Genomic DNA, 229,037 nt, shown 5'->3' with positions numbered 1-229,037 from the left:
CCAGCGCCATCCTGGTCCGCCACGGCGCCACCCTGGGGCATGTCACCTACTACGCGGACTACCTCAACCCCGAAAGCGCCGCCAGGGCCGACATACCCAACCAGGTGGACAAGAGCATCCAGACCACCCGCCGCTTCGACGCGCTCAAGCTCTGGCTGACGCTGCGCACCATGGGCGCCGAGGGCATCGGCGCCCTGCTGGACGAGGTCATCGATCTGGCCGCGCGGGCCGGCGGCCTGCTGGCGGCGGACGAGGACTTTGAGCTCGCTGCGGACCCGGCGCTGAGCACCCTGGTGTTCCGCTACAAGCCCGCCTGCATGGACGACGACGAGGCCGATGACATCAACCCGCGCATCCGCGCCGCGGTGTTTGCCTCCGGCGAGGCGGTGGTGGCCGGCACCAAGGTGGACGGCCGGCACTACCTGAAGTTCACCCTGCTCAATGCCAACACAACCCTGGGCGACCTGCGGGCGATCATCGATCTGCTGCGGCGCACCGGCGCCTCGCTCCGCGCCGCCACAGCGCTTTCAGGCTCTGCCGTTTCCACCTCGGCTGTCTCCGGCGGTGCGGCATGAGCGCCGGCACGGCAGGCGGCGAGCGCATCTTTGACATTGCCGGCATCGGCGTGGGGCCCTTCAACCTCGGACTGGCCGCGCTGACGGCGCCATTGGAGGAGCTTGACGCCGTCTTCCTGGAACGGCGGGACGGCTTTGACTGGCACCCGGGCATGATGCTCGAATCGGCGCACCTGCAGGTGCCGTTCATGGCCGATCTGGTGACCATGGCGGACCCCACCTCGCCGTACTCCTTCCTGAACTTCCTCAAGGAAACCGGCCGCCTGTACCCGTTCTACATCCGGGAAAACTTCTACCCGCTGCGAGCGGAGTACAACGCCTACTGCCAGTGGGTGGCCGGCCAGCTGCCGCAGGTGCACTTCGGCATGGAGGTGCGGTCCATTGACTACCACGACGGCGTCTACACCGTCCACAGCCAGGGGCCGGAAGGTCCCCGGCGTGTGAGGGCCCGCAATCTGGTCCTCGGAACCGGCACGGCCCCCTACGTTCCCGCCGCTGCGGCGGGCGTGCTGGCGGCCGGCGGCGTGGTGCTGCACAACGCCGACTATCTGGCCCGCAAGGCCGAGCTCCAGCGCCAGCCCAGCATCACCATTGTGGGCAGCGGCCAAAGCGCCGCGGAGATCTACTACGATCTGCTGTCCGAGATCGACGTCCACGGCTACCAGCTCAACTGGGTGACGCGCTCCGGCCGTTTCTTCCCGTTGGAGTACACCAAACTGACGCTGGAGATGACCTCGCCCGAATACGTCGACTATTTCCATGCCCTGCCGGCGCAGACCCGGGACCGGTTGAACGCGGGCCAGAAGAATCTGTACAAGGGCATCGACGAGGCCCTGATCAACGACATCTACGATCTGCTCTATGCCAAGAGCCTGGCCGGTCCGGTGCCCACCACCCTGTTGACCCATGCGGCCCTCACCGGCGCCGAGTACAGCCCGGCCGAGGGGATGCACCGGCTCTCGCTGCGCCACGCGGAGCTGGCGGAGGATTTCACCCTGGACAGCGCCGCCGTCGTGCTGGCCACCGGGTACACCTACCGGGAGCCGGCCTTCCTGGCCGGCATTGCGGACCGCATCCGCCGCGATGCCCAGGGCAGGTTCGACGTCGATCGGAACTATGGCATCGGCACGGCCGGGGACATTTTTGTCCAGAACGCCGAGCTGCACACCCACGGCTTTGCCACACCGGATCTGGGCATGGCCGCCTACCGCAACTCGGCCATCATCAGAGCGGTCGGCGGCGCGGAGGTCTACCCCGTGGAGCGCAGCATCGCCTTTCAGCAGTTCGGCGTACCGGCCCGGGTGGAGGTGATGGCATGAGCTTCACCTTCCGGGCCGTCGATCCCGCCGGCGACGCAGGGCTGCTGCACAGCTGGGTGGTCCAGGATTATGCACGGTTCTGGGGCATGGGCTCCGCCACCGTGGCCGACGTCGAACGCGAATATGCACAAATCCAGGCCAGCGGCCACCACCAGGCACGGCTGGGCCTTGACGAGGGGACGCCGGCGTTCCTGATGGAACGCTACGACCCTGCCCAGTCACCGTTGGCCGGGCTTTATGACGGGCGTCCGTCGGATGTCGGCATGCACCTGCTGGTCTCCCCTCCGGATGTGCCCCGCCCTGGATACACCACCGCCGTCATGGCGGCAGTGCTGGCGGAGCTCTTCACCGACCCGGGCGTCGACCGCGTGGTGGTGGAACCGGACTCCGCCAACCTGAAGATCCATGCGCTCAATGAACGACTGGGCTTCCGCAAACACTCCCTCATCCAGCTGCCGGACAAGGAGGCCAGGCTGAGCCTGTGCACCCGGGGGCAGTTCGACGGCGCCCGCCGCCTGCTGGCCGGACACCGGTTGGCCGCAATCCCCACCGCCGCACCACTGGAAGGATCTCCCGCATGAGCGCCACCACCATCGACTCCCCCGCCGCCGTGGCAACCGCCCCGGCCGGAGCCGTCGCCCACCTCACCCCCGCCCGCTGGGCCGCCGCCAACCGGCACCTGGTGCGCAAGGCACTTGCCGAGTTCTCGCACGAGCGCCTGCTCACCCCGCAGCGGGTGGGCGCACCTGCCCCCGCCGGCCAGGCTCTCCCCAGCGGCGGGCCTGCGGAGTACCGGCTGGCGGACGACGGCGGCACCGTCGAGTACCGTTTCAGCGCACGGCTGCTGCAGCTTGACCACTGGGCCATCGACCCGGAGTCGATCCGCAAGATGGATCTCGGCGGCCGGGACCTTCCCGTGGATGCACTGGACTTCATTGCCGAGTTCCGTGGGTCGCTGGGCATTGACGCCGCCATGCTGCCCGTCTACCTGGAGGAGGTCTCCAGCACCCTGGCGAGCCATGCCTACAAGCAGGCCGCCGGCGCCCCGGATTCGGAGCTGCTGGCCGCCGGCCCGAGCGGCGGGGCGGATCCTGCCGCAGACTTCCAGCTGGTGGAACGGTCCATGACGGAGGGCCACCCGTGCTTTGTCGCCAACAACGGCCGGCTCGGGTTCGGCATCCACGACTATCGGGCCTTCGCCCCGGAGACGGGTGCACCCGTCCAGATCCAGTGGCTGGCGGTGCACAGCAGCAAGGCCGTCTTCACCGCGAGCGCCGGTCTGGGCTACCGGGCCCATCTTGAGGCGGAGCTGGGCGCCGCCGTCCTGGCATCCTTCGATGCCCTGCTGTGTTCCCGGGGTCTGGCCCCGGCGGACTACCTGCTGATGCCTGTGCATCCCTGGCAGTGGGAGAACAAGATCGCCGTCACCTTCGCCGCCGAGATCGCCGCCCGCCACATCGTCCATCTGGGGGCCGGGCAGGACCTCTACCAGGCACAGCAGTCCATCCGGACCTTTTTCAACAACTCGGCCCCGGCCAAGTGCTACGTCAAGACGGCCATGTCTGTGCTGAACATGGGGTTCATGCGGGGTCTCTCGCCCCAATACATGAAGGCCACCCCGGCCATCAACGATTGGCTCTACGAGCTGATCAATGCCGACAGCACCCTGGGGCACCACGGACTGGCCATGCTGCGCGAAAGCGCCGCCATTGGCTACCACAACGCCTACTACGAGAACGCCTCGGAGCATGGCTCCCCCTACCGCAAGATGCTCTCCGCCCTGTGGCGGGAAAGCCCACTGCCGCTGCTCAAGGAGGGGCAGCAGCTGGCCACCATGGCCTCCCTGCTGCATGTGGACGCCGACGGCGTTCCGTTGGCCTCGGCGCTCATCCGCCGCTCGCGGCTGGGCGCGGCCGAGTGGCTGCGCCGCTACCTGCACGCCTACCTGGTGCCGGTGGTCCACTGCCTCTACCGCTACGAACTGGCCTTCATGCCCCATGGGGAGAACGTCATCCTGGTGCTGGAGGACGGTGTGCCGGTGCGGGCCATCATGAAGGACATCGGCGAGGAGATCGTCCTGATGGGAGATCTCGTGGCGGTGCCTCAGGAGATCGCCCGGATCAAGGCGGAGATCCCCGAGTCCGAGATGGTGCTGGCCATCTTCACAGATGTCTTCGACTGCATCTTCCGGTTCCTGGCCGCGATTCTGGTGGAGGACGGACAGCTGGACGAGGACACCTTCTGGGCCACCGTGGCAGCCGCCATCCACGGCTACCAGCAGGACCATCCGGAATTGGCCGATGCCTTCGACAGGCATGATCTCTTTGCCGCCGATTTCGATCTGTCCTGCCTGAACCGCCTGCAGCTGCGCAACAACGCGAACATGCTGGATCTGGCGGACCCCTCCGGCGGGCTGGCCATGGCGGGCAAGCTGGCCAACCCGCTGGCCGCGTTCCGCTGACGGATCGTCCCCATCCCTTCCGCGGCGGTGTCTGGGGCAGCCGCCACCGGGCGGCTGTTCCGAACACCCCCGGCGCGGTTAGCATGGCCCCATGACGGGACAGCAGGGGACGGCACCGGCCATGGCGGGGCGGGCGGCATCGGCATTGCAAGGACGGCGCTACACAGTGCTCGACCACACCTTCTTCGTCGTCGGCGGGGCCTCGGCCATCTGGCTCGCCTATGTGCTGGCGCGGGCCAGCTTCAGCTGGGGCTGGGGGCAGCTGCTGTTCCTGGTACTGTTCTGGGCTCTGGTGGCCTATCTGGTGCTGCCGCGGATCCACCGGATCCTCACCCAGATCTACGTTCCCGCCTACTTCATTGGCCGCACGCGCACCAGCGATGGATTGCTCGGAGACCCCGTCAATCTTGCCTTCCGCGGCAGTGAGGACAGGCTCCGGGCGGCCATGGCCCGGGCCGGGTGGACCCTGGCCGACCAGCTGACCTTTGCCACGGGGTTGAAGATCGTCACCTCCACCTTGCGCAGGCAAAGCTACCTTGAGGCTCCCGTCAGCCCCCTGCTGCTCTTTGGCCGCCAACAGGATTTCGCCTTCCAGCAGGAGGTTGACGGCAGCCCGGGCAAGCGGCACCACATCCGCTTCTGGCGCTGCCCCGACGGCTGGCTGCTCCCCGGCGGCATTCCCGTGGACTGGCTCGCCGCCGGCACCTATGACCGCAGCGTGGGCCTGTCCCTGTTCACGCTGCAGATCACGCACAAGATCGAGGCGGACATCGACGTCGAGCGGGACTATGTGCTGGCCACACTGGCAGCCGGGCCCGAGCCGGTCAGCGTCGAGGTGATCCGCGATTTCTCCACCGGGTACCACTCGCGCAATGGCGGCGGAGACCAGATCGCCACCGACGGCGATCTGCCCATCGTCGACGTCGGAGGCGTCCGTGCCCCGGCGGCCGAACCCGCTGCGGCCAGTCCCAAGCGCCCGCCGTCGACGGTGGCCGGAACCCTGTTCCTGCTGGCCGGCGCCCTTGAGGGTGCCCTGGTGGCGCTGGCGCTGCTGGTGGATCCAGCGGACTTCGCCACCGAGGGCACCGAACCCGCCGAAGCACTGTGGGTTGCGGCCGCGTTTGGACTGCTGACGGTGCTGGAACTCGGCCTGGCTGCTGCGGTGTTCGCCGGCCGGCGGTGGGCCCGGACGCTGGCGATGGCGCTGACCACCCTCACCATCCTCACCCAGGCCGCCCAGACGATGTGGGGCGACCCCGTGACCCCGTTCGAGGTCAACGTCGTGGGCCTCACGCTGGACATCCTGCTGCTGTTGGCCCTGTCCTCGGACAGGTCCCGGCTCTTCGCCAACCGCCGCACCCCAACTAGGTGACAGCTATGACACATTCCGTGGCCCGGAACGTGCGATAACTGTCACTCAGTTGGGGCGGGGCACAGAACGGGACCTGCCGCAGCGGTGGTCCGATGTATACATAAAAGCGATGTTTTGATGAACATTTGGCTTTTTCTCCCATGATGCGCGTTCTATGTATACACTGAAGCTATCCCGCGCATCACGAGGACGCACCTGCAACCCCAGCGATGTGCACCCTGCCCACAACGCAAGGAGACCGCCATGCGTGCCAGCGACAAGGCCTATGCGGCCCTGCGCAGCGACATCATCGAATGGCGCCTGCCGCCGGGATCCGTGCTGGCCGAGGTGGAGCTTTCCGAGCGGCTGGGAGTCTCCCGCACCCCCGTCCGTGAAGCCTTGGCACGGCTCAGCGCCGAGGGGCTGGCCGAGCCGCAGAGCGGCCGCGGCGTGGTGGTCACGGACATTTCCATGGACCATGTGCGTGAGCTCTTTGAGCTGCGGCTGGCCCTGGAATGCCGGGCCGCCGAGCTGGCCTGCGAGCGCGGTGACAGCGACATCTTCCGAGCTCTGCATGACCGGCTGAGCAACGTCGATGCGCTGCTCTCGGAGCAGGATCCGGACCGCCGCGGGTACTACGAGCTCGTGGGCGCCCTGGACAGCGCCATCGACGCCGCCGTGGGCAATGCCTATCTGGCCCAGGCGCTGAAGGGCCTGCGCGTCCACTTGGTGCGCATCCGCCGGCTCTCCCACGACAACACCACCCGGCTGGCCGAGGCCGCCCGGGAGCACGCCACCATTGCCCTGGCCATCGCCAACGGCAGCCCCGCCGTCGCCAGTGCCGCCACCACCGTCCACCTGGACAACAGCCTGCGCCACTTGTTGGCCGCCAACCACTCCTAGACCCACCGCTCCGAGCGAGCAACCCCGAGAGGATCCCCCATGGTTATCCAACACCACGTCCGTGTGTACAAGAGCGAAGAGAACCTGGCCCGCGAGGACCAGCTGGCGCACAAGATCGCCGTCGTCGCCGCCGACCCCGTGGCCGTGGCCGACGACGTCGCCGACATGGTCATCAACCGCGTCATCGACAACGCCTCCGTCGCGATTGCCTCGCTGAACCGCGGCCCCATCGTGGCCGCCCGCGCCCAGGCCCTCAGCCACGCCCCCTCCACCGGCGGCAGCGGCGCCTCCGTCTTCGGCATCGCCGAGAAGGTCTCCCCCGAGTGGGCCGCCTGGGCCAACGGCGTCGCCGTCCGCGAGCTGGACTACCACGACACCTTCCTCTCGGCGGAGTACTCGCACCCGGGCGACAACATCCCCCCGATCCTGGCCGTCGCCCAGCACGTGGGCGCCTCGGGCGCGGACCTGCTGCGCGGCATCACCACCGGCTATGAGATCCAGGTGGATCTGGTGAAGTCCATCTGCCTGCACAAGCACAAGATCGACCACGTCGCCCACCTCGGCCCCTCCGCTGCAGCCGGCATCGGCACCCTGCTGGGCCTGGATGTGGAGACCATCTTCCAGGCCGTCGGCCAGGGGCTGCACACCACCACCGCCACCCGCCAGTCCCGCAAGGGTGAGATCTCCACCTGGAAGGCGCACGCCCCGGCGTTCGCGGGCAAGATGGCCGTGGAGGCCGCCGACCGCGCCATGCGCGGCCAGACCTCCCCCGTGCCGATCTACGAGGGCGAGGACGGTGTCATCGCCTGGATGCTGGACGGCCCCGACGCCGCCTACGAGGTGCCGCTGCCGGCCCCGGGCGAGGCCAAGCGCGCCATCCTGGACACCTACACCAAGGAGCACTCGGCCGAGTACCAGGCGCAGGCCCTGATCGATCTGGCCCGCAAGCTGCACAACGAGCACCCGGAACTGGCCGATGCGGCCACCATTGCTTCGGTGCTGATCAAGACCAGCCACCACACGCACAACGTCATCGGCTCCGGCGCCAATGATCCGCAGAAGTACGATCCCACAGCCTCGCGGGAGACGCTGGACCACTCCATCCCGTACATCTTCACCGTCGCCCTGCAGGACGGCTCCTGGCACCACGTGGATTCCTACACCCCCGAGCGCGCCGGCCGGCCGGACACCGTTGAGCTGTGGCACAAGGTCACCACGGCGGAGGATCCCGAGTGGACCCGCCGGTACCACACCAACGACATCGCCGAGAAGGCCTTCGGCGGCTCCGTGGTCATCACCCTGGCCGACGGCACCGTCATCACCGACGAGATCGCCGTTGCCGACGCCCACCCGCTCGGCGCCCGGCCCTTTGCCCGCGCGCAGTACATCGCCAAGTTCCGCACCCTGGCCGAAGGCCTGGTGGAGCCGGCGGAGATCGAGCGCTTCCTCGCCGCAGCGCAGCGCCTCCCGCAGCTGGCCGCCGGTGAGCTGGACCAGCTGAACATCCAGGCCGCCCCCGGCGTCATCGATCTGGCGGCGGCACCGAAGGGGCTGTTCTAGATGCTGTACTCGCACAAGACGGCCGAGCAGAAGCGCGCGGACCTGCGCGCCATGCTCACCCCCGGCGCCGCCCGCCAATTCCCGGGCGCATTCAACCCGCTCTCGGCTCGGCTGATCGGTGAGAAGGGCTTCGACGGCGTCTACATCTCCGGCGCCGTCCTCGCCAACGACCTGGGCCTGCCCGACATCGGCCTGACCACCCTCACCGAGGTCGCCACCCGCGGCGGACAGATCGCCCGCATGACCGACCTGCCCTGCCTGATCGACGCCGACACCGGCTTCGGCGAGCCCATGAACGTGGCGCGCACCATCCAGGAGCTGGAGACGGCAGGCCTGGCCGGGGCGCACATCGAGGACCAGTTCAACCCCAAACGCTGCGGCCACCTGGACGGGAAGAACATGGTGGACCTGGACACCGCCGTCAAACGCATCGCCGCAGCCGCCGACGCCCGCCGGGACCCGAACTTCCTCATCATGGCCCGCACCGACATCCGCGCCGTCGAGGGCCTCGCCACCGCGATCGAGCGGGCCAAGGCCCTCGTCGACGCCGGCGCGGACGCGATCTTCCCGGAAGCCATGAAGGACCTGGGAGAGTTTGAGGCGGTCTGTGACGCCGTCGACGTGCCGGTGCTGGCCAACATGACAGAGTTTGGCAAGAGCGCCCTGTTCACCCGCGCCCAGCTGGCCAGCGCCGGCGTGGCGATGGTGATCTACCCCGTGACACTGCTGCGCAGCGCCATGGGGGCCGCCGAACGGGTGCTGGACGCCATCTCGGCCGACGGCACGCAGGAATCACAGGTCGGGGCGATGCTCACCCGGGCCCGGCTCTACGACCTGGTGGACTACGAGGCCTACAACCGCTTCGACACCGGCATCTTCAACTTCCAAATCCCCGGTCTGGACACCGCCCAGAACAGCTCCACCCGCTAACCACCCACCGTTCCCGCAGCCTTTTGCATCACTAGAAGGAGAATCCCCATGAGCTCCCCCGAGATCAAGAAGGGACTGGCCGGCGTCGTCGTCGACTACACGGCCGTGTCCAAGGTCAACGCCGAGACCAATTCGCTGCTGTACCGCGGCTATCCGGTCCAGGAACTGGCGGCGCAGAAGAGCTTTGAGGAGGTGGCGCTGCTGCTGTGGACGGGCGAGCTCCCCACCACCGCGGAGCTGGCGGTCTTCACGGCCTTTGAGCGGGCCAACCGCGCCCTGGATCCGGTGGCGAAGGCCACCATCGATCTGCTGCCGCTGGACTGCCACCCGATGGATGTGGGCCGCACCGCCGTCTCCGTTCTGGGCGCCAGGCATCCGTTGGCGGAGGATTCCTCCCCGGTGGCGGAGCTGGCCAAGGCCCAGAGCCTGTTTGCGGCCTTCCCGGCCATCGTCGCCTACGACCAGCGCCGCCGCCGCGGCCTGGACGTTGTGGAGCCGCGGGCGGACCTGGACTACGCGCAGAACTTCCTGTGGATGACCTTCGGCGAGGAGGCGGCCCCGCCGGTGGTGGATGCCTTCCGCGTCTCGATGGTGCTGTACGCCGAGCATTCCTTCAATGCCTCGACCTTCACCGCCCGTGTCATCACCTCCACGCTGTCGGACCTGCATTCGGCCGTCACAGGTGCCATCGGCGCGCTGAAGGGTCCGCTGCACGGCGGCGCCAACGAGGCCGTCATGCACACCTTCACCGAGATCGGCATCCGCAGCACTGAGTCCCGCGAGGACGCCGCTGCCCGGGCCAAGGTCTGGATGGAGGAGGCACTGGCCGCCAAGAAGAAGGTGATGGGCTTCGGCCACCGCGTCTACAAGCACGGCGATTCCCGCGTGCCCACCATGAAGGCGGCCCTGGATTCGATGATCGAGCACTTCGGCCGGTCGGAGATGCTGGGCCTCTACGACGGGCTGGAGCAGGCGATGGACGAGGCCAAGGGCATCAAGCCCAACCTCGACTACCCCGCCGGACCCACCTACCACCTGATGGGCTTTGACACCGAGATGTTCACGCCGATCTTCATCGCCTCCCGGATCACCGGCTGGACGGCGCACATCATGGAACAGCGCGCCGCCAACTCGCTGATCCGCCCGCTGAGCGAGTACAACGGCCCCGACGAGCGGCACCTCGCCTAGCGTTTGGACGCACCGCTGGAGTACGACGGCGGGCCGGCCACCTTTTCCGGGTGGCCGGCCCGCCGTTTCTCTAAACAGGGGTCCGCTAGTCGATGGGTGCCGCGGCCGTTGCTGCCGCAGTGGCTTCGGATCCACCCGGACCATGGGGCTGCACGCGCTGGGGCGCCGGGGTGTGGGGGCGAAGCTGCGCGCCGAAGGGGTTGAACTGGCTTTGGTTCAGCCCGCCAAATTCATAGGCGGTCTCGGCGTGCTCGGTCACGTCCACACCCGCCACCTCGTCCTCGTGGCTGACCCGGAACCCGAGGTACCGGCGGATGGCCAGGCCAATGACGGCCGTGCCCAGACCCGACACCACGATGGTGACCAGCACTGCCGCCGTCTGGGCCATCAACTGCCCAAACCCGCCGCCGTAGAACAATCCGCCGCCGTGCCCATCCACCGGCAGGGCGATGAATCCCAGAGCCAGGGTGCCCACCAGGCCCGCCACGAGGTGGACGCCGACGACGTCGAGCGAGTCGTCAAAGCCCAGCTTGAACTTCAACCCGACCGCGAGGGCAGCGACCACGCCGGCCACCAGTCCCAGTCCGAGCGCGGCCACGGGGCTTATGTTGGCGCAGGCCGGGGTGATCGCGACGAGACCGGCGACAACACCGGAGGCCGCACCCAGCGAGGTCGGGTGGCCATCGCAGATCTTTTCGGTGGCAATCCACCCGATCATGGCGGCGGCCGGGGCGGCCATCGTGTTGATGATGATCAGCGCTGCCTGCTCACCTGTGGCGGCCGCGCCGGCGTTGAAGCCGAACCAGCCGAACCAGAGGATGCCCGCGCCGAGCATGACCAGCGGGATGTTGTGGGGGCGGTGGCTGGAGTCGGAACCGAAGCCGTGGCGCTTGCCCAGGAGAAGGGCCAGGACCAGCGCGGCAACGCCTGCACTGATTTCCACCACCGTGCCGCCGGCAAAGTCGATGACCTGCCCGAAGACAGCGCCGATGGCACCGTCGTGGCTGAGCAGGCCGCCGCCCCAGACCATGAAGGCCAACGGGCAGTACACCACCGTGACCCAGATCGGAACGAAGACCACCCAGGAGGTGAACTTGGCCCGGTCGGCAATGGCGCCGCTGATGAGGGCCACCGTCACCATGGCAAATGTGGCTCCATAGGCGGCCTTGATGAGCTCGGTGGAGCCCAGAAGATTCTCCAGACCAAAGTGGGCAAACGGATTGCCGAACAGGCCGGCGAGGCCCGCTCCCGTGGTCATGGAATAGCCCCACAGCACCCAGACCACACCGACGATGCCGGCGGAGACGAAGCTCATCATGATCATGTTCAGGGCGGCCTTGGCGCGCGTCATGCCGCCGTAGAAAATGGCCAGGCCGGGGGTCATCAAGAGCACCAGTGCCACCGATACCATCAACCAAACGTCGCCCGCAGTGATTTGCACCCGGTGGTCCCTTCTCAAGAAATCTGCCTACCGGGCCTTGGGCGCCGGCCCCCCGCCGTCAATAGTTCAATCTTGGGTGATGTTTGTTTCAGCCCGTGGCCGGCAGATTGCGGGGAGGTTACAGAAAATCCACAGAGGTAAAGTTCCGGTGACGGGATTGTTTCAGCGGTGTTACCGATCTGGATGGACGACGGCGGGCCGGCACCTGGACAAGGTGGCCGGCCCGCCGTCGTCGCGCATCCAATTGGAAATGGCCAGCTAGGGAATTTCCTGCAGGCTCACGATCATTTCCTTAAGTTTCGAATACTCGGAGCTTGCCATGTAGGCCCTGGCCTCCTGCATGGTCGCGAACACCGGCTCCGCCCCACCTGCAGCTGGCAGGCCCGTGAACGACAGCGACCCGCGCGGTGCACCCGTGACAAGGGTGTAGAAAGTGTTGGAGCAATTGGCGCCGAGCCCGCCCGAGTCCTTGTCCACCAGACCCAGCCCATAGAGCAGCCCCTTGCCGCTGAAGGTTTGGTCAAGAACCCGGTAGGAGAACCTGACACCCCGTTCCAATGCCCAGGATGAGTATGGGCCGGCGAAGGACGTGTCCAGTTCAGTCACCGGGTACGTCTGTCCGCAGGCGCCTCCGAGGCCGCCACCGCTGCCGTAGGCCAGTCTCGCCACGGTCTTCCCCCGTTCATCCGCGACATCGATTCCCGATGCCGGGACATTGCTGTTGCCCATGGGAACATCTGACGTTGTCCAACCGGTCGGGAGGCTGAAACGGACCTTTGCTGCCTGGCTGGTGAATACCGTGGACGTTTGAACCTTGCTCGGCTTCAGCGACAGTGACACCATCATCCGCTTCAGGTCCTGGTACTCCTGCGTCTGCATGTACGTGCGGGCGTCCGCCACCGAATCGAACATCAGCGGTGCATCGGTGCCATCGGCGTACAGGTCGATCGTGTCGGCGAAGGACGTAAACGGGACATTCTCGGGCGCCGTGATCATGTTGCGGAATGTACACCCCGGCGTGCCTTGCACCTGAGTGGCCTCGGACAGGCCGATGCTCGCATAGACCTTGTCCGCTTCGACAACGGTAAAGGTGAAGCGCGACAGCCCGAGGGGCGCTCCCTTGATGGCGGAGAATTCCTTCACCTTGTCGGGTTTCTGGGCTATGTCCAGTTCCACTGCGTCAAGGGTGTCAAAGGGCCGGGGCGTGGTGCAGCTGCCGCCGGCCAAATCGTAGTGGAACTCCAGCGCGGCTACCTGCTTGTTCTCGGCGTTGCGGACGCTGACCTTGTTGAACGGCATGCCGGCAATCATCCTTGGCGACTCTACGGTGGACCAGTTGGCTGGCAGCTCGAATGTCCCTTGCTGGGTGGAATCGGTGAATGTCTTCCATGCCACCAGCGCTGCCTGGCTTGCCGTTGCCGTTGCCGTGGGAGTTGCACTCGCTGTCGCCGTGGGTTCCACAGTCACCACCGCGGTGTCCGCCGGAGCCGGCGCCACTGTCAGGGAGCCCAGGTTGGACACCACCAGCACACCCGCTGCAACGGCGGCCACGGCAATGGTCGCCAGCCCGGCAATGCGCGCCGCACGCCGCCGCCGGACGTCGGCCAGGGAGATGACAGTCGGCGGCATCCTGTCCACGGTCTCGGAATTGTCGGTGACGATGCCGCGGAGCACGGTTTCGGCATCCGGGACCACGATGGGGTCCCCTGACTTCAACGGATCGCTGGCGGAGATCAGATTCTTGATGGGATCCATCTCATGCCCCCATTTTCTGTGAAAGGGAATTGGTGGGGGCCGGCATCCTCTTGCGGAACGCCTCCCGGGCTCGGTGCAACCGCACCTTCGCAGCGGATTCGCTGCAACGCAGGACGCCGGCAATCTCGGCAATGGTGAGGTCGTCCCAGTAGGCCAGCTGCAGGATGTCGCGGTCCTTCTCGCGCAGGCCGGCCATCGCCTCATCCACGAGGGCATTGTCCGCGTCGGGCCCGGACTCCGTGGCAGCTGATTCGCGCAGACGGACCTGCAGTGCCTGCTGGCGTTCATGGCTGCGGTAGGCATTTCCCAGCAGATTCCTGGCCACCGTGAACAGCCAGAACGGCTCCACCACGGGCGCCTCGTCCCATTTCTGCCACGCCACACGGAACACATCCGCGGCCAACTCCTGTGCCACCTCCGCATCGTTCACGCGGCGCCGGACAAACCGAAAAATGCGTGGATAGCAATCCTTGTGCAGCGCAATGAACGCCAGCTCTCGTTCCGAAAGCAATGTCCCCCCTGGAAGTATCGTGAGCCCTGCTTGTTTGGCTACACCAGCTATGTTTCCGGATGGCGCGGCAAGGTTACAGAGCCACGGGAACTTCTTCAGAAAGTTTTGCCGGCGTCTAGCCCACGGCTCCCGGCTCCGGCCAGTCCGAGGTGTGCACACGTGCCACGCTCTCGTTGTCGTCCGCCAGCACCACCGTCACGGCAATCCGCTGGCCGGAGATCATCGCGGGCAGCCAGTGCTCGGCGTCGGCCCACATCTGCTGAACCGGCAGCGCATCCACCCGGTGCCACTGCGGGGCAATCTCATCGCTCTCGGCGGGCTCGCCGGTCCACCGCTCCGTCAGGTAGACGGTGGTGGACATATTCCACTCACCCCGGGCAGGGAAGACGAACTCGACGGTGCCGGCGGGAATGAGGTGCCGTTCCTCCACCACCACGTGGACCTCCTCGGCCACCTCGCGGCAGGCGGCCTCCGCCGTCGTCTCCCCCGGCTCCACATGGCCCCCGACGCCAACGATCTTGCCGGATCCAAAACCTGTCTTCTTCAGCCCCAGCAGCACCTCCTGCCCGGAGCCATTGGCGCGGAGCAGAAAGCACAGGGTTACGGCGGCAGCATTCACGCCTCCACCCTATGCCCGCCCGGTGCGGGCGGCCCAACCCGTTGACTCTTCCCAATGCCGCAGGATAGCTTGGCAGACACCTCGCCATCTGCCTCCAGGAGTGCCGCATGCCGTTGTACGAGTTCCGCTGCCCCAGGGGCACAGTCTTTGAAGCCAGCTTCGCCATGGCGGATGCGCCGCAGCAGCTTGACTGCCCCGATTGCAGCGCACCGGCCCGCCGTCGGATCTCAGCGCCACGGCTCTCCATCGCCGGGACGGCGGCATTCGGGCTGATTGATGCGGCCAAGCGCAGCGCCCACGAACCCGCCGTCGTCTCCTCCCCCGCGCCGGGCGGCGGCAGCCGCGGCCCGCGCTACACCGCCAACCCGCTCCACCAAAAGCTGCCCCGGCCCTAGCCTCCCAAGCCTCCCCCGGGGATCTTCTTGTCTTTGACCACCGAAGTTCATTGAACAACCGAGATCGCAAGGAGAACCACATGCCCGAAGTACTGTTCCCGCTCGATTCCGCCAGGAAGTTCGAAGACCAGGCCAAACTCGGCCACAACCGCTGGCATCCCGAAATCCCGCCGGTGGCCACGGTGAAGCCCGGGGACTCCTTCCGGGTGGACTGCCGCGAATGGTTTGATGGGGCCATCGTCAATGATGACTCGGCCGAGGATATCCTCAATGCCCCCTTGCTGACCGTCCACAAGCTCTCCGGCCCCTTCGCCGTCGAGGGTGCCAAACCGGGCGACCTGCTGGTGGTGGACATCTTGGACGTCGGCCCCATCCCCCAGGAGGATTCGGGTCCATTGGCCGGCCAGGGCTGGGGCTACACGGGCATCTTCTCCAGGAACAACGGCGGCGGCTTCCTCACGGAACAGTTCCCCGATGCCTACAAGGCCATCTGGGACTTCACGGGGCAGGTGGCCACGTCACGGCATGTGCCGGAGGTCCGTTTTGAGGGGCTCATCCACCCCGGGCTGATGGGCACGGCCCCGTCGGCCAAGCTGCTGGCCACGTGGAACAAGCGCGAGGGCGATCTCATTGCCACGGATCCGCACCGGGTCCCGCCGCTGGCGCTGCCGCCGGAGGCAGAACACGCCGTCCTTGGCGGGCTCCCCCGTGCGGAGTGGGGGCGGGTGGGCGCGGAGGCGGCCCGCACCGCTCCGCCGCGTGAAAACGGTGGAAACCAGGACATTAAGAACCTCTCCAAGGGCTCGCGCATCTTCTACCCGGTGTTCGTGGACGGCGCCAACCTCTCGGTCGGTGACCTGCACTTCTCCCAGGGCGACGGCGAGATCACCTTCTGCGGCGCGATCGAGATGGGCGGGTTCATCGATCTGCGCGTGGACCTCATCAAGGGTGGCATGGAGACCTACGGCGTCAGTGAGAACGCGATCTTCATGCCGGGACGCGCGATCCGCAGTTCAGTGAGTGGCTGGCGTTCTCGGGCACCTCAGTCACCCTCGACGGCGAACAGCGCTACCTCGACTCGCATCTGTCCTACCAGCGGGCCTGCCTCCACGCCATCGACTACCTCGTCAAGTTCGGCTACAGCCCGGAGCAGGCCTATCTGCTGCTCGGAGCCGCCCCCATCGAGGGCAGGCTCTCCGGCGTCGTCGACATTCCCAACTCCTGCTCAACCGTCTACCTGCCCACGGCCATGTTTGATTTCGACGTGCGTCCCTCGGCCTCGGGGCCGCACCAGGTCGCACAGGGCATCGGCGCTCCGCGGGCCGCCAACCGGTAGCGCCGCCCAGCCGGCACGCTGCGCCGTCAGCCCAGGGCGCGGGGGTGTGCCGCGGCGTAGACCTCGCGCAGGGTGTCGGCCGTGACCAGCGTGTACACCTGCGTGGTGGTGACGGAGGCGTGGCCCAGAAGCTCCTGCACCACGCGGACGTCGGCGCCGCCCTCCAGCAGGTGGGTGGCGAAGGAATGCCGCAGCGTGTGCGGGGAGACAACTGCCTCGATCGAAGCCCGCTCGGCGGCGGTCTTCAGAATGGTCCAGGCGCTCTGCCGGCTGATCCGTCCACCGCGGGCGTTCAGGAACAGGGCCGGGGTGCCCTTGCCCTTGGCGGCGAGCTGCCCGCGGCCGCGCACCAGATACGCCTCCAGTGCCCTAACGCCGTAGGAGCCCAGCGGCACCATCCGCTCCTTCGAGCCCTTGCCAAGCAGCCGCACCACGGCCGGTCCCGCGTCTTCGCCGGCGGCATCGACGTCACCGGGGCCCAGGGCCAAATCATCCACGTCCAGGCCAACCGCCTCGGAGATGCGGGCACCGGTGGAATAGAGGAATTCGAGCAGCGCGCGGTCCCGCAGGCCGGTGGCGGTGTCGGAGCCTGCGGCCTCCAGAATGGCTGTCACCGCCGCGACGCTGATGGCCTTGGGCAGGCGCCGGCCGGCCATCGGCGGGTGGATGTCCGCGGCGGGGTCGGCCAGGGTGGTGCCCTCAAGAGCCCAGAACTTGTGCAGCCCACGCACGGAGACGATGGTCCGTGCAGCACTTCGCACGCCCAGCGCGCTGCCGCCGTCGGCGCCGTCGGAGAGGGCACGGGCAAAGGCGCCCACGTGGGCGCGGGTGATGTCCCCAGGACTGTCGATCCCGGCGTCGGCCAGGAAGGCCAGGTAGCGGGTGAGGTCACGGCGGTACGCGGCCAGCGTATTGGCGGCAAGCCCCCGCTCAACTGCCACATGCTGCAGATAGTCGGCCAGGGCGCGGTCCAGCTGGGTGGGTGGGGCATCGGCCGGCTGTGGAGCCTGCTGGCCGGACGGGCCTGTCACTGGCTGCGCTGGCTGGGGTGCGCGGGCCAGGGGGCATTGGCCGGGCGCAGGGAGGAGAAACCGGTGGACTGGGCTGCGGCAGCGGCCAGAATGCCGACGACGGCGGAGGGGTTGTGCAGCGATCCGTCCAGCACGGCGGCCACGGCGTCGGGCAGGTCCACCCAGCGGAACTGGATTTCGGCCTCTTCGTCGGTGCGGATGTGGCGGTCCTCCAGCGGAACCTCGCTGAGCCCGCGGGCCAGGTACAGCCTGATGGCCTCCGAGGAGGAGCCTGGGGAATTGAAGAAGTCTGTCAGCACGTGCCATTCGGCGGCCACCAGATCCGCCTCTTCGGCGAGTTCGCGGGCGGCGCCGACCACGAAGTCCTCGCCCTCGACATCGAGCAGGCCGGCCGGGATCTCCCACAGGGTCATGCCCACGGGGTGGCGGTACTGGTTCAGGAGCAGGATCTGGTCCAGCTCATTCATCACCACGACGGCAACGGCGCCGGGGTGGGCAATGTAGTCGCGGGTCAACGGCGTGGAGCCGTCGGCCAGCTCAAAGGTGTCTGAAACGACGTTCCAGATCCGGCCCTGGTACACCGTGTGGGAGGACAGCAGCGTGCGCGGGCTGAGCTCGTCGGCCGGGGCCGCCCCGCCGTCCAGCAAAGGCTGGACGGCGGGCGCGGCGGCCTGCGGTGTGGGTGCACCAGGACCGGTCATGGATCAGCCTTCCAGCAGGCGTGCGGAGCTCTGGCGGTCCAGGGCTGCACCGATCAGGCCGGCAAAGAGCGGGTGCGGCTTGGTGGGCCGCGAGCTCAGTTCCGGGTGGGCCTGGGTGGAGACGTAGTACGGGTGGACGTCCTTGGGCAGTTCCACGAACTCCACCAGCTTGCCGTCCGGAGACGTGCCGGAGAACACCAGGCCCGCAGCAGCAATCTCGTCGCGGTACTTGTTGTTCACCTCGTAGCGGTGGCGGTGGCGTTCGCTGACATCGGTGCGGCCGTAGGTCTCCGCAATGACGGAGCCCTCCAGCAGCGTCGCGTCGTACAGGCCCAGGCGCATGGTGCCGCCAAGGTCGCCCTTGCCGCCCACGATGTCCAGCTGCTCTTCCATAGTGGCAATGACCGGGAACTTGGAATCGGGCTCGAACTCCGAAGAGGACGCCCCTTCCAGGCCCACAACGTTGCGGGCGTACTCAATCACCATGCACTGCAGCCCCAGGCACAGGCCCAGGACCGGGAGCTGGGTTTCGCGGGCGAACTTCAGCGCGCCCAGCTTGCCCTCGAGGCCGCGGATGCCGAAGCCGCCGGGCACGCAGATGGCGTCGACGCCCTCAAGCGCCTTGGCAGCGCCCTCATCGGTGGCGCACTCGTCCGAAGGGACCCAGCGGATCTTGACCTTGGCACGGTTGGCGAAGCCACCGGCGCGCAGGGCCTCGGTGACGGACAGATAGGCGTCCGGCAGGTCGATGTACTTGCCAACCAGTGCCACCTCAACGTGGTGCAGCGGGTTGTGGACGGCGTCGAGCAGCTTGTCCCACTTGGTCCAGTCAACGTCCTTGAACGCCAGATCCAGCGAGCGGACGATGTAGGAGTCCAGGCCCTGGGCGTGGAGCGTCTTGGGGATGTCGTAGATGCTGGGGGCATCCGGGCATCCAATGACGGCCTCGACGTCGACGTCGCAGGCGCGGCCGATCTTTTCGCGCATGGAGTCGGGCAGGTCCCGGTCCGAACGCAGGATCAGCGCATCGGGGGCGATGCCCAGCGAACGCAGTGCAGCCACGGAGTGCTGCGTGGGCTTGGTCTTCAGCTCCTGGGACGGGCCGATGTACGGCACCAGGGACACGTGGAGGAAGAAGACGTTGTTGCGGCCGATGTCCTGGCGGACCTGGCGCGCGGACTCGAGGAAGGGCTGGGACTCGATGTCGCCAACCGTGCCGCCGATTTCCGTGATGATGACATCCGGTGCGTTCTTGCCCTCGGCGGGCAGACGCATGCGGCGCTTGATCTCATCGGTGATGTGCGGGATGACCTGCACGGTGTCGCCGAGGTACTCGCCGCGGCGCTCCTTGGCGATCACGGTGGAGTACACCTGGCCGGTGGTCACGTTGGCCGAGCCTTCCAGATTTTCATCCAGGAAGCGCTCGTAGTGTCCAATGTCCAGATCGGTCTCGGCGCCGTCGTCGGTGACGAAGACTTCGCCGTGCTGGAAGGGATTCATTGTGCCGGGATCCACATTGAGATAGGGATCCAGCTTTTGCATGGTCACGGAGAGGCCGCGGGCCCGCAGGAGGTGTCCGAGGCTGGAAGCCGTCAGACCCTTCCCAAGCGAGGACGCCACGCCACCGGTGACGAAGATGTGTTTGGTCGTCTGAGACTGACCACTGAACCGGGAATTTGATCGATGCACCACGGAATTCGAGCCTATCATCTTTGAGGGGCGTTGGGAGGAGGGGGCTCCCCTGTCTATCGTCGCTGTGCCGGTCCGCCGGCCTGCGGATCAGCGCGCGCCGTGGCGGGCATCCTCCAGCAATTCCTGCGCGTGGGCCTGTGCTGTGGCGGAATCCTCCTGCCCAGCGAGCATTCTGGCCAGCTCCTTGACCCGCCCGGCGTCGTCCAGCAGCAGCACATCGCTGGAGGTGAAACCCGCTCCTGAGGTTTTTCTCACACGGATGTGCTGGTCGGCAAAGGCGGCCACCTGTGGGAGGTGCGTCACCACCAAAACCTGCACGTGCTGGGCCAGCATGGCCAGCCGGCGGCCGATTTCGACGGCGGCCTTGCCGCCCACCCCCGAATCAACCTCATCGAACACGAAGGTGGGGACCGGGTCGACGGCGGCCAGGACAACCTCGATGGCCAGCATGACGCGCGAGAGCTCACCGCCGGAGGCGCCCTTGCCCAACGGCCGCGGCGAGGCACCGGCGTGGGGCATGAGCAGGAACGCTATCTCATCGGCGCCGTGGACGCCGCGGGCGGCCGGAGCCATCTCGATGACAAGCTTGGCGTCGGGCATGGCCAGTGCCGTCAGCTCCGCCGAGACGCGCTCGGCCAGCGTCGCCGCTGACTTTTTGCGGATGCCCGTCAGTTTGGCGGCCAGCTTGTCCAGCGCCTTTTCGGCGGTGGCCACCTGTTCCTGCAGCTTTTCAATCCGGCCGGAGTCGTCACTGAGCTCGGCCAGCCGCTCGCGCGCGGCGTCTGCCCAGGCCAGCACATCGTCAATGGAGGGGGCGTATTTGCGCACCAGCACGGCGAGGGCGCCGCGGCGGTCCTCGATTTCCGCCAGGCGGGCCGGGACGTCCGTATCCAGGCCGGCGGTGTAGCCCGCCAGATCCCTGGCGATGTCGGCCAGCAGGTAGCCCACCTCGGCCAGCCGGACGGCGGCAGCGGCCAGTTCCTCATCGGAATCGGCCACGTTTTCCAACAGGCGCTTCGCGGTGTCCACCAGCGTGGTGGCGTCACCGGATTCGGCGTAGTCCTCGGCGATCAGGGCCTCGTGGGCCTGCTGGGACGCCGTCCTCAGTGCCTCAAGGTTGGAGAGCTTGATGGACTCCGCCTTCAGGGCGTCGTCCTCCCCCGGCGCCGGCTCCACGGCATCGATCTCCGCCAGGGACAGGGAGAGGGCCTCCGCCTCGCGCAGCCGTTCACGGCTGGTGGTGCGCAGCTCCTCCAGGGTTGCAGCATCGGCCAGCCAGCCCCGGTGCATCTGCTGGTACTCCCCCAGCAGCCCGGGGAAGGATGGATCCGCCTCGCCGGCAAATTTGTCCAGGGCCTCGCGCTGGGCGGCGGCGCTCTTGAGCCTGATCTGGTCCGACTGTCCGTGCACCACCACCAGCTGCTCGCCCAGTTCCGCCAGCACGCCCACAGGGGCCGTACGGCCGCCCACATGGGCACGGCTGCGTCCGTCGCTGCCCACGGTTCGGGCCAGGATCAGCTCCACGCCGCCGTCGAACTCGTCAACGGTGGCCCCGGCCTCAATGGCCCGCAGCAGGGCAGGATGCCCCGCGGGCAGGCGGACGGTGGCCTCGGCCATGGCGGATTTCGCGCCGTTGCGCACCGCCCCGGCGTCGGACCGGTTGCCCAGCAGCAGGCCGACGGCGGTGACCACCATGGTCTTGCCCGCGCCGGTCTCACCGCTGACGATGCTCAGGCCGGGGCCGAGCGGCAGCGTGGATTCGGCGATGACGCCGAGGTCGCGGATGCGGATTTCCTCGATCATGGTGTGGTCTTGGCCCTCCTGAAAGACTGGTTCTCCTGCGCCGCCGGTTCCGGCACGGGTGATTTGGGTTTGGGGTTGGGAACCAGCGGAATGGGCTGGGTGGCCGTGGTTACCACGTCGACAACCGGGCCGCGCCAGCCCTGGATGGGAAGCTCGAACTTGTTCACCAGCCGGGCGGAGAACGGCGTCTGGTGGGTGCGTGCCAGGCGGACCGGCTGGTTGGAGCGGGTGACCTCGATGCGGGAGCCCGGCGGCAGGTCAACCGTGCGGCGGCCATCGCACCACATCACGCCGTGGGCGCCGGTGCGGGTCAACACCTCCACGGCCAGCTTCGACGTGGGTGCGACCACCAGCGGCTTGGCGAAGAGTGCGTGGGCACTGATCGGCACCATCAGCAGGGCCTCAACTTCAGGCCACACCACGGGTCCACCCGCGGAAAAGGCGTAGGCCGTGGAACCGGTGGGGGTGGCCATGACCACGCCATCGCAGCCAAAGGAACTCAACGGGCGGCCATCGACCTCCGTGACGACTTCGATCATGCGCTCCCGGTTGCCCTTCTCCAGGGCCACCTCGTTCAACGCCCAGGTGTGGGCCACCTTCGTGCCCTGTGCCCAGACGGTGACATCGAGGGTCATGCGCTCTTCGACGGTGTATTCGCGCCGGACGACCCAGTCCACGGTCTGCGCCAGATCGGCGCGTTCGCTCTCGGCCAGGAAACCTACGTGGCCCAGATTGACGCCCAGCAGCGGGAGGTCGTACTCGCGCACCAGCTCGGCGGCGCGGAGGATGGTGCCATCGCCGCCGAGGACCATCACCAGTTCGATGTCCTGCAATTCGACGTCCACGCCCAGGATCTGCATGGGCACGTCCACCAGGCCCAGGAAGCCCGTCATATCGGCGAGCTCGTCCTGGTACATCACAGGGATGAGCGAGGAGGAGTGGAGTTGGACGCAAACCTCCAGCGCGGCGACCATGGATTCCTCACGCCCGGTGTGGGCCAGGATCAATACGCGCCTGCTCATGGAGTCTGCCTTCTTCTCTCGCGCTGCTCGGAACGGCGCTGGTGTTCGCAGCGTTGGGCCTGCCTAGGGCCAGACGCCGGAAAGCAGCTCCTCGACACTGGTTGGGTGCTCTTCGATCTTATGTGCATCATCGGACAACGCCCGCCCTGCCCAGAGAAAATACTCCACATTTCCGTCCTGGCCGGGCAGCGTGCTGATGCCCAGCCCGCGCAGCAGCAGGCCAGAGTCCAGCACCGACTGGGCCACCTGGCCCACGGCACGGCGCCGCTCGTTCTCGGAGGAGACGACGCCGGTGCGGCTGAGCCGTTCGCGGCCCACCTCGAACTGCGGCTTGACCATGAGCAGAAGGTCTCCGCCCGGGCGTGTCGCCAGGGCCAGCGGGCCCATGACCAGCGTCAGGGAAATAAAGGACAGGTCGCAGACTGTCAGATCCGCCGCTCCCCCGATGTCCTCGGCGTGCATATAGCGGATGTTGAGACCCTCGTACACCTGCACGCGGGCGTCCTCGCGCAGGTGCGGAACCAACTGGCCATGTCCGACGTCGACGGCCAGCACCGTGGCGGCACCGCGGCGCAGCAGCACATCGGTGAATCCTCCGGTGGAGGCACCGGCGTCAAGGCAGCGGCGGCCGGCCACAGCAACCTGCGGGAAGTGGTCAAGGGCGCCGGCCAGTTTGTGGCCGGCCCGGGAAACGTACTCCTCGCCGCCGTCGTCCACCACGCTGACAAGCGCGCCGTCGGCCACAGCAAAGGCGGCCTTGGACTGCACGGCGCCGTCCACGCTGACACGCCCGGCGGCGATCAGTGTTGCCGCCTGCGTGCGGGAGCGGGCCAGTGCGCGGCGCACCAGCTCTTGGTCAAGTCGTGCCACGGCCTAGCTCTCCGCAATCCGGGCGGCAGGATCGGCATCCAGCTCCGCCGCCAGTGCCTGCTGCAGTCCGGCGTACAACGCCGTGTGCCCAGCCACCGGTGTCCCGGCCAGCGCCGAGGCGCCGGCCAGAACGGCGTCGACACCGGCGTCGCCGGTCCCAGCCGCATCGACGGGGAACACTGCTGCAACCGCCTCGTTGCCCGGAATGTCAGCCGGATCAGCCACGACCGGTCTCCGGCTCCGCCGCCAACCAGGTGATCGACGGCGCGGCCGCCACGGCGGCGTCGGGCACAAAGGCCCACCACGCGGCGCAGGCAGCACGCCAAGCGTCCAAATCGTCGGGCGAACCGGTGACACGGAGCCCGGCGTCGTCGGCAGCGGCAAACGCGCCGCCACAGCCAAAGCCGGCGCCACGCCGCTCCACCACCGGGTAGGGCAGGTAGAGCTCGTCCAGGGTGCGCAGCACAAAATCGGGGCGTTCCGCCGTGCGGGCGGCCAGAATCGATTGGATGGTGTCCACACCCGTCAGCACGGCAGCGGTGGCCATGCCAGCGTTGTTGCCGCCCAGAATGTCAGTGTCCAGACGGTCGCCCACCACCAGCGGTGTGGTGGAGTTGAGCCGCTCGGCCGCCCGGTGGAAGAGCAGAGCCTCCGGCTTGCCGGCCACCAGCGGCTCGCGCCCGGTGGCCGCCCTGACGGCAGCCACCAGCGTGCCATTGCCCGGCGCGATGCCGCGAGCCTGCGGAATGGACATGTCCGTGTTGGTCGCAATCCACTCGGCCCCGCCGGCAATGGCGTAGGCGGCCTCGGCCAGATCCCGCCAGCCGAGCGAGGGGTCGAAGCCCTGGATCACGACGACGGCGCCGTCGTCGGCGGAGCGGACGGGCACCATGCCCACCATTTCCACCTCACGCGCCAGCGCCGCGCTGCCCGTCACCAACACCTTGGACCCGGCGGGGAACCGCCCGGCCAGCAGCGATGCGCCGGCCTGGGCGGAACTCACCACCTGGTGCTCCGTGGCGGGGGCACCCAGCTCGCGCAGGTGCTCGGCAACCTGGGCAGGCGTCCGCGAGGCGTTGTTGGTGACATAGCCCAGCGCTACGTTGACCTCGGCCAACCGCTGCAGGGCCTCCACGGCACCATCAATCGCATGCGGCCCGGCGTACACCACGCCGTCAAGATCGGAGAGCACCGCGTCAAAACCGGCGATCAGTGCACCGCCGGGCCGTGGATTAGTCATTCAGCGTGGATCCTTCTTCGTTCTCGGATGCCTCGGCAGCGTCCACGGACTCGTCGCCGCCGTCGTTGTCCTCGGCGCCATCGGCCTCGGCGCTGTCCTCGTCGGACTCGGCATCGTCGGACTCGAAGTAATCCGACTCGGCGTCGTCCAACTCAACCTCATCCAGCTCGACCTTGCGGGCCGGGGCCTTCTTCTCGGCCTCCGGCTCTTCCTTGACGACGATGGCCTCGCCATTCTCATCGAAGCGCGGGTCGTGGAGCGGCTTGCGGGGCTTGCGCTCCGGCTCGTCCTCTTCGCCCAGGTCGAAGATGAAGGGATCAGCGTCTTCGCCCAGGCCCAGGGCGTCCTCGGCCACAACGGCCTGGCGCTCGTAAGTGGCCGATTCGTCATTGCGTCCGACGGCGGCCAGAGCGGCTGCGTAGGCGCGGAACAGGCGGGGGCTGTAGGAGAACGCACGGTTCAGATCCAGCTGCGGGATTTCCAACGCGGCAACGGCTGCATCCAGCTCGCCCAGGTCGGTGCGGGCACCGGAGGCGACGATGGCGGCTTCAACCTTGCCGGCGGCGTCGAGGGTCTCGGCCTCTTCCGAACGCAGCAGGTCCAGGGCGCGGTCCGGACGGCCCAGACCGCGTTCGCAGTCGGCCATCACGGGCAGGTGCTCGTTGGAACCGCTGATGCGGCGGAAGGTGCGGAACTCGCGCAGGGCCTCGCCGTAGTGGCCGGCGGCGTAGGCTGTCAGGCCCACTGCCTCGCGGACGGCGGCCATGCGGCCACCGCGGCGGCTGGCGGCCAGCGCGTGCTGGAAGGCCAGCTCTGCGTCGACATCCATCAAGCGGCCGGCCATGACCAGGTGCCGGGAGACCCACTCGGCGTTCTTCTCTTCCAGCGTGCGCAGCTGTGCCCGGGTCACCTTGTCCAGCTCGGCGCCCGTAACGTCCTCGTCGATCTCGGGGGAACGCTCACGGTCGGGACGGTTTGCGCTGCGCAGATCCTTGGCATTACGCACCGGTGCCGGGCGGTCCTCGCGCGGGCCGCGGTCGTTGAACGACTTGCGCTCTCCACCGAAGCTGCGGTCGCCGGCGCCACGGTCGTCACGACGCGCTCCCCCACCGAACGACGGGCGGTCGCCAGCGGGGCGTCCACCAGCGGGGCGGCGGTCTCCGCCGCTGAAGGAGGGGCGGTCGCCCGAGGGGCGGCGGTCGCCGCCACCGAAGGACGGGCGGTCGCCACGGGGCGCGCCGCCTTCGCGGGGCTGCCATTCACGACGCTCGCCACCTTCACGCGGGGCACGGTCACCATAGGACGGACGGTCGCCCGAGGGACGGCGGTCTCCACCACCGAAGGAGGGACGGTCGTTGCGGTCGTTGAAGGGCTTGCGCTCTCCGCCACCAAAGGACGGACGGTCGTTGCGGTCGTTGAAGGGCTTGCGCTCTCCGCCACCAAAGGACGGACGATCGTTGCGCGGTGCGCGGTCTCCATAGGACGGACGGTCGCCCGAGGGGCGACGGTCGCCGCCGCCGAAAGACGGACGGTCGCCACGGGGCGCGCCACCTTCGCGGGGCTGCCACTCACGACGCTCGCCACCTTCACGCGGAGCGCGGTCACCGTAGGACGGACGGTCGCCGGACGGACGTCCACCAGCCGGGCGACGGTCGCCGCCACCGAAAGCGGGACGGTCATTGCGCGGGGCGCGGTCACCATAGGACGGGCGGTCGCCCGAGGGACGGCGGTCTCCGCCACCGAAGGACGGACGATCGTTGCGGGGCGCGCCGCCTTCGCGGGGCTGCCACTCACGACGCTCGCCACCCTCACGGGGGGCACGGTCATTGAACGGACGGTCGCCCGACGGGCGGCGGTCTCCGCCGCCGAAGGACGGACGATCGTTGCGCTGGCCGCCACCAAAGGACGGACGGTCACCACGCGGAGCTCCGCCGCCGAAGGACGGGCGATCGCCACGGGGCGCGCCGCCTTCGCGGGGCTGCCACTCGCGACGCTCGCCACCTTCACGCGGGGCGCGGTCACCATAGGACGGGCGGTCGCCCGACGGACGTCCACCGGACGGGCGGCGGTCGCCGCCACCAAAGGACGGGCGATCGCCACGGGGCGCGCCGCCTTCGCGGGGCTGCCACTCGCGACGCTCGCCACCTCCGCCGCCGGAGGAGGCACGATCGCCACGGTCGTTGAACGGACGGTCGCCCGAAGGGCGTCCACCGGACGGGCGGCGGTCTCCGCCACCGAAGGACGGGCGGTCGCCACGGTCGGTGGAGGGTTTCCGCTCCCCACCGAAGCTGCGGTTGCCGGCGCCACGGTCATCGCGGCGGGGGCCGCCATATGCGGGACGGTCGCCTGCGGGGCGGCGGTCGTTTGTCGGAGGACGCTCGCCGCGGGGTGCACCGCCGAAGCCGTTGCCTCCGTCGCGCTGGGGGCGGTCGTTGCCGCGTCCCTCGAATGAATTTCCTCCGCGATTACCGCTGTGATGCTCAGCCATGCCGACTCCTAAAACTATGAGCGCACTAACTGGCACAGTAACAGCCGCTCTTCACTATGGATGTAAATCTTGTCTTCAAAAATCCATGGGCGCTTGGGCCCAAGCTACCATTCTAGTCGAGGCTTGGCGCTGCTCCCATGAAACGGGCGTACCTGGCCAAGATGAGGGGCCAATCACAGTACTGCGCGTACTGGTCGATGCCGGCCTGTCCACTCTTCCAGCCATCCTGGACAAGCTCGACGGCGGTGCCGCCACCCTCGGCGGGGTCGAAGGAAACCTTTACCAAAGTCGGATTCAGCGGATCGCCCTCCAGCTGCCAGGCAAGTTCGATCCATTGGGCCGATTCCCAGCCCTTGACCATGGCCCACAAGTGTTCCTGGCCGCGGTCCGATTCCTCCACCAGCTGGCCGTTCTCAAACCCAACATGCGAGCCGTGGCCGGTGACGCTGATTTCCTCCATCGGCCACCACAGATGGATGTTCTCTGTAAAACCCTCAAAGGCATCGGCGGCATCGCAGGGAACCGCTACTGCCGCCCGGCGTGGGGCCGGGACCGGCCCATTCTCTTCTGGGGCAGGCACTGCATGTGAAAACAAGGAAGACATGCATCTAGCGTAGAGGGCAGCACCTGCCGCCGGAACCTGCGCACTCGCCCAGAGAGCATGCGCGCAACCATGATTTTCCACACACCCGCCGGGCCTTCCCATGCCCAGGATTCCCCTTAAACGCAAAATCGCGCCTGTTCGTCATTTTCGCACCCGGTGATCCGGCGCGAAAATGACGAACAGGCGCGATTTTCAATGAAATGGGTGCGGCCCGTGCCCCGGGCCGTGCCGGGTGCGTATCAACAGCGGAAGGGCCCCGCACCAGTGGTGCGGGGCCCCCCCTTTAATGGTTGTCCGGCGGTGTCCTACTCTCCCACACCCTCACGAGTGCAGTACCATCGGCGCTGTGGGCCTTAGCTTCCGGGTTCGGAATGGGACCGGGCGTTTCCCCCACGCTATGACCGCCGTAACTCTACCTCCACACACCAGGACGGACCCGGCGGGGAAAACTAGGGAAACGATGACGTTTCATTCAATTATCCCACACCCCGACCCGGGACCCGAACAGGATCCCACGATCAACGTGTGGCGTTCGTCCCCTGCCAACAACGACAAGTTGTTGGTCGGGAACCACATAGTGGACGCAAGCATGCAGTGACCTTCCCACCCCTTAAGAATGGTGGACCCCTTTTGAAGAACGGGTCCACCCAGGGAGGGTGTGGTGTAAGTTATCGGCTTATTAGTACCGGTCAGCTTCACGAGTCGTTAGTCCTCGCTTCCACATCCGGCCTATCAACCCAGTGGTCTGGCTGGGAGCCTCTCGGACACAAGGTCCATGGAAATCTCATCTCGAAGCGAGCTTCCCGCTTAGATGCTTTCAGCGGTTATCCCATCCGAACGTAGCTAATCAGCGGTGCACTTGGCAGTACAACTGACACACCAGAGGTTCGTCCGTCCCGGTCCTCTCGTACTAAGGACAGCCCTTCTCAAATTTCCTGCGCGCGCAGCGGATAGGGACCGAACTGTCTCACGACGTTCTAAACCCAGCTCGCGTACCGCTTTAATGGGCGAACAGCCCAACCCTTGGGACCTACTCCAGCCCCAGGATGCGACGAGCCGACATCGAGGTGCCAAACCATGCCGTCGATATGGACTCTTGGGCAAGATCAGCCTGTTATCCCCGAGGTACCTTTTATCCGTTGAGCGACGGCCATTCCACAATGTGCCGCCGGATCACTAGTCCCGACTTTCGTCCCTGCTCGAGATGTCTCTCTCACAGTCAAGCTCCCTTGTGCACTTACACTCGACACCTGATTGCCAACCAGGCTGAGGGAACCTTTGGGCGCCTCCGTTACTCTTTAGGAGGCAACCGCCCCAGTTAAACTACCCATCAGGCACTGTCCCTGACCCGGATTACGGGCCGAAGTTAGATGTCCAAAGTGACCAGAGTGGTATTTCAACGATGACTCCACCACAACTAGCGTTGCAGCTTCACAGTCTCCCACCTATCCTACACAAGCCACTCCGAACACCAATACCAAACTATAGTAAAGGTCTCGGGGTCTTTCCGTCCTGCTGCGCGTAACGAGCATCTTTACTCGTACTGCAATTTCGCCGAGTTTATGGTTGAGACAGCGGGGAAGTCGTTACTCCATTCGTGCAGGTCGGAACTTACCCGACAAGGAATTTCGCTACCTTAGGATGGTTATAGTTACCACCGCCGTTTACTGGGGCTTAAATTCTCAGCTTCGCCTTGCGGCTAACCGGTCCTCTTAACCTTCCAGCACCGGGCAGGAGTCAGTCCGTATACATCGTCTTGCGACTTCGCACGGACCTGTGTTTTTAGTAAACAGTCGCTTCCCCCTGGTCTCTGCGGCCCTGAACCGCTCCGGAACGAAAAGTTCCATCACGGGTGGGGCCCCCCTTCTCCCGAAGTTACGGGGGCATTTTGCCGAGTTCCTTAACCATAATTCTCTCGATCGCCTTAGTATTCTCTACCTGATCACCTGTGTCGGTTTGGGGTACGGGCGGCTAAAACCTCGCGCCGATGCTTTTCTAGGCAGCATAGGATCACCGAATCCCCCCTTTACGGGAGTCCCATCAGATCTCAGGCATTTAAGGGCCGCGGATTTGCCTACGGCCCGCCCTACATCCTTAGACCGGGACAACCATCGCCCGGCTCGGCTACCTTCCTGCGTCACACCTGTTAATACGCTTACCTCCCAGGATCAGGTCCCGCGCTCCACCAAAACCCTTCCACCACAAGGGCGGTCGGGCAGGTCTCGGGCGGTTAGTGTCCCCTGCTTGGTATTGGCGGTTTTTCGCCGGTACGGGAATATCAACCCGTTGTCCATCGACTACGCCTGTCGGCCTCGCCTTAGGTCCCGACTTACCCAGGGCAGATTAGCTTGACCCTGGAACCCTTGATCATTCGGCGGACGGGTTTCTCACCCGTCTTTCGCTACTCATGCCTGCATTCTCACTCGTGTGGGCTCCACCGCTGGTTTACACCGCGACTTCACTGCCCACACGACGCTCCCCTACCACTCCGTACGACTGAACCACGAAGGCTTGTCTACTATACGAAATCCACAACTTCGGCGGTGTACTTGAGCCCCGCTACATTGTCGGCGCGGAATCACTTGACCAGTGAGCTATTACGCACTCTTTTAAGGGTGGCTGCTTCTAAGCCAACCTCCTGGTTGTCTTCGCAATCCCACATCCTTTCCCACTTAGCACACGCTTAGGGGCCTTAGTTGGTGGTCTGGGCTGTTTCCCTCTCGACTATGAAGCTTATCCCCCACAGTCTCACTGCTGCGCTCTCACTTGCCGGCATTCGGAGTTTGGCTGACGTCAGTAACCTTGTAGGGCCCATCGGCCATCCAGTAGCTCTACCTCCGGCAAGAAACACGCAACGCTGCACCTAAATGCATTTCGGGGAGAACCAGCTATCACGAAGTTTGATTGGCCTTTCACCCCTACCCACAGCTCATCCCCTCCATTTTCAACTGAAGTGGGTTCGGTCCTCCACGACGTCTTACCGTCGCTTCAACCTGGCCATGGGTAGATCACTTCGCTTCGGGTCTAGATCACGCCACTCACTCGCCCTATTCAGACTCGCTTTCGCTACGGCTTCCCCACACGGGTTAACCTCGCGACGTAACACTAACTCGCAGGCTCATTCTTCAAAAGGCACGCCATCACAGGAACCAAGCCTGCTCTGACGGTTTGTAAGCACACGGTTTCAGGTACTATTTCACTCCCCTCCCGGGGTACTTTTCACCTTTCCCTCACGGTACTTGTCCGCTATCGGTCATTAGGTAGTATTTAGGCTTATCAGGTGGTCCTGACAGATTCGCACGGGATTTCTCGGGCCCCGTGCTACTTGGGATACTCTCCAGGCGGTGTAACAAGCATTTCGGTTACGGGACTTGCACCCTCTCCGGTCGGCCTTTCAAGACCGTTCACCTATGCCTACACTCTCACCTCACCAGTCCGGCAGAACTGGAATGGAAAGTCCCACAACCCCGACCATGCAACGCCCGCCGGCTATCACACATGGACCGGTTTAGCCTCGTCCGCGTTCGCTCGCCACTACTGACGGAATCACTATTGTTTTCTCTTCCTGTGGGTACTGAGATGTTTCACTTCCCCACGTTCCCTCCACATGCCCTATGTGTTCAGGCATGGGTCACCACGTCACCTTGCAGCGCGTGGCGGGGTTTCCCCATTCGGACATCCTCGGATCACCGTTCGGTTATCAACTCCCCGAGGCTTATCGCAGATTCCTACGTCCTTCTTCGGCTCCTAATGCCAAGGCATCCACCGTGTGCTCTTAAAAACTTGACCACTAAAGATCACAGAATTCAAAATAATTATTCGAGAGAACCATGAAAACAAGCACACACACGTGTGTGCCAGATCCAGGTTCATCAACTCATAAGAAATTGCTTCCTTTATAAGATGCTCGCGTCCACTATGTAGTTCTCAACCAACAACCCCGTCACACACCACCACCCGGAACCGGCACACCCCTGAAGGTGTGCGGTGCGACCCGGGAAGGGGTCGTGCGCAGGAAACCAAGCCAACAACCAACCAGCCGTGCCTTTCAGCGCGGCGGGTTCCTGTTGCCTCAGGACCCAACAGTGTGCCAAACGATTCCCATCAGGGAGCCACCGGTCGATGTCTCTTCCAGAACCCTGCGCAAGCGCAGCATTCGTACTGGGACGACCGGTGCCACCCACCAGGGGTCTGCTTCATTGATATTCCACCCTTGAGCACCCACCGAGAAACTTGCGTTCTCGCAATGGGCTTTGCTTCCTCACACCACCACCACCAACATGCGTCGGGGCGTGGGTGCTTGGTGCTCCTTAGAAAGGAGGTGATCCAGCCGCACCTTCCGGTACGGCTACCTTGTTACGACTTAGTCCCAATCGCCAGTCCCACCTTCGACAGCTCCCTCCCACAAGGGGTTAGGCCACCGGCTTCGGGTGTTACCAACTTTCGTGACTTGACGGGCGGTGTGTACAAGGCCCGGGAACGTATTCACCGCAGCGTTGCTGATCTGCGATTACTAGCGACTCCGACTTCATGGGGTCGAGTTGCAGACCCCAATCCGAACTGAGACCGGCTTTTTGGGATTAGCTCCACCTCACAGTATCGCAACCCTTTGTACCGGCCATTGTAGCATGCGTGAAGCCCAAGACATAAGGGGCATGATGATTTGACGTCGTCCCCACCTTCCTCCGAGTTGACCCCGGCAGTCTCCCATGAGTCCCCGGCATAACCCGCTGGCAACATGGAACGAGGGTTGCGCTCGTTGCGGGACTTAACCCAACATCTCACGACACGAGCTGACGACAACCATGCACCACCTGTAAACCGACCACAAGTGGGGCGCCTGTTTCCAGGCGTTTCCGGTTCATGTCAAGCCTTGGTAAGGTTCTTCGCGTTGCATCGAATTAATCCGCATGCTCCGCCGCTTGTGCGGGCCCCCGTCAATTCCTTTGAGTTTTAGCCTTGCGGCCGTACTCCCCAGGCGGGGCACTTAATGCGTTAGCTACGGCGCGGAAAACGTGGAATGTCCCCCACACCTAGTGCCCAACGTTTACGGCATGGACTACCAGGGTATCTAATCCTGTTCGCTCCCCATGCTTTCGCTCCTCAGCGTCAGTTAATGCCCAGAGACCTGCCTTCGCCATCGGTGTTCCTCCTGATATCTGCGCATTTCACCGCTACACCAGGAATTCCAGTCTCCCCTACATCACTCTAGTCTGCCCGTACCCACCGCAGATCCGGGGTTGAGCCCCGGACTTTCACGGCAGACGCGACAAACCGCCTACGAGCTCTTTACGCCCAATAATTCCGGATAACGCTTGCGCCCTACGTATTACCGCGGCTGCTGGCACGTAGTTAGCCGGCGCTTCTTCTGCAGGTACCGTCACTTTCGCTTCTTCCCTACTGAAAGAGGTTTACAACCCGAAGGCCGTCATCCCTCACGCGGCGTCGCTGCATCAGGCTTTCGCCCATTGTGCAATATTCCCCACTGCTGCCTCCCGTAGGAGTCTGGGCCGTGTCTCAGTCCCAGTGTGGCCGGTCACCCTCTCAGGCCGGCTACCCGTCGTCGCCTTGGTGAGCCATTACCTCACCAACAAGCTGATAGGCCGCGAGTCCATCCAAAACCGCACAAGGCTTTCCACCCCCACACCATGCGGTGGAGGGTAAATATCCGGTATTAGACCCGGTTTCCCAGGCTTATCCCAGAGTTAAGGGCAGGTTACTCACGTGTTACTCACCCGTTCGCCACTAATCACCCCAGCAAGCTGGGGGTCATCGTTCGACTTGCATGTGTTAAGCACGCCGCCAGCGTTCATCCTGAGCCAGGATCAAACTCTCCATAAATGTTTATTACAGACACACCCCCACCGCCCGGAAAAGGAGCAGGTGGTGGTGCACTAAATTTGAAACCAGCTAAACGGACCGCCGCCACCACGGGGGTGGGGCCAACGGTCCAGATAACCAATTAATAAATGATTGGTATCAATAAAACTTGGCACACTATTGAGTTCTCAAACAACAGACACATACGAGTTACTTCACTAAGCTTTTGTTTCGCTTTAGCTTTTCCGTCGCTGCGATGTTTACAGCTTATTTCATTTGAATTCATATGTCTAATCGGCAGTTCGTGCCGCTCGTCACATCGAATTCATTTGAAACCAATCCATCCTGCCGTTCAAGCGGTTTGTCAGACGACAAATCCGCTAGAATTCGGGGATTTTTTGGAAGATTGTCACCGCCGCATTCGGCGCCCGATCTTTGGATCCGGCGGCCAGCCCTGCAGGCGACTCAGAAAACAATACACCGATGCCCGGGTCGGCGCAAATCGCGCCGCCCGGGCATCGGTGCACTCCCCCAGTGGAGGGTTGCCGGCCTCGAAGGACCGGCCAATACAGCCAGCTGGCTGGTCAGCCGTTGGCTACCTCCACCATGGCCAGCGTCCGCTTTCCGCGGCGCATCAACAAGTACTTCTCGGCCAACAGTTCACTGCCGGCAATCACGGCGTCGGGGTCGGTGATCTTGACGTTGTTCACGTAGGCGCCGCCTTCGCCAATGGTGCGGCGGGCGGCGGAGTTGCTTGCCGACAGACCCGAGGCCACCAACAGCTCCACGATCCCCAGGGCATCGGCAGCCACGGTGGCCCGCGGAAGCTCCTTGGTGGCGGATTCCAGCGTGGCGGCATCCAGCACTGCCAGATCGCCCTGGCCGAACAGTGCGGCCGAGGCATCGATGACCTTCTGGGTGGCGTCTTCACCGTGGACCAGCGAGGTGACAAGGAAGGCGAGGGTGCGCTGGGCCTGGCGTGCCTGCGGGCGCTCGGCCACGGCCGCTGCCTGCTCCTCGATCTCGGCACGGCTGAGGAAGGTGAAGACCTTCAGCCGGTCCACCACATCGGCATCGGTGGTGTTGAGCCAGAACTGGTACATCTCAAACGGGCTGCACATGGCGGCGTCGAGCCAGATGGCGTTGCCCTCGCTCTTGCCGAACTTGGTGCCGTCGGAGTTGGTGATCAGCGGCGTACCCAGGGCGTGGACGCTCTTGCCCTCCACCTTGCGGATCAGGTCGGTGCCACTGGTCAGGTTGCCCCACTGGTCCGAGCCGCCCTGCTGCAGCACGCAGTTGTAGCTGCGGAACAGTTCCAGGTAGTCCATGCCCTGCAGGATCTGGTAGCTGAACTCGGCGTAGCTGATGCCCTCGTCCGAGTTCAGGCGCGAGGCGACGATGTCCTTCTTGATCATGGTGCCCACGCGGTAGTACTTGCCAATGTCGCGCAGGAAGTCGATGGCGCTCATCGGAGCTGTCCAGTCGAGGTTGTTCACCATGCGTGCGGCGTTGTCGCCCTCAAAGGAGAGGAAGCGCTGGACCTGGCTCTGAAGGTAGCCCACCCACTCGCCCACCGTCTCCTTGGTGTTCATGGTGCGCTCGGCCGTGGGGCGCGGATCCCCCACCAGACCGGTGGATCCGCCGACGAGGCCCAGCGGCTTGTGGCCGGCCAGCTGGAGGCGGCGCATGGTCAGCAGCTGGACCAGGTTGCCCAGGTGCAGGCTCGGCGCCGTCGGATCAAAGCCGCAGTAATAGGTGATCGGCTCGCCGGCAAGCAGTTTTTCCAACTCGGCTTCATCGGTGGAGACCTGGACCAGGCCGCGCCACTTCAGTTCCTGCCAGATGTTGGCGAAGCTGGGATCGTTCGTTTGGGCTGTGGTTTCTGTATGCGCTGACACACCGTCAAAACTACCAGCCCGCGGCACCAAATCCCTTACGACGACGGCGCCCGCAACCTTTTGCGTAGGGTGCGGGCGCCGTCGTCGTTCAGAGCAGGCGGAGGTGCCGGGAGGCTAGGCCTCGATCCCTGCCGGCAGTGCGGTGGAGGTGATCAGGCGCAGGCGCTGGGTGGGGCGGGTCATGGAGACGTACAGGTCCCCCACCCGGCCCGAGGCGGCGTGCAGCAGGGCGGACGGCTCGATGATGACGACGCCGTCGAACTCCAGACCCTTGGCCTCGTGCGGGTCCATCACCACAATGTCCTGTTCCAGCGACCCGGCACCATGGCCGACGCGCCGGCCGTAGACGGCCTTCACCGCGGCGGCCGTTGCAGCCACCTGGGAGTGCGTGGTGATGATGGCCAGCAGACCACCCTCCAGTGCCGCCAGTTCCTGCGGCAGCACGTCGACAAGAGTCGAGAGCAGCTCGTCGCCACCCACGCGGTCGATGATCGGCCCCCAGCGGCCCTCGCGGACAGCCTTGGGGGCGGACACCACGGCGCCTGCAGCATTGGCCATGCGCACGGCGGCCTCGGCAATCTGCGAGGGCGTGCGGTAGTTCACCGTCAGCTCCTCCAATGCCCAGCGGTCCCCCATGAACGGGCCCAGGGCCTGCTGCCAGGAGTTGGCGCCGGAGGCGGAGCTGGTCTGGGCGATGTCGCCGACGATGGTGAAGGACTTCACCGGGCAGCGGCGCACCAGCAGGCGCCACTGCATGGGCGAAAGCTCCTGGGCCTCGTCCACCACAATGTGGCCGTAGGCCCAATTGCGGTCGCCCATGGCGCGCTCGGCGCTGGTCATCGAGTTGTCGCGAACCTCGTTGTGGTCCACCAGTTCCTCGGCGGTCAGCACGCCGTCGACGCCGGAATCGGCCATCAACGCTGTCATATTGTCGATGGCGCGCTTGGCGTTCTCGACGTCGCGCTTGTGCTGGGCATCGTGGGCGGCTTCGTCGCGCCCACCCGTGGCATCCAGCTCGCCCAACAGCTCGGCGGCCTCATCCAGCAGCGGCACGTCGCCCTCGGTCCACGGTGAACCGAGCGGGCGCTTGAGCAGTGCCTTGTCCGCGTCGGAGAGCATGGGGGCCGAGTAGTTCAGGATGGCGTCCTTGGCGAAGAGCTCGGACACCAGCTTCTTGGCCGACAGCGGCATCCAGCACAGGTTCAGGGCCACACGGACGTCGCGGGCCTGGCGCACATCCTCGGAGAGGTAGGAACGGTCGGCCGTGTTGCCGGCGCCGGATGCCTCGATGTGCTCGCGGAGCTGGTCCGTCAGCTCGCGCAGCAGAATCTTCACAAAGGTGGTGCGGGCCTCGTTGTGCTGCTTGCCGGTGGCACGTGCCTTGTCCCGGGCGCGGCGGACCTGCCGCTGCGTCAGGACCAGGGTGGTGCCCTCGACGTTCAGCCTCATGTCCGCGGCGGGGATCCGCTGGCGGTTGGTGACGGCATTGCGGATGACGTCGGCCATCACCAGACGGCCCTTGACCTCGGCCACGGCAGGATCCTCATCAGCCGTCGCCGCGATGCCCGGCATCAGCCGGCCCATGCTGGCCATGACCACGCCGGTCTCACCCAGGGAGGGCAGCACGCGTTCGATGTACTTCATGAAGGCGCTGGAGGGGCCCACCAGCAGCACGCCGGCGCTCTTGAGCCGATCGCGGTGCGTGTAGAGCAGGTAGGCGGCGCGATGCAGGGCAACGGCCGTCTTACCGGTGCCGGGTCCACCCTGGACCACCAGTGCACCGGACAGGGGCGAGCGGATGATGCGGTCCTGCTCAGCCTGGATGGTGCCCACGATGTCGCTCATGCGGCCGGTGCGCTTGGAGTTCAACGCCGCCAGCAGGGCGCCCTCACCCTGGAGGGATTCGGATTCGGCCAGCATCGAGGAATCCAGAACGTCGTCCTCGATCGCCTTGACGTTGCGGCCCTGCAGGATCAGGTGCCGGCGGCGGCGCACACCCTGGCGCTCAAACGCGGTGGCCTGGTAGAAGGTGCCGGCCTCGGGCGCGCGCCAGTCCACCATCAACTGGCGCAGATCATCGGTGGAGAGCCCAATGCGGCCGATGTAGCGCTGTTCACCTGAGTCCAGGTCAAGGCGGCCAAAGACCAGCCGGTCGTCAACGGCATTCAACTGCGCCAGCCGGTCCTCATAGAGCGTGGCAAAGGCGTCACGCTCGGAGCGGTTCTGGTGGGAGCCCATGGACGTGGTGCGGCGCACCTGTTCCAGCTGGACCGTTTTCTCGGTGCGCAGCTCATCTAGGCGGTGGTACAGGCCCGCAACGTAGTCACGTTCGTGGGCGAGTTCAGCATCATGCATTACTTACGATCCCTTCGCAAAAGGCGGACCGTCCATTCTATAGCCATTCAGATGAATTTATGCCTACCCGTGGCTACGCTGGCGGCGGAACGCCGGCTAAACCTTCTGCAACGAGTGGATGGCCGTCCCGGGAAGTGCCTCCCGGCCGTCGAGTGCCTCAAGTTCCAGGACGACGCCGACGCCGGCCACCGTGACGCCGGAGCGCTCGAACAGGCGGCGCGCGGCGGCCAGGGTGCCGCCGGTGGCGAGCACGTCGTCGAGGATCAGCACGCGGCTGCCCGGCGGAACATCGCCCTGGTGCAGCTCCAGCGCCGCCTCGCCGTATTCCAGCGCGTACTTCTCGGTGAAGACGGCGCGGGGCAGCTTGCCCGCCTTGCGGACGGTGATGACACCCTTGCCGGTGGCGTAGGCCGCGGCGGCGGCGAGCAGGAACCCGCGCGCCTCCACCCCGGCCACGGCGTCGAACTGTCCGGCAAAGGGCTCCAGGAGTGCGTCGACGACGGCCTTCAGGGCCGGTCCGTCGGCAAACACCGGCGTCAGGTCCTTGAAGGAAATGCCGGGCTCCGGGTAGTCCGGGACGATCTCGCACAGGCGGGTGATGGCGGCCTCGACGCTCTCGTTGGACACGGCGTTCTGGGCTGCAGTTTCTGAATTCACACCCTCAAGGGTACCGGGCCGTTCTGGGTGCCATTTCCGCGTCATTTCGGGCCTCGACGGCGGCATCCGCGGCCCCGCGCGGAGCCATGGTTTGGCGCGGATCCGGGGCGGTGGGGCACGTCACCAAAAATTCATGTTCTGCAGGAGTAAAAAATGGTTTCAGAAGGGCTCCGGAGGTGCTTAGATATCTCAGTGCAACACAACATCTCCCTCTCCGGACACGGTGTCCGGCTTGTGCCCCTGCGGCGCCGCCATGCAGGCGAACTCTTTGGATTCATCGACTCCGAGCTGTGGGCCGGCATGGCCTCCGAACAGCCGGTGAGCAAACGCGCATTGGAGCGCCTGTTTGCCGCCCGGATCGCTAATCCCACCACCTTGTCCTTCGCCGTGATCGAAGAAGAAACCGGCGTTCTGATGGGTACCACCAGCTTCTACGACTACTCGGCCGAACAAAGCCGCGTGGAAATCGGCATGACGTTCTTTGGCCGGCAGTTCTGGGGCACGCGCGTCAACGCCGCCTCGAAACACCTGCTGATGAACTTCGCCTTCGAGCAGCTGCGCGTCCACCGGATCACCATGCGCTGCGATGCCCGCAACGTCCGCAGCGCTGCGGCGATCCTCAAGCTCGGAGCCACCCCGGAGGGCGTGCTGCGCGGCTACCGGGTGGCACCGGATGGAACGCGTGCCGACACCAGCATTTTCTCGATCCTCACGGACGAGTGGCCGCTGGTGCACACACGCCTGCTGGACCGCCTCGCCGGCGGCCTCGGCACTGCCGCTGGTCTGGAAGCCCAGCACACCAAGCCCGCGCTGGTCTAGCGCACCGGATTCCGGGCCGCCCCGGACGCTCCTGTGGATCTGGGACGCTGGTCCCCGCCTGGGACGCAGCTATAGCTGCGTCCCAGGCGGGGACCAGCGTCGTGGGTGCGGAACGGCATTCATCTCCTCGCCGCAGCGGGCTTGTACCGGGACACGGTGGGATCGCCGTCGAGCCAGAAGCGCCACGGATAGCCGCTGGATCCGCCGGGGCCGCTCACGCCCACGCGCGGGCCGTTCAGCACAGCCTCAACCGGAGGCTGGGACGGCAGCGCCAGGGTGAACTCGCCCTCGAGCGCCCACGCCCCGTTGTGGCTGCCGTCGATGCCCAGCGCCGTGGCCAGCCGGGCCGGGCCCTGGGCCAGGTCCGCGTCCTTGCGCGAGGCTGGCCTGCGCTCCCTGGCCAGTCCGACGCCGTCGAGCACCTCGCCGCCGCGCATCAGGACGGCGGTGGAGGTCCCCTCCTCACCGCAGACGATGTTGGCGCACCAGTGCATGCCGTAGGTGAAGTACACATACAGGTGCCCGGGCGGGCCGAACATGACGGTGTTGCGGGGCGTGCGTCCGCGGTAGCTGTGCGAGCCGGGATCGGGCGAGGGCGAATCGGCCGGGCCGAGGTACGCCTCCAGTTCCGTCAACCGGACCGCCACGGTGCCCTCGGCGGTGTTGTGCGACAAAGTGGCACCCAGCAGCGCCGGCGCCACAGCTGTGGAGGGCTGGGCGAGGAGCTCCAGAAGGCGGGGATCGGGGGCCATGGCACCACGCTACGCCGTCGCGCGCCGGGCGCGTGGCACCATGGCAGGATGGACGAATCCCTGGACTACCGCGGCCGCTTCGACCCCGGAATCTTTGCGTTTCTGGCGGCCCGTGCCGTGGACGGCGTGGAGGCCGCCGGACCGGATTCCTATGCCCGGGCACTGGTGCTGCCGGGCGGGCACGGCTGGTTCACCGTGGACCGGACGCCCGACGGCGGCGGGCGCGGTGGCGGGCGCCTGCGGCTGCGCACCGGGGTGCAGGACGACGCCGATCTGCCGGAGCTCATCCGCCGGGTGCGGCACTTGTTCAACCTCGACGCGGATCTGGCGGCCATCGACGCCGCCCTGGGCGCCGATGCGCTGCTCGCCCCCGGAATTGCGGCGGCACCGGGCATCCGGCTGCCGGGCTGCGTTGACCCCGGCGAAATCCTGATCCGGGCCATGATCGGCCAACAAATTACGGTTGCTGCGGCCCGGAACACCCTGCACAAACTTGCGGTGCTGGGCACGCCGTCAAACCTCCCCCACGGCGGTCTGGTCCGAATGTTCCCCACCGCTGCCCAACTGGCCGCCGGTGGGCGGGCGATCCTGCGCGGGCCGGCACGGCGGATCGACTCCGTCATCGCTGTGGCCGGCATGCTGGCCGACGGATCGCTGGAGCTATCGGCGGCGGACACCGTGGACTCGCTGGCGGCCAAGCTGCTGCCGGTTCCGGGGATCGGTCCGTGGACGGTGGGCTACGTCGCCATGCGCGTGCTGGGCTCCCCCGATGTCTTCCTGCCCACCGATGCCGCGGTGCGCAACGGCTACGCGGCGCTCTCCGGGGATGGTGTGAAGCCCACGCCGAAGGAACTGGCTGCGGCATCGGCGGCGTGGGCGCCGTGGCGCTCCTACGCCACTCTCCACCTCTGGCGCGCCGCCGCCGGGAACTGAGCCCCACCGGGAACGAGGTTTATGGGGTGGGCCTGGGGGTGGCGGCATCAAAACGCAGGCCGGAGGAGGCCTCCCCCTTCCAGGCCTGCTTGGTGCGGCCGCGCCAGATGTAGCTGGATCCGTCGCAGCCGCGGGCCAACTGGTCCAGAAGGCGGACGTTGATGCCGGAGCGCGTGATCTCCTCGTCGCAGATGTCGTGCACACCGCCCATGAGGACACCCTGCGCCGATCGCACGTCACCTGTTTCGGTTTCCAGCAGTCGGGCCCGGCGCAGCATGGGTTGGGTGCCGTCGCCGCCATTGACGGCCACCAGCGGCGTCCATGGCTGCGCCACGGGGGTGGCCAGGCGCCAGACGAGGTCATAGGCTTCAGCAGTGGTGGCCGCTTCCAGGGCGAACTCGCTGCGGAGCCAGGGGCGGTCCACCCCGCGGCCTGCAGGCCCAAGGATCCGCGACTCAATGGCCCACGCCAGATTGGCAGCCTCATCGCGTTGCAGGGCCACATCCTCCAGGGGTTCCGAGTTGGCGGCACCCAGCGCCGAGGGCAGCACCACCAGCAGGGGAACGTCCGCCACCCCAGCGCCGCCGATGATGTCGGGCTGGAACATCCGGCCGGCACCATCTCCGGCCTGGTGGCCCGCGGTGCCAACCACCGTTGCCACGCCAAAGGAATCCCTGACAATGACCCAGTCCACCCGGGCGACGCAGCCCACGGGCAGCTCCACCGGCACGAGGAACCAGTCCGGGCTGTACACCACGGCAAAGTCGATGGCCAGCAGCCGTGCCAGGTCCGTGGGGCCGGCGCTGGCATTGCCCAGCGACACCGTGGCATCCTCAAACTCCCAGTACCGCTGGGCCGGCATGCCGGGGTAGCTCAGCGGGGCCGCGAGCATGGACCTCACCTGCCGACCCGTGGGACCCGCGCCGAAGGAGTCGCCGGCATGCGGACCGTCCCCATCGGCGGCAGCCCCCAGCACCGCGCCGGGGTCCCTGTCCAGGTCCAGGGAATGCCAGGCGACTCCCGTGCCGTCGTATTCTGCGGCCCGCAGCACAATCTCCTCCCCCGCGCCCTCGGCCGGCAGTGCGGCAAAGTCATCGGGCGGAAGGGGCGGGGCACCAATGCTGAAGGCATACTCAAGCCTGTCGGAGACCCACGACGACGACGCGGGGGCACCCCATTCTTCGGCAAGATCCGTCCGCCACAGCAGCACCGCCGCCTCCACCTGGGCCGGGTAGTCAGCACCGATGGCCTCCACCGGCAGCCCCGGCCCGTCCAAAAGCTCCAGCACCCGGGCGCCGTCGAGCACTTTGCCGGCCAGCAGCGCCGTGAAACGGGCCTCGTGGGGTCCTGACACGGCACCGTCCGGCACAGCCGCGCTGAAGATGGTCTGCGGTGCCGCGGCCATCAGCCGATCGGCCACGGCGCCCACTCCATGCTCCTGAAGCCGCCTGCGGAAGGCGCGGCCGGCCTGCACCGCGGCAGCCCATGGCACTCCCTGCGGCGCGCCGGTGAGCACCGCCTCCCGCTCCACCATCCGTTCCAACGGGCCGTCGCCCTCGCCCAGCGGCATGCCCTCTCCGGATCCGCCCTGGCCCGGGGACCCGGAGCCTTCGGGCCGGAACCTGGTGAATCTGGACCAGCTGCTGGCAACATCCACCGCCACGGGTGTGCCGCCGTCGTCGCCCGTGAGCTCACCCAGCTGCCATTGGCGCAGCAGCAGCCACAGCGGATCCGCAATGCCGGCGCTGAGCCCGGGCGTCAGATCCATGGACCTGGCGTGGGGTTCGATCCTCTTCCAGCGTGTGAAACCAACCATCACCAGGGCCCCTCAATCATCCGGTTTGCCATCAATTGGTGCAGCAGCCACAGGCTGTCCTCCGTCAGCTTGTCCAGCGGCACCAGGCCGTCTCCGCCGTCGTGGACGTACGACAGGGGGAGGAATTCGGTGATGCCTGTGGGCACCAGATCGTCCAGGTCCACCCCGCGCAGCCGCACCAGGTCCATGGTGTCCGCCAGGGTGCGCAGCAGCAATGGCCAATCCCATCCGGCCTCGGGGTTGGGGTGGACGGCCAGCAGTACGCTTTGCGGGGCGCGGGCGTTGGGGGCGTTGTAGTGGACGGCGAGTCCGGTGGCCGCCGTGGGTGCGGGCAGGACTTCGGCCAGCTCGTCGAGCACCAGCAGATGGCGGGGCTCCTGGGGAGCTCCCGCGGCGCCGGCCAGCACGAGGTGCGTGTGCGGTTGCCCGGGGCGGATCCAGCGCCGCAGCGGATTCCCACCTTCCCCCTTCTCCGCCAGCGGTCCACCGAGCCAGGCCAGGCCTGGTGTGGGCGGCAGGTGGAAGGCCGCCACATCCGGCGGCGTCCTGCCGGAGGCTTCGCGGAACAGGCACAAGTCATCGAAACGGGCCATGGCCGGCCGGATCCTGGCCATCCGCGCCAGCCAGCGCTGGAGGTCGCCGGCGGCCACGCCGCCCACGGCGGGTCCGGCCAGTGCCAGCGGCAGGGTGGGCACGACGACGTCGCCGCCCAGCCGGCGGGTGAGCCTGGCGAGGGTGGCCAGGGCCGTCGTGGACAGGGACACGTTCTCCAGCGCCGCTTCCCAGGTCTCCTCGTTGACGGTGGACACGGCGGTGAAATCCTGGACGGTGGCGGTGGCAGTGGTGGGCTGGCCCTGCTGGATCAGCCGGAAGGCATCCGCCAGCAGGGTTTCGGCGGCGCTGGCGGCAGCGATGGCCTCCGCTGCCCCGACCTCCCCAGGCGGAGCGCCGGCGGGCGGAGCGGCGGCTGCCGGCGCCGCGGTGGTGCCAACGATGCCCAGCTCCGCCAGAGGGCCCAGCAGGGCCGCATCCACCGTCCGGCCCGCCGCTTCCGGGGGCACTGCACCTGGGGCCAGTCCGCCCGGTCCACCGACGGCGTCATGGATCGCGTCGGCGGCTCCCTTGAGGCGGCGCAGCTGGGCGGCAATGGGCCCGGCGATGGTGGCGAGCGCTGCCGGATCCGGCGACGGCGGTGCCGGCACTACGCCGACGTCGGCCCCCTGGTCCGTCTCCGGCGGCCACCACACATCGCCCGGCTCGGCGGGACGGCTGGCGGAGAGCACCTCCGCCGCAGCCCGGGCCAGCTCAAGCAAGTCCGCGGGGGCGGTGCACCGGGCCGCAAGCGCTGGGGATCCTCCGGGCAGCACCACCGATTCGGCCACCACGTCCAGGGCGCACAGGGCCAGGGCATCCAGGGAAACGGGCTGCGGCGCGCCTCCCGCCGGCGCAGGCAGCTCGACGGTGTGGGATGTTGCCGCCCCCAGGATGGACTGGGCCCACCGCTCCGCGGCCGGTGCCAGCAGCGCCCGCGGAGCTGAGGCTTTCCAGCCCTGGGCATCGCTGCCGCCGGCATCGCCCGGCGCCGATTCCAGCGCCACCATCAGCCTGTGGGTGATGGTGATGCCGCTGCGGGGCTCGGCGGCCACGCTCACCTGGGGCGGAATGCGGCCCTCGGCGATGGCCGTGAACGTGGCCCCCGCACTCTCGGTGCGGCCCGTGGCGATCTGGTGTACGCCGTCGGCCACCATCACGTCAGCAACGGCCTCGACCGTCGCGTCCAGCTCCGCCAGGAATGGGGCCAGGTCCGCCCCGCCGGGGGATGCCAGCAGCTCCGCCCTGGCGTTCCACACCTGCAGGCCGTCCACCACCTCGGCCGGGACCACGCCGTCGTCCCCCGCCTCCGGGTCTCCGGCGGGCCCGTCGGCACGGCGCTGGGGGAACCGCTCGCGCAATGTCGCAACGAGGGTGTGGCGGCCGCTGTGGTGCAGGGATCGTTCGAGCCGGTAGCCCAGCAGCGCGCCCAGCGGCTGCCCATGGGACATGGCGGCCAGGACGTCCAGCGCCGTGCGCACCCGGTGGGAGGTCAGATCGATGGACGCCACGGAGCTTCCATCCCCCTTGTGCGCCAGTTCGCCGGCACGCAGGATGCCCGCCGTGACGGCCTGGGACAGGGAGGGCGCGTGGACATAGCCCACGTAGTCGCGCGGGTGGCGCAGTTCCGGTGCCTGGGTCAGCCCGTGGTCCGCCAGGTGCTCGCGCCACCGCTGGGGTCCGCCGTCCGCCGCCTCCGGTGCGCTCTGCGGACGGACGTCCACCAGCACACCCCAGGCCCCCACATGGATCCCCAAGCGCCTGTTCGTCCGCAAGCCGTCCAGCCTGGCGGTGGCCAACGAGGTGGCCCAGGCGTCCAGCCGTGTGCCGGCGCAGGACAGGGTCTCGGACACCAGACGGGTGTAGCCGTCGTCGTCGAGGCCGCTCCTCCCGGCATCAGCCAGCACCCGCACGGCATCCCGGGTGCCGGCCAGGGTGTTGATGGTGCCAAACGCACCCAGGTCCGGTGCCAGCTCCTGCAGGTACCCCTCAAGGCTGTCCGTGGCAGTGAAGGCCAGCTCCGTGGCGGTCCGGTCCATCAGATGCTCCGGGAACTGGACGGCCTCGGTGGCCAGCTGGGAGACCGGCAGGGTGCGGGCCAGGGTCCACGGCTCTTCGATGCGAAGGGCCGACCCCACCAGTTCCGGCGGAACCTGGACCATGGACTGCACCAGTGCCGGGCTGACGGCATCCAGCAGCCACCCGCCATCCAGTTCGCCGGCCAGGGCCAGGGACCGTTCGGCGAGGATGTAGAGCAGGTCCGTGGGCCGGTCGTGCGGCACCTGCAGCTCCCAATGCAGCAGCTGGGACTGCTCCAAGAGGCCATACAGATAGGTCGACGGCGATTCCCAGCCGGTCCGGTGGGGGTCGGTATGGGCCACCCAGGAGCGCATGGTGTTGGCATTGTGGAGTGACAGGTCCTCGAAATTGGTCCGCTTGAGCGTCTCGCCAAAGCTCAGGGCCACCAGCCGGCGGAGGGCCGCGCGTCCGAGCCCGCGGTCCAGTGCACCGCCCGCTTCGACGAGGGCCCGCAGATCCGGTTCCGGACTGTTGGGGCCGAAATTGATGTTGACGGTGTTGACGTAGCTCAGGAGCAGTCCCGCCACGTCCCGGACCTGGTAGGAGCCCTCGTGTGGCACGGGGGCCCTGCTGAGGATGTTGTGCAGCACCGTGTCCGGGCTGGCGCTGCCATTGAGGCGGGGCACCGTGCGGGCGGCCCTGTCGAAGTACCAGCGCACAGCATCAAGAAGCCCCACCAGCGAGGCGGTCATGGGCGCATCGCCGTACTGCGGCACCCAGCCCTCGCGGGCCATGACCGGCAGGAATCCATAGGGATTGCGGCCCACCCGCAGCCCTGTAATGGGGCCACCGGCCCGCACATAGGAACTGATGTGCTCGCGGGCGAAGATCATGGCCTCCTGCTGCCTGCGGCGCACCGCCCGGGCGGCCGGGCTGTCCTCGGCGCCCGTATCCGTCCGTGTCGACAGGGTGCCGATGGCCTCTCCGAAGGCGACGGGGAACAGCGCCCTGCCCATGTTCCGTGCCAGCCACTGCTGCGTCCCGCCTGATCCCGGCATGGCCGAGGTGGCGCCGTCGGCAAGGCCCAGCGCCGTCTCAAGAACCACCCCGTCCGTTGCCCCGCCCTGCAGCGCGCTCGCAGTGTCCGAGAGGTACGCAGGGACCGCGGCCGGTTCGGTGAGCCACCGGTATCCGGCGTAGGGATCCGCGGCGGGTGGGCGCTTGGCGCCGGCGCCGGCCACGACGTTGGTGGGCATGCCCTGCTGCAGGAACGACGCCGCCGATTCGCCGGCATGGGCGCTGAGCAGTCCACTGAGCTGCGCCGCCGTGTCCTCGGCCGATCCACCCAGCACACCCAGCACGTACAGCGCATCCAGCCCGCCGAAGACGACGGCGGGATGGCCGCCGGACGCTGCCTGCTCCGCCGTCTCAAGGTCGATTTCCGCCGCCATGCCGATCCGCAGCGCGGCGTCGAAATCGCTCAGCCAGCGCAGCCCGTCCTCCGGGGCAATGAGCAGGGCATCGCTGGGGTCGAACGACGGCGACGAACGCGTGGGTCCGGTCTGCAGGTCCCCGGCTGCACGCTGGAGGTAGTGGGTGAACACCGTCCGCCCGCCAGCCTGGCCCACCAGCACCCAGGCGTCCGGCAGCAGCCGGGCGTGGGGTGCGGGCTCCGCCGCGCCTCCGGCCTCCTGCGGCAGTGCACCGTCCCGGACGGCCAGCGCCGCCGGGACGGCCCGCGGGGCCCCCACATGCTGGACCAACACCTCCCAGGCACCCATGCGCCGGTGGTCAAACGCCTCCTGGCCCTCGCCGTCGAGCTGCTGTTGGGCGGCCCAGAACGCCCGGGCCGCCGACGCTTCGGCTGGGCTGGTGCCAACGTCCGTACCGGTGATGGAGATGTCATCCGGGTAGATGCGCACGCGCAGGGTGGCAACAGCGGTGGCCGTCCCGTCGTCAGTGGCTGCGGGGCGCGTGCCGAACCGTGTTTCCAGCCGCAGAGGCAGCAGGGCGATGGGGATATCGCCGGCCAGATCGGCGAAGAGTCCGGCTGGTGGTTCCATCGGCTCCATGGCGTCCCCTCTTTCCTGGTGCATATCTGCTGCCGATTCACCCGGCAGCCTGTGGTGGTGCTGTGGTGCTGTGGCCAAGCTGGGTCTAGATGTAGTCCGTCGCCCGCAGGAGGAGCCGGAACGGGCGCTGGAAAAGGTTGGCCGCCAGTGCCGCGCTGTCTGCCGCCATGGCCTGGCCCGGCACCAGGTGCAGTCGGGTTCCGGGTGCCGGGGCGGGACCGGGCAGGCCCTGCCACGACCAGGCGTCGCTGTTCTCGTACCCGCCGAGCGGGTTTTCCTTGTTGCTTCCCGGGGCATCGCTGGGCTGTTCATCCAGCCCAAAGCGCGGTTCATTATGTGGCTCCAGCAGTTGGATGTACCAGCTGTGCCGGGCATCGGCCGGATCATTGAAGGCAAGGTCCGCCGGGGAGAGGTCCAGCCCAATGTAGCTGACGTCGCGGGAGAGGAACCCGTGGAACAGCTCCCGTCTGGATTCCGTGGTGGTGAAGGCATCACCGGGCTTGTGGGGCGTGGGGAACCCCCTGACGGCGCTGATGACGGTGTTGGGGTAGCGGCGCAGGAGGTCCCCCTTGAGCACCAGCACCATCAGCTCCCCGCGGCCGGCCGGTGCGCCGCCCTGCTGCGCCGCTGCGTGGGTGCCCAGCGGGCCGGCCCACCGGTCCATCGAGGCAATGTCCTCCCCGGCGCCGGCCCAGAACTGGCGGAAACAGCTCCCGCGCAGATCCGTGGGATAGCGGCGCCAGAGCAGCTCCCGGGCCATCTCGTGGTTGCTGCCGGCCAGGAACGATTCCACGAACTTCCAGTTGACCTGCAGCACAGACACCGAATTTTCCGGCAACAGGCCCACGCCGCCCAGAATCCATCCCTCGTCGAGCCTTTTCAGGCGTTCCACGGCGGGCGTCGGGAACACCGGCGCGGCCATGGCCGGACTGAAGGCGTCGCCGGCGCGGCGGCGGACCAGTGTTGGGTCAAAGGTTGCGGCGTAGGCCAGCATCCGCGTGTAGCTGGCCATCGGCTCCACCGCGGCAAGCATTCCTGCGGCGGTGTCCGGATCCAATGCCTTCAGCACCGGCAGGGCCACCCGGGCGTCCACGTCCGCAAGATCGTTCCCTACACCGCCCAGCGCCGCGGTGAGGAGGGCGCTGGACTGCGGGTCTTCGGTAAAGACGGCCCCCAGGTCCAGACGCGCGACGCCGAGGGAGTCCTGGGCCGCCGTCTGGATCCCCAGCATGGCGGCGGCCTGGCTGGACCGGGACTCGGTGATGTCCAGCGTCCGGGCCAGCGTCACGGCCTCGAGTGCGAAGCCGGCCCCCAGATCCAGCTTTTCCGTGACAATGTCCGGGTTGAAGACCAGCCCCATCTGGTCCGGGGTGAAGTCACTGATGCGGACAAGTTCCAGGCCGGCCACCGGGATGTTCTCTTGCTCCGCTGGGACGAACAGACCGGTATCCACGTGCCCCGCATCCACGTGGACCTCGTGTCCGAGTTCATGCACGTCAAAGGGGGAATGCGGCGTGTGCGCTGCCTCAAAGGGATGCAGGCCATCCTGCTCCAACAGGCCGCCGTGGACGTCCAGACCGGGGGCATGGTGCCGGCGCACGGGGTGGTGGGGCACCTCGCCGTGCGCAGGGATTTCCGGTGCCTGAACCACCACCTTCGACGCCAGCGAGCCCAGCAGGGCGGGGATCTGGGAGGCGCGCTCCAGGTAGCCGGCCGCCGATTCGCCCAGCGACTCGGAGATCCGGGGGCCAAACCCGGCATCGTTGACCAGCTCCCGCAGGATGCCCGGGTCCACGGAATGAACGCCGCCAAACCGTGGCGGTCTCAACTCGGCCGCTCCAGCCTCCATGGCCCTGACCAGGGACCCGACGAGGGTGGTGGTGGAGAACTGCACGCCCTCGGCGTGTGGAGCACGCTGTGCGTCGCGGACGGCAAATCGTGCGGTCCGCACGAAGGCGGGCGAGAGCACCACCGGCGCCACCACCGAGGCATCGAGGGTTGCCTTGAAGGTCTGGGCGGGCGTTTGGAGGTCGCGCAGCCGCCCGGCCGCGGGTGCCAGGAAGCGCAATGCCGCCTGATCGTTCTGGCCCGCGATTTTGACGTGGAGCACCGTGGACATGGTGGCAAACAGCGCCGACCAGCGCAGGCGGTGGTTGGCGGCTTCGACGTCCTCGAGCTGGAGCCAGGCCTCCTTCATCAGGGGCTCCTGGTCGATCTGCACCGTCCGTGCGCCCAGCCCCGCCGCGATCCGCTGGGCGGGATCCGCATTGAGCTGCTCGATCCAGCCCTGCCGGCTTCCCGGCGCGCCGTCGACGTCGGCGAGCGCCACCTCGGCCACGTGGTCTTCGCCGTCGACCGTGCGCACCTTGGCCGGCCATTGGCCGTAGAGTGGCGGCCCCACCAGGGGATCTGCGTCGTCGGCCTGTCCCACCTGGTCCAAAAGGGACTTGAGCACATTGTGCAGTGCGGCCGGCCTCTCGGCCGCCGGGAGGAGATCCGGGGCCAGCTCCCCTGGTCCGGCAAGGTGGGCCACCCGCGCAATGGCGGTGGGCACCGCAAAGACTCCTCCTTGGACGGCGGCTCCAAGGGCGTCCACGGCCGGCAGCGCCGCGGACCGCGGCTCGACCGCCACCGTCCGTGCGCCCAGCTTCTCCATCACGTCCGCTGGGGCGCGGCGCAGCTTTCTGGCCAGCGTCTCGAAGTCCCCCGCCGCAGCGGTGTGAAACGTCCATGAATCGTAGACCGGCAGGGCGAGCCCCGCGGCGGGGGTCCAGGTGCGGGTCCCCACCGGCGCGGCACCTGGGGTAAGGCCCAGCCCGGCGAGCCTGCCCAGCTCATAGGTGGGCACCAGTGCCGCAACGTAGGAGCGGCCTGGCTCCAGCCGCGTGGGGCAGAGCAGCCGGGAGCGGACGGTGGTTTCGAAGCCGGCCAGCGAGGCCACCCAGTCCCGGGCCGTGTCCGCATCCTCGGCGCCGAAAACCTGCACATGGGCAAAGGCCCAGGCATTCCCCGGGTCCGGAACGTCGTCCGCCTGCCCCAGGGTGATCACGGGGCATGGGCTTCCGGGCTGTCTGCCCACCGCGGGCACACCCCCGGTTGACGCCGGCAGCACTACCAACATCAGCCACGGCTGCGCCCGGACTTCGTTGTCCGGCTCGGGGCTGAACATCCACGGCAGGTCGGGATGGGCAAACTCGATGCCGGCCAGATAGTTCGGCTCAAGGTTGGCATCTCCGTGGACCGGGTGGCGGCGGACGATCTGGGAGGCATCGACACCCACCACGTCCCCGGGCCCGAAGACCGCCAGAGGTGCCGACAGGACCGGGACCGGGGCTGGCACGGCGCCGGTCCCGGATGCCTCGGTGGTGACGGTGAGCGTCTGGCGCACGTGCAGGCGGCCGTCCGGGCCGGCAGCCGCGGTGCCGGCGGCCAATCCCCGGCGGGAGAACGGAAGAAAGTGCAGCGGTTGTCCCATCAGAATCCCAACTCCCACACATTGGAGACCTGCAGGCCCTCGGCGGCGCCGCCCAGGAGGCTGTGCAGCAGCGACGCGTTGGACTGCACACCGGCTGCCAGGGACACTCCACCGGCCAGGACTCCAACGGCCAGCGAATCCAGATCGGTGGCTACCACATCCCCCGGGTTGCCCACAGCCGTCACAAACACCGGCCGCGGCGGCAGCCGAAGGTCGGGCAGGGAGCCCAAAGCGCCGTCGTCGAGGACGGTGCGCAGCCGGGAGAGGAAGCTGTCCGCATCCAGGATGCTGGTTTCGGGCACGTTCGGATCCCGGGCGGTGGTGGCCAGCCCCAGCCTCACCCCGGACGGCACCGTGATGCCCGCATCGGCGTCGGCATAGCCGGAGGTGGAGAGCTTGGCGTTGGCGTCGAGTTCACGGAACTGCGACGGCGGGAACGGCGCCCGGGTGAACGCCGGTTCCGGCCCGGCCGGATCCCCGGCCAGCCGCAGCGTCAGCGGCTGCGGCAAGGGCCGCCCATCCATCCGCTGCAGCTCCAGATTGATCGGCACCGCGTTCTGCGTGAAGGTCAGCTGGGACAGCGGGTGCACCGCCGCCGTACCGGCTGTGGTGCGCGGGTTCAGGTGTGCCACCGGGGGCACGGCACGGGACGCCGTGCTCCAGTTGGCGGGCTCGGCCAGGGCCTGCGCCAGGACCGACGACGGCGCGCGGCCGGGTGGAAGCTCCGGCGCGGACCGTGGCCCCCAGGTGATCTCCGGGATGTCGACGTCCACGTCCAGGAAGAGGATGGAAATGCTGGCATGCCCCCGGATGCGCCAGGGGGCCGGGCCGGAAAGGTGGCCCGCCAGGGTGATGCTGGCGATGGAAAAGTCGTCGCAGTCAACGCTGACGTGGGCGGAGAAATCGGCCAGGAACCCGAAGGGATCAAGAATGACCAGGGCGTCAAAGGCGAAACCGCCGCTGATGCCAAAGCCGGCAATCTTGGCCTCCAGCTCCGCTGCGGCGCCGAACTGCACCGAATTGGTGGTGACGGCAAGGTAGGCGCCCAGCCGGGCCCTGAGCATCGCCCCCGGAGAAATCTCCGTACCGATGCGCCGCAGCCCGGACATCCCGGCCGGTGGTTGGAACGCCGGATGGAATCCACCGGCCGAGAAGGCGAACATCGGGTTCGAGCCGCCCCGCGTCTTGAGCATCATGTCCCCGGTGATCGGCAGCCCGGCGATCACCGAATCCACCAGCGATGCCCCCACGGTGAGGCCTTCGCCGTCGATGGTGCCCAGGACCATCGCCTCGAGCCGGATCAGGGCGGCGTCCTCGAAGGGCAGGGCGATGACCACCCGTCCCACGATGACCACGCCCTCGTCGCTGACGAGGAAGCCGATGGTTGCCGCGGCCAGGGTGGGGGTCCCCCACCCGAGTTTCATCATCGGACCCACCACAAACCCGCCGTCCTTGGCCGGGAATGCCTGCTCCAGGGCGGGAAGCAGCCGCGGGGCGTCGCTGACGGCATTGCGGGGGAACAGCAGGGCCGACAACTCCCCCGAGCGCAGCGCCGCTTGGAGGGCCTGCGGATCCGGCCGCCGGTTGATGCCCACCAGGCCGCCAATGCCCACCAGGGTGAAGCCGAAGGAGAGCTGGATGGGTGGGGTGAATTCGGCCGCGAGGAGCACCAGCAGGGAGAATTTGTCCGTGTCCAGGATGGCAAAACCGCTCACGGCCACCGGGCCCATCCGGGCCTCGACAGCACCGCTCCACACGCTGCCATGGCGGCTGAGGTAGCCGCCGCCCGTGAATCCGGGCAGGCTCAATTCCGCCCGGGCCCCGTCCGGGCCCGCTGCAGCGGGAGGCTGCAGCCGCAGGCCAAGCCGCCCGTCCTTGCTGCTCATGGCCAGCGACGTCGACAACCGGATCTTCTCGACGGACAGGCTGAGCCCGGGCAGTTCGACGGCGCCGCAGACCCAGACCTCCAAGGCAACAGAGCTATTCTTGCCATCCGGATGCCCGGCAACGTCGATTCCGGTTTCCAGTTCCGAGCTCATCTCGTCCCCCGATCTGTATCCAGTGGTGCGGCGGTCGTGCAGGTCAGGCAGTTCCCAGGCTGAACCGCGGTGCCGCCCCGGATTGAAGGGACAGCCCCGGCGAGTAGTCGATGGTGGGCAGGTCCAGGGCGGCGATGCCGCCAAGGCCCTGCAGCAGTTCCTCGATCCGGGCCTGGACGGTGATGCCATGCCGACCGGGGGTGGACCTGTCCCCCAGACCCAGATCGACGCGGTACAGGGGCACTCCCGGCTCCTTGGACAGCTCCGCGTCAAGAGCCACGGGCCCCAGGGAGAAATCGACAAAGTCATTGCCGATCCGTGGGACGGGCAGCGTCCAGAACGCCTTGGCAGAGAGCGCGCCGGATTCCGCCGGCGCGCCGGGGCTTTGCCCGAACTCCCAGTCCCAGGCGCAGGCGGCAGTGGCACCAATATTGATCAAGAGCGCGTCAGCACTGCCCAGTGACACATCCAGGGGGCCGGTGGCCCGCAGATGCAGTCCATGCCTGGTCCCCGGGACGCCGATGGCCACGGCAAGCAGCAGTGTCTGGTTGGAATCCGTGGTGTACGACAAGGCCACGGCCGGGGACCAGCCGGGCACCTGCAGCGCCCCGACGGCCAGATGCTCGCGGTCGAGGTCGCGGATGCGCAGGAAGGCAAAGACCAACAGCGTGGGCCAGTCGGGGTTCTTAGCGAAGTCCTCCAGACGCTGGAGCAGGTCCGCCGGCAGCTGTGCCGCCTGCTCTGCCAGCCCACCGGCGCGTTCAGCTGCCTCGCCCAGGATGCCGCCCAGTTGGCTGGCCGCGCCCGAGGCCTCCTCGGCGGCTTCCTGCAGGATCTGCCCGGCCACCGTTCCGAGGGTGTCCGGCGACGCCGTGGCCACGGGCCCCGCCTGCCCTAGACGAGCCCCGCGGCGGCCAGAGCGGCCGCCAGCGCGGCCCTGGTCATCGGACCGACAATGCCGTCCGCCGCCAGCCCGTTGTCTGATTGGAAGGCACGGACGGCGGCGGTGGTCTTGGGCCCGCTGATGCCATCCTGCACCCCGGGATTGTAGCCCAGGGCGATCAACGCCCCCTGGATCTCATAGACGGAGGACAGCGTTCCAAAGGCACCCAATCCTCCACCACCCCCTCCTCCCCCGCCGCCACCGGTGGACGGCGCCGTGGCGCCGTCCTGGTGGAACGTCACGGTGAAGACGTCCGCGGTGTTGGCCGTCGAGAGGAACGTGCTGTACAGGTCCACGCCCCGGTACACGCCATTGGTGATCTCCACCAGCGCCAGATGGAGATGGGGCGACCCCGGGGCAGCGACAACGCGCCCCAGCACCTGACCGCGCATGACCTGGGCCCCCGGAGCCAAGCCGGCCGCAACGTCGTAGAAGTGCGTATAGAAGGCACCCATGCCGTCATTGTTGGAGCGCATGAACAACTGGGCGCCGTAGACCTTGCCGGTGGAAAGGCCCACATTGGTGGTGTCCAATTTGGTGACGTGTCCGTCAAAGGCGGCATGGATCTCGGTGCCGCCGACGGCGCCCAGGTCCATCCCGTACTGGATGTACCACTCGGGTGGGACGTGGCCGCCCTGGTTGGGGCCGCCATAGGTTTGGGTGTATCCGGATGGGAAGGGGTTGCTCATGTCCAGATCGAAGGCAGGCATGTGATCATCCTCCAGCGGTGGTTTGGATGCCAATCTGTCCCAGCGCGGCGGCCAGGGCCGCCCGGGTCAAGGGGCCGGCAATGCCGTCGGCGGACAGTCCCTGGTCCGCCTGGAACTGCCGGATGGCCGCCGTGGTCCTGGGACCACTGAGGCCGTCAACGGGCCCGGGCGAGTAGCCAAGCGCCGTCAGCGCGGCCTGGATGCCGGCCACCTGCGCCAGGTCCAGCACCGGTCCCGCGGGCGGATCCACCGGGCCCACGGGCGTGGGGGCACCGCCGGCGATCAGCAGCACCTCCGGGTCCAGCCCCTCGGCGTCGACCCTGGCGGCGTTGAGGAAGCACTGCTGGTCCAGATTGTTGCGCTTGACGATGGTGCCGATTTCGGGGTTGAAACGGCACTCGGACGACGCCGACGTCCAGTCACGCTGGGCCGCGAAGCCCTGGAACTTGGGGAATTTGAAGGCCGGCCCCATCCCCCAGGACATGCTCAACAGGCCCAGCTGGGCATCGGCGGGCCAGTTGTCAAAGTCCGCGAACGGAGGCCTGCCCCGTAGATAGGACTCCATCGCATCCAGCCGCTGGAAGACGATCCTGTCGATCTCTTCATCGGTGATGCAAAGGCTTGTCACGGGCGGGGCGAAATGTCCGCCGCCCAGATGGGCCAGATCCATCCGCGACTTCACGGTGTCCCACTCGGCGGCGATCTCATCCTGGACCGCGCCGGCGCCGTCGTCGTTGCGGGCCCAGGCGATGGCCCATGCCATGGCAAGGGAGGCGCTGCGCTCGGCTGGCGTCGGTGCGGTGAGTGGTTGTTTGGTGGCGTCGATCAAATTGCCGACACCTGTGCTGACGTATCCCTTGACATCCAGGTACATGAAGTGGACCCGGCCCTCAAGGGGACTGTTGAATTCCAGCCAATAGTTTCTGACACTGCTGCGCATGCTTCCCCCAGTATGGAAGGTTGCCCTGCGGCAGCCATTAAGGCCGCCGGTTGGGGGCTGCCATGGCACCAGCCGGTGTCCGTGCAGCGTCCCAGAAGCGTGCAAACAAATGTCCCCGGGTCAGCACCACTGACTGCGGCAGAAAAGCGGTGGAGCAGCCGGATCGGGTGAAGCGGGAATGATAGGTGCCATTATCCGCCGCCCCAAAAATGCCTGTCAACAACCACGTAGATGCGGCGGGGCCCGGCGGGCTTGGCTACTTGGCAGCGGGCGAGGGCCAGGGGCCCAGGACGGGGAGGGGAACGGAGTCGGCGGCGGCTTCGGCGCGGAGCGTGCCCATGGTGGGCGTCCGGCCGGCCAGCCAGGCTGCTATGTCGGTGATCATGCCCGAGACGGAGACGGATTTCTCGCCTGCACCCAGTGTCAGCGGGGCCATTCCCAGGGGCAGGAGCTTCAGGCGAGTGTCGGCCGGTACCCGCGGGGTGAGGAAGTCGAAGAGGTACAGGCAGAACTCCTTGGACCAGGTCTCCGGTCCGCGACCGACGCCCAGATCCGCAAGGTGGATCACGAGTTCGCGCCACAGGGCCAGGGCGCCGTCGTAGGCCACGCCGCCGCGGTAGGCGATGGGCAGCTGCCAGCCGTCGTCGTCGAGCGAGCCGAAGGCCTTCAGGAGGCGCTCCAGCGCGGCATCCAGATCGGCGCTGTGCTCGGCAGCCGTGTGGCCGGCCGCCATTTCGATGGCCTGGTTGCGGCCCGAGGGGCCGCCGTCGTAGAGCTCGATGCTCTCCCCGCGCTGGGCGTACTCCACCTGGCGGGTGAAGCCGTTCGCCACACCGCACAGATGTGCCAGCACGTGGCCGCGGGTCCAGCCCGGCAGCTCGGTGGCGGTGCGGATGTCCGCATCGGACAGGGCCTTGGCCTTGGCGCTCAGGGTGTCTGCAGCAGCGGCGAGGCGGTCCAGTAGATCGGCCGGTTCGATGGGCCGCGCAGAAGTGGGGGCAGATGAACCGGTGGAGGATGAACCGGCAGCGGCGGAACCAGGGGTGGTGAGCTCAGTCATGCCTCCACATTAGTAGCCGCGTCAAGATGTCCCGCCTCTAGTATTGGACCGGGGGCGTTTGCATTTTCCGGTGGCATGGACCGGACCTCCATTGTTTTCTTTGAGACACACTCATCAGGAGGTTTTATGTCCCCCGACGCACAGGTCCAGTCCAAGAAGCGGTTTGGGCGACTCATCGAACGCAACGATGGCCGCGATTTTCCGTACTACGACGGTGAACCCGTCGAGGTGGCGGCCTGGAAATGGGGCGTGGTCATCCTCGCCTGCGTCGCCGGCTTTTCGGCCCTCATTTTCTACCCGGCGGCCAACGACCTTCAGGCCCTCGTCCCGAGGATTCTGTTCCCCGCCATTCCGCTGGCCGTGTTCATCGGATTCACCGGGCGCTATTGGAAGGCTCTCTTCAAGAAGCTGACCGGCGTCGACTACCTGAACATGGTGGTCTTTTGGCTGCTGAATCTGGCCGTCTCGGCCATCGTGGGCATCATCGTCATGAACGTCTTCGGTGCGAACGCCAACCCGGCAACCGATGGCACAGCCGCCGGCGGACCATTTGACATTGCCGCCTTCTACGTGGGCACCGGCATCCAACTCCTCGGTGAGGAAATCTTCACCCTCCTGCCGTTCCTCGCCGTGATGTACTTGCTGTTCACCAAGGCAAAGCTGTCTCGGAACACCTCCGTGATCCTGGCCTGGCTGGTCACAGCAGTGTGGTTCGGCGCAGCGCACCTCCCGACCTACGGCTGGAACGTCGCACAGGCGCTGCTGATCATCGGATCCGCCCGACTCGTCCTGACCCTGGCGTACATCCGGACCAAGAACATCCTCGTATCCACGGGGGCCCACATCCTCAACGACTGGGTCATCTTCACCTTCACCCTCGTTGCAGCCGGTGCCGGTGCCGGTGCCAGCGCCGTCTAACCCTGAAGTACAACGGCAATGGCCGGTGCCCCACCCACAGTCCGTGGGATGGAGCACCGGCCATTCTCGCAGGCACACATGGTGCGCGGTGCGTCAGCGGTGTGCTGGAGGCGCCGTCGTCAGCCCGCGAATCCGCGCACTGCCGCCAGCTCGCCCTGCAGGGCCTCAAGCTGGGCAAGCACGGCCGACGGCGCGGTGCCGCCCTGCGCGCTGCGGCTGTTCAGCGATCCCTCGGTGCTGAGCACCGTGCGGACCTCGGGCGTGAGGTGGTCCGAGATGGACGCGTATTCGGCGTCCGTCAGGTCCCACAGCTCCACGCCACGGCCCTCGGCCAGCTTGACGGCGGATCCGGAGAGTTCGTGCGCCTCGCGGAACGGAACCCCTTGGCGGACCAGCCACTCGGCAATGTCCGTGGCCAGGGCGAAGCCCTGCGGTGCCAGCGATTCCATCCGCTCGGTGTTGAACACCAGCGTGGCCATCATGCCGGAGACGGCCGGAAGCAGCAGTTCGAGGGTGTCGGCGGCGTCAAAGACGGGCTCCTTGTCCTCCTGCAGGTCCCGGTTGTACGCCAGCGGCAGTCCCTTCAGGGTGGCCAGCAGCCCGGTGAGGTCGCCAATCAGGCGCCCCGCCTTGCCGCGGGCCAGCTCGGCCACATCCGGGTTCTTCTTCTGCGGCATGATCGAGGAACCGGTGGAGTACGAATCGTCCAGGGTCACGAAGGAGAATTCCTTGGTGGCCCAGAGGATCACTTCCTCGCTGATCCGGGACAGGTCCACGCCGATCATGGCGGCGATCCAGGCGAACTCGGCAAAGACATCGCGGGAGGCGGTGCCATCGATCGAGTTCCACACGGCGGAGTCGAAGCCCAGATCGGCGGCGACGGCGTTGGGGTCCAGCCCCAGCGACGAGCCGGCCAGCGCACCGGAACCGTACGGCGAAACCGCCGCACGCTTGTCCCAGTCCTGCAGACGCTGCACATCACGCAGCAGTGCCCAGGCATGGGCCAGCAGGTGGTGGCTGAGCAGCACCGGCTGGGCATGCTGGAGGTGCGTGCGGCCGGGCATGGCCACGCCGTGGTGCGTCTGCGCCTGCGCCACGAGGGCGTCGACGACGGACAGCACGCCGCGGGCAATGATCCGCGCGTGGTCGCGCAGATACATCCGGCCCAGCGTGGCGATCTGGTCGTTGCGGGACCGGCCGGCGCGCAGCTTGCCGCCCAGGGCGGTGCCGGCACGCTCAATGAGCCCGCGTTCCAGTGAACCGTGCACGTCCTCGTCGGACTCCGCGGCCACGTAGGCGCCGGACTTTACGTCCGCTGCCAGTGCGTCCAGGGCCGACAGCATGCCGGCCAGCTCGGCGTCGTCGAGCAGGCCCGCCTTGTGCAGCACCCGGGTGTGGGCCTGGGAACCGGCGATGTCGTACAGCGCCAGCCGCCAGTCGAAGTGCGTGGACTTGCTCAGCGCGGCCAGGGCGTCGGCGGGGCCGCCGGCGAACCGGCCGCCCCAGAGGGCGCCCTCGTTCGTCCCCGAACGCTCCCCAACCCCGCTCCGCTCGGCCGGGGACCCCGGCGTCCGTGGTCCCATGTGGGTGTCGGCCACGGTTACTTCCCTGCGGCGCGCTGGTCGCGCGTGGAGGCAACCTTGGAGGACATGCCCCACAGCTCGATGAAGCCCTTGGCCTGCGACTGGTCGAAGGTGTCGCCGGTGTCGTAGGTGGCCAGATCGAAGTCGTACAGGGACGTGTCCGAGCGGCGGCCGTTGACGATGGCCTGGCCACCGTGCAGGGTCATGCGGATGTCGCCGGAAACGTACTTCTGGGTGTCCTCGATGAAGGCATCCAGCGAACGCTTCAGCGGGGAGAACCACTGTCCGTCGTAGACCAGCTCGGCCCAGCGCTGGCCAACGGTGGCCTTGAAGCGGGCCTGCTCGCGCTCGATGGTGATGTCCTCGAGGTGCTTGTGGGCGGTGATCAGGGCCATGGCGCCCGGAGCCTCGTAGATTTCCCGGCTCTTGATGCCCACCAGGCGGTCCTCGACGACGTCGATGCGGCCCACACCCTGGGCGCCGGCGCGGCGGTTGAGCTCCTGGATGGCCTGCAGCGGGGAGACCTTGACGCCGTCGATGGCGACCGGGACACCCTGCACGAAGGAGATGATGACCTCATCCGGTGCCGGCGGGAACTCCGGGGTGGCGGTGTAGTCGTAGATGTCCTTGGTGGGGGCGTTCCAGATGTCCTCGAGGTAGCCCGTTTCCACGGCGCGGCCCCAGACGTTCTGGTCGATGGAGTACGGGTTCTTCTTGGTGGTCTCGATCGGCAGACCCTTTTCCTCGGCGAAGGCAATGGCCTTGTCGCGGGTCAGGGCCAGGTCGCGGACGGGGGCGATGCACTTCAGGTCCGGGCCCAGGGTCTGGATGCCGACCTCGAAGCGGACCTGGTCGTTGCCCTTGCCGGTGCAGCCGTGGGCCACGGTGGTGGCGCCGAACTCGCGGGCGGCCTTGACCAGGTGCTTGACGATCACCGGGCGGGAGATGGCCGAGACCAGCGGGTAGTGGCCCTGGTAGAGGGCGTTCGCCTTCAGCGTCGGCATGGCGTACTCGTTGGCGAACTCGTCGCGGGCGTCGGCCACGTAGGCCTCGACGGCGCCGCAGCCCAGGGCGCGCTGGCGGATGGTCTCCAGGGACTCGCCGCCCTGTCCAACGTCGACGGCGACGGCGATGACCTCGGCGCCGGTGGCTTCACCGATCCAGCCGATGGCTACGGAAGTATCAAGGCCACCGGAGTAGGCCAGAACAATGCGCTCAGTCACGAGAGGGCTCCTTATTTCAGTCTTTGTGCGTTGTTATCGAGGATAGTGCATGAATATGCATATCTACTAAAAAGTATTCAGTTGCCGGCTGCGGACTCGGCCGCGAACTGCAGGAACCGCTCGGCGACGGCGGCGCCGCCGTCGGGTTCCCGTGTGACAAGCATGACAGTATCGTCCCCCGCGATGGTGCCCAAGACCGCAGGCATCACGGAATGGTCGATGGCCAGGGCCAGGAAGTTGGCGGCCCCCGGCGGGGTGCGCAGCACCACGATGTTGCCCGAGGATTCCGCCGTCACCAGCAGTTCACCGCAGAGTCGGATCAGCCGGGTGTCCAGCAGTTCCTGCGAGACGGCCGAATGCGGGGTTCTGTCCCCACCCTCCCCCGGCACGGCGTACACCAGGCCGCCGTCCTCGCCGCGCACGCGCACGGCGCGCAGCTCGACGAGGTCCCGGGACAGCGTCGCCTGGCCCACGTGCAGGCCATCGGCGGCCAGCAGATTGGCCAGCTCGGCCTGCGACCGCACCTCACGGGAGGTCAGCAGCGCCGTGATGCGGGCCAGCCGCGCCGTTTTGGTGGCGGGCATGCCCGCACCGGGCGGCGGGGTTGCGCTGGGGGTGGCGTTCATCGACCGGCGGCGGGTTCTGCTGCGGACTGCACTGCGCTCTGCTCTACGAGCCAGACCATCAGGGCCTTCTGGGCGTGCAGGCGGTTCTCGGCCTCATCCCAGACCACGGACTGCGGGCCGTCGATGACGGAGGCGGAAATCTCGTAGCCGCGGTAGGCCGGCAGGCAGTGCAGCACAATGGCGCCGTCGGCGGCCTTGGCGAGGGCGTCGTCGTCGAGCGAGTAGGCGCGGAACAGCTCCATCCGCGCCGCCTTCTCGTCCTCCTGGCCCATCGACACCCAGGTGTCGGTGGCCAGCACATCGGCGCCGGCGGCGGCCGCAGCGGCATCGGTGGTGATGAGCACGGAGCCACCGGTCTCGGCGGCGCGGGCCTCGGCGGCGGCAACCACGTCGGCCGCGGGCAGGTAGCCCTCGGGGCCGGCGATGCGCACGTGCATGCCTGCGGTGACGCCGGCCAGCAGATAGGAGTTGGCCATGTTGTTGGCGGCATCCCCCAGGTAGGTCATGGTCAGACCGGCCAGCGTGCCCTTGTGCTCGCGGATGGTCAGCAGGTCCGCCAGCAGCTGGCAGGGGTGGTAGTCATCGGAGAGCGCGTTGATGACCGGGACGGCGGAGTTGGCCGCCATTTCCTCCAGGCCTGCCTGGCTGTAGGTGCGCCACACGATGGTGGAGACCATGCGCTCAAGCACCTTGGCGGTGTCCGCCACGGATTCCTTGTGGCCGATCTGCGCCTCGCCCGGGTTGATGATCAGGGCGTTGCCGCCCAGATCCGCGATGCCTGCGGCGAAGGAGACGCGGGTGCGGGTGGAGGTCTTGTCGAAGATGACGGCGACCGTCTTGCGGCCCGCACCGGTGCCGGCGAAGGTGCCCTTGGCATAGGGATCCTTCTTCAGGGCCGCGGCGAGGTCCAGGACCTCGGTCTGCTCGGCCTGGCTGAGGTCCGTGTCGATGAGGAAGTGACGGGTCATGATGCTGCTCCTTCGGCCGCCGCGACGGCACTGGTGATGAGGGCCGGCAGGGCGGCCAGGAAGGTGTCCGCCTGCTCCGCCGTCAGGATCAGCGGTGGGGCCAGGCGGACGGTGTTGGGCTTGGGTGCGTTGACAATGAAGCCCGCATCCAAAGCGGCGGTGACCAGCTGGGTTGCCACCGGCTGGGCCAGATCGAAGCCGATCAGCAGCCCGTGGGCGCGGACCTCGACGACGCCGGGCGTGGCGGCCAGGCCCTTGGCCAGCCGGTCGCTGACGCGGCGCACATTGCCCAGGACATCCTGGCTCTCGATGACGTGCAGCGTGGCCAGGGCCGCGGCCGTGGCCACCGGGTTTCCACCGAAGGTGGTGCCATGCTGGCCCGCCGTGAGCAGCGAGGACGACTCCTGGCCGAAGGTGACCAGGGCACCGATGGGGAATCCGCCGCCCAGGCCCTTGGCCAGGGTCATGGCGTCCGGCACCACGCCGTCCTCGCCCAGTCCGGCAAACCACTCGCCGGTGCGGCCCACGCCGGTCTGGACCTCGTCCAGGATCAGCAGGGCGCCGGCCTCGCGGGTGATTTCGCGGGCCGCCTTCAGGTACTCGGCGGAGAGCGGGCGCACACCGGCCTCGCCCTGGATGGGTTCCAGGATGACGGCGGCAACGCTGGAGTCGACGGCGGCACGCAGGGCTTCGACGTCGTTGAAGGGCACATGGATGACACCGGCGGGCATCGGCTCAAACGGCTCGCGGTACGCCTGCTTGGCGGTCATGGCCAGGGCGCCCATGGTGCGGCCGTGGAAGCCGCCCTCCAAGGCCACGATGGTCCCCCGGGCCGGGCCGTCCGCGGGGCTGTTCGCCTTGCCGTGGGCGCGGGCCAGCTTGAAGGCTGCCTCATTGGCCTCGGTGCCGGAGTTGGCGAAGAACACCTTGGAGCCGGCCGGTGCACCGGCAAGGTCCAGCAGCTTCTCGGCCAGGGCAATCTGGGTGGGGCTGGTGAAGAAGTTGGAGACGTGGCCCAGCGTGGAGAGCTGGCTGGCGATCACGGAGCTGACGAAGGGGTGGGCGTGGCCCAGCGCGTTGACGGCGATGCCGCCGAGCAGGTCCAGGTATTCCTTGCCGTCGGCGTCCCAGACCAGGGCGCCGGCGCCGCGGACCAGCACCCGCTGCGGATTGCCAAAGACACCCATGAGCGAGTCGGAGTAGCGGGCCAGCCACTGCTCCCCCGTGCCGGTGCCGGTGATGGCCTCGGCGCGGACGGCGGGCGTGGAAGCGCCGGCGTTGGCCGGCGTGGTGGCCGGGGTGTTCTCGGGGGTGTTCTCAGTCATTAGTTGTCCTCGTCATCGGGAAAGACCTGGGTTCCATTGCCCTCGGTGGTGATCAGTTCGAGCAGCATGGAGTGGGCGCTGCGCCCGTCCACGACGGCGGCGCGGGCCACTCCGCCGGCGACCGCTTTCAGGCAGGCACCCATCTTGGGGATCATGCCCGATTCCAGCGACGGCAGCATGGCGCGCAGCTCGGCGGCGCTCAGGGCGGAGATCAGCGAGGACTTGTCCGGCCAGTTGGCGTAGAGGCCCTCGACGTCGGTCAGGATCACCAGACGGGAGGCCTGCAGGGAAACGGCCAATGCGGCCGCGGCGGTGTCGGCATTGACGTTGAGCACGGTGCCGGTGTTGCCCACTTCCGGGGCCACGGTGGAGATGACCGGGATGCGGCCGGCCTCCAGCAGATCCAGGATGGAGCTGGGGTTCACGCCCACCACCTCGCCCACCAGACCGAGGTCCACCAGTTCGCCGTCGACGACGGTGCCGGTGCGCTCGGCCTGGAGCAGGGCGCCGTCCTCGCCGGAGAGCCCGACGGCGTAGGGGCCGTGGGAGTTGATCAGGCCCACCAGTTCGCGGCCCACCTGGCCGGTGAGGACCATGCGGACCACGTCCATCGCCTCGGGCGTGGTGACGCGCAGGCCGCCCTTGAACTCGGACTCGATGCCGAGGCGGCCGAGCATGGCGTTGATCTGCGGACCTCCGCCATGGACCACCACGGGCCGGATGCCGACGTGGTGCAGGAAGACGATGTCCTCGGCGAAGGCGCGGCGGAGGTCGTCATTGATCATGGCGTTGCCGCCGTACTTGACCACCACCACGGTCCCGGCAAACTGCTGGATCCACGGCAGTGCCTCGATCAGAATGGCGGCCTTGTCCTGCGCCGCAGCAACGGTGTTCATGTCCAATTCCTTAGGTTCAGATTCATATGTCGAGACCCCGGTGGCTGGGTCCGGCGGACGTCCGTTGTGGCTGGGTCCGGCGGACGTCCGTTGTGGCTGGGTCCGGCGGACGTCCGGCATTTTTCCGGCGACTGTGCCGCGACGGCCGCTGAGCGGCCTGCGGCCCTTGACGTCGCCTACGAAAAACGCCGGCCCGGCCGCCTTGTCGAGCGCCGCGGCCGGCGCTATCGCGCCGGCCGCGCAGGTTGCCGGGGTATGGGGCCCAAACCCCGGACTGCCGGCGCCTCCGCACTAGGAGGAGTAGGCGCTGTTTTCTTCGACGTAGGCGTGGGTGAGGTCGTTGGTCCAGATGGTGGCGCGGGCGTCGCCGGACTTGAGGTCGATCTCGACGGTGACCTCGCGGGGCTTCAGATCCACCAGGTCTCGGGAATCGCCGATGCCGCCGTTGCGGCAGATCTGCACGCCGTTGATGGAGACGTTGATCTGGTCCGGATCGAACACGGCATCTGTGGTGCCGACGGAGGCCAGCACGCGGCCCCAGTTCGGGTCGTTGCCGAAGATGGCAGTCTTGAACAGGTTGGAGCGGGCCACGGAGCGGCTGACTTCCTCGGCGTCCTGCTCGCTCGCGGCGTTCAAGGTGGTGATCGCGATGTCGTGGTTGGCGCCCTCGGCGTCGGCAATCAGGCCGCGGGCCAGGGTGTTGCAGACCTCGGTAAGGCCGGCGGTGAACTCGGCCATGTCCGGGTAGACCTCGGAGGCACCGGAGGCCAGCAGAATCACCGTGTCGTTGGTGGACATGCAGCCATCGGAGTCAGCCCGGTTGAAGCTGACCCGCACGGCGTCGCGGAGCGCGGCGTCGAGCCCTTCCGGGGCCACCACGGCGTCGGTGGTGATGACCACCAGCATCGTGGCCAGGCCCGGGGCCAGCATGCCGGCACCCTTGGCCATGCCGCCAATGGAATATCCTGCACCGTCGGCCGACGGCGTAGAGGTCCAGGCCGCCTGCTTGGAGACGGTGTCGGTGGTCATGATCGCGGAGGCTGCGGCAGCACCGCCGTCGGCCCCCAGCGCCGAAGCGGCAGCTTCGATGCCCGGCAGGATCTTGTCCATGGGCAGCTGCTCGCCGATCAGGCCGGTGGAGCAGACGGCGACGTCGGTGGCGGAGATGCCCAGGACGTCGGCCGTCTTCTCGGCCGAGGTGTGGGTGTTCTGGAAGCCCTCGGGCCCGGTGCAGGCATTGGCGCCACCCGAGTTGAGCAGCACGGCATCCACGCGGCCGTCGCTGAGGACCTGGCGGGACCAGTGGACGGGGGCCGCGGCGACGCGGTTGGAGGTGAACACGGCGGCGGCGTTCTTCACCGGGCCGTCATTGACCACGAGGGCCAGGTCCGGGTTGCCGGATTTCTTCAGTCCTGCGGTGATGCCGGCGGCACGGAAGCCCTTGGCAGTGGTGACGCTCATGGTGCAACTCCTTGGATGGTCAAACCTGCGGTCTCGTCGAGGCCCAGGGCAATGTTCATGGACTGCACGGCACCGCCGGCGGTTCCCTTGGTGAGGTTGTCGATGGCGCAGCAGACAATCACGCGGCCAACGTGGGCGTCATAGGCCAGCTGGATGGCCACGTGGTTGGAGCCCTGCACGGACTTGGTGGTGGGCCACTGGCCCTCGGGCAGCACGTGGATGAACGGCTCGTTCTCATAGGCGTCCACCCAGATTGCCCGGATGTCCTCGGCGGCGGTGGGGCTGTTGCGCAGTTCCGCGGACACCTTGGCGGTGGCCGTGGCGAGGATGCCGCGGCTCATCGGGGCCAGCGTCGGAGTAAAGGAAACGGTGACATTCTGGCCGGAGACCTTGGACAGGCCCTGCTCGATCTCGGGGGTGTGGCGGTGGCCGCCACCCACGCCGTACGGGCTCATGGAACCCATCACCTCGGAGCCGATCAGGTTGACCTTGGCGGCCTTGCCCGCGCCGGAGGTGCCGGAGGCGGCGACGATCACGACGTCGTCGGGCAGCAGGGCGCCGGCGGCAAAGCCGGGCGTCAGGGCCAGCAGGGAGCTGGTCGGGTAGCAGCCCGGGACGGCGATCCGCTTGGCGCCGTGCAGGCCCTCGCGGGCGCCGGGGAGTTCCGGCAGGCCGTAGGGCCAGGTGCCGGCGTGCGGGGAACCGTAGAACTTCTCCCAGGCCGCGGAATCCTCCAGCCGGTGGTCGGCTCCGGCATCGATGACCAGCGTTGACGCCGGCAGCTGGCTGGCGATCTCGGCCGAGGCGCCGTGCGGCAGGGCCAGGAAGACGACGTCGTGGCCCAAGAGGTTTTCGACGGTGGTTTCCACCAGCAGGCGGTCCGCCAGCGAGTGCAGGTGCGGCTGGAGCGCGCCCAATCGTGAACCGGCATTGCTGTGGGCCGTGATGGCCCCTATGCTGACACCGGGATGGCTGGCCAGAAGGCGGAGGACCTCGCCGCCGGCGTAGCCGCTGGCGCCGGAAACCGCTACAGAAATCGTCATGGGACCACTGTACAGCAGAAATATCCATGACGTCCGATATTTATTCATCCATGTTTCCGCGCCCGGCGGCCGGTTCTAGGATGGTTTCAACCACCGTCGACCCTCCGGAGCCTGCCATGACCCAGCACCATCTCGCCATCGTTGCCGACGCACCCGGAGGGCCCGAGGTCCTGCAGACGGCCCAGGTGCCCACTCCGGAGCCCGGCCCCGGACAGCTGCTCATCAAGGTGGCGGCGGCCGGCGTGAACTTCATCGAAACCTACGAACGCACGGGCATCTACAACGTCCCGTTCCCCTTCACCCCGGGCGCCGAGGCCTCCGGAACCATCACCGCCGTCGGCGAGGGCGTGGTGGACTTCGCCGTTGGCCAGCGCGTGGCCACTGCCGAGGGCCGCGCCACGTACGCCGAATACGCGCTGCTTGACGCGCACACGGCGCTCCCCGTGCCGGACGGCGTCTCCGACGAGGCCGCGGCCGCACTCCCCCTGCAGGGCATGACGGCGCACTATCTGATCAATTCCACCTACCGCGTGGCCCCGGGCCAGACGGTCCTCACCCATGCCGGGGCCGGTGGCGTGGGGCTGCTGCTGATCCAGCTGCTCAAGGAGCGCGGTGCCCGCGTTCTCACGACTGTTTCCAGCCCGGAGAAGGCGGCGCTCGCCCGCGCCGCGGGTGCCGATGAAGTGCTCTCCTACGACGGCGTGGCCGAGGCGGTGCGCGAACTCACCGATGGCACGGGCGTGGACGTGGTCTACGACGGCGTTGGCAAGGACACCTTCGAGGGCTCGCTGGCCTCGCTTCGGACGCGCGGCATGCTGGTCCTCTTTGGCGGCGCCTCGGGCCAGGTTCCCCCGTTCGATCTGCAGCGGCTCAACGCCGGCGGCTCGCTCTTCGTCACCCGGCCCAAGCTCCGGGACTACCTGCTCAATGCCACTGAACGCCGCTGGCGCTCGGGTGAACTCTTTGCCGCCGTCGCCGCCGGAACGCTGGACGTGCGGATCGGCGCCCGGTACCCACTGGCCGAGGCAGCCACCGCGCACGCGGACCTCCAGGCCCGCAAGACCACCGGCAAACTCCTCCTCATCCCCTAACCCGCCGCCCCAACTGGGTGACAGTTATCCCACATTTTCGACGCGAAAACGTGCGATAACTGTCACCCAGTTGGGGCGGCGAGGGAGTCGAAGCGGGCGCGGGTCAGGAAGGCCAGCTGGGCCTCCTTTTCGGCCAGCGTGATGACGGGGCCCAGCTCGAAGCAGGTCGCCTCCAAGCGGCGCACCGCCTTGAGGTTGCGGGCATCGGGCTCGACGACGATCCGGTCCTTGGCCGGGTCGGCAAAGAGGAAGTGGATCAGCACCGTGGCCAGGCGCGGGGTGAAATGCGGCATCGGCCGGGTGGCCGGGGCCAGCAGCAGGTGCATGCCGATGTCCCCCTCAAGGGCCGGGTAGGCCTCCCCCACCGGATCGTGCAGCGGCTCATATGTCTGGAACAGGGCCACACACTCGCCGTTCAGCAGCACCAGGAAGGCATGGTGCGTGTCCAGGGAATCCAGGAACTGGTAGATGTCCAGCACCTCGGCCCGTGTCATCTCGGCCATGCCCCAGAACCTGGCACGTTCCTGGACGACCCAGCTGTGCACCAGGTCCACATCCTCCACCGGGACCAGCGGCACAATGGCCACGCTCCCCCAGCCGGACAGGTCCTCGGTGTGGACGGCGGGCCGGTGTTCGGGACGGTGTTCGGGACGGCGTTCGGGGACGGCGGCGGGCGGCGTGGTGGTCATGGTGTCTCCTTGGTGAGCTGGGCCCAGTCGGTCACAACAGGCACGAGATGTCCAGCGGCCCAAAGCGGCAGCTGGTCGGAAAAATGGGGGCTGTCCGGGCTCCCGGCGGCGCCGAACGGGACAATCCAGCGGCTGTTCGATCGGTCCGCCAGATCCCAGACGTAGCGGGCCACCGGCCCGCGGAAGCTGCCATCCTGCACACCCGGCGTGCTCTCGGTGGAGAGCACGCAGCCGGTGTCACCCGACAGTTGGACCGGGGGAACGACGTCGGCCAGTCTGCCGGGCAGCAGATGCACCGGCAGCAGCATGTGGCGGCCTCCCCACGGCTGGGGCAGGACACCATTGCCGGAGGTTTCGGCCACCTCGGCCAACGCGGCGGCGGCCTCGACCTCTACATCGATCCCCAGTTCGGCGCCACGCTCCAGCAACGTCTCCAGCGCAAAGCCCACGCGGGAGGCGACATCCAGCCAGGGGCCAAAGAGCGGTGCAAAGCCGGTCTTCCGCGTCAACGGCCGCAGCGCGCGGTGCCGCACCAGCCTGAGCACCAGGGCCGAGCGCCACGCGGCAAACTGGCCCGCGCCGGAGGAGTCCGCATCCATGCGGCCGTTCCAGCCCAGGATGACGTCCCGTACGGTCGCGGCTCCGGGGTCCATGGCCTCGGGGTCCAGCTCCCGCAGCAGCGCATGGAACACCGGGAGCGGTCCAAGGAGGGTGTCGCTGTGGATGGCCGCCATGTCCGCCACGGTGTGTCCACCGGCTGCGGGTTCTTCGAGGAGTTCTCGGATCCGCCGCGCCCGGTGCGCCGGTGCAAACTCGAGCCCGACGGCGTCGGCGCCGGTGCCGCCGTCGGAACCCGCACAGGCCGCGGCCCTGTCGTTGGCACTGACGGCCAGATCTGCCACAAGAGTCGAGGGCAGGTCGATGTACGTGCCATCCCACTCGTGGTGCACCGAGGATGCGGGAACCGGAAGCCGGCGGTTCCCGGGGCACCGCTTCGGCACCAGCCCGGCCAGGAAATGCCGGACGTCGCCGTCGGCGTCGGCGGCCAGTACGCTGTTCACCGGCTCCACCCACCGGCCCATCGCATGCTCCACCTCGGCGGCGCTGCGGCTTCGCAGCAACGGCAGCAGGGCCTCAAAGCCCAGCCGGCCCTCCACCCGGGCGGGGAAGCGCAGGCTCAGCGCGCCGGCGTCGAGCCCGCCGGCCACCACTGGACCGCGCGCCGTTTCGAAGGCCATCAAGCGCACCGGCTCCCCACCCCGGACCAGCAGAATCTCCTCGCGGGCGTGGGCGGGCTCCCAACCCTGGATGCCGCGGGCCCACAGCCCCTGGTCGTCGATCCGCAGCTCCTCTTCGAAGAGGTCCTGGTAGTCGGCCATCGCGTTGGTGATGGCCCAGGCCGCCTGGCCCGTGTACGCGAAATGCGGCAGCCCGGGCACGCCCGGGAAGGCGAGCCCGACGGCGTCGAACTCGGGGCAGGCCAGCCGGACCTGTTGGTAGACGCCCGGCAGCTCCAGCAGCCGGTGCGGGTCCCCCGCCAGCAGCGGCAGACCGGAAGCCGTCCCTGATCCGTGCACGGCCCAGGCATTGCTGCCCGAGTAGACGGGCGCTTCGATGCTGAACAGATCCACCGCCGCCGGACCCAGCCTGCGGGCCACATGGGCGCGGAAGAGTTTGTTGGGGAAGGTCGAAAAAAGGATGTGGGCGGTGAGGAAGACGCCCAGCGGCGTCCACGGCTGCCACGGCGCCGGGGCCGTGGCGCTACGCTCAAACTCGACCCCGCCGCGCAGCCCGGCGGCCAGGGCATCGTTGATGCCATCCACATAGGCGCCGCACCAGCGCCGCGTGTCGTCGTCGAGATTGTCGTAGCAGCGGCGGGCAGTGTCCTCCAGCCTGGACTGGCGGGAAAACCTGTCCCACTCGACATGGTCCTCGCCAAGCATTTCGGCCAGCCGGCCCTCCATGCGCCAGCGCTCCAGCTCGATCTGCCACGACCTGTCGCACGCCGCGTTGAACCCCTGGAGCCGGACAAGCTCATCGGCCGACTCCGCCCACAGGTGCGGAATCCCCCAGTCATCGCGGTGGACGCCGGCCTGCGGCCCGGCGGCGGTGGAGGGTGCGCTCGGGTCAGTCGTCATGTGTGGCGGACCTCCGGAAAAGTAGGTTAGGTTAGGCTTGGTTTAGTCAAAGATATGGGACCCCTGCTGGATTGCAAAACCGGGCCCGCAATGAAGGAGCACGGATGAAACGCAGCTGGGAAGGCGTAGTCCTGAAGGTCATGGGCGCCAAGGATTTCTCCCTCGAGGTCACGGGACGCGAGCAGATCACGCCGAATTTCCTCCGGCTGCACCTGTCCGACGGCGGCATGTTGGCGGCCACCAAGATCCACCCGACGATGTGGATCAGGCTGTGGTTCACCGACGCCGGCCGCCCACACCAGCGCGCCTACACCCTGGTGGATCCGGACCCGGTGGCCGGAACGTTCAGCATTGATTTCGCGATGCACGACGGCGCAGCGGCGAACTGGGCCCGGACCGTCCAGGCCGGGGACACCATCGAGGCCACGGTCCAGGGCAGCAGCTTTGAGCCACCGGCCGCCGCGCCCCGTCGGCTCTGGGTGGTGGGCGACCCGGCTTCCGTGCCGGCCATCAATTCCCTGCTCGACGCCGTCGCCGCCTCGGAGGACTCTCCGCCGGCCACGCTGTGGCTGGAGCACCAGCACGACGGCGACACCGCACTGGCCCTGCACACCCGCCCCGGGGACGCCGTCGTCTGGCTGCCGCGCGAGCGGGGCGGCGCGCACCTGGTGGAGACGGTCTGTGCTGCCTTGGCCCCCGGGGCTGTCGACATCGAACGGGATTGGTTCTGGATCGCCTGCGAGGCGGCCGGCACGCGCGCCATCACCAAGCACCTGCGCCGGACGCTGGGCGTGGACAAGCGGCGCATCTCGGCCCTGGGCTACTGGCGCGCCTGACCACCGCCGCCCCAACTGGGTGACACTTATGGCACACTTTTCCCGAGAAAATGTGCGATAAGTGTCACCCAGTTGGGGCGGTGGGAGGGGTGCCGGATGACGCCGCATTCCGGCCAACCCCAATTGTTAACCTTGTTAAGGCAGACTTTGGCGGTGACTGCGTTTGACCCGGAATACCCCGGACCTGCTGCCCCTGGAGCCCTCACGTTGGATACTTTGACTGTGCCGCTCCATCTCCCCCAGCTTCCCGGTTCCGCGGACGCACCGCCGCCCCGGACGCTCGTCGACATCCTGCTCTCCACGGCCGAGGCCTTTCCGGACGCCACGGCCCTTGACGACGGCGTCCGCTCGCTGAGCTATGCCGATCTGGTGGAGGCGGTGCGCGCCAAGGGGCGCTTGCTGCACCAGGCGGGTCTGGGCGCGGGCGACCGCATCGGCGTGCGCATCCCTTCCGGCACCTCCGGGCTGTACATCTCGATCCTCGCCATCCTGCTGATTGGCGCCGCCTATGTGCCCGTCGACGCCGACGATCCCCAGGAACGCGCCGATCTGGTGTTTGGCGAGGCAAAGGTGGCGGGCATCATCTCCGGCACCGACGCCGCCGTCACCCTCACGGCCGAGCGCAGCGGTCCGTTCTCCGCTCCCCGCCCGCCGAAAACCAGCGACGACGCCTGGATCATCTTCACCTCCGGCTCCACCGGCACGCCCAAGGGCGTGGCCGTCGCGCACCTCTCCGCCGCGGCCTTTGTCGACGCCGAGGCCAGGATCTTCCTGCAGCAGGAGCCCCTGGGTCCGAACGACCGGGTGCTGGCCGGCCTGTCCGTGGCCTTCGATGCCTCCTGCGAGGAAATGTGGCTGGCCTGGCGCCACGGCGCAGCCCTGGTTCCGGCGCCGCGGGCACTGGTGCGCACCGGCATGGACCTGGGCCCGTGGCTGATCTCCCACGGCATCACTGTGGTCTCCACCGTCCCCACGCTGGCCTCCCTGTGGCCCGTGGAGGCCCTGGAAGCGGTCCGTCTGCTCATCTTTGGCGGCGAGGCCTGCCCGCCCGAGCTGGCCGAGCGACTGGCCGTTGCCGACCGCGAGGTGTGGAACACCTACGGCCCCACCGAGGCCACAGTGGTGGCCTGCGCGGCACCGCTCGGCGGGCCCGGACCCGTGCGCATTGGACTTCCGCTGGATGGCTGGGATCTGGCAGTGGTGGATGCCAACGGGGTTCCCGTGCGCAAGGGGGAAACCGGTGAGCTGATCATTGGCGGCGTCGGGCTGGCCCGCTACCTGGATCCGGCCAAGGACGCCGAAAAGTATGCCCCCATGCCGGACTTCGGCTGGGAGCGCGCCTACCGCAGCGGTGACCTGGTGGTCTTGGAGGCTGCAGGACTGATCTTCGCCGGCCGGGCGGACGACCAGGTCAAGCTGGGCGGGCGCCGCATCGAACTGGGCGAGATCGACGCCGCACTCCAGGGCCTGCCCGGCGTTGCCGGTGCCGCCTCTGCAGTGCAGACGACGGCGGCCGGCAACCAGATCCTGGTGGGCTACCTTGTCCCCGGCTCCGACGGGGAGCCCGATCTGGCCGCGTTCCGTGCCCTGCTTGGCGAAAGCCTGCCGGCGCCCCTCATCCCCCTGCTGGCGCTCACCGATTCCCTGCCCACCAAGACCAGCGGCAAGGTGGACAGGCATGCGCTGCCCTGGCCGCTCCCCTCGGCTGGAGGCGGCGACGACGCCGGCCCCCTGCTGCTGGGCCCGGACGCCCAGTGGATTGTGGACCAGTGGAATGCGGTGCTGGGCGGCAATGCCACCTCCCTCGACGCCGATTTCTTCGCCCAGGGTGGCGGCAGCCTGGCCGCGGCCCAATTGGTCTCCGCACTGCGCCAGCGCTACCCCACCATCACGGTGGCCGACATCTACTCGCACCCCCGCGTGGGTGCCCTGGTGGATCTGGCCGGCGAGTCTGGCGACACCGCCCCCGCCGTCGTCCGCGACGTCCGCCGCACCTCGCGCAAGTCTCAGGTGTTCCAAACGCTCATGGGCATCCCGCTGCACATCCTGGTCGGCATGCGCTGGCTGACGTACTTGATGGTGCTGAACAATGTCCTGGCCCTTTGGAATGTGCTGCCCGGCGCGCCCACCCTTTCCTGGTGGTGGGTGCTTGCCTCCTGGGCGGTGTTCGTCTCGCCGCTGGGCCGGATGGCCATCTCCGTGGTGGCTGCCAGGATTCTGCTGCGCGGTGTGGAGCCCGGCACCTACCCGCGCTCGGGCCGCGTGCACTTGAAGCTGTGGCTGGTGGAAAAGATTGCGGACATGGCCTCGGCCGTGTCCCTGGCCAGCGCCCCCTGGGTGCCGTACTACGCCCGGGCACTGGGTGCCAAGATCGGCCGCAACGTGGACCTGCACTCCGTGCCGCCCGTGACCGGCATGCTGCGGCTGGGCAGCGGCAGCTCCATTGAGCCGGAGGTGGACCTCTCCGGCTGGTGGATCGACGGCGACAACGTCCACATCGGGTCCATCTCCGTGGGGGCCAACGCCGTCGTCGGCGCCCGCAGCACCCTGATGCCGGGCACACGCATCGGCGCCGGCGCGCAGGTGGCTGCCGGCTCGGCCGTGCTGGGCAAGGTCAAGCCCGGGCAACAGGTCTCCGGCTCCCCCGCCGAGCGCGTGGGCAAGGCCCGCCACGAATGGCCGGACACCACCGGCACCGGCAGCAGGCTCTACTTTCCGCTGTATGCGGCAGGCTCCGGGCTGCTGGCTCTGATCCCCTTCGCCTCGGCGGTGGCCGGGGCCGCCGTCGTCGCCGCCGCCATCCGCGGCGCCGAGACACTCTCCTCCGCCGGCACTGCCCTGCTGTGGTCCGTCCCGCTGGCCGCGCTGGTCTGGTTCTTCGGCACGATGATGCTGGTGCTGGGCACCGTGCGGCTGCTGGGGCTGGGACTGAAGGAGGGCCACTTCCCCGTGCGCAGCCTGGTGGGCTGGCAGGTCTGGGCCACCGAGCGGGTGCTGGACATGGCCCGCGACCTCCTGTTCCCGATCTACGCCAGCCTGTTCACCCCCGTCTGGCTGCGCCTGCTGGGCGCCAAGATCGGCAAGAACGTCGAGGCCTCCACGGTGCTGCTGCTGCCCAAGATGACCACCGTGGGCGAGGGCGCATTCCTGGCGGACGACACCATGATCGCCTCCTACGAGCTGGGGGGCGGCTACATCCACATCGCCCCGGCCAAGGTGGGCAAGCGCTCCTTCCTGGGCAATTCGGGCATGACGGCGCCCGGACGCAGCGTGCCCAAGAACTCCCTGGTGGCAGTCCTCTCGGCCACCCCCGCCAAGGCCAAGGCCGGCACCTCCTGGCTGGGCAGCCCGCCGGTGCGCCTGCGCCGGACCCTGGTCAATTCGGACCAGTCCCGCACCTTTGAACCGCCCACTCGGCTGAAGGTGGCCCGCGCCCTGTGGGAGCTGTGCCGCCTGGTGCCCACCGTGCTGACAGTTGCGCTGGCCGCAGCGGTGCTGTGGACCTTCGACTACCTGGCCGTGCACACCGGCTACTGGATTGCCGCCGCGCTGGGCGGCGTGGTGGTGATGGTGGCCGGAGCCGCGGCCGCCGGCAGCGCCGTGGCCGCGAAGTGGCTGCTGGTGGGCCGCATCCGCGCGGGTGAGCACCCGCTCTGGAGCTCCTTCATCTGGCGCAACGAGGTGGTGGACGGTTTCATCGAAATGGTCGCCGCCCCGTGGTTTGCCCGCGCCGCCTCCGGCACCCCCGCACTCGTCTGGTGGCTGCGCGCCCTGGGCGCCAAGATCGGCCATGGAGCCTGGTGCGAAAGCTACTGGCTGCCCGAGGCGGATCTGGTCACGCTGGGCGAAAGCTCCACCGTCAACCGTGGCTGTGTGGTGCAGACGCATCTCTTCCACGACAGGATCATGGCCATGGATGCCGTTACTCTGGAAGACGGAGCCACCATTGGCCCGCACGGCGTCATCCTGCCGGCAGCCAGCATCGCCCGCGGCGGCACCGTCGGCCCGGCGTCGCTGGTGATGCGCGGCGAGGTGGTCCCCGCCGGCAGCTACTGGATGGGCAACCCCGTCAGCCCGTGGACCGGACCGGGCGGGCGCTGACAGATCTTGTAGAGAAGGAGCACGCGCATCGATTCCCCCGACCCCTACACACCCGGCCACGGCAACCCCGGCTACACGGTCACGCACTACGACCTTGAGCTGGAATGCCGTCTGGCGAGCAACAGGCTCTCCGGACGTGCGCGGTTGTCGGTGCGGACGACGACGGCGCTCCCCGTCCTGACGCTGGATCTGGCCGGGCTGCGCGCCACGAAGATCGCCGTCGACGGCGCCAAGGTGGCCAAGTTCGCCCAGCGCGGCACCAAGCTCGTCATCACCCCCAAGGCGGCACTCGCCGCGGACACCCCCGTCGTGCTGGACATCCGCTACGAGGGCAACCCCTCTCCCCTGGCCAGCGCCTGGGGCGAGGTCGGCTGGGAGGAGCTCGACGACGGCGTGCTCGTCGCCGGCCAGCCGACGGGCGCCCCGTCCTGGTTCCCCTGCAACGACCACCCCTCGCACAAGTCCAGCTACCGGATCAGCATCAGCACCGATGCCGGCTACCGGGCGGTCTGCAACGGCAGCCTGGTGGGCCACACCACCAAGTCCAGCCGTGAAACCTGGGTGTACGAGCAGGCGGAGCCGATGGCCAGCTATCTGGCCACCGTGCAGATCGGCCGCTACGAACTCGCGGAGCTGGCCGGAGGAGCGCATGCGCACTCGGGCGCCGGGTCCACCCCCGGTTCCCTGGGCGTGCCCATCCACGCCGCCGTCCCCGTGGTGCTGCTCGTCGACGCCGCGACGGCTTTGGCACACCAGCGGGCCATGATGGACACCTTTGTGCAGTGCTTTGGCCCCTACCCCTTCCGCGGCTACACCGTCGTCGTCACGGAGGACGAGCTGGAGATCCCGCTGGAGGCGCAGACCGTCTCCATCTTTGGCCGCAACCACCTCTCCACCTCATGGGAGGCCCAGCGGCTGATCGCCCACGAGCTCTCGCACCAATGGTTTGGCAACTCGCTGACCGCCGGCTCTTGGCGGGACATCTGGCTCCATGAGGGCTTTGCCTGCTACGCCGAGTGGCTGTGGTCCGAGGAATGCGGGGCCGGCAGCACCGACAGCCGCGCCCGCGCCGCGCACCTGATGCTGGACACCCTCCCGAAGGATCTGGTCATCGGAGACCCGGGCCCGGAGCTGATGTTCGACGACCGCGTCTACAAACGCGGCGCCCTGGCCCTGCATGCCCTGCGGTGTGTTGTGGGCGATGGGCTCTTCTTCACGGTGCTCCGCTCCTGGTCCGCCGAGCACCGCCACGGCACCGTGGACACGCCCGCCTTTGCTGCGCTGGCTTCGCGTGTTTGTGCGTCGGTGGATGGGTTCGACGCCGAGGCGTTGCTGAAGCCGTGGTTGTACGGGACAGCGCTGCCGTCCTTCCCTGGCAGCTAGGGTTGGACGCCGTGATTGAGATTGCTGTTGATTCCCCGGCCGCCGACGACGTTCGCCGGCTTCTGGACGAGCACCTGGCCGACATGTTTGCCACCTCGCCGGCCGACAGTGTGCACGCGCTGGACCATTCCGCCCTGGCTGCACCCGATGTCGGGTTTTGGACGGCCCGCGAGGCCGGGCAGCTGCTGGGGTGCGGCGCCCTGAAGTCGCTGGGGTCCCGGGCCGGTGAAATCAAATCCATGCGGACAACGCCCGCTGCGCGCGGGCGGGGTGTGGCAGCGCAATTGCTGGGGCACATCGTCGACGAGGCCCGGCGCCGCGGCTACGAGAGCCTGTTCTTGGAGACGGGAACTGAGGAGTTCTTCGCACCGGCCCGGCGGCTGTACGAGCGGCACGGCTTCACCGCATGTCCGCCCTTTGGCGGCTACAGCATGGATCCGCACAGCGTCTTCATGACACTGGACCTTTCGGGCGGCTGAGACGGCGTCGTTCTTCGTCGCACCGCAGAACAGGGGCCAGCCAGACGTTTCACCGCCCGGCTGGCCCCTGTCCTTCAATGGTTGCTACGGCGCTGAGTCCACAACAGAGGTTTCGATGGCCGTCCAGCCGGTCGCTGTTCCGGCAGGGAAGGTCGTTCCGGCGGTCAACGTCACTACCCGTTCGCCAATGAACATCCCCGTCTCGGAATCGATGATGATGTCCATCCGAGTCTGACGTTTTGGATGCTCAATGCCTATCGCTATGCCTACCCGGCCATCAAGGTTCGCCTGCCTATCGACGACCGTGACTCCGCGAATGAGCGCGGCCGCTTTGTACAGTGCGGCGCGAAGGTCTGCCGGGACAACTCCGGTCCTCAGGACGGACGCGATGGATTCCAGCGTTTCCGCTTCAGGTCTGCCCGGCTTGCCTCGCTGGCGGATTTCGTCGAGGAGTGCTTGGGGATCGCGGGGCAGGGTCTTCAGTCCTTCGGCAAGTGGCAAGCCTGCCAGGAGCAGCCGCTGGCTGCTGTAGAAGTTTCCACCTTGTGCCCGCAGCAGCTCTCCCGTCCTGATGGGGTCGTTTGCCTGGGACTGTTGATATTTGGCCGCCTCGGCCCTGGCGTCTTCGCTAAAGAACGTCGCCGGGATGCGGGCTTCGCGGTTCCAGATCCATTCCGCAGACTGATCGGCGGGAACGTAGAGCTGATCGGTGGACCGGTCCAGCCACTCCACCGTACGTCGGTCCGTTCCAGGGTTGTCCAATACGACGGCCGAGGCGTAGACGGCAGTGGTAGCGATCTTCAGGTACTGGCCCGGCCCAACCACCGGATCGCTGGTCTCGATCGTGGCTGCCGCGGCGTTGTCGAGCGCCTGGGCGGCTTCCGCCGTCGCGCCCGGCGGCTTCCCACCGATCGAGACGACGTCGGCCACCACGATGGCGCCGACCAGCACAGCGGCAGCGCCGGCCACCAAAAATCCGCGACGCACCATAGTGCCCCGAGGCTTCCTTCCAAAGGTCAGGGCCGCCGTGGTCTCCTCGCCGATCCGGGCCATCAGCCTCTGCCGGCCCCGGGCCAGACTGTCGTCGGATGCGGCGTCGACATCGCTACGGGTTCTGCGGAGCAGCTGCAAATCGTCCATGATCCATCTCCATTTCATCCACGGGGCCCAGGCCCAATTCGTTCTTGAGCGCCTTGCGGGCGCGGTTCATGCGTGAACGCACGGTGCCCAGCGGCACACCCATGGCCTGGGCGATGCCCTCATAGGTGAGGTCGGCCCAGGCGTAGAGCAGGAGGGTTTCCCGATCGATGGCCGCCATGCTTTTCAGCTTCTTGGCGATCCTGCCGACCGCCGCCTGGGCGTCCACCTGCTCGGCGACCCGCCACAGGTCCTCGGCAGCCTCGTCACGGGGCGCCTTGGCCAGAACGCGCAGGATCTTGGCCTCGGCGCGGTGGTGGCGGCGCAGCAGATTGGTGGCAATACCGAAGAGCCAGGGTCTCGCGTCGTCAATGGCGTCGTCGAAGGTGTTCCGCCGCTCGAAGGCGACCAAGAATGTCTCGGACATGACGTCGTCGGCCGCAAAATCGCCGGCCCGTCTGGCCGCGTATCGGTGGATGGCTGAGGCGTGTCTGTCGTACAGCTCCCCAAAGACAAAGGGGCGCTCCAGAGACCGCCTGATGATGTCGCTGTCTGTGTTCACACTATGTATTGCCCGCAGCCCGGAAAAGGGTTCACGGAGCTGTCCCCTCAGCTCGGCGTTGAATCGTGTCCCTCGAAGCCTAGCCACCGCAGGGGCGTCCGCAGGCATTGGCCTTGCCCCGGTGGCGCCGGCGGTCGACACTGCTGGTAGGAGGAGATATGGCTAAGACGTTTGATGGCGAACGGCGGGCAGCCGACGTCGTCATCGTGCCGAATGTGACCGGGTTGTCTTTTCTGGCGGCACGGGACGTTGCGTCTTCTGCGGGCCTGTCCTTGGCAAACCCTGACCCAGATGGCCCACCGATTGGCGCCTTAGTCTGGCCCAACAACCCGATGATCCTCCGCCAGGATCCTGCCCCGGGGACAGTCGCCCGCCGGTGGGACTCGCTCAGGGTCTGGCTGCGGTCGGATCTCGAGCCAGACATGGCCCGTCCCCTGGATGATTCGCCGCCGTCCGCCGACAGCGCCCACGCCATTCCGGAGGAACCGTACTAGGTGCGTCGTGGAAGCAATATACGGCTATCTGGAGTCTTTTTCCTTCCGCACATTCCGTCTCATGAGGTCCAGAAAGAAATCGCATGCCGCAGCTTCGGACTGGAATTCTTCTATGGGAGACCGCGTGCCCCGCTCAGTGTAAAAAACCAAGAAACGATGGCCCTGCTGTTCGATATTGAACGAGTCATTCCGATCGCTGCCATGCATGGCATAAGAATCGGCTGGGAAACCTTCAGATTCAAGGATGAGTTCAAGCTGTCGTCTGTCCACGCCGCCAGTATGCCACCCAAGAGCAGCAGTCTCAGGAGATCTTCGTGACGATGGACGATTTCGCTGCATTGGATGGGCCGGACAAAGGGCCCATCCAATGCAGCGGTAGTTGGCGGATTATCGCCGCAGCGCCTCCATCTGAGGGTCCAGACAGACCAAGCCGTGCTCCCGGGCCAGCTGGGCGGCAAATTCCGAAGCTTCCTCTGCCTGGTCATAGACCATTCCGAAGTAGATGACCGGTCCGGCGGCGTTTCCTATCAATGGGCCATCGGACCACGGCGAGTCATTCTCGGCCCCGAAATCCAAATCGGGCCAGCGTGCCAAGAGAGCGTCGACATAGGCGCGGATCCGCGGAGACGGTTCGGGCGCCGGTTCGCTGTCGAGAATGGCCATGTTTTCGTCGAACGCGACGGCCAGCTCTTCGTCGGTGGACGGCAGCTCGCCCTCCCACACTGCAAGGTCATAACTCATAGCGGCACTCCTTCTCAGCTAGTGGTGGTGGAAACAACACATGATGCGAGCTTCCACGAGGCCGCCCCATTGCTTCCCGGGGGGCCTCGGCCACCATCCTAGGTTGGAGCGCCGACATTGGCGCGAAATAGGGTTCACGGGGCTGTCCCCTCAGCTCGGCGTGGAATGGTGTCCCTCGAAGCCTAGCCACCGAAAGAACCTGTGTGTGACCACCGGTAACCCGTCTCCAAGGATCGAGAGGATAAATCGCAGTAGCGGTTGATCCATGGCGTTGCGGGCATCCGGTAGCGTGCGTAGCAGCCAGCCGCACCTCGGCAGGCCCGCCGAGCGAAATTCCACGGCGGGATCCGACTGAAGACGCCACAAACGAGGGGACTCGAATCATGAAGCTCCGACCAAACTTGCGCGCCGCCGCGGCGGGCGTCGGCGTGCTTTCGGCAGTGACTGCGGCTGCACTATTTACGTTGACTGGTCTTGTTGGTCTCCCGCTCGACCCGGGACCCCTGTTGCTGGCCTTGCTGGCAGCCCTCGCGCTGGCTGCACTGGCAGTCTTCCTCGGAGCCAGAAGTGGCTCTTTCGCTCTTGCTTGGTTCGTCGCCGGGGCAGCGGTGCTGTGGCTGCTGAGCGGCGTCGGTGTCTGGCAGTTGCTTCGAGCCCAAGCGGAACTTGTCAGTGCGGGCAAGTCGCCGGCAATTGCCGATGCTGTTTTGTGGCCGCTCTTGGTTGTCTCGGCTGCAGCGTTCATCGGCATGTCTATTGCGGCAGGCAAGCTCATCGCCCAGCCCGGAACACGTACCCGGGCGTAGGCCGCAGGACCTACGCCTTTGAGCCATCCACAGGGCTAGGTCCGGGCTGCGCGTGAAGCGTGCCGGCCCCGCCCGCCGGCGGCAGCACGACGTCGTCCCTCCGTTTCCGGCGCGGCACCATGAGCCGCCCCTGCCCGACCAGGATGCCGAGAATGACGACGCTTCCGCCCAGAACCTGGTTCCAATGGACCGTCTCGCCCAGGAAGATGACTCCCAGCAGGACTCCACTGACCGGGGTGAGGTAGGTGACGGTGGAGGCAATGGTGGCACCCCAGGCATTGAGGACATTGTTGTACCAAATGTAGGCAATGCCGGTTCCGATGCCGCCGAGGATGACCATGCTGCCCACGATCTCCCAGGTCAGGGTGATCGGGGCGGTGGCGATGAACGGCGTCAACACCAGCATGATGACGGCCCCGGTGCCAATCTGCGCGGCAGACACCGTGACGGCGTCGTAGCCGCTGCCGCGGAGGAAGCGGCGGGTGTAGACGAACCCCAGCCCGTAGCAGGTGGTGGCCCCGAGGCAGGCCAGCTGTGCCCAAAAGAACATGGGATTGGACGTGTCGGCCACTGCCGTCCACGGCGCGGCCACCAGAACGACGCCGGCAGCGGCGACAAAGATGCCCGCCGCCTTCGTTTTGGTCAGCCGTTCTTCGGGCAGCAGCGCCAGGGCAACGACCATGGTGGCGATGGGTGTCGTGGCGTTGAAGATGCTGGACAACCCTGCCGGCAGGTACTGGGCGGCCCAGGAAAAGAGCAGGAAGGGGATCACACAGACGATGGCGCCGATGGCCGTGAGGTGGGCCCACATCCGCAGGCCGCGCGGCCAACGGCGGCGGCTGACCAGCATGACGGCGGCAAGCACCACCGCCCCGAAGAAGAGGCGCCCGAGCACCACCTGCGCGGGCGAAATCCCACCGACGGCGACCTTGATGAACAGGAAGCTCGCTCCCCAAACCACTGCCGCAGCCAGATACTGGCCGCCGAGGGTCATGCTTCGTTTGCCTGCCATTGCGTTCCCACCCATTAGTCCATGCTCCTTCATTTCTCCCCCAGTCTGGGCTACGGTTGACGCATGAATCAAACAAATCGAGCACATGAGTTCATGCAAGGAATCGATTCATGAGTGTCACCCTGCGTCAGCTTGAAGTTCTTGTTGGCGTGGTCGAGCAGGGCGGCTTTGGTGCGGCAGCGGACCACCTGCAGATGAGCCAGTCCGCCGTCTCACATGCGCTGGCCTCGTTGGAACAGGTTACGGGTGCCCCACTGGTGCAGCGCGCCCCTGTCATTGCGCCCACTCCCCTGGGCGACACCGTCCTCACCCACGCCCGCAGTGTCCTGGCCAGCGTCCGCTCGTTGGAGGCCGCCGTGGACCAGCACCACGACCGCGCCGCCACTGGGACCGTCCGCTTGGGGGCCGGTGTGACGGTGTCCCACCGGCTGGTCCCCGATCTGCTCCGCCGCTGGCGGGCGGAACTGCCGGGGCTGGACATTCGCCTCTTTGAGGGCGGCGACGACGAACTGGAGGTCTGGCTCGCCACCGGCGCCATCGATGCGGCGGTGCTGGTAGCCGACGTGCCCGTTCAGGCGGGGGCGGCCGTCCTTGCGCATGACGACTTCCGGGCCGTGCTGCGGGCCGACCATCCCCTGGCTGGCGTCGATCGAATCAGCCTCCACGATCTCCTTGAGGACCCACTATTGGCCTCGACCGCAGGCTGCGAGCCCCAGATCAGGGCCATCCACGACATGGCCGACGCGCCCTACGCCCCGGCACAACGTGTGCACGAGACCAGCACGCTGCTCGGCATGGTCGAAGCCGGTCTGGGTGTGGCGATCATGCCCTCACTGGCACAGACGATGCTCAATGAGGATCTGGTCATGGTGCAACTGGATCCGTGCCTGAAACGGACGTTGGTCCTGACAGGCCCGTCGGCACGGCCGTGGCATCCGGGCGTCGCACGCATGTGCCACATCGCCGAACACTCAGGGGCAGAGGGCTAGGCTGCGTTTACGCGCGGCCGTGTCAACTGTCGACGACGGCCAACAGCCGTCCGGGTTCCCTCAGCTGCCGCTTCCTTCGCCCATCCACACTGCCGACGCTGCGGCGAATCCGGCGGGCAGTCCCAGCGCAACAGTGTCCAGCACCTGAACCTGCAGGCCGGGCATGCCTGCGGCATCCATGCTGGCCGGATCCAGCCGCAGTCCGCGTCCCAGTGCCTTCGCCATGGCTTCCTTAGCTGCCCAGGCCGTTGCCCGGGCCAGGGGACGCTCGGCGGCGGGCAGCCGCAGCACCGCTGCCCGCTCACCCGGGGTGAGGGCGACGTCGTCGAACCCGTCAAAGCCCACGGCGGCAACCTTCTGCAGATCGACGCCCACCTCCACGCCGCGCTCCAATGTGCCGCCCAGCAGAGCCCAGCCGCCACTGCGCGAGAGGCTCAGCCGCAGCCCGGTCGGTGCACCGCGGTGCCAATAGCCGGGGCGGCCATGGTCCACAGAGTCTCCCCCACCGCAATCGGGGCAGCCGTAGACGGCCCGCAGCTGCGCAGGGTCGACGCCCAACAGCTCGGCGGCGAAGAGCCGCTGGGCGATCCGCCCGGCCACAAAGCGGGCGCGCAGTGCGGGCGTGGCAAAGGTGGCTGCGCGGCGACGTTCGGAAGCGCCCAGCAGCCGCCCGTCGTTGACCGCGGCAATGGCCGACAGCTCAACGACGGCCAGCCGCAGCTGTGGAATCTCGGTTCCCAGGGTTCTTCACCTCGTGTTCATGGTGCGGCGGGGCGTGGTTCATGCGCGGGGCCTAGGGTCGGCGCATGAGTGAACTGACGCTTGCGCCGCTCGATTTCAGCGTACTGGACAATGATGACGACGATCCGGTGCTGCTGCGCCCCGATGGCACCCCCGTGGACACCTGGCGCGAGGGCTACCCCTATGCCGAACGGCTGGACCGGGACAGCTACGAACTCCAGAAGCGGCTGCTGCAGATCGAGCTCCTCAAGCTGCAGGTGTGGATCAAGGAATCCGGGCGGCGGCTGGTGGTGCTGTTCGAGGGCCGGGACGCTGCTGGCAAGGGCGGCACCATCAAGCGCTTCACCGAGCACCTGAATCCGCGCGGCGCCCGGGTGGTCGCGCTGGAGAAGCCGAGCGAGCGCGAACGCACCCAGTGGTACTTCCAACGCTACGTGAAGCATCTGCCGGCGGCCGGGGAGATCGTCCTCTTCGACAGGTCCTGGTACAACCGTGCCGGCGTCGAACGGGTGATGGGCTTCTGCACGGACGCCCAGTACGAGGAGTTCCTCGCCCAGGCCCCGGCCTTCGAATCCATGCTGGTGAACGACGGCATGGATGTGGTGAAGTTCTGGTTCTCCGTCTCACAGAATGAGCAGCGCACCCGCTTCACCATCCGCCAGGTGGACCCGGTGCGGGCGTGGAAGCTCTCGCCCATGGATCTGGCCTCGCTGGATAAGTGGGAGGCCTACACGGCGGCGAAGGAGGCGATGCTGCGCCGCACGGATACGGAGCAGGCACCCTGGACCGTGGTCAAGAGCAACGACAAGAAGCGGGCGCGTCTGGCGGCCATGCGCCATGTCCTGAGCCGATTCGACTACACCGGCAAGGACGAGGAGCTCGTGGGGCAGCCCGACGCGCTCATTTCCGGTCCGGCGTCGCGCATCTTCGAAGACGGCGAACACCAGCTTTAAGCAACTGTGCGACAGTAAACGTCCCTCTGAAGCTCCAGAGGGACGTTTACTGTCGCACAGATTCAGCGCTTAGCGCTGGACGGCGCCAAAGCGCTCGGCGGCGACGGCGACGGCGGCCGCGCGGGCCTCCGACGCCTCATCGGCGGTCAGCGTGCGGTCCGTGGCCCGGAAGCGCATGCCGAAGGCCAGCGACTTGCTGCCCTCGGGAATGCCGGTGCCCTGGTACACATCGAAGAGGGCAACCTCTTCGAGCAGCTCGCCGGCCCCCTCGCGCAGGGCCTCCAGCACGGACTCTGCGGCAACCTCGGCCGGCACCACGAGGGCAACGTCCTGGGTGGCGATGGGGAACGTGGAGAGGTGCTTGGCCACGATCACATCGGCCGATGCCTCGAACAGCACATCCGCATCGATTTCCAGCGCCACGGAGCGTGCAGGCATGTCCAGCTCGGCCAGCAGCTTCGGGTGCAGCTCGCCGGCGTAGCCCACCAGCTCGCCGGAGCGCAGCGTGATCTGTGCAGCGCGTCCCGGGTGGAAGGCCTGGTGGGCGCCCTGGGACACCACCAGCTCCACGCCAACGACGTCGCCCATCAGGCGCACGGTGTCCAGCGCATCGGCCCAATCCCACGAACGCGGCGTGTGGCCGGCAGCGGCCGGGGATTCCTTGCCCGTGAAGACGGCACCGATGTGCAGTGGCTGGTGCGGGATGCCGTTGTCCAGGCCGTCCAGCACCTCCTCTGCGGGCTTGATGCCCAGCGGCGGAATGCTCTCGCTGCCCATCGGCCCCTCGGGAAGAAACACGAGACCGGCCTCGAACAGGGCCAGGTCGCGGAAGCCGCGCGAGTGGTTGCGCTTGGCCACCTCGATCAGGCCGGGCAGCACGGTGGTGCGGAGCCAGCCGTTCTCCTCGCTGATCGGGTTGGCCAGTTTGACGGCCTCGCGGACGGCGCCTGCCTCGGCCACGCCGAAGGTGTCGTTGGACGCCTTCGGAATGAACGGGTACGCCATGACCTCGGTCAGACCGGCGTCGGCCAGGGACTGCAGCACGCGGCGGCGCTGCTGCTGCACACGGCTGAGGCCGCGCCCGGGCGGGGCCACCGGCAGGGTCGCGGGGATCTTGTCGTAGCCCACCAGGCGCGCGATTTCCTCGGTGAGGTCCTCGGGCGTCTCCAGGTCGTTGCGCCAGCTCGGCGCGGTGACAAGGTAGCCGGCGTCGGTCTTCTCCACTGCACCACCGATGTCCGTCAGGGCAAAGGTGATCTGCTCATCGGTGAAGTCGATGCCGATCCGGGCGGCGGCGAAGCCGGCCGGCAGGTCGATCACGACGGCGGCGGGCTCGGTGCCGACGTCGGTGGAGGTGGTGTCGGCGGTGCCGCCGGCCAGCTCAACCAGCAGGTCCACCACGCGCTGGGCGGCCTCGTCGGCCACCTGCCAGTCCACGCCGCGCTCAAAGCGCTTGGAGGCTTCGGAGGGCAGCTTGTGGCGGCGGCGCGAGCGGGCGATGCTGACCTCGTCGAAGTGCGCGGCCTCAACCAGCACGTTGACGGTGGAGTCGGAGACCTCGGTGGAGGCGCCGCCCATGACGCCGGCAATGCCGATCCCGCCGTTGCCATCGGTGATCAGCAGATCCTCGACGTCCAGGGTGCGGACCTTGCCGTCCAGGGTTTCCATGGTCTCGCCCGGCTTGGCGCGGCGCACCACGATGTCCCCGGACAGCTTGTCCAGGTCGTAGCAGTGGTTCGGCTGCCCCAGCTCAAGCATCACGTAGTTGGAGATGTCCACGGCCAGGGAGATGGAGCGGATCCCGGCCAGGCGCAGGCGCGAGGACATCCACGTCGGGGTGGGTGCGGCGGGGTTGATGCCGCGCACCGTGCGGGCAACAAACCTGTCGCAGCCGGCCTTGCCGTAGATCGGGGCCTCATCGGCCAGGCACACCGGGTAGCCGGCGCCCGTGGAGGGGGCGACGACGACGGCGTCGGCCGGGTCGGTGAAGGGGGTTCCGGTGGCGTGGGCGTACTCGCGGGCGATGCCGCGGATGGAGAAGCAGTAGCTGCGGTCCGGGGTGACGTTGACCTCTGCGGCTTCGTCGTAGAGGCCCAGCAGGTCCAGCGCGTCGGTGCCCAGTTCCGGGTCCAGGCCCAGGGTGCTGAGCACGAGGATGCCGTCGTGGTCCTCGCCGATGCCCAGCTCGCGGACCGAGGCGATCATGCCCGCGGACACGTGGCCGTAGGTCTTGCGCGGGGAGATGTGAAAGTCCCCGGGCAGCACTGCGCCGGGCAGCGTGACCACCACCTTGTCACCAACCACAAAGTTGTGCGCACCGCAGACGATGCCCTGCACGCCGGAGGGATCGATGCCCTCGTTGGTGAGCGTCTGCTCGGCGCCCTCGGGCACCACGCGGACCTCGCACCAGTTGATGGTCTTGCCGTTGCTCTGCGGCTCCTTCACCAGCGACAGCACCTGGCCCACCACGATGGGGCCCTTCAGCGCGTCGGTGGGACGGTGGACGTCTTCTTCTTCCAGACCAATCGTGACCAGTTCGGCCATGACGTCTTCGGCGGTTGCTTCCGCCGGCACCTGCGCATACTCGCGCAGCCAAGACAGGGGAATACGCATCCCTAGATCTCCATCCCAAAGTGTTCGCTGAAACGTACGTCGCCCTCGATCATGTCGCGCATGTCGCCCACCTCGTTGCGGAACATGAGGGTGCGCTCGATGCCCATGCCGAAGGCGAATCCTGAATATTCGTCCGGGTCGATGCCGGCGGCGCGGAGCACGTTCGGGTTGACCATGCCGCAGCCTCCCCACTCGATCCACTGCGGGCCGCCCTTGGCGCCGGGGTGCCAGATGTCCAGCTCGGCGGAGGGCTCCGTGAACGGGAAGTAGTTCGGGCGCAGGCGGATGCTGGCCTCGTCCCCGAACATCTGCCGGGCGAAGTGCTCCAGCGTGCCGCGCAGATCCGCCATGGACAGGCCCTTGTCGATGGCCAGGCCCTCGAACTGGTGGAACACCGGGGTGTGCGTGGCGTCCAGTTCATCGGTGCGGAACACCTTGCCGGGGCACAGCACGTAGATGGGCAGCTCGCGCTCCAGCATGGAACGGACCTGCACCGGGGAGGTGTGCGTGCGCATCAGCAGGTGGGCCTCGGGGGGCTCCACAAAGAAGGTGTCCTGCATTTCGCGGGCCGGGTGGTCCGGCTTGAAGTTCAGGGCGTCAAAGTTGAACCACTCGGATTCCAGCTCCGGGCCCTCGGCGATTTCCCAGCCCATGCCCACAAAGATGTCGCTCACGCGCTCCTGCAGGGTGGACAGCGGGTGCCGGGCTCCGGCGCGGCGGCGGCGCGGGGCTGCCGTGACGTCCACAGTCTCTTCGATCAGGATGCGCGCGGCATCCTCGGCCTCGAGGGCCTCGGTGCGGACGGCGAGCGCCTTGTTCACGCGTCCACGGGCTGCACCCATGAGCTTGCCTGCGGTGGCCTTCTGGTCCTTGGCGAGGTCGCGGATCCCGGCATTAGCCAGGCTCAGCGCGGACTTCTCTCCCGTGTGGGCCAGGCGGGCTGCCTTGAGTTCGTCAAGGGTGGAGGCGGCGTCAATGGCTGCGAGCGCGGCGTCGACGGCAGCGTTGATGGCGGCCTCGTCCAGCGGGTCGGGAGCGGTGGTCGCTTCGGTGGCGGATTCCGGCTCGGCGGCCGCGTTCTGGTGATTGTCAGACATCTACAGTGTTTACCTATGCTCGTTCCGACGGCTACAGCGGGGTCTGTCCTCCCGCCCGGTCCATTCTAGTTGAACCGGCCCGGGCGCCCGAACTGGGGCGCTGGTATCCTCGGCTCATCGGAGCCGTTGCTCCGCCGGCTCCGGAGGGAGGATGGGATGGGCGTGTCGGTTCGCTTGAACGACGACGTGGAGGCCACGCACGACGGCGCCCGCCTGCCCGCGCCGCGCCGGGGCCGCTCCCCGCGCCACTCCCCCCGGTTTGGTTCTGCTCTTCCTGCCACAGTCCTTGCGGTGCTGGCCGCGGCCTCGCTGGCCGGCTGCCAGGTGCTGCCTTGGGGCACAGACCACTACCGTCCGCCCGCCGCCCCGCTCCTGGACAACGTGGACTGCGTGGCCTCCGCCCGATACCTGCCACGGCCCGAAAACTTCACACCTCCCCCGAGGCCGGTGGCCGGGAGCATCCCGGATGGCTTTGTGCCGGCGATGGTAGTGCGGTGCTCCATGTCCTTTGGACTGGACGAAGGTGAAGCAGGCCAGTGGTCGGTCATCATCGAGGACCGGATGTCCGGTGACCTCGCACCGTTGGTGGCGGCGCTGGGCGAATTCAGTGACAAGGCCAACTACGACATCGCTTGTACGGCGGATATGGAAATAGTCCCCGACCTGTGGCTCGTCGACGGCGGCGGGCGGGCCATGCTCGCCGCCTGGCCTACCACCGTCTGCGGCAAGACAAAGCCTGGCGTGGGCAAGGCGTTGGCGGGGCTGCAGGTGGCCGAATCCACCAGGCACCGCATACCCCTGCCGGAACCCGCACCTGAGCCAGCGCCCCTGCGCTCGGCGGGCCCGTCGGATCTGCCGCTGTACCTGCCGTCGGAGCCGCCATCAAATTTGCCCGGGCAGATTGCCGTACCAGGAAAGCCGTCGGAGCCGCCATCAAATTTGCCCGGGCAGATTGCCGTACCAGGAAAGCCGTCGGAGCCGTGAGGAGCCCAGTGGCAGAATCCAGCAAGGAAGGCATGTCCAGGGCCAAGTGGCTGCGCCAGGTGGCGAACCTGCTCAACCTCTCCACGCCCCTTGGCCTGCTGCTGGCCGCGCTCTCCCGCACTCCCGTGGAGCGGGGCCCGGACGGTCTGCTGCTGGGCACCGGCTACCGTCCCCGACTGCCGTTGGCCGGCGCGTTCACCGTGGGCAACGTCATCTTCTACCGGGCGGACCGGACGTTCATCGATTCCCGCCCCACACTGCTGGCGCATGAGGCGGTGCACAGCACCCAGTACGCCCTGTGCCTGGGGCTGCCATTCCTGCCGCTGTACGGATTCTGCGCCGTGTACTCGCTCTGGCGCACCGGGGATCCGGGCAGCCGGAACCTCTTTGAACGCGGAGCCGGGCTGGCGGCCGGCGGCTACCGCGAGCTGCCCACCAAGGCCAGGTTCCGCCGCCGTCCGTCCATCCCACCCACCGAAGGAGCTCTCTAGCCATGCAGACCAGCCACCACCACCCGGACAGCATCACCGTCACCGGACACGGAAGCACCCGCCGGGCCCCTGACACCCTCAGCCTCAACATCGGCGTCGAATCACGCCGCAGTACAGTGCAGCAGGCCTACGCGGCCGCCGGGGAGTCGATGTCCGCCGTGCTGCGCCGGCTCGGCGGGCTGGGGGTTTCAGGGGCCAAAATGGCCACCTCGGCCCTGAATATCCGCGCCGAGTCCACGTGGAAGGACGGCGTGGGCAACATTGTCACGGGCTATGTGGGCAGTGGCACGGTGGCCGTCACCTTGGACTTTGCCGACGGCGTGGAGGAGCTCATTGCCGCCGCAGTGGAGGCCGGCGGTGACGATCTGCGCCTGAACGGCCTCAGCGCAACGGTGATGGACCCGTCCCAGGCGGCCGAGGAGGCCCGGATGCTGGCCTGGACCGACGCCCTGGGCAAGGCGAGCCAACTGGCGGAACTCGCCGGCCGGAGGCTGGGCGTGGTGCGCGGCATCACCGAGGGCGCACCGAACGGAAATGGACACCCGGTCCCCCTGGCCCGCATGGCCATGGCCTCCCCCATGCCCATTGAAGCCAGTGAAAGCAGCATCGACGCCGCCCTCACCGTCACCTGGGCCTTGGATGGGCCCGCCTAGCGCAGCGTCCGGCACTGCCGAGTCGGCACGGTCGAAAGATTAGGTTAGTCTAACCTTAGTAAATCTCCGACCACGCCCCTTGCCGCCCGCCCAGGCAGGCGCCGGGAGCCGCTTCGAGAAGGGTGGACCCATGCAGGCCATTCTGTTCCCCACCGACCGCAACGACCGCCACTTGTACGGCCTGGCCAGCTATCTGTGGATTGGCGACGGCCTGTACCCGACGGTGCACAACCGCCGCGACACCCCCGGCGTCCCGGCCTACGACATCGACGGACAGTGGGTGTACCCCTCGCGCTACAACATGTCCGTGCACGGCCAGCTGCCCGTGTATTTCCTGGACCACGACCGCCTTGTGTCAACCGGCCACGGCGAGGAGCCGGCGGGGCTGCCGTTCTTCGACGTCAAGTGCATGTGCATGCCGCAGTTGACGGAGTAGGCGCACCCAGATCCGCGATTCGACCACAGACGCCTGCGCCGGACATGGCAACGGACGGCTCCGCGGCCGGCTCGTCCCAGCCGCGGAGCCGTCCGGATCAAGCTCTAGCGGTGCGCGTAGGTGAGGCAGTCGGCATTGTCCGCGCCGGGTCCCACATGGACCTCTGTGGCGTTGCACATCAGGTGGTCGTTGTGGGAGCACTCGGAGCGCTGGCAGGCACCGACACCGGCCAAGACCTTGGGCAGGCCACCATGCGTGCCGGTGTCAATGAACGTGGCGCACGACGCGTGGTCCGAGCTGCCACCGACGGTGATGGCGGCGGCCCCGCAGTGCGAGTGGTCGTTGAAGGAACAATTGGAAACGCTGCAGTCTGCGACATGCGTAGTCATCGTAAATATCCTCCAGGATCCGGCCGCCCCGACCGGGCAGCTTTGGTTCCACCGTAGGCCTGTTGCTGGCCATAAAAAAGCACGAAATTCTGTGACGTATTTAGCTACCGGAGCAAGGGGTGCGGCAGGTATTCCCGAAAGGGGCCTTGACGGACTTTTAGAATATATGTTCGAATGACTCCATGCGGTGGAGTGGGCAGGAACTAGGCAGGGACACGAACGACGGCGCCCTGCCACCGCCGGGAGGGGAAGGCCCGGCGGCCCAGTTGCCGCTGCTCCCCCTGTTGGGGTTGGTGCGCAGTGTGACGACGCCGGATTTTGCCGGCATCACATTCCACGAGGTGGCTGCCAAGAGTGCATTGAACAAGGTGCCCAGCACGTCCACCATGCCTTTCGAGTGGACCATCAACCCCTACAGGGGCTGCTCCCATGCCTGCGTCTACTGCTTTGCCCGCAAGAGCCACACCTATCTGGACCTCGACGCCGGAGCGGATTTCGATTCCCAGCTGGTGGTGAAGGTCAATGTGGCGGAGGTCCTGCGCCGTGAACTGGCCAAACCCTCCTGGCGCCGGCACCACGTGGCTTTGGGCACCAACACCGATCCGTACCAGCGGGCCGAGGGGCGGTACAAGTTGATGCCCGGCATCATCTCGGCGCTGGCCGATTCCGGCACGCCGTTCTCCATCCTGACCAAGGGCACGCTGCTGGCCCGGGACATCCCTCTGCTGAGCGAGGCGGCTGCGGTGGTGCCGGTGGGCATGGGCATCTCCCTGGCCCTGACCGACGAGGCCCTGGCCTCCGCCGTCGAGCCCGGAACACCCTCCCCCAAGGCCCGGCTGTCGCTTATCGGCCGTCTGCGTGATGCCGGCCTGCCGTGCGGGGTGATGGCCATGCCCATCCTGCCCTGGCTGACCGACGGCGACGACGCCCTCGAATCGCTCTTCTCGTCGCTCTCGGCGGCCGGTGCCACGGGTGTCAGCGCCGGTGCCCTGTATCTGCGCCCTGGAACGCGGGAGTGGTTCATGGCCTGGCTGGCCCGCGGGCATCCCGCGCTAGTGGGCCGCTACCGGCGCCTCTACGGATCGGGGGCCTATGCCTCCAAGGAGTACCGGGCCTGGCTGTCGGGCCGGGTGGCCTTCTTCAAGAAGCGCCACGGCTTTGCCGGAACGGACGGATTCATCCACGACGCCCGCGAGGAGGAGGCCCAGTACCCGGACGGCGCCCTGCCCGGCTTCCGCGGCCCCACGGCCGGCCCCACTGCCCGCCCCGCGACCGCCGCGGCGGTGTCGGCCGACGTCCAGCCGGCCCTGTTCTAGAGGGGCGCGCGGCTGGTGGCTGGGCCAAGGCCGTCCGGGCATGGTCGTTGCAAGGTTGTCCGGCTAACACAGCGGGCCGGGACAGCATGTGCTGTCCCGGCCCGCCTATGCTTGGTCCGCGTGCTATCCGCTCTTGCGGCGGAATTCGCGCTTCTGCGATTCCGAGCCGTGCTGGTGGTTGATCTTGGCGCCTGTGGCTGCCTCCACCGTTGCATGGTGCTGGTGGCTCTTGCGGTCAAGTGCCTCGCGGAACTTTGCCTTCATTTCCTCGCTGGCCGTTGTATCAGCCGGTGCGGCGCTGTCTCCGTTGTGGTGCTTGTCAGACGACGTCATCTAAACCTCCTGGATCGTGCGTGAGCCTTCAGTCTGGCACAGGCGGCGGCCAATGCAACAGCGCTAGGATGTGGCGGCGCGCACGCCCGCGGCATCCAGAACGGCCTGGACTATCGGAAAGTCGGCCGGAATCCACGGCAGCTCGAACAGTTCCGCGGAGCCGTCCAGCGGCAGCCAGCGCAGCTCGTCGTGGTCCTCCAAAGGTTCCGGGTCTCCGTCGGACACCTCTGCCAGCCAGACGCGCATGGCCGCAGCCTGGTTCAGCGGCCAGCCGGCCGCCGTCGTGCCCGCCACCTCGGCACCGAGACGGACGGTGACACCCAGCTCCTCCCTGAGCTCCCGGTGCAGGGCCGCCTCCAGCTGCTCCCCCGCTTCCACCTTGCCGCCGGGGAACTCCCACAAGCCGGCCAGTGCCGGCGGCGCGGTGCGGCGTGCGGCCAGCAACAGGGTTGGATTTTGCAGGGAATCAACGATGGCCCCGCCAACGATTTGCTTCATCTCACTCACCTGGCCAGTTTAGGGCGAACTAGACTTGGACGGTGGACAGCGTTGTCTGCTACGAATCCACACCTGCCGCGACAGGCCCAAACGAGAGCGTTGAATGTCCGCGTCCCACACCCCGTTGTCCCCCCGCATGGTCACCTGGGCCATCATTTCCCTGGCCGTTGGCGGCTTTGGCATCGGCACCACCGAGTTCGCCATGATGGGCCTGCTGCCCAATATCGCCGACGGCGTCCAGGTCAGCATCCCCGAAGCCGGGCACCTGATCTCCGCCTACGCCCTGGGCGTGGTGGTGGGCGCCCCGCTGCTGGCCGCGTTGGCCGCCAAGCTGCCCCGGAAGCAGGTGGTCATTGGCCTCATGGTGCTGTTCACCCTGGGCAATCTGTCCTCCTATTTCGCCCCTGACTTCGGCACCATGCTCGTCACCCGCTTCATTTCCGGGCTGCCGCATGGCGCCTTCTTCGGTGTGGCCGCCGTCATCGCCGCCTCACTGGTGGCGCCCACCAAGCGAGGCCATGCCATCTCGATGGTGATGATGGGCCTGTCCATCGCGAATGTGGTGGGCGTACCGCTGGCCACCTTTGTGGGGCAGCAGTTCGGCTGGCGGCTCATGTTTGTTTTGGTCGCCGTCATTGGGCTCATCACGCTGGCCTGCATCGCGAAGTTCGTGCCGGCCCAAAAGGTGCATGCCGATGCCAGCATCCGCCGCGAGCTCAGCGCGCTGAAGCGGATCCAGGTCTGGCTGGCCCTGCTGATCGGCGTCGTCGGCTTTGGCGGGTTCTTTGCCGTCTACACCTACATTGCCAAAACCATGACCGACGTTGCCGGGTTCAATGAAAGCTTCCTGCCGTTCATCGTGGGCCTGTACGGCGTGGGCATGGTGGCCGGAAACTTCGTCGGCGGCCGGCTGGCGGACAAGTCGGTCATGGGCAGCATCTACGCCGTCATGGGGTTCATCGCCGTGGTGCTGGTCGTCTACGCCGCCACCGTCCACATCCAATGGATGGCCCTGCTGATGGTGTTCGTCGTCGGCGCTTCGGGGGCCATGCTGGTGCCGTCGCTGCAGACCCGGCTGCTGGATGTCTCCCCCGGCGCCGCCTCGCTGGCCTCCTCGCTGAACCACTCGGCGCTGAACATGGCCAACGCACTGGGCGCCTTCGTCGGCGGTCTCGTCATCGCGGCCGGCTGGGGCTATGTGGCCCCGGCCCTCGTTGGCGCCGTTCTGGCCGTGCTGGGCCTGGGCATCGCCGCCACCAGCGGACTGCTGGACCGCCGCCGCGCCCTTGACGCCGGACCGGCCGCGTAGCGCTTGCTGCGTGGACTGCAGAAGGCCTCCTCCCAATTGGGAGGAGGCCTTCTGCGTCGTTGGTTGGCGACTAGTGCGCACTGTCCGGTGCGGGCTCAGCGGGTGCTGCAGCCTTGGCGTCCGAATAGATGTCCGGCTCAAGGTAGATGACCTTGGCGATGGGCACCGCGGCCCGGATGCGCTGTTCGGCGGCGTCAATCACCTCGGCGATGTGGGCGCCGGTGTCGGCGCCATTGACGGCAATCTTGGCCGCCACGAGCAGTTCCTCCGGGCCCAGGTGCAGGGTCTTGAGATGGATGATGCGGCCAACGCCGGAGCCCACCAACGCCGCCTCGATGGCGGCGACGTCGTCCTTCGTGGCCGATTCACCCAGCAGCAGGGACTTTGTCTCCAGCGCCAGCACGACGGCGACAGCCACCAGCAGCAGGCCGATCATGGCCGTGCCCGCGGCATCCCACAGGCCGTTGCCGGTGATGATGGTCATCGAAACGCCGCCCAGGGCCAGCACCAGGCCAATCAGGGCAGCCAGGTCCTCCAGCAGCACCACGGGAAGCTCGGGGGCCTTGGCCGTGCGGACAAACTGCACCCACGTGCGCTTGCCCCGCGTGTGGTTCGATTCCTTGATGGCCGTGCGGAAGGAGTAGGACTCCAGAACGATGGCCCCCACCAGGACGGCCAGCGGAACCCAGGCCCACTGCGGGTCAATGCCGTGCGGATCGTGCCACTTCTCGTAGGCCTCGAACAGGGCGAACAGGCCACCGACGCTGAAGAGCACGATGGAGACGATGAAGGCGTAGATGTAGCGTTCGCGGCCATAGCCAAACGGGTGTTCCGGGCTGGCCTGGCGGCGGGCGCGTTTGCCACCGATCAAGAGCAGCAACTGGTTGCCCGAGTCCGCGACGGAGTGGATGGCCTCGGCCAGCATGGACGAGGACGCCGTCAACAGGAAGGCGAGAAACTTCAGCACAGCGATGGACAAATTCGCCGCGAGGGCGGCGATGATCGCCTTGCTTCCTCCGGATGCAGACACGTGTGTTCCCCTTTTGATCAATACCAACTACTGCCGGCAGTGCCGGTGGGATTCCCCCGGGGCACCACGCTACATGGCAGCGGCCCCGCTGCCCAACAACCCGTGACGACTTCCGCGAACTCGCACTTGGGGATAGTCCGACGGCGTGGGACTATCCCCAAGTGCCGGTTCGAGGGGTGGACATGGCCATTGCCAGTGACGCCCAGGTGGAATGCGGCAGCGATACTGGACGGATGCTGATTGTGAAGTCCTCCATCCTGTTCGTACTCGCGGCCATAGCCGAGATTGGCGGGGCATGGCTGATCTGGAAGGCCGTCCGGGACGGGAGCCCCTGGTGGTGGGCGGGGATGGGTGTGGTGGTTCTGGGTGCCTACGGCTTCATCGCCACGCTCCAGCCGGATGCGAACTTTGGCCGCATCCTCGCAGCCTACGGCGGAGTGTTCGTCGCCGGATCACTGGCGTGGGGCGTGGTGATGGACGGCTTCCGCCCTGACCGCTGGGACATCGCCGGCGCTGTGGTCTGCCTGGCCGGCGTCGCCATCATCATGTTCGCCCCGCGGTCAGCCTAAAGAACGCACAGGCGACGCCCCGCCGTCGTCCGCACCCCCGATTCCCCGCAGAAAAACCCGCGAAAGAGCACTTGGGGATAGTCCCGGCGCTCGGGACTATCCCCAAGTGCTCTTTCGCGGGGGTGTGGTGGTGGTGTGGGAAAGGCTAGCGGCGCTGGGCGCGGGCGCTGGCGTAGAGGCACACCGTGGCTGCGGTGCCAAGGTTCAGCGACTCCGCGGAGCCATAGACGGGCACGGCAACGCGGTGGTCCGCCAGTTCGAGTTCGGCGTCGGAGAGGCCCTGGGCCTCATTGCCGAACAGCCACGCCGTCGGCGCCTCCAGCGAATAGGCTGAGTCCGGCACCTCCTGGTCGAAGCTGCGGGCGGCGCTTTCGTCCTGCAGCAGGTCCAGGTTGAGGTGGCCGTAGCCATCTGCGGCGAGCACACCCAGCCCCGCGGCCTTGCACTGGGCCACGATGTCGGCGGCGTCCACGCCGATCACCACGGGCAGGTGGAAGAGCGAGCCGGCAGTGGAGCGCACGGCCTTGGAATTGTAGATGTCCACGCTGGAGGTGGTGAGCACGACGGCGTCTGCCCCGGCGGCGTCGGCGGCACGCAGGACGGTGCCCGCGTTGCCCGGATCCTGGACGCGGGCCAGCACGGCCACCAGCTTGGGCTTGGAGGCCAGCACGGCCTCAAAGGGAACGTCCACAAAGTTGCACACGGCCAGGATGCCCTGCGGGCTGACGGTGTCGGTCATGGCTTCCAGCACCATTTCGCTGGCCACGCGGATGTGCAGGCGGCTGGCGTGGTCGTGGGCCAATTCCAGCATTTCGGGATAGCGCTTCAGGCACTCCAAGGAAGCGTAGACCTCAGTGACAATGGGACTGCCACCGGCGGTCATCGACTCGCGATGGGCCAGCAGCGCCTCGCGCACGGCCTGGGGACCCTCGGCCAGGAACTGGCGGCGCTTTAAACGCACCGAGCGCCCGGCCAGCTTGGCAACATCCCTCACTCGATCTGCTCGAGGATTGGTCATTGCATCTACTGGCGGGCGCCCGGTTTCGTTCATATTTGGACTGTAGCAGTCCGGTGCACGCTAGCAGGAAATCAGATTCCCTGCCGCCTGCCGCACTATGCCTGAAAGGCAGTAATGCTACTTGGCCGCCGGAGCGGACGTGTCAGCCGGCAGTGCAGCTTTGGCCAGCTTGACCAGACCTGCGAAGGCAGTGGCGTCGTTGACGGCCAGGTCTGCCAGCATGCGGCGGTCAACCTCGATCTCAGCGGCCTTCAGGCCCTGGATCAGACGGTTGTAGGTCAGGCCGTTGGCGCGGGATGCAGCGTTGATGCGCTGGATCCACAGGCGACGGAAGTCACCCTTGCGCTTGCGGCGGTCGCCGTAGCTGTAGACGAACGAGTGGAGCAGCTGCTCCTTGGCCTTGCGGTACAGGCGCGAACGCTGACCGCGGTAACCCTTTGCGCGCTCAAGAATAACCCGACGCTTCTTGTGGGCGTTTACCGCCCGCTTCACACGTGCCACGTGCGTACTCCTTCAAGTTCATATCCCAAGCCATGCATGCCTGAGAAGGCTTTAGTTGGTTGCTGCCACCATGTTGGCGGCGCATCCGAATGACTGGGAAATTAGATGCCGAGCATCTTGCGGATGTTGCGTGCATCCGCGGGAGCGACAATCTTGTCACCGGCAAGGCGACGCGTCAGGCGCGAGGACTTGTGCTCCAGGTAGTGGCGGCGGTTGGCCTGCTGGCGGCGCAGCTTGCCGGTACCGGTCAGCTTGAAGCGCTTCTTTGCTCCACTGTGTGTCTTCATTTTCGGCATGAGGACCTGTCTCCTTACGTATCCACCGGCGCTGCCTGTGGTTCTGGGTGCAGCGACCGGTGAGGTCACTGGCGGGGGTACTTCACGGCCAGGAGGGCGGATGCCCTACTCGGCTGAGTCTTTCTTCACCCGCACTGCGGGCTTGGGGGCTGCAGCCGGCTTGGCGGCGGGCTTTGCCATCGGCTTCGGCATGGGCACCGGCTTCGGTGCTGCCATCGGCTTCGGGGCCGCTGCAGGCGTGGCTGCCACCGGCTTGGCCGGAGCCGCAGCCTTGGGTGCAACGGGGGCCTTGACGACGGCGGGCCGTGCGGCAGCCGGAGCCTTGGCCACAACGGGCTTGGACTCGGCGGCCTTCTTGACCGGAGCCTTGGGGGCCTCGGCCTTGGGCGCCTCGACAACCGGAGCTGCCTGGACAACGACGGCGGGCTCGGCGGCCGGGGCTGCCTCCACCACTGCGGCTTCGACAACCGGTGCGGCCTCGACTGCTGCTTCAACCTCAACCTCGGGGGCCGCGGTGGGCTCCGTGAGGCTCAGGCCTGCGGGCAGCAGGTCGGCCAGCGACTGGGTCATCGGGGCCTTGTTGTCGCGGTCAACGTCGACGCGGGCCTTGCCTGCGGCAACTGCCTCGTTCTCGGCCTTGGCGTCTGCACGCTGCTGTGCGCGGCGGGCTTCAGCCTTGGCTTCAGCCTTGTTCTTCAGCGGACCGATCACCATGACCATGTTGCGGCCGTCGATGCGCGGGCTGGACTCGATGGCGCCAACCTCGGCAACGTCTTCTGCAAACTTCTGCAGCAGGCGGATGCCCATTTCGGGGCGCTGCTGCTCACGGCCACGGAACTGGATCATGGCCTTGACCTTGTCACCGGCACCGAGGAAGCGCAGGGCGTGGCCCGTCTTCGTCTCGTAGTCGTGCTTGTCAATCTTGAGGCGGAAGCGGATTTCCTTCAGAACCGTGTTCGTCTGGTTCTTCCGGGCCTCACGGGCCTTGACGGCGGCTTCGTACTTGTACTTGCCGAAGTCCATCAGTTTGCACACCGGCGGCTTGGCCAGCGGTGCTACCTCAACAAGATCCAGGTCCGACTCGGCGGCCAGACGCAGAGCATCCTCAATACGGACGATCCCAACCTGTTCACCTGCCGGTCCTACCAGCCGCACCTCGGGGACGCGGATGCGATCGTTGATTCGTGGCTCGCTAATGTGTAGCTCCTGTAGCTATTGATCCAAGGTTGCCACCAGCAAAAGAAGAAGGCCTCCGACTGCTGGTGCAATCGAAGGCCTCTGAGGATCGGTCAGGCCCATCCGCGGGGGGATGCGCCGCGGCACGCCCCGAAGGGATGCCGCCCGACCTGGTACCCGCCCAACTCCGTTGAATCCGGGCTGACGGGTGGGAGAGAACTCCGCTTGCAAACTGAACGCCGCCTCCGTGTGTCATCCGGCACATGGTGCCTGTTGAACACAGGAAAATAACGACATTCAGTCGGTCTGTGACAAGCTTAGCAGTATGAGTACCGCAGAGAACAATCCAGCCGCCACCGCCTCCCGCCACAGCTTCGAGGAAGCTGCCGCAGAGCAGGAATCCGAGTCGGCACAGACCGCCTCCGCGATGCGCGACATCGCCGAAGTGCCGGCCGTTGAGGTCATCACGACGGCGGCCGTCCACCTGATGAGCGCCGCAGCCGTGAAGTGCGGCCTGGCCCACGGCCCCGACGCCGAGGAGCTGAAGGATCTGGATGAGGCCCGCAAGCTGATCACCGCCCTGGCCGGCTTCGTCACCGCCGCGGCCCCGGAGATCGGCAGCCAGCACGCCGCACCGCTGCGCGATGGCCTGCGCTCCCTGCAGCTCGCCTTCCGCGAAGCCTCCGAATTCCCCGACGCTCCGGGCAAGGGCCCGGGCGAGAAATTCACCGGAGCCGTGAACTAGCTCAATCGAACCACTGCAGCAACACAAAAGGCCGCGGCTCCAGCCCACCATCGGTGGGCTGGAGCCGCGGCCTTTGCCGTGGGCGGATGCTTTAGGCCACGGGCACTTCCGCGGCCCGGCGCCGGATGCCCTTGAGCACCAGCCCCACGATGGCGAGCACAGTGGCCAGCGCGCCGATGAAGGTGAACCCGGCCCAGGGGCCGATGCTGTCGATCATGAACCCGGCCAGCGGCGAGCCCGCCGCACTGCCGAGGGTCATGGCCGAGCCGTACCAGCCCATGGCCTCGCCGCGGCGCTTTTCCTCCACGAGGGCGGCCACCTGCTCGGCGCTGGACGTCAGCACCGGGGCGCAGAGCAGACCGGGGGCGATGGACAACAGGCCCAGCGTCCAGGCATCGGTGGCGAATCCCATCGGAATGGTCAGCAGGGCCATGGCCGCGAGCAGAATCAGCGGCGACACCGGCCGGTGCAGTGCACCGTAGATGATGCCACCCAGCACGGAGGCACCGCACCAGAAGACAAAGACCAGCCCGATGTCGTCGATCCGTTCGTGCAGGTTCAACAGCGCCACCATGCCCACATTGGTGCCCGAGAGGACCAGGCCGGCGCCCACGGAGGCGCCCAGCACGGCCAGCACGGCCACGGTGACCCAGCCAAAGTTGCTGCGGGCCTTGTGGACCACGCGGCCCAGGTAGGACCCGGATGCCGAGGATTGGCCGGCCATGGCTTCCACGGGGGCCAGCTCTTCATAGGAGTCGACCTCTCTGGCCGTTCCGCCGTCGGCGTCACCCCACGCAGACGACTCGTCCTGCGGGACGGCGCCGGGCTGGCCCGTCCGGGTGGGCGGGTTGAACCACATCAGGGCCACCCCGGCCAGCGCCGAAGCGGCACCCACCAGGATCAGGCCAGCACGGGTGTCGATGGAGGTGGCCAGCAGGACGCCGGCGGCCGGGCCAATCATGAAGGTGATCTCGGCGCCGATGGAATCCAGCGAGTAGGCCACTCGGCGGTCCTTGGTGGCGACCATCACGCCCAGGGCCTGGCGGACCACGGAGAAGATCGGCACGGCAAAGGCACCGCCCACCGCGGCGGCCAGCAGCAGCAGCTGGTAGTTCAGGAATGGCGCGGCACTCCACACCACCACCTCGGCAATCACCGAGGGGATGAGGGCACGGCGCAGGCCGACAACGTCCACCTGGCGGCCGCGCCACGGCGCACCCAGGGCCATGCCCACGGTGACGGCAGCTGCCACGCCGCCGGCGGCACCGTAGCCAAGGTCCATGGTGTTGACCACATGCAGGGTCAGCACCACACCGGCCGCAGCATGCGGGATGCGGGCCACCATGGCGACCAGGATCAGCCGCAGCACCGGCCATTGCCCAAGGACTTCCCTGTAGCGGGAAAAATTCACAACGCTCTTCTCTCTGCACCGCATCCCGTGCGGCCCAAAGGGAAGGCGCCGCTACGGCTTCAGGTGCTGCGGGGTGGTGGCCGGCTCGGAGGCCGTGAGACGGATCTGGATCGAGTCCACACGCTGGGCAAAGCCATCGTTGGTGGACCAATGGCCCTGCAACCGCTCCAGCAGATGCTGCACGGCCGCCTGGTCCAGGCCCGGCGCCAGCGTCAAGTCAACCACCAGCTCGGGCCCGGCACCCCCGCCTTGGACGGCGGTGCCATTGGGATCCATAACATTGTCCCAGATGGTTTGTATTCCCGTCGAGGCGGTGCCCGCAATGCTTAGCAGCGCCGGATCCCCCACCAGCTCCTTGGACTGCGCCAGGGCGGCGGCCACCTCGGGATCGGCGTAGCTGGGGACCCACTCCTGCTGCTGGGCCAGTGCCCAGACAGCCGGGCGGCGCAGCACAAAGGGACGGGCCGATCCCGGATCCAGAACCACCAGGTCCGCCTGTTCGGACACCGCGGACAACGCGGCGCGCGCCGCATAGACGGCAACCGGCCGCGCCTCTGCGTGCCAGTCGGACAGCGCCTGGGCGGAGGAGAACACCGGAAGCGTGGTGCGCCCATCGGGTGCCTGCAGCGTCACCAGGGCCATGTCGGATTCCTTGTCCGAGGCCAGGCCGTCGGGCCCCACCACGGCTTCGGCCAGCTGGGCGACGATCGGCACAAAGACCCGGGCCTGGGCCAGGGCGGCGACGACGCCGGCCTCCGTGCCAGTCCCGGCGGCGAGGGCGTCCAGAGCCGCCGCGTAGGCGGGGTCCTGGCTGCCGTCGTCGTCGTCGAAGTTGTGGTAGCTCTCCCCCGCGGGCAGATTCCGGCCTGCCCAGGGCTGGCCGGCGGAGTCGGTGGACCCGCCGGCACCGGCCAGGGCTGCCGCAATGTGTCCGGGAAGTTCCCGCGAGGGGTGCTCGTGTGCCACGTTGTTAGCGGCGTCCGGCCACGTCAAGGGCCTCGGGCAGCGTGAACTTGCCCGCGTAGAGGGCCTTGCCCACGATGGCGCCTTCGACGCCGGCCGGAACCAGCTCGCGCAGCACGCGCAGGTCCTCGAGGCTGGAGATGCCGCCGGAGGCGACGACGGGCTTGGAGGTCCGCTCGCACATTTCGCGCAGCAGCTCAACGTTCGGTCCGCGCAGGGTGCCGTCCTTGGTGACGTCGGTGACCACGTAGCGGGCGCAGCCGGCGTCCTCCAAACGGGCCAGCACCTCCCAGAGGTCCCCGCCGTCCTTCGTCCAGCCGCGGGCGGCCAGCGTGGTGCCGCGCACGTCCAGGCCGACGGCGATCTTGTCGCCAAAGCGCGCGATGGCGCGGGCGGTCCACTCGGGGTTCTCCAGCGCTGCCGTGCCGAGGTTGACGCGCGAGGCGCCCAGCTCCAGGGCGGCTTCGAGCGAGGCATCGTCGCGGATGCCGCCGGAGAGCTCCACCTTGATGTTCAGGGCGGCCACAACCTCGCGCAGCAGCGGCGCATTGGTGCCGCGGCCAAAGGCGGCGTCCAGGTCCACCAGGTGGACCCACTCGGCGCCGTCGTTCTGCCAGGCCATGGCAGCATCCAGCGGCGAGCCGTAGCCGGTCTCGCTGCCGGCCTCACCCTGCACCAGGCGTACGGCCTGGCCATCAACCACGTCGACGGCGGGCAGGAGTTCCAGAATGGGGGCGTTGGTGCTGGTCATGATGTCCTTTGGCGGTTCGTTTGAAGCGGGAGGGGCGGGCAGGTTAGTTGGCCGGAAGCGTCAGCAGGTACGCCGCCACCAGGGCCATCACGGCCAGTACGGCGAAACTGATGGGCACCCAGCGCGGTTTCTTCTGCTGGAAGAAGGTGTAGGCGCCGCCGATCAACAGACCGGCGAGCCCCATGAGCACGACGGACCACATCTAGGCGGCCGCCTTGCGCAGCGACGTGACCCAGTTGCGCAGCAGCCGCGCCCCGGCGTCGCCGGACTTCTCCGGGTGGAACTGCGTGGCGCAGAGCGGGCCGTTCTCAACGGCGGCAATGAACGGTCCACCGTGGTTGGACCAGGTGACCATCGGGGGCTTCATCAGCGGCTGGACCACATCGAAGTCCCAGGTCTGGACACCGTAGGAGTGCACAAAGTAGAAGCGCTCGTCCTCGACGCCCTCAAAGAGCATGGATCCGGCGGGGACGTCCACGGTGTTCCACCCCATGTGCGGAACCACCTCGGCCTTCAGCGGCTCCACGATGCCGGGCCACTCCCCCATGCCTTCGGCCGAGATGCCGTGCTCCACGCCGGAATCGAAGAGGACCTGCAGGCCCACGCAGATGGCCAGCACGGGGCGGCCTCCTGCGACGCGGCGGCCGATCATGCGCAGGCCGTCCACATCCTTGAGTTCCTTCATCACCGTGGCGAAGGCGCCCACACCGGGCACCACCAGACCGTCGGCGTTGAGGACGTCATCGGGCTTGGAGCTCAGCGTGACGACGGCGCCGGCGCGTTCCAGGGCACGGACGGCGGAGCGGACATTGCCCGATCCGTAGTCCAGCACCGTCACACTCGGACGGTTGTCCGCGGCTTCCGGGGAGACTGCTGCATCTGCGGCTTCTGCGGCCGGAGCCTGCTCGGTGCTCACAGGCTGCCCTTGGTGGAGGGGATGCCGGTGACGCGCGGATCGGACTCGATGGCCGAGCGCAGGGCGCGGGCGAAGGCCTTGAACTGTGCCTCCACAATGTGGTGGGGATCCCGGCCGGCGATGACTGTCATGTGCAGGCAGATCTGCGCGTGCAAGGTTATGGCCTCGAACACGTGGCGGGTCAGCGAGCCGGTGAAGTGGCCGCCGATCAGGTGGTATTCCTGGCCGGCCGGCTCGCCGCCGTGCACCAGGTAGGGGCGTCCGGAGACGTCGACGACGGCGTTGGCCAGCGCCTCGTCCAGCGGCACGGTGGCCTCGCCGAAGCGGCGGATGCCGGCCTTGTTGCCCAGGGCGATGCGCAGGGCCTCGCCGAAGGTGATGGCCACATCCTCCACCGTGTGGTGGGCATCGATGTGCGTGTCGCCGGTGGCCTTGACCGTGAGGTCGATTAGGGAGTGCTTGGACAGGGCCGTGAGCATGTGGTCGTAGAACGGCACGGAGGTGTCAATGGAGGACACGCCTGTGCCGTCCAGGTTGATCTCCACCAGCACGGAGGACTCGCTGGTGCTGCGTTCCAGGCGGGCGGTGCGCCCTGCGCTCTGGGCGTTCTCGGTCATGAAAGGAAGTCCTTTGATTGCGGTGTTGTGGGCGGCAGGGTTGCAACCTGCGCCCGGCGGGCTCCCATGCGCCGCCACGTGTCCACTACCAGTCTAGAAGAGGTTGGACAGCGGAGCGGCCTTGGGATCGTTGGCCACGGGGTTTGGGCTAGCGGCCCAGCAGTGCGGCGAGGGCATCCAGGAACGCAGTGGTCTCGGACTCGGTGCCGGCGGTCACCCGCAGATGTCCGGGGATGCCGACGTCGCGGATCAACACCCCGGCGGCCAGCAGGCCCTCCCAGACGGCATGCGGATTCTCGAGCCCGCCAAAGAAGACGAAGTTGGAGTCCGACGGCGCCGGGTCCAGCCCCAGCTCGGTGAGGCCTGTGACAATGCGGTCGCGCTGGAGCTTGATGTCTTCGACGTTGGCCAGCAGGGAATCCGAATTGCGCAGGGCGGCCACGGCCGTCGCCTGGGTGATCGCCGAGAGGTGGTACGGCAGGCGCACCAGCCGCAGGGCATCGGCAACCTCCGGGGCGGCGGCCAGGTAGCCCAACCGGGCTCCGGCCAGGGCAAAGGCCTTGCTCATGGTGCGCGAGACCACCAGGCGCGGCCGCCCCGGCAGCAGGCTCAGCGCACTGGGCGTGCCGTCGTGGGCGAACTCGGCATAGGCCTCGTCCACGATGATGATGGCCTGGCTCGCCTCGCCGGCCTCGTAGACGGCCTCCACGACATCCAGGCCCAGGGCCGTTCCGGTGGGGTTGTTCGGTGAGCACAGGAACACGACGTTCGGCGCAGCGGCGCGGACCTGCTCGGCGGCATCTGCAGCGCTGAGGGAGAAATCATCCTTGCGGCGGCCGGCGGTGTAGGCGGTGCCGGTGCCGGATGCCAGCAGCGGGTACATGGAGTACGTGGGAGGGAAGCCCATTGCGGACCGGCCGGGGCCGCCGAAGGCCTGCAGCAGGTGCTGAAGGACCTCGTTGGAGCCATTGGCCGCCCACAGGTTGTCCAAGGTGAGCCCATGGCCAAGGTAGGCCGCCAGGGCGGTGCGCAATTCGGTGAATTCCCGGTCCGGGTATCGGTTCAAACCATCGAGCACATCTTCGACAGCCTTCAGGATGGCTTCCTTGGCGTCGGCCGGAACACCATGGGTGTTCTCGTTGACGTTGAGCAGGATGGGAACATCCAGCTGCGGGGCGCCGTACGGATGCTGCCCTCGGAGATCGTCGCGAAGGGGCAATTGGTTCAGGCGCTCTAGCTGGTTCACCCTTCCACTTTAAGTCCAGTGGACGCGGTGGGCGAACCGCCGGTGCCTTCTGCAGGCTCCGTGACCCTCTATTACTGCATTGTTGCTGCCCGTGGGGCGGGGAATGGTGCTGTGGTGCTATGCCGCGTTGGGGACGAACAGGCGCTGGCCCGGCTGCACCACGGAGCTGGAGAGCCCGTTCAATTCGACAATGTCGGCGACAACGTCGCGGGTGTCGCGGCTGGAGTCGGCCTCGATGGCAATCGACCACAGCGTCTCCCCGGACAGCACCGTGACGGTGGTGGCGTAGTCAATGGGCTCCGATCCCGTGGCGGCCTTGGCCGGGGTGGAGAACAGAGCTGCCGCGGCGAGCAGGCTGATCGCCACCAGGGCCAGCGGGAGCCAGATCAGGACCAGACGGCCCCGGCGGGTCAACCGCAGAGGAGGAAGTTCATTCGTGGAGCTCATGGCATTCACCTTTCACTTCGAATACTGCAGCCCCGCTTGACGGGGCTGGCTGCTGCATCGGAACAATTGATTAGTACACGCGGTTAGAACATGTGTTCGAATGCTTGAGTTCTAGTTTTAGCACTAATTGACGAAGCTTGCCAAGAATCGCTAGAACAAATGTTTGAAATCCGCCCTGCGCTGGCCTACCGTTGAACCAAGGGATTTGCCGAACAAGCAGTAGTCCACCAGAGGCCACTGACATTGGGTCTGCAGCTCCCGAAACGCCGGCCCCGCAGGCCGTGCTCCATATTGACAAGCAGCGGGAAGGTCAGCACCATGCCTGGTCCGGAATTCATCCTCCACAGCGGGAACCCCGCGAGCCGGCAGGGCCTCAAGGGTCTCACCGTGCGCCAGAAGAAAATCCTCGAGTGCATCCAGCGGTCCATCTCGGACAAGGGCTACCCGCCCTCCATGCGCGAGATCGGCGACGTCGTCGGGCTGGCCAGCCTCTCCAGCGTCACCCACCAGCTGAGCCAGCTGGAGAAGATGGGCTACCTGCGCCGCGACCCCAAGCGCCCCCGGGCCATGGAGGTCCTCATCCCGTTGACGCTCGACTACGGCCTGCCCCACATCGAGGGCGTCCCCTCCCCCCGGGACCTTCGCGGAGCCAACGGGCTGAACATGGCCGAGCTCGGCAGCGCCCAGGACACGGCACTGGTCCCCCTGGTGGGCCGGATTGCCGCCGGTGGCCCGATCCTGGCCGACCAGGTGGTGGAGGACGTCATGCCCCTGCCCCGTTCACTGGTGGGCCACGGCGAGCTTTTCATGCTGAAGGTGGCCGGCGACTCCATGATCGACGCCGCCATCTGCGACGGCGACTGGGTGGTCGTCCGCCGGCAGAACACGGCCGCCAATGGCGACATCGTCGCTGCCCTGCTGGATGACGAGGCCACTGTCAAGACCTTCCGCCAGCGCGACGGCCACACCTGGCTGCTGCCGCAGAACACCCGCTACGAGCCCATCCTGGGCGACCACGCCACGGTGATGGGCAAGGTGGTCTCCGTCCTGCGGAGCATCTAGAACCCGGGCGTCCGGCCCCGGGGACGGCGCATTCCACCGCGCCTTCCGCGTTTCAGCACGGCTGTTCCACAACAAAAGCCCTGCGGCCATTGAGGCCGCAGGGCTTTGTCGTTGCATGGCGGGGCCACGGGGCCCGGCGGGCCGCTCTACCGGCGGGTCAGTCCGCCTTGGCCAGCCGGCCCAGGGCGTCGATCACCAGGGACCTGTCGGTGGTCGCCCAGAACGGAGGCAGGGCCGCCCGCAGGAATCCCCCGTAGCGGGCGTTGGCCAGCCGTGAATCAAGCACCGCCACCACGCCCTTGTCGGCCGTGGAGCGGATCAACCGGCCCGCCCCCTGCGCCAGCCGGACGGCGGCATGGGTCGCGGAGACAGTCATAAATCCGTTGCCGCCCGCCGCAGCCACAGCACGGGTGCGCGCCGTCATCAGCGGATCATCCGGGCGCGGGAAGGGGATGCGGTCGATGACCACCAGCCGGCAGGAGCTGCCCTGCACGTCAACACCCTGCCACAGGGACATGGTGCCAAAGAGGCAGGTGTCCGGCTCGGACTCGAACTGTTTGATCAGCGCCGCCATCGAGGACTCCCCCTGGCACAGGATCTCCACGCCAAGGCGCTTGCGCATGGCCTCGGCCGCATCCTCCGCGGCACGCCGGGAGGAGAACAGCGCCAGCGTCCCGCCGCCGGCGGCCTTGATGAGCGCCTCCAGCTCGTCCAACTGCTCCGGCGAGGTTCCGCGGCCCGGCTTTTCCAGGTGGGCCGCCACATAGAGCATGCCCTGCCGCGGGTAGTCGAAGGGGGAACCGACGTCGACGCCGGTCCACGACGGCGCGCCGTTGCCGACCAGGCCCAGCCCGCCGGCCGTGTGTTCGAAGGCCGCGCCGATGGCCAAGGTGGCGGAGGTCAGCACCACGGTATGGCCCTCGAAGAGCCCCTCCCGCAGCTTGCCCGCCACGCTCAGCGGAGCAACGTTCAACAGGGCCGGCGAGGATTCGTCCGGGGCCTGGTATCCGGCCTGCGGGTTGAAGGTGCTCTGGCGCGAAACCCAGACCACCTCGCGGGCCTCGGCGGAGACCAGCAGTCGTTCACAGAGTTCCAGGATCAGCGACAGCCGCGAGCGGGCAATCTGCCGCCCGCCGTCGGCCGCGTCGTTGCCCTCGGGCTTGGAATCGGACAGGGCGGCGCGGCAGGCGTCCCGGAGCTGGTCCAGGGCCATGCCCTGCTCCTCGTTCAGCCCCTGCGGCAGCAGGCCGGACGGCACGCCCTCGAGGGCCATCTCCAACGCCGTGGCGGCGGTGGTGAGGGCATCGACGGAAATGGCCGTGTGCTTGCGCGCGCTGGAGGCCGCCACATGGACCATCTGCACGGACAGCTGGCCCGTGACGGCTCCTGTGACGCGGTCCTGGAGCTCGTGCGCCTCATCGACCACGACGACGTCGTACTCCGGCAGCACAGCAAGGCCTTCGAAGGCGCTGATGGCCAGCATCGCGTGGTTGGTGACGATGACGTCCGCCTCGGCGCCGCGGGCACGGGCCAGCTCGGAGAAGCAGGCCTCGGCCATGGGGCACTTCTGCGCCCCCAAGCACTCCATGCTGGTCACCGAGACCTGTCGCCAGGCCCTGTCGCTGACGCCGGGCATCAGTTCATCCCTGTCGCCCGTGTCGGTGTCCTCGGCCCACTCGCGCAGCCGGACCACTTCGCGGCCCAACTGCGTGCCGGGGCCGGTGAGGCTGCCGGGCAGGTGCACCACGGAGGTGTCCTCGCCCAGGGAAAACAGCTGCCCTTCGCTGGGCTCCTCGGAGGGGAACCCGCCCTCAAGCTTGTGCCGGCAGACATAGTTGCTGCGGCCCTTGACCAGCGCCACCTTGACGGGGCGCGGCAGCAGCGGCGCGATGGCCTCCAGCAGGCGCGGCAGATCGCGGTTGACGATCTGGGCCTGCAGGGCCAGCGTGGCGGTGGCCACCAGGGACGGCTTGTTGGTTTCCAGCGAGTGCGCGATCAGCGGGATCAGGTAGGCCAAGGACTTGCCCGTTCCCGTGCCGGCCTGGACCAGCAGGTGGTCGCCCGTTTCAATGGACTTGACCACCTGCTTGACCATTTCATGCTGGCCGTCGCGGCGCTGCCCGCCCATGGCCTCAACGGCCGCGTCGAGCAGCTCCAGCGCCAGGCCCTCCGCCTCGGAGGAATCGATGGTGCCTCCTACTCGATCAGCCATGAAGAACGAACGGCTCCAATTCGGCGGCGAGGCCCTCGCGCACCTTGACCGTCGCGTGGGTGCCCGACTCCTGGTGCTCCAGGGCCAGGATCTCCGCGTCGCTCTGGTGCAGCTTGCTCAGCAGATCTCCGCGGTCGTAGGGAATCAGCAGTTCCAGCTGGACGCCGGGGCGCGGAATGGCATCGCTGATGGCCTGCAGCAGCTCATCCAGGCCGGCACCGGTGCGTGCGGAAACCACCACATTGCGGGGCTCCTTCTGGCGCAGGCGTTCGATCACGAAGGGATCGGCGGCGTCCGCCTTGTTGAGCACGATGATCTCCGGCACCTTGCGCGCGTCGACCTCGGCAAACACCTGGCGGACGGCGGCAATCTGGCCCTCCGGATCCGGATGCGAGGCGTCCACCACGTGCAGGATCAGATCCGCATCGGCCACCTCTTCCAACGTGGAGCGGAAGGCCTCCACCAGCTGGGTGGGGAGGGAGCGGACGAAGCCCACGGTGTCGGCCAGTGTGTAGCCCAGGCCGTCCGCCGTCTCCGTCTTGCGGACCGTCGGGTCAAGGGTGGCGAACAGGGCGTTCTCCACCAGCACGCCGGCATGGGTGAGGCGGTTGAGCAGCGAGGACTTGCCGGCGTTGGTGTAGCCGGCAATGGCCACCGACGGCACGGCGTTGCGCTTGCGGTTGGCCCGCTTGGTCTCGCGGGCCGGCTTCATGGCCGCGATCTCCCGGCGCAGCTTCGCCATCCGGGTGCGGATCTTGCGCCGGTCCAGCTCCATCTTGGTTTCACCGGGGCCGCGCGAGCCGATGCCGCCACCGGCGGCGCCCACCCGGCCACCGGCCTGGCGGGACATGGACTCGCCCCAACCGCGCAGACGCGGGAGCAGGTATTCCATCTGGGCCAGCTCCACCTGCGCCTTGCCCTCACGGGACTTGGCATGCTGGGCGAAGATGTCCAGAATCAGGGCCGTGCGGTCGATGACCTTGACCTTGACAATGTCCTCCAGGCCACGGCGCTGGGAGGGCGACAGCTCGCCGTCGACCACCACGGTGTCGGCGCCGGTGGCGGAGACAATGTCCTTCAGCTCCATGGCCTTGCCCGAACCCAGGTACGTTCCGGCGTCGGGCTTCTGGCGGCGCTGCACCAGGCCGTCCAGAACCTCGGAGCCGGCCGTCTCGGCCAGTGCTGCGAGCTCCAGCAGGGAGTTTTCGGCATCGGCCAGCGTGCCCTCGCTCCACAACCCGGCAAGCACCACGCGCTCCAGACGCAGCTGGCGGTACTCGACCTCGGTGACGTCCTCGAGCTCGGTGGAGAGCCCGGCGACGCGGCGCAGGGCGCGGCGCTCCTGCAGGTCCTCCTGGGCGCCGTCGAACAGACTGTGTTCGCTGCCCTGGGCGGCCAGGGCCTGGGCCCTGCCCACCACGTGGCTGCGGCCGGCCGGAATCGACTCCGGATCGGCGGCTTCCAGGCGGTCCGCAGCGGTGCGGGCTGCGTGCGCCGTGGCGCCGGCATCCTTGGCCAGGATGCGGTCCACCACGGCCTGGATTTCGGCGGGGCTCATGTCTGCAGCGTCCGAGGCCGCACCACCCTGCGGGTCGCGGGGGTCTTGGGCTGCATGTGCGTTGGTCATAGTCTCCTTCAGCGAATGGTCCTTCTTATGGTAGTCCTGCGCACCGACAGCATCTGCGGGCACAACGGTGGAGGGATTATGCGGGGTCATGGAGTTCCTTGTCTGGACCCGGGTGCGGTGTTTGACCGAAGCAGGGGCCTGGTGAAGAGTGCGCAGGATCCACTGATGGATCCAAGGGGCGTGGAGCGGCGCTGGCGGCACGGAGTTCACTCAACGTGCAGCAGGGCGGGCTCATCACAGATTCTTCATGCCTCAATCCTAGCAGGAGCGGTGGACCCACTTAGGCGTGCCTTGATTACATTTCCCGCACCATGCGTCTAATCTGGCAGGACTATGGCCTCCGAACATTACTTCAGCTCCCAGCCGTCCGTGCCGGAAAAACGCCGGCCGTTGCAGGTTGTCCTTGCCGGCGCGCCGCGGAATCTGCAGACCTCCGGGGGCATCTTCAGCCCCGACAACATCGACAAGGGCACGGCCATCCTCCTTGGCGAGGCGCCGCCGCCCTCCCCGCAGGGCAACCTGCTGGACATCGGCTGCGGCTGGGGTCCGATTGCGCTCGCCCTGGCGCTGCGCGCCCCGCATGCCCGTGTCTACGCGGTGGATGTCAACGAACGCGCGATCGCTCTGACCAAGGACAACGCCGCCGCGCTGGGGCTGGACAATGTCACGGCGAGCCTGCCCGACGACGTCGACGATGCCCTGGAGTTCAATACGATTTGGTCCAACCCGCCGATCCGCGTGGGCAAGGACGAGCTGCATTCGCTGCTGCTGAAGTGGCTGCCGCGGCTGGCTCCGGGCGGCACCGCGTACCTGGTGGTCCAGAAGAACCTGGGCTCGGACTCGCTCCAGCGCTGGCTGGACATCGAGCTGGCCGCACAGTTCCCCGCGCTGCGCCTGAAGGTCAGCCGGGACAGCACCAACAAGGCCTTCCGCATTCTGAAGGTGGCCCGCCCCGCCCTCTAGCCGACCCAACTAGGTGACAGTTGTGACACATTTTCATCGCGAAAACGTGCGATAACTGCCACCTGGTTTTGTTTTGCTAGGCGATGGTGCCGTGGGCGACGATGACGGCCGGGCCGCTCAGTTCAACATGCTCGGCGCCGTTGGCACCCGGGAAGAATTTCACGCCGACGACGCCGCCGGGTACGTTGACGCGCCAATCGTTCGGTGCCGTCTCGCCGGCCCAAAAACGCGTGGCGGCCGCGGCCGCGCAGGCCCCCGTGCCGCAGGAGAGGGTCTCCCCCACACCACGCTCGTGCACGCGCATCGTGATCTCCGCAATGCCGTCAGTGACCAGGGGCTCGGCCGGGACGGCGAACTCAACATTGGTGCCATTGACGGGCAGCGGATCAACCTTCGGAGCGATGGTGAGGTCCGTCTGCTCCAGCTCGCCGGCGTGGGCCAGGGCCACCACCGTGTGCGGGTTGCCCATGCTGATCGACACGGCCGGACGGGCAACGTCCAATCCACGCGCCGTCACCAGCGAATCCATGCCACGCTCCTCGGCGGCCTCGGGGAAGATGAACTCCCACGGGCCCATGTCCACCGCGTAGCCCGCAAGGGTGCGGACGATCTTCTTCACGCCGCCACGGGTGCCGATGACCAGAGTCCCGCCGGGAGCCAGGTCCACAAGGTTCTGCTCCAGCAGGAAGTGCACAAAAACGCGCACGCCGTTGCCGCACATCTCGGAGAGGGAGCCGTCGCCGTTGCGGTAGTCCATGAACCACTCCGCGGCCGGTTCGGTCTCCAGCAGGGCCGCGCCCTCGGGCAGGTCCTTGGAGCGGACGGCGCGGATCAGGCCATCGGCGCCGATGCCGCGGTGCCTGTCGCACAGGGCCGCAACCTGCTCCGGGCTGATGTGGTGCACGTCGTCGGGATCGGCCACCAGCACAAAGTCATTCCCAGTGCCGTGGCCCTTGGAAAAGGGCAGTCCGGACAGGTTTGAAAGGGTGGTCGAAAGCGTCTCAGCGGTCATGGTTCAAGCCTACGGCACCGGCGCTGGGCGGCTGTTCCCGGATGCCGGTCTTCGGCTCAGGGCTGGTGCCCGGTGGCCCGCACGACGGCGTCGAGCACGGCCGCGGACAGGTCCGGGCGCAGGGCATCGAACCAGGCGACGCGCGGGTCCGCACGGAACCAGGTGATCTGCCGGCGGGCGAATTGGCGGGTGGCGATGATGGTCTCCTCGCTGGCCCGCTCCACGGTGCTCTCGCCGTCGAGTACGCGCAGGAACTGCTGGTAGCCCAGCGCCCGGTGCGCGGTGCGCCCCTCGCGGAGCCCGTGCGCCGCCAGATGCTCGACCTCGCCGGCCAATCCGTCGTCGACCATCCGGTGCACGCGGGCCGCCAGCCTCTCGTGCAGCTGGGCGCGGTCCAGATCCAGGCCGATCTGCAGTGCCGGCTGGAAGTACTCCCGCTCGGGCATGAAGGAGCTGAAGGCGCGCCCGGTGAGCCGGTGCACCTCCAGCGCCCGCACCACGCGCTTGCCATCACTGATGCGGCCGGCGGAGAGCGGATCCACTGCGGCCAGCCGCGCATGCAGCACGGCAAGCCCCTGGGCCTCAAGCTCGGCCTCAAGTTCCGCGCGGACTCCGGCGTCGGTGCCGGGAAACTCCAAAACGTCGAGCACGGCACGGTTGTAGAGGCCGGAGCCACCGACGAGGATCGGCACCCGGCCCCGGGAGCGGATGTCCGCCATGGCGGCGCGGGCCATGGACTGGAAGGCGGCCACGGTGGTGTCCTCGGTGACGTCCAGGAAATCCATCAGGTGGTGCGCAATGCCGCGGCGCTCTGCCACGGGGAGTTTGGCCGTGCCGATGTCCATGCCGCGGTAGAACTGCATGGAGTCGGCGTTGATGACCTCCCCATCCAACGCCTGCGCCAGGGCGAGGCTCAGTTCGGATTTGCCGGAACCGGTGGGGCCGACGACGGCGACCACCGGCAGGCGGGCAGCTCCCGTCCCAGCGCGCCCGCCCCCGGGGGCGGCACTCATGGAGCCAGCCCTCACGCGGTGCGGACGGGCAGCACGGGCATGCCCAGGGACACGGCCTTCTTCCCACCGGAGGCGGTGCCGGCGCCGGGCGTCGGGACGCCGCAGGACTCGGCCTGGGCACGGTCCCAGGCGTCTCCGGCGCGCGAGCGGCGCAGGCTGTAGTCCGCGGCCGTGGCCGGATCCGCCACCAGGTGGAAGGCGGCGGCCTCGGTGATGGTTACGGTGACCAGATCGCCCGGGCGCGGGGCCCGGGCGCCGTCGGGCACGCTGAAGTGCACCAGGCGCTGGTCCTGGGCGCGGCCGGTGAGGCGGTGCGTCTCGGCGGCCTTGCGCCCGGACTGGGCGGTGACCATGACCTCCACCTTGCGGCCCACCTGCTTGGCGTTTTCCTCGGCGGCCATGCGGTCCTGCAGCGCGGTGAGGCGCTCAAAGCGCTCCTGCACCACGGCCTTGGGCAGCTGGTCCGGCAGATCCGCCGCGGGGGTGCCGGGGCGCTTGGAGTACTGGAAGGTGAAGGCGGTCGCGAAGCGGGACTTCTCAACGACGTCCAGGGTGGCCTGGAAATCCTCCTCGGTCTCGCCGGGGAAGCCGACGATGATGTCGGTGGAAATGGCGGCATGCGGCATCTTCCCGCGGACCTTGTCCAGGATGCCCAGGAACTTGGTGGAGCGGTAGGAGCGGCGCATGTCCTTGAGGACCTTGTCCGAGCCCGACTGCAGCGGCATGTGCAGCTGCGGCATCACATTGTGCGTCTCGGCCATGGCGTCGATGACATCGTCGGTGAACGCGGCCGGGTGCGGGCTGGTGAAGCGCACGCGCTCCAGCCCCTCGATCTCGCCACAGGCGCGCAGCAGCTTGCTGAAGGCCAGCTTGTCGCCGAACTCCACGCCGTACGAATTCACGTTCTGGCCCAGCAGCGTGACCTCGATGGCGCCGTCGTCCACCAGAGCCTGGATCTCGGCCAGGATCTCGCCGGGGCGGCGGTCCCGCTCCTTGCCGCGCAGGGACGGCACGATGCAGAAGGTGCAGGTGTTGTTGCAGCCCACGGAGATGCTGACCCAGCCGGCGTACACGGAATCGCGCTTGGTGGGCAGGGTGGAGGGGAAGACGTCCAGCGATTCAAGGATCTCCAGCTGCGCGTCATTGTTGTGCCGGGCCCGCTCCAGCAGGGTGGGCAGCGCGCCGACATTGTGGGTGCCGAAGACGACGTCGACCCACGGCGCCTTCTTCAGGATTGTGTCGCGGTCCTTCTGGGCCAGGCAGCCGCCCACGGCAATCTGCATGCCGGGATTGGCATCCTTGACCGGACGCAGCATGCCCAGATTGCCATAGAGCTTGTTGTCGGCGTTTTCGCGCACGGCACAGGTGTTGAAGACGACGACGTCGGGCTGGGCGCCGGCCGCGCCGCCGGCGGGCTCCGTGCCGGCGTCGGCCATCGGCACCAGCCCCGCGGCCTCCAGCAGGCCGGCCATCCGCTCCGAATCGTGGACGTTCATCTGGCAGCCAAAGGTGCGCACCTGGTAGGTGCGCTGCCTTGGCTCGGTGGCGGAGGCGGACGGGTCGACGGCGTCAATGGTCAAGCTCATCCCACAAGCTTAAGACCTCGCCACCGCTCCCCCGTAACCGGCCCGCTCCCCCGCGCCCCAACTGGGTGACAGTTGTGACACGTTCCGGTGCCGGAAACGTGAGATAGCTGTCACTCAGTTGGGCCGGCTAGTACCAGCCGACGGACTCGGAATGGGCCCAGGCACCGCAGGGCGACCCGTAGCGGTTGGCGATGTAGCGCAGGCCCCAATTGACCTGCGTGCGGTAGTTGGTGAGCCAGTCAGCGCCGGCCTCGCCATACTTGCTCGGCAGCAGGGCCTGGGCAATGCCGTAGGCACCGCTGTAGGGATTGGTGGCGTTGGTCCGCCACGTCGACTCGCGCATCCACAGTTTGTAGAGGCACTGGAACTGCTCCTGGCCCCAACCGTGGGAGCCCAGCTGCGCGGAGGCATAGGCCTGGGCGCCGGCGGGGTCGTTGACGTAGTTGCCGGGGATGTTGGGGAGCAGCACGTCCACGGGGATGTAGCCGTCGCCCGGATCCGGGTCCACCGGCGCGGGCGCCGGGTTGTTGCTGCCGCCACCGGATGAGCCGCCGCCCGAACCTGAGGAGTTTCCGCCGCCGGTGCTGCCGCCGGACGAACCGCCCGCCGCCGCCGCTGCCGCGGCGGCATCCTGGCGCACCTTTTCGGCGGCCGCGGCCTTTGCAGCCTGCGCCGCCTCATAGTTGGCCTGGGCCGTCTGGCCCTGGCGGAACTGCTGTTCCACGGCCACAGTGGTGTTTTTCAGCGTGGCCAATTGCTCGGTCAACAGGGAGCTCTGCTTCTGCTCCGTTTCGATCTGGGCAGCGACGGCATTGCGCGCCGCGACGGCCGATTCCAGGCTGGCCTTGGCCGTTGCGGCCAGTCGTTCGCGCTCCGCACGGGCAGCCTGCTGCTGGCTGGTCAGGGCCTGGGCAATATTCCGCGAGGACGACGCCTCGTTGTAGAGCGAAGCGGTCTTGCTGGTGACCACATTGAGGATGTCCAAGCCGGCGAGGCCGTTCTCACTGCTGAGCGCAGAGATGCCAGCCAGCATGCCGGCCGCGGAACCGCCGGATTTGTAGGTTTGGGCTGCCAGCGCGCCGGTCTGCTTGCGGTACTGTTCCACCACCGCGTTGGCCCGGCCCACTTCGGCGTTGAGTTTCTCTTCGCGGACTACGGCGGAGTCCAGGGCCTGGCTGGTCTTCGCATACTCCGCGCCCGCCGTCACGGCCTTGTCGCCCAGGTCAGCCGATTGTGCACTGAGCCCGTCCAGCAGGGAGTTGATGCGGGCCACCGCGGCCGTGGTGGTGGCTTCACTTGATTTCGCGGCCTGCACTTCCGCCCACGTGGGATAGCCGCTGGGTGGCGCATCGTCCGCGGCGGTCGCCGGTACGGCGGACAGCAGCGACAGGGCAATCAGCACGGAGGCAGCAAAAGACCCGGCCACCACTGCGGGGCGGCCGGTGGGCATGAATCGTGAAGTTAGCGAGACCATATGCGGCCCAGCATAGCCCGTGGGTACCCGGGCGGCCAGCCTGACGTGCGGGACCACCGCAAGCGCGGGGTCAGTCGGTGGACTCGAGCCAATCGCCGATCTCGACGTTGACGATGGCAAAGGCCATGGAGGGCGAGTAGCCCTTGCGGGCGAGCATGGCCACCAACCGGCGGACGTGCTTGTCCCGTTCGCCACGGTCCGCAAGGTTCATGGATGGCCGCAGCTTGCGCCGCACCAGGGACGACGCGGCGGCAGCCTCGTCCGCGTCGCTCACCTGTTCGAGGGCCTCGGCCGCCATGTCCGAGTCGATGCCCTTGTCGGCGAGTTCGCGGACCAGGGCACCGCGGGCCAGATGGCGGGTCTGCGACCTGCTGCGGACCCACATCTGGGCGAACTCGGCGTCATTGATCAGGCCGACGTCCTCAAAACGGTCCAGCACTGCCTCGGCCAAGTCCTCCGGGACGTGGCGTTCGGCAAGCTTGGCCGCCAGCTGGTGCCGGCTCTTGGCGGAACTGGTCAGCTGCCGCAGCACGATGGCTCGTGCCACGGCAGCCGGATCAGCATCGGGATCAAGTTCGGGGGCGGGTCGTCGTCCCGACATGATGGCTTCCTTCGGTGCGGATCTGTGGTGGGACGGGGCGGCCTAGAAGCCGTCCACGGCCTTGAGCTTGGGCTCCTTGGCCTCCGGCTCGGCCGGGGCAACACCGACGCCCAGCTTGGCCTTGATCAGGCGCTCAAGTTCCTCGGCGAGCTCAGGGTTGTCCTTGAGGAAGCGCCGCGAGTTCTCCATGCCCTGGCCCAGCTGGTCGCCGTCGTATGTGTACCAGGAGCCGGACTTCTTGATGAGGCCGTGCTCCACACCCATGTCGATGATGCCGCCCTCGCGGGAAATGCCATGGCCGTAGATGATGTCGAACTCGGCGATCTTGAAGGGCGGCGCCATCTTGTTCTTGACGATCTTGGCCTTGGTGCGGTTTCCCACGGACTCCGCACCCTCCTTCAGCGTCTGGATGCGGCGGACGTCGATGCGGATGGAGGCGTAGAACTTCAGCGCCTTTCCACCGGTGGTGGTTTCCGGGCTGCCGAAGAACACACCAATCTTCTCGCGCAGCTGGTTGATGAAGATGGCTGTGGTCTTGGTCTGGCTCAGGCGGCCGGTGATCTTGCGCAGCGCCTGGCTCATCAGACGGGCCTGCAGACCAACGTGGCTGTCACCCATCTCGCCTTCGATTTCCGCACGAGGCACCAGGGCCGCGACGGAGTCAATGACCACGATGTCCAGCGAACCGGAGCCAATCAGCATGTCCATGATTTCCAGGGCCTGCTCGCCGGTGTCCGGCTGGGAGACCAGCAGGGCATCGACATCCACGCCCAGCTTGGCGGCGTAGTCCGGGTCCAGGGCGTGCTCGGCGTCGATGAATGCCGCGATGCCGCCGGCCTTTTGCGCATTGGCAACGGCGTGCAGGGCCACGGTGGTCTTACCGGAGGATTCCGGACCGTAGATCTCCACCACGCGGCCGCGCGGCAGTCCGCCAATGCCCAGGGCCACGTCCAGCGCGATCGAGCCCGTAGGGATGACCTCGATCGGTGCGCGGACTTCATCGCCCAGTCGCATGATGGAGCCCTTGCCGAACTGCTTGTCGATCTGCGCCAGAGCGGCAGCAAGCGCCTTTTCACGATCTGCGGGAGCGGCCATGATTCACCTCGGTCTTTCATCTGCGCCATTGCTGGCTGGCCGCGGTCCCCGCCCCGGTGGGTGGAGTCTGCACGGCTGGTGGTCTATGTACATACGACGCTAGCGGAGGCCACTGACAAAACGAGCGGCATCGTGCGTCCTGTGGATAATTCGGGCCATGAGCACCACTTTAAAGACTACAACGATCCGAATAGATATTCGAATAATTCTTCGCCGTGTCACCACGTTGGTTCACCGGAGCGGGCAAACGCGGGTGCACGCCGGCGGCACCGGCCAGGCTGCCGGCTACGGGCGCGGGGCCACGTCCCGGCCCAGGCGGCGGTTGGCGGGGACATCCTGGAGGTCGCAGACGGCCAGCCAGATGCGGCGCGGCTCAATGCCTGCGCCGAGGGCCTCCAACGCCGTCCGTCCGCCGGCTCCAGCCAACACCAAGTCGCGGGCCAGCACACGGGAGTACCCGGAGCCGAACTCGTCATCCATCAACCGCCAAAAATCACTGACTCGCACAGCCCAAGTCTCTCATGGTGGGCCCGGCCCTAAACTTGGACCATGACCTCCCCCGCATCCGCGTCCCCCGGTGGCCGTTCCGCAGAGTCCGGCACCGCAGCACCGCTCTCCCCCGAAGTCGAAGCCGAGGCTGAAGTCGAGGCAGATGCCGAGGCCGCCATTGATGCGGTGGAGGAGCAGCTGGGTGTGATGTGGCGCCGCGGCCGGGCCATCAACCAAAACCTCGCCCGCAAGGTCCACCCTGAGCTGGAGCCAGCAGCCTACGGCCTGCTGATGGTGCTGGTCCGCAATGGAGCGATGCGGTTGACCGATCTGGCGGCCTGCATCGGCGTGGGCAAGCCGTCCGTCAGCCGTCAGATTGCCTTCCTGGAGCAGATCGGGCTGGTGCGCAAGGAGGCCGATCCCAGTGATGGCCGCGCCCAGTCCATCCTCTTGACCGAGCAGGGGCAGGCCCGCCTGCGCTCGGTGCACCAGGCCCGCAAGACGGCTCTGCACGCACGTCTTGCGGATTGGTCGACGGCGGAACTGGAGCAGTTTGCCTCCCTGATCGCCAAGCTCAACCAGGACTACGAGCAGGACTTCGGTCCTGCCGAGGCCCACGCGGCAGGCAAATAGCCCGGGCGGCAACGCCACAAGAAGACAAAAGCGCGGCTGCGGCCGGCCACCAGAGGTGGCCGGCCGCAGCCGTGTCGATATGAAAAATAGTTGCCCGTTAGACCGCGCTGGTCATCATGCCCTTGCGCAGTTCTTCCGAGAGTTCCTCGCCCAGATCGCGGCCATAGCGTGCCGAGAATTCCTGCGGCACGGTGTCCGGCACTGCCACGCCTTCGGCGACCGCCAGGCGGTCGCTGACTTCGCGGAGCATCATGGACAAGGGGACGTCAAGGGCGGAGCAGATCGAGGACAGCAGCTCCGAAGAGGCTTCCTTCTGTCCACGTTCCACTTCGCTGAGGTAGCCCAGTGATACGCGTGCATTGTGTGAGACTTCACGGAGGGTACGGCCTTGACGCTGGCGGACATCCCGCAGAACGTCTCCAATTTCGTGGCGTAGAACCACCATCTTGCGCTCCTTCTGCTCGTGTTTTGCCTCATCTGCCAAACCCACATCCCGCCAGCGCACTACGCCGTTTACGGATACGGGTTGCTTCACCATCTGTATCGCCTTGCTCCCTCTTGTCTTGCGAAACCGCGGCGGTGCTCCGTCGCGGCGGTGGCGCTTGGTCACACCATCCTAGGACTGGATGGGGCGACTGCGCTCACTATGAGTAACTATTGGGTCATAAATTTTGTTCCCGAGCTGCCACAACCACTTGGCCAAGCAGCGAGAGTGCTTCGTCACAGGCCTGCTGGCGCACCAGCGCACGGTCCCCGTCGAAGTGGTATTCATAGGCCTGGGCCTCGCCGTCCAGCGCGACGCCGATGAAAACGCTGCCCACCAGTTTACCGCCGTGCGGCTCCGGTCCCGCAACGCCGGTGGTGGAGATTCCCACGCGCGCGCCCATGATCCGGCAGGCCCCCAGCGCCATCTGGCGCGCCACCTGGGCATCCACGGCGCCGTTGGCTTCCAGCAGTTCAGGGTCGACGCCCAGCACCGCCGTCTTGATCTCGTTCTGATAGGCCACCACACCGCCCTGCAGCATGCCGGAGGCTCCTGGGACCTGGACGAGGGTGGCGGCGACCATGCCACCGGTCAGCGACTCGGCCGTGGCCACCGTCATGCCGGCGGCCACGGCCTCGGCAACGAGCATGGGCAGATTGCGGGGCACTGTCATCTCCGGGTCCTACCTTCCGGCCGCATCCGGACCGGCGGACGGCCCACCCGCAGCTGATCTGCCGGCCGTGCGCAGGCGCATGGCCTGGACGATGTAGTCGACGCCTGTCACCAGGGTCACGGCCAGCGCCACCAGCATGACGACCAGGGCCAGGATGGACAGCCACGGCAGTGCCGGCGTCCACGGCAGCAGGTAGACGAAGATCGCCACCGTCTGCAGCACCGTCTTCAGCTTCCCGCCGCGCGAGGCCGGAATGACACCGTAGCGGATCACCACGAAACGCAGCAGGGTAATGCCCAGCTCGCGCACCAGCATCAGGATGGTCACCCACCACCACAGCTCCCCCACGATTGAGAGCAGGACCAGGGCCGAGCCGATCAGCAGCTTGTCCGCGATGGGATCGGCAATCTTGCCGAAGTTGGTGATCTGGCCGCGGCTGCGGGCGATGTCGCCGTCGAGCTTGTCCGTGTAGATCGCGACGGCGAAGGCGAGCACCGCCGCCCAGCGCCAAGGGCCAAAGTCGCCGTCATCGGCAACGAAGAACCAGATGAAGAACGGCACCAAAACGATGCGCAGCATGGTCAGGGCGTTGGGCAGATTCCACAGCTGCGTGGCGGGCACGCTCGATTCATTCACCCCCCAAGGCTACCGTCCGGTCAGCGACCAGGCATCCTCGCCGCCGTCCTCGTCCCCATCGGAGCCGTCGTAGTACTCAGTTGCCTGGGGCCGGTCCTCGAGGTCCTGGGCCACCAGGTCGACGCCGTAGCCATGGTTCGCGTTCGCATTCTCGGCCAGCGCCGCCGTCATCGCGTCCGGCACCACTGGCGCACCGCCGACGGCGGGGCCGTCGCCGCGGATGGCCGCCAGCGTGGCCGCCAGGTCGTCCGGACGGACCAGCACATCGCGCGCCTTGGACCCCTCGGAGGGGCCGACCACGCCGCGCGATTCCAGCAGGTCCATCAGGCGGCCCGCCTTGGCAAAGCCCACGCGGAGCTTGCGCTGGAGCATCGACGTGGAGCCGAACTGCGTGGTGACCACCAGCTCGGTGGCCTGCAGCAGCACGTCCAGATCGTCTCCGATGTCGTCGTCGATCTGCTTCTTGGGCGAATCGACGGCCACATCCTCGCGGTAGGTGGCCTGCAGCTGGCCCTTCACGTGCTCCACCACCTGGTGGATTTCCGTCTCGGTCACCCAGGCACCCTGGACGCGGATGGCCTTCGAGGCACCCATCGGCAGGAAGAGTGCGTCACCCTGGCCGATGAGCTTCTCGGCGCCCGGCTGGTCCAGGACCACGCGGGAGTCCGTCACGGAGGAGGTGGCGAAGGCCATGCGCGAGGGCACATTGGCCTTGATCAGACCGGTGACCACGTCCACGGAGGGGCGCTGGGTGGCCAGCACCAGGTGGATTCCGGCCGCACGGGCCAGCTGGGTGATGCGGACGATGGACTCTTCGACGTCGCGCGGGGCGACCATCATCAGGTCCGCGAGCTCATCCACGATCACCAGCAGGTACGGGTACGGCTTAACGACGCGCTTGGAGCCCTCGGGCGGGTGGACCTTGCCGGCGCGGACGGCCTTGTTGAAGTCATCGATGTGCTTGAAGCCGAAGTTGGACAGATCGTCGTAGCGCGTATCCATCTCCCGCACCACCCACTGCAGGGCCTCGGCGGCCTTCTTCGGGTTGGTGATGATCGGGGTGATCAGGTGCGGCACGCCCTCATAGGCTGTCAGTTCCACGCGTTTGGGGTCCACCATCACCATGCGGACCTCGTCCGGCGTTGCACGCATCAGGATGGAGGTGATCATCGAGTTCACAAACGACGACTTGCCCGCACCGGTGGCACCGGCCACGAGCAGGTGGGGCATCTTGGCGAGGTTGGCCACCACGAAACCGCCCTCGACGTCCTTGCCCACTCCCATCACCATCGGGTGGTCGGTGCGGCGGGCGTTCTGGCTGCGGAGCACATCGCCCAAGGACACCGTTTCGCGGTCCGTGTTGGGGATCTCGATGCCGATCGCGCTCTTGCCCGGGATGGGGCTGAGGATGCGCACATCGGCGCTCGCCACGGCGTAGGAAATGTTCTTGGAGAGCTGCGTGACGCGCTCCACCTTGGTGCCCGAGCCCAGCTCGATCTCGTACCGGGTGACCGTCGGGCCGCGGGAGAAGCCCGTCACCTGGGCGTCCACGTTGAACTGGGTCAGCGTATCGGTGAGGGCGGCGACGACGGCGTCGTTGGCCTCGGAGCGCTCCTTCGGCGGGGTGCCGGGCGTCAGCAGCTCCTCCGCGGGCAGGGTGTAGGTGACATCCCCGGCCAGCGTCAGCTGCTCGGTGCGCTGCGGGATGGGCGTCGGCGGCATCTGCGGGACGGGAGGTGCGGGGCGTGCGGGAACCCGGGCGATGACAGTGGTCGCTGCGGCGTCGACCACCGAGATGGCCTCCGTGGCCGGGGCCAGGCCTCCCCCGGTGGGCAGACCCTGGCGCGCACGGATCTTGTCCGCGGCGATCTCCGCCTGCGTGGGGCGGCGCACGCCCGGCGGCAGCGACGGTGCGGGTGCGGCGGCAGCTGCCGCCACGCCGTCGTCGTCGGCATCGACCAGCGCGCGTTCAAAGGCTTCGTCGCCGAAGTAGCCGTCCAGGCCGACGTTCTCGTCGTCGTCCGCGCCGCGGCCGAAGATGCCCTTGCCCTTTTTCCGCGGGGGCTTGGCGGCCTTCGCGGCCTTCGCCTCGGCGCGGCGGGCCTCGCGGTCGTAGAGATAGCTCTGGTCATGGCCGTTGCCGGGCGTGGCGGGCTCGGGTGCCTGGCCCATCAACTGCTCGTAGAGGTCGCGCAGGCGCGAGGGAATGCTGCGGAACGGCGTGGCGGTGAGGATCAGCAGCGAAATGAAGGCGAACAGGGACCAGATGGCCACGGCAAGCACCGGGCTGATGCTGGCAAAGGCTCCGCCGGCCAGCAGACCCACCATGCCACCGGCAGCGCTGACCTTGTCGAACTCGCTGATCGGCGGCAGTCCGGCGCCCACGTGGGCCAGCGCGGAACCGGCCACCGTGAGCAGGCTGAAACCAATGGCTATGCGGTTGTTGGAGCGGACGTTGCTGGGCTGGCGGAACACGCGGACTGCGAAGATCAACAGCATCGGCGGCAGCATCACGGCGAACCAGCCGAAGGTGCCGGCAAAGACGCCATGCACGGCATCGGCGGCGGGGCCCGAGAGCCCCCACCATTCGAAGGTGGCGATGAGCACGCCCAGCAGGGCGAAGAACAGACCGCTGCCATCACGGCGCTCCTCGGCCGGCAGGCCGCTGACATCCGCACCCATCCGGCGGACCACGCCGCCAAGCAGGTGGCCCATCCCCTGCCAGAAACCTGACAGGACGCGCACCAGCCAGATAGGCTCCGGATCGGGCACCACCGGCATCGCCTTGGTGCGCGTGCTGGTGCGGGTTCCCGTTTTTGGGCGCGCTGAAGTGCTGGATGTTCGGGCGGAGGTGTTTCGTGTCGCCATACCGCTAGGTTACCGGTGGATGGGCGAAATCAGCCTGATTTGGGCCTCGACGGGCGGGCTGGCACACCGTTCCGCGCAGAGTTTGCCCCGGATCACTGCGCAGAAGCTGCCCTGCGCAGCGGTGGCCGGAAACTCTGCGCAGAAGAGTCTGCGGCTGTGGAATCCCGTGCTGCTAGCATGGGCGGCTCACTCAACTTTGGGGGTTCCGGGTGCAAAACCACGTGCAGTCCATGGCGCTCTTCCGCGTGGTGGCCAGTGCCGCCGTCGTCCTGCTGGGCGCCATCGCCTTTCTCAACATCTTCTGGTTGGAGCCGCAGCAGACCATCCATCCCGATCTGCGTCTTGCCTACGGCGGACTCGGCGGCGGGCAGATCGCCTTCTTTGTAGGTCTGGCTGCGCTGTGGCTGGCGCTCAACCTGCTGTTCGTCCGCATTGGGGCCCGTGTCCTGGCGGCAGCCGGAAAGACCGCGCCGGAGGTGGCCCGCTGGGATCTGGCCAACGCCGCCACCTTGATCCTGGGCCTTGCCGCCGCGGGCACCATGTACACGGACTTTGCCGTCGGCTTTGGCATGTACTCCGCCGTCGAAGCCGAAAGCTGGGCCCCGCCCGGCGGATCTGCCAATGCCCTCACCCTGGCGCTCTGGTACGGCGGCCTGGCCGTGCTGGCGGCGGCTGCGACCAGCATCGCCACCCGGACCGCCGTCGTCCGCTGGCGCCACCGCAAGGCCCCGGCGCCCGGCTGACACCCACTTAACGCAAAATGCCACCGTTTCCGTGTTCTGCCACCGCTCTACGGAGCGGTGGCAGAACACGGAAACGGTGGCATCACTGCTGCACCGCTCCACAATGTAGCAGAAGGCCTAGGCCTCCAGGACCACCGGGATGATCATCGGGCGGCGGCGGAGCTTGCGGTTGACCCAGGTGCCGACCACGCGGCGCACAACCTGCTGGAGCTGGTGTGCGGTGTGGTCCTTGCTGGCCAGCACGGCCTCTTCAAGGGCCTTGGCGATCTTCGGCATGATCTCATCGAAGACGGAATCGTCCTCGGCCACGCCGCGGGCGTGGATCTCCGGACCGGAGACGATCTGGCCGGTGGCGCGGTTGACCACGGTGATGATGGAGATGAAGCCCTCATCGCCGAGGATCCGGCGGTCCTTCAGATCGGCGTCGGTGATCTCGCCAACGCTGGAGCCGTCCACGTAGACAAAGCCGCATTCGACCTGGCCCACGATCGTGGCGACGCCGTTGGCGAGGTCCACCACGGTGCCGTCGTCGGTCAGCAGCACGTTGCCGGCCGGCACGCCGGAGGCCTCGGCCAGCTTGCCGTTGGCAATCAGGTGGCGGGTCTCGCCGTGCACGGGCATGACGTTCTTGGGCTCAAGGATGTTGTAGCAGTACAACAGCTCGCCGGCGGCCGCGTGGCCGGAGACGTGCACCTTGGCGTTGCCCTTGTGGATCACATCGGCGCCCAGCTTGAGCAGGCCGTTGATGATGCGGTAGACGGCGTTCTCGTTGCCGGGGATCAGCGAGGAGGCGAGGATGACGGTGTCGCCCTGGCCCACAACCACCTTGTGGTCGCCATTGGCCATCCGGGACAGGGCTGCCATCGGCTCACCCTGCGAACCGGTGGACATCAGCACCACCTTGTTGTCCGGCAGCTTGTCGATGTTCTTCAGGTCCACCAGCACGTTGTTGGGAACGTCCAGGTAGCCCAGCTTGGCGGCGATCTGCATGTTGCGGACCATCGAGCGGCCCACGAAGGCCACCTTGCGGCCGTGCAGGGCCGCGGCGTTGAGCACCTGCTGCACGCGGTGGACGTGCGAGGAGAAGCTGGCCACGATGATGCGCTTTTCGGCCGCGCCGAAGAGGCGGTCCAGCGTGGGGCCGATCTCCGCTTCTGCGGTGGTGAAGCCGGGAACGTCGGCGTTGGTGGAGTCCACCATGAACAGGTCCACACCCTCTTCACCCAGGCGGGCGAAGTGGCGCAGATCGGTGATGCGTCCGTCCAGCGGCAGCTGGTCCATCTTGAAGTCACCGGTGTGCAGGACGTTGCCGCCCTCGGTGCGGATGAACACGGCCAGCGCGTCGGGGATGGAGTGGTTCACGGCGACGAATTCGCACTGGAACGGACCGAAGTCCTCCACCTGGCCCTCTTCGACGGTGAGCGACCACGGCCGGATGCGGTGCTCGGCCAGCTTGGCCTCCACCAGGGCAAGGGTCAGCTGCGAGCCCACGATGGGGATGTCGTTGCGCAGACGCAGCAGGTACGGCACGGCGCCGATGTGGTCCTCGTGGCCGTGCGTGAGCACGACGGCGACGATGTCATCGAGGCGGTTCTCGATGTAGGAGAAATCGGGCAGGATCAGGTCGACGCCGGGCTGGGTCTCTTCGGGGAAGAGGACGCCGCAGTCAACGATGAGCAGCTTGCCATCGATTTCGAAGACGGCCATGTTGCGGCCGATCTCGCCGAGACCGCCGAGGGGAACAATCCGCAGGGTGCCCTTGGGCAGCTTCGGAGGGGTGCGCAGTCCGGGCACAGTCATTTGGGACATATTTAGTATTCCATTCCAGCTTCCGCAAGGTCAGCTTTGATGATGGCGATCTCGGCCTCTCCCGGCTCCACGAGGGGAAGCCGGACCACCGAGTTGGACAGGGTTCCCTGCCACTTAAGAACTTGTTTGGTTGCCACGGCACCCTGGATGTGGGTCATGACAGCGCGGATCACGGGATCCAGCTCGAAGTGCATTTTGCGCGCGGTGGCGAAGTCGCCGGCCGCGGCTGCGTCGATGAGGGTCCGGAACGCGCGGGTGGCCACGTGGGCGCTGACGCTGACGAGGCCGACGGCGCCTGCCGCCATCCAGGGCAGGGTCAGTCCGTCGTCGCCGGAGTAGACGTCCAGGTCCGTCGCGGCCAGCACGCGCGTGGTGGCCGAGAAGTCGGCCTTGGCGTCCTTGAGGGCCACGATGTTGGGGTGCGCGGCCAGGCGGATGATCGTTTCGGTCTCGATCGGCACACCGGCGCGGCCGGGGATGTCGTAGAGCATCACGGGCAGCTCGGTGGCGGAGGCGATGGCCTCAAAGTGGGCCTGGATGCCGGCCTGGCTGGGCTTGTTGTAGTACGGAGTGACGATCAGCAGGCCGTCGACGCCCAGTGCCGCGGCGCGCTGGGAGAGGCTGATGGAGTGGCGGGTGTCGTTGGTTCCGGTGCCGGCAATGACCTTGGCACGGCCGCCGACGGCCTCGACAACAACCCGGAACATCTCCAGGTTTTCCTCGTCCGTCAGCGTGGAGGTTTCGCCCGTGGTGCCGGTGACGACGAGGGAGTCGCAGCCGTCCTCCACAAGCTTCTTGGCCAGCTTCGCAGTCGCCTCATAATCCACTTCACCGGCGGGGGTGAAGGGGGTGACCATCGCGATTGCGAGGGTTCCGAACGGGAGATTGCGAATATCAGAGTCAGCCATGGGTAAAACGTTACCGTCTCGGGGTGCATTTGGCAGAACCTAGCCCCCTTGGCGTCCTCCACAACGGTGCTGCCAGGCCGCCTGGAACACCCCCGCAGCCCCCTCTGCCCGCTGACGGTGGCCGGGCCTACACTGTGAGCATGGAACCGGCAGCAGGCATGGCGGGGCGCACGTTGTTGGAGCGCACGGGGTTGGGACGGAGCACGGACTCCGCCCATCTGCTGCGCAAGGTGGTGGTGGCCTCCGCCGTGGTGGCCAGCAGCGCCGCCGCCACCGTGGCCGGAGTCGCCCTGTTGTTCCGTGCCGAAGGCGAGATGGCGCGCAAGGCCTCAGGCGACGTACTGGGCACCGCCGGCCCCTGGGCCGACAGGGTGTACCACCCCAGCTACGGCCAGCCCATCCGCCTGCTGCTCGCCGGGGATTCCCTGGCTGCCAGCCTCGGTGCAGCCAACGCCAAGACCACCTTCGGGGCGCGCGTCGCACGGGGCCTGGCCAAGCACAGCTTCCATGCCGTGGACCTGCGCACCGTGGCGGTGGTGGGCAGCCTGAGCTCCGAGTTGGAGGGGCAGTTGGATGGGCTGCCGGACGGCTATGTGCCGGACATCGCGGTGCTGGTGGTGGGCGGCAATGATGTGATGCAGCGCGTTCCGCCGGCGGAGTCGGTGGCCGCGCTCAAACGGGCCGTGGAGCGTCTGCGGGCCCAGGGCGCGGAGGTGGTGGTCGGCACCTGCCCGGATCTGGGCATGCTGCCGGCCGTTCCGCAGCCGCTGCGCAGCATGGGCGGGCGTGCCTCGCGCCATCTGGCCGCGGCCCAGTACAAGGCCGTGCTGGCAGCCGGCGGGCGCCCGGTGGAGCTGGGCCAGGCGGTGAAGCCGCTGTTTCTGGCCGATCCCGCGGACATGTTTGCCGCGGACCATGTCCATCCCTCCAGCCTTGGCTACCGGCGGGCGGCACGGGTGATGCTCCCGGCCATCCTTGCCGCCCACGACCAGGCCGGCGGCGTGGCCGGGCCCTTCTCGCTGCCGGCGGGCCAGTAGCCGCGGCTCAGGGCAAAGTGTCCGGGCCGGCGTCAGTGCTGCTGTGCTGCCGATGCCTCGGCAAGGAAGGGAACGACGGCGGCCAGCACCTCGGCGGCGGGCACCAGGGTGTTGCCGTGGTTGCGGCCCGGCAGTTCAAGGCACCGCGCACCAGCGATCAGCTCCGCCGCGCGGCGGGAATCCTGAAGCCGGCGCTCGTCCGCCGTGCCGGCCATCAGCAGCGTGGGCACGGTGATGGCGGCGACGGCTGCCTCAGCCACGGGCTCGGAGGCCTCGGTGCGGCGGAAATAGGCGGCCAGGGCTCCGGCGTCGTTGGCCAGGAAGGCGGCCCGTGTCATGGGATCCAGCGGCTTGCCGATGCGCGCCTCCCAGCCGTCCACAAACCCCTCCATGCCATTGGCGGCCAGCGCCGCCTGGTACTCCGGGAAGAACAGCTCGCCGATGCTGCCGTGCGGGATCCGGTAGGTGCCGGCCAGCGAGGTGAAGGACAGCAGCCGCTCCGGCGTCCGGGTGGCCAGCGCGAAGCCCAGCCTGGCCCCCACGGAGTAGCCCATGTAGTGGGCGCGTGGCGCCCCCACGGCATCCAGCACCGCCACGGCGTCGGCAGCCAGGGACTCCATTCCGTAGGCGGAGTCCTCCTGCGGCTTGTCCGAGCGCCCGTGTCCGCGCAGGTCCATGGTGATGACCCGGTAGCGCTCCGAGAGCACCTTGGTGTACCCGAAGCCGCGCCAGATCGCCTTGGACAGGGCGCTGCCGTGCACCAACAGCAGCGGCTCGCCGGAGCCTGCCGCCGCGAAGGCGAGCCGGACGCCGTCGTGCGGGTTTACGGCGGTCCCTGAGCTGGGACCGGTGCTGGATGCCGCCGACTGCTCGCTCATGGCCGCTAGTCCCGGACGGGAACGGTGCTGGCCAGCAAGGCGTTGGCGTCCAGGCTCCGCGATCCGGAGAGCACGGCGGCAAGCTGCGGCCCGAGGCGGCCGGCCATCATGGCGTAGCCGGCGTTGTCCGGGTGCAGCGTATCGGGCATCCGGGCCTCGGCCTCGTCCGGGCTGAAGACTGCGGCACCGTCCACACAGTGGATCCGGGTGTCGCCGCGTTCGCGCAGCAGGACCACCACCTCGGCCGTGGCGCGGCGGTACTGGGAGAGGGTCCAGCCGACGGCGTTGACCACTTCCTCGCGCGGGACGGACAGCATCGGCGTGATGACCACGATGGGAGTTTCCGGGTGCGCGGCGCGGACTGCCGTGAGGAAACCGTGGACGGCGCCGGCCCACGTCCGCTCGGAGTAGGCGGCGGCGTTGTAGCTGTTGATGCCCAGGCACAGCGAGATGAGGTCCGCCGCGGTGGCGGCCAGCGTCGCCACGGCGGCGGCGTCGAGCTGGCATTCGCCGGCCAGGCCCAGGTTGGTGAGGTTCCAGCCATAGCTGCGGGCCACCAGGGCCGGCCAGGTCTCCGTCGGGCCGTCGGCCTGCTGGCAGTGCGTGATGGAGCTGCCGTAGGCGGTCCAGCGCGGCCCGTTCTCAATGGCCGCCGCGGCGTCCGGGTGTGTGAGGGTGGCTTCGCGGATGCGGATCCCGCCAAAGTGAGGCAGCCACAGCTCGACGGCCGACTGCGGCGGGAGGTCGGTCAGTACCACTTCGTGGCGCTGGTGTCCGGGGCCGGCCAGCCGGGCCACGAGGGCGCCGTTGACCAGCACGTCGAAGGGCGCGGCGTCCTCAGTGCAATCGGCCTCCACCACCAGGGATCCGCCGGAGCTCTGCCACAGGGCGCGGACGCCGGCAGCCATCGCGGCGCGGTCGGCCAGCAGATCGGTGGAGGGCGGCAGAAACGCCGAGGAATCCAAACGCTGGAACGTCTGCCAGCCTTCGGAATCGACGTCAACCTTGAACACGCCAGCCCATCGGGCACTCACAGACACCATGGGGCAACTTTACAGCCCGGCCGGGTGCCGCCGGTCCGCCGTCCGCTGCACCGACGGGTCTGTTGCACGCCCGCCAGTGCGGCCGGTCCGCCGTCGTCAGTCCTGGCGGTACAGGGCGATGGCGTCGCGCATGGCCTTGCGTGCCCGCGTCCTGTCGCCGGAGGCATCGTAGGCGCAGGACAGACGGAACCAGTTGCGCCAGTCCTTGGGGGCTGCCTCGACCTCGGCGCGGTACTTGGCGAACTCGGCGTCGGCGGCCTCGCGGACAATCCGCCCGCCCGGGGTGCGGGGCAGCTCATCGACGGGCAGGCCGCCCTCGGACTCGAGGATCTTGGCTAGACGTTCCATGCGGGCGCCGAACATCAGCTCGCGGACCAGTGCCCAGGCGCCGATGAACGGCAGCACCAGATAGGCGGCGCCGAGCCCCTTGGCGACCCAGTCGGGATCCTGCAGCAGCACCACGGAGCGCTGCAGCATGACCACCATGTAGAACACCAGCAACAGGGCAATCAGGCCGACCCAGATTTTGGTTTTGGTCATGGCGCTGATCCTAGCCTTCGAGGTCAAGGTAGCCGTCAAGGCCCACCGTCAATCCGGGGCGCGAGCCCACGGTGCGCACGCCCAGCAGCACGCCGGGCATGAACGACTCGTGGTTGAAGGAGTCGTGGCGGATGGTCAGCTGCTCCCCCGGGCTGCCCAACAGCACCTCCTGGTGGGCCACCAGGCCGGCCAGGCGGACGCTGTGCACGGGGATGCCGTCCACATTGGCGCCGCGGGCACCGTCCATCGCCGTCGTCGTCGCGTCGGGTGCGTCGGGCGTGCCGGCGGCCGCCCGGGCAGCGGCCACCAGCTGGGCCGTGCGCAGGGCTGTGCCGGAGGGTGCGTCCACCTTGTTGGGGTGGTGCAGTTCGATGATCTCCACCGAGTCGAAGTATTTGGCAGCCTTCGCCGCGAAGCTGGTGGCCAGCACGGAGCCGAGGGCGAAGTTGGGCGCAATCAGCACGCCGGTCTGCGGGTGCTCGGCCAGCAGGGCCGTCAGCGCGGCCAGACGGCCCGCGTCCCAGCCGGTGGTGCCCACGACGGCGTGGATCCCGTGCTCGACGGCGAAGCGGACGTTGGCCTCGGTGGAATCGGGCACCGTCAGATCCACGATCACGTCCGCCTTGGCTGCCAGCACCGTGTCCAGGGAGTCGCCGCGGCCCAGGGCCGCCACCAGCTCAAGGTCGGCGGCGTCGCCCACCGCCTTGACGGCGGCCTTCCCCATCCGGCCATTGGCACCCAACACGGCAACGCGCAGCAATTCAGTCATGCTCCAAGCCTACTGGGGTCCGGGGCCGGTTTCGGTCCCGGTGCTGCCTGCCCCCACCCACTCCACGGTGCCGTCGGCAAAGAACTGTTCCTTCCAGATCGGCACCTCGGCCTTGATCCGATCCACCACAGCGGAACAGACCTCCAAGGCCAGCCCGCGGTGGGCTGTGGCGACGGCGCAGACGAGTGCCGAATCCCCCACGTCCAGCGGGCCGACCCGGTGCGACACCCACAGGCGCGCCTGCCTGCCCTCCGGCACCAGTTCGGCCAGAACGGCCGCCGCCACGGCGGCGATCACACCGGAGGCCGTGGGGTGGGCCGTGTAGCCCAGCCGGGCGACATCTTTGCCGCCGTCGTGGTTGCGGACCACACCGCTGAAGACCACCACGGCGCCGCAATCGGGTGCGTCGACGGCGGCCATGGCCTCGGCCACGCTGATCGGCTCGGCGCTCAGTGAGGCCAGGATGATCTCGGCCTCGCCGGCCGGGTCGGAGGGGGCGGGGCTAGTGTTCATGGCTGCCTTCCAGCTGGTCGCAGAGGTGTCCTATCAACGGTTGAAGAACCCGCAGTCCATCCTTGATGCCGCCGGCGGAGCCCGGCAGGTTCACCACCAGGGTGTGCCCGGCAGTGCCGGCATAGCCGCGGCTCAGGGCGGCCAGCGGAGTGGACGCCGCTCCAGCGGCACGGATAGCCTCCATGATGCCCGGGATCTGCCGATCCAGCAGGGGCAGGGTCATTTCCGGCGTCAGATCATCCGCGCTGAGCCCGGTGCCGCCGGTGGTGAGGATCACGGACGGGCCGGATTCCAGCAGCTCGCGCAGCACCTCCGCAACCGGGGCGCCGTCGGGCACGATGCGCGGCGGCACCACCTCGAAGCCCGCGGCGGCCAGCCATTGGGACAGCACAGGGGCGCTGGTGTCGGCGTAGATTCCGGCGGCGGCCCGGCTGGAGGCCACCACGACGGCGGCGCGGCGGATCCGTGGCTGGCTGCTCACAGCTCCCAGTCCCCGCTCTTGCCGCCGCTCTTGGCCAGCACCTTCATCTCCGAGATCACGGCGTGCTTGTCCACGGCCTTGATCATGTCGTAGAGCGTCAGTGCGGCCACGCTGGCGGCGGTCAGGGCCTCCATCTCCACACCCGTGACACCGCGGGTCTTCACCAGCGCGGTGACGACGACGGCGTCGTCCAGCAATTCAAAGTCCACAGTGGCCTTGGACAGCGGCAGCGGGTGGCAGAGCGGAATCAGCTCCGGCGTCTTCTTTGCCGCCATGATGCCTGCCACGCGCGCAACGGCCAGCGCATCACCCTTGGGCAGCCCGCCGGTGCCCAGCAGCGCCAGCACCTCGGCGGTGCTGTGCAGCACGGCCTGGGCCCGTGCCACGCGGGTGGTCTCCGGCTTGGCTGAAACATCCACCATGTGGGCGGAGCCATCGTCTCTGACATGGGTGAGCTGGGGGTCGTTCGCTGTGGTCATAGAAGCCATACTTCCACTTTTGCCCCCGCCGCGAGATGCGTGACGCCGGCCGGAATCTGGATCAGCGCATTGGCCGCGGCCAGGGCGGCCACCAGATGCGAAGACGGCCCACCTACCTCCGCCACGGTGCCCGGGGATTCGTAGGCCGGCGGCTCATAGCTGCCGCGGCGCACCTGGTGCTTGCCGGCCGGCGAGTCCAGAGCCACGGCCAGGTGGGCCAGCACCACCGGGCGGAGCGCCGGGGCTCCCACCACCGCGGACAGCGCCGGGCGCAGGAACATCTCGAAGGACACCACGGAGCTGACCGGATTTCCGGGGAAGCCCAGGTACGGCACGCCCCGGTAGCTGCCCAGCCCCTGGGGGCCGCCGGGCTGCATGCCGACGTGGCCAAAGACCACACCCTGGCTGGCCAGCGCCTGCTTCACCACTTCAAAGGCACCGGCACTGATGCCACCCGTGGACACGATGAGGTCGATGCCGCCGCCGGCCTGCTCCTTGGCCAGCAACCCATCCAGCAGCGCGAGGAAGTGCTCCGGTTGGTCGGAGGAGGCCTGTGGAGCGATGACCTCGGCCCCGGCGCTCTCCAGGGCGGTGCGCAGCAGGATCGAGTTGGCATCGAAGATCTTTCCGGCCGGCAGCGGCTCCCCCGGGGCCACCACCTCATCCCCCGTGGTCAGCAGCAGCACCCGCGGCCGGCGCCGCACGGGCAGTTCCGCCAGCCCCAGGGCCGCAGCCAATCCCAGTCTGCCGCCCGTGAGCCGGCTTCCTGCGGCCAGGGCCAGGCTGCCGCCGGGCACGTCGGAGCCTGCCGCGCGCACAAAGCTGCCGGCCGCCGTGGCCGGCAGCTGCACGGCTCCGTCGGCGTCCGCCTGCGCAAACGACGGCGGCCCGGCCTCCTCCACCGGGACGACGGCGTCGGCACCGTCCGGCAGCATGGCACCAGTCATGATCGGAGCGGCATGGCCGCGGGCAAGGGGTGCGGGCACCGAACCTGCCGGAATCGCCGGGGCCACCGCCAACCGCGCGGCGGCATGGAGATCTTGTGAATGGACGGCGAAACCATCCATCTGTGAATTATCGAACGGGGGCAGCGCTGTGGCGGCATGGACATCGGCCGCAAGCACCCGCCCGAGGGCCTGCGCCAGGGGCAGGGATCCGCCGTCGTCGAAGGTCCCCACCGGCCATGCCGAACGCAGCAGCGCCTCCACCGCGCCTTGGTGGTCGGCAACCGTGGTGTGTGCTCGGTGCTGGTGCACGGATGCTCCCTAGAGTCGATGGAGGGGCCGCACGGCGGCCCCACGGTGGGTCTGTTCCCACACCGTGAGCGTACTGGCGGGCGGGGCCGCGGCGCCATCCTGGCCACCGCCGGTGCCTCATGTGGCGCGGACCACGCTGAAGTGGCGTAGCGTTAAAGGTATGACAAGCGTCCAGCTCGGGATGCCGGCCACTGCTCTGGCGGCCGGATTATCCACAGCGCCGCCCCCCGGGGCCGCTGACCTACCGCCGGAGCGCGGATCGCTGCCCGCTGGGCAAACACTGGCGGACGGCCTGATTGACAGGTTCGGCCGCCGGGCCAGCGATATGCGTCTCTCCGTGACGGACAAGTGCAATCTGCGCTGCACCTACTGCATGCCGGAGAACGGTCTGGACTGGCTCACCAAGGACAAGGTGCTCACGGCGGCGGAGATCGTGCGTCTGGTGGGCATCGGCGTCGACCGCCTCGGCGTGCGCGAGCTCCGGCTCACCGGCGGCGAGCCGCTGGTGCGCAAGGATCTGGCCGAGATTGTCGCAGGGCTGCGCGCGGCGCACCCACAGCTGCCCATCTCCCTGACCACCAACGGCGTCGGGCTGGCCAAGCGCGCCCAGTCCCTGAAGGACGCCGGGCTGAGCCGGATCAACATCTCCCTGGACACGCTGCACCCCGAGGCCTTCGCCCAGCTGACCCGGCGTCCGTTCCTGGACCAAGTGCTGGCCGGCGTGGAGGCGGCCCATGCGGCCGGGCTGGGGCCCATCAAGATCAACGCCGTGCTGATGCGCGGCATCAACGACGACGGCGCCGCAGAACTGCTGGGCTGGTGCCTGGCCCGCGGCTACGAGCTGCGCTTCATCGAGCAGATGCCCCTGGATGCGGACCACGGCTGGACCCGCGACAATATGATCACCGCGGCCGAAATCCGTTCCCTGCTGGCGGCGGACTTCGAACTCTCCCCCGATCCGCGCGAACGCGACGGCGCCCCGGCGGAACGCTTTGAAGTGCGCCACCACGGCTCGGCGGAGCTGCTGGGCACCGTGGGCATCATCGCCTCCGTCACCGAGCCCTTCTGCGCCGACTGCCGCCGCACCCGCGTTACCGCCGAGGGCAAGGTGATGAGCTGCCTGTTCTCCCGCACCGAGGTGGATCTGCTGGAGCTGCTGCGCGCCGGGGACACCCCGGCCGACGACGACGCCGTGGCGGTGCGCTGGCAGGAGGCCATGTGGGCCAAGCCCCGGGCCCACGGCATGGACCATGTAGGACTCGGTGCGCCGGACTTTGTCCAGCCGGACCGTTCCATGAGCGCGATTGGCGGCTAGATGCTGATTCGATACTTTGCCGCCGCCCGCGCCGCCACCGGCGTGGACGAGGAAACCGTAGAGCTGCCCGCAGGGGCCACCGTGGCAGCACTCCAGCAGCAGCTGGCCGCCCTGCACCCGGTGTCCGCGTCGGACAGCACGCCAGCGCTGGCGGAGCTGCTCACCCGGTGCAGCTTCCTGCGCAACGAGGTGGCCGTACGGGATCTGGACACGGTCCTGGCGCCGGCCGACGTCGTCGACGTCCTGCCGCCCTTCGCCGGCGGCTGAGCGCGACCCCGTGCCCAAGCGGCCACTGCGGTTCTAGCATGGAGGAACCACCGTGAAGGGAAGGGATTGGCATGTTCACCTTGCAGATCGAACACGGCATCAAGGACTTCGCCCTCTGGAAGGGGGCCTTTGACGCCGATCCGCTGGACCGGGCCGCCTCGGGGGTGCTCGCCTCCCGGGTTGCCCGTCCGGTGGGCGACGACCACTATGTGGTGATTGAACTGGACTTTGGCGACCACGACGCCGCCGAGGGCTTCCTGGCCCGGCTCCGCAGCGATGTCTGGAACCAGCCGGCCATCGCCCCGGCACTGGCCGGAGCACCCACCACACGGATTCTGGAGCAGGTCGCGCAGGAGTAGGCGCATCGGCAGCTTGGTATCGTCGTCCCATGCCCTCGCCATCGATATCCCAGCGGGAACTCGGGCGGGCCACACTGGCCCGGCAGCTGCTGCTTGAGCGCTCGGCTATGGACCCGCTGGACGCCGTCGGGCATCTGGCCGGGCTGCAGGCCCAGACACCGCAGAGCTGGTACACAGGCCTGTGGTCGCGGCTGTCGGATTTCAACCCCGCAGCCTTCGGCCGGCTGCTCGAGGACAGGGCCGTGGTCCGGATGGCCCTGATGCGCTCCACCATCCACCTCGTCACGGGCGACGACGCGCTCGCGTTCCGGCCTCTGGTCCAGAGCGTCATTGAACGCAGTACGCGCGGCGCCTTCGCCCGGGCCTGGAAGGGCCTGGACCTCGACGCCGTCGCCGAGGCGGCACAGGAGCTGCTGGACGAGGCACCCATGACCTTTGCCGATCTGGGCCGGCAGCTGCAGGAGCGCTGGCCGGAGCACGAACGACTGCCGCTGGGCCAGGCCGCACGATCCGCGCTGGCCTTGGTCCAGGTCCCGCCGCGCGGCGTCTGGCAGCGCAGCGGGGCTGTGCGGCACACCACCATCGAAGCGTGGCTGGGCCGCTCCCCGGCGTCCGTGATGACGGTGGATCAGCTGGTGCTGCGCTATCTGGCCGCCTTTGGCCCGGCGTCCGTCATGGACATCCAGGCCTGGTGCGGGCTGACCCGGCTGGCGGAGGTGGTGGACCGGCTCCGGAAGGATCTGCTGGTGTTTGCCAATGGCTCCGGGCGCGCGCTCTTTGATCTTCCGAACGCTCCGCGGCCGGGTGCCGACGCCGTCGCGCCCGTCCGCTTCCTCTACGACTACGACAACCTGCTGCTCTCGCACGCGGACCGCAGCCGCTTCATCACGCACAATCTGCTGGAGATGGGCTGGCGCTTCGACGGCGCCCAGCCCAGCTGCCTGCTGGTGGATGGCAAGGTGGAGGCTACGTGGTTGATCGAGCGCAGCCGCGGGCGGGCGGTGCTCACCGTGGCGCCGCTGTCGACGCTGGGGCCTGCGGTGCGGGACGAGATCTCGTCTGAAGGTTTGGCCCTGCTCGCCTTCGCTGTTCCCGACGCCGGCACCCACGACATCCGCTTCGTCGACTGATCGCTGGCAACGCCCATTCATGACGCAGTTCCCCGCGTGGGACACGACCACTCCTGCATCCTCAGGAGGGAACTGCGTCGTAGACGGTGCTGCTACTGGTCCAGGGTCAGACCGAAGGTTTCGTTCTCCTCGAACGGGCCGACGACGGTGATGGTGCGCGGGGCGGCGGCCAGCTCGCGAGCCAGCTCCTGCACCTGTTCGCGCGTCACCGAGCGGATGCGTCCGAGGGTTTCGTCAATGTCCAGGAACTCGCCCGACACCAGTTCGGCGCGGCCCAGACGGGACATCCGGGATCCAGTGTCCTCCAGGGCCAGCACAATGCCGCCGGAGAGCTGGCCAAGTGCCTTGGAGAGCTCCTCGTCGGTGATGCCGTCGGCGGCCAGCTTCTCCAGCTCTGCCATCAGCAGGGAGACCACCTGGCCCACCTTGGCCGGCGCGCAGCCGGCGTACATGCCAAAGTAGCCGGCATCGGCGTAGCCGGAGGCGAAGGAGTAGGTCGAGTAGACCAGTCCACGCTTCTCGCGGATTTCCTGGAACAGACGGGAGGACATGCCACCACCGAGGATGGCGTTCAGGACGCTCATCACAAAGCGGCGGCTGTCGGTGGCCACGATCGAGGGGCAGCCAAGGATGATGTTGGCCTGCTCGACGGCGCGGTTGTGGACGTGGAGCCCGGCCGTGCCCTCGATGGCAACCGGGGTGGCCGAACGGCGGTCGACGGGAACGGTGCCCTCGTCCATGGACCAGCCGGCCGTCTGCAGGGCGGAGAGCACCTGGGCGCAGACGTCGTCGTGGTCCAGGCCGCCGGCGGCCGTAATGACCAGGGTCTCGGGCCGGTAGTGGCGCTGGTAGTGCTCCCAGACGGACTCGCGCGGAACGGCCTTGATGGCCTCCGGCGTGCCGCCGATGGGGCGTCCCAGCGGGTGGCCGCCGAGCACGGCGGCCACAAACTTTTCGTGGGCGACGTCGGTGGGGTCATCGCTGTCCATGGCGATTTCCTCAAGGATGACGTCGCGTTCCTGCTCCAGCTCGGCCGGGTCAAGCACGGCGGAGGTGACCATGTCGGCAATGACGTCGATGGCCATGGCCAGATCGCTGTCCAGGACACGGGCGTAGTAGCAGGTGCTTTCCTTGGCGGTGGCCGCGTTCGACTCACCACCCACCTCGTCAAAAGCCGAGGCAATTTCCAGCGCCGTGCGGCGCTTGGTGCCCTTGAACAGCAGGTGCTCAAGGAAGTGGGTGGATCCGTGTTGGCCCTCGGCTTCGTCCCGAGAGCCAACACCGACCCAAAACCCTATTGTCGCGCTCCGTTGGCCGGGCATCGATTCGGTCAGGACCCGCACGCCCCCCGGCAGGACGGACCGGCGCACAATTGCGCCGCCCGTCCCACCGGAGATCACAGCGGAGTCCGCAGGTGCCGAACCATCAATGGCGGCAGCGGTCAGCGGCAAAAGGGTGATTGCCATGAATTACTCGGCAGCGCTTTCAGCAGCTTCTTCTTCACCTGCGGTGGCGTCTTCGGCCACAACCGGGGAGAGGGACAGCTTTCCGCGGTCGTCGATCTTGGTGATTTCCACCTGGATCTTCTGGCCGACGGAGACGATGTCATCGACATTGTCCACGCGCTTGCCGTTGGCCAGCTTGCGCAGCTCGGAGATGTGCAGCAGGCCGTCCTTGCCCGGGGTCAGCGAGATGAAGGCGCCGAAGGTGGTGGTCTTGACGACCGTACCCAGGTAGCGCTCACCGATCTCGGGGACCTGCGGGTTGGCGATGGCGTTGATCGCTGCACGGGCGGCGTCCGCGGACGGGCCGTTCGTGGCACCGATGTACACGGTTCCGTCATCCTCGATCGAGATGTCGGCTCCGGTGTCATCCTGGATCTGGTTGATCATCTTGCCCTTCGGGCCGATGACCTCGCCGATCTTGTCTACGGGGATCTTGACGGCGATGACGCGCGGGGCGAACTCGGAGAGCTCGTCGGGTACGTCGATCGCGGCGTTCAGAACACCGAGGATGTGCAGGCGGGCTTCGCGGGCCTGCTTCAGGGCGGCGGCCAGAACCGAGGCCGGGATGCCGTCGAGCTTCGTGTCCAGCTGGATGGCCGTAACGAACTCGGAGGTACCTGCAACCTTGAAGTCCATGTCACCGAAGGCATCTTCGGCGCCGAGGATGTCGGTCAGGGCCGCGTAGCGGGTCTGGCCGTCAACCTGGTCGGAAACCAGGCCCATGGCGATGCCGGCAACCGGTGCCTTCAGCGGCACACCGGCGTTGAGCAGCGACAGCGTCGAGGCGCAGACGGAACCCATCGAGGTGGAGCCGTTGGAGCTCAGAGCCTCGGACACCTGGCGGATGGCGTAGGGGAATTCCTCACGCGTCGGCAGAACCGGAACCAGGGCGCGCTCAGCGAGTGCACCGTGGCCGATTTCGCGGCGCTTGGGGGAACCCACGCGGCCGGTCTCACCGGTGGAGTACGGCGGGAAGTTGTAGTTGTGCATGTAGCGCTTGTGCGTCACGGGAGACAGCGAGTCGATCTGCTGCTCCATCTTGAGCATGTTCAGCGTGGTGACACCCATGATCTGGGTCTCGCCGCGCTCGAAGATGGCCGAGCCGTGGACGCGGGGCAGAACCTCAACCTCGGCGGTGAGCTGGCGGATGTCCGTCAGGCCACGGCCGTCGATGCGGATCTGGTCCTTGAGGATGCGCTGGCGCACAACGTGCTTGGTGACGGAGCGGAAGGCTGCGGACAGCTCCTTCTCGCGGCCCTCGAAGGAAGCGGCCAGCGCGGAGATGGTCTCGTCCTTCAGAGCGTCCGAAGCGTTGTCGCGCTCCTGCTTGTCGGCGATCGCGAAGACCTCGGCCAGCTTGGCGGCGGCAGCGTTGCTGACGGCCTCGTAGGCATCGTCCTGGTAGTCCAGGAAGATCGGGAACTCGACGGTCGGCTTGGCGGCGCGTGCAGCCAGGTCGGCCTGGGCCTCGCACAGAGCCTTGATGAACGGCTTTGCAGCCTCCAGGCCCTCGGCAACGATCTCTTCGGTCGGGGCAGCGTGGCCCTCTTCCTTGATCAGCTTCCAGGAGTTGTCGGTGGCCTCGGCCTCGACCATCATGATGGCGACGTCGTCGCCGGCGATGCGGCCGGCAACAACCATGTTGAAGACAGCGTTCTCGAGCTCGGAGTGCTTCGGGAAGGCAACCCACTGGGCGCCATTTCCGTCGTTCACCAGGGCCACGCGCACGCCACCGATCGGGCCGGAGAACGGCAGACCGGAGAGCTGGGTGGACATGGAGGAAGCGTTGATGGCCACCACGTCGTAGAGGACATCGGGGTTGATCGCCAGTACGGTGACGACGATCTGGACCTCGTTGCGCAGGCCCTTGACGAATGCCGGGCGCAGCGGGCGGTCCATCAGGCGGCAGGCCAGGATGGCCTCCGTGGACGGGCGGCCTTCGCGGCGGAAGAAGCTGCCCGGGATGCGGCCGGCGGCGTACATGCGCTCTTCAACGTCAACCGTCAGCGGGAAGAAGTCGAAGCCCTCGCGCGGCTGCTTGCCGGCGGTGGTGGCGGAAAGCAGTGCAGTGTCCTCGTCGATGTAAACCATCGCGGCACCGGCGGCCTGCTGGGCCAGGCGGCCCGTCTCGAAGCGGATAACGCGCTTGCCAAAACGGCCGTTGTCAATAACGGCCTCTGCGAACTGAATCTCGGGACCCTCCATAGAGAGTCACCTCCATTTCTGTGAGTAAGTGTCAAAAACTGGTGGGAATCGGAACGCATCAACCCAGGTAATCCACCGAATACTGCCGTGGAGCCTGTACAACACCCGGTCTTCGATCGAGACCCACGGGCCTGGCTCGGGGCCAGTCCCGGAAGTCACTACCGAGGACCGCGAATGCGCGCTGCGGGCACGATTCCGCTGTTCAATTGTCGTGCGGTTTCCCGCACTTGGTGCATTTCGCCACAGGGGGCGCAGCACCGCGAAAGGCGGCCCCTCCACAAGGGAGGGACCGCCCTACGGACGTACTAGCGGCGCAGGCCGAGGCGCTCGATGAGCGTACGGTAGCGCGTGATGTCGGTCTTCTTCAGGTAGTCCAGCAGGCGACGACGACGGCCAACCAGCAGCAGCAGGCCGCGGCGGGTGTGGTGGTCGTGCTTGTGGGCCTTCAGGTGCTCCGTCAGATCCAGGATGCGGCGGGACAGCATCGCGATCTGAACCTCGGGCGAACCGGTGTCGCCCTCAACGGTTGCGTAGGCCTTCATGATTTCTTGCTTTACAGCGGCGTCCAATGCCACAGGTAACTCCTTGAGTTGTGCCGCGTTCATAAAAAGCTGTGTGCCGATGCGGCGAACCACATTTGTACACAGTTAGATCCAGCCACCACGGACTGCAGCCGGATCCTCATGCCTAGTTTACTCTGCGTGTCGTGCCCCTGTCGAAGCGGGCCCCTCCAGCGCGGCGCCGGCGGCACCTGCAGCGGCCCCGTCGTCGACCTCGCGGCAGCGCCTCAGGCCAGGATGCGCCGGCTCTGCTCGACGTCCAGGCACATCTGTTCCACCAGGGCCTCGGGCCCGGTGTAGGCCACCATGCCGCGCAGCCGGCGGACGAATTCGACCACCACCTGCTGGCCATAGAGGTTGAAGGCCTCCACCGGCTCCTGCGGGCGGTCGATGACAAACGCCTCCACCTGGCGGCTGACGCCGTCGAACGTGGGGTTGGAGCCCACGGAGATGGCGGCGGGCCACCGGGTTCCGGCGGCGTCGGTCAGCCAGCCGGCGTAGATGCCGTCTTCGGGGATGATGCCCGTGGCGTCTCCGGAGAGATTGGCCGTGGGGAATCCCAGGTCGCGGCCGCGGGCGGCGCCGTGCACCACCTCGCCGCGCATGTGGTGGGGGCGGCCCAGCACCTCGGCGGCCGTTTCGACGTCGCCGCGCATCAAGGCCTCGCGCACCCAGGTGGAGGACCAGCGGCGGTCCAGCCCCACCTCGTCGATGACGACGACGTCGAAGCCCAGCTGGGTGCCCAGCTCCACCATCGTGGACAGATCGCCTGAGTTGTTCAGGCCGAAGCGGACGTCGTGGCCGATCACCACGGCGCAGGCGCGCAGCGGGTCGACAAAGGCGGAGCGGATGAACTTCTCCGGCGTCTGCGAGGCCAGCTCCAAGGTGTACTCCATGACGAGCACGCCGTCGAGGCCCGTGGCGGCCATGGTCTCCAGCTTGTCCGCAAGGGACATGATCTGGGGCGGCGCCGCCTCCGGGCGGTGGACCTGTGCCGGGTGCGGGTCAAAGGTGATGGCCACGGACTTGGCACCGCGGGCCTGCGCCGCCTCGACCACCTGGCGCAGCACCGCCTGGTGCCCCTTGTGGACGCCGTCGAAGTTGCCCAGCGTCACCACGGAGGGCCCGTAGTTTGCCGGCACCTCGGCCAATGAGTTCCAGATCTGCAACCGTCAACCTCGCCCTAGTGGCGGATGCCGGGCATCCGCCTGTCCTCTGTCCATCCCCGTGCGGGGAAAATGCTGCCAGGCCCCGCGAGGGGCTCTGGCCACCTCCAAGGTTACCCGCTGGCCGGCGTCGGCCCCTGCCACGGTTCCTGGGGGCCACGGGGATCCTGCGCCGAAAGCGTGAACATCCAGGCATCGGTGGGGGTGCCGCGATCGTCCGCATAGCCGCGCAGCGTTCCCTCCAGGCGGAAGCCAATCTTCCAGGCCAGTTTGCGGCTGCCCCAATTGGGGACGAGCGCCAGCCAATGCAGGTACGCCAGGTTCTGCTGGTTGAAGGCGTAGTCCACCAGCAGATCCACCGCGCGGGCACCAACCCCGCTCCCCCGGTGCGGGTGGCCGACGTTGATACCGACCTCCGCCGATCCCGGCTTGCTGCACTGCAGATCGATGGTGCCCAGCAGCTCGTCGGTCGACGCCGAGGCGACGGCGAACGCCAGGACCTTTCCGCTGGCCCACCCGGTGGGGACCATGTCCGAGATGAACGCCTCGGCGTCGGCCGCCGTGTAATCCCGCGGAATGGTGGTCCAGCGGACCGATTCCGGGTCCCGGCAGTAGAACACCAGTGTGGGTCCATCCTCCGGGCGCAGGGCACGCAGGCTCACGACGCCGTCGGTGAGCACTGGCACCACCACCTCGGTGGCGAGGATGTCCCCCGAGAGCCCGGCCTCAGCGGCGGAAACGCGCTCGCTGCCCATGGACGAGGCCCTAGGCGCTCTTGGCCGCGTCCGCAGCGGCCCGTCCGGCGGCAGCCGCGGTGCGGTGGCGGTACAGCCACCACAGGCCCAGGATGGGCAGCAGCAGCGGCACAAAGCCGTAGCCGCGGCCGTACAGGCTCCACACGGTGGCGTGCGGGAAGGCGGCGGCATCAAACAGGCTCAGGCTGCCGACCACCAGCACACCCACCAGTTCCACGCAGATCGCGGCGATGGCGACCTTGAACCAGAAGGCACCCTTGCGGGCCAGTGCCACGGTGGCCACGATGTAGACCACTGCGGCAAAGGCGGAGAGTGAATACGCCAGCGGCGCTTCGTTGAAATTGGTCGCGATCTGGAAGCCGGCCCGTGCGGAGGCGGCCAGCGCAAACACCGCGTACACGGCAATGAGGAGGCGGCCCGGCCCCGAGGAGCGTCCGTCGGTGGAAGTGTGTGCTGTGTTCATCATGACGCCCCTAATGCTGCGCTTGCCGTGCCGTGCAAAGTTGCCGTTCCGTACCAGATTTGTGCCATCCGGGCCATCATCACCAAAACGGTGGCGCCGACGGCGGCCAGCACGTAATTGCTCCAAAACGTCCGTTCCAGGATGGCCCAGTAGAAGCCTGCGATCGGAATCGCCATGGCCGTGGCCAGATAGCCCCAGAACTCCCACGGCTCCCCCGCGATCGGCTCGCCGCCGGCGGAGCGCACGATGGAGGCCACCAGAAAGACCAGCAGGAACAGCTCGATTGCCGCCATGGACAGCAGGGTGATGTCGTTGGGCTTCTTCTTCAGCACCGCCGCGACGACGCAGGCTCCGGTGGAGAGCAGACAGACGATGAGCGCGGTGATGAACCAGCCGTCGATGACCACGCGCTAGTCCTGTGCGTCCGGCGGGAACACGAGCACGGGCTTGGCGTGCTTGCCGGCGTCGGCCAGCAGCGCCACCAGGGTGCCGTCCGGCGCGAAGGCCGCGGCCGGGTTATCCGGCGTGTGCTCGCGCGCCTCGCTGCTGGGGATGCGGCGGCCAAAGGAGATCTCCACGGCTTCCTCGGCGGAGAGCTCGCGCACGGGCATCAGGGCCCGGGCCGCGTCGGCGATGTCCAGCATGGAGAATTCCTCGGCCAGCTGCTCCAGAGTCTTCGCCTGGTCCAGCGTGTAGGGCCCGACGGCGGTGCGGCGCAGGGCCGTCAGGTGGCCGCCCACGCCCAGGCCGGCGCCGAGGTCGCGGGCCAGCGCACGGATGTAGGTGCCGGAGGAGCAGTCCACGGTGACGCGCAGATCGACAAACTCGCCGCCGTCGTACGCAACGTGGTCCAGAGCGTGCAGCTCAAAACGGTGGATGGTGACGGGCCGGGCGGCCAGCTTCACTTCCTCGCCGGAACGGACGCGGGCATAGGCCCGCTCGCCGTTGACCTTGATGGCGCTGACGCTGCTGGGAACCTGGGAAATGGGGCCTGTCAGTGCGGCGATGCCGGCACGGACGGCGTCCTCTGTCACGGCGGCGGCGGCGGTAGTGGCCGTGGCCTCGCCCTCGGCGTCGTCGGTGATGGTGCTCTGGCCCAGGCGGATGGTGGCCTCGTAGGTCTTCGAGGTGCCCACAATGAAGGTCAACAGGCGGGTGGCCTTGTTGATCCCGACCACCAGCACGCCGGTGGCCATCGGGTCCAAGGTCCCGGCATGGCCCACTTTCCGGGTGCCCGCAAGCCTCCGCATTCGGCCCACCACATCGTGGCTGGTCCATCCCTGCGGTTTATCCACTACTACCAGTCCAGAAAGCACGCTTTCCAGTATATGGGTGGCGCGGGGCCCCGCGTTCCATGGACAGCCACCCGCGGCGCGTGCTCAGACGGCGATGACGGCGGACGTGGCCAGGACGGTTCCGCCGGCGCCCAGGGCCTCCACCGCCACATGGCTGGCGTTGGCCACGGCAAACTGGGTTTCGAAGCCGCGCCGGGGCACCGTGGCCCGGGCCGCCAGGGTGGAGGGGCTGTCGCCGGTGGAGATCCGCCACGAGGCAACGTCCGTGGCCCCGTTCCAGCTGACGAACACGGCCATCGAGGAGCCATTGCCGGGCAGGACCCCGACGTCGGGAACGGTGGTTGGCGCCGCCTGCCAGGGGAAGCGGTAGACCCGGTAGGAGGCGTTGCCCAGGCCCACCGTTTCGAAGATTGCCGTTCCATCGGGGGTGAATTCGGTGGCGGCCGGATCCGCACCCCAGCCCACCAGGATGTTCCCGTTGGGCAGCACCTGGACGTTTCCCTCGGCATTGCCGCGGTGCCCGGCATTGGCGTACTCGGCCTTGAGCGTTGCCGTCCGCGCGGCCTCGTCGATGGTGAGGAACAGCCCGCGCGAGGTGCCGGTGGTGCCATCGGAGTAGTGGTTGTCAAAGACGCTGACCTCGGTGTCCGAGCGCCGGCGGGCATCGTGCTGCCAGGCAAATGCGGCGCGGTCCTCCACGGTAAAGTCGCTGCGCTTGCCGCCCAGCCGCCACTGGAGCGCCCCGGTGGCCCTATCCAGCTGGTAGAGGGTGTGCGTGTGCCGGGCCGAGACCAGCAGCGTCCCGCCGGTCTCGTCCACGGAGTTCACGTGGTACGGGTCGAACGCTTTGGCAGCGCTGGATCCGTCAGCCGCAGCACTGTCGCCGGGCGCCATGTACGACTCCTCCAGACCGATGTCCTCCACCGCACTCCAGTCCACCAGCACCTCCCCGGTGTCCACCCGGACCTCCTGGACGTGGCAGTTGAACATGAAGCCGTCCACCGGGCCGCCCACGTGGCTCAGGTCCCTCTGGATGGTTGGGTAGGAAATGAGCAAGGCCGTGCCGGCATCCGTCAGGCGGAACTCATGGAGATCGGCCTTGAGTCCGTTGCCCGCGTTGACCTCGGCCACCGTGCGGTAGGAGGTGTCCAGGATCCTCCCCAGGCCCTCGCCGTGGCCGCCGATGCCCGTGCCGGTCCAGTACGTGAGCACCTGCCTGTCTTGGTAGGTCTGCACGCGCAGGTCCGTCACGCCCGCTCCGGTGGGCTCGATCCACACCGGCCGTCCGTCGTTGTCCATGATCAGCCCACTGGAACCATGCCCCTGCGGTCCCACAAAGAGCAGCCCTGCTGCGGTGGCCGACGCCGTCCAGCTGGTGGTGTGCGGGGTGGTCAGCTTGGTGCTGAGGAAGGTCCTGTCCGGAATGGCGGTGGTGGCCGTCGGCGACGCCGTGGCGGTGGGCGCTGCTGTGGCCGGCGCCGGCGTCGAGGCCGGTGCCGTCTTTCCCGCCTGCGCTTGGGCCGCCGGGACCATCCACCGGCCAGCCGCCGTTCCCAGCGCCATCGCGCCCGCACCCACCATGCCCGCGCCCAGCAGGAACCCCCGCCTGCTGACGGATCCCTTGATCCAGGGTTGTTTTGCCGTCTCTGCGGCCGGATCCCGAGGGCCGTCGACCGCGTTCTCCATAGTTTCCATGGTCCATGGTAGGAACCGGCGGCTCGGCAGCAACCCGGAGCCGGCAGTGCATTGGCTGTGCATCCTCTGGACGGGTGGCGCCGGCGGGAATAATGTGGAAAGACACCCTGACATCACTCGTCAGCCGCGCTCCGGGGGACGCAATCCACACTGGTCTCAAAGTTTTCCACCCGCACTCGGAGAAGAAAATGCGTAGACCACTCCAAGGCGCCATCACAGCCTTGGCGCTCGTGGCGGCCCTCTGTCTTGGTGCCGCCCCCTCGACTGCCACGGACCGGCAAGGGCCGGATCCACAGCCAACCACCCTCGCCTCGGGCCTGCTGACACCGCTGTCGCTGGCCGCCGGAAATGGTGGGTCCCTCTATGTTTCGCAGAACTTTGGCGGCTCGCTGCTGAAGGTCGACCGCCACGGTGGCACCAGCACCGTCTTCCAAAGCAAGATTCCCGGCGCCGAAGTGGGAGCCGTTTCCTTCGACGACGGGACGGTGTACTTCTCGGAGAACGCCGGGGTCAGCCCCACATCCGGGGCCAGCACCGCCAAGCTGATGGCGCTGTCCGAGAATGGCCGGCTGCGGACCATTACGGATCTGGCGCGCTGGGAATCCGATGAGAACCCCGACGGCGACGTCTGGTACGGCTTCCGCGGGCTCGACGACGCCTGCCTGGCCCAGGTGCCGCCGGAAATCCCCGGACTGTACAAGGGCACCGTTGACTCCCATGTGTATGCCACCCTCCCGGGGCGCGGTGAGATCTTCGTGGCTGATGCCGGAGGCAACTCCATCCTGGCCGTAAACCCGCGCAGCGGGGACGTACGCACCGTAGCTGTGCTGCCGCCGCAGCGCTACCAGGTCACGGCGGAGGCCGCCACAATGATGGGCCTGCCGGACTGCGTGGTGGGACGCTGGTACTACTTTGAACCGGTGCCCACCGATGTTGCCTTTGGCCCCGACGGCCTGCTCTATGTAAGCTCACTGCCGGGCGGACCGGAGGGACCACAGCTGGGTGCCCGCGGCCGGGTCTTCACCGTCGACCCCTGGTCTGGTGAGGTGAACCGGGTCGTTGCCGATCTGCTGGGTCCGACGTCGATAGCGTTCAGTTCCAGCGGCGACCTCTACATCGCAGAGCTCTTCGCCGACCGGATCTCGGTTGTTTCGTGGGGCGGCCACGAGGCTGAGGAGTTCCTCTCCGTTCCGCTGCCGGCCGCACTGGCCATCAGGGACGGCACCCTGTACGCGACCACCAATGTGCTCCCGGCCGCCGATGCTCCGCCGGCCGGAAATGTGGTGTCGGTGGAGCTGCCGAAGAGCCGCTGACACGCAGCCCCGGCCTATGGGGCAGTGCCCACGCCAGGCCCGCTGGCATGCAAAAGGGCGGAGTGCCGATCCACTGGATCGGCACTCCGCCCTTGCGGCCTACGCGTCGTGCGGCCTACGCGTCGTGAGGCCAACGAATCGTGAGGCTTACGCCTCGTCGTCGCCCTCGGCGTCGTCCTTCTTGTACGGGTCCGCGTCGCCGGCAAACTCGGCGCCTTCGCGGATGGCCGCAACCTTGGCATCCTTGGCCTTGGCCGCCTTCAGCAGCTTCTCCAGGTGGCTGGCGTTGACGGGGATCTCATCCGCCACAAACTCCAGGGTCGGAGTCAGGCGGACGGTGATGTTCTTGCCGACCTCCTGGCGCAGCACGCCGCGGGCCTTCTCCAGCGCCACCTTGGCATCCGACTGGGCCGTCTCGTCGCCGAACACGGTGTAGTAGACAGTGGCGTGCTGCAGATCGTTCGTCACGCGCGCATCTGTCACCGTAACGCCCTCAACACGCGGATCCTTGACCCGCTTGCGCAGCCCCTCGGCCACAACCACCTTGATACGCTGCGCCAATTTCGCAGCCCGGGCTGAATCAGCCATGAATAACTCCTAAAGAATAAAAGGGATCCTTGACGCCGGCCGCAGCCAAAGCGGTCGAGAATCCGTTGTCGTGCCACGCGCTCAAGGCGAGTCTACGTCGCCACCGGCTGCGAAGCCGATGGGGGCCCGGGAGTGGCATCGGGCGTCTGCAGCGACACACCGACGAAGTCGTGTGTGGCGCAAAGCGGGCGGGGCCCCCATCGGCGTAGCAGACGGGGGCCCCACTCGGTTGAGCTTGGTTAGACGCGCGGCTTCTCGCGCATCTCCCACGTCTCGATGATGTCTTCTGCCTGCAGGTCGTTGAACGAACCCAGACCGATACCACACTCGAAGTCCGTGCGGACTTCAGTGGCGTCATCCTTGAAGCGCTTCAGCGAGTCAACCGTCAGGTTGTCGCCGATGACCTTGCCGGCACGCAGGACGCGTGCCTTGGTGTTGCGGCGGATGATGCCCGAGCGGACGATCGAGCCGGCGATGTTGCCGAACTTGGAAGAACGGAAGACCTCGCGGATTTCCGCGGTGCCCAGCTGGACTTCCTCGTACTCCGGCTTGAGCATGCCCTTCAGAGCCAGCTCAATGTCATCGATCGCGCCGTAGATGACCGAGTAGAAGCGCATGTCGACGCCCTCGCGGTCGGCCAGTTCAGCAACGCGCTCCGCCGGCTTGACGTTGAAGCCGATGATGATGGCGTTGTCGACCGTGGCCAGGTTGACGTCGTTCTGCGTGATGGCACCCACACCGCGGTGGATGACGCGCAGCTGCACGCCTTCGCCAACATCGATCTTGAGCAACGAGTCTTCCAGCGCTTCAACAGCACCGGACACGTCACCCTTGAGGATGAGGTTGAGGGTGTCAACCTTGCCCGCGGCAACTGCCTGGTCGAAGTCTTCCAGGGAGATGCGCTTGCGGCGCTTGGCCAGGGCGGCGTTGCGGTCGGCAGCCTCACGCTTTTCAGCGATCTGGCGGGCCGTACGCTCGTCGCCGGTGACGAAGAACGTGTCACCTGCACGGGGAACGTTGGACAGACCCAGTACCTGCACCGGACGGGAAGGTCCGGCCTCGGTGATGACGCTGCCGTCTTCGTCGAACATGGCACGAACGCGGCCGTGGGCGGTGCCCGCAACGATCGTGTCACCGACGTGCAAGGTACCGGACTGCACGAGAACGGTGGCCACGGAACCGCGGCCCTTGTCCAGGTTGGCTTCGATCGCGATGCCTCGGGCGTCCTTGTTCGGGTTGGCGCGCATGTCCAGGGCGGCGTCTGCGGTCAGCAGCACTGCCTCGAGCAGCTCGTCAATGTTCAGCTTCTGGCGGGCGGAAACGTCAACGAACATGGTGTCGCCACCATACTCTTCCGGAACCAGTCCGTACTCGGTCAGCTGGCCGCGGATCTTGTCCGGGTTGGCGCCTTCCTTGTCGATCTTGTTCACGGCGACCACAATCGGCACACCGGCAGCCTGTGCGTGGTTGAGCGCCTCAACGGTCTGCGGCATAACGCCGTCGTCCGCTGCGACAACCAGCACGGCAATGTCGGTGACCTTGGCACCACGTGCACGCATGGCGGTGAACGCCTCGTGGCCCGGGGTGTCAATGAAGGTGATGCGGCGGTCGATGCCCTCGTGCTCGTGGCTGATCTGGTAGGCACCGATGTGCTGGGTGATGCCACCGTGCTCGCCAGCGACAACATCCGAGTTGCGGATGGCATCGAGCAGGCGGGTCTTACCGTGGTCCACGTGGCCCATGACTGTGACAACCGGCGGGCGGACCTCGAGGTCCTCGTCGCCTTCGGCCTCAAGCTCGGCGTCGAAGTCGATGTCGAAGGCGCTCAGGAGCTCGCGCTCCTCGTCCTCCGGCGAGACGACCAGGACCTTGTAGCCAAGCTCGGTGCCCAGCAGCGCAAACGTGTCTTCGTCCAGGGACTGCGTGGCCGTAGCCATTTCGCCCAGGTGGAAGAGCACGGTCACCAGTGCTGCGGGGTTTGCCTCGATCTTGTCGGCGAAGTCCGTGATGGAAGATCCACGGCGCAGGCGGACGACAGTATCGCCGTTGCCGCGGGGTACGCTCACGCCACCCAGCGACGGAGCACTCATCTGCTCCAGTTCCTGCCGCTTCGCCCGCTTGGACTTGCGCTGCTTGCCACGGCCTGCGCCGCCCTTGCCGAAGGCGCCCTGGGTGCCACCGCGGCCGCGGCCGCCCTTGCCAAAGCCACCACCGGCGGGTGCGCCGGTGCCGCCACCGGCGCCGGGTGCTCCACCGGGCGCGCCACCGGGTGCACCGGGACGGCCGCGGCCCGGACCGCCGGGGCGGTCGTTCCCGCGGCCCGGCGCTGCCGGACGCTCGGTGCGGTTGGGCATCATGCCCGGAGTGGGACGGGGCCCACCCGGACGCGGAGCGGCGGGACGGGGTCCACCAGCACCGGCTGCCGGACGAGGTCCGCCAGCGCCCGCTGCGGGACGGGGTCCACCGGCACCAGCGTCACCGGTGCGCGGAGCGCCCGGACGCGGCATGCCCTGGGAGGTTGCAAACGGGTTGTTGCCCGGACGCGGGCCGGCTGCGCCGCCACGTCCCTGGCGATCGCCTTCGCCGCGCTCGGGACGTCCGCCGGAGCGGGGCATTCCCTGGGAGGTGGCGAAGGGGTTGTTGCCCGGACGCGGACCACCCGGACGGGCGGACGTGGCCGGCTTGGCCGGGGCCGGAGCTGCCGGGGCCGGACGTGCGCCCGGCTTGGCTGCGGAGGATGCTGCCGGAGCAGGGGCGGCGGGGGCCGGAGCCGCTGCTGCCGGTGCCGGAGCTGCCGGTGCCGCGGGGGCGGCCGGCTTGAATTCTGCGGCGGGTGCCGGTGCTGCCGGGGCAGCGGGGGCGGGTGCAGCCGGAGCGGCCGGAGCCGGTGCTGCGGGTGCCGGTGCTGCCGGGGCGGGGGCTGCCGGAACGGCTGCCTTGGGTGCCGGTGCCGCATTGGCGGCAGCCGGGAACGCGTCGCGAAGCTTCTTCACGACGGGGGCCTCAATGGTGGAAGATGCGGAGCGAACGAATTCGCCCAGTTCCTGCAGCTTGGTGACTGCTTCTTTTGAGGTGATGCCGAGCTCTTTAGCGAGCTCGTGTACGCGGGCCTTGGCCACATTTCTCCTGTCTCGGCCCGCACCGGACAGGTACGAACCGTTTAATTCCTACGGCAACGTTCCACGTCGGAACGCGCTGCGTCAGAGCACATGAAAATGCTCATCGTTGGGCACTCATCGCTGGGTACTCATCGGGTTTCCATCAGATTTCAGACCCGCTTTCAGGTTGGACATTTCTACGGTTCGTTCGCTGCGGCCTGGGCCAGCTTTGCGATGTGCTCTTGAACATTTGTGCTCTCCACCGCACCCGGAAGGGCTCGGCCGATGGCACGCTTTTTCAACGCCAACGCAAGGCAGGCAATGGTCGGGTGCAGCCACGCACCCCGTCCTGGAAGGCGGCGCTTGGGGTCTGCCACCGCGGATGTTGCACCCGCAGCGGTTGTTTCCTTCGCAATCCGCAGCAACGATGGCTGGGAGTCGCTGCGCCGGCAGCCAATGCAGGTGCGCACCGGTGCCGTGGAAGCGGTGCTGCGTGTTTGTGCTTCCACTGGTGGTGTTTGCCTCATTGGGGAGTCGACGGTCGCAAGACCCGGCCGTCTCCTATTCTAGCGCCACCGGCGCCCGGCAACCTAAACTGCTGCTGCCGGTGCGGCTGCAGCCGCGGCGTCGGAGATGATGTCGATGCGCCAGCCGGTCAGTTTTGCTGCCAGACGGGCGTTCTGCCCCTCCTTGCCGATGGCCAGGGAGAGCTGGTAGTCCGGAACCACCACGCGGGCGGAACGGGCGTCGGCGTCGACCACCGTGACGGAGATGACCTTCGACGGCGAGAGCGAGTTGGCAATGAACGTTGCCGGGTCCTCGCTGAAGTCGACAATGTCGATCTTCTCGTCGTTGAGCTCGGTCATGACGGCACGCACACGTGAACCCATTTCACCGATGCACGCGCCCTTGGCGTTGATGCCGGGGGTGTGGGCGATGACGGCGATCTTGGTGCGGTGTCCGGCTTCGCGGGCCAGTGCCACGATTTCCACGGAACGGTCGGCGATCTCCGGAACTTCCAGTTCGAAGAGCTTCCGGACGAGGCCCGGGTGCGAACGCGACAGCGTGATGGACGGGCCCTTCATGCCGCGGTGGACATCCACGACGAATGCGCGGACGCGTGTGCCGTGGCGGTAGTCCTCGCCGGGAACCTGCTCGGTGGGAGGCAGCAGCGCCTCAACCGTGCCCAGGTTCACCTGGACCATGTGCGGGTTGTGCCCCTGCTGGATCTGGCCGGAAACCAGCTCGCCTTCCTTGCCCTTGAACTCGCCCAGGACATTGTCATCCTCAACGTCGCGCAGACGCTGCAGGATGATCTGGCGGGCGGTGCTCGCGGCGATGCGGCCAAAGCCGGCCGGGGTGTCGTCAAACTCTCCAATGGCCGTGCCGTCTTCATCAAGCTCGGCGGCCCAGATGGTGACGTGGCCGCTCTTGCGGTCCAGCTCGGCACGCGCGGAGCTGATGGCTCCGGGCGACTTGTGGTAGGCCACCAGCAGGGCCTGTTCGATGGTGGGGATCAGCAGATCCAAGGGGATCTCACGCTCACGCTCCAACAGTCGCAGCGCGCTCATATCGATATCCATGTCAGCTTTCCTCTCCCTCGGCCCCGGCTCCAGCCGGACCAAATTCCAAATCCAATTCGACGTCGTCCAGATGGCTGAATTCAACCTCTACGACGCCACGGCGGATGGTCTCGAAACCAATCCGCACGGGCTCACCCTGCTTGGGCTTCATGCCCTTCTTTACTTCCAGCTCCGGGCGCAGCAGTACGCCGTCGTCGCCAACTTCCAAGACACGCCCAGTGAGGTTCTCCCCCGCCATGACGTTGACCTTCACCATGCGGCCCAGCGAACGGCGCCAATGCCGCGGCTCGGTCAGCGGGCGCGAAATGCCAGGCGAGGAGACTTCCAGATCATAGGGGCGGCCGTCGTCGCGGGGATCGTTGTCCAGCACGTCCGAGAGCTCGCGGGAAATGGAGCCGATGACGTCGAGGCCGACGCCGCCGGTCTCCGTGTCGGGCAGGTCAATGACCACTGCCACGGTCCGGTGTGATCCGGCCACAGTGACGCTCACATCTTCTAGGAACAGCCGGTTGGCTTCCACCGTGGGATTGATGAGTTCAAAAAGCCTCTGGGCTTCGGCTGAATGCGCGGTCTTCGCTGCGTGCTCCGCTGACCCGTTGGGCCGCTCCGGCTTGTTCATTCCGCGCCCGCCTCCCACTTAGATGATGTTGTAGGTAATAGCGTACCGAGTTTCTGCCACCTGCGGTGAACCAGCTTTGGGGCCGGCGGCCGCTTGTGCGCGGGTGGCGCAGGACTCCCCGATGCCGGTGTGCGCGGTGCAAGCCGCTCATGACATGATCGACTGTTGTGACTAAATCCTCCACCCCCGCGGACCGCAATCCTGGCCCTTCCGGCACGAACGGCCGCGGAAAACCGCGCACGGGCCGCAAGGGTGGTCCCCGCCGCGCCACGGCTCCGGCCGGTCCGCCCAGGGACGGCAACACCCCCGCACAGTCACCCGCCGGCACCGCCGCGGTGCCCGCGGCGGCCCCGGAGGCCACTGCCACGGCGGCGGCGGCGGCCGTGGAGCCGACGGAAATGGAGATGAATGTCACCGCTGCTGCCGCAAAACCCGGCATCAGCGAGGCTGGAACGTCCATCTCGACCCCCGCCGCAGGGTCTGTTGAAGGCAACGCCGACGACGGCGCCGGGGCCGACGACGGGTCCCTCGTAGTGGAAGCCGAGGAAGAAAAGGACGCGGCGGCGGAACCGGCCGGGGCACCGGCGCCGGACACGCCGTCCACCGAGTCCACCGAGTCCACTGCCTCCACCGCAGCATCCACGGATGCGGACACCGCCGGCGAGGCTGGACAAGAACCGCCCGCCCCCGGGTCCACCGAGGCTGATGAAGAACCGCCCGCCGCCGGGTCTTCAGAAGAGGATGCACCGGCACCGGAGAACGCCGAGCACGGCGGCGGCGTGGCAGAGCCCGAGGACGGCGCCGCAGATCCTGAGGATGCTGTTCACAGCGTGGTCACGGAGGCATCACCGGCCGAGGACACCGAACCCCCGGAACCAGCCACGCCAGCCGAGGCGCCCAGCACGCCCGAGCCGCTGGAGACACTCGACGCTGCAGAGCCGACAGAGCCAGCCGGCACGTCGGACGCTCCTGCCCTGGAGGTTTCTGAGGCATCGGCAGCCCCCGAGGCGCCGGAGTCCGCGGATGCCCCCGCACCGCAGTCGCGCCGCGCTCTGCGCGCCGCCGAACAATCGCAGCAGGGCGGATCCACCGGCCAGACGCGGGCAGTTGCCGCGGCCCCCGCCAAGCGCGCGGCCAAAGACACAGCCGCCGCATCGCCCGCCGCCACAGACGTCAAGTCCGAGCCCGCGGCCACCGCGCCGACGGCTGTGCAGACGCCACCGGCCAAGGGCAAGGCCTGGCGGATGACCTGGCATGCGCTGCTCCTGGTGGTGGTTGCCGTTCTGGTGCTGGCCCTTGGCACAGTGGTTGCCAAGTCCCCCACGACACCCGCGGAGCCCTCCGCCACGGAGCTGGCACGTCTCGCGTCCCTGGATTCTGCGCGGGTCCTTGCAGCCCAGGTTGACGCCGTCTCCTCCACGGCGGCACCAGAATTGGCCCAGCCCCTTTCCACGACGGCGGCGATTCTGGCCACAGAAATCGCCGCCCTCACCATCACCACCACCCCCGCCTCTCCCGCAGCCACCGGCACTGCGGCACCGCCCGCAATTGCCGACGTTCCCACCCTGGTGGCATCGCTTGCGGCCAGCGCCAACACGGCTCTGGATGCCGCCGGAACGGCCGACGGCGCCATGGGCCGCCTGCTGGCGTCGGTGGGCACCGGGCAGCTCCTGCAGGCGAGGTCCCTCGCCTCGGCGGCCGGGCTGCCGCTGCCCGCATCCAGCCACCTGGTTCCGGCCAACACGGCACCGTCCACGTCGACGGCGGCCTCAACGCCGTCGCCGCCTGCCTCGGCACCCGCCTCCGGTTCCGCCCAGCCGCCGGCCTGCACCGCCCGCACCGCCGCTCCCGGCACCAATGACGGCCAGTCGCTGGTGGCCGCTGCCGCTGCGGAACAGCGGGCCGTCTACGCCTACCAGGTTTCTGCGACGCGCTTCCCCGAGCCCGCCTTCACCCAGGCCGTGGCCATGCTCGACAGCCACCAGCGGGCCTTGTCCGCGTTGTCGGCGCAGCTGCGCAAGGCCTGCCTGCCGGTTCCCGCCGGCGCACCCGGCTATGCCCTGGATCCGGCATTCACAGCCTCCCCGGCCACTGCCTTGGCGGGCCTCGAGGCCCAGCTCAGCGTGGTCTACGGCGATCTGGCAGCCCTCAGCCTGCCCTCGGCAACTGCGGGCAGTGTCCGCAGCACCGCTGTCGACTCGTTGCTGCGCACGGCCCACGGCGCCGTCCTGTGGGGCGGGCCGGTGTCTCCACTGCCGGGATTCCCGGGTGCCATGTCCGAAGGCACCGCGACGGCCACCGCGGGCCCATAGCCGGGACCGGGCGGTTGTCCGCGGCCGCAGCCAACCTGGGCAGCGTCCGGCAGAGAACCGGCCGTCCGCACTGGCCTCCGGCACCCTCCCGTGGTTGGCTGGGGAAATGACCAATGCTGCACAGGTCTCGCACCACCGGGACGAACCGCATGCCCCCGACATCGCCGCGCGGCTGAACTGGCTCCGCGCCGGCGTGATGGGCGCCAACGACGGCATTGTGTCCGTTGCCGCCGTCGTTGTTGGTGTCGCAGGTGCCACCACCAGCACCGGCCCCATCCTCACAGCAGGCATGGCGGCCCTGGTGGGCGGCGCCATTTCCATGGCCCTGGGCGAGTACGTCTCGGTCAGCAGCCAGACCGACAGCCAGCGCGCCCTGATCGAGAAGGAACGCCGGGAGCTTGCCGAGGAGCCCGAGGAGGAACTCACCGAGCTCACGGCCATGTATGAGGCCAAGGGGCTCGCGCCGCAGACCGCCCGGCAGGTGGCGTTGGAGCTGACCGAACACGATGCCCTGGCCGCCCATCTGGAGGTTGAGCTGCACATCGACCAGGACGACGTCGCCAGCCCGTGGCATGCCGCCCTCGCCTCGGCCATTGCCTTTACGCTGGGCGCCATCCTGCCCATGCTGGCGATCCTGCTGCCGCCCGAATCCATCCGTGTCCAGGTGGCCTTTGCCGCGGTGCTGGTGGCGCTGGCCGCCACCGGCTGGCTTGCCGCCCGGATCGGCGGCGGATCACGGCTCAGGGCGGCCACGCGCGTGGTGGTCGGCGGCGCGCTCGCACTGGCTGCAACCTTTGCCATCGGCTCTTTGCTGGGCAACAGCGGTCTGGTCGGGTAATCCCCCCTTGCCGGCCCGGACAATCGCTGGCGCGATTTTCCGGGAACCTGGCAAGCGTGGGCCCACCCACTTGCCGGCCCGGTACCCTTGTGGTGTGAGCGCCGTCGTCCCCATCCCCGCAGACCTAACCAAGCGCTACAGCAATTCCACCGAACGGCGCGCCTGGCTTCAGTCGCTGCCCTCCCTGCTGGAGGCCAGCCTGCAGCGTTGGGAGCTGGCGGTGGACCTGCCGCTGGGCACCGAGCCGTGGAACGGCTATTCCGGCATCGTGGTCCCGGTATGGACCGCAACGGGTGCCAAAGCGGTGTTGAAGGTGGCCTTCCCCTATGACGAATCGCTGCTCGAACCCACGGCCCTCCAGCTCTGGAATGGACGCGGGGCCGTGCGCCTGCTGGCCCACGATGAGGCCAGCTGCTCAACGCTGCTGGACAGGTTGGACGACGGCAGGTCGCTGATTTCCGTCCCCATGGACGACGCCGTCGATGTCTGGGGCACGCTGCTGCGCCGGCTGTCCATCAGCCCCGATGACCGTCCGGGCTGGGAGCGCCTGCCGCGGATCGCCGACACGGCCGAAATCTGGAGCGATGATCTGCCGATGCGCTGGGAGGAGCTGGGCCGGCCCTTCAGCCGGTGGATGCTTGAGGCCGCACTGGAGGTCTGCCAGACCCGCGGAGCGGTGTCCCGGCGCAGCCAGCATGACGTGCTGGTCCACACGGACCTTCACTACCTGAACATCCTGGGCCGCCCGGGGCGCACGGACTACGCGGCCATCGATCCGCAGCCCAGCATTGGCGAGGCGGAATTCGCTGTGGCGCCATGCCTGTGGAACCGGATCGGGGACCTCTCGCACGCAGATCCGGCGGCGGCCCTGCGGGACCGTTGCGCGCAATTGTGCGAGGCAGCCGGTCTGGACGTGGACGTCGCCGTGCAGTGGAGCATCGCCCGCGAAGTGGAGAATGCCCTGTGGTACGTCGCCAAGGGGGACCACGAGGGTGACGCCCAGCGCTCGCTCTGGGTGGCGAGCACCCTGGCCGGCAAGACGCTGGCCGAGCTGCCGGCCGCCCACGATTTGAAGGTCCTGACGTAGTCCACGGGGCGCCGGAGCATTCTGTCAGTGGGCGAAGTTCTCGTTCCAAACATCGGCGCCCAATTTGATGATGAGCGCGGCCACCACCACCAGGAACACCACCCGGATGAACGTGCTGCCCTTTTCCACCGCGGTTCGAGCGCCCAGGTAGCCGCCGGCCATGTTGGCCAGGCCCAGCACCAGGCCCACGCCCCACAGCAGCGAGCCGTGCGGCAGGAAGAATACCAGGGCGCCGGCGTTGGTGGCCATGTTGACGATCTTGGCCTTGGCACTGGCCTCCAGAAACGCGTAGCCCATCAGGGTGACCAGGGCGATGACCAGGAACGACCCGGTGCCCGGACCGATCAGACCGTCGTAGAAACCGATGACGCCGCCGATGAGCGCGGCCAGCACATAGTGGCGGTGCCCGCTGTGCTTGAGTTCTGTCAGCTCCCCCACATTGGACTTGAAGGCGGTGAAAAGTGCGACGGCGATGAGCGCCGCGACGATGATCGGCTTGAAGACCGATTGCGGCAGGTTCGCGGCCAGGAACGCCCCGCCCAGACTGCCGCCGAAGGCGACGGCGGCCATGGGCAGGGCCGTTCGGAGGTCTGGCCGCACCCTGCGGTAGTACGTGACGGCGCTGGTGGTGGTGCCGAAGATGGAGCCCATCTTGTTGGTCGCCAGCGCCTGGACGGGGGTGATGCCAGGGATCATGAGCATCACGGGCAGCTGGATCAACCCGCCGCCGCCCACCACGGCGTCGATCCACCCCGCGGCAAAGCCGGCCACGATGATCAACACCATCGTGGCCAGCTGGATGTCCTCAAACCCGCTGACCATGGTCTTCCCCCCGTTCAGATCGAAAGCCCGGCCGGAGTCCGCGTTTTGCGTAGGCACGCATCGCCGACCAGAGCCCACGAAGGTCGCCAGCGACCGACGTGGGCGCCGGGAGGTGTCTAAGTGCCGGCAAAACGCCGCCTCCGGCCGCTTGTGGCTGCTAGACGCGGTCGAGGATGTACTTGACGGCGTCGGCCACCGGCACGTTCTCGGCGTCGCCCGTCTTGCGGTTCTTGATCTCCACGACGCCGTCGGCCAGGCCGCGGCCCACGGCCAGGATGGTGGGCACACCGAGCAGCTCGGCGTCGCCGAACTTCACGCCCGGGGAGACCTTGGGACGGTCGTCGTAGATGACCTCCAGGCCTGCAGCCTCCAGCTCGGCGGTCAGGGATGCAGCCGTGTCGAAGATTTCCTCGCCGCGGCCCACGGCCACCACGTGGACATCGGCGGGCGCCACGGCGGCGGGCCAGGTGAGGCCCTTCTCATCGTGGTTGGACTCGGCCAGGGCGGCCACGGCACGGGTCACGCCGACGCCGTAGGAACCCATGGTGACCACGGCAAGCTTGCCGTTGGAGTCCAGAACCTTTAGGTCCAGGGCTTCGGCGTACTTGCGGCCCAGGGCGAAGATGTGGCCCATTTCGATGCCGCGGGCGGCTTCCAGCGGACCGGATCCGTCCGGCGCCAGATCGCCTGCGCGCACCTCAACGGCCTCGATGGTGCCGTCCCAGGCGAAGTCGCGGCCTGCCACGAGATCGAAGACATGCTTGCCTGCCTCGTTGGCGCCGGTGGCCCAGCTGGTGCCGGAGACCACGCGCGGGTCGACCAGGTAGAGCAGGCCGGTGGTGCCCTCGGTGCCCAGCACCGCGGCATCAAGGGTCTGTCCCGGGCCGATGTAGCCCTTGATGAGGCCGGGGTGCTTCTTCAGATCGTCTTCGCCGGCGGCCTCGACGCCGATTTCGCCGCCGATCTCCAGGTGGGCACCGATGTTGGCTTCGATGCGCTTCAGGTCCACGGCACGGTCGCCGGGCACGCCGATGACCACAATCCGGCGCTCGCCCGTCGGCAGGTCCAGGGCCAGCACCACGTTCTTCAGCGTGTCCGCTGCAGTCCACTCGCCGCCGTCGCGCGGGGCGACGGCGTTGGCCACGGCCACCAGCGTCTCGATGGTGGGGGTGTCCGGGGTGTCCAGCACGCGTGCTGCGGGGGCATTGGTGAAGTCGATGTCCGCGGGGACAACCGTGGTGACTGCCTCAACGTTGGCAGCGTAGCCGCCGGCGGAGCGGACAAAGGTGTCCTCACCGATCGGCGTCGGGTGCAGGAATTCCTCGCTCTTGGAGCCGCCCATGGCGCCCGCTGTGGCGGCCACCGGGACGATTTCCAGGCCCAGACGCTCAAAGATGCGCAGGTAGGCGCCGCGGTGGGCGGCGTAGCTGGCGTCAAGGCCGGCGTCGTCGATGTCGAAGGAGTAGGAATCCTTCATGATGAACTCGCGGCCGCGGAGCAGGCCGGCCCGGGGGCGTGCCTCGTCGCGGTACTTGTTCTGGATCTGGTAGATGCTCAGGGGCAGGTCCTTGTAGGAGCTGTAGAGATCCTTGACCAGCAGCGTGAACATTTCCTCATGCGTGGGGGCCAGCAGGTAGTCGCCACCCTTGCGGTCCTTGAGGCGGAAGATGCCCTCGCCGTACTCGGTCCAGCGGTTGGTGGCCTCGTAGGGCTCCTTGGGCAGCAGAGCCGGGAAGTGGACTTCCTGGGCGCCGATGGCATCCATTTCTTCGCGGATGATGGCCTCGACCTTGCGCAAAACCCGCAGGCCCAGCGGCAGCCAGGTGTAGATTCCGGGCGCGGCGCGGCGGATGTAGCCGGCACGCAGGAGCAGCCGGTGGCTGGCCACCTCCGCCTCGGCAGGGTCCTCACGCAGGGTACGAAGGAACAGGGTGGAAAGGCGAAGAGCCACGCGTATTTTCCCTTTTCTTGAGCAGTTGGGGGCCGGCAGAGAAGCAAAGGCCTTTATCTAATCTACCGGTTCAGGCCGCAGGCCCGTGCGGCGGGGCGCCAAAACGGCAATGATCCGCAGGCCGGCGGACCGGTCTGCGGATCATTGGTGCTGCCGCGCAGTTGTCTAGTCGGCCTTGTTTTCCAGGGCCACCAGCACGCCGGCGACGGCGAAGTACTTGTTGCTGCCCAGCTCACGGATGGTCTTGATGCCCAGGACCTCCTTGAGTGCAGCGGCCTTGGCATCGGTGATGCCGGCCAGGGCCGCAGGCGATGCGTCCAGGATTTCCTTGAGCGATTTGTCTTCAAAGTCCTTGTCAAGCGCCTTGGTCAGGTTTACCGATACGGCCATGTCTGGATTCCTCTCGTCAGTACGCGCGGCCACGCCTCTGTGTCGCAGCTCACCCTCAACCTATGCCAGCACTGGGGAGGCTTCAAGGACAGCACGCCGCGACACGGCTGTGAATTTGCTGCTAAAGCCTCTGGACACCCGCACACGGCGGGCCTACCGTGAATTCACCACATGATGAATTACTTCCAGCAGCGGAGGTCCCCATGTCCCACGCAGCCGCACCGAATTGGCCCGAGCCCGGCCGGCCCGTTCCGGCGGAGGCGATGCTGCCACCCAGTGTCGCGGTGGCGGGTCTGAATGTCATCCGTGGACGGAGCACCGTGCTGAGGGATGTCGACTTCACCATTCCGGCCGGGCGGATCACGGGGCTCCTTGGCCCCTCGGGCAGTGGAAAGACCACCCTGATGCGCACCATCGTGGGCGTCCAGCGGCTCACCCGCGGCAGCGTCTCGGTGCTGGGCCATCCAGCCGGCTCGGAGCTGCTGCGCCACCAGGTGGGCTACGTGACCCAGGCACCCAGCGTCTACCTCGATCTGAGCGTGGAGGACAATGTGCGCTACTTCGGCGCCATGCATGCCAAGGGCCGCGCGGATGCGCGTGAGGCGCTGGAGGCCGTGGGGCTGGGCGAGCTCGCACGACGTCGGACGGCGGACCTTTCCGGCGGCCAGTTCAGCCGTGTATCGCTCGCCTGCGCGCTGGTGGCCCACCCGCAGCTGCTGGTCCTGGACGAGCCCACCGTGGGGTTGGACCCGGTGCTCCGGGCGGACCTGTGGCAGCGGTTCCGCGCCATGGCCGACGCCGGCACCACCTTGTTGATCTCCAGCCACGTGATGGAGGAGGCGGGCCATTGCGACACTCTGCTCCTGCTGCGGGAGGGTGCCCTGCTGTCCCAGCTCACCCCCGCGGAGCTTCGGCTGCGCGGACGAACCGACGATTTGGAACTCGCCTTCCTGCGTTTGATCCAGGAATCCGGCACCCCCGCTGGATCGCCCACCTCGGTACAGGATGGTGCGTCATGAACCCCCTGATGATGGCAGCCACCACCGACAGGGTGCTGCGCCAGCTGCGCGGGGATCCCCGCAGCATTGCCCTGATCCTGGTGGTGCCCTCGCTCCTGCTGGCGGTGGTCTACTTCCTCTTCGAGAACGAGACCCTGCCACCGGGGGTGCCGCGCACCTTCGACCGTGTCGGCCTGATGATGCTGGCGATCTTCCCCTTCGTGGTCATGTTCCTGGTCACCTCCATCACCATGCTGCGGGAGCGGGTGTCCGGCACCTTGGAGCGCCTGCTGACCACCCCCATCCACAAGGCCGACCTGCTCTTTGGCTATGCCCTGGCGTTCTCGATCATGGCGGCCCTCCAATCACTGGTGGCCACCGCCGTCGCCTATTGGGTGTTTGGCATGGACATCAAGGGCAATGCCGGCTGGGTGGTGCTGGTGGCAGTGGTCAACGCCGTGCTGGGCGTGGCGCTGGGGCTGCTGTGTTCGGCCTTTGCCACCACCGAATTCCAGGCTGTCCAGTTCATGCCGGTCGTGGTGGTGCCGCAGATCCTGCTCTGCGGGCTGTTTGTGCAGCGCGGGCAGATGAACTCGGTTCTGGAAGCCATCTCCAACGTGATGCCGCTGAGCTACTCGGTGGATGCGCTGCAGGAAATCGCCGCGAACACCGAGGCCACGTCCGCCATGGCGGCGGATCTGGTGGTGATGGCGGCCTTCGTCGTGGTGGTGCTGCTGCTCGCCTCCCTCACCCTGCGCCGCCGGAGCAGGTGATGGCGGCCGCCCCGCGCCGGGGCAGGCGCAGCGGACAGCAGAGCAGCAGGGAGGCGATAGTTGCCGCCGCCCGGATGCTGTTTGCCCGCCAGGGGTTCGATGCCACCAGCCTGCGCGAAGTTGCCCGTGAGGCAGGGGTGGACGCCGCCATGGTCCACCACTACTTCACCGGGAAGGATGATCTCTTCGCAGCCTGCATCGAACTGCCCGCGGATCCTGCCACCGTGCTGGCGGCCGTGGCGGCCCGTGGCCCCGGGGAGCGCGGCGAGGCCACGGTGGCGGCCCTGCTGTCACTCTGGGACTCCCCCGTGCAGCCGGCGCTGCTGGCCATGCTCCGCAGCGCCGTCGGCTCCCCAGCGCAGGCAGCGCTGCTGCGCGAGGTTCTGCTCAAGCGGGTGGTGGGCCTGGTGGTGCGGGGCCTGCCCGACGACGACGCCGGCCTGCGGCTGCGGGGCTCGCTGGTGGCCAGCCAGCTCATGGGTCTGCTGATGGCCCGCTACATTCTCAAGGTGGAGCCGCTTGCGTCCGCGGACCACGCGACGATCACCACCCTGATAGCCCCCACACTGCAGCGCTATCTGACCGGGCCGCTGGACTGATCCGCTGCCGCGCAGAGTCCCTGCCGCGCCGCCGCACCACGGAAAAGCAACCTCCGCGATGGGCAGCTCTGCCCATCGCCGGGGCACGGCTGCGTGGCCTAGCGTGGAACCCGGCGGCGGATCCTTGAGGCGGGAGAACACATGGCGGACAACATGAATGGTGCCGATCCCGGCGATCTGCGGGACCTGGCGTCGTCCATGATCCAGTCCGCCGAGGCCTTGGCCCAGATCCGCGCCCGGCTCAGCGCCCGCATCACCGAGGAGCTGCGCTGGTACGGCCCCGATGCCTTTGTCTTCCGGCATGCATGGATGTCCTCCTATGCGCCGGTGCTGGGGCGCACCTCCGACATGCTCCACCTGGCCGCCGGGCGGCTGCGGGAGCAGGCCGCCGAGCAGGAACGCACCAGCTCCGTCTAGCTATCGTCTAGCTGTTGCCGCCGCGCAGTTGGGCCTTGTCGTGCTCGGCGTGGGCGCGCTGGAGCAGATCCGTGTACTCGGCCTCGCCGTGGATGAGCCGCTTGTACTTCTCGGGCAGCTTGTGGATCGCGTCCTCCTCGGCCACCATCTTGGCGAAGATCCGCTCCCGCTCGACCATGTCCGTTTCGTAGTCCAGGTCCAGGTACTCGCTGGCGTGGCGTTTGGCGCCCGACACGGCGGTCTTGGCCTTGCCCTTGGCGCTGTAGACGGAGGCCAGGACCGTGATGAGCAGGACGCCCAGAATGACGGAGAGCGAGAGCCCGGTGCTGATCTCGATGACGTCCACGTGCTGGCCGCCGTTGATGAAGGGCAGGTTGTTTTCATGCAGGGCGTGCAGGATGAGCTTGGCCCCGATGAACGCCAGGATGATGGCGAGCCCGTAGGCCAGGTAGATCAGGCGGTCCAGCAGCCCATCGATGAGGAAGAACAGCTGGCGCAGACCCATGAGCGAGAACGCCGTCGCCGTGAAGACGATGTACACGTTCTGGGTCAGGCCGAAGATGGCCGGGATGGAGTCCAGCGCAAACAGCAGGTCGGTGCCGCCGATGGCCACCATCACCAGCAGCATGGGGGTGAGGACGCGCTTGCCGTTCTCGATGGTGAACAACTTGTCGCCGTCGTAGTGCTGCGACGCCGGCAGGAAGCGCTTGGCCAGGCGGATGATGAGACCGTCCGCCTCGTCGTCGTGCGAATCCGGCTTAAGCAGGTTCCCGGCCGTGACCAGCAGGATCAGGCCGAAGATGTAGAACACCCAGGCGAAGCTGTTGATCAGCGCAGCGCCCAGGAAGATGAACGCCGTGCGGGCAATGAGGGAGAAGACGATGCCGAACAGCAGCACCTTCTGCTGGTCCGCGCGCGGCACCTTGAAGCTGGCCATGATGATCAGGAAAACGAACAGATTGTCGACCGACAGCGCCTTCTCCGTGACGTAGCCGGCGAAGTACTCCGTGCCCATGGTGGTCCCGCCGAACACCCAGACGCCGATGCCAAAGAGCAGCGCCAGGCCGACATAGATGGAGGACCAGATGGCCGATTCCCTCAGGCTGGGCGTGTGGGCCTTGCGCACGTGGAAGAAGTAGTCGAACGCGAGCAGGCCCCCAATCCCGATGATCGTTGCAACCCAGACATAGGTGGGAACGTTCATGCTGCGTACCTCGCCTCTTGATGGTCGGCACCGCTGCGCGGCTGTGGTTGCCAGCCTACCCACGGGCCCGGGCATATGGGCGGAGGGCGGCGGAGAATTCACCTAGGCTGGAGCCATGCTGGGGACATGGGGACGGGAATGACGCTGCGCAGCAACGGGCCGTTTGTGCGCTTTTGGCTGGCCTCGACCATCTCGGATTTTGGCAGCTACATCACCTCCGTGGCGCTCTCCGTGCTCATCCTCGTGACCATGCACGGCACCGCCGCCGACCAGGGTCTGGCCAACGCCGCACGTTGGGCGCCCTATCTGCTTTTTGGCCTGCTGGCTGGCATCTGGGTCGACAAATTCCCCCGCCGGTGGGTGCTCATCGCCGGCGACGTCGGTCGGGGCCTGGTGCTGGCGGCCCTCTGCGGGCTCGCCCTGGCCGGGATGCTCACCCTCCCCGCCCTGATGCTCCTGCTGTTTCTCTTTGGCACGCTGGCCCTGGCCAGCGACGCCGCCTACCAGTCGTACTTGCCGCAGCTGGTCCCCCGGCGGCTGCTGACCCGGGCCAATGCGCTGCTGCAGCAGAGCGAGACGGTGGCCCAGACAACGGGCAGTGCCCTGGCCGGCGCACTGGTCGCCATCCTCACGGCTCCCTTTGCCCTGTTGCTCGATGCCCTCTCGTACTTCATCTCCGGCGCCGTGCTGTTGACCCTGCGCCATGATCCGCCGGCACCGGCGGCCCGGCAGGAAAGTGCGGGGCTGCGCCAGCGGGTGGTCGAGGGCCTGCGCTGGGTCTACCGGCATCAGCGCCTGGGGCCGCTGGCGCTCAGCACCCACATCTGGTTCATCGGATCGGCCATGGTGGGCGCCGTTGTGCCGGCATTTGTCCTCACAGACCTTGGCGTGGGGGCATGGGGGCTGGGTCTGGTGCTGGGCTGTGCCGGAGTGGGCGCCGTGCTGGGCACCAGCGTCTCCACCCGCCTGGGCGCACGCTGGGGCACGGGTGCGGCGATGGTGGGCGCCCGGCTGGCCCAGCCGGTGGCCATCGCCCTGGTGGCCCTGGCCGCCGTCGTCCATGCCCTGTCCGGGAACGACGGCGTGGACGCCGCCACCGAAGGCCCCGGGCAGTGGCCGGCGGAGCTCTGGACCGCGTTTGCCCTGGCGGCGGCCGGCCAGTTCCTCTTCGGGGCGGCCATGGGCGTGGAGGGGCCGCTGGAGATGGGATACCGGCAGGCCGTCACACCGGACCGGCTGATGGCCCGGATGAGCGCCACCATGCGCTCGGTGAACCGCGGCATGATCGTCCTCGGTGCGCCGCTGGGAGGCCTGGCCGCCACGGTGCTGGGCAGCGCACCGGTCCTGTGGGCGGCCGCGGCGTTCCTGCTGGCGGCGGCCCTCGTGCTGCTGTTTTCCCCCTTCGCCTCCGCGCGCATCGAGGACCAGCAGCTCAGCGACGAGGAAGCCCTCAGCCAGTCCTGACGGGATCGCGCGGCAGCGTGGGCAGGGTGTCCCGGGCCCAGGCCAGCCAGGCGCGCTCGTAGCCAATGCCCGCGGCCAGCACGGCGTGCTGCAGCCTGGCCGACGGGTGCTCTGCCGATCCGCCGTCGGGGAAGTCGCTGTGCTCGATGGCCAGATAGGTGTCCAGCTGCCCCTGGTGCAGGCCGATGTGCCGTCGGAGCTCCTCCGCCACCTCCACGGTGCCCAGCGCCGCGGCCGCGCGCAGGCGCACCAGCAGGGCATCGCGGACGGGGCGTGGATCCTCCTGCGCCCGGCTCCACTGCTCCAGTTCCGCCCGGCCGCTCCCCCGAATAGAGTAGTGGCGCTGGCGCCCGCGGGTGGATTCGCGGTCCGAGGATTCGATCAGCCCCGCTTCCTCCAGCCGGGCCAGCTCCCGGTAGATCTGCTGGTGGGTGGCTGACCAGAAGTAGCCCAGGGACTTCTCGAAGCGGCGGGCCAGCTCCGCCCCGGAGGCCGGCTTTTCCAGCAGGGACGTCAAAATGGCGTGCGGCAGCGACATGGCTAGATCCCTGCAGCCAGGCGTGTGCCCTGGTTGATGGCCCGTTTGGCATCCAGCTCGGCGGCCACGTCGGCACCGCCAATGAGGTGCACGCGTGCCCCGCCGGCCTCGAGCTCCGCGGCGAGTTCGCGCCGGGGGTCCTGCCCGGTGCACAGGATGATGGTGTCCACCGCGAGCAGCTGCTCGGTGCCGTCCACGCTGATGTGCAGCCCGTCGTCGTCGATCCGCCGGTAGGCGACGCCGGGCACCATGGTGACGCCCTTGGCCTTGAGCTCGGTGCGGTGGATCCATCCGGTCGTCTTGCCCAGCCCGGCACCCACCTTGGTCTCCTTGCGCTGCAGCAGGACGACCTTCCGCGCGGGGACGGGCGGCTCGGGCCGGCGGATGCCTCCGGCACCGGCGTAGGAATCATCGATCCCCCACTCGCGGTAGAACTTTCCAGGTGCCAGCGTGGCGCTGTCACCGGAGGCCGTGATGTACTCGGCCACATCGAAGCCGATGCCCCCGGCGCCCAGCACCGCCACGGTGGCGCCGACGGGCTTCTTGTCCCGCAGCACGTCCAGATAGCTGAGCACGCTGGGGTGGTCCACGCCGTCGATCTCCGGAGTCCGAGGCAGCACGCCGGTGGCCAGCACGACGTCGTCGAACCCCTCCGCCAGCAGATCTGCAGCGGTGGCGCGGGTGTTCAGCCGCAGGTCGATGCCACGCAGGGCCACCTGGTGGGTGAAGTAGCGGATGGTCTCGTGGAATTCCTCCTTGCCGGGGATCTGCTTGGCAAGGTTGAACTGGCCGCCCACCTCCCCATCGGCCTCGAAGAGGACCACCACGTGGCCGCGCTCCGCCGCCGTCACGGCAAACCCCAGCCCCGCCGGACCGGCGCCGACGACGGCGATCCGCTTGGGTGCGGCGGCCGGCGCGATCACAATCTCGGTTTCGTGGCAGGCACGCGGGTTCACCAGGCAGGAGGACGTCTTGCCGACGAAGGTGTGGTCCAGGCAGGCCTGGTTGCAGCCGATGCAGGTGTTGATCTCCCGCGCCTTGCCGGCGGCGGCCTTGGCCAGGAAGAAGGGATCCGCCAGGAAGGGGCGGGCCATGGACACCATGTCCGCCGAGCCGGAGGCCAGCACGGACTCCACCACGTCGGGGGTGTTGATCCGGTTGGTGGCGACGAGCGGAATGGACACGGAACCCATCAGCCGGCGCGTCACCCAGGCGAACCCGGCACGTGGCACGGACGTGGCGATCGTGGGAATGCGCGCCTCGTGCCAGCCAATGCCGGTGTTGATGATGGTGGCACCGGCCGCCTCCACGGCCTGGGCCAGCTCGATGACCTCGGCCAGCGTGGAACCGCCCTCCACCAGATCCAGCATGGACAGCCGGTAGATGATGATGAACCGCTCCCCCACGCGCTCGCGGGTGCGCCTGACGATCTCCACCGGGAAGCGCATCCGGTTCGCGTAGCTGCCGCCCCACTCGTCCTCGCGCCGGTTGGTGCGGGCGGCGACAAACTCATTGATCAGGTAGCCCTCGGAGCCCATGATCTCCACGCCGTCGTACCCGGCGCTCTGGGCCAGGGCTGCGGCGTTGGCGAAGTCGTCAATGGTCTGTTCGACCTCGGCGCCGGTGAGCGGGTGCGGCACCAGAGGGCTGATGGGCGCCTGCACCGCGCTGGGCGCCACCAGCTCCGGCTGGGAGGCATAGCGGCCAAAGTGCAGCAGCTGCAGGGCGATCCGTCCGCCCTCGGCGTGGACGGCATCGGTGACGACGCGGTGCTGGGCCGCCTCGGCCTCGGTGGTGAGCTTGGCGCCGCCGCGCATCGGCCGGCCGGCGTCGTTCGGGGAGATTCCACCGGTGACCATCAGGGCCACACCGCCGCGCGCCCGCTCCGCGTAGAACGCCGCCATCCGCTCGAAGCCATTGGGGTGCTCCTCCAAGCCCACATGCATGGAGCCCATCAGCACCCGGTTGGGCAGCGTGGTGAACCCCAGGTCCAGCGGGGTGAACATATGGGGGTACTGCTGGGACAACGTCTCGACCGGCACCATGCACTCCTTTGCGCAACAAGTTGCACAAAGCGTACCGCACGTGCGGCCCGCTGTCGCCGGGTGGCCGCCAGCGGCCGCGGCGGTGGGGGTGTCTGGCAGGCACTGCCACCGGCCGCCCGGGCTGCGTAGCGTGGAGGATGTGGACAGAAAAGACGATATCCGCGAGTTCCTCGTCTCGCGCCGTGCGAAGATCAGCCCGGAAGAGGCAGGCATTCCCAGCTACGGCGGGATGCGCAGGGTGGCGGGCCTGCGCCGGGAGGAAGTGGCGCAGCTCGCAGCGGTGAGCACCAACTACTACACCCGGCTGGAACGCGGCAGCCTGCGCGGCGTCTCGGACGCCGTCCTTGAGGCCGTGGCGTCCGCCCTGCAGCTGGACGACGCCGAGCGGGCGCACCTGATGGACCTGGCCCGGACGGCCAATATGCCATCGAGGCCGGCACGGCTCCGGCCGCCGCAGCAGCGGGTCCGCCCCGGGGTGCTGCGCCTGCTGGACGGCATCACCGGTGCAGCGGGCATGGTGCAGAACGGCCGTTCCGATGTGCTGGCCGCCAATCTGCTCGGCCGCGCCCTGTACGGGCCGGTGTTCGCCTCCGCCCCTTCATTGGGGCCGGATGGTACGGTCCGGCTGCCGAACCAGGCACGCTACCTCTTCCTCGATCCGGGCGCGGGCGACTTCTACCCCGATTGGCCGGCTGTCGCGGCGACCACTGTCGCGATGCTGCGCACGGAATCGGGGCGCAACCCGCACGACCGTGCCCTGCACGAACTTGTCGGCGAGCTGACCACGGGCAGCGGACTGTTCGCCGCGCTGTGGGCCGGGCACGACGTGCGGATCCACACCGAGGGGACCAAACGCTTCCACCACCCCGTCGCCGGCGTCCTGTCCCTGCAGTACGAAACCCTCCTTCTCCCCGGCGATGAGGGACAGACCCTGTACACGTTCACGGCCGAGCCGGGCTCCGCATCCGAAAACGCGCTGGCGTTCCTCGCCAGCTGGGCGGCATCGCCTCCCCCATCCACCACCGCCGGCGGTCCTGCCGGCGGATCCACAGCCCCCGGACTGTACTCCGCAGCCCAGCCGGGGCTACGCAACCCAGACAAGAATGGACCAGCACATGAGTAGGGAAACGGACACCATGACCACCAAGAAGGTCTGGTTCATCACCGGTGCCGGCCGCGGCATGGGCACCGACATCGCTAAGGCAGCCCTGGCCGCCGGACACGCCGTCGTCGCCACCGGACGCAACCCCGCAGCGGTGGCCGAGGCGCTCGGCAGCCACGAGGACCTCCTGGCGGTGAAGCTCGATGTCACCAACCCTGACGACGCGGCGGCTGCCGTCGCGGCCGCCGTCGAGCGGTTCGGCCGGATCGATGTGCTGGTCAACAATGCCGGAAGCTTCCATGCCGGATTCTTCGAGGAGATCACCCCCGAGGACTTCCGTGCCCAGATCGAGACGACCCTCTTCGGACCCATGAACGTCACACGAGCGGCCCTTCCGGTGCTGCGGGCCCAGCGTTCGGGGCTGGTGGCCACGATTTCCTCAACCGCAGGCATCGCCGGCGGGGAGTTCCTGACCGCCTATGCCGCCGCGAAGTTCGGCATCGAGGGCTGGGCGGAGTCCCTGGCGCCCGAGGTGGCCCCGTTCGGCATCCGCACCCTGCTGGTGGAGCCGGGGTTCTTCCGCACCGAACTGCTGAGCCCCGAATCCACCCGCTACGCCGCATCCACCATCACGGACTACGCCGAGCGCACCGAACAGACCGTCGCCGCATGGAAGGGCATGAACGGCCTGCAGGGCGGGGACCCGGCCAAGCTGGCCAACGCCCTGATCCAGCTCGCCGAACTGGACGAGCCGCCGCTGCGGTTCGCTGCCGGCGCGGACGCCGTCGGGGTCTTCGAAACCCGGGCCGCCGAACTGAGGGAGCAGGCCGAAGCCCACCGGACGCTCTCCAGCAACCTCGGCTACGACGGCGCCAGCCGACGGCAGTTGCCCGACAGTTTGCATCAGGCGCCCGTGAACCCCGGCCCGCGGCGTTCGGCAAATGCGGCAAAGGCCTCACCCAGGTCGTGGCTGGGCAGATAGGCGCTGTTCCAGACGGCGACATGCTCCAGACCCTCGCGGACCTGCGTTGACGTTTGCCGCGCCATCACGGCCTTGACGCCCTGGACCACCAGGGCCGGGTTGGCCAGGATCGCGTCCACCACCTCCCGCCCGCGGGCCAGCACGTCGTCGGCCATGTCCGTGACGAGCCCCAGGGACAGTGCCCGGGCCGCGTCGAAGTCCTCGCCCGTCAGCGCCAGGGCCCGCGCGGCACCGTGCCCCACCAGCAGCGGGAGCCGCTGGAGGGAGCCCAGATCCGCCACGATGGCGACCTTGACCTCGCGCACGCTGAAACGCGCCGTCGTCGACGCCACCCGGACGTCGGCAGCGGTGATGACGTCGATGCCGCCGCCAATGCACCAGCCATCCACGGCGGCCACCACGGGTTTGCGGCAGCGTTCCAGGGAGGAGACGGCGTCCTGCATGGCGGTGATCGTGCGGCGCAGGCCGTCCCGGGCCACGGCATTGGTGGCTGTGCCGGCCAGCAGCGGGCCGAAGAGGGGCATCATGGCCGGCAGGTCGAGGCCGTAGCTGAAGGTCCCGCCGCTGCCGAAGAGCAGCACGGCGCCAAGGTCCGGATCGGCATCCACCGCGGCGAAGACCAGCGGCAGTTCGCGCCAGAAGTCCGGGCCCATCGCGTTGCCGCGGCCCGGGCCCAGCAGCTCGACCTCGGCGCTTCGGCCGCGGCGCGCCACCCGCAGGGACACAAGGCCGGGGGCAATCGCCGCCAGCGACGGGCTGCCGGCCGGATCCGGAAACGACATGGTGGTCCTCCTTGGGAGCGGAACAATGCCTTGAGCATAGTCCTGGCGCCACCAGCGCCCCCGTGGGAAGGGCCGTTAGAACAGCACGGTGGCGAAGGTGCCCACCTGTTCAAAACCCACGCGTTCGTAGACGGCCCGTGCCCGCGTGTTGTAGGCGTTCACGTACAGGCTGGTGATGGGGGCAAACTTTTGGGCCAAGAGCACGACGGCGGCCATGTAGCCGGCGCTCATGCCCAGCCCCCGGTAGGCCGGGTTCATCCACACACCCTGCACCTGTGTTGCAGCGCTGGAGACGGCGCCCAGATCGGCCTTGAAAATGACCTGCCCATCGTGGCCGCAGTGGCTCAGCGAATGGCCGTTGCGGATCAGCTCCTGGACGCGCCGGCGGTAGTGCTCCGGCCCGCCCAGGAACGGCGAGTAGCCCACCTCCTCCTCGAACATGGCCGCGGCCGCGGTGAGGATCTGCGGGAAGTTTTCGGCCAGGCTGGGGGCCAGCAGTTCATTGGCGGGGATGGCCGGCGGGCCCGCCAGAGCCAGCAGCGGCTGGTTGGCGCGGACCTCGAGCTCATGCATCCCATCGGCCTCCAACTCGGCGAAGAGCGGCAGCACCGCCTCGGCCGGGCCAAAGATGGACGCGAAAGTGCGCCGTGAGGACACCAGCCATTGGCCGAAGGCCCGGGCCTGCACCTCGTTGGCGCCCACCGGAACGACGTTGGAACCTACCCAGCAGGCAGCGCGCAGCTTATCGCCGTCGAAGTAGCCCAACGCAACGGCGCCCGGGATGTCCGGCACGGCCGTGCCCGTCGCCTCCAGCTGGGAGGCCAGAAAGACATTGGCGACGGGATCGGCTGCGACCAAGGCCCGGAGCGCCTCTGTGTCCTCGTGGACCAGTTTGTGCACCGGGGTTTGGACAAGGGATCTACGAGACAGTGACCACGGGGCCACCCTTGACAGCATTTTCGCCATCGGCCTCCCCCATCTCTTCGGCAATCCTCATCGCTTCTTCAATGAGTGTCTCAACAATCTGGTCCTCGGGAACAGTCTTGATGACTTCGCCGCGCACAAAGATCTGGCCCTTGCCGTTGCCGGAGGCCACGCCCAGGTCCGCCTCGCGGGCCTCGCCGGGTCCATTGACGACACAGCCCATGACGGCCACGCGCAGCGGGATCTCCATGCCCTCCAGGCCGGCGGTGACCTGCTCGGCCAGCGTGTAGACGTCCACCTGGGCGCGTCCACAGGAGGGGCAGGAGACGATTTCCAGCTTGCGCGGGCGCAGGTTCAGCGACTGCAGAATCTGGTTGCCCACCTTGATCTCCTCCACCGGCGGGGCCGAGAGGGAGACGCGGATGGTGTCGCCGATGCCGCGGGAGAGCAGGGCACCGAAGGCGGTGGCGGACTTGATGGTGCCCTGGAAGGACGGGCCGGCCTCGGTCACGCCCAGGTGCAGCGGCCAGTCGCCCTGCTCGGCGAGCAGTTCGTAGGCGCGCACCATGATGACGGGGTCGTTGTGCTTGACGGAGATCTTGAAGTCGTGGAAATCGTGTTCCTCGAAGAGGGAGGCCTCCCACACGGCGGATTCCACGAGGGCTTCCGGAGTCGCCTTGCCGTACTTCTTCATGATGGAGGGCTCCAGCGATCCGGCGTTGACGCCGATGCGGATGGAGGTGCCGTGGTCCTTGGCGGCCTTGGCGATTTCCTTGATCTGGTCATCGAACTTGCGGATGTTGCCCGGGTTCACGCGCACCGCGGCACAACCGGCCTCGATGGCGGCGAAGACGTACTTCGGCTGGAAGTGGATGTCCGCAATGACGGGAATCTGGGACTTCTTGGCGATGATCGGCAGCGCCTCGGCGTCGTCGGCCGAGGGGCAGGCCACCCGGACGATGTCGCAGCCCGACGCCGTCAGCTCGGCAATCTGCTGCAGCGTGGCATTGATGTCCGTGGTGGGCGTTGTGGTCATGGACTGCACGCTGATGGGCGAGTCCGAGCCGACACCGACGGAGCCTACTTTGATTTGCCGCGTCTTGCGCCGGGGGGCAAGTACGGGCGGGGGTGCTTCAGGCATTCCGAGGCTGACCGGGGTCAAAGTGTGCTCCTTGTGTTTCTGGCGGACCGAGGACCCGTGGCGGACCCTGTGCCGTCCACGGATTACTGCCGATCGATCCTTCTCAATTGTAGGCGTGGGCGCTGCTACTTGATGAGCGGTGCCAGGGCTCCGATGACGGGGTTCCATTCGGTGATCTTGGCACCGGCAATGCCGCCGGCACCGTTGAAGGGATCCTGCACCAGCAGCTCGTTCAGCGCCGCTTCGTCCGCTGCCTGGAAGACCAGCAGGGCGCCGGCGCCGTCGGCGAACGGGCCGGAGGCCAGAACCTGTCCGGTCTCAACCAGGGACGCCAGCCAGGCGCGGTGTGCGGGCCGGTGCTCGTCGCGGATCTGCGCAGCTTCGGGACCATAGACATATTCGACGGCGTAAACACTCATGGGCCAAGCCTAGCGCCCGCGGGGCCCCGGCGGAGCGCAGCGACGTTGGGGAGGGCGCGACGGCGCTAGACGATATGAACTGAGGCCCGGGCGTCAGAGCGGCCCTTGCTAGGCCAGCAGCAGCCACTTGGCCAGCACCGCCACGGCCGCCGCCCACAGCATGGAGGCGAGGGTGCCGATGATGAACCTCTCACTGGCCGCTGGCGTGTCCTTCAGCTCCGGGTACCGGCCCAGGCCCTTGATGGCGACCACGTAGGCGATGGCCACCGGCTGGTCGGTGAGGATGCAGACGACGACGGCGAGCCGCTCGAGGAAGCCGATCACGAGCCCGCCGCGGAGCACCCCGGCGGGCAGCCCGGTGGATGGCTGGATGGCGGCGGCTGAGGCAGCGGCGGATTCAGCGGCGGCATCAGCCACCACAAGGTCCTGGGGCTGGTCCGCGGGCTCAGGCCCGTCGTCGCCGGGCTGGTTCCGGCTCTGCTCCTGCGCATCGGCCGAGCGGGCCAGCCACAGGATTCCCGCCGTCACAGGCCAGCCGAGCAGGCCACCTGCCAGCAGCGCCAGCACAATCCACAAGGCGTCCATGCAGGCCTTTCCGCTGAGTTTCTTCCAGCTGGCGCGGCCGGTTGCAGCGCCCGTTCAGAGATCAGGCTACCGCCGGGGCCGGACATCGGTGCGCAACCGGTCATCGGCTGCCGTTTTAGTCATCCGCGCCCGCTGGAACAGCGGCGGATGACTGGACCGGCAGCGTCTAGGAATCGGCCAGGCCCAGCAGCAGCTCTGCGGCCTGGCGGCCGCCGCGCTCCTCATGCCAGCCCGAACGCAGTACGGCGCGGCTCACGGCCTGGGCGGAGATGCCCAGCGCCGCCGCCGCCTGGGACTGGCCGCCGCGCACACCGGGTTCCAGCTGGTCCAGCACACGCCATTCGGCCGCGCTCCGGCCGGCCACCAGGGCTCCCACCAGCACCAGGACGGCCTCGGCGGCAGCTGCGGCCGCCCTGGGGTCTGCGTTTCCGGCGGCAGCACCGGCCTTCCCCGCCGCCGTCGAAGCTGCTGCTGCTGCCGGGTCATCCGCGCCGGCGGCCACCACGGCCAGGGGCACGCGCTCCCCCGTCTTCTTGGCCCTGTCCACCGCGCCGCGGGCGGCCACGAAGGCGGTCCCGCGGCCCTCCCGCGGGCTGGCCGGCAGCGGAGACTCCACGCCGCCGATGCCGATGCCGACATACCACTGCCCGGAGCGGAGTGCGCGCAGCGCCGCCTCGACCACGGCATGCGGCTCGGTGAGGATGCCCTGGAGCTCGTCCCCCACGGAGCGCTCGAACGGCACCTCCGCCGGCAGATCCGCCAGGTGGTCAAGGAGTTGGGGCACAAGATCCGGGCCCTGCCGGCTGGACCGTTGGTCAAGCGTCATGACAAACATGGGTCAACCCTAATCGGGTGATCTTAATATATCAATTGACTTTGATTGAATTTAGAAAATCAACTGAAAAAAGTTGCATAAATGATTAGGCGCGGTGCGGCTCGTCCAGTCCTGCCAGCACGGCCTCGGCAATGCCGCCCAGGGCCGCCAGCTGCTCCTCCGACAGGGCCGCCACAACGTATTGGTGGACGGCCCTTTCATGCTGCACCAGCGCCGCCTTGACCAGGGCGCGCCCACTGTCGGTGATGCCCACCACCGAGCCGCGGTTGTCCTCAACGCATTCCATGCGCGCCACCAGCCCGCGCTCCTCCATGCGCCGCAATTGGTGGGACAGCCGGCTCTTCTCCCACTCCAGCCCGCAGCGCAGGGCCAGCGCCCGCATCGACTCGCCAGGCGACTCCGACAGGGCGTAGAGGACCTCGAAATCGGCCTCCGAAAGTCCGGTTTCCTGCGACATCTCGCGGTTCAGCCGCCCGGCCAGCCGGACGCGCATCCGCTGGTAGCTGCCCCATGAGGAGGCCTGGACTTCTGAGAGCTGTGGACTGGGCACAAAGCCAGTGTAGTTGATGTGTCACCCAAATACGTTATAGTGGTTGACATATCAACTACCCATCGATTGCCTGGCGGAATCCGCGGACGGCCGGTGGAAACAGACAGCAGGGAGTGCACCCAATGACCAGCATTGGAATCCTCGGCGCCGGACGGGTCGGAACTGCGATCGCCCGGACCGCGTTGAAGTCCGGGCACACCGTGGACATTGCCGCGTCCGGTCCGGCAGCCGAGATCGAAATGCTGGTGGACATCGTGGTGCCCGGCGCCCGCGCCACCTCGGCTCTCGAGGCAGCCGGGGGCGCCGACGTCGTCGTGCTGGCCGTTCCGCTGCACAAGTACAAGAGCGTCGACGCCGGGTCGCTGGCCGGCAAGATCGTGGTCGACACGATGAACTACTGGGCGCCCATCGACGGCCGGCTGGACGACTTCGACGGCGGCCCCTCCAGCAGCGAGGTGGTGGCGGCGCACTTTGCCGGCGCCCGTGTGGTGAAGACGCTCAACCACATCGGTTACCACGAGCTGGAAACGGACACCCGACCGGCCGGCACCCCGGGACGGCGCGCCGTGGCCGTGGCCAGCGACGACGCCGAGGCAGCCGCCGTCGTGATGGAGCTGATCGAGGGCTTCGGCTACGACGCCGTCTACAGCGGCCCCCTGGCCACCGGGTGCGGCTTCGGACCCGGAACGGCCATCTTTGGCGGCCCCCAGACGGCCGAACAGATCAACGGGCACCTGGGCCTGGCCGCGGCCTCCCGCTAGCCCTCTCCCCAAACTTTCGAACCATTCCGCGAACAGGACAGGAATCCACCATGGAACTTGGCGTCTACAGCTTCGGCGACACCCAGCGCAACCCCGACGGCACCCTGCGCAGCACCTCCGAGGCGATCCGCAACCTCTTCGACGCCATCGTCCTGGCGGATGCGAGCGGCCTGGACTACTTCGGCGTCGGCGAGCACCACACGCTGGACATGCCGGCGTCCTCCCCCGGCGCCGTCATCGCCGCCGCGGCGGGCGCAACCAAGAAGATCCGCCTCGGCAGCGGTGCCAGCATCATCAGCACCGACGATCCGATCCGGGTGTTCCAGCAGTTCGCCACCGCCGACGCCGTCTCCGGAGGCCGGGTGGAAATCACCGCCGGGCGCGGTTCCTCGGTGGAGTCCTTCCCGCTGTTCGGCTACGACCTGCAGGACTACGACAGGCTCTACGCGGAAAAGCTGGAGCTGTTGATGAAGGCCAATGAGGGCGCCACAGTGACCTGGTCCGGCACCACCCGCGCGGCCCTGCAGGATGCCGTCGTCGTTCCGCGGCCGGTGAACGGCAGGCTGCCGATCTGGCTCGCCACCGGCGGCAGCGCGCCGTCGTCGGCCCGGGCCGGAAAGCTGGGCCTGCCGATCTCCTACGGCATCATCGGCGGAGCTCCCCACCGTTTCGCGCCGCTGGCCGAGCTCTACCGGCGCACGGCGGCAGCTGCGGGGCACGCGCCGGAGAACATCAAGGTTTCCGTGGCGGCCCTGGGGCTGGTGGCGTCCACCAAGGCCGAGGCCATGGAGCGCTTCTACCCGGGCTGGCACAATCTCAACATCGAAATGGGCAAATTGCGCGGCTGGCCGGCACCCCGGCGCGACCAATTCCAGGCCCAGGCCTCGGCTCCCGGCGCCTACTATGTGGGCGGCCCGGACGAGGTGGCCGAGCGCATTGTGGACCTGCACGGCCACATGGGACACATGCGCCACTTCCTGCAGATGGACGTCGGAGGCATCCCCCAGGAGCACCTGCTGGAATCCATCACGCTGCTGGCCACCGAGGTCAAGCCCCGCGTGGAGCGCCTGCTCACCGCACGGCGATAGGGCCCGCCGCCCGGCGACAGCGAATCACTAGCCGAAGACGTTGACGGGCTTGACGATGTCCGCGTAGATCAGCAGCGCGCCCATCACCATCATGAGTCCGGCCACCACATAGGTCACCGGCAGCATCTTGGCGATGTCGAACGGCCCCGGATCCTTGCGGCCGAAGAGCTTCGCCACCATCCGGCGGGCGCCTTCGTAGAGGGCGCCCAGCACGTGGCCGCCGTCCAGGGGCAGCAGCGGGATCAGGTTGAACACGCACAGGGCAAGGTTCACGCCGCCCAGCAGGCCGATCAGCGTGGCCAGTTTGGCGCTGATGGAGACGTCCTCCATGGCGGCAACCTCACCGGCCACCCGGCCCACGCCCACCACGGAGATGGGGCCGTTGGGGTCGCGCGGGGCGCTGCTGAAGGCGGCCTCGGCCACGCCCACCAGGCGCTGGGGCAGGTTGAGCACGACGCCGGAAATCTGGACCATGCTGTTGCCCACCGAGGGCAGCACGGCGGTGATCGGCTGGCGCACCATGGCCGAGGTGGGGCCGACGCCGATAAAGCCGACCTCCGTCGTCGTCGTATTGCCGGCGGCATCCTTGACCGGAAGACCATTGGCATCCAGCACGGGGCGGGCCGTCAACACCGGCGTGATGGACGTGGTGATGGCGGAGCCGTTGCGCTCCACGGTGATCGGCACTTCCTTGCCGGCGGAGGCGCGGATCCAGTTGGTCAGCGTGGTCCAGTCGGTCACGGCCTTGCCGTCGAAGGAGGTGATGACGTCCCCGGGCTTGAGCCCGGCGGCAGCGGCCGGCGTCGGCGTGCAGTTGTATAGATCGGTGGGCGGCGCCTCGCCGGCCTTGACCTGGCAGACGTTGACGTCGGAGAGCGTGGTGGTGGCGGTCGGGGCGCCGAAGCCCATCAGCAGCACGCCGGTGAGCACCACGCCGATGACCAGGTTCATGAACGGCCCGCCGAGCATGATGATGATCTTCTTCCACACCGGCAGCTTGTAGAAGACGCGGTTCGCGTCGGCCTCCCCCACTTCCTCATGGGCCATGCTGCGGGCCTCGGTGGCCAGCGTCTGGAACATGCCCGTGCTGGAGGGTCGGACGGAGCCGTCCACCGGATTGGGCGGGTACATGCCGATCATCGCCACGTAGCCGCCGGCCGGGATGGCCTTGAAGCCGTATTCCGTCTCGCCCTTCTTCCGCGAGAACAGCGTGGGGCCGAAGCCGATCATGAACTTGGTGACGCGCACCTTGAACAGTTTGGCGGGCAGCAGGTGGCCCACCTCGTGCAGGGCGATGGACACGGCAATGCCCACGGCCACAAAGGCCACGCCCAGGATGAACATCAATACAGTCACAGTCGTCTTTTCTCGCTCTGGGGTTCTCGGGGAAGGCGGATCAGCCCTTGAGTGCTAAACGCTCATTGGTGCGGGCACGTGCCCAGCCCTCAGCATCCAGCACCGAGTCTACGGTGAGCTTGGAATCGGCCGAGTGTTCGCCGAGAACCTCGGCCACGGTGTCCACGATGTCCAGGAAGCCGATCCGGCCGGCATGGAAGGCGTGGACGGCTTCCTCGTTGGCGGCGTTGTAGACGGCAGGGAAGGTGCTGCCGCGCCCGGCGGCCTCCTTGGCCAGCTCGACGGCGGGGAATGCCACCGTGTCCAGGGGTTCGAAGGTCCAGCTGGTGGCCTGGGTCCAATCACAGGCCAGCGCCGCGCCGGGCACCCGCTCCGGCCAACCCAGCCCCAGCGCGATCGGCAAACGCATGTCCGGCGGCGAGCACTGGGCGATTGTCGATCCGTCGGTGAACTGGACCATGGAGTGCACCACGGACTGGGGGTGCACGACGACGTCGATCCTCTCCAGCGGAACGCCGAAGAGCAGATGCGCCTCGATCACTTCCAGGCCCTTGTTGACCAGCGAGGCGGAGTTGGTGGTGACCATCAGGCCCATGTCCCAGGTGGGGTGCTTGAGCGCCTGGGCCGGTGTCACATTGGCCAGCTCGGCCCGGCTGCGGCCGCGGAACGGACCGCCGGAGGCAGTGAGGACCAGCCGGTCCACCTCCGCCGCCGTGCCCGAGCGCAGCGCCTGGGCCAGCGCGGAATGCTCCGAATCCACCGGCACCAGCTGGCCCGGGGCTGCGGCGCCGGCGACCAGGGCGCCGCCGACGATCAGCGATTCCTTGTTGGCCAGCGCCAGCAGTGCGCCGGAGTCCAGGGCGGCCAGCGTCGGGGCCAGACCGATGGAGCCGGTGATGCCATTGAGCACCACATCCGCTTTGCCCGCGGCACCCGTCCAGCCGGCAATCACGGTGGAGGCATCCGGGCCGGCCACGATTTCCGGGGCATAGCCCGCGGCACCGGCGGCAGCGGCGATCTGGGCGATCAGCGTGCGCAGCGCCCCGGCGTCGCCGTCGGCAATGCCCACGGCCTCGGCACGGGTGTGCACGGCCTGGCGCGCCAGCAGTTCCAGGTTGCCGCCACCCGCGCTGAGCGCCGTCACGATGAACCGCGGCTCCCCGTCCGCCGTCCGGGCGCTGTCGATGACGTCGATGGCCTGGGTGCCGATGGACCCGGTGGAACCGAGCAGGATCACCCTGCGGGTTGCGGCGGACTGCTGGGCATGGCGCGAATTCTGCATTCCCCCAGTATTCCGCACTCCCGCCCCCAACTAGGTGACAGCTATGACACGTTCCGGGCGCGAAAGTGTGCGATAACTGTCACCTACTTGGGGCGTGAGGGAGGCCTGTGGACAACGCCGGCAGGAATCCAGACGAATTGTCATCATGGGTCATGCGCAGACTTCCACTTCTTCCCATCGAACTGGCATCGGCACCGTTCACCATTGCGGACGCATTGGCCGGCGGCATCCCCTACGATCGCCTGCGCCACCGGCAGATCCTCCGCCTGTCCAGGGGAATCGCCACCCTGCCGCGTCGGGATGACGACGACGGCGCACTGCCGCTGGCGCTGCTGGCGCGCCCCTACAGCCGGGTCACCGGGTACTCCGCCGTCTCCCACGCCACGGCGTTCCGCATCTGGCAGCTTCCGGGGCATCTCCCCGGCATGGACGAAGACACCATCCATGTGGCGCGCCAGTCACCCCATGGGATTCCCCGCCGGCGCGGCGTCACGGGCCACCGCCTCCAGTTTTTCGACGACGAGGTCGAATGCCTCGACGGATTGTGGATCACCACCCGGAGCAGGACGTGGCTGGACTGTTCACGGCGCATGACGGTGGACGAACTCACGGTGGCCGCGGACCACCTGCTGCGGATCCCGCGCCCTGAATTCGAGGGCCGCAGCGAGCCCTATGCCCGGCCGGAAGACTTGGCGGACATCCTGGATCGGCATTGGGGCACGCCCGGCATCCGCAAGGCTCGGCTGGCCCTGGAGCAGGCCAGGATCGGCAGCGATTCGGCGCCCGAAACCCTGCTCAGGCTCGCCGTCGTCCGCGCCGGCCTGCCCGAACCTGAACTCAACGTGCCCGTCCCACTGCTGCCCGGCGTCGTCCGTCTTCCCGACCAGTCCTTCGCACGGTTCAAGGTGGCGGTGGAATATGAAGGCTCCCACCACGCCGATCCCGCCCAGGTGGAACGGGACATCGACCGCGAGGAGGATTTCGCCGCAGCCGGCTGGATCCAGGTGCGGATCTCCAAGCGGCATATGAAGGACGATGCCCGCGCGGCCGTTCGAAAGGTCCGCGCCGCGCTGCTGCAGCATGACTGGACCCCTCCCGGCCCAAGTAGGTGACACTTATCGCACATTCGCGGCGCGAAAGTGTGCGATAAGTGTCACCTAGTTGGGCTGGGAGGCGCGGCGGAGGGTTTCCTGGGCGTGTTTGAGGATGGGGCCGTCGATCATCCGGCCCTGGTAGGTGAAGACGCCGGTTCCGGCGGCCCGGGCGGCATTGAGCACATCGTGGGCGGCGCTGACCTGCTCCGGCGAGGGCACATAGGCGGCGCGGACCACGGCCACCTGGCCGGGGTGGATGCAGGCCTTGGCGGCAAATCCAGAGGCGACGGCGTCCTCGGTCTCCACGGCCAGCCCGTCCAGATCGGGGATGTTGACGTACACGGAGTCGATGGCGGCCTTGCCGTGGGCGCCGGCGGCGAGCAGCACCTGCGAGCGCGCGTGCAGGGCGACGGCGCGGTAGCCGCCGCCGGGTCCGCGGCTGGAGGTCCCGCCCAGGGAGGCGAGCAGGTCCTCGGCGCCCCACATCAGCCCCACGACGTTCTTCTGGCGTGCAATGGCCGGCGCATTCAGTACGCCGCGGGCACTCTCGCAGAGGGCGACGACGTCGTACCCGGGGAGGGAGGCGATGGCGTCCGCGTCCTCGGCCTTCGCGACCATGATGGTCCTGTAGCCGGTCCCCGCCAGGGCGGCCAGGTCCGCGGCGGCCTCTGGTGTGCCCAGCGGGTTGATGCGCACGATGGTCCGGGCCGGGTCCAGGGTGGAGGTCTGCAGATGCCGCCGGGCCTCTGCCTTGGCACCGGGGGCTACGGCATCCTCCAGATCAAGGATGACGGCGTCGGCGCGTTCGGCGGCCTTCGCATAGCGCTCCGGCCGGTCGGCGGGGCAGAACAACAGGGCCGGGCCCATGGACAGGGTGCGCGGTGTCGCGGTCAAGCAGTGCTCCTTCAATAACGATGGCGGTGCGGGCCGGGAGGCGTTCAGTCCCCGGGTGCTGCTGCGCCCTCAGACCGTGTGGCCGCGGCCTGCCGTGCCGCCTCGGCGTTGAGCCACATGAGGCAGCTGCGGGTGACGGTGCCCACCACCTCCCCGTGCTGGTTGCGGCCGGTGTGGGCCATTGTGACAATACCCTGCCCGGGCCGGGAGGCCGAGCGCCGTTTGGAGGTGACGACCGTCTCCGTATAGAGCGTGTCCCCGTGGTGCACGGGGTGGGGAAAGACGACGTCGGTCATCCCCAGCTGGGCGATGATGGTCCCCTGCGTCAGCTGGGCAACGGACTGCCCGACCATGGTGGACAGCGTGAGCATCGAGTTCACCAGCCGCTGGCCGAAGGGTTGGCCCTCGCTCCATGCGGCGTCCAGGTGCAGGGCCTGGGTGTTCATGGTGAGGGTGGTGAACAAAACGTTGTCCGCCTCGGTGAGGGTGCGGCCGGGCCGGTGAGCGTAGACCACATCCAGCTCCAGCTCATCGAAGTACAACCCCCGCTGGGTGATGACCTTGGGTGCACTCATATGTCGTCCTCGTTGTGCCATTCGATCTTCAGTTCCGCTCCGGTGGCGGCGATGACATCTGCGGCGGTGACGCCCGGGGCGACCTCGCGCAGCACCAACCCCTCATCCGTGACGTCGATGACGGCCAGATCGGTGATGATCCGGTCCACGCAGCCCCGCCCGGTGAGCGGCAGCGTGCACTGCTGCAGGATCTTGGGGTTCCCGGCCTTGTCCGTGTGCTCCATCATCACGATCAGCCGCTTGGCGCCGAACACCAGGTCCATGGCGCCGCCCATGCCCTTGACCATCTTGCCGGGGATCATCCAGTTCGCCAGGTCGCCGTTCGCGGCCACCTCCATGGCCCCCAGCACCGCCACGTCCACATGCCCGCCGCGGACCATGCCGAAGGAGGTGGCGGAGTCAAAGTAGGCGGCACCCTTGTTGACGGTGACGGTTTCCTTGCCGGCATTGATCAGATCCGGGTCGACGTCGGCCTCCAGCGGGTAGGGGCCGGTGCCCAGGATGCCGTTCTCCGAATGCAGCACCACTTCGACGCCGGCAGGGATGTAGTTGGGGATGAGCGTGGGCATGCCGATGCCGAGGTTCACATACTGGCCATTCCTAAGCTCTGCGGCCACCCGGGCGGCGAGCTCGTTGCGGGTCAGCGCCATGTCAGGCCTCCCTGGTCTCGGGCGAGGCGGGGGCGGTGACGGTGCGCTTTTCGATGCGTTTCTCGCTGTCGGGTGATCCGGGCGGGACGTGGACCACGCGCTGGACGAAGATGCCGGGCACGTGGACATGCTCCGGATCAATCTCGCCCGGTTCCACGAGCTCCTCGACCTCGGCGATGGTGATCCTGCCGGCCATGGCGCACAGCGGATTGAAGTTCATGGCCGTGGCGTGGAAGACCAGGTTGCCGTGCCGGTCCCCACGCAGCGCATGCACCAGCGCAAAGTCCGGCGTCAGCGATTCCTCCAGCACATAGTCCGCTCCCCCGAAGGTGCGCACCTCCTTGGCCGGGGAGGCGATCGCCACCCCGCCGGCGCCGTCGTACTTGCGCGGCAGGCCGCCCTCGCTGACCTGGGTGCCGACGCCGGCAGCGGTGAAGAACGCCGGGATGCCCGCCCCGCCGGCGCGCAGCTTCTCGGCCAGCGTGCCCTGCGGGGTCAGCTCCACCTCCAGCTCCCCGGCGAGGAACTGGCGGGCAAACTCCTTGTTCTCCCCCACATAGGAGGACACGGTGCGGCGGATGCGCCCGTCCGTCAGCAGTATGCCCAGCCCCCAGTCGTCGACGCCGCAATTGTTGCTGACCGTCTCCAGCCCGCGGGTGCCCTGGCGGTGCAGGGCATTGATCAGCGCCACGGGGATGCCGCACAGGCCGAAACCACCCACCGCCAGCGATGCCCCGTCCGGAATGTCCGCCACGGCCGCGGCGGCCGATCCAACCACTTTGTTGATCATCGTTGATCCTCTCGTTGTGGTGCCGTTCCTCCGCTACAGGCCCAGGTCCCGGGCGATCAGCATGAGCTGGACCTCCGTGGTCCCCTCGCCGATCTCCAGGATCTTGGAGTCCCGGTAGTGCCGGGCCACGGTGAAGTCGTTCATGAACCCGTATCCCCCAAACACCTGTGTGGCATCGCGGGCGTTGTCCATGGCGGCCTCGCCTGCGACCATCTTAGCGATGGCCGCCTGCGTCTTGAACGGCTTTCCGGCGAGCATTCTGGCCGCCGCATCGTAGTAGGCCAGGCGGGCGGTGTGGGCCCGTGCCTGCATGCGGGCGATCTTGAAGGCAATGGCCTGGTACTTGCCGATCATGTTGCCAAAGGCATGCCGTTCGCTGGCGTAGCGCACCGCCTCGTCCACGCAGCCCTGGGCTGCCCCGACTGAGAGCGCGGCGATGGCGATGCGGCCCTCATCCAGGATGGAGAGGAAGTTCGCATAGCCCCGCCCGCGCACCCCCAGCAGATTGGCTTCGGGAACGTGCACATCGCTGAGCGTCAGCGGATGGGTGTCCGAGGCGTTCCACCCCACCTTGTTGTAGGCCTTCTCCGCCGTGAACCCGGGCGTGTTGGTGGGGACCAGGATGGTGGAGATCTCCTTCTTCAGCGTCCCGTCCTCCCGCTCACTGGTCCCGGTGACGGCGGTGACGGTGACCAGCCGGGTGATGTCGGTGCCGGAGTTGGTGATGAACTCCTTGTTCCCGTTCACCACCCACTGCCCGTCCACCAGCTCCGCGCGGGTCTTGGTGCCGCCGGCGTCGGAGCCCGCCTCCGGTTCCGTCAGGCCGAAGCCGGCGAGCGCCTTGCCCGAGGCCAGCAGGGGCAGCCATTCCTCCTTCTGGGCGTCGGTGCCGAAGCGGTGGATCGGCATGGCCCCTAGGGAGACGCCGGCCTCGAGGGTGATGGCCACCGACTGGTCCACCCGCCCCAGCTGCTCAAGGGCCAGGGCGAGGGCGAAGTAGTCCCCGCCCATGCCGCCGTGCTCCTCCGGGAAGGGCAGGCCGAACAGGCCCATATCCGCCATTTGGGAGACCACGTCGTAGGGGAAGCTGTGCTCCGCATCGTGTTTGGCGCTGACCGGGGCCACCACCTGGTCGGCAAAGTCGCGGACTGTGTCGCTGAGTTCCTGGTAGTCCTCGCTGAGTTCAAAGCTGGGCATGGCGGCTGTCTCCTTCGCTGCCGGCCGGGGCGTCGTCGCCCTCGGCCGTGGGGTTGTCTGCCACCGGATCTGCGGTGGCGTGGATGGTGGCGACAATCTGGCGTGCTTTGACCAGGTCGCCGGGTTTGACCGTCAGGTGGACGATGCCGGCCACCGCGGCGGTGAGTTGGTGCTCCATCTTCATGGCCTCCACGGCCAGGAGCACCGTGCCGGGCACGACGGCGTCTCCCGAGGAGACATTCACACTCACCACCGTGCCGGGCATGGGCGAGGCGACCTGCGGATCCGCTGCACCCTCCGGCCGGGCCAGGCCGGCCAGCATCGCCGCCACCCGCTCGCTGCGGCTGCGCCTCAGCACGGGGAAGGATCTGCCGTCCGCCCCGATCCACAACACGCCGTCGGCCAGCGCAAAGCGGGCCTTCGTGGCGGCGCCGTCGAACTCCACGAGGGTCGAGTCGGCCAGCTCCACCAGCCGGACCGCGTGCTCCACACCGCCGTCCAGCACCACGCGGGCCGAGGCGGAGGCATCGGAGATGGTGATCTGGGACAGGGCCGCCGACACGGGCACGGCGGCGTCGACGGCGCCCGGCCCCGGCTCCAGCAGCACCTCCACCGGCCGGTCCGGACCGAGCCGCCAGCCGGTGGCGGTGGTCCACACCCCTGTGGCACCGCCGTTGGCAGCGGTCCCGAAGGCGGATTCCTCCGCGGCGTGCCGGTGCAGCCAGAGAGCGGCCGCCGCCAGCAGTGCGGCGTCCGGGGCCTGGAACACCATCCCCGGGAGCTTGCGCCCGATCAGCGTGGTGTCCAGCCGTCCGGCCCGCACATCAGGATCGGCCAGCAGCAGCCGCAGGTACTCGATGTTGGTGCCCAGCCCCAGCACGGTGGTGCCGGCGAGGGCCCGGTCCAGCCTGTCGATGGCCGCGGCGCGGTCCGGCGCCCAGGCAATGATCTTGGCCAGCATGGGGTCGTAGTCCGAGCCGATCTCCAGCCCGTCCACCAGCGCAGAGTCCACCCGGACGCCGTCGCCGGTGGGTTCTGACAGGGCCAGCACCCGCCCGGCCGTGGGCAGGAAGCCGTGCTCCGGGTCCTCGGCGTAGAGGCGGGCCTCGACGGCATGGCCGGTGAGGCGGATGTCCCGCTGGGCCAGGGCCAGCGGCTCCCCCGCGGCGATCCGCACCTGCCACTGGACCAGGTCCACTCCCGTGACCATTTCGGTCACCGGGTGCTCCACCTGCAGCCGGGTGTTCATCTCCATGAAGAAGAACTCCTCCGGCGCGGCATCGGAGACCAGGAACTCCACGGTGCCCGCCCCGCTGTAGCCCACGCTGCGGGCGGCGTTGCAGGCAGCCGCCCCGATCCGCTCCCGGATGTCCGCCCCATTCGGGACGCCGTCCAGCAGCGGCGAGGGTGCCTCCTCGATCACCTTCTGGTGGCGGCGCTGCAGGGAGCATTCGCGCTCGCCCAGATGCACCACGTGGCCAAAGTTGTCCGCCAGGATCTGCACCTCGATGTGGCGCGGGCTGGGGATCAGCCGCTCCAGGAACAGGGTGTCGTCGCCGAACGCGCCTGCGGCCACGCGGCGGGCGGTGGCCAGGGCCGCGGGCAGTTCATCGTGGGACAGCACGGCGGCCATGCCCTTGCCGCCGCCGCCGGCCGAGGGCTTGATCAGCAGTGGATAGCCGACGGCGTCGGCGGCGTCGAGCAGCTCGGCGTCGCTCAGCCCGGGGCGGGCGATGCCCGGAACCACGGGGACGTCGAAGCCGGCCACATGGTTCTTGGCCCGGATCTTGTCCCCCATCAATTCCAGGGCGCGCACTCCGGGGCCAATGAACACGATGCCGGCGGCGGCCAGGGCCTTGGCAAAGTCCAGGTTCTCCGCCAGGAAGCCGTAGCCCGGGTGCACTGCCTGGGCACCGCTGGCCTTGGCTGCGGCCACGATGGCCTCGATGTCCAGGTAGCTGCGCGCCGCGGCGGCGGGCCCGATCCGCACGGCGGCGTCGGCCAGGCGCACATGGCGGGCCCCGGCGTCGGCGTCGGAATAGACGGCCACCGATTTCAGGCCCATGGCCTTCAGGGAGGAGATCACGCGGCAGGCGATCTCGCCGCGGTTGGCCACCAGAACGGTGGTGATGGGTGCTTTCGCAGATTTCACGTCTCTCACATCCTGAACAGGCCGAAGGAGGTCTCCGGCAGCGGCACCCGGGAACACACGTCAAGGGCCAGGCCCAGCACCGTCCGCGTGTCAGCGGGGTCGATCACGCCGTCGTCCCACAAGCGGGCGGTGGAGTAGTAGGGGCTGCCCTGGTCCTCGTACTGCGCCTTGATGGGTGCCTTGAAGGCCTCCTCCTCGGCGGCGGACCAGGCCCCGCCCGCGCCCTCGATCTGCTCGCGTTTGACGGTGGCCAGTACGGCCGAGGCCTGGTTGCCGCCCATCACGGAGATCCGGCTGGCCGGCCACATCCACAAAAAGCGCGGCGAGTACGCCCGACCGCACATGGAGTAGTTGCCGGCGCCAAAGGAGCCGCCCACCACCACCGTCAGCTTGGGGACCCTGGCCGTGGCGACGGCGGTGACCATCTTGGCACCGTGCTTGGCGATGCCGCCCTGCTCGTAGTCCTTGCCCACCATGAAGCCGTTGAGGTTCTGCAGGAAGAGCAGCGGAATGCCGCGCTGGTCGCAGAGTTCGATGAAATGCGCCCCCTTTAGAGCGGATTCACTGAACAGCACGCCGTTGTTGGCCACAATGCCCACCGGATGTCCCTGCAGATGGCCGAAGCCGGTGACCAGCGTGGTGCCGTACTCCCGCTTGAACTCGTGGAAGCGGCTGCCGTCCAGCAGCCGGGCGACCACCTCACGGGCGTCGTAGGGCGTGTTCAGATCCGCCGGCACCGCGCCGTAGATCTGGGCAGGGTCGACGGCGGGCTCCTCGGGAGGCTGCACGTCCCAGGCCGGGGCGTCCGGGGCCGGCAGCGTGGCAATGATGTCGCGGACGATCGCCAGGGCGTGGGCATCGTTTTCGGCCAGATGGTCCACGACGCCGGAGATCCTGGCGTGCACCTCCCCGCCGCCCAGCTCCTCGGCCGTGACGATCTCGCCGATGGCGGCCTTCACCAGCGGCGGACCGCCCAGGAAGATGGTTCCCTGGTTGCGGACGATCACCGTCTCATCGCTCATCGCCGGCACATAGGCGCCTCCCGCGGTGCAGGAGCCCAGCACGGCGGCGATCTGCGGGATCTTCGCGGCGGACAACTTGGCCTGGTTGTAGAAGATCCGGCCAAAGTGCTCCTTGTCCGGGAACACCTCATCCTGCTTGGGCAGGAAGGCTCCGCCGGAGTCCACCAGGTAGATGCAGGGCAGCCGGTTTTCCAGCGCAATCTCCTGCGCCCGCAGGTGCTTCTTGACGGTCATCGGGTAGTAGGTGCCGCCCTTGACCGTGGCGTCGTTGCAGATGACCAGCACCGCCCGGCCGTGCACCAGGCCGATCCCGGCGATCACCCCCGCCCCCGGGGACTCGTCGTCGTACATGCCGTTGGCGGCCAGCGGCGCGATCTCCAGGAACGGGCTGCCCTCATCCAGCAGCGTGTCCACCCGGTTCCGGGGCAGCAGCTTCCCACGGGCCACGTGGCGCTCCCGTGAGCGCTCCGGCCCGCCAAGGGCCGCCGCGGCCAGCCTGGCCCGCAGCTCCTGGGCCAGCGCCCGCTGGGCCCGCTCATTGGCGGCAAAGGCCTCGCTCCCGGCATCCACCAGGCTTTGCATAGTCTCCATTGGCTTTTGCCCCAAATTCCTTTGCGAATTCCCGGTTTTGCTATGCCCGGGAGTACTTTGGTTAGTGGTGACTAACTGGAATTTAGGTTAGTCTGTCTAAACTGTGATGTCCAACACAAAGGGTGAAATGAGCCAGGAATTGCCCACGCGGCGCAGCCAGGCCAAGGCCAGCCGGCGCCGGACCATGCTTGACGCGGCCGCCGCGCTCTTCGCCCAGCGCGGCTTCAGCCGGGTCTCGATCGAAGACCTTGGCGCCGCGGCCGGCGTCAGCGGACCCGCCGTCTACCGGCACTTCAGCGGAAAACAGGCCCTGTTGGGGGCCCTGCTGCTGGATGTCAGCGACGAGCTGCTCTCCGGCGGCCGCGAGGTGGTCGCCACCACCGGGGACGACGACGGCGCGCTGCGTGCGCTGATCTCCTTCCATGTCGACTTCGCCCTGTCCAACACCGACGTCATCCGCGTCCAGGACCGCGATCTGGACAACCTCTCCCCCGAGGACCACAAGCAGGTGCGCATCCTGCAGCGCAGCTACGTGGAACTGTGGGTGGACCTGCTGGGCCGGCTCCACCCGGAGGAGGATTCCGCGGCCCGGCGCATCAAGGCCCATGCCGTCTTCGGCCTGATCAACTCCACCCCCCACAGCCTGCAGATGCACGGAAAACGGGTGGGCGCGAAGTCCGCACGCCCGGTGCTGGAGCAGATGGCCTGGGCGGCCCTGGTGGCTCCGGCCGCCTGAGGGCCCTGTTTTCCCCGCCACCGGCGGGTCCGTCCGGCCCCGGACAGAACGAAAGCGCCGGCTGAGTCCGGCGCTTTCGAAAGGGGCAGCGGCCTAGTGGGCCGGAGCGCCGCCATGGTCATGATCGGCATGCATGTGCATGCTCGGTTGAAGGGCCATGCCGGCTGCGATGAGGGCAAGCGCCCCGCCGATCCATGATGTCCATGCTGCACCCATCTGGCCGGAGTACTGGCCAATCCACGGGGACACGAACAGAAGGGCGCCAAGCGCAAGCTGGACCCACTCAGCCACCGGCATGCCGGGCGACATCAGGTTCCAGACTCCACAGACAATCAGAAGAACACCGCACCCGACCATGAGAAGCGTCGATGCACCGGCCTGGGCCGTCCACATCGTTGACAATGCGGCGTAGAGGCCGACGATCACAGCTACCCAATCCTGCCAGCGGTTCCACCTCTTCATTGATACCAACCTCCTTGGTAATACCTGGTTGTTGGCTCCCAAAGTGGGGGTCACTTCAAACTATAGGCACCCGCAAGAGGGCGGTCAATGGTCCTGCAAATCGACTGAATAACAGCACAATAACGGTCCTGACCTGCGGAAATGCCTTTTAGGCGCCCCGCAGGCCAGGGTCCGCTACACCATGGCCAGCACCAGGGCCGGATCGGCCAGCACGGCGCCGATGTCCGCCAGGAACCTGGAGCCCTGCTCACCGTCCACCAGCCTGTGGTCGAAGGACAGGCTCAGGGTCATGACCTGGCGCAGCGCCACCTCGCCGTTGTGCTCCCACGGCTGCCGCCGCACCGCCCCCATGGCCACGATGGCCGCCTCACCGGGGTTCAGGATGGGTGTACCTGCGTCGATGCCGAAGACGCCGATGTTGGTGATGGAGATGGTTCCGCCGCCCAATGCGGCAGGGGTGGTCTTGCCCGCCCGAGCCGTCTCGGCCAGCTCGCCCAGCGCGGCGGCCAGCTGGCGCAGGTCCAGCGCATGGGCGTCCTTGATGTTGGGCACCAGAAGTCCGCGCGGCGTGGCGGCGGCGATGCCCAGGTTCACATAGTTCATGGTGATGATCTGGCCATTGGCCTCGTCCCAGCGCGAGTTCACGCTCGGCTGCCGCGCGGCGGCCAGGCAAAGCGCCTTCGCCACAAGCGTCAGCGGGGTCAGCTTCAGCCCGGCGAAATCGCGCCGCGCCCTCAACCGTTCCAGCAGTTCCATGCTGGCCGTGACGTCAACTGTCAGGAACTCCGTGACATGCGGGGCGGTGAAGGCGCTGGCCACCATGGCGGCGGCGGTGTGCTTGCGCACGCCCTTGATGTCCGCCCGCTCCTCCCGGGGCCGCCCGGCGAAGGACGACGACGGCGGCGCGGGCACCTGGGCGGCGGCTGCCGGCCCGGGCGCCGCTGTGGCGGCTTCCGCCGCGGCTGGCACGGCTGCGGACACCGGGGCGGCGCCGGCCTTGGCGGCCAGCACATCCTCGCGGACGATCAGCCCGCCGGCACCCGATCCGGCGACGGTGGTGAGGTCGATGCCCAGATCCCGGGCCAGTTTGCGCACGGGCGGGGTGGACCGCGGGCGCTCGACGGCGGCGCCGGGGGCGGCGACAGTGGTCTCGACCTGCGGGGACGGGGCGGCCGGGCCCGTGGCGGCGGAACCAGGTTTCGGCTCCGCTGCGCTCCGCTCAACCACCGCGGGGGCGGGCGCGCCGATGCGGCGGCGGCGGACCGGGCGGCCGGTCTTTTCCGGGTCCGCCCCGTAGCCCACAAGGGTGGGGACGCGTTTGACCTCGGGGTTTGGGCCAGGCTCGGGGTTTCGGCTCCGCTCAACCACCGCAGAGTCGTCGACGACGTCGAAGGAGACGATCGTTTCGCCCACCTGGACCACGGTGCCGGGCTCCTCGTGCAGTCGGGCGATCACGCCGTCGTACGGGCTGGGCAGCTCCACCACGGCCTTGGCGGTCTCCACCTCGGCGATCACCTGGTTGAGCACCACGGTGTCCCCCACGGCCACATGCCAGGAGACGATCTCCGATTCCGTCAGGCCCTCGCCCAGATCCGGCAGCTTGAATTCCTTGATCATCATCATCCTTCCAGTCCGCTCTGCGAGTTGGGGCGGCCCAGGGCCCTGTCGACGCCGTCCAGAATCCTGTCCAGATCCGGCAGATGGTGCTTTTCCAGCTTCGAGGCCGGGTAGGGAATGTCGAAGCCCGTCACCCGCACCGGGGCGGCCTCCAGGAAGTTGAAGCAGCGCTCGGTGATGCTGGCGGCGATCTCCGCGCCCAGCCCGCCGGATTGGGCGGCCTCGTGCGTGATGACCAGCCGGCCGGTGCGGCGCACCGAGGCCTCCACCACGGCGTAGTCCACCGGGGCCAGCGAGCGCAGGTCGATCACCTCGATGGATACGCCGTCGTCCGCGGCCGCCGTGGCGGCGTCGAGGGCCGTGGACACCAGCGGGCCGTAGGTCACAAGGGTGACGTCGGTGCCGGCGGCGACGGTCCGGGCACTCTCCATGGACGGCGCCAGCGACAGCGCCCCGCCCTCCTCGACCTCGCCCTTGGTGTGGTAGCGGCGCTTGGGCTCGAAATAGAGCACCGGATCGTCGCAGGCGATGGCCTGGCGGATCATCGTGTAGGCGTCCTGCGGGTTGGAGACGGCCACCACGCGCAGCCCCGAGGTGTGGGTGAAATAGGCCTCCGGCGACTCCGAGTGGTGCTCCGGGGAGCCGATGCCGCCACCGAAGGGCACGCGGATGGTGATGGGCATCTTGACCCGGCCCTGCGTGCGGTAGTGCAGTTTGGCCACCTGGCAGACGATCTGGTCGAAGCCGGGGTAGATGAAGCCGTCAAACTGGATCTCGCACACCGGCCGGAAGCCGCGGTAGGCCAGCCCGACGGCGGTGCCCATGATCGCGGCCTCGGCCAGCGGAGTGTCGATCACCCGGTGGGCGCCGAAGTCCTTTTGCAGACCATCGGTGATGCGGAAGACGCCGCCCAGCTTGCCGATGTCCTCCCCCATCAGCAGCACCTTGGGATCATCTTCCATGGCCTTGCGCAGTCCGGCATTGATGGCCCGGCCGAATGTCATCGTGGACATCAGTTGCTCCCCTCGGTGGTGTCGGCGGAAAAGCCGGCCAGATACCGGCTGTAGTGCTCCTGCTGGCGCTCCAGCCAGGAGTTGGGGGTGGCGTAGACGTGGGCGAAGACCGCCTCCGGCTCCGGATCCACCAGCCCCAGGCAGCCGGCACGCAGGTCCTTGGCAACGCCGTCGGCCGCGGCGGCGATCTGCTCCTCCATCGCGGGGGTCAGGGCGCCGCTGGCCTCCAGCAGTGCGGCCACCCGGGCAATCGGGTCCTTGGCGCGCCAGTCCTCCAGCTCGTTGGCATCGCGGTAGCGGGTGGGGTCGTCCGCCGTCGTGTGCGGGCCCATCCGGTAGGTGACGGCCTCGATGAAGCTCGGGCCGCCACCGCTGCGGGCGCGCTCCAGCGCCCAGCGGGTGGCAGCGAGCACGGCCAGGACGTCATTGCCGTCCACGCGCATGCTCGGAATGCCGAACCCTGCGGCGCGACCGGCCAGGGGGATGTGGGACTGCAGGCCCACCGGTTCCGAGATGGCCCAGTGGTTGTTCTGGCAGAAGAAGATGACGGGCACCTGGAAGCTGGCGGCAAACACCATGGCTTCGTTGACATCGCCCTCGCTCGTGGCGCCGTCGCCAAAGTAGGCCACAGCCGCCGAGTCCGCGCCGTCCTGCTGGATGCCCAGCGCATAGCCGGTGGCGTGCAGGGTCTGGGCGCCGATGATGATCTGCGGGGTGGCCATGTTGATCTCGTACGGATCCCAGCCGGAGGAGGCGTTGCCGCGCCATACGCGGATCAGGTCCGTCAGATCCACACCGCGGCAGTAGGCGACGCCGTTCTCTCGGTAGCTGGAGAAGACGAAGTCATCCGGGCGCAGGGCACGGGCGGAGCCGATCTGGGAGGCCTCCTGGCCCAGCAGCGGCGGCCAGAGGGCCAGCTCGCCCTGGCGCTGCAGCGCCGTGGCCTCGGTGTCGATCCGCCGGACCACCACCATGTCCTCATACAGCTTCACCAACTCCTCGTCGGTGACGTCGGCAATGTAGGGGTCAAGCTCCGGATGCGACACCCGGACCCCCTTGTCCGTGATGAGTTGGAGCATGTCCTGCCCCTGCCCCGCTGTGCCGGCTTCGCCATGGCCCATGGTTCCACGCCCCTTTGCATGTAGTTGTTGCCGAAAGGCGCATCTTGTGGATGCTCCACCCGGCTCGGTGCTGGGTTTCTGGCCCGCTGTCCGTCATCGGACACCCTCGTCCGCATCTAATGTGACACTACTCACAGGCGGTGGATGGCACAACCGATCCGGAAATGACTGAGCATCATGCCCCGTTTGCCTCCCCGGGACCGTGCTAGCGTTGCGCATTATGCAAGCTCTGGATGGCACCGATGCCCGGATCCTTTTGGCCATGATCGACGATCCCCGCCAGACGGTGGTGGCCCTGGCCCAATCGCTGGGGCTCTCCCGCAACACTGTCCAGGCCAGAATGGCCGTCCTGGAAAAGAAGCATGCCTTCCTCTCTTTCGACCACCGGGTCAATCCGGTGGCCCTGGGCTACCCGTTGACGGCGTTCATCTCCGTGCACGTCCAACAGCAGAAGCTGGCACAGCTGGCCACCTCATTGGCCGCCATTCCCGAGGTGGTGGAGGCCCACGGCCTCAGCGGACGGGCGGACCTGCTGGTCCGGGTGGTGTCCACCGGGGCCGAGGACCTCTTTCGGATCAACGGGAAGATCCTCGCCTGCGACGGCGTGGAGCGCACCGAAACGTCGCTGGCCATGAACGAACTGGTGCCGTTCCGGATGGGCCCGCTGCTGGAGCAGGGCCCGCAGGCCCGCGGCTGACCCTTGCTAGAACCCCTTTGACTCCAGCCAGTCCAGTGCCACCGTGGCCACATCCTGCCATCCACTGTCGATGGTCAGCGAGTGGCCCTTCCCATCGAAGAGGTGGTGTTCGGTGACGGAGTCCTGGTTGTCGGCGTAGAGCATGTAGGCCTGCCAGGTGGCCAGCTCGGGCACCGTGTGGTCCTTGGTGCCGGCGGTCAGCAGCAGCGGCCCGCGCACGGCCTTGTGGGTGTCCACCGCCGCCGGCGAATCCTTGGTGAAGTTGGCCGTGGCATCCTCGAAGAGCGGCCGGCCGGGGCCGGGGATGGTCCAGCGCTCATGAAGCGCGTTGGATTCCGCCTCGGTGAGCGTGTTGCCAAAGCTGTAGTGGAAATGCTTGGCGGTCAGGGACACCGTCTTGTGGCGGTTGGCCGGATTGACGAGCACCGGCAGCGCCGTCCGCAGCTCCGCAAACGGCAGGGCCGTGACCCCCTTGATGGGCGCCGCATCGATGGCGATGGCTGCCGCCGCAAGGCCGTTGGCCAGCAGTTCCTGGGCAATCAGTCCACCAAAGGAATGCCCAATGACCACAGGCTTGGTCTCCGACTGCCCGATGATGCCTGCGTAGTGGTTGTAGATGGCTTCGATCCCGACGTCGTTGAGCGCCTCGGGCGCATTCCGCGTGGCCTCCACGGTTGCTCCGTCGCCGGGCCAGCCCGGCGCGCTGGCGGTGTAGCCGCGGCTGGCGAACAGCTCCACCCACGGCTCCCAGGAGCTGGCGTGCAGCCAGAGGCCATGGATGAACACGATGGGTGGGTGGACCGGCAGATCATTCTCGTTCATGGTGTCTTCCTTCCCAGCTCGGAGGGCTGTTGATTCAAGTGTGCGGCTGCCGTGGGGGCTTGGCCATGGCACCTGAAAGATTTCCCCCATCCATCCAATCCACACCCGCCGCGGCTCCGAATAATGCGTGAGGGGTTCCTGTCGGAGCTCCCAACATTCCGGACGGGCCACAGGCCCCTGTCCATTGGAAAAGGAAGGCTTGGTTTCGATGCGTACTTCACCCAACAAACTGCTTGCCACCATCTTTGGAGCCGTCTACCTGCTGGTCGGCGTGCTGGGCTTCGTCGTCACCAGCGGCATCGGCTTTTTCGCCACCGAGGGAGCCAATCTGATCATTTTCGCCGTCAACCCGCTCCACAACATCATCCACCTGCTGATCGGTGCTGCCTTGCTGTCCGCAGGGCTGAAGTCGACGGCGGCGGCCAAGGCCGTGAACACCACCGTGGGCGGCGTCTACCTGCTGGTGGGCATCGTGGGCCTGTTCCTGCTGGGCAGCAGCCTGAACATCATCGCCCTCAACGGCGCCGACAATGTGCTGCACCTCGCCAGCGCCGTCGTACTGCTGGGAGTGGGGCTCTCGCAGGACAAGACGGTCTCCGCGTCCATGTCCCACCGGACGGCCTAGCCATGGCCGGCGGCACCCGGTCCACCCCCGTTGCCCCCGAGGCGGTGGCGCTGTACACCGGATTGGCCGGGCTCGGCGCCGCAGCCCTGGGCTCGGCACTGGCCTCCAACCTATTGGTGGAGGCCGGGCGCGGCGGGACCTGGCAGCCGCTGCTTTGGACGGCGGGCGGCACCGCCGCAGCATGGGCAGCAGCATTGCTGCTGTGGTCTCTTCTCTCGCTGCGGCGGGGTCGCCCGCTTTTGGCACCGAAGACCGCGCGCGTCTTGTCCGTGGCTGCAGCGGTCCATCTGGCCACGGTCCTGGGCCAGCTGGTGTTCCGCAGTCCTGCGGAGCGGCACTTTGATCTGGCGGCGGTCTGCGCCGTCGTGCTGGAACTCTCGATCGTCGGCTCCCTGGGCTGGCTTGGCCGGCGGGACGCACGGGACTCGCGCCGGCTGGCCGCAAGGGGCGGCACGGACAGGACGACGGCGGGTGCGCCCGCGGCCGCTCCCCCGGCCGGCCGGCTGCTGGCGGCCATGTTTGCCGCCTCGCTGCTGGTTGCCGGAGTCACCACACCCGGTCTGGCGGCGTCGTCGGCCGGCCAGGTTGCTGTGCCGCACGGCGGCCACGGCGGATCCGGTGGCCACGGCGGATCGCCGGAGGGCACCAACCCGGCCCTGCACATCCCCCAGGGCCACCAGCATTAGGACGGGCAGCAACAACCGGCCCCTCTCCACGCACCGCCCCTCAACCACACACACGAAAACGCAGTTGGGGATGGTCCGGACGATCCGGACCATCCCCAACTGCGTTTTCGTGTGCGGTTTGGCTGGAAGGCCGCTAGTGGTTGGTGGCCTTCTCGGCTCCGACGCCGGTCAGCGAGCGCACCTCCATCTCTGCCTGCTTGGCGGGATCCTCCGTGCTCTTGTCCAGCATGGTGCCCAGCCAGCCCAGGAAGAAGGCCACCGGGATCGACACCAAACCGGGGTTGGCCAGCGGGAACCAGGCAAAGCTGGCGCCGGGGATCATGGCCTTGGGGCTGCCGGAGACCACCGGAGAGAACGCGATCAGGATGATCGCCACGGCCAGGCCGCCGTACATGCTCCACAGCGCACCCTGGGTGGTGAAGCGCTTCCAGAACAGCGAGTAGAGGATGGTCGGCAGGTTGGCACTGGCCGCGACGGCGAAGGCCAGCGCCACCAGGAAGGCCACGTTCTGCCCATTGGCCAGGATGCCGCCGCCGATGGCCACGACGCCGATGACCACCACCGTGCGGCGGGCCACCTTGACCTCCATCTGCGGGTTGGACTTGTCCTTGGCGATGACGTTGGCATAGATGTCATGGGCAAAAGAGGCCGCCGCTGTGATGGTCAGTCCGGCCACGACCGCCAGAATCGTGGCGAAGGCGACGGCGGAGATGAAGCCCAGCAGCACCGGTCCCCCAATGACGAAGGCCAGCAGCGGGGCCGCGGCATTGACGCCGCCGGGGGCCGCGAGGATTTCCTTGGCACCGATCAGGGCGCCGGCGCCGTAGCCGAGCACCAGGGTGAACAGGTAGAAGACGCCGATCAGCCAGATGGCCCACACCACCGACTTGCGGGCCTCCTTGGCCGTGGGCACCGTGTAGAAGCGCATCAACACATGCGGCAGGGCCGCCGTGCCGAGCACCAGGGCCAGCGCCAGCGAGATGAAGTCGAGCTTGGAGGTGCCCGTAGCACCGTACTGCTTGCCCGGATTCAGCAGGGCGGCTCCGCCGTCGCCGGCCTTGGCCACCGCGGCGTCCAGCAGCGTGGACAGGTTGAAGCCGTGCATGGCCAGCACGATGATGGTCATCGCCGCGGCGCCGACAATCAGCAGCGCAGCCTTGATGATCTGCACCCAGGTGGTGCCCTTCATGCCGCCGATCAGCACGTACAGGATCATCAGACCGCCCACCACGGTGATGACCACGGCCTGGCCCAGGGTGTCCTTGCTGTCCAGACCGAGCAGCAGCGAGACCAGTCCACCGGCACCGGCCATCTGCGCGAGCAGGTAGAAGAAGCAGACCATCAGCGTGGTGGTGGCCGCAGCGATGCGCACGGGGCGCTGCTTCAACCGGAAGGAGAGCACATCTGCCATGGTGAACTTGCCGGTGTTGCGCAGCAGTTCGGCCACCAGCAGCAGGGCCACCAGCCAGGCCACCAGGAAGCCGATCGAGTAGAGGAAGCCGTCATAGCCGTTGACGGCGATGGCCCCGGTGATGCCCAGGAACGACGCCGCCGAGAGGTAGTCGCCGGCGATCGCGGTGCCGTTCTGGCCACCGGAAAACGAACGGCCGGCCGCGTAGTAGTCGGCTGCCGTCTTGTTGTTGCGACTGGCCCGGAACACCACCACCAGGGTGATGGCCACGAAGGCGGAGAAGATCAGAATGTTGATCCAGGTGGTGTCCTTCATCTGGGTCGCCAGGGCCGCGGGGACGGCGGCAGGCAGGGACATGTAGGCGCCCATGGTCAGGCTCCTTCCTGGCTCAGGGACGGTTCCTCGAGGCGGCGCCGGATCGCGGATGCGTCGGGATCAAGCTTGCGGTTGGCGTAGCTGACGTACCAGGTGGTGATGGCGAAGGTCGTCACAAACTGGCCCAGCCCCAGCAGCAGCCCCACATTGATGCTGCCGAAGACCTTGGTGGACATGAAATCGTGGGCGTAGTCGGCCAGCAGGACGTACAGGAAGTACCAGAGCAGAAACGCGATGGCCACGGGGAAGACGAAACTGCGGTGCTTGCGGCGCAGATGCTGGAACTCGGCGGTGGCCTGGACCTCTTCAAAATCAATCTCGGGAACCGGATCGTGTGGCGTGGGTTGGGCTGAAGTACCCATCATTCCTCCTTGAGTGATGTGATGCACTTCACTATCAACCCTCCGGCGGGGGCTGGACCGTCCACCGCATCCCGCCGTCGCCCAATGGCACCAAGGCTGCGCCCAATGGCGGATGGTGCGGGCGCTAGTCTTGCTCCATGCCCGATTCCTTCCCGGTTTTGCTCAGCGCCGTGCTCTTGGCCGCTGCCGCGGTCGTGCTCCTGGGCGCCGGCGTGGCGGGCGCCTTGGGCTTCCGGCTGTCGCGGCGGCGCCGCGAGCTGGGCACCGACGCGGAGCGGGCCACCTACACCACCCTCCACCTGGCCACAGTGGCCGGCGGACATCTGCGCAACGGTCTGGAACCGGCCGGTGCCATGAAAGCGTCCAAGGCGCTGCGGTCCATGCTGCACTGCACGGCCCTGGCGTTGACCGATGAATCGGCTCCGCTGGCCTGGGACGCGGCGGCCCGCACGGAGCGGTCCGCCCCGCGCACGCCATCGGCGGCCAGGAGCCGGGCGGTGATGGCGCTGGCTGCGCGTGCACTGGCCACCGGCAGAACGCAGGTGTGCACGCTCGACGAATCCCAGCTGGTGGATCTGGGCCTGGCCGGTGCCGACCATGGCGTCAAGGCCGCCGTCGCCTCCCCCATCCAGGTCGATGCCCGGGTGGTGGGCTGTGTGCTGGCCTTCACCAAACAGGCCAGCCCGGCGCTGGTGCGGGCGGCCAACGAGGTGGCCGGGTGGATCTCCGCGCAGGTGCAGTTGGCCGAGCTCGGTGCCAGCCGCACCCTGCTGATGGAGGCCGAGGTGCGGGCGCTGCGGGCCCAGATCAGTCCTCATTTCATCTACAACTCGCTGAACGCCATCGCCTCCTTCATCAACACCGACCCTGTCCGGGCCAGGGAGCTGGTGGTGGAATTTGCCGACTTCACCCGGTATTCCTTCCGCCGCCACGGTGATTTCACCACGCTGGCCGAAGAGCTGCTCTGCATCGACAGATACCTGCTGCTGGAACGGGCGCGCTTTGGCGAGCGGCTGCAGGTCAACCTGCAGATCGCCCCGGAGGTGCTGGGCACGGTGATCCCCTTCCTGTCCCTGCAGCCGCTGGTGGAGAACGCCGTGCGCCATGGCCTGGAGGCCAAGGAGGGCGTGGGCCACATCAAGATCATGGCCCGCGACCAGGGGGCGCTGGCGGAGGTCACCATCGAGGACGACGGCGTGGGGATCGATCCGGAGCATCTGCGCAGTGTGCTCGCCGGCCACCGCGACGGCGACCATGTGGGTCTGCGCAATGTGGACGCCCGCCTGCGGCAGGTCTACGGGGACGACTTTGGGCTGGTCATTGACACCGCGCCCGGCGCTGGGACCCTGGTGGCGATGCGGGTGCCCAAATCCCAGCCGGACCACGACGCCTGACTCCCCGCAGCCGCGGCACTGCCTACACTGTTGCCATGATCAATGTCCTCGTCGCTGACGACGAGCTTCCCGCCGTGGCGGAATTGTCCTTCCTGCTCGGCAAGGATGGGCGGATCGGGCAGATCCACCGCGCAGGCAGCGGCCGGGCCGCACTGGCCATCCTGGAGCAGAGCCGCATCGATGCCCTGTTCCTGGACATCCATATGCCGGGATTGTCCGGGCTGGAGATCGCCCACGCCATCAACGCCCGCCCCAACCCTCCCGCCGTCGTCTTTGTGACGGCCGATGAGGATTGCGCCCTGCAGGCCTTTGAGCTTGCCGCGGTGGACTACCTGCTCAAGCCGGTGCGGGCCGAGCGGCTGGCCGCCACCGTGGGGCGGCTCACCGAACTGGCGGCCCCGGCTCCGGAGGGCCCAGAGGCTGAAATGATCACCGTGGAGAAGGGCGGCACCAGCCGGCTGATCCGCCTTGACGAGGTGCGCTATGTCCAGGCCCAGGGCGACTACGCCAGGCTGCACACGGCCCACGACAGCTATCTGGTCCGCGTCCCGCTGGCCGATTTGGAACAGCGCTGGGCCGCGGCCGGCTTCCTGCGCATCCACCGCTCGTATCTGGTCTGCATGCCCTTTGTCAGCTCGCTCAAACTCGGTGCAGCCCGCCCCACGCTGTCCGTGGCCGATGCCGAACTGCCCGTCAGCCGCCGCCATCTTCCTCTGCTGCGCGAACGACTGGCCGCGACCAAGGTCAGGCCGCAGCCGTGACGGTTCCGGGCCAGGACGCCCCGGAGCCCCCGCAGCGTGTCCGGGTGGAGGCACCGCGCCGGCTGGCCAATGCTGCACCGGTCCGCGCCAGCGTCGCGCAGGAGGTCTCCGAGCACTCCCAGGTGGGCGAGGTGTTTGTCCGATCCCTCATCCGCTCCCAATTGCGGCTGGCGGCCGTGGTGGCCGGAGCCTTTGCCCTGGTCCTCGCCGGCTGTTGGCTGCTGGCCACCCTGCTGCCCGGACTGCTGGAGGTGCGGCTGGGTGGCATCCCGCTGCCCTGGCTGGTGCTGGGCGTGGGCATCTACCCGGTGGTCTGCCTCTGCGCGTGGCTCTTTGTCCGCGCGGCGGCCCGCAACGAGGCACGCTATCTCGATCTGGTGGGTGAGAAGTGAACGCCACCGCCGGCTTCGCCGCCCTGGCCGCCGTCGCCGCCGCCACGGCGCTGATCGGTTTCTACGGGTTGCGGATCTCCCGCACCACCAGCGACTTCTATGTCGCCTCGCGGACCGTCAAGCCCTGGCTGAATGCCTCGGCCATCGGGGGCGAGTACCTCTCTGCGGCGAGCTTCCTGGGCATCGCGGGCCTGGTGATGGTTTCCGGTCTGGATGCGCTGTGGTTCCCGATCGGCTACACCGCCGGCTACCTGATGCTGCTCCTCTTCGTGGCGGCGCCGCTGCGCCGCTCCGGGGCGTACACCATCCCCGACTTCGCCCAGGCCCGGCTGGATTCCACGGCGGCGCGGTCCGTCACCAGCGTGCTCGTGGTGGTGGTGGGCTGGTTCTACATCGTCCCCCAGTTGCACGGCGCGGCGCTGACCATCCGCACCACCACCGGGCTGCCGGCGTGGGTGGGCTCGGTGGCTGTGGTGGCCGTCGTCGTCCTCACCGTCGCCACAGGCGGCATGCGCTCCATCACCTTTGTCCAAGCCTTCCAGTACTGGCTCAAACTCACCGCGCTGGGGGTTCCGGCCATCTTCCTGGTGCTCCAGGTGAGCGGCCCGGGCGCCCCCGTCCCCAGCGCCGAGGCGGCGGCCATGGTGTGGGGCGGCAGCGGCGGATCCCCCTATCGCACCCTTTCGCTGCTGGCGGCGCTGCTCTTTGGCACGCTGGGGCTGCCGCATGTGCTGGTGCGCTTCTACACCAACCCGGACGGCTCGGCCGCCCGGCGCACCACCCTGATTGTGCTCGGGCTGCTGGGGCTCTTCTACATCTTTCCCACCATTCTGGGCGTGCTGGGCCGGCTGTTCCTCCCGGAGCTGGTGGCGGCCGGCGGGGCCGACGCCGTCGTGCTTCTGCTGCCGGGACGGCTGGTGGGCGGGACGGCCGGCGAGCTGCTGTCCGCATTGGTGATCGCCGGCGCGTTTGCCGCGTTCCTCTCCACCACCTCCGGGCTGGTGGTCTCCCTCGCCGGCGTCATCAGCCAGGACCTGCTGGGGGGCAGTGTGCGCGGGTTCCGGTGGGCAGCAGTGCTCTCGGCGGTGGTGCCGCTTGCCGTGGCGCTGGGCACCCAGTCCCTGGGCCTGGCCGGCAGCGTGGGGCTGGTGTTCGCCTTCACGGCCTCCACGGTGTGCCCCATGCTGGTGCTGGGCATCTGGTGGCGTGGACTGACCGACGCCGGGGCCATCGCGGGCATGGTGGCCGGCGGCACCCTGTGCGGAGGCGCCATCCTCCTCGGGCCACGGCTGCATGCCGGCGATCCCGGCTATGAGCTGCTCTCCCAGCCTGCGGCGTGGACGGTGCCGGTGGCGTTCGCCGTCATGGTGCTGGTCTCCCGGGCGACGGCGCACCGCCAGGGGGCGGGCACGGCCAGATTCATGACCCGCCTGCACGTCCCCGAGCGTCCACTCTCCCCCGGCAAACCCCGCTAGCCGCGCGCCACACCCCGCACCAATCGCCCCCACCCCGCACCACCCCACACGCGAAAAGGCAGTTGGGGACAGTCCGGAGCGTCCGGACTGTCCCCAACTGCCTCTTCGCGAAAGGTTTGGGTCGGACAGCGCTAGTCGATCGAGGCCATCATCTCGACGACGCGGTCGAGGAAGGCGTCCACCTGCGCCTCGTCGTAGCCGGCGGCACCGGTGGCCGGGGCGAAGACGGCGCGGCGGATCACGTCCACGCTCAACGGCTTGTCCTCTTCGAAGTACTTCACCAGCTCCACGCAGAGCGCGTCCACATCATCAGTGGAGTAGCTGGCGACCCGCCCCTTGGCACGGCGGAAGCGTTCGCCGTCGGGCCGGTGCAGGCGCCCGCGCAGCACGGAGGCGATCTTGCCGATCTGCAGCAGCCAGGCGTCCTCGCCCTTGGCCGCGATCAGCTCGTCACGCTCGCGCTGGACAAACACATCCTCCAGGCGGTCCAGCGCGGCATCGACGGCCCGCGCCTCGTAGCCGCCCTTGGCCGGGTCGAAGGAAACCGCGCGGACTTCGTGGGAGGTCAGCGCCTTGTGCGAGGTGTCCTCGGACGTATAGAAGGCCCGGGCACGGTCGAGGAACTGGTCAACCTGCTTGACGTTGTAGCCGTAGTCCTTGCTGGCTACGCGCCCAAACGGCGCCTCGGTCCTGTCAATCTCTTCCACGGTCACAGTCATTCCTTGCTGGTTTTCCTCTGCTGTCAAGCACGTCGTCACGTGCTCTGGCTGTCGCGCACGGCATGTCCGCCACGCGCGTCGAATTCATCCTACGTTGCCGGCCCCGCGGAGGCGTGGAACCGTTGAACGCGTCACAGGACGCTGAAGATGGCGAAGGCCACGGGAGCGGCAAACAGGATCGAATCCAGCCTGTCCATCACCCCGCCGTGCCCGGGCAGGATGTTGCTCATGTCCTTCACGCCCAGTTCCCGTTTGACCATTGACTCGGCAAAATCTCCGCTGGTTCCGGCCAGCACCATGCCGACGGCCAGGGCCAGCCCCACCCACCAGTGCTCGTCGAGCAGGAACACCGTGGCCAGGATCCCCACCAGGGTGGCACCGCCCATGGACCCGGCGAAACCCTCCCAAGACTTCTTGGGGCTGATCTTCGGCGCCATCGGGTGCTTGCCGAACAACACCCCGACCAGATAGCCAAAGGTATCGTTGGCCACCACCAGCAGCAGCATGATCACCACCTGCAGCACCCCGGGGTTCAGCGCGCCAAGGTCAAGCGTCAGGCCCGTGGTCGGCGCAGCGCCGCCCCGGATCATCAGGAAGACGAAGCTGAGCATGAACGGTATCCAGGCCAAAGCGAAAACGCCGGCAAAGATGCTCTTGATGGCCCCGGGCGCCGGATCCACCACCCGCCACAGCAGCGTGGCCGCGCTGGCGGCCGTAAAGGCAAACAGCAGGCCCTCGGACCCGGCAAAATAGGCGGCGGCCGGCATGGCCGCCGTGCCCACCATCACCGGCACCAGCGGAGCACTGATCTCATGCCGGCCCATGGCCCGGGTGACTTCCCAGACGCCCAGGCAGGCAAAGGCCGTGGCAAACACCACAAAGGCCAGCGGGAAGAACAGCAGCCCGCCCAGCACCAGCGCCAACAGGGCGACGCCGACGCCGACGGCGGCCGGAAGGTTCCGGCCCGCCTTGGGCGTGTGCTTGCTGGTGTCCTCGATGGCCCCGGGCAGCGCCGCCGCGGCAGCGGCCGGCAGCGGCGCAATGGGGCCCGGCACCAATGGAATCGCGGGAACTGTCGACGCCGGCGGAGCAGCAGCCGGCGGTCCCACCGAAGGCTCGGCGGCCGCCGTCGGCGACGCTGCCGCGGTCGCTGCCGGGACGGGCGCTGCACCTGCGGATGCCGGATCGGCGTCGGCCGATGCAGAGCTTTCAGCTGCAGAGCCCGCCGATGCGGAGCCCTCCGCAGCAGGCGCCACAGCGGTGGGAACGACCGCAATGACGCCCGTCCCTGGGGAACCGGGCCGCGAGCGTTCGGCGGCCCTCAGGGACCGCCGGGTTGGAAGAGTGGGCGACAGATCCCCGGATCTGGATGGATCGGTACCCGTCTCTGGCGCCCCACCCGCACTGGATCCAGCCGCCGCCGGCTGGGAGTCGCTCATTAGACCTCGAGCAGCTCAGCTTCCTTGCGCTTGAGGAGCTCGTCAATGTTGTCACTGTGGGACTTGGTCATCGCGTCCAGTTCCTTCTCGGCACGGTTTCCCTCGTCCTCGCCGGCGTCGCCGTCCTTGACGATGCGGTCCAGCGCATCCTTGGCCTTGCGGCGGATGTTGCGCAGGGACACCTTGGCGTCCTCGCCCTTGCCGCGGACGATCTTCACGTACTCCTTGCGGCGTTCCTCGGTCAGCTCCGGCATGATCACGCGGATCACATTGCCGTCGTTGGACGGGTTGGCGCCGACCTCGGAGGAGGACAGGGCGCGCTCGATGTCGCCCATGGCGGTGCGGTCGAACGGGGTGATGAGCAGGGTCCGGGCCTCCGGAACGGCGAAGGAGGCCAGCTGCTGCAGCGGCGTCGGGGAGCCGTAGTACTCCACCATGACCTTGGCGAACAGCGCCGGGTTCGCACGGCCCGTGCGGACAGCGGCGAAGTCCTCTTTGGCTACCTCAACGGCCTTGTCCATCTTTTCCTCGGCCTCGAGCAAAGTCTCTTCGATCACGTGTCTCTCCCTCGCAAATGCATACTCAACGTCAATGGCGGCGCTCAGCGCTGCGCAGCTCCAGTGTTCATCCTATCGTGGCCGCGCAGCGCCGCAGCACCGCTTTCCGGCGGCTTTTAGGGGGTGACCAGGGTGCCCAGCTTCTCGCCCAGAATGGCCCCTGCCACGTTGCCCTCGCCCTCCATGCCGAAGACCAGCATGGTGACGTTGTTGTCCTTGCAGAGGCTGAATGCCGTCTGGTCCATGACGCGGATGTCGCGCTGCATGGCCTCGTCGTAGGTCAGCGTGTCCAGCTTCACGGCGTCGGGGTCCTTCTTCGGATCGGCCGTGTACACACCGTCGACGCCGTTCTTGGCCATCAGGACCACGTCAGCGTGGACCTCCAGGGCCCGCTGGGCGGCAACGGTGTCGGTGGAGAAGTACGGCAGGCCCGCGCCGGCACCGAAGATGACCACGCGGCCCTTCTCCAGGTGGCGGATGGCACGCCGCGGGATGTAGGCCTCGGCTACCTGGCCCATGGTGATGGCGGACTGGACGCGGGTTTCCACGCCTGCCTGCTCCAGGAAGTCCTGCAGTGCGAGGCAGTTCATCACGGTGCCCAGCATGCCCATGTAGTCCGCGCGGGAGCGGTCCATGCCGGAGGCGGAGAGCTCGGCACCGCGGAAGAAGTTGCCGCCGCCGACGACGATGGCGACCTCGACGGTGTCCACGGTGCGGGCGATCTGCTCGGCGATGTTGCGCACGGTCACGGGGTCGACGCCGAGCTTGCCGCCGCCAAAGACCTCGCCGGAGAGCTTGAGGAGCACGCGGCGGCGGTGTCCGCCGCCCGCGCGCTGGGACTGGGGCTCTGTGGCGGAAAGGGTTTCAGGTGTTGTGGTAGTCATGTTGCCTTCCATTGGCACAGGGGCCGTTAATTCCATTGTCTTCGGCCCCGAAGGGCCCAGCCACAAAGATCTTAGCTTTGTTGGCATGAAAAAGGGGTGGCCACCTTGGTGGCCACCCCCTCCTCTTACATATTTCTAAGCTGGTGCTTAGGCTCCAACGCGGAAGCGGGCGAAGGCGGTTGCCTTCACGCCGGCCTCTTCGAGGACCTGGGCAACGCTCTTCTTGGCGTCCTTGGCGAATGCCTGGTCAACCAGGACACTCTCCTTGAAGAAGCCCGTCAGGCGGCCCTCGACGATCTTGGTCAGCGCGGCTTCGGGCTTGCCCTCGGCGCGTGCGGTCTCGTCGGCAATGCGGCGCTCGCTCTCAACCAGTTCGGCCGGAACTTCCTCACGGGTGAGGTAGGTCGGTGCGTAGGCTGCGATGTGCACGGCGATGTCGTGGGCGGCCTCGGCGGCAGCGTCACCCTCACCGTCAACAGCGAACAGAACGCCAACCTGGGCCGGGAGGTCCTTGGACGTCTTGTGCAGGTAGGCGTCAACGGTTGCACCCTCAACGCGTGCAACGCGGCGGACGGCAACCTTCTCGCCCAGCAGTGCGCCGGCTTCGATGACCAGCTCGGAGAGCGGCTTGCCATCGACGTCGAATGCCAGCAGGGTCTCGACGTCGGAGGCGCCGGAAGCCTGGGCAGCGGCCAGAACCTTGTTGGAGAACTCGATGAACGGGGCAGCCTTGGCCACGAAGTCGGTCTCGCAGTTGACCTCAACCATGACGCCAACGCCACCGTTGACCGAAGCGGCGACGAGGCCCTCGGCGGTGGAGCGGCCTTCACGCTTGGTGGCGCCCTTGAGGCCCTTGATGCGAATGAGCTCCATCGCCTTTTCGGCGTCGCCATTTGCCTCGTCGAGAGCCTTCTTGACGTCCATCATGCCAGCGCCAGTGCGCTCGCGCAGAGCCTTGATATCAGCAGCGGTGTAGTTCGCCATGTGAACCCCTCAGTGTAGATTTTGTCAGTATTTACCACTGGTCACTCGCCACTGGCAGGAGCGCTCTGCCCCGATGGGCGGCGCTCCTGCCAGTGGTGAGTCATCTCAGTGTGCGCGCTTCCGATGAACGGAGCGCTAAGAGAGTTTTTACTTCTCGGTTTCGGCTTCGACGGCCGGTGCCTCGACGGCGGCTTCGGCCGGAGCCTCAACAGCGGCCTCGACGGGTGCCTCAACAGCAGCCTCGACCGGAGCCTCGACGGCGGAGTCGGTCACGAGCAGCTCGCGCTCCCACTCGGCCAGCGGCTCGGCCGGAGCTTCGGAGCCCGTAGCCTTGGCGTTGCGGGCCATCAGGCCCTCGGCGATGGCGTCTGCAACCACGCGGGTCAGCAGGTGCACGGAGCGGATGGCGTCGTCGTTGCCCGGAATCGGGAAGTCGACCTCATCGGGATCGCAGTTGGTGTCCAGGATGGCCACAACGGGGATGTTGAGCTTCTTGGCCTCGTCAATGGCGAGGTGCTCCTTCTTGGTGTCAACAACCCACAGCACGGACGGTGCCTTGGTCAGGTTGCGGATGCCGCCCAGGTTGGTCTGCAGCTTGGTGAGCTCGCGCTTGAGCAGCAGCAGTTCCTTCTTGGTGTGGCCGGAGGAGGCAACGTCCTCGAAGTTGATCTCTTCGAGTTCCTTCATGCGCTGGATGCGCTTGGCGACGGTCTGGAAGTTGGTGAGCATACCGCCCAACCAGCGCTGGTTCACGTAGGGCTGGCCCACGCGGGTTGCCTGGTCGGCGATGGCTTCCTGAGCCTGCTTCTTGGTACCGACGAAGAGCACGGTGCCGCCGTGGGCGACAGTGGCCTTGACGAACTCGTAGGCGCGGTCGATGTAGGACAGCGACTGCTGCAGGTCGATGATGTAGATGCCGTTGCGCTCGGTGAAGATGAAGCGCTTCATCTTCGGGTTCCAACGACGGGTCTGGTGTCCAAAGTGGACGCCGCTGTCAAGCAGCTGGCGCATGGTTACGACGGGCATGCCGGCGCTCCTTCATGTTTACGGTTGTTAGCCTTTTTACCCCGGCGGACGATTCCACCGGGCTGTGCTCCTGGCATCCATTGCTCTGCTCAACCGAATGAACGGACCGAAGAGGGGCAATCCGTCTACTGCTGTAACTGGCAGCGTCCGGGCGGGATGCGCGTAGTCAGCTTGCACACGGCAAACTGCTCCACCTATGTTACTACACCGCTCCACCGGCCGTGACACGCTGGCGGCCTTGTGCCGCTCGCCCGGCGGCGGCGGTGCCTGCACAGCGCACGACGATGCCCGGCCGTCCACAGCCCGCCCGCGGCCCGGCGCCGCCGCGGCGTTCCGGCGCGACCCTGAGTGGATGACCCGGAGCCAGCCCCTGCCGATCTGTTTCCATCCACGGACCCGCGCCCGCCCATTGGCGGCCGCCTTCGCACTGGCCCTTCTCCTGGCCCTGGTGCTGCCGGCACCCGGGGACCCGAGTGCCGGCGCCGCTCCCCCGCCACCGTGGACCTGGCCGCTGGTGCCGCGCCCCGCCGTCGTGCATCCCTTTGCGCCGCCGCCCAAGCCATGGCTGGCGGGGCACCGCGGGGTTGATCTCGCCGCGGCCCAGGGCGTTCCCGTCACGGCCCCGGCGGACGGGGTGGTGGTCTTCAGTGGGCAGGTGGTGGACAGGGACGTCGTCACCATCCGCCACGCCAACGGGCTGCTGAGCAGCTTCGAACCAGTCACGGGCGCCCCGGCAGCGGGCACCGGCGTCGCCCAGGGCCAGACGGTGGGCATCCTTGACGGGCCCACCCATTGCGGATCCATGATGGCCTCCCCGCACAGCTGCCTGCACTGGGGCGTCCGCCGCGGCGAGGAGTACCTGGACCCGCTGCAATTTGTGCAGGACCGCCGCCCGTCCATCCTGCTCCCCCTCACCCCCCGCCCCAACTAGGTGACAGTTATCGCACAAAAATCGCCCAAAAATGTGCGATAAGTGTCACCCAGTTGGGCAGGGGGCTAGACGATGGCGGAGATTCCGGTGATGGCGCGGCCAGTGACGAGCGTGTTGATCTCGTAGGTGCCCTCGTAGGAGTAGATGGCCTCCGCGTCGGCGAAGATCTTGGCCATCTCATAGTCCGTGACAATACCGTTGCCGCCCAGGATGCTGCGGCCCATGGCGACGGATTCGCGCATCCTGGCGGTGGTGAAGGCCTTCGCCAGCGCCGACTGCTCGTCCTTGGCGGCGTTGGCATCCTCCAGCTGCGCCAGGCGCACCATCATGCCCGTCGAGGCAACAACATTGCCCAGGATCTTCACCAGCTGGTCCTGCACCAGCTGGAAGGAGGCCAGCGGGCGGCCGAACTGGTGGCGCTCGACGGCGTAGCGCCGGGCGACGTCGAACGCGGCCAGCTGCTGGCCCACGGCCTGCCAGGCCACGCCGAGCCGGCTGACCTTGAGCACCTTGTTCGTGTCGCGGAAGGAGTTGCCGCCGGCCAGTTTGAACCCATCGGGAACGACGACGTCGGTCAGGGTGATGTCGGCGTTCTGCACCGTGCGCAGCGCCGTCTTGTTCTCAATCTTGGTGGCCCTGTAGCCCTCGGTGGTGGTGTCGATGAGGAAGGACTTGACCGCATTGTCCGCCTCGTCTCGGGCGAAGATGACCACCCAGTCGGCGAAGGTCGCGTTGCCGATCCAGCGCTTGGCGCCGTTGAGGATCCAGTTGCCGCCCTCACGGCGGGCCGTGGTGCGCGTGCCGCCGGCGACGTCGGATCCGCCCAGCGGTTCGGTGAGCCCAAAGGCTCCGATCTTCTTCATCGCATAGATGTCCGGCAGCCAGGCGGCCTTCTGCTCCTCGGAGGCGAGCAGTTCAATGGTGGCGGTGAACAGGCCGTCATGGACGCCCATGAACGTGGCGATCGAGGAATCGGCGCGGGTGAACTCGGCCTGCATCAGCCCGGCGAACAGGCTGGAGTGGCCCTGGCGGCGGATCGGGCTCATGACGTCCAGCTCCGCCAGCTTCGGGATCAGCTCCATCGGGAACTCGGCGCGGTTCCAGCAGTCCACGGCGATCGGCTTGACCTCCTTGGCCAGGAAGTCGCGGATTTCCTGCAGACGCTCCCGCTCGGACTCGGTCAGCAGCTGCTCAAAGCCATAGAAGTCGCCGTCGGCGTAGGGCAGGTTGTTCGGATCGATGGCGGCCTTGGCCATGGGAAGCTCCTTTGCTGGTGATGTTACTCATCAGTAACTTACCGGAGAGTAATGCAGCTGGCAACGATCCCCCGGCAGCAAGGGGCGCTCCCGCGGACAGCAAAGAACCCCGGAACCAGAGGTGGTTCCGGGGTTCTGCAGGGTAGGGCTACTCGGACTTGAACCGAGGACCTTAGGATTATGAGTCCCGCGCTCTAACCAGCTGAGCTATAGCCCCATGTCCGGGCGCCCACCGTGTGCCACAAACTGCACACGGTGCCGCGCCCAGACCATCCTAATGGCTTTGGCTACAGAGCGTGGTCCTCGTAGCTGCCGCCGCGGTAGATGTCTTCAAAAGTGTCCAGCGTCTTGTTGAGGCCGTGCCGGGCCACCATAGCGTGGCTGGCCTCGCCCATGGCCGTCCTGTCCGCCTCGGACAGGCGCAGGATCTTGGTGATCTTCGCCGCCAGGTCATCGCTGTCCATCGGGGTGAAGAGGTAGCCGTTAACGCCGTTGTCGACCAGGTGCGGCAGCGCCATGGCGTTGGCCAGCACCACGGGGGTGGAGGCGCTCATGGCTTCCAGGCTCACCAGCGACTGCAGTTCGGCGGTGCCGGGCATGCAAAAGACATCCGCCTGGATGTAGGCCTTGCGCAAGTCTTCATCGCTGACCAGACCGAAGAATTTCACCTTCTCTGCCAGACCCAGACGCTCGGCCTGTGCCTTCAGGGCGTTCTTGACCTCGCCGCCGCCGACGATCTCCAGATGCACGTTCAGATCCGCCGGCATCTTGGCGATGGCGTCGATCAGGACGTCGATGTGCTTTTCCTCGGCCAGGCGGCCGGCAAAAAGCACCGTCGGATTGGCGTGGCGCTCAATGATCTCGCCCTCGGCCAGCTCGTAGTTGCCGGCGTCGATGCCGTTGGACAGCGGCAGCACCTTGCGCAGGAAGGCGTGCTGGTGCATGGCCTTGGCCGCCAGCGGCGTGGGCGTGGTGACCACATCCGCGCGGCCCATGACCTTGCCCATGTCGCGCCAGGACACCTTGCCGACAATGTTTTTGAACCACTGCGGGAACGGCAGGAACGGGTTCAGGTTCTCCGGCATGAAGTGGTTGGTGGCAACGATGCGGATGCCGCGGCGCTGGGCCTCGTACACCACGTGCTCACCGATCATGTAGTGGCTCTGCACGTGCACCACATCCGGGTTGATCTCGTCGAAGATCGCCGCGATGTCCTTCTTGATCTCCCACGGCAGGGAGATGCGGAAGTATTCGTGCGTCGGCACTGAGCGTGAGCGCAGCCGGTGCACCGTGGCCTCGGGGAGGGTCTCTGTGTAGGCCTTGCCGGCATCGGGGCGGCAGGCTGCCACGTGGACCTTGTGGCCGCGGGCCTTCATGCCCTTGGCCAGGCGGTAGCAGAACTGCGCGGCGCCGTTCACGTGCGGCGGGTAGGTGTCCGCGGCGATCAGGATGGTCAAGGGCCGCGTTGCCGCCCTGGTGCTCGACGACGACGCTCCCGCGGGAGCAGTGCCGGCGGGAGCGCCATCGGCACTCACCCGCTCCGCCGCCGGCGAGGTGCTTTGCTGCGAGTCCGGGCTCTGAGTGGATGTCACTGAAAATACTCCTGGTGGCTTCTCACGCAGCCGGCGGTGGCCGGAGCGCGCGCGCAGGAAACCGCGTGAGGCTCCCTGCGCCGTCGTGCATCAAAAAACTGTGGTGTGCTCCCATGGAAGGGCCGGCACTAGGTGCGGGCTGACTTCTTCAAGTCCTTGGCGGACTCATTCTTCCGCTTCACCACATCGGGGTGGTGCCGCGAGAGAGCAACGACACCCACGATAGCAAGCAATGCCGCCCCGGCCATGGAAATCGCCACCACGGCGGGGACATCGGGGCGAAGCTCACCGAGAATGGTGATGCCGATGGCGATGCCCACCATCGGGTCGATGACCGTCAGGCCGGCGATGACCAGATCCGGCGGCCCGCTGGCATAGGCGCTCTGGACAAACCAGCTGCCCAGTCCGCCCGCCACGGCGATGGCGATGATGGAGTACCACTGCACATTGAGCAGGTAGAGGCCGTTGGGGTCGAAGATCTGCTTGGAGATGATGCGGGTCAGCACGGCCACGAAGCCGAACAGGACGCCGGCTCCCAGGATGTAGAAGAAGGCCCGGATGTGGTGGCGCCACAGGATGAGCGCCGTGCCAAAGATGGCCACGACGATGGCCAGCATGAACACCACCGTCAGTTCCTGTTCCACCGTGACGTGGTGGTTCTCACTCACCACATTCACCGCCAGCAGCACGAAGAGCGCACTGCCGGTGACGCAGCAGGTGATGGCGACGACGGTGGCCCGGTTGAGCCGGATGCCCTGGTCCTTGGAGTTCACGATGGTGGTGATGACCAGCGCAATGGCGCCGATCGGTTGGATCACCACCAGTGTCCCCAGGGTCAGAGCCACCACGTTGAGCACCATCCCCAGCCCCAGCAGGACCAGGCCCAGGACCCAGCGCGGGTTGCGCAGCAGGCGCAGAAACCCATTGCTGCCCAGGGCCAGGCCGCCGGTGTTGGACTGCACGGCGCTGCCCTGGCGCTGCGCACCGAAGGCAAGGAAGAAGGCGCCTGCCACTGCACAGGCAACACCGATCCACATCACAGGCCCGCCCCCAGGTTCCGGCCCTGTTGGTCTTGCTGGTTTCGCTGGTCCTGGTGCTTGTGCACCATGGCCCAGAAGTAGTTGTAGGCGGCCACCAGATGGCCCAGCACGCCGATGGCCAGCAGGACCCATGCCGCCACACCCAGGGCGTTGGGCTCGTGGCCCACCACCTTGGCCAGCAGCAGCAGGGGCGTGCCCACCAGCAGGGCCGCGGTGCGCACCTTGCCGATAGTGCTGACGGGCAGGTCCGGGTGCCAGCGGAAGAAGATGACGGAGACCGTGGCCAGAACAGCGTCGGGGACCACCAGGGCGGCCAGCAGCCACCACGGCGCGACGCCGGCGAGCACCAGGGTGACGGCGACTGTCACCAGCGCCACGCGGTCCGCCAGCGGATCGAGGACGCGGCCCAGTTCGGAGGCCTGGTTGAACCGGCGGGCAACGTAGCCGTCAATCCAGTCGGTGCCTGCCATCAGGGCAAGCACCAGCACGGCCCAGCCGTACTGGTGCTGGGCGAGGACCAGCCAGACGAACAACGGAACGCCGAGAAAGCGGACCACCGTGATGACGTTGGGGACGGTGATGATCCGCCTGCTGGCGGCAGGCTGCTGCCCCGGGCGTGTTCCCGCGCCGATCAACCTCACACCTCCCCCTTTCGACTGCTGCGATGGCTCAAAGATTGTCCTGACTGCCGCCGGCGCGCCGGTGGGGCACCCGCCGTCAGCGCTTGAACAGCTTCCTCAGCAACAGGACCAGGGCAGTGCCGGAGGCGGCCAGCAGGCTCAGCGGAATCCAGCGGTTCCGCACCTCGGTGGCAACGGTTTCAACCAACGGCGCAGCGGCGGAGGCCGCCGAGGTGAACCGGGCCTTGGCTTCGCTGCCGACGGCGGCCGCCAGGGCGGCACCCTGGGTCTTGACATTGGCCTTGGCCACCAGCTCCTCGCGCAGCACCAGCAGGTGTTCGCGGCGGGTGCGGGTGCGGGCCAGCAGTTCCTCTTCACTGGGTGTGGGGCCGTTCTCGGCGGCCTTGGACTCGCGTTCGGCCTTGGCCCGGGCGGCAGCGGCAAGCTTCTCCGCCTTGCGGGCCTCGAGCTCTTCCTTGCTCAGCACCGGCGCCACCAGTGTCGAGGGGTCGAAGTCCCTGCCCTGCTTGGCGATGCCCAAATCGTGCCGGATCCCCCGCCATGCCTCTTCGGGGATGAGCGGCATGGTCTTCTTGACCTTGCGCACGCCAATGAGGGCGGCCACGAGGGTGACCACGAGGAACAGGGCCGAGACCAGCAGGGCAGACAACCACAGGGGCATGATCGTTGCCAGCCCCGCAATGGCGGCCACCACCAGGGCAATCACCAGCAGCCCGGCAAAGACCAGCGCCGCGCCCAGGAAGCCCGCGGCTACGCCGACCTTGCCGCCCTTGCGCGCCAGCTCGGCCTTGGCCAGGGCCAGCTCGTCGTTGAGCTGGCGTGGCACCAGGCGGCCGGCCGTCTTCAGCGCCTCGATCAGGGAGTCGTCCCCGGCCCAGGAGGTGGTTCCCTTGGCCCCGCCCGTTCCGTGCCCCGCACTGACCATCGAAACCGCCTCCATAGCTTGAACAACTGCGCGCGGCCGAAGTGCGGCCCCGCGGTTGGGCGCCGGGTTCCCTCCGGCGCGCCTGAAGTCAAAATTACCATTGACCCCCGCCCAGCCGTCGGCCCCGGGCCGGAGGGCCCTTGTAGTGGTGCAAATCACAGCATGTGGCCGTCTCGCTGGTTGGGAAACCCTTTACCGGGCCATGGCCGGGCACCCTAGGATGGGTTCATCGGTGCACATGTGCCGGCCACTGTTCCAGCTGGCACTAGCCCTCCCCCGTTTCCGCCGTTCCACAGCCCGCTCCGCTGCGTCTGTGGGCTGCTTCGTCGTCTCAAGAAGGATCCTTCGTTGACCTCCCACGCCACTCCTGGTGACGCCCTTTCCCGCAGGCAAAAGCTGGTCTACGTGCTCGTCCTCGGGCTGTTGACGGCGTTGGGTCCGTTCACGGTGGACCTCTATCTGCCGGCCTTCCCGATCATTGCCGAAGAGCTGAGGGTCAGTGCGACGGCGGTGCAGCTGACGCTGACGGCAACCACCATCGGCTTTGCCGCCGGCCAGTTGGTGGTGGGGCCGCTGAGCGACAAGTTCGGCCGCAGGATGCCGCTGCTGCTGGCCACGGCCCTGCATGTGGGTGCCTCGCTCGGCGCGGCGCTGTCGACGGACATCACCATGCTGGGCGTGTTCCGTGTGCTGCAGGGCATCGGCGCGGCGGGCGGCGGCGTCGTGGCGATGGCCATGATCCGCGACCTCTTTGCCGGCTACCAGCTGGTGCGCATGTTCTCCAGGATGTCCCTGGTCAACGGCATGGCCCCCATCCTGGCACCACTGATCGGATCCCAGCTGCTGGGCATCATGGACTGGCCGGGCATCTTCTTCTTCCTGGCAGCCTACGGACTTCTGGTGGTGGTGGCCGCAGGCTTCTTCATCATTGAAACCCTGCCCCGCGAACGCCGCCACGGCTCCGACTCCACACTTGCGCTGCGGTACAAGCGGGTGTTCAGCGACAGGATCTTTGTGGGGACGCTGCTCATTGGTGGGCTGAACTTCGGCGCGCTGTTCACCTACCTCTCCGCCTCCACCTTCCTGTTCCAGGACACCTTCGGCTTCACGCCCCAGCAGTACGGCCTGCTGTTCGGCATCAACTCCCTGGGCGTGGTGGCCGGTGTGCAGATCGCCGCACGGATGATGCGCCACATGGGTCCGCAGTGGGTGATGGCCATGGCCACCGTGGCCCAGCTGCTCGCGGCGGCGGCCATGATCATCTGCGACCAATTGGGCCTGGGCCTGTGGGGCATCGCCATCCCCCTCTGGTTCTTCATCCTGGCCACCGGATTCATGTTCCCCAGCATCCAGGTCCAGGGCCTGGCCAGGCACGGTGCACAGGCCGGAACGGCGGCCTCACTCATGGGTGCCGTCACCTTCGGCTTCGCCGGTCTGATCTCCCCTGTTGTGGGTCTGCTGGGCGTGGCCAGCGCGACGCCGATGGCGGCCATCATGGGCGCCTGCGTGGTACTGGGTATGCTGTCGCTGTGGCTGATTGTTCGGCCGCGGACAGTGCCCGCCATCTAGTGCCGGTCCGGCTGGTGCCGGCAGCAGTGCGGGTTCGGCAACTGCAAAGGGGAATGCCTTGTCCACCACCACGCCGGAACCCCGACAGCGCGCCAGGCGCCGGTGGGCCGCAGTCCTTGATCTGGCGCGCCACCTGCCCCTGACACTGGCCATGGTCGCGGCGCTGTGGATCATCGCCGCCGCGACGGCCAGCCTGCCCGACGGCCCCTCCGAGGATCTGCTGGCAAGTGTCGGCATTGACGTCAGCGACGGCACCGGCACGCCGTGGTCCTGGCTCACCTCGGCCTTCTTCGCCACCTCCTTGCTGGACTACCTTTTCGCCACCGCCATCGTGCTGGTGGCTGTCGGGGTGGCCGAGAAGACGGTCGGCATCCTCCCCACCCTGGTGGCCTTCGTGGCAGGATCGGCGGCGAGCGCACTGATCCTCAGTTCCCTGGTGCTGCTGGGCATCGCGAGCAACGACGAGTGGCTGCAGTACCTGGGCAGTGACTACGTGGTGGGGCCCTATGGTGGCGCCGCCGCGGCCCTGGGCTTGGCGACGGCGCGGATGGAGCCGCTGTGGCGCCGGCGCACCCGGACCTGGCTGGTGGCGGCGACAGTCATGTTTGCCCTCTATGTGGGGGTTGCCCAGACCATCCAGGCGCTGGCCGCCGCTGTGCTGGGCCTGGTGGCCGGCTGGATGCTGTTCGCCGCCGCTGGACACCACAGATGGGCGGCCACCCGCTACCGCTCCACGGTGCGCGAGTACCGTTTCCTGATCGGCACCGTGGTGGGCGTCTTTGCCCTTGGCTCGCTGTTGGACCAGCTGATGGGCGCCCTGTCCGTGGGGCCCATGGCCTTCAGCTCGCTCATCATGGTCCAGGCCAGCCCGGGCACCGATGAGCTCAGCGAAATCTGCGGCGGGGATGCTGCATGCATCTCCCTGCAGAGCGCCGTGGGGATCAACAGTGTCGGAGCCGCTGTGCTGTCGGTGGTGCCCGTGCTGCTGCTCCTGCTCTGCGCGGAAGGTCTGCGCCGCGGCCGGCGGCTGGCCTGGCTGCTGGTCATGGGCATCTGCACCTACCTGCTGCTGGTGCTGGTGGCCGATGTGGTGCTCTTCCTCACCGACCCAGGTGTCGATGTCAGCGACGAGCTGGCCGGGCTGTTCTCCTTGTACGTCGGCGCCGTCTTCGCCGGTCCATTGATCATCATCGTCCTGCTGCTGCTCAACCGCGCCAAGTTCAGGGTCGAATCCTCCCCGGCCAGCTACCGCCGCCTCTACCGCAGCGCCGGCCTAGCCGCCGGCAGCGCCGTCCTGCTCTATGCCGCGTTCTGGTTCATCGAGGGCAATCTGGAGCACTTCAGCATTTTCACGCTGCTGGGGCAGCTGGCCCACATCCTCTTTCCGTTCCCCGTGCCCTTCGCCACCGAGCTGCCCAATGGATTGGTGTCCACCATCATCTATGGCTTTGGCGGCGTCGTGGTGTGGCTGGTGGTCCTGGTGTCGGTGGTGCGCAGCTACACGGCCTTTGGCGCTCTGGAGGCCGACGCCGCTGCCGACAAGGCGCGCGCGCGGGAGCTGGTGCACCGGGGCGGCGGCTCGCTGTCCTGGATGGCGCTGTGGAACAACAATGCGTACTGGTTCACCCCGGACGGCGAGGCCGGCGTGGCCTACCAGGTCCACAATGGTGTGGCCCTGACGGTGGCCGAGCCTTTCGGCGATGCGGCCCACACCGAGGCCGCCGCCGCCGGCTTCGTGGCCCACTGCACGGAGCTGGGCGTGGTCCCTTGCTTCTACTCCGCGCCCGGCACCTTGGCCAAGGCCCTGGACGGGCATGGTTTCCGCAGGCTGGCGGTGGCTGAGGAAACATTGCTGAACATCGCGGACATGACCTTCAAGGGCAAGGAATGGCAGAACGTCCGCACGGCGCTGAACCGGGCGGAAAAGCTTGGCATCAAGGACCAGTGGTCCATGTACGCCCAGATGCCGCCGGGCATCCGCGCCCAGCTGGCCGAAATCTCCGCCGAGTGGGTCTCCGACAAGCCCCTGCCGGAAATGGGCTTCACCCTGGGCGGCCTCGAGGAGCTGAAGGCCGACGGCGTGCTGTGCTGCGTGGCCGTGGACGACGACGGGCTGGTGCACGGTGTGACCAGCTGGCTGCCGGTCTTCAGCAGCGGCGTGCCAGTGGGGTGGACCCTGGACTTCATGCGCCGCCGCACCACCGGCTTCAAGGGCGTGATGGAGTTCCTGATCGCCTCCGCCGCCAACCATTTCCGGGACTCGGTGGCCACCATTTCGCTCTCGGGCTCGCCGCTGGCGACGGCGTCCGGTGCGTCCGACGACGGCGACCACAGCAGCCTTGACCGGATCCTGGCGCTGCTGGGTGATGCGTTGGAGCCGATGTACGGCTTCAAGTCCCTGGCGGCGTTCAAGTCTCGGTTCCAGCCCGTCCACCGCACGCTCTACATGTACTACCAGGACCCGCTCGCGCTGCCGGCGATTGGTCTGGCCGTCTCCTCCGCCTATCTGCCGGGCCTGTCCCCGCGCCAGAGTGCCTCGCTGCTGCGGGCGCTGGTGGGCCGGGAGTCATGAGCGCGGCGGCGCAGACGCCGGCGGCCGGCGGTGGCATCTCCTTCGGCGACGTGGCCCGGTTCCTGGGCGAGCTGGCGATGATTGCCATCGCCATTGCCTCCATCAGCAACGATGCCCTGGATGACATCGACATCCTCGGATTGTGGTGCGTCGCCGGTTTTGCCTACGCCGTGGCCAACATCATCGGTGTGGCGTTCGGGGTTCGGTTCAGCGGCAGCGGGCGGCGCCTCATCCGGCTCCGCCGGCCTTTCTGGGGGCTGCGCGCCACCGCCATCGCCGGGACCATCTGTTCGAGCGTCTTCGGCCTCTACGCCGCCACCTCCGTGCTGCTGGCGCGGGTGGACACCGACGAGGAGCATGCCGTGGCGCTGACGGTGGTGGGCGTGGCGGCGATGCTGTTGTCCTGGGGCTTCCTGCACTGGGGCTTCGCCCGGATCTACATGTATGCCCACTACCGCCGGCCCGGGCGGCCGATGCTGCGCTTCCCGGCCACCACGGCACCGGTGCTGGCGGACTTTGTGTACTTCTCCTACACGATGGGCACCGCCTTCGCCGCCTCGGATGTGGAGACGCTGCGCACCGAGATCCGCTGGACCATGGTGTACCACTCGGTGATCAGCTTCTTCTTCAACGGCCTCATCGTGGTGCTGGCCCTGAACACCATCATGAACATCGGCAAATAGCCCGGCCCAATGAAGCAGGCCAGTGAGCAGCCGAAGGACAAGGAGGATGGCAGATGTGGAAGAGCATCTTGAACGCGGTCATCGACGACGGCCCCGTCATGTGGACAGCCATTGGCCTCTTTGCCCTGTTCTTCGCGGTCCTCTTCCTGCGCCCGTCCGCTCGGTGGACGGTGAAGGCCACCGCCGCCGTCGCGCTTGGGGCCCTGGTGGGCGCAGGGACCATCTGGCTGTCGGACGCCCTTTTTGATGTCTTCAAGGTGCCGATCCCCCGCTTCACCTGGTTCTGGGGTGCTCTGGGCACCGGTGCCCTCGGCCTGGCCGTGGCCAGCTTCTGGGGTGTTCCGCGCTGGCGCAAGGTGGTGGCTGTGGTGGCCATTCCCGTCTTCGCGCTGGTCATGGGCATGGGCGTGAATGCGTCGTTCGGACTGAACAAGACACTGGGCTCGGTGCTGGGCATCTCCACAGAAGACCCCATCAATATCAAACCGCCCGATCCCAGCCCCAGCGCCGCACCCACCGGGCCGCTGTACCAACGCTGGACGCCACCGGCGGACATGCCGGCCAAGGGCACCACCGGCACCGCCGACATCCCCGCCACGGCGTCGGGCTTCACCGCCCGTCCGGCGGGTGTCTATCTGCCGCCCGCCGCGCTGACGGCCAACCCGCCCAGGCTGCCGTTTGTGCTGCTGATGATGGGCCAGCCCGGCACCCCCGACCCGCAGTACGTCGCCGGGATCCTCGACACCTTTGCCGCAGCCCACCAGGGCCTGGCCCCGATCGTGGTGGTGGCTGACCAGATCGGCCCCGGCATGGACGACACGCTGTGCCTGGACACGGCCCAATACGGCAAGGTGCAGACCTACATCAATACCGATGTGGTGGCGTGGGCCCGGGCAAACCTGAACATCCTGTCGGAGCGTCAGTACTGGACCGTTGCGGGCTACTCCAACGGCGGCCAGTGCGCACTGTCCTTTGCCATCAAATACCCCCAGCTCTGGGGCAATCTGCTGGACATCTCCGGCGAATTGTTCCCGGGGGCCGAGAACGAGGCGCAGAACCTGGCCACCATCTTTGCCTCAAGCCAAAGCGCCTATGACGCCGAGAAGCCGTTGACGATTCTGGCCGGCAAGAAGTTTGCCGGCACCACCGCCATCTTCACCGCCGGCAGCCAGGATCCGCAGTATGCAGCGGTGGCGGCCCAAGTGTCCGACGCGGCACGCGCCGCGGGCATGGACGTGACCCTCTATCTGATCCCCGGTGCGGGCCATGTGGGCCCGGCGCTCACGGACGGCCTGCAGAAGGGCTTCGAGGTCCTCTATCCGCGGCTGGGCCTGGCCCCGCCGCCCTAGGTCCGCCGCTCCCGCCGCGGAACGTGGCCGGGCCCTTGGCCGGACCCCGGCCGACCCATCGCCGGACCCCTCGTTGGTAGGGTTGGCGCATGAGCGAAAAGCCGATCCACCGCAACGGCCGCGGACTGTTCATCGGCGTGCTGCTCGGGGCCATTCTGGGCGCTGTGCTGGGCGGCTACTTCGGCAACAGGCTCATTGTGGCCATCATCTGCGCGGCGGTCCTTGGTGCCGCCATGTACCGGATCAATCCCGGACCCAAATAGCCCGCGCCAATGTCCGCGCGCCACTGGGACGAGATGCCCCGGCGGGATAAAATTGGACTGTGGCCAGATGGCAGGAACCCCCGCCCATCCCCGCCGCGTGGCAACGCTGCGACGGCGGCATTCTTGCGCTGTGGTGGGACCGCCTGCGCGCCACCACCAGCGCTGAATCCGCCGCACTGTACGCCGCGGGGCTGTTCACCGAGGACCGCCGCCGGCCCATTGCCCAGTGGTACAACCCGGCCTTGAACGCCGCCCTGCTGGTGGCGCCGGAGTCCTCACTCGAATGGCCAGTGCAGCGCTTTGGCATCTTCTACGCGCCTCCCGGCGCGGGTTTTGAACGCGTGCATTCCGCCCCGCATGAGTGGAGTCCGCGCACCCCGCGTGAACACCCAACGCAGGATGATGCGTTCCTTGGCGCCATTGCAGAGGCCGAGCGGTTCCTCCAGGCGGAAATGAGCTTCGTCTAGCCCGCGGGCCCCGGTTCCCGTGTCCGTCCAGCCCTGGACCGGGGCAGCCCCGCGCCCTCCGGACCGGCGCGTCCCAAGCCCTCCGGGCCGGGGTGTCCCAAGCCCTCCGGTCCGGCGCGTCCTATGCCCTCCCGGCCGGCGCGTCCTACGCCGCCCGGGCTGGCGGCCGCAGGCGCAGCCGCACCAGGCGGTAGGCGGCCCCGACGGCGAACATGGCTCCTCCCGCGAGGACCGATTCAACGGGCAGCGTTGCCGCCAGCACCACGCACAGAACGGCTCCGGCAACGGCCAGCGCCCGCGGGTAGCGCCGCTGGGGGCGGGCCTGCGTGAGGGCTGCCAGATTCGCCACGAGGTAGTAGACCAGCACGCCGAAGGACGAGAAGCCGATGGCGCCGCGGAGGTCCGCCACGAGGATCACCGCGCAGATCAGCACGGCCAGCACCACCTCGGCCCGGTGGGGCACGTGGAAGCGCGGGTGGATGGCCGCGAGCAGCACCGGCAGGTCCCCCTCGCGGGCCATGGCCATGGTGGTACGCCCCAGCCCGGCCAGCAGGCCCAGCAGGGCGCCCAGCGCCGCCAGAGCGGCTCCAACGGCCACGACGGGCACAGCCCATGCCCAAGGACCTGCGGCGGCCGCAGCGGCGAGCGGAGCCGCGCTCTCCGCCACGCCGTCGGGCCCCAGGGCGGCCAGCAGGCTGGTCCCCACCAGCGCATAAAGGACGACGGCGACCCCCAGGGCCAGCATGATGGCCCGCGGAATGGTCCGAGACGGGTCCTTGACCTCCCCGCCCATGGTCGCGATGCGGGCGTAGCCGGCGAAGGCGAAGAACAGCAGGCCGGCCGATTGCAGGATGCCGTACCAGCCGGAGTCCAGCAGGCCTGGTCCCAGAATCCTGGCGCCCACGCCCGGGCCGGTGACCTGCGCCCAGCAGACGGCGACCACCACGGCCAGTGCGGCCAGCACCGCCACGACGAGGATCCGGGCCAGCCTGGCCGTCTTCGTGACGCCGCGGTAGTTGACGGCGGCCAGTGCGGCGACGGCGGCGATTGCCACGGGCCTCCCCCAGCCCGGCGGCGCGGCATAGGCGGCAAAGGTCATCGCCATGGCGGCGCTGCTGGCGGTCTTGCCGAAGACGAAGCCCCAGCCGGCCAGGAAGCCGGGCCACTCGCCCAGCCGCCGCCGGCCATAGATGTAGGTGCCGCCGGATTCCGGGTACTGTGCGGCCAGCTGGGCCGAGGAGGTGGCGTTGCACAATGCGGCCACAGCGGCCACGGCCAGCCCGACCAGCAGCCCGGAGCCGGCGGCCTGTGCGGCGGGGGCGAAGGCGGCGAAGACACCGGCGCCGATCATCGATCCCAGGCCGATCACGACGGCATCCGTGGTGCCCAATCGGCGGCCGAGGGCGGGTTGTGTGTCCATGGGTTCAAACCTAGCGCCGCCGACAGAAGACGAAAAAACCCCGCCCAATGTTTCCATCGGACGGGGTTCCTCGTTTTGCTCCCCCGGCTGGACTTGAACCAGCAACCCTTCGATTAACAGTCGAATGCTCTGCCAATTGAGCTACAGGGGAAAGCACGCATATGAGCCAATGGCTCCCCCGGCTGGACTTGAACCAGCAACCCTTCGATTAACAGTCGAATGCTCTGCCAATTGAGCTACAGGGGAATGCGCAGGAACAACACTAACAAGACTTTGCCCAGTTGTGAAATCGAGGCGGGGCAGGGTCCAAAAACCCCGGGATTTCGGGGAATTTCCTAGTCCCCGCGCAGCGCCCGCCTGCTGATCTCCAGCTCCATGAGCTCGCGCTGGAGCTGCTGGTAGGCCGCGGGATCGGCCGCCGGATCCATTCTTTGCAGGGCTCCCATGCGCTGGGCTTTCAATCGTGTGATTTGCATCTCAAAAAGACCGCGCAGAATATCGCGGCAGTAATTGCGCAATGTATCCGGATTGGTCGCCGGCAGCGGTGTCACGGCCAGTTCCGAGACAATCGGCGCCAGGGCTTCGGGCAGCTGCTGGCGGACCAGCTCCAGCCACTGGGACGGTACGGCCCCTGCCTCGCCGGAGGCGCAGATGGCCTGGTGGACGGCACTGTAGGCCGGCACGGCAAATTCCGAGCCGGCAAAGTTGCGCCAGTCGCTCTCCGTCATCAAACCGGGGTGCTGGAGCACCACCTCCAGGGCCTCGCGTTCCATCCGCACCACCGGGTCATTGGGGTCCGGGCGGGAATACACCGGCTCGGCCGGCTCCTGGAACTGAAGGGTGTCCTGGCCCTGCTGCTGGCCGGCCTGCTGGGCCGCTGCCTGCTGCTGCCCTCCCCCATACTGTTGCGCTCCACCGGCACCACGCTGCGGCTGGGAACCGGCTGCCTGCGCACCTGTCTGGCCGCCCTGGCGGGATCCCGACTGCGCCCCATGCCCGGCGGCAGGGCCGCCCTGGCCCGGGTGGCCGTGGCCGGTGGCCGGGCTCTGCAGGCGGCGCGCGGCGGAGTTGACGGCGCGCAGCACCTCATTGGGGTCGGCGATGCCCAGCCAGCCGGCTAGTTCCTGGCTGTAGCCCATCCGCGTGGACCCGTCGCGGATGGCCGCCACCACAGGCGCGGAGGCGCGCAGTCCGGAGACGCGGCCCTCCACCGTGTTCAGGTCAAACTTGGCCAGCGTGGAGCGGATCGCAAATTCAAACAGGGGGCGCCGGGACTTGATGAGCGTGTGCACGGCGTCGTCGCCGCGCAGCTGGCGCAGCTCGCAGGGGTCGGCACCGGAGGGCTCCACCGCCACGTACGTCTGGGCCACAAAGCGCTGGTCCTCGTCGAAGGCCTTTAGGGCGGCCTTCTGGCCGGCGGCATCGCCGTCGAAGGTGAACACCACCTCCCCGCCCGAGCCGTCGTCGGAGAGCAGCCGGCGGGCCACCTTGATGTGGTCGGCACCAAAGGCCGTGCCACAGGTCGCGACGGCGGTGTCGACGCCGGCCAGATGGCAGGCCATCACGTCCGTATAGCCCTCGACAACCACCAGCTGGCGCTTGGAGGCGATGTTGCGCTTGGCCAGATCGATGCCATAGAGCACCTGGGACTTCTTGTAGAGCACCGTCTCCGGGGTGTTCAGGTACTTCGGGCCTTGGTCGTCCTCAAAGAGCTTGCGGGCGCCAAAGCCAATCGTGTCCCCGGCAATGTCGCGGATGGGCCAGATCAGCCGGCCGCGGAACCTGTCGTAGATGCCCCTCTGGCCCTCGGAGAACATGCCCGTGAGCTTGAGCTCCTCCTGGGTGAAGCCCTTGCCCGTGAGGTGCTTGAGCAGCGAATCCCAGCCCTGCGGGGCAAAGCCGACACCGAAGTGCTCGGCGGCGGAACGTTCAAAGCCGCGCTCCGTCAGGAACTGGCGCCCGGCCGCGGCGGCGGGGGTCAGCAGCTGGGCGCGGAAGAACTCGCCGGCAATCTTGTGGGCGTCCAGCAACCGCTGGCGGCGGCCCACCTCTTCGCGGCGGGGGCCCGTGCCGCCGTCCTCGTAGTGCAGTTCGAAACCGATGCGGGCGGCCAGCTTCTCCACGGCCTCGGAGAAGGAGATGTGGTCCATCTTCTGGATGAAGGAGATGACATCGCCGCTCTCCTGGCAGCCGAAGCAGTGGAAGAAACCCATCTGCGGGCGCACGTGGAAGGAGGGGCTGCGCTCATCGTGGAAGGGGCACAGGCCCTTGTAGGAGCCGATGCCGGCGGATTTGAGCGTGACGTAGCCATCGACAACCTCTTTGATGTCGGTGCGTGTGCGCACCTCGTCGATATCTTCACGTTTGATCAGCCCTGCCACTGATCCAGCTTACGGGACGCAACGCCGGCCCTGCGGTGTCGGACATCACCGTCCCCGGTGGGCAGCATCACCGCCGTCCTGGCCCGGATTCGGCCGGTTTCGCACTCCCCCGCCGATAAACTGAAGATGCCCCCAATGGTGCGGACACCGCCCGGCAATCGCTTGCTAGCCGGGGCGCTTCCATAGAACTCACATCCCAAGGGGCCCAGCCATGCTTTCATCACTTTCTCCTCGCCACCACGTCGGCCACGACATCCTGCTGGCCCGCCACGGCGGCGCCATCACGTCCATGAAGCTCGACCGGGCCAACGGCCTTGTCGTCGCCGAACTGGCGGACGGCAGCCTCGACACGGCGCCCAACCACATCGACCCTCAGCTTGCGGCCCCCACCACCGTGACCGGTTCCGTCGTCATGGACCGCCAGCTGGCGGCCTACGTGGCCATCGGCTTCTTCACCGTAATGGGCCTCGCACTGGCCGCCTCGATGAACTTCCTGTCGAACCTCGACGCCGATTCCCTGGCGTTCATGGTCGACAGCATGACGAACTACCCGGCCTACTGACCCGCAGCGCACCACACCCGCACTAGATGAGCGTGCGGTGCGTTCCCACGAGGCGTTCGTGCAGGGCCAGGGCCGAGCCGTCCGTCAGCGACGCCACCTGGTCCACCACCACCCGCAGCCGCGC

At 67.8% G+C, this 229,037-nt stretch carries 209 protein-coding genes, 3 tRNA genes, 3 rRNA genes and 1 pseudogene (2 of these 216 cut by a window edge); 70 read left to right on the top strand and 146 right to left on the bottom strand.

The genetic code is table 11. From position 1 onward, the window contains the following. From K254_RS21495 to K254_RS0103135, 9 genes are all read left to right on the top strand, one after another. Window positions 1–575, top strand: partial view of a pyridoxal phosphate-dependent decarboxylase family protein gene (locus tag K254_RS21495; RefSeq protein WP_269208997.1) — the final stretch only. Its footprint begins 1,021 nt before the window's first position; 575 of the gene's 1,596 nt are visible here — the last part of the coding sequence; its start codon lies off the left edge, out of view; the stop codon is at window positions 573–575. Then, window positions 572–1,894: a lysine N(6)-hydroxylase/L-ornithine N(5)-oxygenase family protein gene (locus K254_RS0103170; protein ID WP_026554160.1), complete on the top strand. Its 1,323-nt coding sequence runs from the start codon at window positions 572–574 to the stop codon at window positions 1,892–1,894. The genes K254_RS21495 and K254_RS0103170 overlap by 4 nt, the downstream gene beginning before the upstream one ends. After that, window positions 1,891–2,475: a GNAT family N-acetyltransferase gene (locus tag K254_RS21490; RefSeq protein WP_051388741.1), complete on the top strand. Its 585-nt coding sequence runs from the start codon at window positions 1,891–1,893 to the stop codon at window positions 2,473–2,475. The genes K254_RS0103170 and K254_RS21490 overlap by 4 nt, the downstream gene beginning before the upstream one ends. Continuing rightward, window positions 2,472–4,355, top strand: a complete 1,884-nt coding sequence (locus K254_RS0103160; protein ID WP_051388739.1) for an IucA/IucC family protein — start codon at window positions 2,472–2,474, stop codon at window positions 4,353–4,355. Before K254_RS21490 ends, K254_RS0103160 begins: the two co-directional genes overlap by 4 nt. Window positions 4,356–4,446: 91 nt before the next feature. After that, a complete protein-coding gene (locus tag K254_RS0103155) occupies window positions 4,447–5,727 on the top strand; it encodes an LssY C-terminal domain-containing protein (protein ID WP_231391728.1) in 1,281 nt (426 codons plus the stop codon). A 243-nt stretch (window positions 5,728–5,970) separates the two neighbouring features. Further along, window positions 5,971–6,609, top strand: a complete 639-nt coding sequence (locus K254_RS0103150; RefSeq protein ID WP_026554157.1) for a GntR family transcriptional regulator — start codon at window positions 5,971–5,973, stop codon at window positions 6,607–6,609. 39 nt (window positions 6,610–6,648) lie between these two features. Then, window positions 6,649–8,169 carry an MmgE/PrpD family protein gene (locus K254_RS0103145; RefSeq protein ID WP_026554156.1) on the top strand — a complete coding sequence of 507 codons (1,521 nt, stop codon included), beginning with the start codon at window positions 6,649–6,651 and terminating at the stop codon, window positions 8,167–8,169. After that, a complete protein-coding gene (gene prpB, locus K254_RS0103140; RefSeq protein WP_026554155.1) occupies window positions 8,170–9,099 on the top strand; it encodes a methylisocitrate lyase in 930 nt (309 codons plus the stop codon). A 48-nt stretch (window positions 9,100–9,147) separates the two neighbouring features. Further along, on the top strand, window positions 9,148–10,287 hold the full coding sequence (locus K254_RS0103135) for a bifunctional 2-methylcitrate synthase/citrate synthase (RefSeq protein ID WP_026554154.1): 1,140 nt from the start codon (window positions 9,148–9,150) through the stop codon (window positions 10,285–10,287). A gap of 85 nt (window positions 10,288–10,372) precedes the next feature. Here the strand turns inward: K254_RS0103135 and K254_RS21485 are convergent, their stop codons facing one another. From K254_RS21485 to K254_RS0103115, 4 genes are all read right to left on the bottom strand, one after another. Beyond that, window positions 10,373–11,728: an ammonium transporter gene (locus K254_RS21485; RefSeq protein WP_081709857.1), complete on the bottom strand. Its 1,356-nt coding sequence runs from the start codon at window positions 11,726–11,728 to the stop codon at window positions 10,373–10,375. Between the two features lie 258 nt (window positions 11,729–11,986). Further along, window positions 11,987–13,483 carry a hypothetical protein gene (locus K254_RS24700; RefSeq protein WP_026554153.1) on the bottom strand — a complete coding sequence of 499 codons (1,497 nt, stop codon included), beginning with the start codon at window positions 13,481–13,483 and terminating at the stop codon, window positions 11,987–11,989. 1 nt (window position 13,484) lies between these two features. Continuing rightward, the gene (locus K254_RS0103120; RefSeq protein WP_026554152.1) at window positions 13,485–13,994 is read right to left on the bottom strand and encodes an RNA polymerase sigma factor; all 510 of its coding nucleotides are present in this window, start codon (window positions 13,992–13,994) and stop codon (window positions 13,485–13,487) included. 115 nt (window positions 13,995–14,109) lie between these two features. Continuing rightward, a complete protein-coding gene (locus K254_RS0103115) occupies window positions 14,110–14,613 on the bottom strand; it encodes an 8-oxo-dGTP diphosphatase (RefSeq protein WP_026554151.1) in 504 nt (167 codons plus the stop codon). A 107-nt stretch (window positions 14,614–14,720) separates the two neighbouring features. On the opposite strand from K254_RS0103115, the gene K254_RS0103110 reads away from it, so the two are divergent. Both K254_RS0103110 and fmdA read left to right on the top strand, forming a co-directional pair. Then, complete coding sequence (locus K254_RS0103110; RefSeq protein WP_026554150.1) at window positions 14,721–15,008, top strand: FmdB family zinc ribbon protein; 288 nt, start codon at window positions 14,721–14,723, stop codon at window positions 15,006–15,008. Between the two features lie 80 nt (window positions 15,009–15,088). After that, window positions 15,089–16,344, top strand: a pseudogene (fmdA, locus tag K254_RS21475) (formamidase). 26 nt (window positions 16,345–16,370) lie between these two features. On the opposite strand, the gene K254_RS0103100 reads toward fmdA, so the two are convergent. The 16 genes from K254_RS0103100 to K254_RS0103025 form a co-directional block, all read right to left on the bottom strand. After that, complete coding sequence (locus K254_RS0103100) at window positions 16,371–17,375, bottom strand: site-specific tyrosine recombinase XerD (RefSeq protein WP_051388737.1); 1,005 nt, start codon at window positions 17,373–17,375, stop codon at window positions 16,371–16,373. After that, window positions 17,372–18,076, bottom strand: a complete 705-nt coding sequence (locus K254_RS0103095; RefSeq protein WP_081709856.1) for an NUDIX domain-containing protein — start codon at window positions 18,074–18,076, stop codon at window positions 17,372–17,374. Before K254_RS0103095 ends, K254_RS0103100 begins: the two co-directional genes overlap by 4 nt. A gap of 3 nt (window positions 18,077–18,079) precedes the next feature. Next, complete coding sequence (locus K254_RS0103090) at window positions 18,080–19,786, bottom strand: CTP synthase (RefSeq protein WP_026554147.1); 1,707 nt, start codon at window positions 19,784–19,786, stop codon at window positions 18,080–18,082. A gap of 69 nt (window positions 19,787–19,855) precedes the next feature. Continuing rightward, the gene (gene recN, locus K254_RS0103085) at window positions 19,856–21,571 is read right to left on the bottom strand and encodes a DNA repair protein RecN (RefSeq protein ID WP_026554146.1); all 1,716 of its coding nucleotides are present in this window, start codon (window positions 21,569–21,571) and stop codon (window positions 19,856–19,858) included. Next, complete coding sequence (locus K254_RS0103080) at window positions 21,568–22,593, bottom strand: NAD kinase (protein WP_026554145.1); 1,026 nt, start codon at window positions 22,591–22,593, stop codon at window positions 21,568–21,570. The genes recN and K254_RS0103080 overlap by 4 nt, the downstream gene beginning before the upstream one ends. Before the next feature lie 63 nt (window positions 22,594–22,656). Then, entirely contained in the window at window positions 22,657–23,463 is an 807-nt protein-coding gene (locus K254_RS0103075) for a TlyA family RNA methyltransferase (protein WP_026554144.1), read from the bottom strand. Window positions 23,464–23,466: 3 nt separating this feature from the next. Then, window positions 23,467–23,688, bottom strand: coding sequence for a hypothetical protein (locus K254_RS21470; RefSeq protein ID WP_035748940.1), 222 nt, complete (start codon window positions 23,686–23,688; stop codon window positions 23,467–23,469). Continuing rightward, window positions 23,681–24,703, bottom strand: a complete 1,023-nt coding sequence (locus K254_RS0103065; protein WP_026554143.1) for an HAD-IIA family hydrolase — start codon at window positions 24,701–24,703, stop codon at window positions 23,681–23,683. Before K254_RS0103065 ends, K254_RS21470 begins: the two co-directional genes overlap by 8 nt. Further along, complete coding sequence (locus tag K254_RS26085) at window positions 24,696–27,191, bottom strand: hypothetical protein (protein ID WP_231391727.1); 2,496 nt, start codon at window positions 27,189–27,191, stop codon at window positions 24,696–24,698. Before K254_RS26085 ends, K254_RS0103065 begins: the two co-directional genes overlap by 8 nt. Window positions 27,192–27,303: 112 nt before the next feature. Continuing rightward, complete coding sequence (locus K254_RS25590; RefSeq protein WP_026554142.1) at window positions 27,304–27,795, bottom strand: SRPBCC domain-containing protein; 492 nt, start codon at window positions 27,793–27,795, stop codon at window positions 27,304–27,306. A gap of 292 nt (window positions 27,796–28,087) precedes the next feature. Further along, window positions 28,088–28,204, bottom strand: a 5S ribosomal RNA gene (gene rrf, locus K254_RS0103050). Between the two features lie 249 nt (window positions 28,205–28,453). Continuing rightward, window positions 28,454–31,584: ribosomal RNA gene (locus tag K254_RS0103045) — 23S ribosomal RNA — on the bottom strand. Window positions 31,585–32,109: 525 nt separating this feature from the next. Beyond that, window positions 32,110–33,636 (bottom strand): 16S ribosomal RNA (locus tag K254_RS0103040). Together the 16S, 23S and 5S rRNA genes form the textbook arrangement of a ribosomal RNA operon. 563 nt (window positions 33,637–34,199) lie before the next feature. Continuing rightward, window positions 34,200–35,513, bottom strand: coding sequence for a tyrosine--tRNA ligase (gene tyrS / locus K254_RS0103035; protein ID WP_026554141.1), 1,314 nt, complete (start codon window positions 35,511–35,513; stop codon window positions 34,200–34,202). A gap of 114 nt (window positions 35,514–35,627) precedes the next feature. Next, window positions 35,628–37,868 carry a HelD family protein gene (locus tag K254_RS0103030; protein ID WP_026554140.1) on the bottom strand — a complete coding sequence of 747 codons (2,241 nt, stop codon included), beginning with the start codon at window positions 37,866–37,868 and terminating at the stop codon, window positions 35,628–35,630. Window positions 37,869–37,964: 96 nt separating this feature from the next. Then, entirely contained in the window at window positions 37,965–38,525 is a 561-nt protein-coding gene (locus tag K254_RS0103025) for an adenine phosphoribosyltransferase (RefSeq protein WP_442853040.1), read from the bottom strand. A 192-nt stretch (window positions 38,526–38,717) separates the two neighbouring features. Here K254_RS0103025 and K254_RS21455 point away from each other — a divergent pair, with 192 nt between their 5' ends. Beyond that, complete coding sequence (locus K254_RS21455; protein ID WP_081709852.1) at window positions 38,718–39,344, top strand: GNAT family N-acetyltransferase; 627 nt, start codon at window positions 38,718–38,720, stop codon at window positions 39,342–39,344. Window positions 39,345–39,463: 119 nt separating this feature from the next. Here K254_RS21455 and K254_RS0103015 read toward each other — a convergent pair whose 3' ends face one another. Continuing rightward, entirely contained in the window at window positions 39,464–40,096 is a 633-nt protein-coding gene (locus tag K254_RS0103015; protein ID WP_026554138.1) for a DNA-3-methyladenine glycosylase, read from the bottom strand. Between the two features lie 48 nt (window positions 40,097–40,144). On the opposite strand from K254_RS0103015, the gene K254_RS21450 reads away from it, so the two are divergent. Continuing rightward, the gene (locus tag K254_RS21450) at window positions 40,145–41,029 is read left to right on the top strand and encodes a DNA-3-methyladenine glycosylase family protein (protein ID WP_051388734.1); all 885 of its coding nucleotides are present in this window, start codon (window positions 40,145–40,147) and stop codon (window positions 41,027–41,029) included. A gap of 19 nt (window positions 41,030–41,048) precedes the next feature. Here K254_RS21450 and K254_RS0103005 read toward each other — a convergent pair whose 3' ends face one another. The 8 genes from K254_RS0103005 to K254_RS0102975 form a co-directional block, all read right to left on the bottom strand. Beyond that, window positions 41,049–42,797, bottom strand: a complete 1,749-nt coding sequence (locus tag K254_RS0103005; protein ID WP_155848437.1) for a hypothetical protein — start codon at window positions 42,795–42,797, stop codon at window positions 41,049–41,051. A 47-nt stretch (window positions 42,798–42,844) separates the two neighbouring features. Next, a complete protein-coding gene (locus K254_RS0103000) occupies window positions 42,845–47,518 on the bottom strand; it encodes a hypothetical protein (protein WP_155848436.1) in 4,674 nt (1,557 codons plus the stop codon). Window positions 47,519–47,612: 94 nt separating this feature from the next. Continuing rightward, a complete protein-coding gene (locus K254_RS0102995; RefSeq protein ID WP_026554135.1) occupies window positions 47,613–51,002 on the bottom strand; it encodes a hypothetical protein in 3,390 nt (1,129 codons plus the stop codon). Then, window positions 51,002–53,041, bottom strand: coding sequence for a DUF6603 domain-containing protein (locus K254_RS0102990; protein ID WP_026554134.1), 2,040 nt, complete (start codon window positions 53,039–53,041; stop codon window positions 51,002–51,004). The genes K254_RS0102995 and K254_RS0102990 overlap by 1 nt, the downstream gene beginning before the upstream one ends. 43 nt (window positions 53,042–53,084) lie before the next feature. Further along, window positions 53,085–53,921, bottom strand: coding sequence for a hypothetical protein (locus K254_RS24695; protein ID WP_051388732.1), 837 nt, complete (start codon window positions 53,919–53,921; stop codon window positions 53,085–53,087). Between the two features lie 14 nt (window positions 53,922–53,935). After that, window positions 53,936–54,694 carry a peptidoglycan-binding protein gene (locus tag K254_RS26080; protein WP_051388731.1) on the bottom strand — a complete coding sequence of 253 codons (759 nt, stop codon included), beginning with the start codon at window positions 54,692–54,694 and terminating at the stop codon, window positions 53,936–53,938. A gap of 4 nt (window positions 54,695–54,698) precedes the next feature. Further along, window positions 54,699–55,634 (bottom strand): peptidoglycan-binding protein, encoded by a 936-nt coding sequence (locus K254_RS25880; protein WP_035748934.1) that lies wholly within the window; start codon window positions 55,632–55,634, stop codon window positions 54,699–54,701. Window positions 55,635–55,890: 256 nt separating this feature from the next. Next, on the bottom strand, window positions 55,891–56,694 hold the full coding sequence (locus K254_RS0102975) for a maleylpyruvate isomerase family mycothiol-dependent enzyme (RefSeq protein ID WP_081709850.1): 804 nt from the start codon (window positions 56,692–56,694) through the stop codon (window positions 55,891–55,893). 126 nt (window positions 56,695–56,820) lie between these two features. Here K254_RS0102975 and K254_RS21435 point away from each other — a divergent pair, with 126 nt between their 5' ends. Continuing rightward, complete coding sequence (locus K254_RS21435; protein WP_051388729.1) at window positions 56,821–57,612, top strand: CPBP family intramembrane glutamic endopeptidase; 792 nt, start codon at window positions 56,821–56,823, stop codon at window positions 57,610–57,612. Window positions 57,613–57,731: 119 nt separating this feature from the next. On the opposite strand, the gene argH is transcribed toward K254_RS21435, so the two are convergent. The 8 genes from argH to argC form a co-directional block, all read right to left on the bottom strand. Then, window positions 57,732–59,195 (bottom strand): argininosuccinate lyase, encoded by a 1,464-nt coding sequence (gene argH, locus K254_RS0102965; protein WP_026554132.1) that lies wholly within the window; start codon window positions 59,193–59,195, stop codon window positions 57,732–57,734. 17 nt (window positions 59,196–59,212) lie between these two features. Then, window positions 59,213–60,418, bottom strand: a complete 1,206-nt coding sequence (locus K254_RS0102960; RefSeq protein ID WP_026554131.1) for an argininosuccinate synthase — start codon at window positions 60,416–60,418, stop codon at window positions 59,213–59,215. A gap of 77 nt (window positions 60,419–60,495) precedes the next feature. Further along, window positions 60,496–61,044, bottom strand: coding sequence for an arginine repressor (locus K254_RS0102955; protein ID WP_026554130.1), 549 nt, complete (start codon window positions 61,042–61,044; stop codon window positions 60,496–60,498). Continuing rightward, window positions 61,041–62,012: an ornithine carbamoyltransferase gene (gene argF / locus K254_RS0102950; RefSeq protein WP_026554129.1), complete on the bottom strand. Its 972-nt coding sequence runs from the start codon at window positions 62,010–62,012 to the stop codon at window positions 61,041–61,043. The genes K254_RS0102955 and argF overlap by 4 nt, the downstream gene beginning before the upstream one ends. Continuing rightward, a complete protein-coding gene (locus K254_RS0102945) occupies window positions 62,009–63,337 on the bottom strand; it encodes an acetylornithine transaminase (RefSeq protein ID WP_026554128.1) in 1,329 nt (442 codons plus the stop codon). Before K254_RS0102945 ends, argF begins: the two co-directional genes overlap by 4 nt. Next, complete coding sequence (gene argB, locus K254_RS0102940) at window positions 63,337–64,233, bottom strand: acetylglutamate kinase (RefSeq protein ID WP_026554127.1); 897 nt, start codon at window positions 64,231–64,233, stop codon at window positions 63,337–63,339. The genes K254_RS0102945 and argB overlap by 1 nt, the downstream gene beginning before the upstream one ends. A 291-nt stretch (window positions 64,234–64,524) precedes the next feature. Next, the gene (gene argJ / locus K254_RS0102935) at window positions 64,525–65,694 is read right to left on the bottom strand and encodes a bifunctional glutamate N-acetyltransferase/amino-acid acetyltransferase ArgJ (RefSeq protein WP_026554126.1); all 1,170 of its coding nucleotides are present in this window, start codon (window positions 65,692–65,694) and stop codon (window positions 64,525–64,527) included. After that, window positions 65,691–66,737 carry an N-acetyl-gamma-glutamyl-phosphate reductase gene (gene argC, locus K254_RS0102930; protein WP_026554125.1) on the bottom strand — a complete coding sequence of 349 codons (1,047 nt, stop codon included), beginning with the start codon at window positions 66,735–66,737 and terminating at the stop codon, window positions 65,691–65,693. The genes argJ and argC overlap by 4 nt, the downstream gene beginning before the upstream one ends. 116 nt (window positions 66,738–66,853) lie before the next feature. Here argC and K254_RS0102925 point away from each other — a divergent pair, with 116 nt between their 5' ends. After that, the gene (locus K254_RS0102925; protein ID WP_026554124.1) at window positions 66,854–67,828 is read left to right on the top strand and encodes a quinone oxidoreductase family protein; all 975 of its coding nucleotides are present in this window, start codon (window positions 66,854–66,856) and stop codon (window positions 67,826–67,828) included. A 62-nt stretch (window positions 67,829–67,890) separates the two neighbouring features. Here K254_RS0102925 and K254_RS0102920 read toward each other — a convergent pair whose 3' ends face one another. Next, complete coding sequence (locus tag K254_RS0102920) at window positions 67,891–68,517, bottom strand: GNAT family N-acetyltransferase (protein WP_026554123.1); 627 nt, start codon at window positions 68,515–68,517, stop codon at window positions 67,891–67,893. Continuing rightward, window positions 68,514–70,655 carry a penicillin acylase family protein gene (locus K254_RS0102915; RefSeq protein ID WP_026554122.1) on the bottom strand — a complete coding sequence of 714 codons (2,142 nt, stop codon included), beginning with the start codon at window positions 70,653–70,655 and terminating at the stop codon, window positions 68,514–68,516. The genes K254_RS0102920 and K254_RS0102915 overlap by 4 nt, the downstream gene beginning before the upstream one ends. Window positions 70,656–70,759: 104 nt before the next feature. Between K254_RS0102915 and K254_RS0102910 the strand changes: the two genes are divergently transcribed. The 4 genes from K254_RS0102910 (at window position 70,760) to K254_RS0102895 (ending at window position 77,454) form a co-directional block, all read left to right on the top strand. Then, window positions 70,760–71,491, top strand: a complete 732-nt coding sequence (locus K254_RS0102910; protein WP_026554121.1) for a siderophore-interacting protein — start codon at window positions 70,760–70,762, stop codon at window positions 71,489–71,491. A 96-nt stretch (window positions 71,492–71,587) separates the two neighbouring features. Beyond that, window positions 71,588–75,592 carry a Pls/PosA family non-ribosomal peptide synthetase gene (locus K254_RS0102905; protein ID WP_081709849.1) on the top strand — a complete coding sequence of 1,335 codons (4,005 nt, stop codon included), beginning with the start codon at window positions 71,588–71,590 and terminating at the stop codon, window positions 75,590–75,592. A 27-nt stretch (window positions 75,593–75,619) separates the two neighbouring features. Next, window positions 75,620–76,975 (top strand): M1 family metallopeptidase, encoded by a 1,356-nt coding sequence (locus K254_RS0102900; protein ID WP_026554119.1) that lies wholly within the window; start codon window positions 75,620–75,622, stop codon window positions 76,973–76,975. An 11-nt stretch (window positions 76,976–76,986) separates the two neighbouring features. Continuing rightward, window positions 76,987–77,454, top strand: a complete 468-nt coding sequence (locus tag K254_RS0102895; protein WP_026554118.1) for a GNAT family N-acetyltransferase — start codon at window positions 76,987–76,989, stop codon at window positions 77,452–77,454. An 84-nt stretch (window positions 77,455–77,538) separates the two neighbouring features. Here K254_RS0102895 and K254_RS24685 read toward each other — a convergent pair whose 3' ends face one another. Together K254_RS24685 and K254_RS21425 are read right to left on the bottom strand one after the other, a co-directional pair. Then, the gene (locus tag K254_RS24685; RefSeq protein WP_026554117.1) at window positions 77,539–78,594 is read right to left on the bottom strand and encodes a CU044_5270 family protein; all 1,056 of its coding nucleotides are present in this window, start codon (window positions 78,592–78,594) and stop codon (window positions 77,539–77,541) included. After that, on the bottom strand, window positions 78,560–79,153 hold the full coding sequence (locus K254_RS21425; RefSeq protein WP_231391726.1) for an RNA polymerase sigma factor: 594 nt from the start codon (window positions 79,151–79,153) through the stop codon (window positions 78,560–78,562). Before K254_RS21425 ends, K254_RS24685 begins: the two co-directional genes overlap by 35 nt. Before the next feature lie 158 nt (window positions 79,154–79,311). Here K254_RS21425 and K254_RS26380 point away from each other — a divergent pair, with 158 nt between their 5' ends. Beyond that, entirely contained in the window at window positions 79,312–79,647 is a 336-nt protein-coding gene (locus K254_RS26380) for a PASTA domain-containing protein (RefSeq protein ID WP_051388727.1), read from the top strand. Window positions 79,648–79,671: 24 nt separating this feature from the next. On the opposite strand, the gene K254_RS25580 is transcribed toward K254_RS26380, so the two are convergent. Both K254_RS25580 and K254_RS0102870 read right to left on the bottom strand, forming a co-directional pair. Continuing rightward, entirely contained in the window at window positions 79,672–79,917 is a 246-nt protein-coding gene (locus K254_RS25580; RefSeq protein WP_155848435.1) for a hypothetical protein, read from the bottom strand. Between the two features lie 117 nt (window positions 79,918–80,034). Next, the gene (locus K254_RS0102870; protein ID WP_026554116.1) at window positions 80,035–80,388 is read right to left on the bottom strand and encodes a hypothetical protein; all 354 of its coding nucleotides are present in this window, start codon (window positions 80,386–80,388) and stop codon (window positions 80,035–80,037) included. Between the two features lie 383 nt (window positions 80,389–80,771). Between K254_RS0102870 and K254_RS0102865 the strand changes: the two genes are divergently transcribed. Then, window positions 80,772–81,194, top strand: coding sequence for a hypothetical protein (locus tag K254_RS0102865; RefSeq protein ID WP_155848434.1), 423 nt, complete (start codon window positions 80,772–80,774; stop codon window positions 81,192–81,194). A 10-nt stretch (window positions 81,195–81,204) separates the two neighbouring features. Here the strand turns inward: K254_RS0102865 and K254_RS21415 are convergent, their stop codons facing one another. Further along, window positions 81,205–82,206, bottom strand: coding sequence for a DMT family transporter (locus K254_RS21415; protein WP_231391725.1), 1,002 nt, complete (start codon window positions 82,204–82,206; stop codon window positions 81,205–81,207). A 110-nt stretch (window positions 82,207–82,316) separates the two neighbouring features. On the opposite strand from K254_RS21415, the gene K254_RS0102855 reads away from it, so the two are divergent. Beyond that, complete coding sequence (locus K254_RS0102855; RefSeq protein WP_026554114.1) at window positions 82,317–83,195, top strand: LysR family transcriptional regulator; 879 nt, start codon at window positions 82,317–82,319, stop codon at window positions 83,193–83,195. A 60-nt stretch (window positions 83,196–83,255) separates the two neighbouring features. Here K254_RS0102855 and K254_RS21410 read toward each other — a convergent pair whose 3' ends face one another. Then, entirely contained in the window at window positions 83,256–83,795 is a 540-nt protein-coding gene (locus K254_RS21410) for a 4'-phosphopantetheinyl transferase family protein (RefSeq protein WP_051388725.1), read from the bottom strand. 206 nt (window positions 83,796–84,001) lie between these two features. On the opposite strand from K254_RS21410, the gene ppk2 reads away from it, so the two are divergent. Beyond that, a complete protein-coding gene (ppk2, locus tag K254_RS0102845; RefSeq protein WP_051388723.1) occupies window positions 84,002–84,889 on the top strand; it encodes a polyphosphate kinase 2 in 888 nt (295 codons plus the stop codon). A gap of 69 nt (window positions 84,890–84,958) precedes the next feature. On the opposite strand, the gene pheT is transcribed toward ppk2, so the two are convergent. Next, the gene (pheT, locus tag K254_RS0102840; RefSeq protein ID WP_026554112.1) at window positions 84,959–87,502 is read right to left on the bottom strand and encodes a phenylalanine--tRNA ligase subunit beta; all 2,544 of its coding nucleotides are present in this window, start codon (window positions 87,500–87,502) and stop codon (window positions 84,959–84,961) included. Between the two features lie 2 nt (window positions 87,503–87,504). After that, window positions 87,505–88,599 (bottom strand): phenylalanine--tRNA ligase subunit alpha, encoded by a 1,095-nt coding sequence (gene pheS, locus K254_RS0102835; RefSeq protein ID WP_026554111.1) that lies wholly within the window; start codon window positions 88,597–88,599, stop codon window positions 87,505–87,507. Window positions 88,600–88,761: 162 nt separating this feature from the next. Here pheS and K254_RS0102830 point away from each other — a divergent pair, with 162 nt between their 5' ends. The 4 genes from K254_RS0102830 to K254_RS0102815 all read left to right on the top strand — a co-directional run bounded on the left by K254_RS0102830 (window position 88,762) and on the right by K254_RS0102815 (window position 91,163). Further along, the gene (locus K254_RS0102830) at window positions 88,762–89,583 is read left to right on the top strand and encodes a hypothetical protein (RefSeq protein WP_155848433.1); all 822 of its coding nucleotides are present in this window, start codon (window positions 88,762–88,764) and stop codon (window positions 89,581–89,583) included. Between the two features lie 8 nt (window positions 89,584–89,591). Next, window positions 89,592–90,074 carry a hypothetical protein gene (locus K254_RS0102825; protein ID WP_331271223.1) on the top strand — a complete coding sequence of 161 codons (483 nt, stop codon included), beginning with the start codon at window positions 89,592–89,594 and terminating at the stop codon, window positions 90,072–90,074. 2 nt (window positions 90,075–90,076) lie between these two features. After that, the gene (locus tag K254_RS0102820; RefSeq protein ID WP_026554108.1) at window positions 90,077–90,727 is read left to right on the top strand and encodes an SIMPL domain-containing protein; all 651 of its coding nucleotides are present in this window, start codon (window positions 90,077–90,079) and stop codon (window positions 90,725–90,727) included. Between the two features lie 130 nt (window positions 90,728–90,857). Further along, complete coding sequence (locus K254_RS0102815; RefSeq protein WP_026554107.1) at window positions 90,858–91,163, top strand: hypothetical protein; 306 nt, start codon at window positions 90,858–90,860, stop codon at window positions 91,161–91,163. Between the two features lie 104 nt (window positions 91,164–91,267). Here K254_RS0102815 and K254_RS0102810 read toward each other — a convergent pair whose 3' ends face one another. Further along, window positions 91,268–91,552: a DUF1540 domain-containing protein gene (locus tag K254_RS0102810; RefSeq protein WP_026554106.1), complete on the bottom strand. Its 285-nt coding sequence runs from the start codon at window positions 91,550–91,552 to the stop codon at window positions 91,268–91,270. A 182-nt stretch (window positions 91,553–91,734) separates the two neighbouring features. On the opposite strand from K254_RS0102810, the gene K254_RS0102805 reads away from it, so the two are divergent. Further along, window positions 91,735–92,868 carry an Rv2578c family radical SAM protein gene (locus tag K254_RS0102805; protein WP_026554105.1) on the top strand — a complete coding sequence of 378 codons (1,134 nt, stop codon included), beginning with the start codon at window positions 91,735–91,737 and terminating at the stop codon, window positions 92,866–92,868. Window positions 92,869–92,991: 123 nt separating this feature from the next. Here the strand turns inward: K254_RS0102805 and K254_RS0102800 are convergent, their stop codons facing one another. Continuing rightward, complete coding sequence (locus tag K254_RS0102800; RefSeq protein ID WP_026554104.1) at window positions 92,992–93,201, bottom strand: DUF5302 domain-containing protein; 210 nt, start codon at window positions 93,199–93,201, stop codon at window positions 92,992–92,994. A gap of 63 nt (window positions 93,202–93,264) precedes the next feature. Further along, window positions 93,265–93,699 (bottom strand): (deoxy)nucleoside triphosphate pyrophosphohydrolase, encoded by a 435-nt coding sequence (locus K254_RS0102795; RefSeq protein WP_196810920.1) that lies wholly within the window; start codon window positions 93,697–93,699, stop codon window positions 93,265–93,267. A gap of 103 nt (window positions 93,700–93,802) precedes the next feature. Here K254_RS0102795 and K254_RS0102790 point away from each other — a divergent pair, with 103 nt between their 5' ends. Then, a complete protein-coding gene (locus K254_RS0102790; RefSeq protein ID WP_026554102.1) occupies window positions 93,803–95,008 on the top strand; it encodes an MFS transporter in 1,206 nt (401 codons plus the stop codon). A 70-nt stretch (window positions 95,009–95,078) separates the two neighbouring features. Here the strand turns inward: K254_RS0102790 and K254_RS0102785 are convergent, their stop codons facing one another. Beyond that, entirely contained in the window at window positions 95,079–96,038 is a 960-nt protein-coding gene (locus tag K254_RS0102785) for a cation diffusion facilitator family transporter (RefSeq protein ID WP_026554101.1), read from the bottom strand. A 233-nt stretch (window positions 96,039–96,271) separates the two neighbouring features. Between K254_RS0102785 and K254_RS0102780 the strand changes: the two genes are divergently transcribed. After that, a complete protein-coding gene (locus K254_RS0102780; protein ID WP_026554100.1) occupies window positions 96,272–96,607 on the top strand; it encodes a YnfA family protein in 336 nt (111 codons plus the stop codon). A gap of 145 nt (window positions 96,608–96,752) precedes the next feature. On the opposite strand, the gene K254_RS0102775 is transcribed toward K254_RS0102780, so the two are convergent. The 4 genes from K254_RS0102775 to infC form a co-directional block, all read right to left on the bottom strand. Further along, window positions 96,753–97,658, bottom strand: a complete 906-nt coding sequence (locus tag K254_RS0102775) for a TrmH family RNA methyltransferase (protein WP_026554099.1) — start codon at window positions 97,656–97,658, stop codon at window positions 96,753–96,755. Window positions 97,659–97,742: 84 nt separating this feature from the next. After that, window positions 97,743–98,126 (bottom strand): 50S ribosomal protein L20, encoded by a 384-nt coding sequence (gene rplT, locus K254_RS0102770; protein WP_026554098.1) that lies wholly within the window; start codon window positions 98,124–98,126, stop codon window positions 97,743–97,745. 101 nt (window positions 98,127–98,227) lie between these two features. Beyond that, on the bottom strand, window positions 98,228–98,422 hold the full coding sequence (gene rpmI / locus K254_RS0102765; RefSeq protein WP_026554097.1) for a 50S ribosomal protein L35: 195 nt from the start codon (window positions 98,420–98,422) through the stop codon (window positions 98,228–98,230). Between the two features lie 105 nt (window positions 98,423–98,527). Continuing rightward, complete coding sequence (gene infC, locus K254_RS0102760; protein ID WP_026554096.1) at window positions 98,528–99,577, bottom strand: translation initiation factor IF-3; 1,050 nt, start codon at window positions 99,575–99,577, stop codon at window positions 98,528–98,530. Between the two features lie 448 nt (window positions 99,578–100,025). Here infC and K254_RS0102755 point away from each other — a divergent pair, with 448 nt between their 5' ends. After that, window positions 100,026–100,343 (top strand): DUF1844 domain-containing protein, encoded by a 318-nt coding sequence (locus K254_RS0102755; protein WP_442853050.1) that lies wholly within the window; start codon window positions 100,026–100,028, stop codon window positions 100,341–100,343. A gap of 91 nt (window positions 100,344–100,434) precedes the next feature. On the opposite strand, the gene K254_RS0102750 is transcribed toward K254_RS0102755, so the two are convergent. From K254_RS0102750 to K254_RS0102715, 8 genes are all read right to left on the bottom strand, one after another. Further along, window positions 100,435–101,754, bottom strand: a complete 1,320-nt coding sequence (locus K254_RS0102750; protein ID WP_026554094.1) for an MFS transporter — start codon at window positions 101,752–101,754, stop codon at window positions 100,435–100,437. Between the two features lie 51 nt (window positions 101,755–101,805). Continuing rightward, window positions 101,806–102,720: an SseB family protein gene (locus K254_RS0102745; protein ID WP_026554093.1), complete on the bottom strand. Its 915-nt coding sequence runs from the start codon at window positions 102,718–102,720 to the stop codon at window positions 101,806–101,808. Between the two features lie 4 nt (window positions 102,721–102,724). Next, a complete protein-coding gene (priA, locus tag K254_RS0102740) occupies window positions 102,725–103,468 on the bottom strand; it encodes a bifunctional 1-(5-phosphoribosyl)-5-((5-phosphoribosylamino)methylideneamino)imidazole-4-carboxamide isomerase/phosphoribosylanthranilate isomerase PriA (RefSeq protein ID WP_026554092.1) in 744 nt (247 codons plus the stop codon). Window positions 103,469–103,511: 43 nt separating this feature from the next. Further along, complete coding sequence (locus K254_RS25875; RefSeq protein ID WP_196810857.1) at window positions 103,512–103,670, bottom strand: hypothetical protein; 159 nt, start codon at window positions 103,668–103,670, stop codon at window positions 103,512–103,514. Beyond that, window positions 103,671–104,384: an imidazole glycerol phosphate synthase subunit HisH gene (gene hisH, locus K254_RS0102730; protein ID WP_026554091.1), complete on the bottom strand. Its 714-nt coding sequence runs from the start codon at window positions 104,382–104,384 to the stop codon at window positions 103,671–103,673. Then, window positions 104,381–105,001, bottom strand: coding sequence for an imidazoleglycerol-phosphate dehydratase HisB (gene hisB, locus K254_RS0102725; RefSeq protein ID WP_026554090.1), 621 nt, complete (start codon window positions 104,999–105,001; stop codon window positions 104,381–104,383). Before hisB ends, hisH begins: the two co-directional genes overlap by 4 nt. A gap of 148 nt (window positions 105,002–105,149) precedes the next feature. Then, complete coding sequence (locus K254_RS0102720) at window positions 105,150–106,247, bottom strand: histidinol-phosphate transaminase (RefSeq protein WP_026554089.1); 1,098 nt, start codon at window positions 106,245–106,247, stop codon at window positions 105,150–105,152. 117 nt (window positions 106,248–106,364) lie between these two features. Beyond that, entirely contained in the window at window positions 106,365–106,694 is a 330-nt protein-coding gene (locus K254_RS0102715; RefSeq protein ID WP_026554088.1) for a LysM peptidoglycan-binding domain-containing protein, read from the bottom strand. Window positions 106,695–107,012: 318 nt separating this feature from the next. Here K254_RS0102715 and lexA point away from each other — a divergent pair, with 318 nt between their 5' ends. Then, complete coding sequence (lexA, locus tag K254_RS0102710) at window positions 107,013–107,756, top strand: transcriptional repressor LexA (protein ID WP_051388720.1); 744 nt, start codon at window positions 107,013–107,015, stop codon at window positions 107,754–107,756. Between the two features lie 157 nt (window positions 107,757–107,913). Here the strand turns inward: lexA and K254_RS0102705 are convergent, their stop codons facing one another. Together K254_RS0102705 and hflX are read right to left on the bottom strand one after the other, a co-directional pair. Further along, window positions 107,914–109,968, bottom strand: a complete 2,055-nt coding sequence (locus K254_RS0102705) for an ATP-dependent DNA helicase (RefSeq protein WP_026554086.1) — start codon at window positions 109,966–109,968, stop codon at window positions 107,914–107,916. After that, window positions 109,961–111,595: a GTPase HflX gene (gene hflX, locus K254_RS21405; protein ID WP_035749460.1), complete on the bottom strand. Its 1,635-nt coding sequence runs from the start codon at window positions 111,593–111,595 to the stop codon at window positions 109,961–109,963. Before hflX ends, K254_RS0102705 begins: the two co-directional genes overlap by 8 nt. A gap of 333 nt (window positions 111,596–111,928) precedes the next feature. Here hflX and K254_RS0102695 point away from each other — a divergent pair, with 333 nt between their 5' ends. After that, the gene (locus K254_RS0102695) at window positions 111,929–112,558 is read left to right on the top strand and encodes a class I SAM-dependent methyltransferase (protein WP_026554085.1); all 630 of its coding nucleotides are present in this window, start codon (window positions 111,929–111,931) and stop codon (window positions 112,556–112,558) included. A 76-nt stretch (window positions 112,559–112,634) separates the two neighbouring features. On the opposite strand, the gene dapF is transcribed toward K254_RS0102695, so the two are convergent. The 7 genes from dapF to K254_RS0102660 form a co-directional block, all read right to left on the bottom strand. Beyond that, complete coding sequence (gene dapF, locus K254_RS0102690; protein ID WP_026554084.1) at window positions 112,635–113,570, bottom strand: diaminopimelate epimerase; 936 nt, start codon at window positions 113,568–113,570, stop codon at window positions 112,635–112,637. A gap of 56 nt (window positions 113,571–113,626) precedes the next feature. Beyond that, window positions 113,627–114,583, bottom strand: a complete 957-nt coding sequence (gene miaA, locus K254_RS0102685) for a tRNA (adenosine(37)-N6)-dimethylallyltransferase MiaA (RefSeq protein WP_051388718.1) — start codon at window positions 114,581–114,583, stop codon at window positions 113,627–113,629. Between the two features lie 11 nt (window positions 114,584–114,594). Beyond that, window positions 114,595–116,169, bottom strand: coding sequence for a tRNA (N6-isopentenyl adenosine(37)-C2)-methylthiotransferase MiaB (gene miaB, locus K254_RS0102680; protein WP_026554082.1), 1,575 nt, complete (start codon window positions 116,167–116,169; stop codon window positions 114,595–114,597). Window positions 116,170–116,296: 127 nt separating this feature from the next. Then, window positions 116,297–117,643 (bottom strand): coiled-coil domain-containing protein, encoded by a 1,347-nt coding sequence (locus K254_RS0102675; protein ID WP_231391724.1) that lies wholly within the window; start codon window positions 117,641–117,643, stop codon window positions 116,297–116,299. 70 nt (window positions 117,644–117,713) lie between these two features. Continuing rightward, complete coding sequence (locus K254_RS0102670; RefSeq protein ID WP_051388715.1) at window positions 117,714–118,244, bottom strand: regulatory protein RecX; 531 nt, start codon at window positions 118,242–118,244, stop codon at window positions 117,714–117,716. Window positions 118,245–118,286: 42 nt separating this feature from the next. Further along, a complete protein-coding gene (gene recA, locus K254_RS0102665) occupies window positions 118,287–119,339 on the bottom strand; it encodes a recombinase RecA (RefSeq protein ID WP_026554079.1) in 1,053 nt (350 codons plus the stop codon). A gap of 285 nt (window positions 119,340–119,624) precedes the next feature. Beyond that, the gene (locus tag K254_RS0102660) at window positions 119,625–119,846 is read right to left on the bottom strand and encodes a DUF3046 domain-containing protein (RefSeq protein ID WP_026554078.1); all 222 of its coding nucleotides are present in this window, start codon (window positions 119,844–119,846) and stop codon (window positions 119,625–119,627) included. Between the two features lie 42 nt (window positions 119,847–119,888). Here K254_RS0102660 and K254_RS21400 point away from each other — a divergent pair, with 42 nt between their 5' ends. Next, window positions 119,889–120,461: a MarR family winged helix-turn-helix transcriptional regulator gene (locus K254_RS21400; protein WP_081709845.1), complete on the top strand. Its 573-nt coding sequence runs from the start codon at window positions 119,889–119,891 to the stop codon at window positions 120,459–120,461. Window positions 120,462–120,558: 97 nt separating this feature from the next. Here the strand turns inward: K254_RS21400 and K254_RS0102650 are convergent, their stop codons facing one another. From K254_RS0102650 to K254_RS0102635, 4 genes are all read right to left on the bottom strand, one after another. After that, complete coding sequence (locus K254_RS0102650; RefSeq protein WP_026554077.1) at window positions 120,559–120,999, bottom strand: helix-turn-helix domain-containing protein; 441 nt, start codon at window positions 120,997–120,999, stop codon at window positions 120,559–120,561. Between the two features lie 124 nt (window positions 121,000–121,123). Continuing rightward, on the bottom strand, window positions 121,124–121,618 hold the full coding sequence (locus tag K254_RS21395) for a CinA family protein (protein WP_035748921.1): 495 nt from the start codon (window positions 121,616–121,618) through the stop codon (window positions 121,124–121,126). A gap of 9 nt (window positions 121,619–121,627) precedes the next feature. Further along, window positions 121,628–122,254 (bottom strand): CDP-diacylglycerol--glycerol-3-phosphate 3-phosphatidyltransferase, encoded by a 627-nt coding sequence (gene pgsA, locus K254_RS21390; RefSeq protein ID WP_035748919.1) that lies wholly within the window; start codon window positions 122,252–122,254, stop codon window positions 121,628–121,630. A gap of 9 nt (window positions 122,255–122,263) precedes the next feature. Next, on the bottom strand, window positions 122,264–125,122 hold the full coding sequence (locus K254_RS0102635; RefSeq protein WP_026554076.1) for an FtsK/SpoIIIE family DNA translocase: 2,859 nt from the start codon (window positions 125,120–125,122) through the stop codon (window positions 122,264–122,266). A 209-nt stretch (window positions 125,123–125,331) separates the two neighbouring features. Here K254_RS0102635 and K254_RS0102630 point away from each other — a divergent pair, with 209 nt between their 5' ends. Then, window positions 125,332–125,865 carry a hypothetical protein gene (locus K254_RS0102630; RefSeq protein ID WP_026554075.1) on the top strand — a complete coding sequence of 178 codons (534 nt, stop codon included), beginning with the start codon at window positions 125,332–125,334 and terminating at the stop codon, window positions 125,863–125,865. A gap of 117 nt (window positions 125,866–125,982) precedes the next feature. On the opposite strand, the gene K254_RS0102625 is transcribed toward K254_RS0102630, so the two are convergent. Together K254_RS0102625 and dapA are read right to left on the bottom strand one after the other, a co-directional pair. Next, window positions 125,983–127,674, bottom strand: a complete 1,692-nt coding sequence (locus K254_RS0102625; RefSeq protein ID WP_026554074.1) for a ribonuclease J — start codon at window positions 127,672–127,674, stop codon at window positions 125,983–125,985. Between the two features lie 2 nt (window positions 127,675–127,676). Next, entirely contained in the window at window positions 127,677–128,582 is a 906-nt protein-coding gene (gene dapA / locus K254_RS0102620) for a 4-hydroxy-tetrahydrodipicolinate synthase (protein ID WP_026554073.1), read from the bottom strand. Between the two features lie 140 nt (window positions 128,583–128,722). Here dapA and K254_RS21385 point away from each other — a divergent pair, with 140 nt between their 5' ends. Continuing rightward, window positions 128,723–129,619, top strand: a complete 897-nt coding sequence (locus K254_RS21385; protein WP_231391723.1) for an SGNH/GDSL hydrolase family protein — start codon at window positions 128,723–128,725, stop codon at window positions 129,617–129,619. A gap of 32 nt (window positions 129,620–129,651) precedes the next feature. Here the strand turns inward: K254_RS21385 and K254_RS21380 are convergent, their stop codons facing one another. The 8 genes from K254_RS21380 to K254_RS0102575 form a co-directional block, all read right to left on the bottom strand. Beyond that, the gene (locus K254_RS21380; protein ID WP_051388713.1) at window positions 129,652–130,497 is read right to left on the bottom strand and encodes an alpha/beta fold hydrolase; all 846 of its coding nucleotides are present in this window, start codon (window positions 130,495–130,497) and stop codon (window positions 129,652–129,654) included. Window positions 130,498–130,502: 5 nt separating this feature from the next. Further along, window positions 130,503–131,540: a GDSL-type esterase/lipase family protein gene (locus tag K254_RS21375; RefSeq protein ID WP_081709844.1), complete on the bottom strand. Its 1,038-nt coding sequence runs from the start codon at window positions 131,538–131,540 to the stop codon at window positions 130,503–130,505. 96 nt (window positions 131,541–131,636) lie between these two features. Beyond that, window positions 131,637–132,080 carry a hypothetical protein gene (locus tag K254_RS0102600; protein WP_035748918.1) on the bottom strand — a complete coding sequence of 148 codons (444 nt, stop codon included), beginning with the start codon at window positions 132,078–132,080 and terminating at the stop codon, window positions 131,637–131,639. Between the two features lie 10 nt (window positions 132,081–132,090). Further along, the gene (gene dapB / locus K254_RS0102595; protein ID WP_026554071.1) at window positions 132,091–132,849 is read right to left on the bottom strand and encodes a 4-hydroxy-tetrahydrodipicolinate reductase; all 759 of its coding nucleotides are present in this window, start codon (window positions 132,847–132,849) and stop codon (window positions 132,091–132,093) included. A gap of 9 nt (window positions 132,850–132,858) precedes the next feature. Beyond that, window positions 132,859–133,362 (bottom strand): molybdenum cofactor biosynthesis protein MoaE, encoded by a 504-nt coding sequence (locus K254_RS0102590; protein WP_026554070.1) that lies wholly within the window; start codon window positions 133,360–133,362, stop codon window positions 132,859–132,861. Continuing rightward, window positions 133,352–133,843, bottom strand: coding sequence for a MogA/MoaB family molybdenum cofactor biosynthesis protein (locus K254_RS0102585; protein ID WP_051388710.1), 492 nt, complete (start codon window positions 133,841–133,843; stop codon window positions 133,352–133,354). The genes K254_RS0102590 and K254_RS0102585 overlap by 11 nt, the downstream gene beginning before the upstream one ends. Beyond that, window positions 133,840–134,322, bottom strand: a complete 483-nt coding sequence (gene moaC, locus K254_RS0102580) for a cyclic pyranopterin monophosphate synthase MoaC (protein ID WP_231391722.1) — start codon at window positions 134,320–134,322, stop codon at window positions 133,840–133,842. The genes K254_RS0102585 and moaC overlap by 4 nt, the downstream gene beginning before the upstream one ends. Next, complete coding sequence (locus K254_RS0102575) at window positions 134,319–135,578, bottom strand: molybdopterin molybdotransferase MoeA (RefSeq protein WP_026554067.1); 1,260 nt, start codon at window positions 135,576–135,578, stop codon at window positions 134,319–134,321. Before K254_RS0102575 ends, moaC begins: the two co-directional genes overlap by 4 nt. A gap of 160 nt (window positions 135,579–135,738) precedes the next feature. Here K254_RS0102575 and moaA point away from each other — a divergent pair, with 160 nt between their 5' ends. From moaA to K254_RS0102555, 4 genes are all read left to right on the top strand, one after another. Beyond that, window positions 135,739–136,893, top strand: coding sequence for a GTP 3',8-cyclase MoaA (gene moaA / locus K254_RS0102570; RefSeq protein WP_081709843.1), 1,155 nt, complete (start codon window positions 135,739–135,741; stop codon window positions 136,891–136,893). Then, window positions 136,894–137,160, top strand: a complete 267-nt coding sequence (locus tag K254_RS0102565) for a MoaD/ThiS family protein (protein WP_026554065.1) — start codon at window positions 136,894–136,896, stop codon at window positions 137,158–137,160. A 71-nt stretch (window positions 137,161–137,231) separates the two neighbouring features. Continuing rightward, entirely contained in the window at window positions 137,232–137,519 is a 288-nt protein-coding gene (locus K254_RS0102560; protein ID WP_026554064.1) for a hypothetical protein, read from the top strand. 29 nt (window positions 137,520–137,548) lie between these two features. Next, on the top strand, window positions 137,549–138,649 hold the full coding sequence (locus tag K254_RS0102555; protein ID WP_026554063.1) for a winged helix DNA-binding domain-containing protein: 1,101 nt from the start codon (window positions 137,549–137,551) through the stop codon (window positions 138,647–138,649). A gap of 92 nt (window positions 138,650–138,741) precedes the next feature. On the opposite strand, the gene K254_RS0102550 is transcribed toward K254_RS0102555, so the two are convergent. From K254_RS0102550 to K254_RS0102510, 9 genes are all read right to left on the bottom strand, one after another. Beyond that, a complete protein-coding gene (locus tag K254_RS0102550; RefSeq protein ID WP_081709842.1) occupies window positions 138,742–140,115 on the bottom strand; it encodes a M16 family metallopeptidase in 1,374 nt (457 codons plus the stop codon). Between the two features lie 3 nt (window positions 140,116–140,118). Then, complete coding sequence (locus K254_RS0102545; RefSeq protein WP_026554061.1) at window positions 140,119–142,359, bottom strand: polyribonucleotide nucleotidyltransferase; 2,241 nt, start codon at window positions 142,357–142,359, stop codon at window positions 140,119–140,121. A gap of 305 nt (window positions 142,360–142,664) precedes the next feature. After that, window positions 142,665–142,934 (bottom strand): 30S ribosomal protein S15, encoded by a 270-nt coding sequence (gene rpsO / locus K254_RS0102540; protein ID WP_026554060.1) that lies wholly within the window; start codon window positions 142,932–142,934, stop codon window positions 142,665–142,667. Window positions 142,935–143,146: 212 nt separating this feature from the next. Continuing rightward, window positions 143,147–144,088 carry a bifunctional riboflavin kinase/FAD synthetase gene (locus K254_RS0102535; protein WP_026554059.1) on the bottom strand — a complete coding sequence of 314 codons (942 nt, stop codon included), beginning with the start codon at window positions 144,086–144,088 and terminating at the stop codon, window positions 143,147–143,149. Window positions 144,089–144,198: 110 nt separating this feature from the next. After that, on the bottom strand, window positions 144,199–144,840 hold the full coding sequence (locus tag K254_RS0102530) for a GNAT family N-acetyltransferase (RefSeq protein WP_026554058.1): 642 nt from the start codon (window positions 144,838–144,840) through the stop codon (window positions 144,199–144,201). Window positions 144,841–144,850: 10 nt separating this feature from the next. Continuing rightward, window positions 144,851–145,306, bottom strand: coding sequence for a hypothetical protein (locus K254_RS21370; RefSeq protein ID WP_035748915.1), 456 nt, complete (start codon window positions 145,304–145,306; stop codon window positions 144,851–144,853). Then, window positions 145,303–145,704 (bottom strand): hypothetical protein, encoded by a 402-nt coding sequence (locus K254_RS21365; protein ID WP_035749445.1) that lies wholly within the window; start codon window positions 145,702–145,704, stop codon window positions 145,303–145,305. Before K254_RS21365 ends, K254_RS21370 begins: the two co-directional genes overlap by 4 nt. Before the next feature lie 9 nt (window positions 145,705–145,713). Beyond that, window positions 145,714–146,619, bottom strand: a complete 906-nt coding sequence (truB, locus tag K254_RS0102515) for a tRNA pseudouridine(55) synthase TruB (RefSeq protein ID WP_026554057.1) — start codon at window positions 146,617–146,619, stop codon at window positions 145,714–145,716. Window positions 146,620–146,682: 63 nt separating this feature from the next. Further along, entirely contained in the window at window positions 146,683–148,284 is a 1,602-nt protein-coding gene (locus tag K254_RS0102510) for an arylsulfotransferase family protein (RefSeq protein WP_051388708.1), read from the bottom strand. A gap of 197 nt (window positions 148,285–148,481) precedes the next feature. On the opposite strand from K254_RS0102510, the gene K254_RS0102505 reads away from it, so the two are divergent. Beyond that, the gene (locus tag K254_RS0102505) at window positions 148,482–149,606 is read left to right on the top strand and encodes a ScyD/ScyE family protein (protein ID WP_026554055.1); all 1,125 of its coding nucleotides are present in this window, start codon (window positions 148,482–148,484) and stop codon (window positions 149,604–149,606) included. 147 nt (window positions 149,607–149,753) lie between these two features. On the opposite strand, the gene rbfA is transcribed toward K254_RS0102505, so the two are convergent. The 5 genes from rbfA to rimP form a co-directional block, all read right to left on the bottom strand. Next, on the bottom strand, window positions 149,754–150,194 hold the full coding sequence (rbfA, locus tag K254_RS21360) for a 30S ribosome-binding factor RbfA (protein WP_035748911.1): 441 nt from the start codon (window positions 150,192–150,194) through the stop codon (window positions 149,754–149,756). Window positions 150,195–150,433: 239 nt separating this feature from the next. Then, window positions 150,434–153,313, bottom strand: a complete 2,880-nt coding sequence (gene infB, locus K254_RS0102495; protein WP_026554054.1) for a translation initiation factor IF-2 — start codon at window positions 153,311–153,313, stop codon at window positions 150,434–150,436. Window positions 153,314–153,489: 176 nt separating this feature from the next. Next, window positions 153,490–153,819, bottom strand: coding sequence for a YlxR family protein (locus K254_RS25155; protein ID WP_155848431.1), 330 nt, complete (start codon window positions 153,817–153,819; stop codon window positions 153,490–153,492). A gap of 63 nt (window positions 153,820–153,882) precedes the next feature. After that, a complete protein-coding gene (nusA, locus tag K254_RS0102490; RefSeq protein WP_026554053.1) occupies window positions 153,883–154,875 on the bottom strand; it encodes a transcription termination factor NusA in 993 nt (330 codons plus the stop codon). Between the two features lies 1 nt (window position 154,876). Continuing rightward, the gene (gene rimP, locus K254_RS0102485; protein WP_026554052.1) at window positions 154,877–155,494 is read right to left on the bottom strand and encodes a ribosome maturation factor RimP; all 618 of its coding nucleotides are present in this window, start codon (window positions 155,492–155,494) and stop codon (window positions 154,877–154,879) included. A 167-nt stretch (window positions 155,495–155,661) separates the two neighbouring features. Here rimP and K254_RS0102480 point away from each other — a divergent pair, with 167 nt between their 5' ends. The 3 genes from K254_RS0102480 (at window position 155,662) to K254_RS0102470 (ending at window position 159,731) form a co-directional block, all read left to right on the top strand. After that, window positions 155,662–157,806, top strand: coding sequence for a DUF4439 domain-containing protein (locus K254_RS0102480; protein WP_026554051.1), 2,145 nt, complete (start codon window positions 155,662–155,664; stop codon window positions 157,804–157,806). Between the two features lie 106 nt (window positions 157,807–157,912). Then, window positions 157,913–158,644, top strand: a complete 732-nt coding sequence (locus K254_RS0102475) for a VIT1/CCC1 transporter family protein (protein ID WP_026554050.1) — start codon at window positions 157,913–157,915, stop codon at window positions 158,642–158,644. A gap of 94 nt (window positions 158,645–158,738) precedes the next feature. Further along, the gene (locus K254_RS0102470) at window positions 158,739–159,731 is read left to right on the top strand and encodes an aminoglycoside phosphotransferase family protein (RefSeq protein WP_026554049.1); all 993 of its coding nucleotides are present in this window, start codon (window positions 158,739–158,741) and stop codon (window positions 159,729–159,731) included. A gap of 24 nt (window positions 159,732–159,755) precedes the next feature. Here the strand turns inward: K254_RS0102470 and K254_RS0102465 are convergent, their stop codons facing one another. From K254_RS0102465 to K254_RS0102455, 3 genes are all read right to left on the bottom strand, one after another. Further along, on the bottom strand, window positions 159,756–160,553 hold the full coding sequence (locus tag K254_RS0102465) for a sulfite exporter TauE/SafE family protein (protein ID WP_026554048.1): 798 nt from the start codon (window positions 160,551–160,553) through the stop codon (window positions 159,756–159,758). A 157-nt stretch (window positions 160,554–160,710) separates the two neighbouring features. Beyond that, complete coding sequence (locus K254_RS0102460) at window positions 160,711–162,504, bottom strand: proline--tRNA ligase (protein ID WP_026554047.1); 1,794 nt, start codon at window positions 162,502–162,504, stop codon at window positions 160,711–160,713. 165 nt (window positions 162,505–162,669) lie between these two features. Beyond that, a complete protein-coding gene (locus K254_RS0102455) occupies window positions 162,670–162,894 on the bottom strand; it encodes a hypothetical protein (protein ID WP_026554046.1) in 225 nt (74 codons plus the stop codon). 263 nt (window positions 162,895–163,157) lie between these two features. Between K254_RS0102455 and K254_RS0102450 the strand changes: the two genes are divergently transcribed. The 4 genes from K254_RS0102450 (at window position 163,158) to K254_RS0102435 (ending at window position 165,681) form a co-directional block, all read left to right on the top strand. Continuing rightward, a complete protein-coding gene (locus K254_RS0102450; RefSeq protein WP_026554045.1) occupies window positions 163,158–163,913 on the top strand; it encodes an ABC transporter ATP-binding protein in 756 nt (251 codons plus the stop codon). Further along, window positions 163,910–164,665: an ABC transporter permease gene (locus tag K254_RS0102445; protein WP_026554044.1), complete on the top strand. Its 756-nt coding sequence runs from the start codon at window positions 163,910–163,912 to the stop codon at window positions 164,663–164,665. Before K254_RS0102450 ends, K254_RS0102445 begins: the two co-directional genes overlap by 4 nt. Beyond that, entirely contained in the window at window positions 164,665–165,264 is a 600-nt protein-coding gene (locus K254_RS0102440) for a TetR/AcrR family transcriptional regulator (RefSeq protein WP_035748908.1), read from the top strand. Before K254_RS0102445 ends, K254_RS0102440 begins: the two co-directional genes overlap by 1 nt. 141 nt (window positions 165,265–165,405) lie before the next feature. Beyond that, entirely contained in the window at window positions 165,406–165,681 is a 276-nt protein-coding gene (locus K254_RS0102435; RefSeq protein ID WP_026554042.1) for a hypothetical protein, read from the top strand. Between the two features lie 7 nt (window positions 165,682–165,688). Here K254_RS0102435 and K254_RS0102430 read toward each other — a convergent pair whose 3' ends face one another. After that, the gene (locus tag K254_RS0102430) at window positions 165,689–166,885 is read right to left on the bottom strand and encodes a TerC family protein (RefSeq protein WP_026554041.1); all 1,197 of its coding nucleotides are present in this window, start codon (window positions 166,883–166,885) and stop codon (window positions 165,689–165,691) included. A 138-nt stretch (window positions 166,886–167,023) separates the two neighbouring features. Here K254_RS0102430 and K254_RS0102425 point away from each other — a divergent pair, with 138 nt between their 5' ends. Continuing rightward, window positions 167,024–168,349, top strand: coding sequence for an MFS transporter (locus K254_RS0102425; protein ID WP_026554040.1), 1,326 nt, complete (start codon window positions 167,024–167,026; stop codon window positions 168,347–168,349). On the opposite strand, the gene K254_RS0102420 is transcribed toward K254_RS0102425, so the two are convergent. Beyond that, window positions 168,336–168,887, bottom strand: a complete 552-nt coding sequence (locus K254_RS0102420; protein WP_026554039.1) for a PadR family transcriptional regulator — start codon at window positions 168,885–168,887, stop codon at window positions 168,336–168,338. The two genes, K254_RS0102425 and K254_RS0102420, sit on opposite strands and share 14 nt — an antisense overlap. Before the next feature lie 2 nt (window positions 168,888–168,889). Then, window positions 168,890–170,932, bottom strand: coding sequence for an oxidoreductase (locus tag K254_RS0102415; RefSeq protein WP_035748906.1), 2,043 nt, complete (start codon window positions 170,930–170,932; stop codon window positions 168,890–168,892). 139 nt (window positions 170,933–171,071) lie between these two features. On the opposite strand from K254_RS0102415, the gene K254_RS0102410 reads away from it, so the two are divergent. Both K254_RS0102410 and K254_RS21355 read left to right on the top strand, forming a co-directional pair. Further along, entirely contained in the window at window positions 171,072–172,055 is a 984-nt protein-coding gene (locus K254_RS0102410; RefSeq protein WP_231391721.1) for a helix-turn-helix transcriptional regulator, read from the top strand. Next, on the top strand, window positions 172,048–173,016 hold the full coding sequence (locus K254_RS21355) for an SDR family oxidoreductase (protein WP_196810856.1): 969 nt from the start codon (window positions 172,048–172,050) through the stop codon (window positions 173,014–173,016). The genes K254_RS0102410 and K254_RS21355 overlap by 8 nt, the downstream gene beginning before the upstream one ends. On the opposite strand, the gene K254_RS0102400 is transcribed toward K254_RS21355, so the two are convergent. The 7 genes from K254_RS0102400 to K254_RS0102370 all read right to left on the bottom strand — a co-directional run bounded on the left by K254_RS0102400 (window position 172,938) and on the right by K254_RS0102370 (window position 178,252). Next, a complete protein-coding gene (locus K254_RS0102400; RefSeq protein ID WP_051388705.1) occupies window positions 172,938–173,798 on the bottom strand; it encodes a crotonase/enoyl-CoA hydratase family protein in 861 nt (286 codons plus the stop codon). The genes K254_RS21355 and K254_RS0102400 overlap by 79 nt on opposite strands. 75 nt (window positions 173,799–173,873) lie before the next feature. After that, window positions 173,874–174,755 (bottom strand): DUF4081 domain-containing GNAT family N-acetyltransferase, encoded by an 882-nt coding sequence (locus K254_RS0102395; RefSeq protein ID WP_026554035.1) that lies wholly within the window; start codon window positions 174,753–174,755, stop codon window positions 173,874–173,876. Beyond that, on the bottom strand, window positions 174,718–175,884 hold the full coding sequence (gene ispG / locus K254_RS0102390; RefSeq protein WP_026554034.1) for a flavodoxin-dependent (E)-4-hydroxy-3-methylbut-2-enyl-diphosphate synthase: 1,167 nt from the start codon (window positions 175,882–175,884) through the stop codon (window positions 174,718–174,720). Before ispG ends, K254_RS0102395 begins: the two co-directional genes overlap by 38 nt. A 104-nt stretch (window positions 175,885–175,988) precedes the next feature. After that, window positions 175,989–176,282, bottom strand: coding sequence for a YciI family protein (locus tag K254_RS0102385; RefSeq protein WP_026554033.1), 294 nt, complete (start codon window positions 176,280–176,282; stop codon window positions 175,989–175,991). Between the two features lie 108 nt (window positions 176,283–176,390). Beyond that, a complete protein-coding gene (locus tag K254_RS0102380) occupies window positions 176,391–176,867 on the bottom strand; it encodes a hypothetical protein (protein WP_026554032.1) in 477 nt (158 codons plus the stop codon). Between the two features lie 166 nt (window positions 176,868–177,033). Next, window positions 177,034–177,702, bottom strand: a complete 669-nt coding sequence (locus K254_RS0102375; protein ID WP_026554031.1) for a hypothetical protein — start codon at window positions 177,700–177,702, stop codon at window positions 177,034–177,036. Window positions 177,703–177,787: 85 nt separating this feature from the next. Beyond that, window positions 177,788–178,252 (bottom strand): MarR family winged helix-turn-helix transcriptional regulator, encoded by a 465-nt coding sequence (locus tag K254_RS0102370; protein ID WP_035748903.1) that lies wholly within the window; start codon window positions 178,250–178,252, stop codon window positions 177,788–177,790. A 122-nt stretch (window positions 178,253–178,374) separates the two neighbouring features. Between K254_RS0102370 and K254_RS0102365 the strand changes: the two genes are divergently transcribed. Continuing rightward, window positions 178,375–179,013 (top strand): NADPH-dependent F420 reductase, encoded by a 639-nt coding sequence (locus K254_RS0102365; protein ID WP_026554029.1) that lies wholly within the window; start codon window positions 178,375–178,377, stop codon window positions 179,011–179,013. Window positions 179,014–179,063: 50 nt separating this feature from the next. Continuing rightward, window positions 179,064–180,101, top strand: coding sequence for an LLM class flavin-dependent oxidoreductase (locus K254_RS0102360; protein ID WP_026554028.1), 1,038 nt, complete (start codon window positions 179,064–179,066; stop codon window positions 180,099–180,101). A 27-nt stretch (window positions 180,102–180,128) separates the two neighbouring features. On the opposite strand, the gene K254_RS0102355 is transcribed toward K254_RS0102360, so the two are convergent. Both K254_RS0102355 and dxr read right to left on the bottom strand, forming a co-directional pair. After that, the gene (locus tag K254_RS0102355) at window positions 180,129–181,445 is read right to left on the bottom strand and encodes a M50 family metallopeptidase (protein WP_035748892.1); all 1,317 of its coding nucleotides are present in this window, start codon (window positions 181,443–181,445) and stop codon (window positions 180,129–180,131) included. 52 nt (window positions 181,446–181,497) lie between these two features. Beyond that, on the bottom strand, window positions 181,498–182,739 hold the full coding sequence (gene dxr, locus K254_RS0102350; protein ID WP_051388702.1) for a 1-deoxy-D-xylulose-5-phosphate reductoisomerase: 1,242 nt from the start codon (window positions 182,737–182,739) through the stop codon (window positions 181,498–181,500). A gap of 152 nt (window positions 182,740–182,891) precedes the next feature. Here dxr and K254_RS0102345 point away from each other — a divergent pair, with 152 nt between their 5' ends. Next, entirely contained in the window at window positions 182,892–183,851 is a 960-nt protein-coding gene (locus K254_RS0102345; RefSeq protein ID WP_026554025.1) for an endonuclease domain-containing protein, read from the top strand. Window positions 183,852–183,896: 45 nt separating this feature from the next. On the opposite strand, the gene K254_RS0102340 is transcribed toward K254_RS0102345, so the two are convergent. The 7 genes from K254_RS0102340 to K254_RS0102310 all read right to left on the bottom strand — a co-directional run bounded on the left by K254_RS0102340 (window position 183,897) and on the right by K254_RS0102310 (window position 191,704). Then, window positions 183,897–184,700 carry an HpcH/HpaI aldolase/citrate lyase family protein gene (locus K254_RS0102340; protein WP_035749437.1) on the bottom strand — a complete coding sequence of 268 codons (804 nt, stop codon included), beginning with the start codon at window positions 184,698–184,700 and terminating at the stop codon, window positions 183,897–183,899. Window positions 184,701–184,771: 71 nt separating this feature from the next. Beyond that, window positions 184,772–185,302, bottom strand: a complete 531-nt coding sequence (locus K254_RS21350) for a MaoC family dehydratase (protein WP_051388701.1) — start codon at window positions 185,300–185,302, stop codon at window positions 184,772–184,774. Continuing rightward, complete coding sequence (locus K254_RS0102330; protein WP_026554023.1) at window positions 185,299–185,952, bottom strand: CoA transferase subunit B; 654 nt, start codon at window positions 185,950–185,952, stop codon at window positions 185,299–185,301. The genes K254_RS21350 and K254_RS0102330 overlap by 4 nt, the downstream gene beginning before the upstream one ends. Window position 185,953: 1 nt before the next feature. Continuing rightward, a complete protein-coding gene (locus tag K254_RS0102325) occupies window positions 185,954–186,742 on the bottom strand; it encodes a CoA transferase subunit A (RefSeq protein WP_026554022.1) in 789 nt (262 codons plus the stop codon). Between the two features lie 33 nt (window positions 186,743–186,775). After that, complete coding sequence (locus K254_RS0102320; RefSeq protein WP_026554021.1) at window positions 186,776–187,939, bottom strand: acyl-CoA dehydrogenase family protein; 1,164 nt, start codon at window positions 187,937–187,939, stop codon at window positions 186,776–186,778. Further along, window positions 187,926–190,091, bottom strand: a complete 2,166-nt coding sequence (locus K254_RS21345) for an acetyl/propionyl/methylcrotonyl-CoA carboxylase subunit alpha (RefSeq protein WP_051388699.1) — start codon at window positions 190,089–190,091, stop codon at window positions 187,926–187,928. The genes K254_RS0102320 and K254_RS21345 overlap by 14 nt, the downstream gene beginning before the upstream one ends. 5 nt (window positions 190,092–190,096) lie before the next feature. Further along, complete coding sequence (locus K254_RS0102310; RefSeq protein WP_026554020.1) at window positions 190,097–191,704, bottom strand: carboxyl transferase domain-containing protein; 1,608 nt, start codon at window positions 191,702–191,704, stop codon at window positions 190,097–190,099. Window positions 191,705–191,831: 127 nt separating this feature from the next. Between K254_RS0102310 and K254_RS0102305 the strand changes: the two genes are divergently transcribed. Further along, window positions 191,832–192,440 (top strand): SACE_7040 family transcriptional regulator, encoded by a 609-nt coding sequence (locus K254_RS0102305; protein ID WP_196810855.1) that lies wholly within the window; start codon window positions 191,832–191,834, stop codon window positions 192,438–192,440. Window positions 192,441–192,533: 93 nt separating this feature from the next. Here K254_RS0102305 and K254_RS0102300 read toward each other — a convergent pair whose 3' ends face one another. From K254_RS0102300 to pdhA, 4 genes are all read right to left on the bottom strand, one after another. Continuing rightward, entirely contained in the window at window positions 192,534–192,902 is a 369-nt protein-coding gene (locus K254_RS0102300) for an SPW repeat protein (RefSeq protein WP_035748886.1), read from the bottom strand. Between the two features lie 174 nt (window positions 192,903–193,076). After that, complete coding sequence (locus K254_RS0102295) at window positions 193,077–194,519, bottom strand: dihydrolipoamide acetyltransferase family protein (protein WP_026554017.1); 1,443 nt, start codon at window positions 194,517–194,519, stop codon at window positions 193,077–193,079. Window positions 194,520–194,521: 2 nt separating this feature from the next. Then, window positions 194,522–195,532 carry an alpha-ketoacid dehydrogenase subunit beta gene (locus tag K254_RS0102290; RefSeq protein WP_026554016.1) on the bottom strand — a complete coding sequence of 337 codons (1,011 nt, stop codon included), beginning with the start codon at window positions 195,530–195,532 and terminating at the stop codon, window positions 194,522–194,524. Then, a complete protein-coding gene (pdhA, locus tag K254_RS0102285) occupies window positions 195,532–196,653 on the bottom strand; it encodes a pyruvate dehydrogenase (acetyl-transferring) E1 component subunit alpha (RefSeq protein ID WP_026554015.1) in 1,122 nt (373 codons plus the stop codon). Before pdhA ends, K254_RS0102290 begins: the two co-directional genes overlap by 1 nt. 220 nt (window positions 196,654–196,873) lie before the next feature. Here pdhA and K254_RS0102280 point away from each other — a divergent pair, with 220 nt between their 5' ends. Continuing rightward, a complete protein-coding gene (locus tag K254_RS0102280) occupies window positions 196,874–197,350 on the top strand; it encodes an Lrp/AsnC family transcriptional regulator (RefSeq protein ID WP_026554014.1) in 477 nt (158 codons plus the stop codon). Window positions 197,351–197,356: 6 nt separating this feature from the next. Here the strand turns inward: K254_RS0102280 and K254_RS0102275 are convergent, their stop codons facing one another. Next, window positions 197,357–198,172, bottom strand: coding sequence for an alpha/beta hydrolase (locus K254_RS0102275; protein WP_035748884.1), 816 nt, complete (start codon window positions 198,170–198,172; stop codon window positions 197,357–197,359). Window positions 198,173–198,380: 208 nt separating this feature from the next. Here K254_RS0102275 and K254_RS0102270 point away from each other — a divergent pair, with 208 nt between their 5' ends. Next, the gene (locus K254_RS0102270; protein ID WP_026554012.1) at window positions 198,381–198,797 is read left to right on the top strand and encodes a DUF4383 domain-containing protein; all 417 of its coding nucleotides are present in this window, start codon (window positions 198,381–198,383) and stop codon (window positions 198,795–198,797) included. A 2-nt stretch (window positions 198,798–198,799) separates the two neighbouring features. Then, window positions 198,800–199,483 carry a hypothetical protein gene (locus K254_RS24680; RefSeq protein ID WP_051388697.1) on the top strand — a complete coding sequence of 228 codons (684 nt, stop codon included), beginning with the start codon at window positions 198,800–198,802 and terminating at the stop codon, window positions 199,481–199,483. Window positions 199,484–199,616: 133 nt separating this feature from the next. Here K254_RS24680 and K254_RS0102260 read toward each other — a convergent pair whose 3' ends face one another. Both K254_RS0102260 and K254_RS0102255 read right to left on the bottom strand, forming a co-directional pair. Further along, window positions 199,617–201,263, bottom strand: coding sequence for a solute symporter family protein (locus tag K254_RS0102260; protein WP_081709835.1), 1,647 nt, complete (start codon window positions 201,261–201,263; stop codon window positions 199,617–199,619). A 2-nt stretch (window positions 201,264–201,265) separates the two neighbouring features. After that, a complete protein-coding gene (locus tag K254_RS0102255; protein WP_026554010.1) occupies window positions 201,266–201,631 on the bottom strand; it encodes a DUF485 domain-containing protein in 366 nt (121 codons plus the stop codon). A 137-nt stretch (window positions 201,632–201,768) separates the two neighbouring features. Between K254_RS0102255 and K254_RS0102250 the strand changes: the two genes are divergently transcribed. The 4 genes from K254_RS0102250 to K254_RS0102235 are packed head-to-tail and all read left to right on the top strand — an operon-like array spanning window position 201,769 to window position 205,653. Then, complete coding sequence (locus tag K254_RS0102250; RefSeq protein WP_026554009.1) at window positions 201,769–203,025, top strand: sensor histidine kinase; 1,257 nt, start codon at window positions 201,769–201,771, stop codon at window positions 203,023–203,025. Window positions 203,026–203,060: 35 nt separating this feature from the next. Further along, window positions 203,061–203,786: a LytR/AlgR family response regulator transcription factor gene (locus K254_RS0102245; RefSeq protein ID WP_026554008.1), complete on the top strand. Its 726-nt coding sequence runs from the start codon at window positions 203,061–203,063 to the stop codon at window positions 203,784–203,786. Continuing rightward, the gene (locus K254_RS0102240; protein ID WP_051388695.1) at window positions 203,783–204,178 is read left to right on the top strand and encodes a hypothetical protein; all 396 of its coding nucleotides are present in this window, start codon (window positions 203,783–203,785) and stop codon (window positions 204,176–204,178) included. The genes K254_RS0102245 and K254_RS0102240 overlap by 4 nt, the downstream gene beginning before the upstream one ends. Next, window positions 204,175–205,653 (top strand): sodium/solute symporter, encoded by a 1,479-nt coding sequence (locus tag K254_RS0102235; RefSeq protein WP_026554006.1) that lies wholly within the window; start codon window positions 204,175–204,177, stop codon window positions 205,651–205,653. The genes K254_RS0102240 and K254_RS0102235 overlap by 4 nt, the downstream gene beginning before the upstream one ends. A 131-nt stretch (window positions 205,654–205,784) precedes the next feature. Here K254_RS0102235 and K254_RS0102230 read toward each other — a convergent pair whose 3' ends face one another. The 6 genes from K254_RS0102230 to rpsB all read right to left on the bottom strand — a co-directional run bounded on the left by K254_RS0102230 (window position 205,785) and on the right by rpsB (window position 211,262). After that, the gene (locus K254_RS0102230; protein WP_155848430.1) at window positions 205,785–206,372 is read right to left on the bottom strand and encodes a DivIVA domain-containing protein; all 588 of its coding nucleotides are present in this window, start codon (window positions 206,370–206,372) and stop codon (window positions 205,785–205,787) included. A gap of 131 nt (window positions 206,373–206,503) precedes the next feature. Further along, window positions 206,504–207,427 (bottom strand): phosphatidate cytidylyltransferase, encoded by a 924-nt coding sequence (locus K254_RS0102225; protein ID WP_442853039.1) that lies wholly within the window; start codon window positions 207,425–207,427, stop codon window positions 206,504–206,506. A 383-nt stretch (window positions 207,428–207,810) separates the two neighbouring features. Beyond that, entirely contained in the window at window positions 207,811–208,368 is a 558-nt protein-coding gene (gene frr / locus K254_RS0102220) for a ribosome recycling factor (protein WP_026554003.1), read from the bottom strand. Between the two features lie 116 nt (window positions 208,369–208,484). Continuing rightward, entirely contained in the window at window positions 208,485–209,252 is a 768-nt protein-coding gene (pyrH, locus tag K254_RS0102215; RefSeq protein WP_035749429.1) for a UMP kinase, read from the bottom strand. Window positions 209,253–209,399: 147 nt separating this feature from the next. Beyond that, the gene (gene tsf / locus K254_RS0102210; RefSeq protein WP_026554001.1) at window positions 209,400–210,236 is read right to left on the bottom strand and encodes a translation elongation factor Ts; all 837 of its coding nucleotides are present in this window, start codon (window positions 210,234–210,236) and stop codon (window positions 209,400–209,402) included. Window positions 210,237–210,383: 147 nt separating this feature from the next. Further along, the gene (gene rpsB / locus K254_RS0102205) at window positions 210,384–211,262 is read right to left on the bottom strand and encodes a 30S ribosomal protein S2 (protein ID WP_026554000.1); all 879 of its coding nucleotides are present in this window, start codon (window positions 211,260–211,262) and stop codon (window positions 210,384–210,386) included. Between the two features lie 196 nt (window positions 211,263–211,458). Here rpsB and K254_RS21335 point away from each other — a divergent pair, with 196 nt between their 5' ends. Further along, window positions 211,459–212,193, top strand: coding sequence for a M23 family metallopeptidase (locus K254_RS21335; RefSeq protein WP_331271221.1), 735 nt, complete (start codon window positions 211,459–211,461; stop codon window positions 212,191–212,193). Between the two features lie 65 nt (window positions 212,194–212,258). Here the strand turns inward: K254_RS21335 and K254_RS0102195 are convergent, their stop codons facing one another. The 6 genes from K254_RS0102195 to K254_RS0102170 form a co-directional block, all read right to left on the bottom strand. After that, on the bottom strand, window positions 212,259–213,449 hold the full coding sequence (locus tag K254_RS0102195) for an acyl-CoA dehydrogenase family protein (protein WP_026553999.1): 1,191 nt from the start codon (window positions 213,447–213,449) through the stop codon (window positions 212,259–212,261). 143 nt (window positions 213,450–213,592) lie between these two features. Continuing rightward, window positions 213,593–213,666, bottom strand: a tRNA-Ile gene (locus tag K254_RS0102190). 70 nt (window positions 213,667–213,736) lie between these two features. After that, a complete protein-coding gene (locus K254_RS0102185) occupies window positions 213,737–214,906 on the bottom strand; it encodes a glycosyltransferase (RefSeq protein WP_026553998.1) in 1,170 nt (389 codons plus the stop codon). Window positions 214,907–215,169: 263 nt separating this feature from the next. Next, a complete protein-coding gene (locus K254_RS0102180) occupies window positions 215,170–216,081 on the bottom strand; it encodes a DMT family transporter (protein WP_026553997.1) in 912 nt (303 codons plus the stop codon). Further along, window positions 216,078–216,722: a CDP-alcohol phosphatidyltransferase family protein gene (locus tag K254_RS21330; protein ID WP_035748881.1), complete on the bottom strand. Its 645-nt coding sequence runs from the start codon at window positions 216,720–216,722 to the stop codon at window positions 216,078–216,080. The genes K254_RS0102180 and K254_RS21330 overlap by 4 nt, the downstream gene beginning before the upstream one ends. A 76-nt stretch (window positions 216,723–216,798) precedes the next feature. Then, a complete protein-coding gene (locus tag K254_RS0102170; protein ID WP_231391719.1) occupies window positions 216,799–217,662 on the bottom strand; it encodes a phage holin family protein in 864 nt (287 codons plus the stop codon). A 333-nt stretch (window positions 217,663–217,995) separates the two neighbouring features. Between K254_RS0102170 and K254_RS0102165 the strand changes: the two genes are divergently transcribed. The 6 genes from K254_RS0102165 (at window position 217,996) to K254_RS0102140 (ending at window position 224,550) form a co-directional block, all read left to right on the top strand. Beyond that, the gene (locus K254_RS0102165) at window positions 217,996–219,216 is read left to right on the top strand and encodes a multidrug effflux MFS transporter (RefSeq protein ID WP_026553995.1); all 1,221 of its coding nucleotides are present in this window, start codon (window positions 217,996–217,998) and stop codon (window positions 219,214–219,216) included. A gap of 58 nt (window positions 219,217–219,274) precedes the next feature. Continuing rightward, complete coding sequence (locus K254_RS21325) at window positions 219,275–221,788, top strand: bifunctional lysylphosphatidylglycerol flippase/synthetase MprF (RefSeq protein ID WP_231391718.1); 2,514 nt, start codon at window positions 219,275–219,277, stop codon at window positions 221,786–221,788. Then, complete coding sequence (locus K254_RS24675) at window positions 221,785–222,471, top strand: DUF1345 domain-containing protein (RefSeq protein WP_051388691.1); 687 nt, start codon at window positions 221,785–221,787, stop codon at window positions 222,469–222,471. Before K254_RS21325 ends, K254_RS24675 begins: the two co-directional genes overlap by 4 nt. 53 nt (window positions 222,472–222,524) lie before the next feature. Then, window positions 222,525–223,820, top strand: a complete 1,296-nt coding sequence (locus K254_RS0102150; RefSeq protein WP_155848429.1) for an alpha/beta hydrolase — start codon at window positions 222,525–222,527, stop codon at window positions 223,818–223,820. An 89-nt stretch (window positions 223,821–223,909) separates the two neighbouring features. After that, window positions 223,910–224,083 carry a glycine zipper 2TM domain gene (locus tag K254_RS25870; protein ID WP_081709831.1) on the top strand — a complete coding sequence of 58 codons (174 nt, stop codon included), beginning with the start codon at window positions 223,910–223,912 and terminating at the stop codon, window positions 224,081–224,083. 59 nt (window positions 224,084–224,142) lie between these two features. After that, window positions 224,143–224,550 (top strand): hypothetical protein, encoded by a 408-nt coding sequence (locus K254_RS0102140; RefSeq protein WP_026553993.1) that lies wholly within the window; start codon window positions 224,143–224,145, stop codon window positions 224,548–224,550. Between the two features lie 145 nt (window positions 224,551–224,695). Here the strand turns inward: K254_RS0102140 and K254_RS0102135 are convergent, their stop codons facing one another. From K254_RS0102135 to dnaG, 4 genes are all read right to left on the bottom strand, one after another. Then, the gene (locus tag K254_RS0102135; protein ID WP_026553992.1) at window positions 224,696–225,970 is read right to left on the bottom strand and encodes an APC family permease; all 1,275 of its coding nucleotides are present in this window, start codon (window positions 225,968–225,970) and stop codon (window positions 224,696–224,698) included. Window positions 225,971–226,048: 78 nt separating this feature from the next. Beyond that, window positions 226,049–226,121, bottom strand: a tRNA-Asn gene (locus K254_RS0102130). A gap of 19 nt (window positions 226,122–226,140) precedes the next feature. Beyond that, a tRNA-Asn gene (locus K254_RS0102125) sits at window positions 226,141–226,216 on the bottom strand. Window positions 226,217–226,305: 89 nt separating this feature from the next. Then, window positions 226,306–228,351: a DNA primase gene (gene dnaG, locus K254_RS0102120; RefSeq protein WP_026553991.1), complete on the bottom strand. Its 2,046-nt coding sequence runs from the start codon at window positions 228,349–228,351 to the stop codon at window positions 226,306–226,308. A 211-nt stretch (window positions 228,352–228,562) separates the two neighbouring features. On the opposite strand from dnaG, the gene K254_RS0102110 reads away from it, so the two are divergent. After that, the gene (locus K254_RS0102110) at window positions 228,563–228,913 is read left to right on the top strand and encodes a hypothetical protein (protein WP_035748878.1); all 351 of its coding nucleotides are present in this window, start codon (window positions 228,563–228,565) and stop codon (window positions 228,911–228,913) included. Between the two features lie 22 nt (window positions 228,914–228,935). Here K254_RS0102110 and K254_RS21315 read toward each other — a convergent pair whose 3' ends face one another. Next, a protein-coding gene (locus K254_RS21315) for a deoxyguanosinetriphosphate triphosphohydrolase (protein WP_051388690.1) crosses the window boundary here: on the bottom strand, window positions 228,936–229,037 show its final stretch. Its footprint extends 1,197 nt past the window's final position; 102 of the gene's 1,299 nt are visible here — the last part of the coding sequence; the start codon falls outside the window, past its right edge; its stop codon occupies window positions 228,936–228,938.

Origin of the sequence: Arthrobacter sp. 35W (assembly GCF_000482545.1) — a bacterium.
Taxonomy (GTDB): domain Bacteria; phylum Actinomycetota; class Actinomycetes; order Actinomycetales; family Micrococcaceae; genus Specibacter.
This window is presented reverse-complemented; position numbering and strand designations above follow the sequence as displayed.

Bases quoted from the DNA above. Each gene is read 5' to 3' on its own strand.
- K254_RS0103170 (WP_026554160.1), top strand. From the start codon at position 572: ATGAGCGCCGGCACGGCAGGCGGCGAGCGCATCTTTGACATTGCCGGC.
- K254_RS21490 (WP_051388741.1), top strand. From the start codon at position 1,891: ATGAGCTTCACCTTCCGGGCCGTCGATCCCGCCGGCGACGCAGGGCTG.
- K254_RS0103160 (WP_051388739.1), top strand. From the start codon at position 2,472: ATGAGCGCCACCACCATCGACTCCCCCGCCGCCGTGGCAACCGCCCCG.
- K254_RS0103155 (WP_231391728.1), top strand. From the start codon at position 4,447: ATGACGGGACAGCAGGGGACGGCACCGGCCATGGCGGGGCGGGCGGCA.
- K254_RS0103150 (WP_026554157.1), top strand. From the start codon at position 5,971: ATGCGTGCCAGCGACAAGGCCTATGCGGCCCTGCGCAGCGACATCATC.
- K254_RS0103145 (WP_026554156.1), top strand. From the start codon at position 6,649: ATGGTTATCCAACACCACGTCCGTGTGTACAAGAGCGAAGAGAACCTG.
- prpB (WP_026554155.1), top strand. From the start codon at position 8,170: ATGCTGTACTCGCACAAGACGGCCGAGCAGAAGCGCGCGGACCTGCGC.
- K254_RS0103135 (WP_026554154.1), top strand. From the start codon at position 9,148: ATGAGCTCCCCCGAGATCAAGAAGGGACTGGCCGGCGTCGTCGTCGAC.
- K254_RS24700 (WP_026554153.1), bottom strand. From the start codon at position 13,483: ATGGATCCCATCAAGAATCTGATCTCCGCCAGCGATCCGTTGAAGTCA.
- K254_RS0103110 (WP_026554150.1), top strand. From the start codon at position 14,721: ATGCCGTTGTACGAGTTCCGCTGCCCCAGGGGCACAGTCTTTGAAGCC.
- K254_RS0103095 (WP_081709856.1), bottom strand. From the start codon at position 18,076: ATGACCGGTCCTGGTGCACCCACACCGCAGGCCGCCGCGCCCGCCGTC.
- K254_RS0103090 (WP_026554147.1), bottom strand. From the start codon at position 19,786: ATGATAGGCTCGAATTCCGTGGTGCATCGATCAAATTCCCGGTTCAGT.
- recN (WP_026554146.1), bottom strand. From the start codon at position 21,571: ATGATCGAGGAAATCCGCATCCGCGACCTCGGCGTCATCGCCGAATCC.
- K254_RS0103080 (WP_026554145.1), bottom strand. From the start codon at position 22,593: ATGAGCAGGCGCGTATTGATCCTGGCCCACACCGGGCGTGAGGAATCC.
- K254_RS0103065 (WP_026554143.1), bottom strand. From the start codon at position 24,703: ATGACTAATCCACGGCCCGGCGGTGCACTGATCGCCGGTTTTGACGCG.
- K254_RS26085 (WP_231391727.1), bottom strand. From the start codon at position 27,191: ATGGCTGAGCATCACAGCGGTAATCGCGGAGGAAATTCATTCGAGGGA.
- K254_RS25590 (WP_026554142.1), bottom strand. From the start codon at position 27,795: ATGTCTTCCTTGTTTTCACATGCAGTGCCTGCCCCAGAAGAGAATGGG.
- K254_RS0103030 (WP_026554140.1), bottom strand. From the start codon at position 37,868: ATGCATGATGCTGAACTCGCCCACGAACGTGACTACGTTGCGGGCCTG.
- K254_RS0103015 (WP_026554138.1), bottom strand. From the start codon at position 40,096: ATGGCCCCCGATCCCCGCCTTCTGGAGCTCCTCGCCCAGCCCTCCACA.
- K254_RS21450 (WP_051388734.1), top strand. From the start codon at position 40,145: ATGGACGAATCCCTGGACTACCGCGGCCGCTTCGACCCCGGAATCTTT.
- K254_RS0103005 (WP_155848437.1), bottom strand. From the start codon at position 42,797: ATGGATCTGACGCCCGGGCTCAGCGCCGGCATTGCGGATCCGCTGTGG.
- K254_RS0103000 (WP_155848436.1), bottom strand. From the start codon at position 47,518: ATGGAACCACCAGCCGGACTCTTCGCCGATCTGGCCGGCGATATCCCC.
- K254_RS0102995 (WP_026554135.1), bottom strand. From the start codon at position 51,002: ATGGGACAACCGCTGCACTTTCTTCCGTTCTCCCGCCGGGGATTGGCC.
- K254_RS0102990 (WP_026554134.1), bottom strand. From the start codon at position 53,041: ATGAGCTCGGAACTGGAAACCGGAATCGACGTTGCCGGGCATCCGGAT.
- K254_RS26080 (WP_051388731.1), bottom strand. From the start codon at position 54,694: ATGCCTGCCTTCGATCTGGACATGAGCAACCCCTTCCCATCCGGATAC.
- K254_RS25880 (WP_035748934.1), bottom strand. From the start codon at position 55,634: ATGCGCAGCAGTGTCAGAAACTATTGGCTGGAATTCAACAGTCCCCTT.
- K254_RS0102975 (WP_081709850.1), bottom strand. From the start codon at position 56,694: ATGACTGAGCTCACCACCCCTGGTTCCGCCGCTGCCGGTTCATCCTCC.
- K254_RS21435 (WP_051388729.1), top strand. From the start codon at position 56,821: ATGTCCCCCGACGCACAGGTCCAGTCCAAGAAGCGGTTTGGGCGACTC.
- argH (WP_026554132.1), bottom strand. From the start codon at position 59,195: ATGGGACCACGGACGCCGGGGTCCCCGGCCGAGCGGAGCGGGGTTGGG.
- K254_RS0102955 (WP_026554130.1), bottom strand. From the start codon at position 61,044: ATGAACGCCACCCCCAGCGCAACCCCGCCGCCCGGTGCGGGCATGCCC.
- argF (WP_026554129.1), bottom strand. From the start codon at position 62,012: ATGACCCGTCACTTCCTCATCGACACGGACCTCAGCCAGGCCGAGCAG.
- K254_RS0102945 (WP_026554128.1), bottom strand. From the start codon at position 63,337: ATGACTGAGAACACCCCCGAGAACACCCCGGCCACCACGCCGGCCAAC.
- argB (WP_026554127.1), bottom strand. From the start codon at position 64,233: ATGAACACCGTTGCTGCGGCGCAGGACAAGGCCGCCATTCTGATCGAG.
- argJ (WP_026554126.1), bottom strand. From the start codon at position 65,694: ATGAGCGTCACCACTGCCAAGGGCTTCCGTGCCGCCGGCATCACCGCA.
- argC (WP_026554125.1), bottom strand. From the start codon at position 66,737: ATGACGATTTCTGTAGCGGTTTCCGGCGCCAGCGGCTACGCCGGCGGC.
- K254_RS0102925 (WP_026554124.1), top strand. From the start codon at position 66,854: ATGACCCAGCACCATCTCGCCATCGTTGCCGACGCACCCGGAGGGCCC.
- K254_RS0102920 (WP_026554123.1), bottom strand. From the start codon at position 68,517: ATGACCACCACGCCGCCCGCCGCCGTCCCCGAACGCCGTCCCGAACAC.
- K254_RS0102915 (WP_026554122.1), bottom strand. From the start codon at position 70,655: ATGACGACTGACCCGAGCGCACCCTCCACCGCCGCCGGGCCGCAGGCC.
- K254_RS0102910 (WP_026554121.1), top strand. From the start codon at position 70,760: ATGAAACGCAGCTGGGAAGGCGTAGTCCTGAAGGTCATGGGCGCCAAG.
- K254_RS0102905 (WP_081709849.1), top strand. From the start codon at position 71,588: ATGACGCCGCATTCCGGCCAACCCCAATTGTTAACCTTGTTAAGGCAG.
- K254_RS24685 (WP_026554117.1), bottom strand. From the start codon at position 78,594: ATGGACGATTTGCAGCTGCTCCGCAGAACCCGTAGCGATGTCGACGCC.
- K254_RS26380 (WP_051388727.1), top strand. From the start codon at position 79,312: ATGGCTAAGACGTTTGATGGCGAACGGCGGGCAGCCGACGTCGTCATC.
- K254_RS0102870 (WP_026554116.1), bottom strand. From the start codon at position 80,388: ATGAGTTATGACCTTGCAGTGTGGGAGGGCGAGCTGCCGTCCACCGAC.
- K254_RS0102865 (WP_155848434.1), top strand. From the start codon at position 80,772: ATGAAGCTCCGACCAAACTTGCGCGCCGCCGCGGCGGGCGTCGGCGTG.
- K254_RS21415 (WP_231391725.1), bottom strand. From the start codon at position 82,206: ATGGCAGGCAAACGAAGCATGACCCTCGGCGGCCAGTATCTGGCTGCG.
- K254_RS0102855 (WP_026554114.1), top strand. From the start codon at position 82,317: ATGAGTGTCACCCTGCGTCAGCTTGAAGTTCTTGTTGGCGTGGTCGAG.
- ppk2 (WP_051388723.1), top strand. From the start codon at position 84,002: ATGAGTGAACTGACGCTTGCGCCGCTCGATTTCAGCGTACTGGACAAT.
- pheT (WP_026554112.1), bottom strand. From the start codon at position 87,502: ATGCGTATTCCCCTGTCTTGGCTGCGCGAGTATGCGCAGGTGCCGGCG.
- pheS (WP_026554111.1), bottom strand. From the start codon at position 88,599: ATGTCTGACAATCACCAGAACGCGGCCGCCGAGCCGGAATCCGCCACC.
- K254_RS0102820 (WP_026554108.1), top strand. From the start codon at position 90,077: ATGCAGACCAGCCACCACCACCCGGACAGCATCACCGTCACCGGACAC.
- K254_RS0102815 (WP_026554107.1), top strand. From the start codon at position 90,858: ATGCAGGCCATTCTGTTCCCCACCGACCGCAACGACCGCCACTTGTAC.
- K254_RS0102810 (WP_026554106.1), bottom strand. From the start codon at position 91,552: ATGACTACGCATGTCGCAGACTGCAGCGTTTCCAATTGTTCCTTCAAC.
- K254_RS0102805 (WP_026554105.1), top strand. From the start codon at position 91,735: ATGCGGTGGAGTGGGCAGGAACTAGGCAGGGACACGAACGACGGCGCC.
- K254_RS0102800 (WP_026554104.1), bottom strand. From the start codon at position 93,201: ATGACGTCGTCTGACAAGCACCACAACGGAGACAGCGCCGCACCGGCT.
- K254_RS0102795 (WP_196810920.1), bottom strand. From the start codon at position 93,699: ATGAAGCAAATCGTTGGCGGGGCCATCGTTGATTCCCTGCAAAATCCA.
- K254_RS0102790 (WP_026554102.1), top strand. From the start codon at position 93,803: ATGTCCGCGTCCCACACCCCGTTGTCCCCCCGCATGGTCACCTGGGCC.
- K254_RS0102780 (WP_026554100.1), top strand. From the start codon at position 96,272: ATGCTGATTGTGAAGTCCTCCATCCTGTTCGTACTCGCGGCCATAGCC.
- K254_RS0102775 (WP_026554099.1), bottom strand. From the start codon at position 97,658: ATGAACGAAACCGGGCGCCCGCCAGTAGATGCAATGACCAATCCTCGA.
- rpmI (WP_026554097.1), bottom strand. From the start codon at position 98,422: ATGCCGAAAATGAAGACACACAGTGGAGCAAAGAAGCGCTTCAAGCTG.
- K254_RS0102755 (WP_442853050.1), top strand. From the start codon at position 100,026: ATGCGCGACATCGCCGAAGTGCCGGCCGTTGAGGTCATCACGACGGCG.
- priA (WP_026554092.1), bottom strand. From the start codon at position 103,468: ATGACCAGCACCAACGCCCCCATTCTGGAACTCCTGCCCGCCGTCGAC.
- K254_RS25875 (WP_196810857.1), bottom strand. From the start codon at position 103,670: ATGTGGTCCGTCGTGCTCATGGGGCTCGCCGGTCTGTTGATCGGCGGC.
- hisB (WP_026554090.1), bottom strand. From the start codon at position 105,001: ATGACCGAGAACGCCCAGAGCGCAGGGCGCACCGCCCGCCTGGAACGC.
- K254_RS0102715 (WP_026554088.1), bottom strand. From the start codon at position 106,694: ATGAGCTCCACGAATGAACTTCCTCCTCTGCGGTTGACCCGCCGGGGC.
- lexA (WP_051388720.1), top strand. From the start codon at position 107,013: ATGCCTGGTCCGGAATTCATCCTCCACAGCGGGAACCCCGCGAGCCGG.
- K254_RS0102705 (WP_026554086.1), bottom strand. From the start codon at position 109,968: ATGGCTGATCGAGTAGGAGGCACCATCGATTCCTCCGAGGCGGAGGGC.
- hflX (WP_035749460.1), bottom strand. From the start codon at position 111,595: ATGACCAACGCACATGCAGCCCAAGACCCCCGCGACCCGCAGGGTGGT.
- K254_RS0102695 (WP_026554085.1), top strand. From the start codon at position 111,929: ATGGCCTCCGAACATTACTTCAGCTCCCAGCCGTCCGTGCCGGAAAAA.
- dapF (WP_026554084.1), bottom strand. From the start codon at position 113,570: ATGACCGCTGAGACGCTTTCGACCACCCTTTCAAACCTGTCCGGACTG.
- miaA (WP_051388718.1), bottom strand. From the start codon at position 114,583: ATGAGTGCCGCCCCCGGGGGCGGGCGCGCTGGGACGGGAGCTGCCCGC.
- miaB (WP_026554082.1), bottom strand. From the start codon at position 116,169: ATGAGCTTGACCATTGACGCCGTCGACCCGTCCGCCTCCGCCACCGAG.
- K254_RS0102675 (WP_231391724.1), bottom strand. From the start codon at position 117,643: ATGGTCTCGCTAACTTCACGATTCATGCCCACCGGCCGCCCCGCAGTG.
- K254_RS0102670 (WP_051388715.1), bottom strand. From the start codon at position 118,244: ATGTCGGGACGACGACCCGCCCCCGAACTTGATCCCGATGCTGATCCG.
- recA (WP_026554079.1), bottom strand. From the start codon at position 119,339: ATGGCCGCTCCCGCAGATCGTGAAAAGGCGCTTGCTGCCGCTCTGGCG.
- K254_RS21400 (WP_081709845.1), top strand. From the start codon at position 119,889: ATGACCTCCCCCGCATCCGCGTCCCCCGGTGGCCGTTCCGCAGAGTCC.
- K254_RS0102650 (WP_026554077.1), bottom strand. From the start codon at position 120,999: ATGGTGAAGCAACCCGTATCCGTAAACGGCGTAGTGCGCTGGCGGGAT.
- K254_RS21395 (WP_035748921.1), bottom strand. From the start codon at position 121,618: ATGACAGTGCCCCGCAATCTGCCCATGCTCGTTGCCGAGGCCGTGGCC.
- K254_RS0102635 (WP_026554076.1), bottom strand. From the start codon at position 125,122: ATGGCGACACGAAACACCTCCGCCCGAACATCCAGCACTTCAGCGCGC.
- K254_RS0102625 (WP_026554074.1), bottom strand. From the start codon at position 127,674: ATGTCCCAAATGACTGTGCCCGGACTGCGCACCCCTCCGAAGCTGCCC.
- dapA (WP_026554073.1), bottom strand. From the start codon at position 128,582: ATGGCTGACTCTGATATTCGCAATCTCCCGTTCGGAACCCTCGCAATC.
- K254_RS21385 (WP_231391723.1), top strand. From the start codon at position 128,723: ATGGAACCGGCAGCAGGCATGGCGGGGCGCACGTTGTTGGAGCGCACG.
- K254_RS21380 (WP_051388713.1), bottom strand. From the start codon at position 130,497: ATGAGCGAGCAGTCGGCGGCATCCAGCACCGGTCCCAGCTCAGGGACC.
- K254_RS21375 (WP_081709844.1), bottom strand. From the start codon at position 131,540: ATGGTGTCTGTGAGTGCCCGATGGGCTGGCGTGTTCAAGGTTGACGTC.
- K254_RS0102600 (WP_035748918.1), bottom strand. From the start codon at position 132,080: ATGACCAAAACCAAAATCTGGGTCGGCCTGATTGCCCTGTTGCTGGTG.
- dapB (WP_026554071.1), bottom strand. From the start codon at position 132,849: ATGACTGAATTGCTGCGCGTTGCCGTGTTGGGTGCCAATGGCCGGATG.
- K254_RS0102590 (WP_026554070.1), bottom strand. From the start codon at position 133,362: ATGAACACTAGCCCCGCCCCCTCCGACCCGGCCGGCGAGGCCGAGATC.
- moaC (WP_231391722.1), bottom strand. From the start codon at position 134,322: ATGACCACAGCGAACGACCCCCAGCTCACCCATGTCAGAGACGATGGC.
- moaA (WP_081709843.1), top strand. From the start codon at position 135,739: ATGACAAGCGTCCAGCTCGGGATGCCGGCCACTGCTCTGGCGGCCGGA.
- K254_RS0102565 (WP_026554065.1), top strand. From the start codon at position 136,894: ATGCTGATTCGATACTTTGCCGCCGCCCGCGCCGCCACCGGCGTGGAC.
- K254_RS0102560 (WP_026554064.1), top strand. From the start codon at position 137,232: ATGTTCACCTTGCAGATCGAACACGGCATCAAGGACTTCGCCCTCTGG.
- K254_RS0102555 (WP_026554063.1), top strand. From the start codon at position 137,549: ATGCCCTCGCCATCGATATCCCAGCGGGAACTCGGGCGGGCCACACTG.
- K254_RS0102550 (WP_081709842.1), bottom strand. From the start codon at position 140,115: ATGGCAATCACCCTTTTGCCGCTGACCGCTGCCGCCATTGATGGTTCG.
- K254_RS0102545 (WP_026554061.1), bottom strand. From the start codon at position 142,359: ATGGAGGGTCCCGAGATTCAGTTCGCAGAGGCCGTTATTGACAACGGC.
- K254_RS0102530 (WP_026554058.1), bottom strand. From the start codon at position 144,840: ATGGGCAGCGAGCGCGTTTCCGCCGCTGAGGCCGGGCTCTCGGGGGAC.
- K254_RS21370 (WP_035748915.1), bottom strand. From the start codon at position 145,306: ATGATGAACACAGCACACACTTCCACCGACGGACGCTCCTCGGGGCCG.
- K254_RS0102510 (WP_051388708.1), bottom strand. From the start codon at position 148,284: ATGGAGAACGCGGTCGACGGCCCTCGGGATCCGGCCGCAGAGACGGCA.
- K254_RS0102505 (WP_026554055.1), top strand. From the start codon at position 148,482: ATGCGTAGACCACTCCAAGGCGCCATCACAGCCTTGGCGCTCGTGGCG.
- rbfA (WP_035748911.1), bottom strand. From the start codon at position 150,194: ATGGCTGATTCAGCCCGGGCTGCGAAATTGGCGCAGCGTATCAAGGTG.
- K254_RS25155 (WP_155848431.1), bottom strand. From the start codon at position 153,819: ATGAGGCAAACACCACCAGTGGAAGCACAAACACGCAGCACCGCTTCC.
- nusA (WP_026554053.1), bottom strand. From the start codon at position 154,875: ATGGATATCGATATGAGCGCGCTGCGACTGTTGGAGCGTGAGCGTGAG.
- rimP (WP_026554052.1), bottom strand. From the start codon at position 155,494: ATGAACAAGCCGGAGCGGCCCAACGGGTCAGCGGAGCACGCAGCGAAG.
- K254_RS0102475 (WP_026554050.1), top strand. From the start codon at position 157,913: ATGACCAATGCTGCACAGGTCTCGCACCACCGGGACGAACCGCATGCC.
- K254_RS0102465 (WP_026554048.1), bottom strand. From the start codon at position 160,553: ATGGTCAGCGGGTTTGAGGACATCCAGCTGGCCACGATGGTGTTGATC.
- K254_RS0102455 (WP_026554046.1), bottom strand. From the start codon at position 162,894: ATGGCCGTATCGGTAAACCTGACCAAGGCGCTTGACAAGGACTTTGAA.
- K254_RS0102450 (WP_026554045.1), top strand. From the start codon at position 163,158: ATGCTGCCACCCAGTGTCGCGGTGGCGGGTCTGAATGTCATCCGTGGA.
- K254_RS0102445 (WP_026554044.1), top strand. From the start codon at position 163,910: ATGAACCCCCTGATGATGGCAGCCACCACCGACAGGGTGCTGCGCCAG.
- K254_RS0102440 (WP_035748908.1), top strand. From the start codon at position 164,665: ATGGCGGCCGCCCCGCGCCGGGGCAGGCGCAGCGGACAGCAGAGCAGC.
- K254_RS0102435 (WP_026554042.1), top strand. From the start codon at position 165,406: ATGGCGGACAACATGAATGGTGCCGATCCCGGCGATCTGCGGGACCTG.
- K254_RS0102430 (WP_026554041.1), bottom strand. From the start codon at position 166,885: ATGAACGTTCCCACCTATGTCTGGGTTGCAACGATCATCGGGATTGGG.
- K254_RS0102425 (WP_026554040.1), top strand. From the start codon at position 167,024: ATGACGCTGCGCAGCAACGGGCCGTTTGTGCGCTTTTGGCTGGCCTCG.
- K254_RS0102420 (WP_026554039.1), bottom strand. From the start codon at position 168,887: ATGTCGCTGCCGCACGCCATTTTGACGTCCCTGCTGGAAAAGCCGGCC.
- K254_RS0102415 (WP_035748906.1), bottom strand. From the start codon at position 170,932: ATGGTGCCGGTCGAGACGTTGTCCCAGCAGTACCCCCATATGTTCACC.
- K254_RS21355 (WP_196810856.1), top strand. From the start codon at position 172,048: ATGAGTAGGGAAACGGACACCATGACCACCAAGAAGGTCTGGTTCATC.
- K254_RS0102400 (WP_051388705.1), bottom strand. From the start codon at position 173,798: ATGTCGTTTCCGGATCCGGCCGGCAGCCCGTCGCTGGCGGCGATTGCC.
- K254_RS0102395 (WP_026554035.1), bottom strand. From the start codon at position 174,755: ATGCTGTCAAGGGTGGCCCCGTGGTCACTGTCTCGTAGATCCCTTGTC.
- K254_RS0102385 (WP_026554033.1), bottom strand. From the start codon at position 176,282: ATGAGTGTTTACGCCGTCGAATATGTCTATGGTCCCGAAGCTGCGCAG.
- K254_RS0102380 (WP_026554032.1), bottom strand. From the start codon at position 176,867: ATGGACGCCTTGTGGATTGTGCTGGCGCTGCTGGCAGGTGGCCTGCTC.
- K254_RS0102375 (WP_026554031.1), bottom strand. From the start codon at position 177,702: ATGTTTGTCATGACGCTTGACCAACGGTCCAGCCGGCAGGGCCCGGAT.
- K254_RS0102365 (WP_026554029.1), top strand. From the start codon at position 178,375: ATGACCAGCATTGGAATCCTCGGCGCCGGACGGGTCGGAACTGCGATC.
- K254_RS0102360 (WP_026554028.1), top strand. From the start codon at position 179,064: ATGGAACTTGGCGTCTACAGCTTCGGCGACACCCAGCGCAACCCCGAC.
- K254_RS0102355 (WP_035748892.1), bottom strand. From the start codon at position 181,445: ATGTTCATCCTGGGCGTGGCCTTTGTGGCCGTGGGCATTGCCGTGTCC.
- dxr (WP_051388702.1), bottom strand. From the start codon at position 182,739: ATGCAGAATTCGCGCCATGCCCAGCAGTCCGCCGCAACCCGCAGGGTG.
- K254_RS0102345 (WP_026554025.1), top strand. From the start codon at position 182,892: ATGCGCAGACTTCCACTTCTTCCCATCGAACTGGCATCGGCACCGTTC.
- K254_RS0102340 (WP_035749437.1), bottom strand. From the start codon at position 184,700: ATGGGCCCGGCCCTGTTGTTCTGCCCCGCCGACCGGCCGGAGCGCTAT.
- K254_RS21350 (WP_051388701.1), bottom strand. From the start codon at position 185,302: ATGAGTGCACCCAAGGTCATCACCCAGCGGGGGTTGTACTTCGATGAG.
- K254_RS0102330 (WP_026554023.1), bottom strand. From the start codon at position 185,952: ATGGCGCTGACCCGCAACGAGCTCGCCGCCCGGGTGGCCGCAGAGCTT.
- K254_RS0102325 (WP_026554022.1), bottom strand. From the start codon at position 186,742: ATGATCAACAAAGTGGTTGGATCGGCCGCCGCGGCCGTGGCGGACATT.
- K254_RS0102320 (WP_026554021.1), bottom strand. From the start codon at position 187,939: ATGCCCAGCTTTGAACTCAGCGAGGACTACCAGGAACTCAGCGACACA.
- K254_RS0102310 (WP_026554020.1), bottom strand. From the start codon at position 191,704: ATGGAGACTATGCAAAGCCTGGTGGATGCCGGGAGCGAGGCCTTTGCC.
- K254_RS0102305 (WP_196810855.1), top strand. From the start codon at position 191,832: ATGAGCCAGGAATTGCCCACGCGGCGCAGCCAGGCCAAGGCCAGCCGG.
- K254_RS0102300 (WP_035748886.1), bottom strand. From the start codon at position 192,902: ATGAAGAGGTGGAACCGCTGGCAGGATTGGGTAGCTGTGATCGTCGGC.
- K254_RS0102295 (WP_026554017.1), bottom strand. From the start codon at position 194,519: ATGATCAAGGAATTCAAGCTGCCGGATCTGGGCGAGGGCCTGACGGAA.
- K254_RS0102290 (WP_026554016.1), bottom strand. From the start codon at position 195,532: ATGTCCACGATGACATTCGGCCGGGCCATCAATGCCGGACTGCGCAAG.
- pdhA (WP_026554015.1), bottom strand. From the start codon at position 196,653: ATGGGCCATGGCGAAGCCGGCACAGCGGGGCAGGGGCAGGACATGCTC.
- K254_RS0102280 (WP_026554014.1), top strand. From the start codon at position 196,874: ATGCAAGCTCTGGATGGCACCGATGCCCGGATCCTTTTGGCCATGATC.
- K254_RS0102275 (WP_035748884.1), bottom strand. From the start codon at position 198,172: ATGAACGAGAATGATCTGCCGGTCCACCCACCCATCGTGTTCATCCAT.
- K254_RS0102270 (WP_026554012.1), top strand. From the start codon at position 198,381: ATGCGTACTTCACCCAACAAACTGCTTGCCACCATCTTTGGAGCCGTC.
- K254_RS24680 (WP_051388697.1), top strand. From the start codon at position 198,800: ATGGCCGGCGGCACCCGGTCCACCCCCGTTGCCCCCGAGGCGGTGGCG.
- K254_RS0102260 (WP_081709835.1), bottom strand. From the start codon at position 201,263: ATGGGCGCCTACATGTCCCTGCCTGCCGCCGTCCCCGCGGCCCTGGCG.
- K254_RS0102255 (WP_026554010.1), bottom strand. From the start codon at position 201,631: ATGGGTACTTCAGCCCAACCCACGCCACACGATCCGGTTCCCGAGATT.
- K254_RS0102250 (WP_026554009.1), top strand. From the start codon at position 201,769: ATGCCCGATTCCTTCCCGGTTTTGCTCAGCGCCGTGCTCTTGGCCGCT.
- K254_RS0102245 (WP_026554008.1), top strand. From the start codon at position 203,061: ATGATCAATGTCCTCGTCGCTGACGACGAGCTTCCCGCCGTGGCGGAA.
- K254_RS0102230 (WP_155848430.1), bottom strand. From the start codon at position 206,372: ATGACTGTGACCGTGGAAGAGATTGACAGGACCGAGGCGCCGTTTGGG.
- pyrH (WP_035749429.1), bottom strand. From the start codon at position 209,252: ATGACTACCACAACACCTGAAACCCTTTCCGCCACAGAGCCCCAGTCC.
- tsf (WP_026554001.1), bottom strand. From the start codon at position 210,236: ATGGCGAACTACACCGCTGCTGATATCAAGGCTCTGCGCGAGCGCACT.
- rpsB (WP_026554000.1), bottom strand. From the start codon at position 211,262: ATGCCCGTCGTAACCATGCGCCAGCTGCTTGACAGCGGCGTCCACTTT.
- K254_RS21335 (WP_331271221.1), top strand. From the start codon at position 211,459: ATGTTACTACACCGCTCCACCGGCCGTGACACGCTGGCGGCCTTGTGC.
- K254_RS0102195 (WP_026553999.1), bottom strand. From the start codon at position 213,449: ATGGCCAAGGCCGCCATCGATCCGAACAACCTGCCCTACGCCGACGGC.
- K254_RS0102170 (WP_231391719.1), bottom strand. From the start codon at position 217,662: ATGGAGGCGGTTTCGATGGTCAGTGCGGGGCACGGAACGGGCGGGGCC.
- K254_RS24675 (WP_051388691.1), top strand. From the start codon at position 221,785: ATGAGCGCGGCGGCGCAGACGCCGGCGGCCGGCGGTGGCATCTCCTTC.
- K254_RS0102150 (WP_155848429.1), top strand. From the start codon at position 222,525: ATGTGGAAGAGCATCTTGAACGCGGTCATCGACGACGGCCCCGTCATG.
- K254_RS25870 (WP_081709831.1), top strand. From the start codon at position 223,910: ATGAGCGAAAAGCCGATCCACCGCAACGGCCGCGGACTGTTCATCGGC.
- K254_RS0102135 (WP_026553992.1), bottom strand. From the start codon at position 225,970: ATGGACACACAACCCGCCCTCGGCCGCCGATTGGGCACCACGGATGCC.
- K254_RS0102110 (WP_035748878.1), top strand. From the start codon at position 228,563: ATGCTTTCATCACTTTCTCCTCGCCACCACGTCGGCCACGACATCCTG.